Origin of the sequence: Mycobacterium kansasii ATCC 12478 (assembly GCF_000157895.3) — a bacterium.
Classification (GTDB): Bacteria; Actinomycetota; Actinomycetes; order Mycobacteriales; family Mycobacteriaceae; genus Mycobacterium; species Mycobacterium kansasii.
In genome coordinates this window covers 3,971,103-4,201,788 of record NC_022663.1, presented here as the reverse complement: position 1 = coordinate 4,201,788, position 230,686 = coordinate 3,971,103, and the positions used below count along the sequence as shown (strand labels likewise).

The 230,686-nt window shown below is 66.5% G+C and carries 201 protein-coding genes, 1 tRNA gene and 8 pseudogenes (2 of these 210 only partly in view); 106 read left to right on the top strand and 104 right to left on the bottom strand.

Features of this window, described 5'->3' with window-relative positions:
• The 14 genes and pseudogenes from MKAN_RS18300 to MKAN_RS18240 form a co-directional block, all read left to right on the top strand.
• Nucleotides 1-3,353 carry the 3' portion of a DEAD/DEAH box helicase gene (locus tag MKAN_RS18300; RefSeq protein WP_023370743.1) on the top strand. Its footprint begins 1,789 nt before the window's first position, so 3,353 of the gene's 5,142 nt are visible here — the last part of the coding sequence; its start codon lies off the left edge, out of view; its stop codon occupies nt 3,351-3,353.
• Nucleotides 3,350-6,217 (top strand): helicase-related protein, encoded by a 2,868-nt coding sequence (locus tag MKAN_RS18295; RefSeq protein WP_023370742.1) that lies wholly within the window; start codon nt 3,350-3,352, stop codon nt 6,215-6,217. The genes MKAN_RS18300 and MKAN_RS18295 overlap by 4 nt, the downstream gene beginning before the upstream one ends.
• A complete protein-coding gene (locus tag MKAN_RS18290; protein ID WP_023370740.1) occupies nt 6,214-10,314 on the top strand; it encodes an Eco57I restriction-modification methylase domain-containing protein in 4,101 nt (1,366 codons plus the stop codon). Before MKAN_RS18295 ends, MKAN_RS18290 begins: the two co-directional genes overlap by 4 nt.
• A 10-nt stretch (nt 10,315-10,324) precedes the next feature.
• Nucleotides 10,325-12,436 carry a UvrD-helicase domain-containing protein gene (locus MKAN_RS18285; RefSeq protein ID WP_023370738.1) on the top strand — a complete coding sequence of 704 codons (2,112 nt, stop codon included), beginning with the start codon at nt 10,325-10,327 and terminating at the stop codon, nt 12,434-12,436.
• A gap of 79 nt (nt 12,437-12,515) precedes the next feature.
• Nucleotides 12,516-12,620: pseudogene (locus tag MKAN_RS33065) on the top strand (hypothetical protein); the annotation flags it as partial.
• A gap of 44 nt (nt 12,621-12,664) precedes the next feature.
• Nucleotides 12,665-12,865: a DUF6883 domain-containing protein gene (locus tag MKAN_RS33060; protein WP_023370736.1), complete on the top strand. Its 201-nt coding sequence runs from the start codon at nt 12,665-12,667 to the stop codon at nt 12,863-12,865.
• Nucleotides 12,866-12,876: 11 nt separating this feature from the next.
• Nucleotides 12,877-13,098 carry a DUF4926 domain-containing protein gene (locus MKAN_RS18275; protein ID WP_023370734.1) on the top strand — a complete coding sequence of 74 codons (222 nt, stop codon included), beginning with the start codon at nt 12,877-12,879 and terminating at the stop codon, nt 13,096-13,098.
• A 96-nt stretch (nt 13,099-13,194) separates the two neighbouring features.
• Nucleotides 13,195-18,426, top strand: coding sequence for a RecQ family ATP-dependent DNA helicase (locus tag MKAN_RS18270; RefSeq protein ID WP_036395281.1), 5,232 nt, complete (start codon nt 13,195-13,197; stop codon nt 18,424-18,426).
• 634 nt (nt 18,427-19,060) lie between these two features.
• On the top strand, nt 19,061-24,871 hold the full coding sequence (locus MKAN_RS18265) for a DEAD/DEAH box helicase (protein WP_233032177.1): 5,811 nt from the start codon (nt 19,061-19,063) through the stop codon (nt 24,869-24,871).
• Nucleotides 24,872-25,057: 186 nt separating this feature from the next.
• The gene (locus MKAN_RS18260) at nt 25,058-26,821 is read left to right on the top strand and encodes an IS1634 family transposase (protein WP_051404573.1); all 1,764 of its coding nucleotides are present in this window, start codon (nt 25,058-25,060) and stop codon (nt 26,819-26,821) included.
• 707 nt (nt 26,822-27,528) lie between these two features.
• Nucleotides 27,529-28,188: a hypothetical protein gene (locus MKAN_RS18255; RefSeq protein WP_129111884.1), complete on the top strand. Its 660-nt coding sequence runs from the start codon at nt 27,529-27,531 to the stop codon at nt 28,186-28,188.
• 158 nt (nt 28,189-28,346) lie between these two features.
• Entirely contained in the window at nt 28,347-29,147 is an 801-nt protein-coding gene (locus MKAN_RS28845) for a glycine-rich domain-containing protein (RefSeq protein WP_023370726.1), read from the top strand.
• A 194-nt stretch (nt 29,148-29,341) separates the two neighbouring features.
• Entirely contained in the window at nt 29,342-30,574 is a 1,233-nt protein-coding gene (locus MKAN_RS18245) for a PPE family protein (protein ID WP_036395314.1), read from the top strand.
• Between the two features lie 457 nt (nt 30,575-31,031).
• Nucleotides 31,032-33,407, top strand: a complete 2,376-nt coding sequence (locus MKAN_RS18240; RefSeq protein WP_023370721.1) for a lysylphosphatidylglycerol synthase transmembrane domain-containing protein — start codon at nt 31,032-31,034, stop codon at nt 33,405-33,407.
• A gap of 123 nt (nt 33,408-33,530) precedes the next feature.
• On the opposite strand, the gene MKAN_RS18235 is transcribed toward MKAN_RS18240, so the two are convergent.
• On the bottom strand, nt 33,531-36,173 hold the full coding sequence (locus tag MKAN_RS18235; RefSeq protein ID WP_036395278.1) for a GH92 family glycosyl hydrolase: 2,643 nt from the start codon (nt 36,171-36,173) through the stop codon (nt 33,531-33,533).
• A gap of 204 nt (nt 36,174-36,377) precedes the next feature.
• Between MKAN_RS18235 and lpqN the strand changes: the two genes are divergently transcribed.
• The 5 genes from lpqN to MKAN_RS18210 all read left to right on the top strand — a co-directional run bounded on the left by lpqN (nt 36,378) and on the right by MKAN_RS18210 (nt 39,931).
• A complete protein-coding gene (lpqN, locus tag MKAN_RS18230) occupies nt 36,378-37,055 on the top strand; it encodes an envelope biogenesis lipoprotein LpqN (RefSeq protein WP_023370717.1) in 678 nt (225 codons plus the stop codon).
• A 387-nt stretch (nt 37,056-37,442) separates the two neighbouring features.
• Nucleotides 37,443-37,814 carry a group I truncated hemoglobin gene (locus tag MKAN_RS18225; RefSeq protein WP_023370715.1) on the top strand — a complete coding sequence of 124 codons (372 nt, stop codon included), beginning with the start codon at nt 37,443-37,445 and terminating at the stop codon, nt 37,812-37,814.
• Between the two features lie 216 nt (nt 37,815-38,030).
• The gene (locus MKAN_RS18220) at nt 38,031-39,017 is read left to right on the top strand and encodes a PE family protein (protein WP_023370713.1); all 987 of its coding nucleotides are present in this window, start codon (nt 38,031-38,033) and stop codon (nt 39,015-39,017) included.
• A 77-nt stretch (nt 39,018-39,094) separates the two neighbouring features.
• Nucleotides 39,095-39,580: a hypothetical protein gene (locus MKAN_RS18215; RefSeq protein WP_023370711.1), complete on the top strand. Its 486-nt coding sequence runs from the start codon at nt 39,095-39,097 to the stop codon at nt 39,578-39,580.
• A gap of 120 nt (nt 39,581-39,700) precedes the next feature.
• Complete coding sequence (locus MKAN_RS18210; RefSeq protein ID WP_023370709.1) at nt 39,701-39,931, top strand: hypothetical protein; 231 nt, start codon at nt 39,701-39,703, stop codon at nt 39,929-39,931.
• Here MKAN_RS18210 and MKAN_RS18205 read toward each other — a convergent pair.
• A complete protein-coding gene (locus MKAN_RS18205; protein WP_023370706.1) occupies nt 39,906-40,676 on the bottom strand; it encodes a Mut7-C RNAse domain-containing protein in 771 nt (256 codons plus the stop codon). The two genes, MKAN_RS18210 and MKAN_RS18205, sit on opposite strands and share 26 nt — an antisense overlap.
• A gap of 123 nt (nt 40,677-40,799) precedes the next feature.
• Between MKAN_RS18205 and MKAN_RS18200 the strand changes: the two genes are divergently transcribed.
• The 4 genes from MKAN_RS18200 to MKAN_RS18185 all read left to right on the top strand — a co-directional run bounded on the left by MKAN_RS18200 (nt 40,800) and on the right by MKAN_RS18185 (nt 45,051).
• On the top strand, nt 40,800-41,942 hold the full coding sequence (locus MKAN_RS18200; protein ID WP_036395312.1) for a CapA family protein: 1,143 nt from the start codon (nt 40,800-40,802) through the stop codon (nt 41,940-41,942).
• Nucleotides 41,943-42,017: 75 nt separating this feature from the next.
• Nucleotides 42,018-43,133, top strand: coding sequence for an alanine dehydrogenase (gene ald / locus MKAN_RS18195; protein WP_023370702.1), 1,116 nt, complete (start codon nt 42,018-42,020; stop codon nt 43,131-43,133).
• Between the two features lie 142 nt (nt 43,134-43,275).
• Entirely contained in the window at nt 43,276-43,590 is a 315-nt protein-coding gene (locus MKAN_RS18190) for an ANTAR domain-containing protein (protein WP_023370700.1), read from the top strand.
• Between the two features lie 96 nt (nt 43,591-43,686).
• Entirely contained in the window at nt 43,687-45,051 is a 1,365-nt protein-coding gene (locus MKAN_RS18185) for a nicotinate phosphoribosyltransferase (protein WP_023370698.1), read from the top strand.
• Nucleotides 45,052-45,262: 211 nt separating this feature from the next.
• On the opposite strand, the gene MKAN_RS32615 is transcribed toward MKAN_RS18185, so the two are convergent.
• Nucleotides 45,263-45,385: a hypothetical protein gene (locus MKAN_RS32615; protein ID WP_023370696.1), complete on the bottom strand. Its 123-nt coding sequence runs from the start codon at nt 45,383-45,385 to the stop codon at nt 45,263-45,265.
• Nucleotides 45,386-45,735: 350 nt separating this feature from the next.
• Here MKAN_RS32615 and MKAN_RS18180 point away from each other — a divergent pair, with 350 nt between their 5' ends.
• Both MKAN_RS18180 and MKAN_RS32115 read left to right on the top strand, forming a co-directional pair.
• On the top strand, nt 45,736-46,170 hold the full coding sequence (locus MKAN_RS18180) for a CBS domain-containing protein (RefSeq protein ID WP_023370692.1): 435 nt from the start codon (nt 45,736-45,738) through the stop codon (nt 46,168-46,170).
• A 439-nt stretch (nt 46,171-46,609) separates the two neighbouring features.
• Nucleotides 46,610-47,002 (top strand): hypothetical protein, encoded by a 393-nt coding sequence (locus tag MKAN_RS32115; protein WP_023370690.1) that lies wholly within the window; start codon nt 46,610-46,612, stop codon nt 47,000-47,002.
• Nucleotides 47,003-47,088: 86 nt separating this feature from the next.
• On the opposite strand, the gene MKAN_RS18170 is transcribed toward MKAN_RS32115, so the two are convergent.
• Nucleotides 47,089-47,520: a DUF2267 domain-containing protein gene (locus MKAN_RS18170; protein WP_036395277.1), complete on the bottom strand. Its 432-nt coding sequence runs from the start codon at nt 47,518-47,520 to the stop codon at nt 47,089-47,091.
• Between the two features lie 236 nt (nt 47,521-47,756).
• Here MKAN_RS18170 and MKAN_RS18165 point away from each other — a divergent pair.
• From MKAN_RS18165 to phoU, 4 genes and pseudogenes are all read left to right on the top strand, one after another.
• Nucleotides 47,757-49,086: pseudogene (locus MKAN_RS18165) on the top strand (phosphoribosyltransferase family protein); the annotation flags it as partial.
• Between the two features lie 14 nt (nt 49,087-49,100).
• On the top strand, nt 49,101-49,523 hold the full coding sequence (locus MKAN_RS18160) for an archease (RefSeq protein WP_036395311.1): 423 nt from the start codon (nt 49,101-49,103) through the stop codon (nt 49,521-49,523).
• Between the two features lie 12 nt (nt 49,524-49,535).
• A complete protein-coding gene (locus tag MKAN_RS18155; RefSeq protein WP_023370682.1) occupies nt 49,536-50,957 on the top strand; it encodes an RtcB family protein in 1,422 nt (473 codons plus the stop codon).
• A 23-nt stretch (nt 50,958-50,980) separates the two neighbouring features.
• The gene (gene phoU / locus MKAN_RS18150) at nt 50,981-51,646 is read left to right on the top strand and encodes a phosphate signaling complex protein PhoU (RefSeq protein WP_023370681.1); all 666 of its coding nucleotides are present in this window, start codon (nt 50,981-50,983) and stop codon (nt 51,644-51,646) included.
• A gap of 4 nt (nt 51,647-51,650) precedes the next feature.
• Here the strand turns inward: phoU and MKAN_RS18145 are convergent, their stop codons facing one another.
• The 5 genes from MKAN_RS18145 to MKAN_RS18125 all read right to left on the bottom strand — a co-directional run bounded on the left by MKAN_RS18145 (nt 51,651) and on the right by MKAN_RS18125 (nt 55,750).
• Entirely contained in the window at nt 51,651-52,454 is an 804-nt protein-coding gene (locus MKAN_RS18145) for a ribosome hibernation promotion factor (RefSeq protein WP_023370679.1), read from the bottom strand.
• Nucleotides 52,455-52,544: 90 nt separating this feature from the next.
• Nucleotides 52,545-54,623 (bottom strand): adenosylcobalamin-dependent ribonucleoside-diphosphate reductase, encoded by a 2,079-nt coding sequence (locus MKAN_RS18140; RefSeq protein WP_036395310.1) that lies wholly within the window; start codon nt 54,621-54,623, stop codon nt 52,545-52,547.
• 30 nt (nt 54,624-54,653) lie between these two features.
• Nucleotides 54,654-54,920, bottom strand: a complete 267-nt coding sequence (locus tag MKAN_RS18135) for a DUF1918 domain-containing protein (RefSeq protein ID WP_036395309.1) — start codon at nt 54,918-54,920, stop codon at nt 54,654-54,656.
• A gap of 133 nt (nt 54,921-55,053) precedes the next feature.
• On the bottom strand, nt 55,054-55,275 hold the full coding sequence (locus MKAN_RS18130) for a hypothetical protein (protein ID WP_023370673.1): 222 nt from the start codon (nt 55,273-55,275) through the stop codon (nt 55,054-55,056).
• A 52-nt stretch (nt 55,276-55,327) separates the two neighbouring features.
• On the bottom strand, nt 55,328-55,750 hold the full coding sequence (locus MKAN_RS18125) for a MerR family transcriptional regulator (protein WP_023370671.1): 423 nt from the start codon (nt 55,748-55,750) through the stop codon (nt 55,328-55,330).
• A 183-nt stretch (nt 55,751-55,933) separates the two neighbouring features.
• Here MKAN_RS18125 and MKAN_RS18120 point away from each other — a divergent pair, with 183 nt between their 5' ends.
• A complete protein-coding gene (locus tag MKAN_RS18120; protein ID WP_225722792.1) occupies nt 55,934-56,284 on the top strand; it encodes a SpoIIAA family protein in 351 nt (116 codons plus the stop codon).
• A 28-nt stretch (nt 56,285-56,312) separates the two neighbouring features.
• On the opposite strand, the pseudogene MKAN_RS30610 reads toward MKAN_RS18120, so the two are convergent.
• The 3 genes and pseudogenes from MKAN_RS30610 to galT form a co-directional block, all read right to left on the bottom strand.
• A pseudogene (locus MKAN_RS30610) lies at nt 56,313-56,468 on the bottom strand (VOC family protein); the annotation flags it as partial.
• A 61-nt stretch (nt 56,469-56,529) separates the two neighbouring features.
• Complete coding sequence (locus tag MKAN_RS18115) at nt 56,530-57,612, bottom strand: galactokinase (RefSeq protein WP_023370665.1); 1,083 nt, start codon at nt 57,610-57,612, stop codon at nt 56,530-56,532.
• Nucleotides 57,609-58,679, bottom strand: coding sequence for a galactose-1-phosphate uridylyltransferase (galT, locus tag MKAN_RS18110; protein ID WP_023370663.1), 1,071 nt, complete (start codon nt 58,677-58,679; stop codon nt 57,609-57,611). The genes MKAN_RS18115 and galT overlap by 4 nt, the downstream gene beginning before the upstream one ends.
• 284 nt (nt 58,680-58,963) lie before the next feature.
• Between galT and MKAN_RS18105 the strand changes: the two genes are divergently transcribed.
• Together MKAN_RS18105 and MKAN_RS32780 are read left to right on the top strand one after the other, a co-directional pair.
• Nucleotides 58,964-60,130: an FAD-binding domain gene (locus tag MKAN_RS18105; RefSeq protein WP_023370661.1), complete on the top strand. Its 1,167-nt coding sequence runs from the start codon at nt 58,964-58,966 to the stop codon at nt 60,128-60,130.
• Between the two features lie 150 nt (nt 60,131-60,280).
• Nucleotides 60,281-60,431 (top strand): annotated as a pseudogene (locus MKAN_RS32780) (DUF222 domain-containing protein); the annotation flags it as partial.
• Nucleotides 60,432-60,500: 69 nt separating this feature from the next.
• Here MKAN_RS32780 and MKAN_RS18100 read toward each other — a convergent pair.
• The 4 genes from MKAN_RS18100 to MKAN_RS18085 form a co-directional block, all read right to left on the bottom strand.
• Nucleotides 60,501-61,898 carry a cytochrome P450 gene (locus tag MKAN_RS18100; RefSeq protein ID WP_023370659.1) on the bottom strand — a complete coding sequence of 466 codons (1,398 nt, stop codon included), beginning with the start codon at nt 61,896-61,898 and terminating at the stop codon, nt 60,501-60,503.
• Between the two features lie 55 nt (nt 61,899-61,953).
• Nucleotides 61,954-62,193, bottom strand: a complete 240-nt coding sequence (locus tag MKAN_RS18095; protein ID WP_023370657.1) for a hypothetical protein — start codon at nt 62,191-62,193, stop codon at nt 61,954-61,956.
• 41 nt (nt 62,194-62,234) lie between these two features.
• On the bottom strand, nt 62,235-63,170 hold the full coding sequence (locus MKAN_RS18090; protein WP_023370655.1) for a metal-dependent hydrolase: 936 nt from the start codon (nt 63,168-63,170) through the stop codon (nt 62,235-62,237).
• Between the two features lie 594 nt (nt 63,171-63,764).
• Entirely contained in the window at nt 63,765-64,211 is a 447-nt protein-coding gene (locus MKAN_RS18085; protein WP_230589189.1) for a DUF2784 domain-containing protein, read from the bottom strand.
• Between the two features lie 270 nt (nt 64,212-64,481).
• Between MKAN_RS18085 and MKAN_RS18080 the strand changes: the two genes are divergently transcribed.
• From MKAN_RS18080 to MKAN_RS18065, 4 genes are all read left to right on the top strand, one after another.
• The gene (locus MKAN_RS18080; RefSeq protein ID WP_023370649.1) at nt 64,482-65,489 is read left to right on the top strand and encodes an SDR family oxidoreductase; all 1,008 of its coding nucleotides are present in this window, start codon (nt 64,482-64,484) and stop codon (nt 65,487-65,489) included.
• Between the two features lie 588 nt (nt 65,490-66,077).
• On the top strand, nt 66,078-66,773 hold the full coding sequence (locus MKAN_RS18075; protein ID WP_099185059.1) for a DUF4396 domain-containing protein: 696 nt from the start codon (nt 66,078-66,080) through the stop codon (nt 66,771-66,773).
• Between the two features lie 35 nt (nt 66,774-66,808).
• Nucleotides 66,809-68,032, top strand: a complete 1,224-nt coding sequence (locus MKAN_RS18070) for a cation:proton antiporter (RefSeq protein WP_023370645.1) — start codon at nt 66,809-66,811, stop codon at nt 68,030-68,032.
• A 457-nt stretch (nt 68,033-68,489) separates the two neighbouring features.
• Nucleotides 68,490-69,293: a mycofactocin-coupled SDR family oxidoreductase gene (locus MKAN_RS18065; RefSeq protein ID WP_023370643.1), complete on the top strand. Its 804-nt coding sequence runs from the start codon at nt 68,490-68,492 to the stop codon at nt 69,291-69,293.
• A 58-nt stretch (nt 69,294-69,351) separates the two neighbouring features.
• Here the strand turns inward: MKAN_RS18065 and MKAN_RS18060 are convergent, their stop codons facing one another.
• Nucleotides 69,352-70,497, bottom strand: a complete 1,146-nt coding sequence (locus MKAN_RS18060) for an LLM class flavin-dependent oxidoreductase (RefSeq protein WP_036395275.1) — start codon at nt 70,495-70,497, stop codon at nt 69,352-69,354.
• A gap of 372 nt (nt 70,498-70,869) precedes the next feature.
• On the opposite strand from MKAN_RS18060, the gene MKAN_RS18055 reads away from it, so the two are divergent.
• Nucleotides 70,870-71,142, top strand: a complete 273-nt coding sequence (locus MKAN_RS18055; protein ID WP_023370639.1) for a hypothetical protein — start codon at nt 70,870-70,872, stop codon at nt 71,140-71,142.
• Between the two features lie 3 nt (nt 71,143-71,145).
• Complete coding sequence (locus MKAN_RS18050; RefSeq protein ID WP_023370637.1) at nt 71,146-71,868, top strand: 2-thiouracil desulfurase family protein; 723 nt, start codon at nt 71,146-71,148, stop codon at nt 71,866-71,868.
• 209 nt (nt 71,869-72,077) lie between these two features.
• On the opposite strand, the gene MKAN_RS18045 is transcribed toward MKAN_RS18050, so the two are convergent.
• Nucleotides 72,078-72,161: transfer RNA gene (locus MKAN_RS18045), tRNA-Tyr, on the bottom strand.
• A gap of 65 nt (nt 72,162-72,226) precedes the next feature.
• On the opposite strand from MKAN_RS18045, the gene MKAN_RS18040 reads away from it, so the two are divergent.
• The 4 genes from MKAN_RS18040 to MKAN_RS18025 all read left to right on the top strand — a co-directional run bounded on the left by MKAN_RS18040 (nt 72,227) and on the right by MKAN_RS18025 (nt 75,551).
• The gene (locus MKAN_RS18040) at nt 72,227-72,718 is read left to right on the top strand and encodes a YajQ family cyclic di-GMP-binding protein (protein WP_023370632.1); all 492 of its coding nucleotides are present in this window, start codon (nt 72,227-72,229) and stop codon (nt 72,716-72,718) included.
• Nucleotides 72,719-72,848: 130 nt separating this feature from the next.
• Nucleotides 72,849-73,364: a hypothetical protein gene (locus MKAN_RS31200; protein ID WP_023370630.1), complete on the top strand. Its 516-nt coding sequence runs from the start codon at nt 72,849-72,851 to the stop codon at nt 73,362-73,364.
• Nucleotides 73,358-73,978: an RES family NAD+ phosphorylase gene (locus MKAN_RS18030; protein WP_023370628.1), complete on the top strand. Its 621-nt coding sequence runs from the start codon at nt 73,358-73,360 to the stop codon at nt 73,976-73,978. Before MKAN_RS31200 ends, MKAN_RS18030 begins: the two co-directional genes overlap by 7 nt.
• Before the next feature lie 76 nt (nt 73,979-74,054).
• Nucleotides 74,055-75,551, top strand: a complete 1,497-nt coding sequence (locus MKAN_RS18025) for a flavin-containing monooxygenase (RefSeq protein WP_023370626.1) — start codon at nt 74,055-74,057, stop codon at nt 75,549-75,551.
• Nucleotides 75,552-75,580: 29 nt separating this feature from the next.
• Here MKAN_RS18025 and MKAN_RS18020 read toward each other — a convergent pair whose 3' ends face one another.
• Complete coding sequence (locus MKAN_RS18020) at nt 75,581-77,119, bottom strand: trypsin-like peptidase domain-containing protein (protein ID WP_023370624.1); 1,539 nt, start codon at nt 77,117-77,119, stop codon at nt 75,581-75,583.
• 168 nt (nt 77,120-77,287) lie between these two features.
• On the opposite strand from MKAN_RS18020, the gene MKAN_RS18015 reads away from it, so the two are divergent.
• From MKAN_RS18015 to MKAN_RS18005, 3 genes are all read left to right on the top strand, one after another.
• On the top strand, nt 77,288-78,313 hold the full coding sequence (locus tag MKAN_RS18015; protein ID WP_023370622.1) for an NAD(P)H-dependent glycerol-3-phosphate dehydrogenase: 1,026 nt from the start codon (nt 77,288-77,290) through the stop codon (nt 78,311-78,313).
• A gap of 253 nt (nt 78,314-78,566) precedes the next feature.
• The gene (locus MKAN_RS18010) at nt 78,567-80,120 is read left to right on the top strand and encodes a SulP family inorganic anion transporter (RefSeq protein WP_023370620.1); all 1,554 of its coding nucleotides are present in this window, start codon (nt 78,567-78,569) and stop codon (nt 80,118-80,120) included.
• Nucleotides 80,121-80,499: 379 nt separating this feature from the next.
• A complete protein-coding gene (locus MKAN_RS18005) occupies nt 80,500-82,002 on the top strand; it encodes a SulP family inorganic anion transporter (RefSeq protein WP_036395272.1) in 1,503 nt (500 codons plus the stop codon).
• Here the strand turns inward: MKAN_RS18005 and MKAN_RS29820 are convergent.
• The 3 genes from MKAN_RS29820 to grcC1 all read right to left on the bottom strand — a co-directional run bounded on the left by MKAN_RS29820 (nt 81,935) and on the right by grcC1 (nt 84,415).
• Nucleotides 81,935-82,243: a toxin-antitoxin system HicB family antitoxin gene (locus MKAN_RS29820; RefSeq protein ID WP_225722790.1), complete on the bottom strand. Its 309-nt coding sequence runs from the start codon at nt 82,241-82,243 to the stop codon at nt 81,935-81,937. The genes MKAN_RS18005 and MKAN_RS29820 overlap by 68 nt on opposite strands.
• A 205-nt stretch (nt 82,244-82,448) precedes the next feature.
• Nucleotides 82,449-83,309, bottom strand: a complete 861-nt coding sequence (gene htpX / locus MKAN_RS18000) for a zinc metalloprotease HtpX (protein WP_023370617.1) — start codon at nt 83,307-83,309, stop codon at nt 82,449-82,451.
• Nucleotides 83,310-83,407: 98 nt separating this feature from the next.
• A complete protein-coding gene (gene grcC1 / locus MKAN_RS17995; protein ID WP_023370615.1) occupies nt 83,408-84,415 on the bottom strand; it encodes a nonaprenyl/(2E,6E)-farnesyl/geranylgeranyl diphosphat synthase in 1,008 nt (335 codons plus the stop codon).
• Here grcC1 and menJ point away from each other — a divergent pair.
• Nucleotides 84,371-85,657 (top strand): menaquinone reductase, encoded by a 1,287-nt coding sequence (gene menJ / locus MKAN_RS17990; protein ID WP_107685961.1) that lies wholly within the window; start codon nt 84,371-84,373, stop codon nt 85,655-85,657. The genes grcC1 and menJ overlap by 45 nt on opposite strands.
• Before the next feature lie 49 nt (nt 85,658-85,706).
• On the top strand, nt 85,707-86,054 hold the full coding sequence (locus MKAN_RS17985) for a DUF732 domain-containing protein (protein WP_023370611.1): 348 nt from the start codon (nt 85,707-85,709) through the stop codon (nt 86,052-86,054).
• Here the strand turns inward: MKAN_RS17985 and MKAN_RS17980 are convergent.
• The 7 genes and pseudogenes from MKAN_RS17980 to MKAN_RS17950 form a co-directional block, all read right to left on the bottom strand.
• On the bottom strand, nt 86,051-86,749 hold the full coding sequence (locus tag MKAN_RS17980; protein ID WP_023370609.1) for a demethylmenaquinone methyltransferase: 699 nt from the start codon (nt 86,747-86,749) through the stop codon (nt 86,051-86,053). The two genes, MKAN_RS17985 and MKAN_RS17980, sit on opposite strands and share 4 nt — an antisense overlap.
• A 142-nt stretch (nt 86,750-86,891) precedes the next feature.
• On the bottom strand, nt 86,892-88,043 hold the full coding sequence (locus MKAN_RS17975; RefSeq protein ID WP_023370607.1) for a glycosyltransferase family 4 protein: 1,152 nt from the start codon (nt 88,041-88,043) through the stop codon (nt 86,892-86,894).
• 62 nt (nt 88,044-88,105) lie between these two features.
• Nucleotides 88,106-88,618, bottom strand: coding sequence for a DUF3592 domain-containing protein (locus tag MKAN_RS17970; protein WP_023370605.1), 513 nt, complete (start codon nt 88,616-88,618; stop codon nt 88,106-88,108).
• Nucleotides 88,615-90,264 (bottom strand): 2-succinyl-5-enolpyruvyl-6-hydroxy-3-cyclohexene-1-carboxylic-acid synthase, encoded by a 1,650-nt coding sequence (gene menD / locus MKAN_RS17965; RefSeq protein ID WP_023370603.1) that lies wholly within the window; start codon nt 90,262-90,264, stop codon nt 88,615-88,617. Before menD ends, MKAN_RS17970 begins: the two co-directional genes overlap by 4 nt.
• Nucleotides 90,265-90,298: 34 nt before the next feature.
• Entirely contained in the window at nt 90,299-91,087 is a 789-nt protein-coding gene (locus MKAN_RS17960; RefSeq protein WP_023370601.1) for an alpha/beta fold hydrolase, read from the bottom strand.
• Nucleotides 91,084-92,054: pseudogene (locus tag MKAN_RS17955) on the bottom strand (o-succinylbenzoate synthase). Before MKAN_RS17955 ends, MKAN_RS17960 begins: the two are co-directional and overlap by 4 nt.
• Nucleotides 92,051-93,655 (bottom strand): amidohydrolase, encoded by a 1,605-nt coding sequence (locus tag MKAN_RS17950; protein ID WP_023370597.1) that lies wholly within the window; start codon nt 93,653-93,655, stop codon nt 92,051-92,053. The pseudogene MKAN_RS17955 and the gene MKAN_RS17950 overlap by 4 nt, the downstream one beginning before the upstream one ends.
• A gap of 77 nt (nt 93,656-93,732) precedes the next feature.
• Here MKAN_RS17950 and fadD8 point away from each other — a divergent pair, with 77 nt between their 5' ends.
• The 12 genes from fadD8 to MKAN_RS17890 all read left to right on the top strand — a co-directional run bounded on the left by fadD8 (nt 93,733) and on the right by MKAN_RS17890 (nt 104,599).
• Entirely contained in the window at nt 93,733-95,343 is a 1,611-nt protein-coding gene (gene fadD8, locus MKAN_RS17945) for a fatty-acid--CoA ligase FadD8 (RefSeq protein WP_023370595.1), read from the top strand.
• 100 nt (nt 95,344-95,443) lie between these two features.
• The gene (locus MKAN_RS17940) at nt 95,444-95,899 is read left to right on the top strand and encodes a nitroreductase family deazaflavin-dependent oxidoreductase (RefSeq protein WP_023370593.1); all 456 of its coding nucleotides are present in this window, start codon (nt 95,444-95,446) and stop codon (nt 95,897-95,899) included.
• 18 nt (nt 95,900-95,917) lie between these two features.
• Complete coding sequence (locus tag MKAN_RS17935) at nt 95,918-96,820, top strand: 1,4-dihydroxy-2-naphthoyl-CoA synthase (RefSeq protein ID WP_023370591.1); 903 nt, start codon at nt 95,918-95,920, stop codon at nt 96,818-96,820.
• 24 nt (nt 96,821-96,844) lie between these two features.
• A complete protein-coding gene (locus MKAN_RS17930) occupies nt 96,845-97,732 on the top strand; it encodes an SDR family oxidoreductase (RefSeq protein ID WP_023370589.1) in 888 nt (295 codons plus the stop codon).
• Between the two features lie 14 nt (nt 97,733-97,746).
• On the top strand, nt 97,747-98,376 hold the full coding sequence (locus tag MKAN_RS17925; protein WP_023370587.1) for a maleylpyruvate isomerase family mycothiol-dependent enzyme: 630 nt from the start codon (nt 97,747-97,749) through the stop codon (nt 98,374-98,376).
• A 24-nt stretch (nt 98,377-98,400) separates the two neighbouring features.
• Entirely contained in the window at nt 98,401-98,808 is a 408-nt protein-coding gene (locus MKAN_RS17920) for a VOC family protein (protein WP_023370585.1), read from the top strand.
• 97 nt (nt 98,809-98,905) lie between these two features.
• On the top strand, nt 98,906-100,183 hold the full coding sequence (locus MKAN_RS17915; protein ID WP_023370583.1) for an inorganic phosphate transporter: 1,278 nt from the start codon (nt 98,906-98,908) through the stop codon (nt 100,181-100,183).
• Nucleotides 100,180-100,464: a hypothetical protein gene (locus MKAN_RS17910; RefSeq protein ID WP_023370581.1), complete on the top strand. Its 285-nt coding sequence runs from the start codon at nt 100,180-100,182 to the stop codon at nt 100,462-100,464. Before MKAN_RS17915 ends, MKAN_RS17910 begins: the two co-directional genes overlap by 4 nt.
• 58 nt (nt 100,465-100,522) lie before the next feature.
• On the top strand, nt 100,523-100,828 hold the full coding sequence (locus MKAN_RS17905) for a DUF3349 domain-containing protein (protein ID WP_023370579.1): 306 nt from the start codon (nt 100,523-100,525) through the stop codon (nt 100,826-100,828).
• Between the two features lie 59 nt (nt 100,829-100,887).
• Nucleotides 100,888-101,979, top strand: coding sequence for an o-succinylbenzoate--CoA ligase (gene menE / locus MKAN_RS17900; protein WP_371686008.1), 1,092 nt, complete (start codon nt 100,888-100,890; stop codon nt 101,977-101,979).
• Nucleotides 101,980-101,990: 11 nt separating this feature from the next.
• Nucleotides 101,991-103,343, top strand: coding sequence for a hypothetical protein (locus MKAN_RS17895; RefSeq protein WP_023370575.1), 1,353 nt, complete (start codon nt 101,991-101,993; stop codon nt 103,341-103,343).
• Nucleotides 103,344-103,351: 8 nt separating this feature from the next.
• Nucleotides 103,352-104,599 carry an APC family permease gene (locus tag MKAN_RS17890; RefSeq protein WP_023370573.1) on the top strand — a complete coding sequence of 416 codons (1,248 nt, stop codon included), beginning with the start codon at nt 103,352-103,354 and terminating at the stop codon, nt 104,597-104,599.
• A gap of 61 nt (nt 104,600-104,660) precedes the next feature.
• Here MKAN_RS17890 and MKAN_RS17885 read toward each other — a convergent pair whose 3' ends face one another.
• Genes MKAN_RS17885 through MKAN_RS28835 form a run of 3 tightly spaced genes read right to left on the bottom strand, consistent with a single transcriptional unit; the run spans nt 104,661 to nt 107,911 of the window.
• On the bottom strand, nt 104,661-105,323 hold the full coding sequence (locus MKAN_RS17885) for a TIGR04282 family arsenosugar biosynthesis glycosyltransferase (RefSeq protein ID WP_023370571.1): 663 nt from the start codon (nt 105,321-105,323) through the stop codon (nt 104,661-104,663).
• Nucleotides 105,320-105,976, bottom strand: a complete 657-nt coding sequence (locus MKAN_RS17880) for a glycosyltransferase family 2 protein (RefSeq protein WP_023370569.1) — start codon at nt 105,974-105,976, stop codon at nt 105,320-105,322. Before MKAN_RS17880 ends, MKAN_RS17885 begins: the two co-directional genes overlap by 4 nt.
• A 33-nt stretch (nt 105,977-106,009) precedes the next feature.
• Nucleotides 106,010-107,911: a DUF7159 family protein gene (locus MKAN_RS28835; RefSeq protein WP_023370567.1), complete on the bottom strand. Its 1,902-nt coding sequence runs from the start codon at nt 107,909-107,911 to the stop codon at nt 106,010-106,012.
• 313 nt (nt 107,912-108,224) lie between these two features.
• Here MKAN_RS28835 and MKAN_RS17860 point away from each other — a divergent pair, with 313 nt between their 5' ends.
• Nucleotides 108,225-109,814 (top strand): DUF7937 domain-containing protein, encoded by a 1,590-nt coding sequence (locus MKAN_RS17860; protein ID WP_099185056.1) that lies wholly within the window; start codon nt 108,225-108,227, stop codon nt 109,812-109,814.
• Between the two features lie 3 nt (nt 109,815-109,817).
• Here the strand turns inward: MKAN_RS17860 and MKAN_RS17855 are convergent, their stop codons facing one another.
• Both MKAN_RS17855 and MKAN_RS17850 read right to left on the bottom strand, forming a co-directional pair.
• The gene (locus MKAN_RS17855) at nt 109,818-110,858 is read right to left on the bottom strand and encodes an NAD-dependent epimerase/dehydratase family protein (protein WP_023370563.1); all 1,041 of its coding nucleotides are present in this window, start codon (nt 110,856-110,858) and stop codon (nt 109,818-109,820) included.
• Complete coding sequence (locus MKAN_RS17850; protein ID WP_023370561.1) at nt 110,855-111,631, bottom strand: S-methyl-5'-thioadenosine phosphorylase; 777 nt, start codon at nt 111,629-111,631, stop codon at nt 110,855-110,857. The genes MKAN_RS17855 and MKAN_RS17850 overlap by 4 nt, the downstream gene beginning before the upstream one ends.
• A gap of 63 nt (nt 111,632-111,694) precedes the next feature.
• Here MKAN_RS17850 and MKAN_RS17845 point away from each other — a divergent pair, with 63 nt between their 5' ends.
• Both MKAN_RS17845 and fabH read left to right on the top strand, forming a co-directional pair.
• Nucleotides 111,695-112,567: a 1,4-dihydroxy-2-naphthoate polyprenyltransferase gene (locus MKAN_RS17845; RefSeq protein ID WP_036395299.1), complete on the top strand. Its 873-nt coding sequence runs from the start codon at nt 111,695-111,697 to the stop codon at nt 112,565-112,567.
• A gap of 100 nt (nt 112,568-112,667) precedes the next feature.
• Nucleotides 112,668-113,684 carry a beta-ketoacyl-ACP synthase III gene (gene fabH, locus MKAN_RS17840; protein ID WP_023370557.1) on the top strand — a complete coding sequence of 339 codons (1,017 nt, stop codon included), beginning with the start codon at nt 112,668-112,670 and terminating at the stop codon, nt 113,682-113,684.
• 8 nt (nt 113,685-113,692) lie between these two features.
• Here fabH and MKAN_RS17835 read toward each other — a convergent pair whose 3' ends face one another.
• Complete coding sequence (locus MKAN_RS17835) at nt 113,693-114,052, bottom strand: DUF4229 domain-containing protein (protein ID WP_023370554.1); 360 nt, start codon at nt 114,050-114,052, stop codon at nt 113,693-113,695.
• 46 nt (nt 114,053-114,098) lie between these two features.
• Between MKAN_RS17835 and MKAN_RS30605 the strand changes: the two genes are divergently transcribed.
• Entirely contained in the window at nt 114,099-114,245 is a 147-nt protein-coding gene (locus tag MKAN_RS30605) for a hypothetical protein (RefSeq protein WP_023370552.1), read from the top strand.
• A 16-nt stretch (nt 114,246-114,261) separates the two neighbouring features.
• Here the strand turns inward: MKAN_RS30605 and MKAN_RS17830 are convergent, their stop codons facing one another.
• The 7 genes from MKAN_RS17830 to hemL are packed head-to-tail and all read right to left on the bottom strand — an operon-like array spanning nt 114,262 to nt 121,489.
• The gene (locus MKAN_RS17830) at nt 114,262-115,551 is read right to left on the bottom strand and encodes a MinD/ParA family ATP-binding protein (protein WP_023370550.1); all 1,290 of its coding nucleotides are present in this window, start codon (nt 115,549-115,551) and stop codon (nt 114,262-114,264) included.
• A gap of 48 nt (nt 115,552-115,599) precedes the next feature.
• Nucleotides 115,600-116,574: a c-type cytochrome biogenesis protein CcsB gene (gene ccsB, locus MKAN_RS17825; protein ID WP_023370548.1), complete on the bottom strand. Its 975-nt coding sequence runs from the start codon at nt 116,572-116,574 to the stop codon at nt 115,600-115,602.
• Nucleotides 116,571-118,133: a cytochrome c biogenesis protein ResB gene (gene resB, locus MKAN_RS17820; RefSeq protein ID WP_023370546.1), complete on the bottom strand. Its 1,563-nt coding sequence runs from the start codon at nt 118,131-118,133 to the stop codon at nt 116,571-116,573. The genes ccsB and resB overlap by 4 nt, the downstream gene beginning before the upstream one ends.
• 59 nt (nt 118,134-118,192) lie before the next feature.
• On the bottom strand, nt 118,193-118,957 hold the full coding sequence (locus MKAN_RS17815) for a cytochrome c biogenesis CcdA family protein (RefSeq protein WP_023370544.1): 765 nt from the start codon (nt 118,955-118,957) through the stop codon (nt 118,193-118,195).
• Nucleotides 118,954-119,550, bottom strand: coding sequence for a TlpA disulfide reductase family protein (locus tag MKAN_RS17810; protein ID WP_023370542.1), 597 nt, complete (start codon nt 119,548-119,550; stop codon nt 118,954-118,956). Before MKAN_RS17810 ends, MKAN_RS17815 begins: the two co-directional genes overlap by 4 nt.
• Nucleotides 119,551-119,552: 2 nt before the next feature.
• The gene (locus MKAN_RS17805; RefSeq protein WP_023370540.1) at nt 119,553-120,161 is read right to left on the bottom strand and encodes a histidine phosphatase family protein; all 609 of its coding nucleotides are present in this window, start codon (nt 120,159-120,161) and stop codon (nt 119,553-119,555) included.
• Nucleotides 120,161-121,489, bottom strand: a complete 1,329-nt coding sequence (gene hemL, locus MKAN_RS17800; RefSeq protein WP_023370538.1) for a glutamate-1-semialdehyde 2,1-aminomutase — start codon at nt 121,487-121,489, stop codon at nt 120,161-120,163. The genes MKAN_RS17805 and hemL overlap by 1 nt, the downstream gene beginning before the upstream one ends.
• A gap of 613 nt (nt 121,490-122,102) precedes the next feature.
• On the opposite strand from hemL, the gene MKAN_RS17795 reads away from it, so the two are divergent.
• The 3 genes from MKAN_RS17795 (at nt 122,103) to MKAN_RS17785 (ending at nt 123,580) form a co-directional block, all read left to right on the top strand.
• On the top strand, nt 122,103-122,606 hold the full coding sequence (locus MKAN_RS17795; RefSeq protein ID WP_023370536.1) for a YflT domain-containing protein: 504 nt from the start codon (nt 122,103-122,105) through the stop codon (nt 122,604-122,606).
• Nucleotides 122,607-122,694: 88 nt separating this feature from the next.
• The gene (locus MKAN_RS17790; RefSeq protein WP_023370534.1) at nt 122,695-123,264 is read left to right on the top strand and encodes a peroxiredoxin-like family protein; all 570 of its coding nucleotides are present in this window, start codon (nt 122,695-122,697) and stop codon (nt 123,262-123,264) included.
• A 4-nt stretch (nt 123,265-123,268) separates the two neighbouring features.
• On the top strand, nt 123,269-123,580 hold the full coding sequence (locus MKAN_RS17785) for a glutaredoxin family protein (RefSeq protein WP_023370532.1): 312 nt from the start codon (nt 123,269-123,271) through the stop codon (nt 123,578-123,580).
• Here MKAN_RS17785 and MKAN_RS17780 read toward each other — a convergent pair.
• Nucleotides 123,577-123,870 carry a DUF427 domain-containing protein gene (locus MKAN_RS17780; RefSeq protein WP_023370530.1) on the bottom strand — a complete coding sequence of 98 codons (294 nt, stop codon included), beginning with the start codon at nt 123,868-123,870 and terminating at the stop codon, nt 123,577-123,579. The two genes, MKAN_RS17785 and MKAN_RS17780, sit on opposite strands and share 4 nt — an antisense overlap.
• Nucleotides 123,871-123,972: 102 nt before the next feature.
• Here MKAN_RS17780 and MKAN_RS17775 point away from each other — a divergent pair, with 102 nt between their 5' ends.
• The 3 genes from MKAN_RS17775 to MKAN_RS17765 are packed head-to-tail and all read left to right on the top strand — an operon-like array spanning nt 123,973 to nt 126,469.
• Nucleotides 123,973-124,368, top strand: a complete 396-nt coding sequence (locus MKAN_RS17775; protein ID WP_023370528.1) for a nitroreductase family deazaflavin-dependent oxidoreductase — start codon at nt 123,973-123,975, stop codon at nt 124,366-124,368.
• 9 nt (nt 124,369-124,377) lie between these two features.
• Complete coding sequence (locus tag MKAN_RS17770) at nt 124,378-125,535, top strand: enolase C-terminal domain-like protein (protein WP_023370526.1); 1,158 nt, start codon at nt 124,378-124,380, stop codon at nt 125,533-125,535.
• Between the two features lie 10 nt (nt 125,536-125,545).
• Nucleotides 125,546-126,469 carry a ketopantoate reductase family protein gene (locus MKAN_RS17765; protein WP_036395268.1) on the top strand — a complete coding sequence of 308 codons (924 nt, stop codon included), beginning with the start codon at nt 125,546-125,548 and terminating at the stop codon, nt 126,467-126,469.
• A gap of 232 nt (nt 126,470-126,701) precedes the next feature.
• On the opposite strand, the pseudogene MKAN_RS29815 reads toward MKAN_RS17765, so the two are convergent.
• A pseudogene (locus MKAN_RS29815) lies at nt 126,702-127,317 on the bottom strand (transposase); the annotation flags it as partial.
• A 182-nt stretch (nt 127,318-127,499) separates the two neighbouring features.
• Between MKAN_RS29815 and MKAN_RS17755 the strand changes: the two are divergent.
• The 5 genes and pseudogenes from MKAN_RS17755 to MKAN_RS17740 all read left to right on the top strand — a co-directional run bounded on the left by MKAN_RS17755 (nt 127,500) and on the right by MKAN_RS17740 (nt 132,541).
• Nucleotides 127,500-128,741: a PPE family protein gene (locus MKAN_RS17755; RefSeq protein WP_036444103.1), complete on the top strand. Its 1,242-nt coding sequence runs from the start codon at nt 127,500-127,502 to the stop codon at nt 128,739-128,741.
• Between the two features lie 110 nt (nt 128,742-128,851).
• Complete coding sequence (locus MKAN_RS17750; protein ID WP_023370516.1) at nt 128,852-129,106, top strand: hypothetical protein; 255 nt, start codon at nt 128,852-128,854, stop codon at nt 129,104-129,106.
• A gap of 11 nt (nt 129,107-129,117) precedes the next feature.
• A complete protein-coding gene (locus MKAN_RS17745; RefSeq protein ID WP_023370514.1) occupies nt 129,118-130,536 on the top strand; it encodes a PPE family protein in 1,419 nt (472 codons plus the stop codon).
• Nucleotides 130,537-130,565: 29 nt separating this feature from the next.
• Nucleotides 130,566-130,959 (top strand): annotated as a pseudogene (locus MKAN_RS29810) (PE family protein).
• Nucleotides 130,960-131,185: 226 nt separating this feature from the next.
• Entirely contained in the window at nt 131,186-132,541 is a 1,356-nt protein-coding gene (locus MKAN_RS17740) for a nitrate/nitrite transporter (protein WP_036395296.1), read from the top strand.
• A gap of 88 nt (nt 132,542-132,629) precedes the next feature.
• Here MKAN_RS17740 and MKAN_RS17735 read toward each other — a convergent pair whose 3' ends face one another.
• The 9 genes from MKAN_RS17735 to MKAN_RS17695 all read right to left on the bottom strand — a co-directional run bounded on the left by MKAN_RS17735 (nt 132,630) and on the right by MKAN_RS17695 (nt 144,007).
• The gene (locus MKAN_RS17735; RefSeq protein WP_099185054.1) at nt 132,630-133,625 is read right to left on the bottom strand and encodes an Rv1681 family radical SAM protein; all 996 of its coding nucleotides are present in this window, start codon (nt 133,623-133,625) and stop codon (nt 132,630-132,632) included.
• On the bottom strand, nt 133,622-134,446 hold the full coding sequence (locus MKAN_RS17730) for an Rv1680 family SBP-like protein (RefSeq protein ID WP_023370508.1): 825 nt from the start codon (nt 134,444-134,446) through the stop codon (nt 133,622-133,624). Before MKAN_RS17730 ends, MKAN_RS17735 begins: the two co-directional genes overlap by 4 nt.
• Nucleotides 134,447-134,454: 8 nt before the next feature.
• Nucleotides 134,455-135,576, bottom strand: a complete 1,122-nt coding sequence (fadE16, locus tag MKAN_RS17725) for an Rv1679 family acyl-CoA dehydrogenase (RefSeq protein ID WP_023370506.1) — start codon at nt 135,574-135,576, stop codon at nt 134,455-134,457.
• Complete coding sequence (locus tag MKAN_RS17720) at nt 135,576-136,484, bottom strand: Rv1678 family membrane protein (protein WP_036395295.1); 909 nt, start codon at nt 136,482-136,484, stop codon at nt 135,576-135,578. The genes fadE16 and MKAN_RS17720 overlap by 1 nt, the downstream gene beginning before the upstream one ends.
• An 11-nt stretch (nt 136,485-136,495) precedes the next feature.
• The gene (locus tag MKAN_RS17715) at nt 136,496-137,845 is read right to left on the bottom strand and encodes an amino acid permease (RefSeq protein ID WP_023370502.1); all 1,350 of its coding nucleotides are present in this window, start codon (nt 137,843-137,845) and stop codon (nt 136,496-136,498) included.
• A gap of 100 nt (nt 137,846-137,945) precedes the next feature.
• Nucleotides 137,946-140,699, bottom strand: coding sequence for a cation-transporting P-type ATPase (locus MKAN_RS17710; protein ID WP_023370500.1), 2,754 nt, complete (start codon nt 140,697-140,699; stop codon nt 137,946-137,948).
• A gap of 145 nt (nt 140,700-140,844) precedes the next feature.
• A complete protein-coding gene (locus MKAN_RS17705; protein ID WP_023370499.1) occupies nt 140,845-141,723 on the bottom strand; it encodes a universal stress protein in 879 nt (292 codons plus the stop codon).
• 184 nt (nt 141,724-141,907) lie between these two features.
• Nucleotides 141,908-142,651 carry a class I SAM-dependent methyltransferase gene (locus MKAN_RS17700; RefSeq protein ID WP_023370497.1) on the bottom strand — a complete coding sequence of 248 codons (744 nt, stop codon included), beginning with the start codon at nt 142,649-142,651 and terminating at the stop codon, nt 141,908-141,910.
• A 213-nt stretch (nt 142,652-142,864) separates the two neighbouring features.
• Nucleotides 142,865-144,007, bottom strand: a complete 1,143-nt coding sequence (locus MKAN_RS17695) for an LLM class flavin-dependent oxidoreductase (RefSeq protein WP_023370494.1) — start codon at nt 144,005-144,007, stop codon at nt 142,865-142,867.
• A gap of 278 nt (nt 144,008-144,285) precedes the next feature.
• Between MKAN_RS17695 and MKAN_RS17690 the strand changes: the two genes are divergently transcribed.
• Nucleotides 144,286-145,197, top strand: coding sequence for an alpha/beta hydrolase (locus MKAN_RS17690; protein WP_023370492.1), 912 nt, complete (start codon nt 144,286-144,288; stop codon nt 145,195-145,197).
• A gap of 91 nt (nt 145,198-145,288) precedes the next feature.
• Nucleotides 145,289-147,394, top strand: coding sequence for an acyltransferase family protein (locus MKAN_RS17685; protein WP_023370490.1), 2,106 nt, complete (start codon nt 145,289-145,291; stop codon nt 147,392-147,394).
• A 263-nt stretch (nt 147,395-147,657) separates the two neighbouring features.
• On the opposite strand, the gene MKAN_RS17680 is transcribed toward MKAN_RS17685, so the two are convergent.
• Both MKAN_RS17680 and MKAN_RS17675 read right to left on the bottom strand, forming a co-directional pair.
• Nucleotides 147,658-148,317, bottom strand: coding sequence for an Rv0518 family GDSL lipase (locus tag MKAN_RS17680; protein ID WP_099184559.1), 660 nt, complete (start codon nt 148,315-148,317; stop codon nt 147,658-147,660).
• A gap of 92 nt (nt 148,318-148,409) precedes the next feature.
• Nucleotides 148,410-149,627 (bottom strand): acyltransferase family protein, encoded by a 1,218-nt coding sequence (locus MKAN_RS17675; RefSeq protein WP_371686009.1) that lies wholly within the window; start codon nt 149,625-149,627, stop codon nt 148,410-148,412.
• Between the two features lie 445 nt (nt 149,628-150,072).
• On the opposite strand from MKAN_RS17675, the gene MKAN_RS17670 reads away from it, so the two are divergent.
• Nucleotides 150,073-150,522, top strand: coding sequence for an STAS domain-containing protein (locus MKAN_RS17670; RefSeq protein ID WP_023370483.1), 450 nt, complete (start codon nt 150,073-150,075; stop codon nt 150,520-150,522).
• Here the strand turns inward: MKAN_RS17670 and MKAN_RS17665 are convergent.
• The 12 genes and pseudogenes from MKAN_RS17665 to MKAN_RS17610 form a co-directional block, all read right to left on the bottom strand.
• A complete protein-coding gene (locus MKAN_RS17665; protein WP_023370481.1) occupies nt 150,506-150,787 on the bottom strand; it encodes a hypothetical protein in 282 nt (93 codons plus the stop codon). The two genes, MKAN_RS17670 and MKAN_RS17665, sit on opposite strands and share 17 nt — an antisense overlap.
• On the bottom strand, nt 150,784-151,323 hold the full coding sequence (locus tag MKAN_RS17660) for a hypothetical protein (RefSeq protein ID WP_036394821.1): 540 nt from the start codon (nt 151,321-151,323) through the stop codon (nt 150,784-150,786). Before MKAN_RS17660 ends, MKAN_RS17665 begins: the two co-directional genes overlap by 4 nt.
• 11 nt (nt 151,324-151,334) lie before the next feature.
• On the bottom strand, nt 151,335-152,315 hold the full coding sequence (gene hemB, locus MKAN_RS17655) for a porphobilinogen synthase (protein ID WP_023370476.1): 981 nt from the start codon (nt 152,313-152,315) through the stop codon (nt 151,335-151,337).
• 221 nt (nt 152,316-152,536) lie between these two features.
• Nucleotides 152,537-154,207, bottom strand: coding sequence for a bifunctional uroporphyrinogen-III C-methyltransferase/uroporphyrinogen-III synthase (locus MKAN_RS17650; RefSeq protein ID WP_099184991.1), 1,671 nt, complete (start codon nt 154,205-154,207; stop codon nt 152,537-152,539).
• Nucleotides 154,208-154,223: 16 nt separating this feature from the next.
• Nucleotides 154,224-155,177 carry a hydroxymethylbilane synthase gene (hemC, locus tag MKAN_RS17645; RefSeq protein ID WP_023370472.1) on the bottom strand — a complete coding sequence of 318 codons (954 nt, stop codon included), beginning with the start codon at nt 155,175-155,177 and terminating at the stop codon, nt 154,224-154,226.
• A gap of 13 nt (nt 155,178-155,190) precedes the next feature.
• On the bottom strand, nt 155,191-156,597 hold the full coding sequence (locus tag MKAN_RS17640) for a glutamyl-tRNA reductase (RefSeq protein WP_023370471.1): 1,407 nt from the start codon (nt 156,595-156,597) through the stop codon (nt 155,191-155,193).
• 50 nt (nt 156,598-156,647) lie between these two features.
• Nucleotides 156,648-156,985, bottom strand: a pseudogene (locus tag MKAN_RS17635) (glutaredoxin family protein).
• Between the two features lie 91 nt (nt 156,986-157,076).
• Nucleotides 157,077-160,124 (bottom strand): MMPL/RND family transporter, encoded by a 3,048-nt coding sequence (locus MKAN_RS17630; RefSeq protein WP_023370467.1) that lies wholly within the window; start codon nt 160,122-160,124, stop codon nt 157,077-157,079.
• Entirely contained in the window at nt 160,121-160,564 is a 444-nt protein-coding gene (locus tag MKAN_RS17625) for an MmpS family transport accessory protein (RefSeq protein WP_023370465.1), read from the bottom strand. The genes MKAN_RS17630 and MKAN_RS17625 overlap by 4 nt, the downstream gene beginning before the upstream one ends.
• A gap of 259 nt (nt 160,565-160,823) precedes the next feature.
• Nucleotides 160,824-163,001, bottom strand: coding sequence for a xanthine dehydrogenase family protein molybdopterin-binding subunit (locus MKAN_RS17620; protein WP_023370463.1), 2,178 nt, complete (start codon nt 162,999-163,001; stop codon nt 160,824-160,826).
• Entirely contained in the window at nt 162,998-163,975 is a 978-nt protein-coding gene (locus MKAN_RS17615; RefSeq protein ID WP_023370461.1) for an FAD binding domain-containing protein, read from the bottom strand. Before MKAN_RS17615 ends, MKAN_RS17620 begins: the two co-directional genes overlap by 4 nt.
• A gap of 3 nt (nt 163,976-163,978) precedes the next feature.
• Entirely contained in the window at nt 163,979-164,569 is a 591-nt protein-coding gene (locus MKAN_RS17610; RefSeq protein WP_023370459.1) for a (2Fe-2S)-binding protein, read from the bottom strand.
• Between the two features lie 168 nt (nt 164,570-164,737).
• Here MKAN_RS17610 and MKAN_RS17605 point away from each other — a divergent pair, with 168 nt between their 5' ends.
• The 3 genes from MKAN_RS17605 to cmaA2 are packed head-to-tail and all read left to right on the top strand — an operon-like array spanning nt 164,738 to nt 167,142.
• Complete coding sequence (locus tag MKAN_RS17605; RefSeq protein WP_023370457.1) at nt 164,738-165,655, top strand: HAD family hydrolase; 918 nt, start codon at nt 164,738-164,740, stop codon at nt 165,653-165,655.
• A gap of 44 nt (nt 165,656-165,699) precedes the next feature.
• Entirely contained in the window at nt 165,700-166,200 is a 501-nt protein-coding gene (locus MKAN_RS17600) for an FAS1-like dehydratase domain-containing protein (RefSeq protein WP_023370454.1), read from the top strand.
• 33 nt (nt 166,201-166,233) lie between these two features.
• Nucleotides 166,234-167,142 (top strand): cyclopropane mycolic acid synthase CmaA2, encoded by a 909-nt coding sequence (gene cmaA2 / locus MKAN_RS17595; RefSeq protein WP_023370452.1) that lies wholly within the window; start codon nt 166,234-166,236, stop codon nt 167,140-167,142.
• A 107-nt stretch (nt 167,143-167,249) separates the two neighbouring features.
• On the opposite strand, the gene MKAN_RS17590 is transcribed toward cmaA2, so the two are convergent.
• From MKAN_RS17590 to MKAN_RS17555, 9 genes are all read right to left on the bottom strand, one after another.
• Nucleotides 167,250-168,326: a lysophospholipid acyltransferase family protein gene (locus MKAN_RS17590; RefSeq protein ID WP_023370450.1), complete on the bottom strand. Its 1,077-nt coding sequence runs from the start codon at nt 168,324-168,326 to the stop codon at nt 167,250-167,252.
• Between the two features lie 15 nt (nt 168,327-168,341).
• Nucleotides 168,342-169,478 (bottom strand): SDR family oxidoreductase, encoded by a 1,137-nt coding sequence (locus MKAN_RS17585; RefSeq protein ID WP_023370448.1) that lies wholly within the window; start codon nt 169,476-169,478, stop codon nt 168,342-168,344.
• Between the two features lie 78 nt (nt 169,479-169,556).
• Nucleotides 169,557-169,658, bottom strand: coding sequence for a 30S ribosomal protein bS22 (locus tag MKAN_RS29800; protein ID WP_003402602.1), 102 nt, complete (start codon nt 169,656-169,658; stop codon nt 169,557-169,559).
• A gap of 171 nt (nt 169,659-169,829) precedes the next feature.
• Nucleotides 169,830-170,087 (bottom strand): helix-turn-helix domain-containing protein, encoded by a 258-nt coding sequence (locus MKAN_RS17580; protein WP_023370446.1) that lies wholly within the window; start codon nt 170,085-170,087, stop codon nt 169,830-169,832.
• Between the two features lie 140 nt (nt 170,088-170,227).
• Nucleotides 170,228-171,100 (bottom strand): pyrroline-5-carboxylate reductase, encoded by an 873-nt coding sequence (proC, locus tag MKAN_RS17575; RefSeq protein ID WP_172836668.1) that lies wholly within the window; start codon nt 171,098-171,100, stop codon nt 170,228-170,230.
• 28 nt (nt 171,101-171,128) lie between these two features.
• Entirely contained in the window at nt 171,129-171,974 is an 846-nt protein-coding gene (locus tag MKAN_RS17570) for a thioesterase family protein (protein WP_023370441.1), read from the bottom strand.
• Between the two features lies 1 nt (nt 171,975).
• Nucleotides 171,976-172,818: a sugar phosphate isomerase/epimerase family protein gene (locus MKAN_RS17565; RefSeq protein ID WP_023370439.1), complete on the bottom strand. Its 843-nt coding sequence runs from the start codon at nt 172,816-172,818 to the stop codon at nt 171,976-171,978.
• Nucleotides 172,819-172,833: 15 nt separating this feature from the next.
• On the bottom strand, nt 172,834-173,868 hold the full coding sequence (locus MKAN_RS17560) for a membrane protein (RefSeq protein WP_023370437.1): 1,035 nt from the start codon (nt 173,866-173,868) through the stop codon (nt 172,834-172,836).
• Complete coding sequence (locus MKAN_RS17555) at nt 173,865-174,899, bottom strand: Ppx/GppA family phosphatase (protein WP_023370435.1); 1,035 nt, start codon at nt 174,897-174,899, stop codon at nt 173,865-173,867. Before MKAN_RS17555 ends, MKAN_RS17560 begins: the two co-directional genes overlap by 4 nt.
• Before the next feature lie 141 nt (nt 174,900-175,040).
• On the opposite strand from MKAN_RS17555, the gene MKAN_RS17550 reads away from it, so the two are divergent.
• Nucleotides 175,041-175,838 (top strand): DUF3109 family protein, encoded by a 798-nt coding sequence (locus tag MKAN_RS17550; protein WP_023370433.1) that lies wholly within the window; start codon nt 175,041-175,043, stop codon nt 175,836-175,838.
• Between the two features lie 32 nt (nt 175,839-175,870).
• Here MKAN_RS17550 and MKAN_RS32105 read toward each other — a convergent pair whose 3' ends face one another.
• Together MKAN_RS32105 and MKAN_RS17540 are read right to left on the bottom strand one after the other, a co-directional pair.
• Nucleotides 175,871-176,089, bottom strand: a complete 219-nt coding sequence (locus tag MKAN_RS32105) for a hypothetical protein (RefSeq protein WP_051480516.1) — start codon at nt 176,087-176,089, stop codon at nt 175,871-175,873.
• A 48-nt stretch (nt 176,090-176,137) separates the two neighbouring features.
• Nucleotides 176,138-176,860 (bottom strand): FadR/GntR family transcriptional regulator, encoded by a 723-nt coding sequence (locus MKAN_RS17540; RefSeq protein WP_036394714.1) that lies wholly within the window; start codon nt 176,858-176,860, stop codon nt 176,138-176,140.
• A 44-nt stretch (nt 176,861-176,904) separates the two neighbouring features.
• Here MKAN_RS17540 and MKAN_RS17535 point away from each other — a divergent pair, with 44 nt between their 5' ends.
• The 4 genes from MKAN_RS17535 to MKAN_RS17520 all read left to right on the top strand — a co-directional run bounded on the left by MKAN_RS17535 (nt 176,905) and on the right by MKAN_RS17520 (nt 182,101).
• Nucleotides 176,905-177,864, top strand: a complete 960-nt coding sequence (locus MKAN_RS17535; RefSeq protein WP_036394711.1) for a hypothetical protein — start codon at nt 176,905-176,907, stop codon at nt 177,862-177,864.
• The gene (locus MKAN_RS17530) at nt 177,861-178,190 is read left to right on the top strand and encodes a hypothetical protein (protein ID WP_023370425.1); all 330 of its coding nucleotides are present in this window, start codon (nt 177,861-177,863) and stop codon (nt 178,188-178,190) included. Before MKAN_RS17535 ends, MKAN_RS17530 begins: the two co-directional genes overlap by 4 nt.
• Entirely contained in the window at nt 178,187-180,052 is a 1,866-nt protein-coding gene (locus MKAN_RS17525) for a GMC family oxidoreductase (protein WP_023370423.1), read from the top strand. The genes MKAN_RS17530 and MKAN_RS17525 overlap by 4 nt, the downstream gene beginning before the upstream one ends.
• A gap of 129 nt (nt 180,053-180,181) precedes the next feature.
• Nucleotides 180,182-182,101 carry a PE family protein gene (locus MKAN_RS17520; RefSeq protein WP_023370421.1) on the top strand — a complete coding sequence of 640 codons (1,920 nt, stop codon included), beginning with the start codon at nt 180,182-180,184 and terminating at the stop codon, nt 182,099-182,101.
• A 180-nt stretch (nt 182,102-182,281) separates the two neighbouring features.
• Here the strand turns inward: MKAN_RS17520 and regX are convergent, their stop codons facing one another.
• The 6 genes from regX to MKAN_RS17490 all read right to left on the bottom strand — a co-directional run bounded on the left by regX (nt 182,282) and on the right by MKAN_RS17490 (nt 188,700).
• Entirely contained in the window at nt 182,282-182,965 is a 684-nt protein-coding gene (regX, locus tag MKAN_RS17515) for a two-component sensory transduction protein RegX (RefSeq protein WP_036394807.1), read from the bottom strand.
• Between the two features lie 357 nt (nt 182,966-183,322).
• Nucleotides 183,323-184,546 carry a sensor histidine kinase gene (locus MKAN_RS17510; protein ID WP_023370417.1) on the bottom strand — a complete coding sequence of 408 codons (1,224 nt, stop codon included), beginning with the start codon at nt 184,544-184,546 and terminating at the stop codon, nt 183,323-183,325.
• 136 nt (nt 184,547-184,682) lie between these two features.
• Nucleotides 184,683-185,438: a phosphoglyceromutase gene (locus MKAN_RS17505; RefSeq protein WP_023370415.1), complete on the bottom strand. Its 756-nt coding sequence runs from the start codon at nt 185,436-185,438 to the stop codon at nt 184,683-184,685.
• Nucleotides 185,439-185,451: 13 nt separating this feature from the next.
• Nucleotides 185,452-186,000, bottom strand: coding sequence for a type III secretion system chaperone family protein (locus tag MKAN_RS17500; RefSeq protein WP_023370413.1), 549 nt, complete (start codon nt 185,998-186,000; stop codon nt 185,452-185,454).
• The gene (gene mshA / locus MKAN_RS17495; RefSeq protein ID WP_023370411.1) at nt 185,997-187,340 is read right to left on the bottom strand and encodes a D-inositol-3-phosphate glycosyltransferase; all 1,344 of its coding nucleotides are present in this window, start codon (nt 187,338-187,340) and stop codon (nt 185,997-185,999) included. The genes MKAN_RS17500 and mshA overlap by 4 nt, the downstream gene beginning before the upstream one ends.
• A 58-nt stretch (nt 187,341-187,398) precedes the next feature.
• Complete coding sequence (locus MKAN_RS17490) at nt 187,399-188,700, bottom strand: ROK family transcriptional regulator (RefSeq protein ID WP_023370409.1); 1,302 nt, start codon at nt 188,698-188,700, stop codon at nt 187,399-187,401.
• A 177-nt stretch (nt 188,701-188,877) separates the two neighbouring features.
• On the opposite strand from MKAN_RS17490, the gene MKAN_RS17485 reads away from it, so the two are divergent.
• Entirely contained in the window at nt 188,878-189,636 is a 759-nt protein-coding gene (locus MKAN_RS17485; protein WP_023370407.1) for an SDR family NAD(P)-dependent oxidoreductase, read from the top strand.
• Here the strand turns inward: MKAN_RS17485 and MKAN_RS17480 are convergent.
• Nucleotides 189,614-190,879, bottom strand: a complete 1,266-nt coding sequence (locus MKAN_RS17480) for a L,D-transpeptidase (RefSeq protein ID WP_023370405.1) — start codon at nt 190,877-190,879, stop codon at nt 189,614-189,616. The genes MKAN_RS17485 and MKAN_RS17480 overlap by 23 nt on opposite strands.
• Nucleotides 190,880-191,030: 151 nt before the next feature.
• Nucleotides 191,031-192,143, bottom strand: a complete 1,113-nt coding sequence (locus tag MKAN_RS17475; RefSeq protein ID WP_023370403.1) for a UDP-N-acetylmuramate dehydrogenase — start codon at nt 192,141-192,143, stop codon at nt 191,031-191,033.
• A 26-nt stretch (nt 192,144-192,169) separates the two neighbouring features.
• On the opposite strand from MKAN_RS17475, the gene MKAN_RS17470 reads away from it, so the two are divergent.
• Genes MKAN_RS17470 through MKAN_RS17460 form a run of 3 tightly spaced genes read left to right on the top strand, consistent with a single transcriptional unit; the run spans nt 192,170 to nt 194,621 of the window.
• Nucleotides 192,170-192,694 carry a DUF2505 domain-containing protein gene (locus MKAN_RS17470; RefSeq protein WP_023370401.1) on the top strand — a complete coding sequence of 175 codons (525 nt, stop codon included), beginning with the start codon at nt 192,170-192,172 and terminating at the stop codon, nt 192,692-192,694.
• 41 nt (nt 192,695-192,735) lie between these two features.
• Complete coding sequence (locus tag MKAN_RS17465) at nt 192,736-193,566, top strand: carbon-nitrogen hydrolase family protein (protein WP_023370399.1); 831 nt, start codon at nt 192,736-192,738, stop codon at nt 193,564-193,566.
• Entirely contained in the window at nt 193,563-194,621 is a 1,059-nt protein-coding gene (locus MKAN_RS17460; protein WP_036394705.1) for an LmeA family phospholipid-binding protein, read from the top strand. Before MKAN_RS17465 ends, MKAN_RS17460 begins: the two co-directional genes overlap by 4 nt.
• Before the next feature lie 6 nt (nt 194,622-194,627).
• Here MKAN_RS17460 and deoC read toward each other — a convergent pair whose 3' ends face one another.
• The 6 genes from deoC to MKAN_RS17430 all read right to left on the bottom strand — a co-directional run bounded on the left by deoC (nt 194,628) and on the right by MKAN_RS17430 (nt 198,997).
• Complete coding sequence (gene deoC / locus MKAN_RS17455) at nt 194,628-195,317, bottom strand: deoxyribose-phosphate aldolase (RefSeq protein WP_023370395.1); 690 nt, start codon at nt 195,315-195,317, stop codon at nt 194,628-194,630.
• On the bottom strand, nt 195,317-195,757 hold the full coding sequence (locus MKAN_RS17450; RefSeq protein ID WP_023370393.1) for a DUF2599 domain-containing protein: 441 nt from the start codon (nt 195,755-195,757) through the stop codon (nt 195,317-195,319). Before MKAN_RS17450 ends, deoC begins: the two co-directional genes overlap by 1 nt.
• 4 nt (nt 195,758-195,761) lie before the next feature.
• The gene (locus tag MKAN_RS17445) at nt 195,762-196,049 is read right to left on the bottom strand and encodes a DUF2516 family protein (RefSeq protein WP_023370391.1); all 288 of its coding nucleotides are present in this window, start codon (nt 196,047-196,049) and stop codon (nt 195,762-195,764) included.
• Between the two features lie 173 nt (nt 196,050-196,222).
• A complete protein-coding gene (gene hbhA / locus MKAN_RS17440) occupies nt 196,223-196,837 on the bottom strand; it encodes a heparin-binding hemagglutinin HbhA (RefSeq protein ID WP_036394795.1) in 615 nt (204 codons plus the stop codon).
• Nucleotides 196,838-197,134: 297 nt separating this feature from the next.
• A complete protein-coding gene (locus MKAN_RS17435) occupies nt 197,135-197,551 on the bottom strand; it encodes a helix-turn-helix domain-containing protein (protein WP_023370387.1) in 417 nt (138 codons plus the stop codon).
• A gap of 84 nt (nt 197,552-197,635) precedes the next feature.
• Nucleotides 197,636-198,997, bottom strand: a complete 1,362-nt coding sequence (locus MKAN_RS17430; protein ID WP_036394794.1) for a DUF445 domain-containing protein — start codon at nt 198,995-198,997, stop codon at nt 197,636-197,638.
• Between the two features lie 145 nt (nt 198,998-199,142).
• On the opposite strand from MKAN_RS17430, the gene MKAN_RS17425 reads away from it, so the two are divergent.
• Entirely contained in the window at nt 199,143-199,850 is a 708-nt protein-coding gene (locus MKAN_RS17425; protein ID WP_023370383.1) for a TetR/AcrR family transcriptional regulator, read from the top strand.
• 167 nt (nt 199,851-200,017) lie between these two features.
• Nucleotides 200,018-200,881, top strand: a complete 864-nt coding sequence (pcaA, locus tag MKAN_RS17420) for a cyclopropane mycolic acid synthase PcaA (protein WP_023370381.1) — start codon at nt 200,018-200,020, stop codon at nt 200,879-200,881.
• 37 nt (nt 200,882-200,918) lie between these two features.
• On the opposite strand, the gene MKAN_RS17415 is transcribed toward pcaA, so the two are convergent.
• From MKAN_RS17415 to MKAN_RS17405, 3 genes are all read right to left on the bottom strand, one after another.
• The gene (locus tag MKAN_RS17415; protein WP_023370379.1) at nt 200,919-201,782 is read right to left on the bottom strand and encodes a 3-hydroxybutyryl-CoA dehydrogenase; all 864 of its coding nucleotides are present in this window, start codon (nt 201,780-201,782) and stop codon (nt 200,919-200,921) included.
• A gap of 210 nt (nt 201,783-201,992) precedes the next feature.
• Nucleotides 201,993-203,279, bottom strand: coding sequence for an isocitrate lyase (gene aceA, locus MKAN_RS17410; protein WP_023370377.1), 1,287 nt, complete (start codon nt 203,277-203,279; stop codon nt 201,993-201,995).
• 274 nt (nt 203,280-203,553) lie between these two features.
• Nucleotides 203,554-204,348: an acyl-[acyl-carrier-protein] thioesterase gene (locus MKAN_RS17405; protein ID WP_023370375.1), complete on the bottom strand. Its 795-nt coding sequence runs from the start codon at nt 204,346-204,348 to the stop codon at nt 203,554-203,556.
• A 163-nt stretch (nt 204,349-204,511) separates the two neighbouring features.
• Between MKAN_RS17405 and ramB the strand changes: the two genes are divergently transcribed.
• Together ramB and MKAN_RS17395 are read left to right on the top strand one after the other, a co-directional pair.
• Nucleotides 204,512-205,936, top strand: coding sequence for an acetate metabolism transcriptional regulator RamB (gene ramB / locus MKAN_RS17400; protein ID WP_023370373.1), 1,425 nt, complete (start codon nt 204,512-204,514; stop codon nt 205,934-205,936).
• Nucleotides 205,933-206,499 (top strand): carboxymuconolactone decarboxylase family protein, encoded by a 567-nt coding sequence (locus tag MKAN_RS17395; RefSeq protein ID WP_023370371.1) that lies wholly within the window; start codon nt 205,933-205,935, stop codon nt 206,497-206,499. Before ramB ends, MKAN_RS17395 begins: the two co-directional genes overlap by 4 nt.
• Nucleotides 206,500-206,503: 4 nt before the next feature.
• Here the strand turns inward: MKAN_RS17395 and MKAN_RS17390 are convergent, their stop codons facing one another.
• Nucleotides 206,504-206,779, bottom strand: coding sequence for a hypothetical protein (locus tag MKAN_RS17390; protein WP_023370369.1), 276 nt, complete (start codon nt 206,777-206,779; stop codon nt 206,504-206,506).
• 8 nt (nt 206,780-206,787) lie between these two features.
• Nucleotides 206,788-208,182 (bottom strand): dihydrolipoyl dehydrogenase, encoded by a 1,395-nt coding sequence (gene lpdA / locus MKAN_RS17385; protein ID WP_023370367.1) that lies wholly within the window; start codon nt 208,180-208,182, stop codon nt 206,788-206,790.
• A gap of 410 nt (nt 208,183-208,592) precedes the next feature.
• On the opposite strand from lpdA, the gene MKAN_RS17380 reads away from it, so the two are divergent.
• Both MKAN_RS17380 and MKAN_RS17375 read left to right on the top strand, forming a co-directional pair.
• Entirely contained in the window at nt 208,593-209,336 is a 744-nt protein-coding gene (locus MKAN_RS17380) for a hypothetical protein (RefSeq protein WP_036394702.1), read from the top strand.
• Nucleotides 209,337-210,089: 753 nt separating this feature from the next.
• Nucleotides 210,090-211,382, top strand: a complete 1,293-nt coding sequence (locus MKAN_RS17375) for a PPE domain-containing protein (RefSeq protein WP_023370361.1) — start codon at nt 210,090-210,092, stop codon at nt 211,380-211,382.
• Here MKAN_RS17375 and MKAN_RS17370 read toward each other — a convergent pair.
• Genes MKAN_RS17370 through exaC form a run of 4 tightly spaced genes read right to left on the bottom strand, consistent with a single transcriptional unit; the run spans nt 211,379 to nt 214,248 of the window.
• Complete coding sequence (locus MKAN_RS17370) at nt 211,379-211,945, bottom strand: hypothetical protein (RefSeq protein ID WP_023370359.1); 567 nt, start codon at nt 211,943-211,945, stop codon at nt 211,379-211,381. The two genes, MKAN_RS17375 and MKAN_RS17370, sit on opposite strands and share 4 nt — an antisense overlap.
• Nucleotides 211,938-212,216, bottom strand: coding sequence for a putative holin (locus tag MKAN_RS17365; RefSeq protein ID WP_036394789.1), 279 nt, complete (start codon nt 212,214-212,216; stop codon nt 211,938-211,940). Before MKAN_RS17365 ends, MKAN_RS17370 begins: the two co-directional genes overlap by 8 nt.
• A gap of 20 nt (nt 212,217-212,236) precedes the next feature.
• Nucleotides 212,237-212,725: a DUF779 domain-containing protein gene (locus MKAN_RS17360; protein WP_023370355.1), complete on the bottom strand. Its 489-nt coding sequence runs from the start codon at nt 212,723-212,725 to the stop codon at nt 212,237-212,239.
• Complete coding sequence (gene exaC, locus MKAN_RS17355; RefSeq protein WP_023370353.1) at nt 212,725-214,248, bottom strand: acetaldehyde dehydrogenase ExaC; 1,524 nt, start codon at nt 214,246-214,248, stop codon at nt 212,725-212,727. Before exaC ends, MKAN_RS17360 begins: the two co-directional genes overlap by 1 nt.
• 65 nt (nt 214,249-214,313) lie before the next feature.
• Here exaC and MKAN_RS17350 point away from each other — a divergent pair, with 65 nt between their 5' ends.
• The 4 genes from MKAN_RS17350 to MKAN_RS17335 all read left to right on the top strand — a co-directional run bounded on the left by MKAN_RS17350 (nt 214,314) and on the right by MKAN_RS17335 (nt 218,167).
• A complete protein-coding gene (locus tag MKAN_RS17350; protein ID WP_023370351.1) occupies nt 214,314-216,332 on the top strand; it encodes a prolyl oligopeptidase family serine peptidase in 2,019 nt (672 codons plus the stop codon).
• Between the two features lie 79 nt (nt 216,333-216,411).
• Nucleotides 216,412-216,660, top strand: a complete 249-nt coding sequence (locus tag MKAN_RS17345; protein ID WP_023370349.1) for a DedA family protein — start codon at nt 216,412-216,414, stop codon at nt 216,658-216,660.
• 42 nt (nt 216,661-216,702) lie between these two features.
• Nucleotides 216,703-217,641 (top strand): crotonase/enoyl-CoA hydratase family protein, encoded by a 939-nt coding sequence (locus MKAN_RS17340; RefSeq protein ID WP_023370347.1) that lies wholly within the window; start codon nt 216,703-216,705, stop codon nt 217,639-217,641.
• Between the two features lie 76 nt (nt 217,642-217,717).
• Nucleotides 217,718-218,167 carry a DUF5078 domain-containing protein gene (locus MKAN_RS17335; protein ID WP_023370345.1) on the top strand — a complete coding sequence of 150 codons (450 nt, stop codon included), beginning with the start codon at nt 217,718-217,720 and terminating at the stop codon, nt 218,165-218,167.
• A 104-nt stretch (nt 218,168-218,271) separates the two neighbouring features.
• On the opposite strand, the gene MKAN_RS17330 is transcribed toward MKAN_RS17335, so the two are convergent.
• The 3 genes from MKAN_RS17330 to MKAN_RS17320 form a co-directional block, all read right to left on the bottom strand.
• On the bottom strand, nt 218,272-221,166 hold the full coding sequence (locus MKAN_RS17330; RefSeq protein ID WP_036394785.1) for an MMPL/RND family transporter: 2,895 nt from the start codon (nt 221,164-221,166) through the stop codon (nt 218,272-218,274).
• Nucleotides 221,167-221,246: 80 nt separating this feature from the next.
• Entirely contained in the window at nt 221,247-221,693 is a 447-nt protein-coding gene (locus tag MKAN_RS17325; RefSeq protein ID WP_023370341.1) for an MmpS family transport accessory protein, read from the bottom strand.
• Between the two features lie 253 nt (nt 221,694-221,946).
• On the bottom strand, nt 221,947-222,633 hold the full coding sequence (locus MKAN_RS17320; protein WP_036394696.1) for a TetR/AcrR family transcriptional regulator: 687 nt from the start codon (nt 222,631-222,633) through the stop codon (nt 221,947-221,949).
• A 344-nt stretch (nt 222,634-222,977) separates the two neighbouring features.
• On the opposite strand from MKAN_RS17320, the gene MKAN_RS17315 reads away from it, so the two are divergent.
• The 7 genes in view from MKAN_RS17315 to MKAN_RS17285 are tightly spaced (at most 52 nt apart) and all read left to right on the top strand, a layout consistent with a single transcriptional unit that may run on beyond the window.
• Nucleotides 222,978-223,397 (top strand): MmpS family transport accessory protein, encoded by a 420-nt coding sequence (locus MKAN_RS17315; protein ID WP_023370337.1) that lies wholly within the window; start codon nt 222,978-222,980, stop codon nt 223,395-223,397.
• Nucleotides 223,394-226,300: an MMPL/RND family transporter gene (locus tag MKAN_RS17310; protein ID WP_023370335.1), complete on the top strand. Its 2,907-nt coding sequence runs from the start codon at nt 223,394-223,396 to the stop codon at nt 226,298-226,300. The genes MKAN_RS17315 and MKAN_RS17310 overlap by 4 nt, the downstream gene beginning before the upstream one ends.
• A gap of 52 nt (nt 226,301-226,352) precedes the next feature.
• A complete protein-coding gene (locus MKAN_RS17305) occupies nt 226,353-227,669 on the top strand; it encodes an NAD(P)/FAD-dependent oxidoreductase (RefSeq protein ID WP_023370333.1) in 1,317 nt (438 codons plus the stop codon).
• Nucleotides 227,663-228,370: a DUF1365 domain-containing protein gene (locus tag MKAN_RS17300; RefSeq protein WP_023370331.1), complete on the top strand. Its 708-nt coding sequence runs from the start codon at nt 227,663-227,665 to the stop codon at nt 228,368-228,370. Before MKAN_RS17305 ends, MKAN_RS17300 begins: the two co-directional genes overlap by 7 nt.
• Nucleotides 228,367-229,647 carry a class I SAM-dependent methyltransferase gene (locus MKAN_RS17295; protein WP_023370329.1) on the top strand — a complete coding sequence of 427 codons (1,281 nt, stop codon included), beginning with the start codon at nt 228,367-228,369 and terminating at the stop codon, nt 229,645-229,647. The genes MKAN_RS17300 and MKAN_RS17295 overlap by 4 nt, the downstream gene beginning before the upstream one ends.
• 17 nt (nt 229,648-229,664) lie before the next feature.
• Complete coding sequence (locus tag MKAN_RS17290; protein ID WP_036394780.1) at nt 229,665-230,438, top strand: DUF1295 domain-containing protein; 774 nt, start codon at nt 229,665-229,667, stop codon at nt 230,436-230,438.
• A 44-nt stretch (nt 230,439-230,482) separates the two neighbouring features.
• Nucleotides 230,483-230,686, top strand: the 5' portion of a protein-coding gene (locus tag MKAN_RS17285) for a sigma-70 family RNA polymerase sigma factor (RefSeq protein ID WP_036394777.1). Its footprint extends 360 nt past the window's final position; the window shows 204 of its 564 coding nt (coding positions 1-204); the start codon lies at nt 230,483-230,485; its stop codon lies off the right edge, out of view.

Here is a 230,686-nt window from a genome sequence, read left to right as displayed (position 1 = left end):
CCCTGCGCGACGAGACCGACCTCGATGCCGAAGCGCGGAAGTTCCTGGCGTTCAGCGACAATCGTCAGGATGCGAGCCTTCAGGCCGGACACTTCAACGACTTCGTCATCGTCGCGTTGATTCGATCCGCACTCTACCGGGCCGCCGTCAACCATGGCGACGGGCCACTCACTGACGAGAACCTGGGGCCCGAAGTGGTTTCCGCGCTCGGCGGTAACAAACTCAAACGCTTCGCGCGCGACGAGGACACCGCCGACGAGCTCGTGCCGCGCAAGAAAATCGCACGCGCGCTGCGCGATGTCGTCACCTATCGACTGTGGCGCGACCTCGCCCGCGGATGGCGCATCACCATGCCCAACCTCGAGCAAACCGGTCAATTGCGGCTGGATTACTTCGGTTTGGATCAGCTCGCAGATGACGACACCAAGTGGGCAACTCTCGGGAACCCATTAGCGGACGCAGATTCCAAGATCCGCCGCCAGTTGATGCACGTGCTACTCGATGAACTGCGCCGGAACCTTTGCATCGAAACCGAATTCCTTAGTGAGGAGAAGTTCGACGCGATCAGGCGTGCCAGCCGGGAGTGGCTGAAAGATCCATGGGCGATCACCGACGAATCCGGAACGTATAGTGGCACCGCGTATCCCGGCAGCCGGCCCAAAAGCGTCGCGGGCACCGGCGTTGACCTCTACTTGTCGGGCCTTGGAGCTTACGGGCGCTGGTTGCGGCGTCCCGGCCGCTTTCCGGCGCATGCCCAAAAACTGAAAGTGGCCGATGCCGACACCCTGATCGAAGGGCTACTCGAAACGATGGCCAGCGCCGGCATCTTGGTGCGCGTCAAGATGCCGAAGCGGCGCACCGGTTATCGCATCCATGCCAGCCTGATCGAATGGCACGCGGGCACGGGTCAGCATCGCGCACCCGATCCGATTCGCGGCAACCGGACGCAGGGCCGCGTCAACCCGTACTTCCGCCAGCTGTATTCCGAGACCGCGCAAGCGTTGGTGGGCTTGGAAGCACGCGAGCACACCGCACAGGTTGAGCCGTCCAAACGCCAGCAGCGCGAAGACGAGTTCTCCAACGCGCAGCTGCCGGTGCTGTACTGCTCGCCGACGATGGAACTCGGCGTCGACATCAGGAGCCTCAACGTCGTCGGCATGCGAAACGTCCCGCCCACCCCGGCCAACTACGCGCAGCGCTCCGGGCGTGCCGGCCGCTCCGGGCAGCCGGCGATCGCGCTGACCTACTGCGCCACCGGAAATGCCCACGACGCCTATTACTTTCGGCGCAGCCAGGACATGGTCGCCGGCGCCGTGGCGCCGCCGAGGCTGGAGCTGGGCAACCAAGATTTGGTCCGGGCCCACGCGCACGCCATCTGGCTGGTGCAGTGCGACCTCGACCTCAAGGCCAGCATGGTCGAGCTGCTCGACATCGACCAGCCCGGTGAACCGCTGCGCCCCGAGGTCCAGGCGCGCATCACGTCCAAGGCGAGTCGAGCGGCGGCCATCGACGCGATCACTGCCGTCCTGACCGCCACCAGCGAGGTCACCTCGGCGCCGTGGTGGACCGACACCTGGGTCGCCGACACCGTGGACCGCGCCCCGGCGCGCTTTAACCTGGCCGCCGACCGATGGCGCGGCCTCTACCGTGAGGCGCAAGCCGAATTAGACAGCGCTGCACAGATTCTCAAGACGATTGGAGCCTCGGAAGCATCGAAGCAACGAGCCCGGGCCAGGATGTCGGAAGCACGCGCTGCGCTGGATCTGCTCAAAGGTCAAGTCGACGACGTAGTGCAGGGCGACTTCTACACCTACCGCTACTTCGCCTCCGAAGGTTTCCTGCCGGGCTACTCGTTCCCACGCCTCCCGCTGTCGGCGTTCATTCCGGCCGAGCGGCGCACCCGCAACGGCGAGGGTGACTTCATCCAGCGCCCCCGATTCTTGGCCATCAGCGAGTTCGGGCCGGACGCATTCATCTATCACGAGGGCGCCCGCTACCAAGTCAACCGGGTCAGCCTCCCCGCCCGCGCAGACGGCACGGGCGTCAACATGACCGAAATCAAACGCTGCAACCGATGCGGCTACCTCCACGAGTGCAACACACCGACCAATGTGGAGTTCTGCGAGCATTGCGGCTCCGGGTCCCTCGACACGATGAGCGAGATGATGCGCCTGCTCGCGGTCAAGACCCGGCGACGGGACCGGATCAGCGCCGACGAGGAAGAGCGTCACCGCGCCGGCCATGAAATCGTCACCACGCTGCGGTTTGTGCCGCACGGGGTGCGCGCCGGTCAGCTCACCAGCAGCATCAGCGTCGACGGTCAGGAACTGGGCACCATGACCTACGGGGACACCGCGCTGATCCGCCGGATGAACGTCGGCCTGCGCCGCCGTAAGAAGAAGGACACCCGCGGCCACGTGCTCGACACCGTGGAGGGCCGCTGGTGCGCCGAGTCCGATCTGGCCAAAAACGTGCACGGGGAGGCGCCGCGCTACATCCGGGTCATTCCCTACGTCGAGGACCACCGCAACGCCCTTGTGCTGCACCTGGATCCATCTATTCCCAGCGAGCAACGCATGGCCGCAATGTATGCCCTCAAACGCGCCGTCGAAGCCGTGTACCAGCTGGAAAGCAGTGAGCTCGCCGTCGAGCCGTTGCCCGGCAACACCGGCGATCACGCGTGGTCACGGCTGCTGTTCTTCGAAGCCGCCGAGGGCGGGGCCGGTGTGCTGCGGCGGGTCGCGACCGAGGACGGGCAACTGCGCGACGTCGCCCGCAAAGCCCTGGAGATTCTGCACTTCGACTCCGACACCGGGGCGGACCAACGTCGGGCACCGCATGCACTCGAAGACTGTGCGCAAGCGTGTTACGACTGCCTGCTGTCCTACGCCAATCAGTGGGACCATCAACAGCTCGATCGCCATTGCGTGAAAGAGCTGCTGCAACGCCTCGCCTCCGCGACCGTCGCGGTCGGTTCGGGCGGTGAGGAACGCGCCGAGCAACTGGAACGTCTGAAGAAGACCTGTGACAGCGATCTGGAACGGCACTTCCTGGATCTGCTGGAGCAGCAAGGCTATCGGCTGCCCGACGAGGCACAGCGGATGGTCGACGGCTACTACGTCAGACCCGACTTCGCCTACCACACATCAGGAATGGACGTCGCCGTGTTCGTCGACGGCCCCCACCACGACTCCGAGTATCAGCAGCAAAAAGACGAGCAGGCGCGGGCGAAGCTGGAAGACGAGGCCGGCTGGCTGGTGTTGCGGTTCAAGCACACCGACGCCGACGACGGCTGGCTCAAAGCATTCGCTGAACAGGTCGACGTCTTCGGACCCGGAAAGTTACTCGCATGACGGTCACTGAGTACGCGGCAGGCGGTCTCGTCAACGCCCGCGGACGGGACTGGCTGGTCTTGCCGGGCTCACCGCCCGGAGCGCTGCTGGTGCGTCCACTCGGTGGCCACGAGGACGAAACCACGGTGCTGCTGCCCGATGTCGACGAGTTCGCGGCGGCCAGGTTCGAGCCGCCCACCGTCGACGACCGTGGCGATGCCAGCCGGGCCCGGCTGCTGCGGGATGCACTGCGGCTATCGTTTCGCGGCAGCGGCGGCCCGTTCCGCTCCTTCGCCGGCCTGGCCGTAACACCGCGCAACTATCAGCTGGTGCCGCTGATGATGGCGGCGGCCCAGGAGACCACAAGGCTGCTGATCGCCGACGGCGTCGGCATCGGCAAGACGGTGGAGGCGGGACTGATCGCCGCGGAACTGCTGGCGACCGGGAATGCCCAACGCATGGTCGTGCTGTGCTCGCCGCAGTTGGCTCCGCAGTGGCAACACGAGCTGCGCGACAAGTTCGGCATCGGCGCCCAGCTGCTGTTGCCGTCGACCGTGAACCGGCTGATGCGCAGCGTGCCCTTCGGCTCCAACGTCTATGAGCACCACCCGCATCTGGTGATCTCCACCGATTTCATCAAGCAACGCACCCGCCGCGACGAGTTCGCGTTGCATTGCCCCGAATTGGTGATCGTCGACGAGGCGCATAGCTGTGTGCCGCATGCGGGCACGGCCAGATCGGCCCAAACGCAGCTGCGCTACACGCTGTTACGCAAGCTCGCCGACGATCCCGGCCGTCATCTGCTGCTGCTGACGGGCACCCCGCACAGCGGCGACGACACGGCGTGGCAGTCGCTCATCGGGCTGCTCGACCGCCGCCTGCCCGAGCTGCCCACCGACCTGTCCGGACGCGACCGCGAGGACGACCGGAAGCTGTTGGCCAAGTTCATGATTCAGCGGCAGCGCGCCGACATCCGCGAGTACCTGGACGAGGACACCCCGTTCCCCAAGCGCGAGACCACCGAGACCGCCTACAAGCTCACCCCGGCCTACCGGGCGCTGTTCGACGACGTCATGGATTACGTGCGCGAGCAGGTAGCCGACCCCAAACTCAGCGCCGTCCGCCAGCGGGTGCGCTGGTGGTCGGCGATCGCGCTGCTGCGTTGCCTGGCCTCCAGCCCGGCCGCGGCCGAACAGACCCTGCTCAACCGCTCCGCGGTCGCAGCCGTCGAGAACCAAGACGAGGTCGACGCGTTCGCCGAGCCCCGGGTACTGGACTCCGATCTGGACGACACCATGGAAGGAGAAGACGTCACCGTCGGCGCCGATACCGGTGACGTCGACGCGCCGTCAACCGGTGCGTGCCGGCGGTTGCGCGAATTGGCCGGGGCCGCAGCGGCTTTGAAAGGCGTGCGGTCCGACGCCAAGCTCAAGCGGCTCGTCCCGTTGGTCAAGGAACTGATCGCCGAGGGCTACCACCCGATCGTCTTCTGCCGCTTCATCCCGACCGCCGACTATCTCGCCGAACACCTCCGCACCGCGCTGACGAGAATTCCCGACCTGCAGATCGACGCGGTCACCGGAAACCTCGCCCCGGAGGAACGCGAGGAACGCGTCGACGCACTGACCGCACACGACGGACCGCGACTGCTGATCGCGACCGACTGCCTGTCGGAGGGCATCAACCTGCAGGAGGGTTTCACCGCCGTCGTCCACTACGACCTGGCCTGGAACCCCACTCGACACGAACAGCGGGAGGGCCGCATCGACCGGTTCGGCCAGGGTGCGCCCGTCGTGCGCACCGTCACCTACTTCGGCGAGGACAACGGAATCGACGGCATCGTGCTTGAGGTCCTGATCCGGCGGCACAAGAACATCCAGCGCAGCACCGGCGTCTCGGTGCCGGTACCCGTCGACCCCACCACGGTGATGAAGGCGATCTGGGAGTCGCTGCTGCTGCGCGGCAAGGACGCCGAACAGTTGACCCTGGACTTCGCCGAGGCCACCTCCGCCTCGCTGGCCGACGAGGTGCAAGTGCAGTGGGTCAATGCCGCCGAACGGGAGAAGGCTTCGCGGTCGCGGTTCCGCCAGGCGGGGCTCAAGCCCGACGTCGTCGAGCACGCCATCATCGAAGTCCGCCGCGCGCTCGGTGGACCCGCCGAAATCGAAACCTTCACTCGCACAGCGCTATCGCTTTTGGGCGCCAAGGTCGCCGACACCGCGGACGGGTTCACGGCCCGCGTCGACACCTTGCCGCCGGCGGTACGCGACCAGCTTCCGCCGACCAAGGACAATCGCCTGCATTTCCACCGGTCGCTGCCAGTGCCGGCCGGGCACTGCGTGCTCAACCGCACCGATCCGACGGTGGAGTCACTGTCCCGCTATGTGCTGGACGCCGCGCTCGACAGCCGCCTGGACGCGGCCGCCCGGCCCGCGCGGCGGGCGGGTGTCATGCGCGCCAAGGGCGTCGACAAGGTCACGACGCTGCTGGTGGTTCGCCACCGGCTGGAGATCACCATCCCGGGTTCCAACACCACGGTCACCCAGGTCGCCGAGGAAGCGCGGTTCGCCGCCTTCACGGCAAGCGGGGACACCCTGACCTGGCTGGCGCAATCCGACGTCGACGCGCTGTTGGCGCTCACGCCCTCCGGCAACGTGGATGACGCATTGGCGCGAGCCCAACTCGGCAGGGCGCTCGGGCGGCTCCCCGCGTTGGCCGATCATCTCGCCCAGGCGGGGCAGGTGGCCGCCGAAAGCCTGGTCGCCGAACACCAGGCGGTGCGCGCGGCGTCGAAGGCGGCGGGGCGCGCTCCCGCGGTGAAGTTCCTTCCACCGGCCGATGTGCTCGGTGTGTACGTCTTTCTGCCCGAGGCGAGTTCCCGATGAGCACCCCATCCGTGTTCCGCGCGGTCCGGATCGTGGGCACCGCGTTGCCCGCCGAGGCGATCCCCCGCGTCAGCGAAGTGCGCATGCCGGGCCAATCCGCCGGGGAGTACGACCTACCGCCCGGCATGACGGTCAACGGCGCCATCGCCCGGGCCTGGGAGGCTATGCTTGCCGCCCACCTGCAGTGGCGCACCATGCTGAGCCGGCTACCCGAAGGCGACCCCGCCATCAAGCTCACCCGCGAAAAATGGTTGCTGCCACTGCTGTACGAACTTGGCTGGGGTCGCCCCGAAGTGGTCGGCGGCGGGTTGTCGGTGCAGCCCGGTCTGGGTGAATCGATGGCCCCGAATTTCCCCATCTCCCATCGGGTTTCATGGCCCGACGCTGCCAACCCGTCGGCGTGGGTTCCAATCCACCTCGTCGGAGCCGGAATCGACCTCGACACCAAGACTCCGTCGGTAACGGCGCGTGCCCCGCAGTCCATGCTGCAGGACTACCTCAACCGTGAACACAACTCGCTGTGGGGGATTCTGTCCAACGGCCACCGGCTGCGGCTGCTGCGCGACGCGTCCAGCCTGACCCGGCAGTCCTACGTGGAGTTCGACCTGGACGCGATCTTCGCCGACCAGCTCTACGCCGACTTCCGGCTGCTGTTCCTGATCCTGCACGCCAGCCGGTTCGCGCCCCGGCTCGACGAGCACGCCGCGAAAGTGGCCGCCGCGGATGGCGAGGAGGCCGAGGAAGGCGATGCCGAACCGGTCAGCCTCAAGCTCGACAACTGCTGGCTGGAGCGGTGGCGCCGCACCGCGATCGACGACGGCGCCCGAGCCCTGCTGAACCTGCAGCAGGGGGTCGCCGCGGCCCTACACGAGTTGGGCACCGGATTCGTGTCCCACCCGGCCAACACCGCCTTGCGCGAAGCGCTGGGGGTGGCCAGCGACGCCGACCGCGACCTGCAGCGAGCGCTGCTGCGGATCGCCTACCGGCTGATCGTGCTGTTCGTCGTGGAGGACCGCGACCTGCTGCACGGCGCGGCGGCGTCGGCCGACGCCCGCTCCCTCTATGCGGACTACTTCTCGACCGCGCGGCTGCGCCGTCTGGCCGGCACCCCGATCGGCGGCTGGCACACCGATTTGTGGGAAGCCCATCAGATCGTCACCGACGCCCTCTCCGGGGACGGGCTGGCGGAGCTCGGGCTGAGCGGCCTTGGCGCGACGCTGTTTTCGCGTGACGCGTTGAGCATCCTGGAGGGGGCCAAACTGCCGAATCGGGCCTTCCTGGCCGCGGTCCGCGCGCTGGCGCAAATCGAGGACCCTGTCACCGGCACGCCGCGGCCCGTCGACTACCGCAACCTCGACAGCGAGGAACTCGGCGGCATGTACGAGTCGCTGCTGGCCTACACGCCCCGATACAACGCCGACGATCGCACCTTCACCCTCGACGTCGCCACCGGCAGCGAGCGCAAGAAGTCCGGCTCCTACTACACGCCCTCGGAGCTGATCGCATTGGTGCTCGACGAGGCGCTGAATCCGCTGATCGACGAGGCGCTGCGCTCGGCGGATCCCGAGGCGGCGCTGCTGGACCTGTCCGTGGTCGATCCTGCCTGCGGCAGCGGGCATTTCGTGGTCGCCGCGGCGCGCCGGATCGCCGCTGCACTGGCCACCGTGCGCACCGGGGACACCGAACCTGCCCCAGCGGCGCTGCGCGCGGCCACGGCCGACGTCATCGAACACTGCGTCTACGGGGTCGACCTCAACGACCTGGCCATCGAGATCACCAAGGTGGCGCTGTGGCTGGAGGCGTTCGATGCCGATCGGCCATTCCCCTTCTTGGACTCCCACTTCCGGGTCGGCAACGCGCTGCTGGGCACCACGCCGGAGTTGCTGCGCCACAACATTCCCGACGCCGCGTTCGTGGCACTCGGCGACGACGACAAGACCTGGACGTCGAAGCTCAAGGCCCGCAACAATTCCGAACGCGAAGCGAATGCCGAACAGCTCAACATGTTCGGCTCCGAGACGCTCAATGTCGAGACCACCCAGTTCAGCAAGGCCGCCCACGAGGCCGACACCGGCGCCGCCGCGACGGTGGCGGCCATGCGCGCCCGCGCCGACGCTTGGCGCCGACTGGAAGAGGATCCCGACCTCAAGGCCGCCAAACTCGTCGCCGACGCGTGGTGCGCCGCGTTCGTCCAACCCAAGACCGGTGCGACGACGTCCGGGCAGGGGATTACCCATGGCACCCTGCGCGATTTGGCCGAGAACCCGGAATCGGTGCCTGCGACCGTCAAATCGCTGGTCGAAAGCCTGGCGCGCCAATATCGGTTCTTCCATTGGCATTTGGAGTTCCCGGGCATCTTCACCGTCCCCGACGACGGCAGCGCTGACCCTGCTACCGGGTGGACCGGCGGGTTCTCCTGTGTGGTGGGCAATCCGCCGTGGGAGCGCGTCAAGATCCAAGACAAGGAGTTCTTCGGCAACGCCGGCCGCTCCGATATCGAGGGCGCGGCCACCGCCGCGATCCGTAAGAAGATGATCGACCAACTGGCTGACGGTGACCCCGACCTGTTCGTGGCCTACCACGCGGCACTGCGGCAGTCCGATGCCACCGCGCATCTGTTGCTCAAGAGTGGTCGCTATCCGCTGACCGGGCGCGGCGATGTGAATACCTACAGCGTTTTCGCCGAGACGATGCGCACCGTCACTGGGCCGAGTGGTGCTGCCGGGATCATCAGCCCGACCGGGCTGGCGACCGACAAGACCACCGCGCCGTTCTTTGCTGACACGCTGAGCAATCGAAGGCTTTCTGCCTTCTATGACTTCGAGAACGAAGCGAAGATCTTCCGTGACGTACATAACCAGTTGCGATTCGCGGTAACTGCAATGCGCGGTGTTGCGAGCAAAGTTTCACGAACGCGGTTCGCTTTCTACACACGCTACCTGACTGATGTGCCGTCGCGACGCTTCGAACTCGCCGCATCAGAAGTTCTAAAGCTGAACCCGAACACCGGCACCCTGCCTATATTCCGCAGCCAAGTCGACGCCGACATCACACTCGGTATCTATTCGCGTCATCCCGTCCTCGTCCGCGACGACGACCCGCAAGGCAACGGCTGGGGTTTGTCGTTTGCGCGGCTCTTCGACATGACCAACGACTCGGGGCTGTTTCATCAGGCCGATGACCTTAGTGACGCAACATTCAACGGGTGGTCCTACGAACGTGCCGGCAAGGAGTATGTGCCACTATACGAGGCCAAAATTCTCGGCCACTTTGACCACCGATACGCTTCCTACAACGGCGCCACCCAGGCGCAGTTGAATAAGGGTACGCTTCCTCGGCTGACCGCAGAGCAGCATGACGACCCTAACATCGAACCTTTAAGTCGTTACTGGGTTGAACGACCTGAATTAAACGCGGCTCTCGACGGACGATGGGACCGTAACTGGCTGCTTGGTTGGCGCGATATCACGAACGCTAGCAATGAACGTACATTCGTACCCGCCGTGTTACCAATGACAGCTGTTGGCAACTCTTTCTACGTCGTCATATTGGCAAAGCCTGAGCTAGCACCGCTCTTGCATGCCGTGTGGTCATCGTTGGCGTTCGACTTTGTAGCCAAACAGAAAATCAGCGGATCACACGTCAACTACTTCGCAACTAAGCAACTTTCATGCCCGACGCCGGACGAGTTCGCAGCGGAGACACCTTGGCACACAGAAACAACTCTCGCCGACTGGACTCGGCCCTACGTCCTCGAACTTTCCTACACCTCTTGGCGTCTCAAGCGCTACGCCGAAGACCTCGGTGACGACGGCCCGCCCTTCCGCTGGCATCCCGAGCGCCGGGCACTTCTACGCGCCGACCTTGACGCAGCGTTCCTCCATGTCTATGGCCTCAACCGCGGCGAGGCGGAACATGTCCTGGACTCTTTCCCCGTCGTCCGCAAGTACGAGGAACGCGACTACGGCGAATACCGCACCCGTCGTCTCGTTCTCGAAGCGTACGACCGCATGGCGTACGCAATCGCCCACGGCGGCAAGGGATGGAAGCCCTTCGCGGACCCCCCTGCCGGCGAAGGCCCCCGTCACAGCAAGTGAGTAGAAAGAAATGCCCACACTAGCCATCGACAAAGGATTCCTCGCAGACCTGGTCAAGCTCGAGAAGCCCGTCGCCAAACGGGTGACCGAGGTCTTCGACGAGTTCGACACCGCCACTCACACCGGCCTGCATTTGGAAAAGATCAACAACGCCCGCAACCCCCGGTTCCGCTCGATCCGCATCGACCAGTCGTGGCGCGGCATAATCCTGGCCCCGGAAGCCGGTGACGTCTACACCCTGCTCAAGGTGCTGCCGCATGACGACGCCTACGCGTGGGCGCAGCGCAGCAACGTCTCGGTGAACACCGCCACCGGCGGCATCGAAATCCGTGACGAAGAGGCCATCGACCGCGCGCTGCCCCAGCTGGCCAAGGCCGCCGAGAAGGCCGAATCGCGGTTATTCGACAAGATCAGTGACGCCGACCTGACCCGGCTCGGCATCGACCACAAGACACGAGCTTTCGCGCGCGCACTGACGAACCCCGGACAGCTCGATGAGGCCAAATCGGCTCTGCCCGAGACACAGTGGGACGTATTGTGCGGCCTGGCAGCCGGATTCACCCCTGACGAGGTGTGGGCCGATCTCGGCGCTCAGATACTGAACGAACCGGTGGACACCGAGGACCTGGACGCGGCGGTGCTACGCAGCCGCGACCGCGTCGTGCTCGTCAACGGTCCCGAAGAACTCATGAACGTCTTCGCCTACCCGTTCGCGACGTGGCGGGTCTACCTCCACCCCACCCAACGTGCCGTCGTCGACGCGTCATACAAGGGACCGGCCCGGGTGACCGGCGGCCCGGGCACCGGCAAGACCGTGGTGGTGCTGCACCGGGCGCACGTGCTCGCCAAACGGAATGAAGGCCGCGTCTTGGTCACCACCTTCACCTCCACACTGACCGACACCCTGCGCTCTGGCCTGGACATGATCGTCGATGACGACGAGGTCGACGAACGGATCGAGGTGTCCAACGTAGACCGGTTGGCGCACCGGATCTTTCGCCGCAAGCACGGTCCCCCGAACCTGCTGAACGCCGACGACGATAAGGGACTGTGGCTCAGCATCATCGACAAGCTGGGATTGCCCTTCACCGACGTGTTCTTGGCCGAGGAATGGCGGCATGTCGTGCTGGCCCGTCGCATCGGCACCGCCGCGGCCTACCTCTCCGCCAAGAGAACCGGCCGGGGTCGGGCGCTGGGCTCGCGGCAGCGGGCCCAAGTGTGGCAGGCGATGTGGGAGTTCGAGCAGGCGCTGACCCAACTCGGCGCATGGACCCACGAAACCATCCGGCGGGAGGCCACCGCCCTGTTGGAGGCCGACACCACCAAGCCGTACCGCCACATCGTGATCGACGAGGCCCAAGACCTCAGCCCCGACCAGTGGCGGCTGCTGCGGGCCGCGGTCGCCGAAGCCCCCGACGACATCTTCATCGCCGGGGATACCCATCAACGCATCTACAACAACCGGGTGAGCCTTCGCGACGTCGGGATCAACATCGCCGGCCGGTCGACACGGCTGAACCTGAACTACCGAACCACCGCGGAGATCCTCGGCTGGAGTCTCGGGCTGCTCCGCGGCGAACGCATCGACGACATGGAGGGTGGTCTTGACTCCATCGCCGGCTGCCGATCCTACGTCCACGGCGCCCCGCCGAGACTGCAGGGCTTCGACAAGCTCGACGCCGAGACGCGGTTCATCGCCTCAACGGTCAACGAGTGGATCAACAGCGGCGTCGCCCCTTCCGAGATCGGAATCGCGGTGCGGGCCAAGTGGTTCGGCTCCAAAGTGGCCGACGCTTTGAAGGCCATGGGCATCAAGACCGTCGACCTCGCGAAAGCGTCGACCAAAGACGACGCCGTCCACGTCGGAACCATGCACCGCATGAAAGGTCTGGAGTTTCGCTGCGTGGGCGTCGCCGGGGTCGGCGCCAAGTTCGTGCCGGCGGCGAACGCCGTCACACCGATCGACGAAGACAGGCAGACCCACGAGCAAGACCTGGAACGCGAACGGTGCCTGCTGTTCGTGGCGTGCACCCGGGCCCGGGAGGAACTGCTCGTCACCTGGCACGGCCAACCGAGCCCATTTTTGACGGCGAGCACAGCCGATTCCGCGGGGGCCCAATGACTACGAGAATGCATCTTTGTCAACATCTTCCGGTGCGGATGCGCTGGCATTGCACCGGCTCGGCCGCTGTGGATGCCTGGTGTCCCAGCACGGTAGGTGCACCGTGACCCGCTGGAGCGAAGCGCACATCGACCAACGCAAGATCGTCGACTACCTTCTCGCGACGGCTCATCCTGTCGGAGGTGCGAAGGCCGCCTATTTCGTGTCCCTCGGATACAGCGCCGAGAAATGGACTCGCCTTGCGATGATCTGGCACATATCGCCCGGAATGGCGAGGTCATCGAAGTTGGTGAGACTTCCTACGGCCTCAAAATGGTCGTCGACGGGGTCGTGGAATCACCATGCGGTCGGATGGTGGCGTTGCGTACCGTATGGATCAGCGATGGACCAGGCGACGTGCCACGACTGGTTACGGCCTACCCGAGCTAAGGAGTCGAGCGATGTATGCAGAACACGATGTGGTTGTGCTGACGCGGGACCTTCCCGAGAAATCTCTTCTCGCTGGGGATGTCGGTGCCGTTGTCGGCCGGTACGCGGCGGGCGGCTACGAAGTCGAATTCACTGCCGCGGACGGCAGCACGATCGCGGTAGTCACGTTAGCGGGTGACGACATACGGCCAAGGCGTCCACGGGAGATCCTGCATGTCCGCGAGGTTGCATAGCTTAGTTCGCAGTCCGGTCCGCCCCGCTAACGACTCCGGAGCGGTGCTGCCACTGGACTTTCAACGTGGATACGTGGACCCATAGGCGTGCCGCCGATGACTTCTCAAGAGCCGCTGCCCCCGGCGATCGAGGCCGCCTACCGGATTCTTGCGGAGCACGGACCGCTGTCCGCGGCAGATCTAAAGGCGGCTCTACGCTCGCAGGGCTTCGCAAAGTCGATCGAGAGCCTCTCTCAACTCCCCGATCGCTTTCCGCAGCGCTTCGATCTGACCGCCGATGGTCTGCTGTCTGTCGCGTCCGCCGCCCCCGCCGTGACCGGTGCCGAATCGGCAGACACTCACCATGACACCGACTGGTACCGGCCCACCAAGCTTCGCCGCGCCGCGGCCGACCGCATCGCGGTCCTCGACATCGAGACCACCGGGCTCGACTCTGCCGCAGACTTCGTCTGCGAACTCGCTTTGGTTGGGTTAGACGGCACGCCACTTGCGAACATCATGGTCCAATTGCCAGCCGGTGTGGCGCGGCCGAACGAGAGTTTCGGCGCGGAATTCCCCCTCGACGACGCGCTGCGATTACTCGAGGCACACCTGGCCGAGATCGACCTGGTGATCGGCCACAATCTGCTGGAATTCGACCGGCCGTTCCTCGAGAAGGCAGCCCAGCGCGCCGGCGTCGATCCACCGCACCTTCCGTCGTGTGTCGACAGCCTGCATCTCGCAACCCTTGTCGACGTAGCGATGCCCAACCGGTCCCTGGCGGATCTGACGCACCAATTCAACATCGTCCACCAGGAGCCCCACCGCGCCCTGGCGGACGCGACCGCGACGGCCGGGGTCGTTCGGGCGATGCTGGACGCGATCGACGTGAACGAGCCCAGCTGGCAGCTCGCCATCGGTGTCCTCGAGGCCTTCGATCATCCGCTCATGTCGTTGCTGCCCCAGCTCACCGCAACCCCCGATCTGTCCATGTTGACTCGCCCGCCAGATCCGCTGCTGATCCCGTCGGGTTCGCCGGCTGCCGATGCGTTCTCGGCCGCGCGCGACGCCTTCGCGGTCCTGCAAACCCGGCATCAACTCCGGCCGCGCGAAGCGCAACAGGAGATGGCGCGCGCCGTCGCCGACGTATTCGATCATGGGGGACGCCTCGCGGTCGAGGCTCCGACCGGGACCGGCAAATCGCTGGCCTACCTGCTGCCGGCGATCGGACGCGCCTCGCGACCGGGTCAACCGGTCGTCATCGCGACCGCGACCAAGACGCTGCAGGGCCAATTGCGCGTCGAGGCAACACGTCTGCACGACGACGGGCTGCTGGGGGCCCCGTTTCGTCAGATCCAAGGCGTCGCCAACTACGTGTGCACGCGCGAGCTCGAAGATGCGCTGTCCGACCGCGAATCCTCCCCGCTCGCCCTGGCCGTCGCGCTGCGTGCCATCGCCGCATCCCCAACGGGCACCTGGGACGACGTCACCGACGACGTCATCCGCCGTCGGGACACCCGCTATGCGCGCACCCGGGCGCGGCTACGCACCAACGCCGGCGGTTGCGATCGGACGAAATGCGTTTGGGCACAGGTTTGTCCCATGACCCAGCAGCTCAACGGTCTCGACAAGGCACCAGGTGTGGTGTCGGTGAACCACGCGCTCATCGCCAGCTGGGTGAAGACCGACCATGCCCCAGGTGACGTTCTCACCGAGTCCCGCGCGGACCTCGTGTTCGACGAGGCGCATGGGCTCGAGGACAGCTTGACGGCCGCGTGGACCGAGCGGGTCGACGCCCTCGAACTCGACATCCTAGTCAACAGCCTATCGCCCCGCTCGAAACTGATGCGGGGCATCCGATCGCGCGCGGGCACGGACACGTCGTTCACCGAAGCGAGTCAGGCCATCACGACGAGCAGTACGCAAGTGCGTTCGTCGGGCGCAGAACTTGCCCAGGCGATCGAAACCTACCTCCACGAGTACGCCGGCAAGTCGGACTCCGTGGTGCTGCGCACCGGTGTCGTTAACAGCCGACCGGAATTCCGGGTGCTGCGTCAGGCGGCCACGGCGGTACGATATTGGCTGATCCAGCTCGCCAAAGCGGTTACAGCGCTGAGTCAATCCCTCGCCGGTGTCAACGGGACGGGTTCGGCGCGGCGGCGATTGCGGGGTTACTCCGAACGACTCGACGCGGCAATCGAACTCCTCGACACCATGCGCGAGCTACCGGACGGCCACTTATGGGTGTACCGCCTCGCCGCCGAAGAGGACGATCCCGCGGCCTGGACCTACGAGCGCATCCCCGTCCATGTGTTTCCCGAATTCGAGCAGTTGGTTGTCGACCGCACACACTCGACGGTCCTCTGTTCGGCGACCCTGACGGTGCAACACCGGTTCGACTTCATCGCATCGCGGCTGGGCATCGGCATCGCTGCCGACCCGGACGGTGCAGGCTTCCGAGGTCTGCGGCTTCCGTCGCCGTTCGACTACTCCAAGCAATCCTTGGTAATTCTGACCAACCACCTCCCGGTTCCCATCCCGGTGAACGAGCGCGAATTCTGTGAAGAGATGGCCGCGGACCAGACCGGGTTTCTGTCTCTTTCGGGCGGCAAGACGCTCACCCTCTTCGCGGCGCGAACCCGCATGGAGGCCGTCGCCGCGGGCGTCCGGATCCGGGCCGCCGAACTGGCGCAGCGAGGGGTCGAGTTGCTTGTCCAAGGCGATCAGGGCCGTTCGCAAATCCAGCGCAGGTTCCGCGACGAGCCCGGCACGGTCCTGTACGGATTGCGCTCGTACTGGGAGGGTTTCGACGCTCCCGGGGAGACCTTGTCGTATCTGTTCATCGAGAAGCCGCCCTATCCTCATCCCGACGACCCGCTGATCTCCGCCCGGCAGCGCGCGATCGCCGACCGCGGCGACGACCCGTTCTTGGACTACGTGCTGCCGATGACGGCGATGCAGTTCGCGCAGGGCTTCGGCCGGTTAATCCGCTCCGAGACCGATCGCGGTGCCGCACTGGTGTGCGACCGGCGGCTACATTCGCCGACACAGGCACAGCGGGTCATCCTCGATTCCCTGCCGAATCCCGAGATCCACGAAGCGGCCGATCGAGATGACGCCTGGACTCGCGCGATAGAGTTCGTCACCGGTTCGGCGCCCGACCTGTCCACGGCAATCACCTTCGGTCGCGATGATGTCACGCAACTACTCGAAAGCCTGCGCCTCATACCCGGCGAGGATCCGACGGCCAAATTTGACGAAGCCGCCGAAAAGCTTTTCGGGATAACCGAACTGCACCCCAAGCAGCTGGAGGTGATGCGGGCATTCGTCGAAGGCAAGGATTTCCTCGCCGTGCTCCCGACGGGCTTCGGCAAATCGGTGTGCTTCCAACTGCCCGCGCTGCTGGCACCCGAGGCGCGGGCCACCGTCGTCGTGTCACCGTTGGTCGCACTGATCAACGATCAGATCAACGACCTGCGCGGGCGTCGCGGCATTCGCCCGGTCCAGGGCATCACCGGGGCCACCTCACGGGTGGTGCAGACCGAAATACTTCGCGACACCGCCGACGGCCGGGTGCGGCTTCTGTACGTCTCGCCGGAGCGGCTCGCACGCGACCCCGTGCTGCGCGGCGCGTTGGGGCGCCAGCAGCTCAACCGGGTGGTGGTCGACGAGGCGCACTGTATCTCGGTGTGGGGCCATGACTTTCGGCCAGAGTTCCGTCAAGTGCCGGCCTCGGTTGCCACATTCGCCACCCGACCGCCACGCGCCGGTCTGACGGCGACGGCTACCTCTGAGGTCGAGAGGGACATCACAGCATCGATGGACATGCGCGACCCTACGACGGTGCGCGAACCGAGCGACCGGCCGAACCTCCGGTTCCGGGTGACCGAGTGCGCCAACGACCGAGAGCGAGTCCGCGAGCTGCTGCGGTTCGTGACCTGGTCCGGAAGCAACCCGGGCATCGTGTACGTGACACGGCGGGCGCTGGCCGAGGAGATCGCCTCGCTGCTGCGCCGTGCCGGTCATGCCGCAAGGCCCTATCACGCCGGGATGGTCCCCGAGCAACGCGACGCAGTCCAAGAGGACTTCGACTCAGACACCGCCCGCATCATCGTCGCGACAAAAGCGTTCGGCATGGGCATCAACAAACCGAACATCGGCTGGGTCGTCCACTACGACCTGCCCGACTCACTCGACGGCTACGCCCAAGAAGCGGGCCGGGCCGCCCGACAGCGCGATCTCACCGGCGAGTGCCTGCTGCTGTACACGAAAGGCGACATCGCCCGGCGCCGGCGGCTCGTCCAATCCCACAACGCGAAAGCCGACGCGGCGCTGGCGCAGCGGTTGCTCACGACGCTGTGGGAGTGCCCCGAGCGCGGGGACAGTAGGGTTTTCGACGTCGACGACATGGCCGATTCCCTGAAAATCGACGACGACGAGCTCAATGTTCAACTGGCCCAGCTAGAGCGAGTGGGCGCGCTGGAACAGGGCCTCGATTGCTCGGCGCGCGGGACGGTCGAAGTCGGTCGCCGCGAACCAGAGCGGGAGGAAGAGCGGCGCCTTTTCCGCGAACTTTTCTACCAGCACCACCGAGCCCGTCCTAATGTGCGGATGCAGCTCGACTTTCAGCAGCTGCACGAGCAACACGGTTATGACCCGGACAAGCTGGAGCAGCAACTCATCGAGTGGTCGCTGGACCGCCTCGTCACATTTTTCAGCTCGCGGCGACTTCGCCGCGTGCGGCTGCTCAAGCGGGTCGCGCCCGCCGACACGCTTCTCAAGGAGTCAACGCGCTGGACGTGGTGGCAACAGCGTCGCCTCCAAACCATGATCGACTACGCCACAAGCGAATCGGACTGCCGCCGGGTCATTATCGGCAGGCATTTCGGTGACGAGGAGGTCTACTGTGCCGGTCGCGACGTCATGGCTTGCGATGTCTGCAGTGCGCAGGCGGCCCCATGGTCGGGTTTGGCCGACCACCTGGTAGCCGATCCTGAACTGCTGGTCAATGCCGAGCTGACGGTGTTGCAAGCGGTGGCCTGGGCGTCGGCATACCGGCGCGGCTCATATGGGGAAACCAGCTTGCGTGCAGCGGTGCTCGGCAAGGACTCCCTCGGCGAGGGACGACCGCTCGGCCAAGGTGTGCTCAGTTGTCCGCAATTCGGTGCCCTGCGCCACGTCCGAAACGGTGAGAAGCGGTGGGACGAAGCACTTGCCAATCTCTTGGCGAAGGGGCTCATCGAGCGTCGAACTGTTCAGCGCGAGAGCGCCCGCAATCCCTACCAGACCCTCGTGCTGACTCCCGTCGGTGCCCAGACACTCGGAACCCCCGCGATGCAAGATGATTGAGAAGCGAATCACCCACCAGCTGCTCGAGGCTGGTGTCCTGGCGCTCACCCCGGCCGAACGCGCCGCACTGGCCCTGCCCGAACACAGCACGACGATCGACATCGAGCTCGAAGGCGAAACCTTCGGTGCCCAATGGAGCGGGCGCAGCCGACAACTCACCGGCGACAAGCTCACCGAGCGCCTTCAGGACTACGGCCAGGTAGGCGGGTTGCTGCGCCTTCGTCAGGTTGGCCAGACCTACCGGCTGCTGCTGCTGCCACCCGGCTCCGAGATGCAGATCGTCCGCCCGATAGCACGTCCCGCGGCGCCGCTGAAGGCTCCGGCGGGACCAAAGGCGGCGCGTCGGCGGGCCACCGTGGACCGCCAGTTCCATTCCGACGACAAGTACGACTGGGGACGCGGCCAGACCCGGACCATGGGGTTCTTGACCGAAGCCCGCGAACTGCTCAGAGACCAGCTCAAGGCGGCCGGGTTCGACCCACTGGAGCTGGTCGAGTTGCGCCTTCAGGGTGAAGAACTGGCGACCCTCGACGACTTCGAGGAGTTGCTCGCCGTCGACGTCGCCAACGTCGATCGCATGCCCCACCAGGAGGCCGTCGCGCGTCATGCGCTGTCCCGGCTGCGTGGCAGGGCCGTGTTGGCCGACGAGGTCGGTCTCGGTAAGACCATTGAGGCCGGGCTTGCGGTGAAGGAGTTGACACTGCGCGGTCTGGCCAAACGAGTACTGGTCTTGTGCCCCGCCCCGCTTCGCGAGCAATGGCGCGAGGAGATGAACCACAAGTTCGACCTACAGTTCGACGTCGCATATCACGGACCGGAGGTCGGCAACCAGGAGAAGCTGATAGTCAGCCTGGCTTTGGGCACCAGGCAGGCCGAGAAACTCACTAAGCATCCTTGGGACATCGTCATTGTCGACGAGGCCCACCGCGCAGCAGGCGCAGGCGCACGCAAGAGACGCGAACTGATCACCGCGTTGACGAGCGCGTGCCGATATGCGTTTTTCCTGACCGCCACCCCGGTTCAGAACGATCTGCTGGAGCTATACCGGCTGATCGAGCTCTTGCGGCCTGGCACCTTCACGTCGGTCAAGACTTTCCAGCGGGAATTCATGCGGGGCTACGACCCGCGAACGCCAAGCGATCCCGCGGCGTTGCGCCGCCTCATCAGCAGTGCCATGATTCGCACCACGCGCGCCCAGGCCGGGGTGGATCGGGTCGTCCGCCGGCCTGTCGACGTGCCGATCGAACTCGGCGCACCCGAACGCGAACTCTACGCATTGAGCACCGATCTGCTCCGCAACGTCATGCGCAGCCCCAGCGACACAATGCGACGCCGCAGCCTCGCGCTGCGTTTGACCGCGAGCCCGTTCTCCATGGGAACAACAGCGCTGCGCATGGCCGATCGGCATCCCGACGAGCGCGTCCGCGTGGTGCTGAGTGAAATAGGTCATCTCGCTATGGACATTTCGAGTTCCGCTCGCGAGAACAAAGCCTTACAGATCACTCACCAGTGGATACGGGAACACGGGCGCGTCCTCGTCTTCACCCAGCACACCGACACGGTCACCGGACTGCTGCGCCGGATGGAGGCGGAGGGCCTCACCGCACGCGCGTTCCATGGGTCGATGTCGGCAAGCGAGCGGGCGGCCACCATCGCCGCGTTCAGGTCGGGTGAAGCGCCGGTCATGATCTCGACCGACGCCGGCGCTGAGGGCCAGAACCTGCAGTTCTGCAACTGCGTCCTGAACTACGACCTGCCGTGGAACCCCATGCGCATCGAGCAACGCATCGGGCGGGTCGACCGGCTCACCCAACCCCGCGACGAAGTGTTCGTCGCCAACCTGTACGCCTGCCGAACGATCGACGAGAGCGTCTACCGGTTGCTCGCGGAGAAGCTGCGCATGTTCGAACTCTTGTTCGGACAAGTCACGACGATCCTGGGTGAGCTCGACGATTCGAAATCCGCGACATTCGAAACACGCGTGCTCGACGCCCTTTTCGCGGAGAGCGACGCGAAAATGGAGCGGCTGCTCACGCAACTGGGCACCGAACTCGCCGATGCCCGCGAGCGCGCCGGAACGCTCATCGCCGCCGATGGCGACCTCAGCAGCTGGATGACCGCCGCCTTCGAACATCGCAAAGGGCTCACCAAGGCAGGCAGCGCAGAACTCATGCCCGAGCTCACCGAACGCGCGCGACGACGCCAGCGGCGAGTACAAACGTGGGTCAGGAGAGTGCTGGAAGCGCTTGGCGCTCAGGTTCTTCACGACACCGGAGACGGGGAGGGCGCCTTCCTTACGGTGCAGTTCGATGAGGAATTCGAGGAAGAACTCGGGGGCCGGACGCTGATGCATCTCGCATTCGATCGACACGGCCTGGAACATCATCCGGATGCCGAACTGTGCGCGGTGGGCTCACCGGTATTCGATGAGCTCCTCGGCCTATTGCGGATGCGCGGCGACATGCACGCAACCGTCCCGGTAATTCCGGATGACCTCGGCCCCAGCCCCTTCCGGCATGCGCCAACGATCAGGCTCATCCGGCGTCGGCTCATTCCGGCCGGCACCTGGAGTGGGCAAGCCACTTTCCGCGCAACGGTCGGCGAGGCGGAGACGACGGAACACATCATCACCGCAGAGATCAACGGAGCCAACGACGTACGGCTACCCCGTCGCCCGCTCAGTGACGGCGAGGTGCTGCCGGCTACTTTCCAGATGCCATCCGAGATCGTGGCTGAGTTTGAACGCGAGGCAGCCAGGCGGCTCGAGAAGATTCGACGCGACCGAGCCGAGGAAGTCGAGCAGCAGCAGCGCCAGGAGCTTGACCGGGTACGGCGCAGCTACCAGGCACGGATCGCCGAAGCACTATACGAAGACGAGGCTCGATTGCGACGAGCACTGAAGTCCGAAGAACGACGACTGAGCCGGCGGCCCGACGTTCGGGCGCGCGCAAAGCTGCTCGCGATGACGCTCGACGAGGACGACTGGATAGTCGAAGAGACCTGGGCCGCAGAAGGCGACGTCGAGGCAACATTGACCTACGAATGGGGCTTCTCGGAACCGCCAGAGGTCGAAAGTGATGCGTCACAGCGGTCCATCGCCGTGCTGGCGCTGTGCTCCGGTGCCCACTGGGTCGACGAGACGGAGACCACTCGATGCGGCTCGTGCGATTTTGACCTGTGTGCCGCGTGCGGGGATGACGCGGTATTCGCGGATTGTCCGGTATGCGGCGTAGCTAGTTGCGGATCGTGCCGTCAGGAAACTGGCGGGCTTTGCCTGCGGTGCGGTTCACCCGGGCGGGCACCAGAATTCGACACGGAGTTCGCCGTCGCCTGGCGGCTTGGCCGAGAAGCGATACTTTTCGTCGGTGAGCGTGCCGCCGAATTGACGCGGCCGGGCGAACCGGCATCCTCTTTGCTGGTTCGCGATGAAGATGTCGCTGACCCTGATCGAATCCGGTTGCGGGCTTACGCGGTTCAGAACGGCCTGCCGGCCGATAGCGGGTTGGTCCTGCGCGACCTCAGCCGTAGCCCAACAACAGACAATCCGAGTCGCTTGCGCCTCCGACGGTCCGAAAATGTCCGGATTGAGCTGTCGATTGCAGCCAACCCTACTTCAGAGATTGACCGCGACGCGCTCGCTGATCTGCCGGAACACGCGGCGGCCACTGTGGACGGCGAATCTGACTTGAAGCTCGTGTCGCTCCTCGAAAAACTCCGCCACGAAGTTCCGCCGCCGACCCCGCCGTGCGTCCTGGTAACCCGCCGGTCTACGTTTACCGACGTTTACCTCGAAGCGGAAGGTCTAGTTGAACAAGTATCGGCGATTGCCGACGACGGCACGCTGAACACCGTTGATGAACATTCGGCGTCGTTTGAGTGGCGCGAATCCTCTCTCCAGAGCCCCGAGCTCGCCGAGGCAGAACTCGGGGGACTGCGAGTTGTGTTGGAGCGCAGGAACGATGCGGTGCTGGTAAGTGCGTATGAAGAAGGGCATTCTGATAAGACCAGTCAGTGGATCGCACTTCCCGATGGATTCTCCGCCGCAAGTCAATTGGGTTGGTTCGGGGTGTTGGAATCGCTCGGAGCTTCGGGCGGCCGAGTGGGCCAGCGTACCAACGAAATTCGGGAAGTGATTGGACCGGTCCCAGTTCCAATGGAATGTCAGCTCCTCGACCGGAGGGTGCGTCCTGTTGTCGAGGTTGCAATGATTGATGCAGAAATCGATTTGGTGCCAGTCGATTCGGACTCGCTGAGGGCATTGGGCGCGCCCAGTAATCCGGTATCAAAGCCACTTCCTGGCCGCCTGCCCGCCGAACTGAACCGCGCACTGCTTGAGCGAACCGCGCGATCGTTCACGGCCGTTGTGCGAAACGGGTTCGAAATACACGAGATATGGCGTGGACACGGAACCGCAACCCACGAGTACCGAACTTTCGATGGGCGCCCGACGGCGCCGACACTCGATGATATCGGCGCGCGCGAGGTGGACTTCGGTGTCTGCCGGGATGGACACTTCTACGCGGCCGGTAGGGCCGCGCTATGTGCGTCATGTCGTACGTGGTCGTGCATGGCATGTGATGAGATCGATCACCAAGCTTCGATCGGATGCCCGGGCTGCTCGGCATCGATATGCCGGCGGTGCCTTTCCGAAGACCATGTGGCGTCAACTGCTATCTGCGTACTGTGCGGTGACACCGTGTGTTCCGAGTGTGGTCGTGATCCCCAAGTGCACTGTTGCCCTATCTGCGATCGCGAGGTGTGCTCGTCATGTCGAGTGGGCGAGCTGTGCCCGGCCTGCAGTCGACTGGGACCCGCGACGGATGATGAGCTGAGTTGTCTCCCCGTTGAACTCGCTGCTACGGGCGCCGCAGTCCTCGCCGGCGTCGACAAAAATGCGATGACCGTCATCCTCAACCGAGGTGGCGCGATCGAGCAAGCGGTGGTTCGCAATGGCTCGCTCGATCGATGGATTGCCTTCGGCAGAAGCATGATCGATGACGCTTACAAGCTGCGTCTGTCCGCGAGCCGATTGCTGAACACCCAAGTCGTCCCCATTGTCGAACCGCTCGACCGCGAGGCCCGTATCGATGCGCCGCACCTTGTTCTGCAGTCGGACCGGATCTTCTTCGCCGTGTGGTCTGTGGAGAAGCTCGGCCGAGCAGGGCGGGGCGCAAACCCATTCGTCAATGCCGACGGTGATCTGCCGCACCTGGTTGCTCGCGAATTTCCGCCGCTAACGCGGCTGCCGCAACCCGCAGCCAAGACGCCGGCCCAAGTGGACCACGTCGTCGCCTCGATACCACAACACCGTAGTATCGATCTCACTCTGCGGTGGCATCGCGTAGGGCACGACGTGCTACTCGTGGACTCCGGCATCCTCACCCGCAGGTTCGATGGATCTTCGTTGCACGAGAAGCTAACCCGCTGGGCCTCGACGGGCGCGACGCCACCCTGGGTCACACAGGCATGGCAACCGGCGCCTACGGTTTACAGGTATGCGGTGTCAGACATAGTAGAGGTGGTGATCGTCGGGATGGCTTCGCTTCGAGCCCTCGGCGTCCGAGCCGACGATCGGCCAGAGTGGTACGCCATCTCAGGCTCGCAGCAAGCCCCCGCAGCCACGATGCTCGGCCGCTGGATGGGCATTGGCGATGCGGATGAGGTCAGCGCATTCACCGACCCAAACCGGATCAGCCTCTCATCGGTGTCGAATGCGATGCACATTTCGCGCCGCGTGCGCCCCTTGGGCTCGATCCAACCGACCTCCCGGCCAGGGCACCCGCGTACGACCCCGAACGCGCTGGCGGCGTGGTTGCCGGGGGCGCATGTAGTCACACCCGAACTTGGGATCTTGCCAAACGACTTCCGCTTGTTGCTTGTGCAGCAACTGAACACTGAAGAAAGAAGAACGGCACTGGTAATCGGCGCGCACGTCGAAGAGGCGGTCACGGTAGAGGATGGCCAGGTCTGGGTGCACGAAGCGAACCTCAGGCCTGGCACAACCGATGCACGCCGAATTGACAGCACCACAACGCTTCCCAGAGACCATGGTGTCATCGACCGGGAAGGCCACTTTGTGCCCGATGCGCCCCGATGCCGTTACTGTGGTGGCAGAATCTGCCCGGTGTGCCTGGAGGGCATGGTCTCGTGTGACTGTTGCGCAGCGCCGATCTGTAAGCGATGCGCGAATAAGCCGAAAGTAGACCTCTGGCTATGCCCTGCGTGCGCCACGCTGCGGCGCGCCACCCGACGGGAGGCACGCCAACATGGGCGGTTCCTGCTGACGCGAGGCATGCTTATCGGGGCTGACCCTGTGCACACGGTCATCGTGGAGCACACAAAACATCGCTGGATGCGTCACGCCGAAGACGGCGCACAGTCCGTTATCGAGAGCCCCGTGGTCGAAGGATTCCTGAACGAGCGCTTGACGGATGGCGACGACTAGTTCCCGGGACCATGCAGCCGTGCGCATCTTCCTTGGCGTCTGCCCTAAGCCGAAGTTACGGCGTGTTTGAGCGCTAATTGTGTGTCTGGTCTGCGGCTATGGTGTTGTTAGCGGTCTCGAAACGTAGCCAAAAAACTATGGTGTGTCAGGTCTGGATTTCTTGCGAATAACGCTATGATGCAGCATATGGTGCGGCGGTCAGGCGCGATGCATGTGGCCAGGATCAAGAGTAGTCATGTGGATAAGGCCGGTCAGCGTCGCGACTACCAGTCGGTGTATCTGCGGCGCAGCTTCCGCGACGGCGGCACGGTTAAACACCAGCAACTGGCCAACCTGTCCGCCCTGCCCGAGGCCGCGATCAGCGCGATCGAGGCGGTGCTGTCGGGTGCGACGATGGTGGCCGCCGGCGACGCGGTGCGCATCGAATCATCGCTACCACACGGCCACGTCGCTGCGGTACACACCATGGCGCGCACATTGGGCCTGCCGGCCCTGCTGGGCCCGCCGTGCCGGGCCCGCGATTTGGCCTATGGGCTGATCGTGTCCCGAGTGCTGAGGCCGGGTTCGAAATTGTCCACACTGACCGGGTGGGCCGATACCACCCTGGGCGCCGATTTGGGTATCACCGGCGCGAGCAGCGACGAGGTGTACGCGGCGATGGACTGGCTGCACCAGCGCCAAGATCACATCGAAAAGCAGTTGGCGGCAAGGCATCTGGACCACGAAGTGAACCCGTCGCGGATCGCGATGTTTGACCTGTCCTCTTCGTGGGTGACCGGTCGGTGTTGTGAATTGGCCGCCCGCGGCTATTCCCGCGACGGCAAGAAGGGCTGCCCACAAATCGAATACGGGTTGCTCACCGACCCCGCCGGGCGCCCGGTCGCGATCCGGGTGTTCGCCGGCAACACCGCCGACCCCACCGCGTTTCGCGCCGCGGTTACCACGGTCAAAGACCGCTTCGGACTGACCAACATGGTGATGGTCGGTGACCGCGGCATGATCACCTCCGCGCGCATCACCGCCCTTAAAGACCTCGGCGGAATCGGCTGGCTGACCGCGCTGCGCGCCCCCTCCATCGCGGCCCTGGCTGCCGATGACGGACCGCTGCAGATGTCGCTGTTCGATGACCACGACTTCGCCGAGATCACCCACCCCGACTATCCCGGCGAACGGCTGATCTGCTGCCGCAACCCCCTGCTGGCCGCCGAACGCGCCCGCAAACGCGGCGAATTGCTTAACGCCACCGAACAACTCCTGGCCCCTATCACCGCCGCCGTGGCCGCCCGGCGACTGGTCGGCGCCGATCAGATCGGCCTCAAAATCGGCAAAGTCATTGACAAATACAAAATGGCCAAACACCTGCACGTCACCATCACCGACACCACCGTGACCATCACCCGCAGGCACACCCAGATCAGCGCCGAAGCCGCCCTCGACGGCATCTACGTGCTGCGCACCAGCGTGCCCGCCAGCGATCTGGCCAGCGCCGCCGTCATCAACGCCTACAAGAACCTCGCCAACGTCGAACGCGACTTCCGCAGCCTAAAAACCGACGACCTAGACCTGCGCCCGATCCACCACCGCCTTGAGGACCGCGTCCGCGCCCACGTCCTGATCTGCATGCTCGCCGCCTACCTCACCTGGCACCTGCGTCACGCCCTGGCGCCGCTGACCTTCACCGACGAAAACCCCCCTACCCGCGACAACCCCGTCGCACCAGCGCAGCGATCCCCCCAAGCCGCCACCAAAGCAGCCCGCAAAACCACCACCGACGCCCAACTGCCCACCCACAGTTACCAAGGACTGCTCACCCACCTAGCCACACTCACCCGCAACCAAGTCCGCTTCGCCGGCACCAAAACCCCCGTGCCCATGCTCACCGAGGCCACCGACACCCAAACCCGAGCCTTCCAACTCCTCAACACAACCATCCCGCTAAGCCTGCAGTAGCCAAAACATCCACACCCGAAAACACCGAACCCCCAGCTCAACTGGGGGTTCGAGCGCCCTCACCGCCGTAACTTCGGCCTAAGGCGTGCGTAGCCGGATAGACGCATTAGGCCGCCGCACGCTCCGCAGAACGAGCGGCCCAACGCCAGCACCACTCTCGAGCCGCCGCCGTCCAGGGTGCGTCATGGTCGCATCGGCGCCTGGATTGATCACAAAGTTGACTTCTGCAACTATGTCCGATACAGATGTATGGATTTTAATACAGCCGTATATAGCCGCCGCTGGGCGACGAGGGAGTCAACGCAGGCGCGGAGTATCAAGCGATCCGAAGGGATGTCGGCAGTGACGCTGTGGGTGGTTCCCCTAGACCCAGCGGGCGCGGCGGCATCGATGGCGTGGTTGAGCGCGCCGTCGGTAGCCGCGTACGCCGGCCCCGGCAATTTCGGCGATGGTTGCAGCCTCGGTCTCGTTGCTGCCTCAGCGGTGTTGAGCAGCAATGGTTTACCGCCCGCCGAGGCGGCCGCCGAAAGTGCCGGCCAAATCCGCGGCTCGCGCCGGTGCATACCGGCCAGGCAATGGCGCCGGTGTCGCTGCAGCAGCGCCGACGCATGTCCCGGCAACCGGTCAGGGGTGAACACACTGGCGACACCGTGACCGGCACATCGAAGACATCGTTTGACCCGCATCGCAGAAAGGACCATCCGACCATGCCCAAACCGACCCGTATCGCGAGAACCGACAACACCGCCGACGACGCCGAATCTGGTTCGGCTCAACCCAAAGCCGGGACCGGCAAGTCGCGGCGAGGCAGGCTTGCGGCCGGCGCCACGCTGGGAGCGCTGGCACTGACCAGCGGCATCGCCGGCATCGTCGACACCTCAGCCGCGACCACCGCCAACGGTCTCGACGTCAATGTGGGGCGGCTTACCATCACGCTGGCCTCCCACGGCGGCTTCAAGCTCGACAGCTGCACGAGCAACACCAACGACACTTCCGGTAGCAGCCTCAGCGGCACGTCGAGCAATTCGAATGACACGACGGCTACTACCCAAGACAGCACCACCGCAACCAGCAATTCCGGCGGCGTCAATGAGCCCCCCACAGATATTCAGACAAATGTGATCCCGGGTGACGACCAGCCAGCTGGGCCGCAAGTTACGTCCAGCACAAGCGCAGCGGGCGGGTATGACGAAGATTACTTCAGCTCGAGCGAATCCGACGACGACAGTTCAGGCACAAATACCGTCGCGCAATGGCAAGCAAACAACAACGAATACCGCCCTGACGACCCTAATAGTGAAGAGCAATCGGATCTCGACTTTGCAACCGCGTATGCGGCAGGCGACCCGTATGACGCTGACAACTAACGGCGGACAGGCAGATCGGCATTCCGCGTTGGTCCGGTATGACCGGACTGGCGTGATCGGAAACACATTTGGGTCCTAGATGTATATGCGTTCGACTACCCGGAGACACCAGCGGCATAGTCCGGATTTCCGGCCTCGGCAAGAAAACGGGCGAGGTCATGGTGGCCATTTCCGATAACGCCCCCTCCCTCACCGATACCTCCGGTATCACACCTGCTGAAAGCAACGATTCGGACGCGGAAGTGCTCGACGCTCATCTTCGTGAGGCGTTGGCTTTCGAGGCGCCGTATGTGCTTGATCGGCTGCTTAGCGACCGGGTGGTCGAGACCCGCGCTCAGGCCGAGGAGCTTTTCACTGAAGTCAAGAAGTATCTGGTGTTATGCGAGCTGAGCCACGACATGGTCATCGGTATGTATTCGGAGATGGTCGACGCCGCCTGGCACGCATTTATCTTGTTCACCGATCAGTATGCGGATTACGGGCGACGGTTCTTCGGCCGTTATCCCAGCCATACCCCCACTATCCACTCCGACCCCGGGCACAACGGGAAGCGCGCGACGGAGGTGAAGGATCGGCCGCCGGCAATTCCAGTGAATGGCCGGGGCCCGGGGCGGAAGTCCACATTCACCGATTTCCGCGAGCGCTACGAAGCATTGTTCGGACAACCGCTCCCCGATGTCTGGCATGACATCGGCTTTATCACCGTCAACCGGCGGATGCTTGTCGACGACCGCGCGGGCCGGCTTACCTTGGCCCGCAGTGACGGCTACGTCGCGCTGTGTCGCACCGACAGCACCGCCGTCTTGTCGGTCAACGACATGGCCGGTGCCGCATTGCAATTCATCATCGCCGCGGGCGCCTTCTATGTCCGGGAACTGCCCGGCGGGCTGACCGACGACGAAAAGATCGGCCTTGCTCAAGCGCTGGTCCGGTCTGGCGTACTCAAAGTCGCTCCCTAGCAACGTGTCCGGTGCCGACGGGGCCGCCGGAGGGCGGGCGGATGCATCACCAGTGTCACCGGCGTTGGGCACCAACGACTTTCCCGAGGCCCTGGCGGAGCACGGCGGTCGGCGGGGCGTCACCGGATTCAGTTCGTCAATGCGGCAAGCAGGCCGCGGTTTCCCATCATCCACCACCAGCAAGGCCAGGAGCCATCGTGTTTGATTTTGCGCTGTTACCGCCAGAGGTCAATTCGGCCCGGATGTATACCGGTCCGGGATCGGCTTCACTGCGTACCGCCGCAGCCAGCTGGCAACTACTGGCAGTCGAACTGCACTCCGCGGCCAGCATGTATCGATCGGTGGTGATGGACCTGACCAGCATGCAGTGGACGGGTTCGTCGTCGATGTCGATGGCTGCCGCGGTCATTCCGTATGTGGATTGGCTCACCGTCACCGCCGAGCAAGCTGGACATACCGCGGCCCAGGCAACCGCCGCCGCGACGGCCTTTGAGCAGGCCTTCGCCATGACGGTGCCGCCGCCGCTGATCGCCGCCAACCGCGCCGAGCTGCTCGCGCTGATTGCAACCAACTTCTTCGGCCAAAACACCGCCGCGATCGCCACCACCGAAGCCCAATACATGCAGATGTGGGCTCAAGACGCCACCGCAATGGACGACTACACCGTCGCCTCGGCCGCAGCATGGAAGCTGACCCCGTTTGCCTCCCCGCAACCCGACACCAACCCTGCCGGGCGCAGCGCTCAACACGCCGCAGTCACCCGCGCCATCACGAAAGCCCCTGACAACAAAGGCAACTGGATCGGAAACCTGCTGAAAGACATCGGAGCGGCGTTGACCGCCGTCGGCCTACCAGAGGTCGGGGTGCCGCTCTACGCATTGGGCGAGTTCGTCAACACCTTGAAACTACCCAAGATTCTCAAAGACGACTTCACCGCCCTCGATGCCCTGTTCGCCTGGTATTCCACCATGGGCTCGGTGACCGGCGTCAGCGGCATGACAAACGGGATCATCAATACCGAGAAGAGCCTCGGCTTGATTTCCGGCGTGACACAACCGGTGGCAGAAACCGTACCCAAAGTCGCACCGGCACTGCTGGCCCCGCTGAACTCCATCGCCAAATCACTATCGGGGGCAACAATGCGTGCCGGTGGAGTCCTTGGCGGTCAAGTCTCGGCCGCCGCGCGCAGCGCGGGTTCGATCGGACAACTATCGGTGCCCCCCTCCTGGGCCACACCCCAAGCCGCCGTCGCCGCCAAGACATTCCAGGCGGCCACCCCCTTGACCACACTGCCCACCAGCGACGCCGCACCCGCGGCCATGCCCGGCCTACCCGGAATGCCCTCAGCCGCAACGGGACGCGCCGGCGTCGTACCCCGATACGGACTCAGAATGACCGTGATGTCACGCCCACTATCCGGAGGCTAACCAGACCCTGTTGGCCAGCATTGCTGAGCAGGCAAGGTTTGACAGCGCATACGCCCACGGTTTTCACGCGGAGCGTGCACTGAGGGCGTCGACTGTGCCGTCACGGCGGCCCGATCGCGAATACTCCGCCCTCCATGCACCCTCGAAGCCACTACCGCACACTCGATACGGCGGCATGGCAGCCGACCAAGATGCGGCGTGCCGAAAACGCAACAGGACATCGATGACCAGCAGCTCCTGGTCACCTTGAATTCTCGAGGAGGTGGGCAAAGCGCATACCCGTGAGACCGGTGTGACCACACGCGGCGAGCACCCACCACGCATGCACTGTCGGGGCCAGAACCCGGCCTGGCACCCCGGCAAGAGCCGACATCGGCCGACTCATCGGTAACGGTTAAGTTGTCGACAGGACGAGCACGGCACACCGGACACCACCCGAAGGATCGTCGGGAACAACATGCGAGTTGACGGGCGCGACATCGCCGTTTCCGGCAGCTTGCTGCCCCCGGTAATCCGGCGCACCAACGACATCATCCGGCTCACCCTGGCGGCAGTCTTCCTGCCCGCGGTGATCGCGAGTTCACTGTTCACCCGCCCCCAGTGGATCGCGCTGGAGAAATCCATCTCCGAGATCGTCGGGGTGCTGTCCCCCACCCAGTCGGATCTGGTGTACCTGGTCTACGGCATCGCGATTCTGGCGTTGCCGTTCATGATCCTCATCGGCCTGATCGTGTCCCGCCAATGGAAACTGCTGGGTGCCTACGCGGCCGCCGCATTCATGGCCTTTCTGCCGTTGTCGATCAACAGCAATCGCATCGCGGCACCCCGTTGGCATTTCGACCTGTCCGACAAGCTCACCACGCTGCCCGCCCAGTTCCTCGACGACCCACGTTGGATCGCCATGCTCGCGGCGGTGCTCACCGTCTCGGGCCCGTGGCTGCCGGCCCGCTGGCGACATTGGTGGTGGGCGCTGCTGCTGGCGTTCGTGCCGATCCACCTCGTTATCAGTGCGATCGTGCCGGCAAGATCGCTGCTGGGATTGGCGGTGGGATGGTTCGTCGGCGCTCTGGTGGTCCTGGTGGTCGGCACCCCCGCGCTGGAGGTGCCGCTGGACGGTGCGGTGCGCGCACTGGCTAAACGCGGATTCGTCGTCGCCATGCTCACGGTCGTGCGGCCGGGCGGACCCGGGCCGCTGGTGCTGTCGGCCACCTCGACGGACCCCGAGTCCAGGGCAGCAGTGGAGCTCTACGGTCCGCATCAACGCAGCGGCGGCGCGCTGCGGCAACTGTGGTGGAAGCTGCGGCTGCGCGGCTCCGAAACCGCGCCGCTACAGCCTTCGATGCGCCGTGCCGTCGAGCATCGCGCACTGATGGCCATCGCGATCGGGCAAGCGGACGTTGCCAACACGTCGACAATCGCGTTGTCGGACCTCGAACGCGGCTGGACCTTGTATGCGCACCAGCCCGTTCGCGGGATTCCTCTCGACGAGTGGACAACCCAGACTCCGGTTTCCCAGGTGTGGAAATCGCTGCGCATCCTGCACGACCACCAGATCTCCCACGGAGACCTGCGCTGCAACGCGCTCACGGTCGACGACGGCACCGTGCTGTTCGGCGGGTTCGGCGCCGCCGAATACGGGGCCACCGACGCCCAACTGCAATCCGACATCGCCCAGCTCCTGGTGACCACGACGGCGCTGTACGACGCGCAGTCCACGGTGGCGGCGGCGATCGACGCCTTCGGGGCGGACACCATCCTGACGGCCTCGCGCCGGCTGACCAAATCCGCAGTGCCCAAACGCATCCGCGAATCGGTCGCCAACGCCAAGACCGTCATCTCCAACGCCCGCTCGGAGGTGATGCGCCAAACCGGCGCCGATCAGATCGAAACCCAGACCATCACCCGGTTCAGCCGCAGCCAATTCATCCAACTGGTGCTGATCGGCGCGCTGGTCTATGTCGCGTACCCGTTCATCAGCACCGTGCCGACCTTCTTCTCTCAGCTCAAACACGCCAACTGGTCGTGGGCGCTGCTGGGCCTGGCGGTGTCGGCGCTGACCTACGTGGGCGCGGCCGCGGCATTGTGGACCTGCGCCGACGGCCAGGTGAGCTTCATCAAGCTGTCGATTGTCCAGGTGGCCAACACCTTTGCGGCAACCACCACCCCGGCCGGCGTGGGCGGGCTCGCACTCAGCACCCGCTTCCTGCAGAAGAGCGGCCTTACTGCACTGCGCGCCACCGCGGCGGTGGCGCTGCAGCAATCGGTCCAGGTGATCGTCCACCTCGCGTTGCTGATCCTGTTCAGCGCCGTCGCGGGCACGTCGGCCGACCTCTCCCACTTCGTCCCGACGGCCACCGTGCTGTATCTGATCGGCGGTGTGGCGCTGGGCATTATCGGCACGTTTCTGTTCGTACCCAATCTGCGGCGATGGCTCTCGACGGAAGTACGTCCCAAGCTCAAGGAGGTGTCGAGCGACCTGGCCGCGCTCGCCCGCGAACCGCGACGCTTAGCGATAATCCTCTTGGGTTGTGCCGGAACAACTCTCGGCGCTGCGTTGGCCTTGTGGGCCAGCGTCGAAGCCTTCGGTGGTGGTACGACATTCGTCACCGTCACCGTGGTGACCATGGTCGGCGGGACGCTCGCCTCCGCCGCTCCCACCCCCGGCGGCGTCGGCGCCGTCGAGGCGGCGCTGATCGGTGGGCTGGCCGCCTTCGGGGTGCCAGCAGCCATCGGAGTCCCCTCGGTGCTGCTCTATCGGGTGCTCACCTGCTGGCTCCCGGTGTTTCTCGGCTGGCCGATCATGCGCTGGCTCACCAAGAACGAGATGATCTGAGCGATCCGCACCTAGCCCGGCGCCAGGCCCGCCAGGCAGACGACGAGCCGGATCGCGATGAGATGCGTTGTCCGGATGATCGCTTTATGGTCGCGCGCCTGCGCAACGGGTAACCCGGCTTGGCTATCCGTACGACTCCATATCCATGACCACGACGAGCACCACCGAACTCCGGTTGCTTTCACCCACCGTGGTGGTCAGATACACCAAGTAGTACTCCTCGGGCACCGCCTGCGACACTGTGATCGCCACGTTCACCGATGCCGAGCCATCGTTGGCGAATCGACCGGACACCGGCGCCACGGTGATTCCGCCGGCCGTGGACATGCCCGTGATCGTGTAGTCGCCGGCGCCGTCGATCATCCGTTGCGCGTCGAGCGTGACGGTCCCCGTTGTCCCCGGCGCGATCGTGACGATGGGCCGCGGAACATTGACCGTCACCGCCGAACTGCCTGCGCCGAACGACGGCGGCGCGGAGGACGGGGCGGTGCCCCAGACCTTGTCGGGCTTGGCCGCCAGCGAGAATGCGACGTCACCGCCGGTACGGATGATCGACTCCGGTAGAAACGTCTTGTCGGTGGGCCGTCCGTCGATGGTCAGTCCGCTGATGTACTTCATCCGGCCGGGCGCGGATGCGCCGGGCGCGGATATCCGGATGGATTTGCCTGCCGGAAGCGCGATTACGGCGCGATCGAATAACGGTGTGTTCACGGTGAGGATCGCGGTGCCGGGAGTGCTGGGATACAGTCCGAGTGCCGCCCAGACGTACCAACTGGACATCGCACCGAGATCGTCGTTGCCGGGCGCCCCGTCGGGCGTGGCCGAGAACAGCCCGCGCACCCGGTCGACGGTGCGCTGGGTCTTCCACGGTTGTCCGAGATAGTTGTACAGCCACGGCACCCCGAAACCCGGCTCGTTGCCGGCCCACAGATAAGGCTGGTTAGGGCCCACGTTGAGCTTCTTGGTGAAGCGATCGAGCCGGTCGGCCACCGCCTTGCGGCCACCCAGGGCGGTCACCAGGCCGGCGACGTTGTGCGGCACCCACCAGAGGTATTGCTCGGCGTTGCCCTCGTCGAATCCGTCCTGGCCGAAGCCATCCGGTGTTTCCACAAACCCCGGTCCGTAACGGAAGAACCCGGTCGCGCTGCGCGGCGAGATATAGCGGGTGCTGGGGTTGAACAGGTTCTGCCAGTATTGGGCCCGGTTCTGGAATTCGGCTGCGGTGGCGGTGTCGCCGAGCGCCGTCGCGAACCGGGAGATGGTGAAGTCGTCGACCGACCATTCCAGCGTGATCGAAGCCCCCGCAATCCGGCCGTCGGTGCGGAACTCCGCCGTCTGGGGACCGTAACCCAGCTGCAAGTAGGTGGCGATTCCCGGGCGCTCCACATAGCCGCCCCGCCCGACACCGCCCTCAGTCGCGCCCCGCACCATATAGCGCAGCGCCGTGCCGACGTCAAAGTCCTTGCCGCCGAACATATATAAGTTCACGATGAGCGGTACCACATTGTCCCCCGTCATCATGCCGGTCGCCGAATTCGCCAGGGCCCAGCGCGGATACGACCCGCTCTGCTCGGCATCGTTGACGAGCGATTGCGCCATGTCCGCGGCTTGCTCAGGGAAGAGCAGGCCCTGCAGGGGAGCCAGACTGCGGTAGGTGTCCCAGTCGGAGAAGTTGGCGTATTGGGTATGTCCTTGGGCAACAGTGTGGATGAGACCGTCGAACCCGAGGTAGCGACCGTCCGCGTCGTTGAATATGTTGGGGTGCAACAGTGACCGGTAGAGGCAGGTGTAAAAGGTCGTCACCTCACCGGGATCCCGCCCGGCCACGCCGATGCGCGACAGGGCGTTGTTCCATTCGGTCGCGGCGGCCGCGCGAACGTCGTCGAAGCTTGCACCACCCTCGGCGGCGAGGTTTGCCCGGGCTCCGTCGATGCTCACGTACGAGATAGCGGTTCGCACTTCGAGCACCGAGCCGGCCGGAAACTCCACGTATCCCCCGCTGTACCGGGACTGCGCCCGGCGGGCACCGGCGTACACCGCATAGCCGTCCCAGGTGCCATAGGAGGTGAACGGCCTGCTGAACCGCATGGCGAAGTACACCGTGTACGTGTTGTTCTTGCCGCAGAAGCCTCCGCTGGTGGCCCAACCGGTGATGGTGGTGTTGTCAGTGCCGATCTCGATGGCGGCGCGGGAATTTCCGGCGAGTGACGCGCCTGAGCGCACCCGAAACGACGCCGGCCGGCCGTCACGCGGATAGCTGAACCGGCCGAAGCCGGTGCGGGTGGTGGCGGTGAGTTCGGCGGTTACCCCGGTCGCGGGGAACCGCACCGTGTAATAGCCGGGCACCCCCACCTCGGTGTCGTCGTGGGCGATCCGCTCCGGGGCGCGCCAGGGTTGCGTACCGATTGCGGTCGTGGTCGGCAACATCGAAATGTCGCCGAAGGCAGCGCAACCCACCGAGGCGTGGGTCATGCTGAACCCGGTGGAACGCGAATTCTGATACTGGTAGCCGGCGTAGGTGTTGGTGGTGTCCGGTGAGTACTGCACCATGCCGAACGGCACCGAGGCGCCCGGGAAATTGTTGATCTCACCGACGATCTCGCCGCCGGAACCGGTGCCGACGAGCGTGTCGACGTGGTCGACCGGATTGGCGACAAAGGTCGGTTCACCGTCGTAGGCGGTGGGCGAAGCCGCAATCAGCGGCACGAAAAGACCCAGCACCGCGACGAGTGCCACCATGGCCCGCAGCGACCTCCGTGACCGCATAGCTGTCTCTTACTGCACGTAGCGCCGTTCCGTGGCTGTTTCGAGGCGATTGACACCGACAACCGGCCGCAGATTTCCGCCGCTGCAACGGTATGCGTCAAAGTCCTGCACTCATACCGGCTGCGTTTCGCGCGGGTTCGGCTAGTCTCAGTGCCGACGTCGCCGGTGCAGGTACCGGGACCCAGATTCGGGAGATGCAAGTATATGAAGCACCTGACCGCGGTAGTCGCAGTCGCAGCGGTGAGCCTGGCACTGGCTGGTTGCGGCTCAAAGACCGAAACCAAGACCTCCACGTCGACGTCGTCGTCGACGAGTTCCACGTCGACAACATCCGCGTCCTCGACCAGCGCGACACCGGGAGCGCAGGCCAAGAAGACCATCTCCGACTATCTCAACGAGAACAACGTCACCGAAACCCCGGTCCACCTGGGCGATCCCGGCTCGCCGACCATCAATTTGCCGATGCCCAACGGCTGGCAGACCGCCAACGACAGCAGCACCTCATACGGCGCCATCGTCTACAGTCAGCCGGCCGACCCCAAGGACCCGCCCACCATCTCCGCACTGGTCTCCAAACTCACCGGCAACGTGGACCCGGCGAAGATCATCGAGTATGCCCCGGGCGAGCTGCAGAACCTGCCCGGATACCAGGGTTCGGGCAACGGGTCCGCGTCCACGCTCAGCGGTTTCAATGCCTGGCAGCTGGGCGGCACCTACGTCCGCGACGGCAAGACCCGCGCCGTCGCCCAGAAGACGGTGGTGATCCCCGGTCAGGACGCCGTTTACGTGCTTCAGCTCAACGCCGACTCACTGGAAAGCGAGCAGGGCCCGTTGATGGATGCGACCAGCGTCATCGACGAGCAGACCACGATCACGCAGTAACGCAGTAGCTGGCCAGCGCCTGGCTCGCCGGCGGGAGCCGGTAAGCCGGGCGCTGGTGCGTCCGTGTGGCGCGAGACTACCGGCCCGCGGCGGCGCACCCACGCCGGAATCGCATGGCTTTCACTGTGGCACAACACCATCGGCGGCAGCCGACAGCACGCCTTGCCCCCACCGACCGGCAGCGAAATAGCCGGGCCCACCAAACCCACGACATCATTTCGGTCGCCCAGAGCGCAATAGTCACAGCGGTTTACGCCATTAAGCTGGGACGTACCCAAAGAGCGGGCAAAATCGCCGGGATTCGTTGCTTCGGATTCACTACACTGAACGACAAGCTGGATCGAGAAGTGTATGTGTCCCGCATCAACGCAAGCCGAATGGACAACGATGACCGACAGAACACTCTACGAACGGTTGGGCGGTTACGACGCCATTTCCGCGGTGAGCCACGATCTTGTGGACCGCTTGCAAAAAGATCCGCAGCTCGGCCGTTTTTGGCAGCACCGCGGCGAGGACGGCCTGAAGCGGGAACGCCAACTGCTCGTCGATTTTCTATGCGCGGCGACCGGCGGCCCCATGTATTACCGGGGCCGCGACATGGCCCTTACCCATCGAGGCATGCGTATCAGTGAAAGCGATTGGGCCATTTTCCTCCAGCACGCCGACGCGACCCTGAAGAGATTTGAAGTCCCTCAACCCGAATACGACGAAGTTGTCGCGTTCGTCCAGACCACAAAAGGGGAAATCGTCGAAGTGTGAACCCGGGCTTGCCGCCGGGCGTCGACGGCGACGCATTGCCGCGTGACTACCGCCATCAGCTCATCGCGACCAGCGGCCCGACAAAGCCAGCCCGAAGGACGCTGATTAAGGCCAGGAAAGACTTCACGTTTTTCCGCCCGTATCGCGGGCTCGCCATTAAGCTGACCGTCGTCTTGATGACCAGCGACCGCGGTAGCGAACCAATGGGAGGCAGAAATGTCCTTTGTGCTCACGCCGGAGATGCTGACAACGGCAGCACAAGATTTGGCGGCCATGCATTCCACATTGGGCGAGGTGAGCGTGACCGCTGCCGGCCCGACCACAGCATTGGCAGCTGCGGCCGAGGACGAGGTATCGGCCGGGATCGCGGCGCTGTTCGGCGCCTTTGGCCGGGAATATCAAATAGTCAGCTCCCAAGCTCAGGCGTTTCATGAGCGGTTCGTCAATTTATTGAACGCAGGCGCCAGCGCCTACTGCAGCGCCGAGGCCGCCAATGTGAGCTCCTTCACCGCCGCAGCATCGGTCAACACCGATCCGTACCAGAACCTCATCGCGAATACCACCGGCAATCTGCAAAGAATCAGCAATACCTGGACTAACAAAACGGCACCTTCCCTGCTTCGGGCGGTCACCGGCTACCCGCAGCTGATCTCCACGTCGCTGGCGACCGGAAATCCGCTGCCGCTCCTGGGCATACCCGTACGCCTCGCTCAGGGTGGCACAACGCTGTATCAAGCAATCTCCGCCCCGATGTCGCTGACGCCGTCCCTGACTTTGTCGGGCCTATCACTCGAGTTGAATCTCGGACTGCCAGAACTTCTGGGGCTCAACGCTTTAGGTGCACCGGTCAACGCAGCCATGGCGGCCGGAACAAGCGCCACATCATTTGTCGGCGCCGTGTCTACGGGGGACCCGGTGGGAGCGGCCACCGCACTCTTCGGTGCACCGGCCCACATTGTCGACGGCTTCCTCAATGGCCACCAGACCCTATCGACGCAGCTACTCCTGCCGGGACTGTCCGTCACGGCCAACGTCCCGCTAAACGGGCTTCTCGGACCGCTCGAACCGCTCACCGCGACGGCGACGCTGCCCGGTCTGCCGCTGCTCAATACACTCACCGTCACGGGCTCACACTTCGGCGGCCTCGTCCCAACCCTGTTGGAATACGTACCAGAACTGCTCGTGACGGCACTGGGTCCCTAAGTCCCTCACCAGCGGACCGGGCACGGAGCGTGCGGCAAACTCCCCGATACCGGCCCGCATTGCCCTACGGTATTGGCATGACAGAACAGTCGTACGCGGTGGACGTCGGGCATCCGCCTTCGGCCCTGCTTCGGGCCGTCAACCCGGTTCTTGGCTTCCTCCTGGGCACTCCGCTGGCGGGCCCGATACGCAAACAATTGATGGTGCTGAACTTCACGGGGCGAAAGACGGGACGGCAGTTTTCACTTCCGTTGAGCGCCCATGTGATCGACAACGAGCTCTATGCGCTGACCGGCGCCGGATGGAAGCAGAATTTCCGCGGCGGCGCGCCCGCGCAGGTCGTCTACGACGGTAAGACGACCGCCATGCGGGGCGAGCTCATCCGGGACCGCGAGGTGGTAACCGATCTTTTCCTGCGCTGTGCCCAGTCCTACGGTCCCAAGCGGGCCCAACGGATGATGGGGCTGAAATTCCGTGACCCGCGGATCCCGACGCTCGAGGAATTCGCCGAGGCCGTCGACCGGCTGAAGCTCGCCGCGGTCAAATTGACCCCGGCCCGCTAACCGTCGCGTCAGGGTGCGAAACCGGCTGCGTGCCAGCATCTTTGACGGCTCGGCCGCAGCAAGGTCGATGCTATCGGTGGCGCTGGCCGCAAGCGGGCCCTTTCCCAGGCGCGATCAGCGATGCCCGGGCTACCCGATTCGGTGCTGCGGATCGCGCCGACCGGAAGCTGGATCTTCCGCGAGTGTGGCGCGTGGGGCTCGGCAGATCCGACGCTCGGCGTGCTGCCCACTTCGGCCTGCGCCCAGTCGATCATGACGGCGTTTCTGGCCGACCCGAACCGCGACGTCGATCAATCCTGTATCCAGCAAACCACCGTGCCCACCTTCAGTCTCCCGGAGCCGCATCGGTAGCCAGCCGGTCGAGGAGCCTTTCGACCTGGCGGACCAGCCGCGCATGATGTGAACCGGCCCAATAGATCCGGCCGCAGTCCGGGCAGCGGTTGAATTCCTGGTAGTAGCGGCGGGTCAGCGGCTCGAGACGGTCCATCACCTCGTCCTTGGAAACCGCGGCCAGCCTGCCGTTGCATCGCACGCACCGGGTGAACGGCGCCAGGCGTTGTCGCAAGTCCAGTCGCCGGATCACTTCGAGTGTCTGCTCCTCGGGATTCTGGGAGTGGACGAACAACCCGTGGGTGACGGCGCGGCGCTTCAACAGACCGCGGTCGCGGGTCAACAGGATTCGCTGCTTCGACACGCTGACGTCAACCAGCGTCGGGTCATCGGCGGCGCTTGACCACCACACGTCCAATCCGAGCAGCCGAAGCAGGCGCGCCAGCCGGCCGAGGTTCACATCGACGACAAACCGCGGATTACGCAAGGGCACCGGACGCAGCCGGGTCGTCGACTCGATGTCGAGCGCCTCGAACATCGGGTAGGCGGCAATGCGGTCCCCCGCGGAAGGCCGGTGGCTGAAATCAGCTGGCTGACCGTTCACCAGGATGAGGTCCACCTCGGTATGCGGAATGCCCATCGCTTCCAGGACATCCTTGACCGTCTGATGGCTGCGGAACGGTCGGCGCACAGTCAGACCGCGCGACTCCGGGTCAACGAAGTCGTTGAGTTCCGCGTAGGCCCGCACATCCACGTAACCGACCACTCCTCATGTTCTACCGTGCGGCGGTGCCCGCCCGGCTTGCGGAGCACCTTGCCGGTCTGTACACCGAAGTGCGGTGTTCCGATTGACTGTGGACGGCGGTGGTTCGGCGTGGTCTCTGATGTGATGACGATGCTGCTGGGCGGCGACGTCATGCTCGGCCGTGGTGTCGATCAGATCCTGGCGCACCCGGGCAACCCGGAATTGCGTGAGCGGTACCTGCGGGATGCGACGGGGTATGTCCGCCTGGCCGAGCGGGTGAACGGGCCGATTCCGCGTCCCGTCGATTGGCGGTGGCCGTGGGGTGAGGTGCTCGATGTCCTCGACGACGTCGGCACCGACGTCCGCGTGGTCAATCTGGAAACGACGATCACCACCGGCAGTGAATTCGCCGACCGCAAGCCGGTGTGTTACCGGATGCATCCGGATAACATGGCAGTGCTGACGGCGTTGCGACCGGACGCATGCGCGCTGGCCAACAACCACATTCTCGACTTCGGCTACCAGGGGCTGACCGACACCGTCGCGGCTCTCGCCGCCGCCGGCATCCGGGGCGCCGGGGCGGGCCCCGACCTGCCCACCGCGCGCCGCCCGGCGGTGGTCACGGTAGGCGACCGGCACCGGGTCATCATCGGCTCGGTCGCGACCACATCCAGCGGGGTCCCCGAATCCTGGGCCGCGCAACACCACCGGCCCGGTGTCTGGCTAGTTCGTGATCCGTCGCAACGCGAGGCCGCCGATGACGTCGCGGCACAGGTGCTGGCCGGTGAAGGCGACGGCAAAGGCGATGGTGTCACCGTCGTCTCGGTGCACTGGGGATCCAATTGGGGCTACGCGGTAGCACCGAGTGAAATCGCATTCGCACACCGACTGATCGACGCCGGCGTCGATATCGTGCACGGCCACTCGTCGCACCATCCCAGGCCGATCGAGATCTACCGCGGCAAACCGATCCTGTACGGGTGTGGTGACGTCATCGACGACTACGAGGGCATCGGCGGGCACGAGTCGTTCCGCGGCGAACTTCGGCTGCTGTATTTGGCCTCCACCGATCCTGCGACGGGAAAATTGTTCTCGCTGAAGATGATTCCGCTGCGGGTTAAGCAGATGCGCCTGCACCGGGCCACCTCGACCGACACCGAGTGGTTACGCCGCACCATCGAACACGTCAGCCGCAGGTTCGGGATTCGGGTCACCGCCGGGCCCGACGATCTGCTCGAGGTGTCCTCAGCCGGGGACACCCATTCCCCGGTAGCGGCGCGGGGCTGAGGCCACACCACTGCCGAGGCGGCGGCACCTGCCGGATAGGGTCGTCGGCGTCATCGACCAACCCCAGGAGCTGCCATGCGAGTCGGCGTCCCGACCGAGACCAAGAACAATGAGTTCCGCGTCGCCATCACCCCGGCCGGCGTCAGGGAACTGACCCGTCGGGGCCATCAGGTCACCATCCAGGCCGGCGCCGGCGAGGGATCGTCGATTGCCGACGCCGACTACGTCGCTGCCGGCGCCCAGGTCGCCGACGCCGCCGAAGGAGTGTGGGCCGCAGCGGAGCTGCTGCTGAAGGTCAAGGAGCCCATCGAGATCGAGTATGGGCTGCTGCGCCGCGGACAGATCCTGTTCACCTATCTGCACCTTGCCGCGTCGTTGCCGTGCACCGAAGCACTGCTGCGTTCGGGGGTGACGTCGATTGCCTACGAGACCGTCCAGACCGTCGACGGCGAGCTGCCGTTGCTGGCCCCGATGAGTGAGGTCGCCGGCCGGCTGGGCGCCCAGGTGGGGGCCTACCATCTGATGAAGCCGGCCGGCGGCCGCGGCATCGTGATGGGCGGAGTGCCGGGCACGGGGCCGGCCGACGTGGTCGTGATCGGCGCCGGCACCGTGGGCTACAACGCGGCACGAGTGGCCAGCGGGATGGGCGCCCACGTGACCGTGCTGGACGTGAATATCGAACGGCTGCGCCAGCTCGACGCCGAGTTCGGCGGCCGGATCCGCACCCGCTACTCGACCGGCCTCGAACTCGAGGGTGCGGTCAAGCGGGCCGACCTGGTGATCGGCGCGGTCCTGGTTCCCGGGCACAAGGCACCCAGACTCGTGTCGAATTCGCTTGTGGCGCAGATGAAACCGGGCGCGGTGCTGCTCGATGTCTCGATCGACCAGGGCGGTTGCTTCGAGGACTCCCGGCCCACCACCCACGACGAGCCCACGTTTCGTGTGCACGACACGGTGTTCTACTGCGTGGCCAACATGCCCGGCGCGGTGCCGCGGACATCCACGTTCGCGCTGACCAACGCGACGCTGCCCTATGTGCTCAAGCTGGCGGACCAGGGCTGGCAGGCCGCATGCCGGTCCGATGTCGCGCTGGCTAACGGCCTGTCCACCCACGAGGGTTTGCTGCTCAGCGACGAGGTGGGCGCCGATCTGGGGTTGCCGTTCACCGATCCGGCGCAGCTGTTGAGCTGACCGTTCGGGCGGCTTAGGCCGGTCGGGCAGGTCGGGCCGGCACCGGGTGCCCTTCGGCCCCACGTTGATGGGCCTTATGACTCTGCCCACGCGACGACACGGCTGGCCACTATCGAGAGCATCACCAACAAGGGAGCACACGGTGGAACTACGACAGACCGACCGCGCGCGCGATGCTCGGCGCGGTGGCCAGCGAAGGCTCGGCGCCGCCGAGGGCGTGCTGGTTGCGCTGCGGCATTGCAGCCTCGACGAGGCCTTCAGCGACATCGTGCAAACGGCCAAGCAGCACAATGTGGCCCCGATGGAATTGGCCCACGGGTTGGTGGCGATCGCCGAGAACGATGTCACGTACGACGTTGACGACGCGGTCGTGGCTGCCGTGAGCCGCGCCTGGGGCGACCTGTTGGCCAGGTCCGGGCAGGATCGGTACGGCGAACCAGCGCCGCAATCGAATTAGTCAAACTTATTGGGCGCCAACGATGATCGGCGTCGATCCGGTTCTCGCCCAGGGTCGTTGATGTCGCGAGCGATGAGCAAGGGATAACCGGCAGCCATGGCGATCCGTCAGGACATCGGGGCGCTGTTCACCGACCTGTATCAGGTGGCGATGGCGCAGGCCTACTGGGCCCAAGCAATGTCGGGCACGGCGGTTTTCGAGACGTTCTTCCGCAAGCTCCCACCGAGCCGGTCGTACATCGTGGCCGCCGGCCTGTCCGACGTGGTCGACTTCCTCGAATCGTATCGATTCGACGAACAAGATCTGGACTACCTGCGCAGCCTGGGCCAGTTCTCCGACGAGTTCCTGCGGTGGCTCGCCGGCGTGCGCTTCACCGGAGAAGTCTGGGCGGTGCCGGAAGGAACCGTGGTCTTTCCGAACGAGCCGATTGTCGCGGTGATCGCGCCGATCATCGAAGCGCAGCTCGTCGAAACCTTTGTGCTGAACCAGGTTCACCTGCAAAGTGTGCTCGCAAGCAAGGCCGCGCGGGTGGTCGGCGCCGCCCGCGGACGGCCGGTGGTGGACTTCGGCGCCCGGCGCGCTCACGGCGCCGATGCGGCCCTGAAGGTGGCGCGCACCAGCTACCTTGCCGGTGCGGCGGGCACGTCGAATCTTCTGGCGGCCCGCCACTACGGGATTCCCGCGTTCGGCACGATGGCGCACAGCTATGTGCAAGCCTTCGACAACGAGATCGACGCCTTCGACACGTTTGCCCGCCTCTACCCCGGCACCACGCTGCTCGTCGACACCTACGACACGCTGCGCGGCGTCGATCGCGTCATCGAGCTGGCGCGACGACTCGGCGATCGCTTCGACGTGCGGGCGGTCCGGCTGGATTCGGGAGACCTCGGCGCACTGTCGAAGGCGGCGCGCGCCCGGCTGGACGCCGCGGGTCTCAACCGGGTCGAGATCTTCGCCTCGTCGGGCCTCGACGAGCACCGCATCGCCGCGCTGTTGGCTGCAGGCTGCCCGATCGACGGCTTCGGCGTCGGCACCAACTTGGTCGTCGCAGCCGACGCGCCCGCCCTCGACATGGCCTACAAGCTGGTGGAATACGACGGCATCGGCCGCACCAAGTTGTCCAGCGGCAAGGTGATCTATCCGGGACGCAAGCAGGTGTTGCGCAGCCTCGAGCATGGGGTCTTCACCGGCGACCTGCTCGGCCGGCACGACGAAAAGCTGCCCGGTGAGCCGTTGTTGGTGCCCATCATGAGCAAGGGCCGGCGTCTCGCGCGGCACGTGTCCGACCTGGCGGCCGCGCGCGACCGGGCGCGCCAGCAAACCGACGCGCTGCCGCCGGAGCTTCGTTCGCTCGACGACATCGGCTACACGTACCCGGTGGTCGTCAGCGACGCCGTGGTGAGCGAACTCGAGCGGATACGGCGCTCCGGCAGGGCAACGCGGGGGTCGCAACCGAGCTGATCCGGTTTCGGCCACAAACCGATCCTCAGTACTGATCGGGAGTGAATCCTATGCGGCCCGAACGGTGTTGGTCGCTGACGGTGGGGTGTTCTCCGGTGGACCGGCATGCCTGGTCGTCGTTGTGGGCGTGGCGGTGAGCCATAACTACGGCACCGTCGTGTGGTTCCCGATGGCTGCGCAGGTCTGGCCGGTGGAGTGCCCGCTCGCATCCTCAACCGGCCGTCTGAACATCGATCGTGACGGGCTCACCGACCGGGTTACCCGCGGGGTCCAGGACGGCGGCGGCGAGATGACCGGCGTTCAGATCGACACCGAGCACGTTGGCGTCGCGCAATTGGTCAGCCTAACCACCGGTTCGGGCTTGGTGGTCCAGGACGCGTCCAGATACCAGCGGCCTGGCACGGTGGCTGAGCCGGCGCACCATGCTGCTGGTCGTCACGCTGACGCTCGATCTGTTTTCGTTGTGGCCGCCGCTGGCGGTGCTCTTGCTGCTGTGCGGGCTCACGTCGAGCGGGTGACGGCGGCGCCTCGGCACCGACTCGCCCGTCGGCGCGGCACTTTTCCGGGCCCAATGTTGTCGCCCCGAAGGCCCAATGGCCCTAGAACGGCGCGATCGGCATGTCTAGATTTCAGACTGCCGCACCGTCGAAAGCCGAGCGTTACCGAAGTTACAGGAGAAATGCCATGAGCACCGCCAAAGACATCATGCACATCGGAGCGACCTGTATCGGCGAACATGAGACCCTCGCCGCTGCGGCCCGGCACATGCGTGATCTGGGGGTGGGCGCCCTGCCGATCTGCGGGGACGACGACCGCCTGCACGGCATGATCACCGACCGCGACATCGTCACCAAATGCATTGCCGCCGGCCACGACCCGAACACGATGACCGCCAGCGAACTGGCCCAGGGCAGCACCTATCATGTCGAGGCCGACGCCAGCATCGAAGGGATGCTCAACGTGATGGAAGAGCATCAGGTGCGACGGCTGCCGGTCATCGAGGATCACCGGCTGGTGGGCATCGTCTCCGAAGCCGACATCGCCCGGCACTTACCGGAACACGCAATAGCCCAATTCGTCAAAGCGATCTGCGCACAGCAAGCGATCACCAGTCGCTGACCCCTCGGAGCAGATGGCAAGCCATGAGTGTTCATCGAAGACGGGAAGTCGCCCACCCGTGAACCGATGGTGGACACAGTGAGGCCTGGGAAGTGAGGAGCATATGGTTGCCCACCCGCAATGCGCACGCTGCAAACAGCCGATTGAAGCCGGATGGCTCTACATCACCGTGCATCGCCGCGGCCAAGCCGCAACGTCCGAAGACAGCGCAGTCCTCATCCATGTTCCCGGCGAATGTCCACGTCCCGGGGAACACGTTCCGCCAAGCTAGCCAGTCGTCCGGGTCGTCGAACAGGTGCGCCGAAGGGGCTTCAGGCGGGTACAGGAGAACACTAATGTGTTGTCCGACAACGCTTCTGGATGAGGAATGAACAGCGGCGTGGCCGCGGCGACATTGTGTCATTACAGCAACCGGTGATTCATAGAGAGGAAAACACCAATGGCTGAGCACGCCACGGAACAACAGAAGCCGCAGAAGAAGACGAGCGCCAAGAAGACCGCCGTCAAGAAGACGACCGCCAAAGCAAAGAAGGCCGTAGCGCACCCCGTAGCCAGGAAGGCGGGGCAGAACGCAACGGCGAAGACAGCGGTGGAACGCGGTGCGAGGATCCTGGTCCTTACCGATGATCCCCGCAGGAGCGTCGTGATTGTGCCCGGTTGCCACATCGATTCCATGCGCCAAGAAGGCGACGCGTACTTCTTCGAGGACGGCAATGCGCTGGTTGGGATGATCGTCGAGGGCGGCACGGTTGAGTATCATCGTGCCGACCGCACATATGTCGTGCGGCTCACCGACGGAAGACATACGCCTACGCCAGCTGCCGAATGTTGATCGGCGCTTCGATCGACCAAGCTCGACGGTCAGCGATGAAGTACTTCCGACCCAGAATTCTATGCGCAGCTGAAGTTCTGCCGCGGCTATGCCTGGGGCTGCAGCAGCACCCGGATTTCGTTCGGGAGCTGATCCAGAGCCTTGGCCACCTGGGCCGGTGGCAGGAAATGCAGTAACGCGGCGGTAACCGCACCAGCCGCCTTGTCGACGTCCTTGTGGGAGATGTTCGCCTCACGGGCAAACCGGGCGATATAGGCCTCAGCGTTGTACTTCACCGGGACGCCGCCAGGATCCCAGCCCGCGTAGAAGACGCCCCTGATCAGGTCCGGCAGTTGGGCCGCAAAGTGCGCAGCTGCCTCCACTGGAAGCCGATCCCGAAGTGTATGCAGCCATGCCCGCAGCACTCCATAGGCGAACTCGCGATCATCGGTGTCGAATTCATTGGCCACTTCGTTAACCCACGTATGAGCAACATGCATCGCATGGTCGAGCGCCGAAACCTTCGTATTGGCGGGCATGACTACCTCCTCGCGGCTGTCTCCAGCACACACCGGCCGCCATTCCACCCGCCAGGGGCCGAAAGTCACTACTTACTAACGCCGCACAAAGCCAGTGCGACGACAACATGTCACCGATCTCCGCAGTCGTTCGCCCTGCCGGCGGCGTGACACCGCCGGTCCGAAGGGACCGTGGTCAGTCACCCAAGGGACCTAATTCCATTCCGCTGGGCGTTAGATCGCGACACACTCGGCAGATGAGGCCATTTGAGGATCGCAGCGATGCCGGACGGCAGTTAGCGCAGCGGCTCAAGCATCTGTACGGCCGAGGTGTCGTCGTCCTCGGGCTGCCGCGCGGCGGGGTGCCGGTGGCCTTCGAGGTCGCCAAGGCACTGCAGGCACCACTCGACGTCCTCGTCGTGCGCAAGCTCGGGGTGCCGTTTCAACCAGAATTGGCCTTTGGAGCCATCGGGGAAGACGGCGTGCGGGTGCTCAACGACGGCGTCGTTCGCGCGGCAAGCCTCGATGACGAAGACGTGCAGGCGGTCGAACGCACGCAACGGATCGAACTGCAACGTCGCGTGGAACGCTTCCGTCGCGGACGTGACCGGATCCCGTTGACCGGACGGATCGCGGTAATCGTCGATGACGGTATCGCGACCGGCGCGACGGCCAAGGCGGGCTGCCAAGTCGCCCGGGCGCAGGGGGCCGGCACGGTGATCCTGGCCGTTCCCATCGGCCCCGACGACATCGTCGCGCGATTCGCCGGATATGCCGACGAGGTGGTTTGCCTGGAAACCCCGCCGCTTTTCTTCGCCGTCGGACAGGGTTACCACAACTTTGCCCAAACCTCCGACGACGAGGTGATCGCTCTCCTCGATCGCGCCCGGAACGACTTTGCCTCGGCTGCGGCGATCGACACCGCGGCCGACCCACCCCTGCGAGACGAGGAAGTCCGGGTGCGCGCTGGCCCCGTCTCGGTGGCCGGGCACCTGACCATTCCCGAAAACCCCAGGGGAATAGTAGTTTTCGCGCATGGCAGCGGAAGCAGCCGGCACAGTCCACGCAATCGGCACGTGGCCGATGTCTTGAACGGAGCCGGTCTTGGCACGCTGCTGTTCGACTTGCTCACACCCGCAGAAGAACGCAACCGCGCCAACGTCTTCGATATCGAACTCTTGGCGTCCCGACTCGTCGACGTGACAGTTTGGCTGGCCACCCAGCCCGGCACCGCAGCCCTGCCGGTCGGCTACTTCGGTGCGAGCACTGGAGCGGGCGCGGCGCTGGTGGCGGCCACCGATCCGCGAGTAAAGGTGCGGGCGGTGGTGTCCCGCGGCGGTCGGCCCGATCTCGCGGGTCGCTCGCTGGTGAACGTCGTGGCGCCGACCCTGCTCATCGTGGGTGGACGCGACCACGTGGTCCTCGAGCTGAACCGACAGGCGCAAGCGGTGATACCTGGGCCGTGCGAACTCGCAGTGGTTCCCGACGCGACGCATCTGTTCGAAGAACCGGGCACGCTAGAACGGGTCGCGAATTTGGCGTGCGACTGGTTCCTCGACCACCTGAGCCGGGCCGTCACCACCGGGTAGGTGGCAAAGACCATGGCGCACAACAAAGCAGGGCATCGGAGCGTCCCGCACACGGCGGATCTCCGCATCGAGGCGTGGGCGCCGACCCGCGACGGGTGCATCAGGCAAGCGGTGCTCGGCGTGGTGGAGAGCTTCCTGGACACCTCCTCGGCCCCGGTGCAACAGACCCGGCGTCGCAGGGTGACCGCGAACAGTGACGACAGCCTGCTGGTCGCGGCCCTGGACGAGGTCATCTACCTGTTGGACACGACCGGCCAGGCCCCGGTCGAACTTATGCTGAGCGAGGCTGACGGTGGTGTCGACATGACGCTGGAGATGGTCGACGCCGGCGCGGTCCCTCAGGTCGGAGCAGTCCCAAAGGCGGTGTCGCTCAACGACCTTTGCCTGGTACGCGGCGAGCATGGCTGGCGATGCTCGGTAACTGTGGACGTCTGACGGAGCAGCCTGATGAAGCTGATCGAAGAGACTTCATACCGGTTGCGGATCGAACAAGAAGGAGCCATGCGGGTGCCGGGCATCGTGTTCGCCTCCCGCGACCTGCTGCCGGACGCGAGCGGTGACATGGCGCTGGCTCAGGTGGCCAACGTGGCGACCCTGCAGGGCATCGTCCGGGCCTCTTTCGCGATGCCCGACGTGCACTGGGGGTACGGTTTCCCGATCGGCGGCGTGGCCGCAACGGACATTGACGACGGCGGCGTCGTCTCCCCCGGCGGCGTCGGATTCGACATTTCCTGCGGGGTCCGTCTGCTGGTGAGCCCGGGGCTGGATCGCGACCGGCTGCGGCCAAGAATTCGCGCGGTGATGGATCGCCTCGATGCGGCCATACCGCGTGGGGTCGGCACCAAAGGCGTGTGGCGCCTGCCGGACCGCCGCGCCCTGGAGCAGGTCCTCACCGGCGGCGCCCGCTTCGCGGTGGAGCAGGGCCACGGCGTCACCCGGGACTTGCAGCGCTGCGAAGACGGCGGCGTGCTCGACGGCGCCGACGCGGCCACGGTCAGTGACCGGGCGATCGAACGGGGCCTCGGCCAGATCGGCAGCCTGGGTTCCGGCAACCACTTCCTCGAGGTGCAGGCCGTCGATCGCATCTACGACGACGGCGCCGCCGCGAGCATGGGGCTGGCCGAGGGCACGGTCTGCGTGATGATCCACACCGGCTCCCGGGGCCTGGGACATCAGATTTGCACCGACCATGTCCGGCAGATGGAAAATGCCATGGGCCGCTTCGGCATTGAGGTGCCCGACCGCCAGCTGGCATGCGTACCGGTCAATTCCCCCGAGGGTCGGGCGTACCTGGCCGCCATGGCAGCCGCGGCCAACTACGGACGCGCCAACCGCCAACTGTTGACCGAGGTCGCCCGTCGCGTGTTCGAACAGGCAACCGCCACGACGCTGGACGTGCTGTACGACGTGTCGCACAACCTGGCCAAGCTCGAAGAGCATCCAGTCGACGGCCGGTTGCGCACCGTCTGCGTGCACCGCAAGGGCGCGACGCGCTCGCTGCCGCCGCACCATCCGGACGTACCGCACGACCTGTCCGCGGTCGGCCAGCCGGTGCTGATCCCGGGCACGATGGGCACTGCCTCCTACGTCTTGACGGGAGTGCCGGACAACCCGGCATTCTTCTCGACGGCGCACGGAGCCGGCCGAGTGCAGAGTCGGCACCAGGCGGCCCGCCACACCGACGCCGACGCACTACGTAGCGGCCTGGAACGGGCCGGCATCCTCGTCCGCGGCAGCTCACGGCGGGGGCTGGCCGAAGAGAAGCCCGACGCGTACAAGGACATCGACACCGTCATCGAGACCAGCGATCGCGCCGGGCTGGCGCGTAAGGTCGCGCGGCTGGTGCCGCTGGGAGTCGTTAAAGGCTGACCACACAAGGAGGGCACAAGACCATGCGAACCGTCTATCATGAGCGACTCACCGACCTGGCTGATCAGCTGGCTCGGCTCTGCGGTCTGACCGCGGCCGCGATGGAGCGTGCGACGCAGGCGCTGTTGCAGGCCGACGCCGCCGCTGCGCTACAGGTCATCAGCGACCACGACCAAATGGCGGTGCTGCGAAAGCATGCCGAAGAAAGCGCCTTCAGCTTGTTGGCGCTGCAGCAGCCCGTGGCCGGCGAGCTGCGCAGCATCGTCGGCTCCATTCAGGTCGTAGCCGACCTGGACCGGATGGACGCGCTGGCGGTGCACGTCGCCAAGATTGTCCAGCGCCGACAGCCAGACCAGGTGCTGCCCACCGATGTTGAGCATCATTTCGCCGAAATGGGCAGGGCGGCAGTAGAGCTGGCACATTGCGCGCAGGAAGTGGTGATGACCCGTAATACCGAAATGGCAGCCCACATTCGCGAACAAGACGACGAGATGGATGAGCTGCACCGACAGCTCTTGACCACACTGATGGATCGCGACTGGAAGCACGGGGTCAAGAGCGCTGTCGACATCGCTTTGTTGGGCCGCTTCTATGAGCGCTTCGCCGACCACGCCGTCGAGATCGGCAGGCGGGTGGTCTTCGAGGCGACCGGCGCCCTGCTACCCGAACAGGAAATCGGGACGTATTAGGCCGTTAGCCTGCCGGGGTGATCAACCCGTAATGACCGTCGTAGCGGTGATACAAGACGCTGGCGCGGCCCTGGGCGGCATCGATGAAGAACAGGAACGGCAGCCCGAGTAGGCTCAGCCGCTCGGTGGCCTCATCGAGGCTCAGACACGGCGCCGGCTGCGCGCTGATGGTCACGTCGAGCTCGAACGGACTGAGCTGATCGGTGGGCACCGGGGCCACCAGCGCAAGGCGGTAGCCCGTCGGACCACCGCGGTAAAGGACGCCCGCGCTGGCGGTGCCAATCTCGGTGAACAGGTGAAAGTCGTAGTCGAGCAGGTTCATTTCGAGTGCGGCCTCGTCGACCGTGCAGGGCGCCATGGTGAACGACTTGCGCCGGATGACGCGGCGTTCGTCGGCCGGCCGGGGAAAGTAGCTCGGCCGGTGGCTGGGCTCGGATTCATGGCGCCACTCGTGCGGACCGGCTGCCGGTTGCTCGCCCCGCCGTGATTCCCAATGTTCGGCGATCCGTTCCAGCCGATGCCGCAACCGCGACTCGAGCAGATCGATCGTTTCCTGCGCGGTCTCCCCCTGGGCTTGGGCCCGCACCAGCCGACCGTCGACGTCCAGGTTGCCCTGCGCAACCACGGGCCGCTCCACCGCCGGGTCACGATGCTCGGTAACCCTGACGCGGGCGCGCAGCACCGGCCGGTGCGCGAGCCGTCCGAGTTGGCCGATCTTGGCGCGTGCGTAATCGGCCGCTCCGGGAAGGTCACCGCGGGTGGTCACGTCGACCTCGATGTCTCGTGGTAATTCTGTCTCGTGGCGCATGCCCTCCTTACTACGCCGCGAATCTGCATGCGGGCCAGGGCCAAAGGTCATCACGCGGTCCAGGGCAGCCGGAGGCGTCCAAGGACAGCCTCAGAATTCGCAGGACCGCCCCGCGCAGCCGCCGCTGAACTCGGTGTCGGCCCGAGCCAGCACCGGTTCCGGCGCGGCGTAGGACAACACCTGCCCTTCCCGGCTGCCGTAGCGGTACACCGTGATGCCCTTGACCTTGGCCCGCCACGCGGACAGATAGACGGCCCGGACGTCGTCGACCGTTGCGGCGGCCGGCAGGTTGACCGTCTTGGATACCGCGGCGTCGACGTGGCGCTGCACCGCGGCCTGCATGCGCAGGTGCCACTGCGGCGCGATCTCGGCCGCGGTCGGAAACGCCGCGCGCAGCTCGGCGGGCAGCCGCGGATAGCCGCGCACTCCGCCGCGCTGGGCGATCTCGGCGACCAGTTCGTCACGGTAGAAGCCCTGATCGCGGGCCAGCCGGTCGAAGCACGGGTTGACCTCCAGCAGCTGCCTGCCGACGATGGCGCGGGTGAAGGCGATGGCGAACATCGGCTCGATCCCGGCGGTGGTGCCGGCGATCAGTGAGATGGTGCCGGTCGGGGCGACAGAGGTGACTTGTGCGTTGCGCCGCGGGCCAAAACGGACCAACCGGCTGTCGGCGAACGCCGGGAATGAGCCCCGGTCTTCGGCCAGCCGCCTCGACGCCAGGTGTGCGTGCCGCTGGATGCGGCGCATGACCTGGCCGGCCAGCCGCACCCCCTCGACACTGTCATATGGAATGCCCAGTGAGGCAAGCAGTTCCGCCAAGCCCATGATCCCCAGCCCGATCTTGCGGCTGGCGCGGGTCGCTTCGGCCAGTTCGGGAAAGGGATAGCGGCTGACGTCGATGACGTCGTCGAGGAACCGCACCGCCACTTCGGTGACCGCACCGAGCCGGTCCCAGTCGAGGTGTCCATTGGTGATCATCCGGGCCAGGTTGATCGAGCCGAGGTTGCAGGACTCGTACGGCAGCAGCGGCACCTCGCCACACGGGTTGGTCGCCTCGATCCGGCCGCGTGCCGGCACCGGATTGGCGCGATTGATCGTGTCGAGAAACACCAGTCCGGGGTCGCCGCAGGCGTGCGCGGCTTGGCAGATCGCGTCGAACAGTTCGGCCGCCGGCATCCGTGCGACGGTCTTGCCGGTACGCGGGTTGACCAGTCGGTGCGCGCCGCCGCGTTCGACGGCGCGCAGGAACGCGTCGCCGACGCCGACCGACAGGTTGAAATGGGTGAGATGACTGGTTGATTCGGCCTTGGCGCTGATGAAGTCGCAAATATCGGGGTGCGACGCGTCGAGCACCGCCATGCAGGCGCCGCGGCGTCGACCGCCCATCGAGACGACATCTGCGGCGGTGTCGTAGAGGCGCAGGAACGACATCGGGCCGCTGGCCGTGCCGCCGGTGCTGGCCACCCGGTCCCCGGCGGGCCGCACCCGGCTGAACGTGTAGCCGGTGCCGCCGCCGGCGCGCTGCACCTCGGCGGCCTGGCCCAGCGTCGCGAAGATCGACCGCAGCGAATCCTCAACCGGCAGAACGAAACAGCCGGCGAGCAACCCCAGGTCGGTGCCGGCGTTCATCAGGGTGGGCGAATTCGGCAGGAATTCGAGGTTGCGCAACAATGTCGCAAACCGCTCCGCCCACTGCGCCGACGAGCCGGTCCGGTACTCATCCTCGGCCGCGGCGACACAACGCGCCGTCCGGTCCATCATCTCGCCGGTCGACTCGGTGGGCCGGCCCCGCGCGTCGCGCAGCAGATAACGTTCCCGCAGGACCATCACGGCCGCCAAACTCAGCTTCAGCTCGTCACGCACACCGAGCAATGCCTTGCCCGCGCGCAGTTCGGCGCGACGCTGCCGGTAGATGATGTATGCGCGGGCAACGTCGTCGAGACCTGCTTCTCCCAGCCGCGCCTCGACGAAGTCCCCGACGCGCTCGACGGACGCGATCCGAGGACCCAATGTGTCGGCGACGGCCCTGGCGACCGTGGCCGGCATGTCGGGGTCGTCGTAAGCGACCTCACGGGCGGCCCGCGCCACCGCGGCTTCGATCCGTGCGATATCGAACGGCACCAACGTTGCGTCTCGGCGCCGAACCTGTGCCGGCCATCGGGCCGCCATGGCCGACTCCATCGCCCGAGCCGATGCTGCCTACGTGCTCTTGCCGTGCATGATCGCCGATTGCACCGCCCCGAACCGATGCTGGGCGCGCTCGTCGGCCGCCTTCTGCTCCGCTGCGGTGACGACGACGGCGTCCGGACCGGGGACCACCGTCGCGACGTGGTCGGTGTCCAGCCATCGCACGACGTAGGGCGGCGAACCATCGGCTGAATGCACCTCGATGATCAACCCCCGGTGGTCCGGTCGGTCGATCGTCGTGCCCTTGATCACCAGCCAGTCTCCGACATTTGCCTTCATCAACATCCCCCTTCCTCGGACGAGTCCAATCGTCCGCTCATCCGGCGCGCCGGCGGGAGGGCAGTTGGCCACTAGCTCCGGTGGCCGAAAGTCCCTCGGCCGCCGTTCCGGTTCTGCCGGCTCGGTGGCGGCATCACTGCCATCTCAGATCGTCGTCCAGCTCGTCGCCTCGGTTGCCGTGCTGATCCGCAGGCCGGGTATCGATCGTCACCTCCTGCCAGTATGACGGACTGTAGAGATGAATATCGTTGCCGCTGAGGACCTTCAGCACGCCGCCGGTGAGCACTTCATAGGCGGCCCCGTCCGGGAACTCGGCATCGTCGTCGCGGTCTCGGATCTGTATCCACATTTTCATACTGCGAGCAGTCCCTCGGCATTGGCAGATCAGGATTCTTGACGCTACCGCACTACCATGCCGGCGGTTGGGAAAGTCCCTCGAGCACACAGCACTCCACACCAGGCCCGCCGCCACATTCGACTTTGCCGGCCTCGATAAGCTCAGCGATGTTGCGTTCGAGTGCGCACAATTCCACCAGTTTGGCGTGAATCGCCGCGAGATGGCTTTCGGCCAACTGACGGGCCTCCAAGCAGCAGCGCTCGCTGTCCTGGGCCACTTCGAGCAGATTTCGAATCTGCTCGACCGAGAAGCCGAACTGGCGGCAGCGCCGAATGAACGTCATCCGCCGCACGTCGGCGTCGCCGTAGCGACGTTGACCGCCAACCCGGGTGGGGTTGGGCAGCAGGCCGATATCCTCGTAGTAGCGGATCGTGGGGGCAGTGGTTTCCGTCGCGTCGGCGAGGTCGCCGATTCTGAGAGCGTGTGAAGCCATATTCAATTGTCCCGCTCACACCCTTGACCCTCAAGCAACGTGAAGTCCAATGCTGGAGTTATGGCGATAGGAATCGACGGGGAAGACCCCGGACGAAAGCGCCTGCCGAACTCGGCGGCGCCGCCGCGTTGTTCGCGACCAACGCCGCCCGAACCCGAAAGACAATGACAGATGATCGAATTCATGCACGGGAGCGATCGAGACGTGCTCGGCGTGCGCGCGACCGGAAAGCTCAGCACGGCCGATTACCACGATGTGCTGGCGCCAAGGGTGGAAAAGTTGCTGAACCGCTTCGGCGTGCTGAAGGTGCTATTCCTGCTCGATGAGCCCTTCCGCGGCTGGACTCTGGGCGCGGCGTGGGCCAACACGGTGTTCGATCTCAAACACCGCCGCGACTTTGCCAAAGTCGCCGTCGTCGGCGCCCCACGATGGGAGCGATACTGCGTCAACGTCGCCGCCGTGGTGATGAGCGGCGAGCTGCGGAGCTATGACCGCGATCAACTGGCGCCGGCGTGGCTGTGGTTGCGCACCTGACCGTCGACTACGTGGCCGTCGGACGGGCCTACTGCTGCGACGAGGGCTTCAGCACACCGAATACGGCTCCCTGCGGGTCCGACAAGACGGCCGAGCATCCCACCGTCGGAATATCGAACGGTGCAGCGATCACCTGACCGCCTTCCGCCGCCGCCTTTGCTGCGATGGCGTCGGCGTCGGCGACAAGCCGAGCACACGCCAAGACGTTTGCCGTTGCCAACTATTGGCGTGCGCCCGCAACGGTCTCAACCCGGACCTGCGCCCGCAGCGGCATGGGTCCGGCTGACCAGCGGCTGTTCGTAGCCGGCGTCGCGCACCATCCGTCGCACCGCCTGCTCGACGTCACCCACCCGGCCATCCGGCACCAGGGCGATCACGCAGCCGCCGAACCCGCCGCCGGTCATCCGGGCACCCAGCGCACCGCTGCGCACCGCGGTGTCGGCGATCAAGTCGAGGTGTTCGGTGGTGATGTCGAAGTCGTCGCGCATGGACGCGTGCGAAGCGGTGAGCAGCCGGCCCGCCTCGGCAAAATCCGAAACAGCCAGCGCAGCAGTAAAATCCAGCACGCGCTGGTTCTCGGTGAGCACATGGCGGGCACGCCGGGCGTCGAGCGGGTCACCGATCGCGGCCAGCGCCGAGAGGTCGTCGACGTCGCGTAATGACGAGACCTGTAGAACCGCGGCTGCCCGCTCACATGACGCGCGGCGCTGCGCGTATTCACCGGTGGCGTGACGATGCGGGGCGCGGGAGTCGATCAGCAACAGCGTGATCCCAGAAGCTTCGGGGTCGAACGGCACCGGCCGGATGGCGAGGTCGCGGAAGTCGATCAGCAGCGCCGTCGACGGCTCCCCGAACAGCGCGGCCAATTGGTCGAGTAAACCCGTTGGCGCGCCGACGTAGTCGTTTTCGGCGCGCTGCGCGAGCCGAGCCTGCTCGATGCGGTCGATGCGGACGCCGGCCGCGGATGTGATCGCGCCCAGGACAGCGCATTCCAACGCCGCCGAGGACGAGAGCCCGGACCCGATCTCGACGTCGCTGGCGATCGACATCGCTCCCCCGGGCACCGGATGGCCGGCGCCGCGCAGCGCCCAGATCACCCCGGCCACATAACCGGCCCAGCCGGTCACCCCACCGGGGGCGGTGTCCAGCGGTATGCGCTCCGCGGCAGCCATGCGGTCGCTACTCACCGTGATCGCGTCGCCGCCGCCGGGCGCGAACCTCACCACCGTGCGCTGCGGCAGCGCGATCGGCAACGCCCAGCCGAGGTTGTAGTCGGTGTGCTCGCCGATCAGGTTGATCCGCCCCGGCGCGGCGTAGCGGACCGTCACGCAAGGTCTCGCAGCCGCTCGGCGACGCTTTCCGGCGTCACGTCGCTGATGAACGCATCCATCGCCGACTCGGAGCCCGCCAGGTATTTCAACGCGGTGGCGCTGCGGCGAATCGACATGAGCTCGACGTGAAAGTAGCCTTCCGGTTGCGCGTCGGTGTATTGGTGCAGCGCCGAAATATACGGCAGCGGGCCGGAATACATGCTGTCGAAGCGGCGCAGCACGTCGAGATAGAGCTGTGTGAATCCGTCCAACTCGGCGGAGTCGAGTTCGATGAGGTTGGGCACGAACCGGTTCGGGTAGATGTGCACCTCGACGGGCCAGCGCGCGGCGAACGGCACGAACGCGGTGAACAGGTCACTGCGCGCGATGATACGACTGCCGTCGGCCACCTCATGGGCCAGCAGGTCTTGGAACAGGTTGTTTCCGTGGCGTATTCGATGCTCGCGTGCCTGATGTAGCATGGTCGCCGTCCGCGGGGTCAGGTAAGGGTAGCCGTAGATCTGACCATGCGGATGGGTCAGCGTCACACCGATCTCCTCGCCGCGATTCTCGAAGCAGAACACCTGCTCGATGCCCGGCTGACTCAACAGCTCGGCGGTACGATGCCGCCACGCCTCGACGACGAGGCGGGCATGCGGCGCTTCCAGGGCGGCGAACGACCCGGTGTGGTTGCCGGAGAAGCAGATCACCTCACAACGGCCGTGGCCCGGCGCCGAGGCGAAGCCGTCGCCGACCGGTGAGAGTCCGCCGGCGCCGGACAGGCTCGGGAACCGGTTCTCGAAGACGACGACGTCGTAGTCGCGCGCGGGCACCTCGCTGGTCAACCCCGTCGGACCCGGACACAGCGGGCACTGATCGGGCGGCGGCTTGTAGGTACGGTCTTGACGCAACGCCGCGATGATCACCCACTGACCGGTAGACCGGTCGAACCGCAACTCCGAATGTTGCTTGCCGCGCGGCGGCAGCGGCCGACGATCGGCAACTGGTCGCGGAAGGTGACCGGGCAACGCGAAGAACAGGATGTCACGGCCATCGGCCAGCTTCGCCCGCGTCGGCGCCGTCACGTTTCGAACATTAACGGACCCGCGCCCTGGCCGCGCTTGCTCCTGGCGCCCTTCTCGAAGAACCGGCAGGTTGTTTGCCGACGGCGACTTAGCCAAGTGACGGCAAGCGGGCTTCAGACCCATGGCGTCCAGACCGTAAGGCCGCGACAGCTCAGCAGCTCGTCAGCGGCAGCCGGCAGCAGGTTGCCAGCCCGGCCGGAATCCCGATCAGGAAGCGTCGGATCGGATTGGGCGCCGGCAGGCACGGCCTTGGACTCAGTTGTGCCATAGGGCACAATTGCAGTATGCAAGTAGCGATCAGCGGCGCCGGGGTGGCGGGAGCGGCGCTCGCGTATTGGCTGCGTCGCACCGGCCATACCCCGACGCTGGTCGAACAGGCTCCAAAATTCCGCACCGGCGGCTACGTGATCGACTTCTGGGGCGTCGGCTATCAGGTGGCCAAACGCATGGACATCGAAGGCCCGATCCGTACTGCCGGATACCAGATCGAGCGCCTGCGCTCGGTCGGCCCCAACGGCAAGATCAAAGCCGACGTGGATGTCGACGTCTTTCGCCGCATTCTCGGTGACGATTTCACCAGCCTGCCGCGCGGCGATCTGGCCGCCGCAATCTACGCCACGATCGACGGCGAGGTCGAAACGATATTCGATGACAGCATCACCGCCATCGATCAGCACGAGGACGGTGTCCGCCTGGCCTTCTGCACAAGCCCCCCAATGGATTTCGACCTGGTCATTGGTGCCGACGGACTGCATTCCAAGGTACGCGGACTGGTCTTCGGTCCGGAGCGCAACTACGAGCATTACCTCGGCTGCAAGGTCGCAGCCTGGGTGGTGGACGGCTACCGGCCACGCGACGAACTGAGCTACGTCACCTACAACATTCCCGGCAGACAGGTGGGCCGTTTCGCGCTGCGCGGCGGCCGCACGATGTTCTTGTTCATCTTCCGCGCCGAGCACGACAGCGTCGGTGTCACGCCAAAAGACCAGCTGCGCAACGAGTTCGGCGGCGCCGGCTGGGAATGCCGAGAGATCCTGGCCACGCTCGACGATGTCGACGACCTCTACTTCGACGTTGTGAGTCAGATCCGGATGGACAGCTGGTCTCGCGATCGGGTGCTGCTGATCGGTGATGCGGCCGGATGCATCTCCCTGCTCGGCGGCGAGGGCACCGGCTTGGCGATGACCGAGGCGTACGTGCTGGCCGGGGAACTCGAGCGCGCCGGGGGCGACCATCGCCGAGCCTTCGAAGCCTACGAGGCGCGGCTGCGTCCTTTTGTCGAAAGCAAGCAAGCCGGAGCGACCAAGTTCATCGGGTACTTCGCAACCCGGACCCGACTCGGTCTGTGGTTCCGCAATATGGCGATGCGCACGATGAACTTCGGGCCGCTGGCAACGTTTTTCGCGGGCAGCGTGCGCGACGACTTCGAATTGCCTGACTATGGCATCTAGCGCCGCTGCTGGTGTAGCCCCGGTTGGGTGTCGCGCGCGGGTACTCCTGGTCACTTGAGTCACTTGAGTCACCGGGGGTTGGGCGTGGCGTTGACTCACTGAAAGTGCCCGGCGATAAGCGGCAAATCCGTTGCGTTGCTGGGGTGGCGCATGTGCAACCCCGAATCCGAAAGCCCTTGCCTGGATGGCAGTCCCGGCCAAGACGCCATCGACGCCCGACACCCGCTCGGCCGCCCAACACCACCACGACGGGCGCAACGCAGGACTGCGCGCCCTACCGGCCTCTGGAAACCTGGGCCAACCAAGGACTTGGAATCCGCCGCCGGCAGCCGTCAAACCTCCCCTCGGCGGATCTGCACCAGCAAGGGATTCAGCTCACGCCGCTGGCGCCGCGAGTCGCCGGCAGGGCCGCGGCCCGCGGTGCCGGCGACACGTCATTGATCGCCCGGACGCGGATGCGCGCGCCGCGATGCGGCACCACGATGACGTGCTTGAGCTTCTGCCGTTCACCGGATGCGGTGGTGGTCGTCAACTCGACCCGCCGCAAGATCTCCCGCAGGATCACCCGCATCTCGACCAGGGCGAAGGTCGCGCCCAGACAACGCCGGTTGCCGCCGCCGAAGGGGAACCAAGTGACCGGACTCAATGTCGCGCCGAGCATGCGATCCGGATCGAACCGGTCAGGTTCGGGGTACAGCGTGGCGCTGCCATGTACCAGACCAATCCCCGGAGCAACCATGGTTCCCGCGGGCAGCCGATAACCGGCCAGGTCCACCGCCCTGGTCAGAACCCGGCCCACATCGAACACCACCGAGCGGATCCGCAGCGTCTCCTTTGCCAGAGCATCCAGATACTCGTCGCCGGCCGGGTCACCCGCCGCGCTGGCATCGGCGGCGCAAACCGCCTTGGCGAGGACGGCCGGGTGGCGCGTCAGCCGCTCCAGCACCCACGACAACGCGGTCGCCGTGGTGTCGTGGCCGGCCACCAGCAACGTCATCAACTGGTCGCGAAGCTCGACGTCGGTCAGCGGACCCGTGTCGTCGTCTGCGGCGCGGACCAGCATCGCCAGGGCGTCGGTGCGTGTCGCGAGGTCGGGGTCAGTGCGTCGATCGGCGATCTCGGCGTAAAGCAGCTGGTCCGCTTCTACGATGCGGCGACGCAGCCGCCGCCACCAGCGATGGCGCAGCAGGTCGGGCTTGACCAGCGCCAGCGAGTCCCACGGACCCACGCTGAGTAGCCGGGGCATGACGTCGCGCAGCGCAGCCAGCCGGGCCGGGTCGCTGGCACCGACCACGGTCCGCAGGATCACCTCGAGGGTGATCTCGGACATCTTGGGCGCCACCGCGAAATCGCGTCCCACCGGCCAGGTGGCAATATTCTCCGCTGCGATCTCGGCCATCAGCCGGGCCTGCCGCGTGACCGCGTCGCGGTGAAATGGCGGCAGCATCATGCGGCGGCGATCCCGGTGCATGTCGTCGTCGATCACCAGCAGCGACCCGTCGCCGAGCAGTCCGCGCAATATCGAATTCGCTTCGCCGGCGTGAAAGACGCTCGGATCCCCGGCGAACACCGTCTTGATGTCGGCCGGGTCAGCCAGATAGACGATCGTCCCCACCCCGGCCACCCGCAGGGTGAAGACGCCGCCGTAGCGGCGGTGACACGCGGCCACGAAATGCGACCCGTGGGTCAACATCAACAAGGCCTGCACCCACCTGGGCAGCCGGGGTCCGCGCGGCAGCGTCGCGGGCGCGGTCTTGCCGATCGACATAATCCGATGTTCGGCGCAACCGGGCCTGGGGTCAACGTCCTGAGGAACGCCCGGTTCAGTGCCGCCGCCTACCGCCCCCGGCTGTCAGCCGCTTACCTGGCTTGTCCTCGCCGGCGGCGGTGAGGGCGAGCGCGATCATCACGTCGGCGTAGGTGACGAAGAGCCCGATCCAGTACGCCCACCTCATGGTCGGATCCGGCTGCGACAAGAAGAACATGACCAGAAAAATCGGCCCGACAATGCCGAACACGAACATCATCAGCTGGATGACGACGTAGCGCCGCAAGGTTGCCACTCTGCAATCTCCCATCCTGCCGGGTGGCGGGTCGGCTTACCTTACCGCTCTCCCCCGGGTGAGTGGTCGTCGTCCGGATCTGGTTGTGCCCGAGCGGCTTTCTCCCGGGCAGCGGTCGCTGCGGGCGAATGTTCGAGGTAGTCCATCGCCATCTGCGTCGACGCCTCGGTACTCGGGTGATGGCTGGGCCGCAGGTAGCGGAGCGGCACCGTCACAAGGATCCGCCACGGACCTGGCAACTTGTACTGGCGCGCCGCGCGCAGCCAGTCCCGCCAGCGCCACTTCGCGTCTATGGTCGGGTCGTTGGCCATCAGATAACGCGCTCCGGCAATCCACCACGACACGAACAGCGGCGCCGTCATCAACATCGAGAACGCTCTGATCACGTAGTTCCCGCAGATGTTCTGGTAGACGTCGAACACCAACGAGCGGTGCTCGATTTCCTCGGCCCCATGCCAGCGGAGCAGATCCAGCATGACCGGGTCGGTGCCGGCATAGTCGAGACCCCGGTTTTGGATCACCCACTGGCCGAGCACCGCGGTGAAGTGTTCCAGTGCCGCCACGTCGGCCACCCGTCGGTAAAGCCACCACCGTTGCAACGGCTGGGGCCAGTTGCTGCGTTGGTTACCCAGCTTGGCCAGCCACTTTTCCAGCTGGGTGTAGGGCTGGGTGTCGATGCCCTGTTCGGCGAGGTGGTCGAGAACGACCTGGTGCGCCCAGGCGTGCCAGGACTCCTGCTGGATGAACGGCTTGATCGCGGCTTCGAGTTCGGGGTCATCGACCAACGGCGCTGCCTCGTCGACGACCCGGATGAACCACCGCTCGCCCGCCGGCAACAACAAGTGCAGCTCGTTGAGCATGTGTGTGCTGAACGGGTCGCCGGGAACCCAGTGCAACGGGGTGCGCGACCAGTCGAACCGAACCTTGCGGCGATGTGTCGGGTATCCGTCGTGTCGCTTTTCCTCGACAGCAGTCATCGGCCACTCCTCCCGCCTAGCCGAGCTGTGTTATGTGTCGGCGCCAGGGCGGCTGCGCCGGCTTGGGACATCGACCCGCATCCCGGGCGACCGGGCCGGCGGCCCTGATCGCACCCGGATATACCCGCTGAACCCGACGGCGAAACCAGCCCGCAGCGGCGTCCCCGATGAGGCGGCGGTCTCGACTTCCGTGAGAGGCGAATTATCTTGGAGCACAGTCTATTAGGAGTACCGCGAAATTTCCGGCGGTGGCGTGCGGTAACGACCACGACGAGTGGCCACACCATCTCGGCCACCACGACGGACCGTTCGCTCAGTCCGAGGCGGGTGCCGTGCCAGGCGTTGTAGCCGTCATAATCCATGCGCCCCCGCCGCCGGCGGCGAGAATACTCAGCGTTTCACTGACCGGGTCATAGCTGCGGTTGCGCTTCGAGGTGGCGACCGCCGCGCTGACCAGCAAGGCGAGCGGTGACACAGCCGCCGACACAATTGCCCAGCACGGCACAGTCAACCGGGGCCGACATAGTTTGCGGTTACCCGGCTCGCTGCCGTGCAACCGGTGCGCGCGGAGTTCGTTGCCGAATCTCCCTTCGGTTACCCGGTGATCTCGGACGGGCCGTGAGCTTGCCGCTCACTGTTCGCATCGGCCGTTCCGCGGCGCGCCTGCCACCCGAACACCAGGATCCACGAGACGGCGACGAGCGCGAAGACGGCTATCGAGGCCGGAGCGGACCACCCGGACGGATACACCACTCCGGTGATGTAGTGCGCGATGAAACCGTCCGGCGGCAGCGGCGCCATCCCGGCATGGGCCCTGCCCCATCGCTCGAGTCCCGTCAGCGGACAGTTCAGGTGGCCGGTGAAGCTCACCACCGACCACGCCACCGCAAACGCGTGACAGGCAATCGTGCGACGCCATCGCAACGCGACAAACCCGCCGACCACCAGGTAGGCGATGTAGGCGAAGTGGGCGGCAACCACCACGACGACTACGGCGATGTACATGTCTGCGGTCAACGTATGCGCCCCTCCAATACCCATCCAACGCCCGCTTACCACGGTAGATCGGATGTTGCCCGGTTTCATCGAGTCGGCACCCGGCCGACGGTACGGAGCCCTCGTCGAGTGGCAGGCATCAGGTCCGCGACTTAACACCTGCCCAACGGGGTAACCGGTGAGCGTGATGAGAAGCGAGCCTCTCGATGGATACCGCAGGCGGTTGTCCACACGGTCATGTCCGCGGTGTCCGGCGAGCTTGCGCGTTCGTCCCGACAACTCGCCCCACAAAACGCAGCAGCAAAGGAGAATCCCATGACCCTCTCAAAGTCCCCGTCGACGGTGGTCATCACCGGAGCCAGCGCCGGAGTCGGCCGCGCGGCCGCCCGCGAGTTCGGCAAACACGGTGCCCGAGTAGGGTTGCTGGCCCGCGGCCAAACCGGGCTGGATGCGGCGGCGGCGGAGGTGGAGCAGGCCGGCGGGCAGGCCCTGGCGATACCGACCGACATCGCCAGCTTCGACGAGGTCGATGCCGCGGCCGAGCAGGTGGAGAGCCGATTCGGTGGGATCGACGTATGGGTCAATGTGGCGTTCACTTCGGTGTTCGCCCCGTTCCACGAGATCACTCCCGACGAATACCGTCGCGCGACGGACGTGACTTATCTGGGCTTCGTCTGGGGCACCATGGCGGCGTTGCGCCGCATGCGGCCCCGCGATCGGGGCGCGATCGTTCAGGTCGGGTCGGCGCTGAGCCACCGCTCGATTCCGCTGCAGTCCGTCTACTGCGGGGCCAAACACGCGGTCAACGGATTCACCGAGTCGCTGCGCACCGAGTTGCTGCATGACAACAGCAACGTCCAGGTGACCGTCGTCCAGATGCCGGCGCTGAACACTCCACAGTTCTCCTGGGTGTTGTCCCGGCTGCCGCGGCAGCCGCAACCGGTACCACCGATCTACCAACCGGAGGTCGCGGCCCGCGCGGTCTACTATGCGGCGAAACACCCCCGACACAAGGAATACTGGGTGGGCGCCAGCACCACCGCGACTCTGTTGGGCCAGCGACTTTTTCCCGCGCTGCTCGACCGCTATCTGGCCCGCAACGGCTACGCGTCGCAGCAGACCGATCAACCCAACACTCAAGACGCCAATCTGTGGCAGCCGGTGGACGGCGAGGACGGCAAAGATTTTGGTGCGCATGGAGATTTCGACAGTCGCTCGCACGCTGTCAGCGCCCAGTGGTGGTTGCGCGAGAACGCCAAACCGCTGGCGGTGGCGGCCGGCGCGGTACTGGCCGGCGTCGCGGGCGTCGCCGCTCGCCACTGAGGGCTTTGGGGGCTTCGAGCGCATCCGTTTCTTCGGGATCTACAGGGCCGGTAGCAACCCCTCCGGTCGATGGATGTGCGGCGGTACCAAGCGCGCTTCGCGCAATATCCCCGTCGGCTGCGGTTGTCGGGATTGACCCCCGCCTCTCGCGTCCAGCCCGACCCAGCACCGAGACGATGCCCCCGCGGCAGGCGCGTAGACCACAGCGATTACCACGGCGGGCGGCTATCGGGGCGTGAGAGCTCAGCAGTTTCGGGTCCGCTGCCCCGGGTAAACCTTTAGCACACGACCTGACAGACGCCCGCAACCGGGAGACACATACATGACCAGTGCTGTCGATGAGGCCATTTGGCTTGCCCCACCGTATTTTTCGGCTGCTACCCGGCTATCCGACGACGGCGTCGACGTGCTCGTCGCAGCGTCAGGCCCCCCCGTGGCCCTCGCCGGGTCATCGCCGCCCACCGTGATGAACTCGAGTCGGTCGGATGCACCGATCTCACCGCACCCGCGCGGTCGACCCGGCGCCATCCGAGAATGGTGGCGGTCCACCGGATTCCGTCGCGCCATGATTTACATCGGAATCCGATAATGGTGCCGCCTACCTGGTTGACCGCATTGGCATGGGTCGCCTTGGCATCAGGCTTCGCCTCGGCGGTGATCATCCTGATCGACGTTTACGCTCGCGGTTATCGGCAGCGAATGGGCATCATGGAGGCCGTCTGGCCGATTACCGCGCTGTACTTCGGGCCGGCCGCGGTGTGGATGTATTGGCGTTACGGCCGACCGAACAGCCGGCGGTGGCTTCGGCAGCACCAGCTTGACCGGCCGCCTGACAAACCGAAGTGGGCTACCACTGCCATCGGGGTCAGTCACTGTGGCGCCGGATGCACCCTCGGCGACATCATTGCCGAATTCGCGGTTTTCGCCTTGGGTGTGGAATTGCTTGGCCGCGCCCTGTTGCCCGAGTACATCGGCGACTATGTGGCCGCGCTGGCGTTGGGAATCTTGTTCCAGTACTACGCGATCGCCCCGATGCGCGGCCTGGGGTTCCGCGACGGCATGGTAGCGGCGGCCAAGGCCGACGTCCTGTCGCTGACCGCATTCGAAGTGGGGCTGTTCGGCTGGATGGCCGTGATGTCGTTCGTGCTGTTTCCGGCTTCACCGCTACATCCCGACACCGCCGCGTACTGGTTTCTGATGCAGATCGGCATGATCATCGGGTTCGCGACGGCGTGGCCGGCGAACGTCTGGCTGATTCGCCGCGGAATCAAGGAAGCTATGTAGCGACGGCGCGTTGACACCACCGAAATGGAGTTTCAGTGACCCTTATCCTGGCGTTCGGCGTGGTGCTCCTAATCAGCGTATCGCTGTCCGGGGTTGCTGCCCGGACCGTGCTCTCGAGCGCGCTGATGTTCCTCGTCGCCGGCGCCGTACTCGGGCCGGGGATCCTCGCCTGGGACAAGATCGGCCCGAACGACCCGCTCGTCGCCACACTTGCCGACGTCGCGCTGTTCACCGTCTTGTTTACTGACGGTCAGCGGGCCAATCTTCAAGAACTGCGCGAAAATTGGTCGTTGTCGGGACGCGCGCTGGGGATGGGCATGCCATTGACCATGATCGGGATCGCGGTGCCGGCCCATTTCCTTGCCGGCCTGAACTGGCCGACCGCATTCTTGGTTGGGGCCATTCTGTCCCCCACCGATCCCGTTTTCGCAGCCGCTATCGTCGGGCGCTCCGACATCCCGCAACGGTTGCGCCGGCTGCTCAATGTGGAATCCGGTTTGAACGACGGCCTGGCTCTGCCCTTCGTGATGATCTTCCTGGCCACCGCCCAGGGTGCCGGGTCCGAACTGGTGAAGGTCGGGATAGAGCTGGTGCTCGGGCTCGCACTCGGCGTCGGCGTGGCGGCCGGCGCGGCATTGGCGTGGCGGACGAAGATACTCACCGCAGAACCGCACCTGCAGCCTCTGGGCCCCCTTGCGATCGCCGTGGTGGTGTATGCCGGCTGCCACCTTATGCACGCCAACCCTTACCTGGCCGCGTTTGCCGCCGGGTCGACGCTGGCCACCCTCGACCACGTCGCAGCCGAGGAGTTTCAACGCTTCGGCGATCTGCTGTCGGAGGTCACCAAGTTCGCCGCGCTGATCGTCTTCGGGGCGTTGCTCACCCCGGAGTGGCTATCGGGATTGAGTTGGCGCGCTTGGGTTTTCGCGGTGATCGTCATCGCGGCGATCCGGCCGGCCGCAATGTTGCTGTCGCTTGTGCGGACCCGCCTCACCAGACAAGAGCGACTGACCGCGGCGTGGTTCGGGCCGAAAGGCTTCGCCTCCGTGGTCTACGGGCTGCTGGCGCTACAGACGGGGATAGCCGACAGAGAGCTGGTTTTCGATGTCGTCGCCGTCACCATTGCCCTGTCGATCGCGCTGCACTCGTCGACCGATGCGCCGATAGCCAAAATGTTGCGCGTCGAACCACCCGACGAGTTGCCGGGCTGCCGCCAGCAGGCCCCAACCGACGAAAAGTCGGCGGCGATCGCACGCTGAAACGAAGCGGGTTGGCGCCCCGGCGGCTGCATCCCCGGAAACCGATACTAGGCAAAAAGTTAAGATGATTATCTAAATCATGTCGCTAGCTGTGAGGAGGCGATTCCGGTGGTCGCCCTCAAGATGTTGATAGCAGGCGTATTCGCGGCGGGCGTGGTGGTGGCGACGGGCACGCCGATGGCACAGGCCGAGCCGCTGACCCCCGGCCAGACGCAGTACGTCAGCGATGGGGAGGATGATCGGCCGTGCCCGGACGGCAGCTGCCAGCGGCCGCCCCGAGCAACGAAGCCACCTCGCGGTGTCATGGGGTGCGTCAGGGGCGTCTGCGTTCCCCGGCGCGTTCGCCCATAACGCGCTTGAACCGACGCCAAGCGCGAAATACGCTCCTCTGCAAACGGTTTCGCGCCTCATCCGCTGGTGTGTCGAAGGCCGGGCATGGCTGCTAACGTTGCCGCCTATGGGTGCCTTGGATGGACGCGTGGCCTTGATCACCGGCGGGGCTCGAGGACAGGGGCGTGCACATGCCCTGGCCTTGGCGGCCGAAGGGGCGGACATCGTCGTCGGCGATGTGCCCGCGCCGATGGCCAATCTGAGCTACCCGCTCGGTACCGAGGATGAGTTACGCCACACCGCCAAACTCGTGGAAGAGCTGGGCCGGCGCTGCCTGCCGATAATCCTCGACGTCCGGGCCCCGGCCCAGGTCAGCGCTGCGGTGGAGCAGACGCTCAACGACCTGGGCAGCCTGGACATCGTGGTAGCCAATGCCGGCATCGTCAGCACCGGGCCGCTGGAGGAAGTCAGCGATCAGGTGTGGCAGCAGCTGGTGGACACCAACTTGACCGGCACCTTTCATACCCTCCGGGCGGCAATACCGGTGATGCGCCGCCAGCGCTACGGCCGGATCGTGGTTACATCCTCGATGGGCGGACGAATGGGCATCCCCGAACTCGCGGCGTACAACGCCACCAAGTGGGGTGTCATCGGACTGGCGAAGTCGCTTGCCCTGGAGGTTGCCAAGGAGGGAATCACGGTCAACGTCGTCTGCCCGACCACCACCCAGACACCGATGGTGCAGCCGACGGGAAGTGACGACGTTCCCGACGATTTGGTGCGCCGCATGATGAAAGGCAATCCGATACCGCTGCCGTGGCTACAACCCGAGGATGTCAGCCGCGCGGTGGTGTACCTGGTCACCGACCCGGGTGTCGTCACCGGCAGCGTCCTGGAGATCGGCCTCGGCAGTAGCGCCCGCATGCATTGACGTCGCGTCGGATCGGCCGGTAGGCAACCCGTTCGAGATTGCCGGCAGCTGGCCTGACCTAGCCGCGGCGGGATGTGGACTCCCGAAGTGACCGCGCCACCCGACCGGTGGCCCAAAGTCCGTAGCCGGCCGCGTGTTTGGAGACCAGACCCGACACGGGAGCGAGGACCACGTGGCGCAGGCCCGCGTCACCGAATTCCCGGAGTCTGCTCACCACCTGGTCGGGGGATCCCCACAGCAGCGGACCCTCGGCCACCAGCTCCTCTGGTACGGCCGCGATGGCGTCGTCCATAGTCGCGCGGTCGTAGTGATCGGGGACAAAGTCGACCAGTGGGTTGAAATGTTCGCCCAATGGGTGAACCAGCCCGGCTTGCCGCCACAGCTCGGCCGGGGTCATGAGGCCCAGCGCCCGGATGACCTTCGTCCTCAGCATGGCCCGCGCCTCGCACTCGGTGGCCGCGATCACCGTGAAGCGGTGCAGCGCAGGAGTGACCTCGGCCGGGTTTCGCCCCGCAGCGCGGGCGGCGGCTCGTACCGTCGTCAGCTTGTCCGCGTACTCGCGCGGCGACACCACCGCAGTGGGGTACCACCCGTCGCCGTAACGTCCGGTCAGCGCGAGCATGCGCGGACCATGGCCGGCGATCCAGATCTCCGGCACCCTGCCCGCTGCAGGCTTGAGATCCACCGTCGCTCTGTCGAGACGAAAGTACTCGCCGCAGAATGTGATCGGCCCTCGTGCCGACAGGCACAGCCGGATGATCTGCAAGGCCTCCTCCAGGCGGGCGACCGGGTGGGCAGAGTCCAGCCCGTAGGGGTCGATGTTCATCCGTTCCCCGGCCCCGATACCGAGGATGGGCGCGCGTTTGGTGAGATGCGACAGCGTCACCATGGCCTGGGCAATCAGAACCGGGTGCCGCCGAATCGATTCGGTCACCCCGACGCCCAGGCGCATCCTTCCGGCACGCGACGCGAGGTAGCCGAGCAACACCTGGTAGTCGAAGAACTCGTGCGGTGTGGGGCGTCTTGCGGCGAGCCAGGTCAGCTCCCGATCCCAGATAGCACGGGGAAAGACGTTCTGGAAGTGGTCGATGAGCATCACGGAGTCCAACCGCATCGCTCGTGCTCCGAGGAGAAAAGCGCGAGTGGCACCCAACGGAGGCTGGGTGCCCAGCTGGAGGCCGATCGAGATTCCCGGGTTACTCACGACGTCCTCGCCGGTTATCCCGCGACTGCCCGAGGATCCAGGCCACGGTGAGGGCAGCGATCGGCAACACCGGTCTCCTTCACACTGCTGTTGTCGCAAGTCAAGTCCCCGCCGGGCTACCGGGCTAGTGCCGAAAGTCCTTGGCAGTGCGGCCATGTGGATCCGCGGCGTCGCGGGCAGCAACCGTGCCGCACCTGGTGACGCCAGTGCGCCGCGCTCTATGCCGCGCGGTGATGACCTGAATCCCTGCCCGCTGGGGACTTCGGTCCCTAGCGACCGGCGCCGGGTGGGCCAAAACTGGATTTCAACGTCCGTGCAGCGGCGACTTGGCCTGCTTCCGTCACCGACGTGAGGTAGTGAAAGGGGAATGCCATGAATCGCGAGGTGTGCAAGTTTTTCTCCGGGTCGTTCGCCGCGCTCGCCTACGTCCACGCCGCGTATGCCGTGGCGACCTCTCGTGGGATCGTCGATGAGCCGGTCTTCCTGGGCAGAAGGTGGGGCATCGGAAATATGTGGGCTGAGGCCGGTGTCTACGCTGCCGTCAGCCTGGCGCTGGGGCATGCCGGCTGGATTGCTAAACATCAAGTGCCGCAACATGAATCGACAATGGTCAACGCCGACCGTTCGCAGCTCGTGACATATTGACCCATGTCGAAGTCCGGTGAGTCAGCACGGCTGCTGCTCGACCAGCTGGCAGACGAACGCAGCCGACGCGTCGTCCTCGTATCGCACTGCCTGCTGAACGAGAACACCCGCTACGCCGGCGGCGCCACCCGCCCCGGGGCGGTGACGGAGGTGGTCGACGAACTGATCACCGCACGCACCGGCATCCACCAGCTGCCCTGCCCCGAGCAACTGGCGTGGGGTGGCGTGCTCAAACGCCACAGCCTGCGGCTCTACCACTCCAAGGGCGGACCACTGTACGCAGTGCGCGGCGCGTTGCTGAGTGCATTCATCATGTGGACCAAGGTGATTTACCGGCGTCTGGCCCGGCGGGTCGCCCGTGACGTCGCCGATTACCACCGGGCCGGGATCGCGGTCGCCGGCATCGTCGGAATCGGCGCCTCACCCTCCTGCGGAGTGACCACCACCCTTGATATGCGCGCTTCCCTGGAGGTGGTGGCCGCATGCCCGGCGGCCGCTCTCACCCGAGACGTCATGAACGAGCAGGCCGTTCTGGGCTGCCGGCGCGGCGGGCAGGGCTTGTTCATCAAAGCGCTCGACCGCGAGCTGACCCGCCGCCGACTCACCGTGCCCGCGTTCGAACACGACCTCGCCGCCGAAATACGCGGCCAACCCCAAGCGGTGCTCGCCACACCGGCACCAAGAACACTGGGCGCTGTGGCAGCGGCAGGAGCCAGGGGTCATTAGCTCAACCCGTGCACCCGGAACGCTCACCTCGCGAGGCCGGCGATTCGCCTGGCCAGTTTTTCGGTGAGCGCCAGGGGGTTCCAACTGCCGAAGCTGTGCCCGGCTGGGCTTCTCGAGCATGGCCTATTCGTCTTCGTCATGGTGACGGTGGGCGCCGTCGGTGTCATCATGTCGTCGAGCTGACACCGTCTCCGACCTGCTGAAGTAAGTGGTGGCAGGTACAGGATTCGAACCTGTGTAGCTTTCGCGACGGATTTACAGTCCGCTCCCATTGGCCGCTCGGGCAACCTGCCGCCTAGCAGGTTACAACGACCGGGTAGACAAAGCACAAAAGGGCTATCGGAAGAAGGGACGGACCGTGGCGGACTCATCGTTCGACATCGTCAGCAAGGTTGACCGGCAGGAAGTCGACAACGCGCTCAATCAGGCGGCCAAGGAGCTGGCCACGCGATTCGACTTCCGCGGCACCGACACCAAGATCGCGTGGAAGGGTGAGGAGGCCGTCGAACTGACCTCGTCCACCGAGGAGCGCGTCAAGGCCGCCGTCGACGTCTTCAAGGAAAAGCTGATCCGCCGCGACATCTCGATGAAGGCCTTCGATGCCGGCGAGCCGCAGGCCTCCGGCAAGACCTACAAGGTCACCGGCGCCATCAAGCAGGGCATCAGCAGCGAGAACGCCAAGAAGATCACCAAGCTGATCCGCGACGAGGGACCCAAGACCGTCAAGACCCAGATCCAGGGCGACGAGATTCGCGTCACCAGCAAGAAACGCGACGACCTGCAGGCCGTCATCGCGATGCTGAAGAACGCTGACCTGGACGTGGCGCTGCAGTTCGTCAACTACCGATAGGCCCGAGCCGCATCGAGCGTGACGTCACTGCGAGATCGGACGCCGGATTTCGCACTGGCGTCACGCTCGTCGTGCATTCGCTTCATGCAGTATTCTAGCTTTGCATGAATCGAACGCAGGAGCTGTGTGCATGACCCCCGTCAAGACCCTGGACGAGCTGACGGCGGCGGATCGGCGCCTCCGCGAGAGCGCTCAGGCGGTGGGTGCCGCCTTGTCGTCGGTCGCGGTGTACACCGAGCCGGCGGTTGCGCGCGCGGTGCAGGCCGAACAGAATCTGTACGCCCGGATCGAGGCCGAGTTCGGCTTGCTGACCAGCACCGAGGCCGGCAAGCGGATGGGCTCACGATCCAGCGCGCCACGCAATCTGGCCACCACCGCACACCGCAACAAGGCGCTGGTCGCCGTGCGCCGCGGCAACTACCTCGCCTACCCGGGGTTTCAATTCGGGGCAGACGGCAAACCCCTGCCCGCCATCGAGCGCTTGCGTGACGTCGCGGAAACCAACGGCTGGTCGGAGACCGGCCTGGTGCAGTGGCTGTGCGCGCCCACCACCTATCTGGACGGCGACCGCCCGGTGGATCACCTGCTCACCGAACCCGACCGGGTCCTCGCGGTGGCGGCGGAGGCCATGGCGGTGTCTTGGTAACAGCGCGGCCGCCGGACCCGTTCGAGCCGCCCACCGCGACCCTGCCGGCCGGGCAGCTGCTCTACCGCGTGCTGTCGTCATCCCGCACCGCCACCGACTTCAACCCCGGCATCGGCGCGCCGACGCGGTTCGGCTTCTTCGGCACGCCGGTGGTGCCGATCATGTACGCCGCCGATACCGAAGACGCGGCCATCGCCGAAACGCTGCTGCACGACATCCCGGTCTCAGGCGGCGTGCTCCCCTACGACCAATACGCCGACAAGGTGCTGGTCCGGTTGAAAGTGACCCGCCGGCTGCAGGTCGGGGTGCTGCACGGCACCGGCCTGCGCCGCCTGAAGGTGACCGCCGCCGACCTCACGTCCAGCCCGGCGTCCAGCTATGCCAGCACCGTGTTGTGGGCCGAAGCGGCCCATGATGCCGGCCTGGACGGGCTGGTGTGGATGTCCCGGCAATGCAACGACGCCAAGGCGTACGTGTTCTTCGGCGACCGGTGCGCGGGTGCCGTGACGCAGGATCCCACCCATGCCCGGATCTTCGCCGGCCCGGCCGACCAGATCTGGCTGATCGACCGCTGCGCGCCCCTGCACGTCGACGTGCTCATGCGGCCTGCCTGAGATTCCGCCTGCTGGCCCGACCAACCGGTCGGTGCCTACTCTGGTGAGCAATACCCGAATTCAAGCGAGGTTTGGCATGACCGTGAGCCCTCACGAAGCCATCGACACGGCCTACTTCGACGTCGTCATCGTCGGCGCCGGGATCTCCGGCCTCGGCGCGGCCTACCGGCTGCTGCAACGCAACCCCGGACTCTCCTACACCATCCTGGAGCGGCGCGAGCGGATCGGCGGCACCTGGGACCTGTTCCGCTACCCGGGGGTGCGCTCCGACAGCAGCATCTTCACGCTGAGCTTTCCCTACGAGCCGTGGACCCGAAAGGAAGGCGTCGCCGACGGCGAACACATCCGCGAATACCTGACCACCACCGCCCACAAGTACGGCATCGACCGCCACATCCGGTTCAACAGTCACGTCTTGGCAGCGGACTGGGATTCGGCCACGGACACCTGGACACTCACCTTCGAGCAGGGCGGCGTCGCACAGCAATGCCGTAGCCGGTTCGTGTTCTTCGGCAGCGGCTACTACAACTACGACCAGGGCTACACCCCCGAGTTCCCCGGCATCGAACAGTTCGGCGGCACCGTGGTGCATCCGCAGCACTGGCCGGAAGACCTGGACTACGCCGGCAAGAAGGTGGTGGTGATCGGCAGCGGGGCCACCGCCGTCACGCTGATCCCGTCGATGGCCGAAAAGGCCGCCAAGGTGACCATGCTGCAGCGCTCGCCGACTTACCTCATCTCGGCGTCCAAGTACAGCAGGTTTGCCGCCGGTGCTCGTAAAGTGTTGCCCCGCAGGGCTTCCCATCTGGCCATCCGAATGTACAACGCACTGCTGGAGGCAGTGCTGTGGTTCCTGTCCCGCAAGACGCCGCGACTCATGAAGTGGCTGCTGCGGCGCACCGCGATCAAGAACCTGCCCGTCGGCTACGACGTCGACACCCACTTCAAGCCCAGCTACAACCCGTGGGACCAACGGCTGTGCCTGATTCCCGACGCCGACCTCTACACCGCCATCGCCGACGGCCACGCCGACGTCGTCACCGACCACATCGACCATTTCGACGCCACCGGCATCGCGCTCGAGTCCGGCGAACACCTCGATGCCGATATCGTCGTCACCGCCACCGGCTTGCAGTTGCAGGCACTCGGCGGCGTCAAGATCAGCTTGGACGGCGTCGAGATCAATCCCTGCGACCGCTTCGTCTACAAGGCGCACATGCTCGAAGACGTGCCCAACCTGTTCTGGTGTGTGGGCTATACGAATGCGTCCTGGACGTTGCGTGCCGACATGACGGCGCGGGCGACGGCAAAGTTGTTGGCGCACATGGCTGCTCACGGCTACACCCATGCCTACCCGCACCGCGGCGACGAGCCGTTGACCGAAAAGCCCTCCTGGGACATTCAGGCCGGCTATGTGCTGCGCTCGCTGCACGCGCTGCCCAGGTCAGGCACCAAACGGCCGTGGAATGTGCGGCAGAACTATTTCGCCGATGCCATCGACTACCGGTTCGACCGCATCGAGGAGGCGATGGTGTTCGGCCGCGTAACCGAGCGGGCGCCGGTAGCGGGCTGAAGGCCGGTTGCCGGCGGTCTGACGGCGGGCTATGCGGGCTGCGCCGATTCGCCGGCCGGGATCTTCTTGCCGCAGTTCGGACAGAACTTCTCGGCAGGGTGGTGCGCCGCTCCGCAGTTGGCACAGAAGTGCGGCTCACTCGACGGGGCGGGAACAAGACCCAGCGGCCGGACCGTGCCGGTTGCCCGCGGTGGCTGCGCATCCGCAGCAGCGGCTTCGGCAGCTTCGGCTTCGGCGGCTTCCGCGGCGGCTTCCGCGGCGGCTTCGGCTTCGGCTTCGGCTTCGGCTATGGCTTCGGCTTCGGCTTCGGTGCGACGCTGCCGACGGCTCTTCCGCACCATGAAGGTCACCCAGCCGCCCACCGTGAGTAGCAGCAAGACGCCGCTTACCGTGTACCACACCGGTTTTGAGCGAAGAAACACCGGCGCGTCACCGTACTGCTGACGTAGGTTGGCCGCGCTGGTCTTGAGATCGGCCACGCCCGGGTAGTCGGGTGACAGCGCCAGGGCCTGGTCGAAATCGTAGATCGCGTCGCTGTACTGGCCGGAGAAATAGTGGTTGAGCCCTTGGCGGTAGTACAGGTCGGCGGGCCCGAGCATCGGCTTGACACCCTTGCCGGCCAGTAGCGCCGCGAGACTGTCTGCGGGCGCGATGAAATTGAACGGCTGCGGTTCGCCGACGGGGCCGAAACTGTTCACGCCGATCACCTTGCCGTTGAGTTCGATGGTCGGCCCGCCGCTCATGCCCTCGGCGATCGGAGCATCGATCTCATACATCGGACTCGATTCGAGGGTGGACTTCTTGCTCACCTTGCCGCTCTTGTTCGTCGGGTCCAGCGATATACCGGTGACCCGCTGAGTCGTCTCCGGGAAACCCACGGCCAGAACCGGTGCGCCGATGCTGACGTCGGCGTCGGTGCCGAGCTCGGACGACGGCAGGTTGTGCTTTTGCACCTTGAGCAGCGCGACGTCGCCTTTGCCCATCGGCCGGAAGTCCACGACGGTGGCCGGGAGCTTCTCGGCGAGTTTCGTCCCGGTTCCGTATCCCAGCATCAGGCTTATCTCGGGCCCACGGTCGGGGGTCTGACCTTCGACCCGCGCGTTCTTGGTGAGCCAGTCCAGCGTCGCGCCTGGGTTGTGGCCCACCGGCGAGTCGGGAAAATGCGCCACGTATTCACTGGCCGCACGCTTGAGTATCAGCTGCTTGGCAGTCTCCGGATCGACGCAGTGACCTGCGGTCGCCACCCACCCGTCAGGATTGACGACAAATGCGGTGCAAGTCCACGTCGCCGTGAAGGGGATACCCGAACCTTCGCCGAACAGTGACAGCATCTGGCCGTCGGGCAGCCGGACCTGACCGTGGGCCTGGGCCGCAAGATATAAGACGGCCGGCCGGATCATCGCCGCCGCTCGCTGTTCCGGGTTAGCCTGCGGGCGCCCACCGTCGGCGGATGCGATCCCCGGCGACCCGGCCAGCAGCGCCAGCGCGGCCGCGACCAGCAGTACGAACGTCCGGACCCAACACGAGGGCAGACACCTCTCGCGCGACCGGCTCGCTCGTCGCGACATGATTCCTCCTCGATAGAACAGCTATCTTTCACCATCCCGGCGTGGTCACCCCGCCGGGTAGGGACCGAAGTCCCATGCTCGGAGGTCGTTGGTTTCGACTTCGTCTCGGGGCCGCCGCCGGCGATCAACCGCTGTCAAATGTCGGGCTACCGCAATAGGCTGTGCCCCATGGCAGCTGCGAAGCGCGAACCCAAAGTCGTTGTCCTCGGTGGCGGTTCCTGGGGGACCACGGTCGCGTCCATTTGTGCACGGCGGGTGCCGACGTTGCAGTGGGTGCGCTCGGAGGCCACCGCAAGCGACATCAACGACAACCACCGCAATAGCCGCTACCTCGGGAACGACGTCGTGCTCAGCGAGACCCTGCGCGCCACCACCGATTTCTCCGAGGCCGCCAACAGTGCAGATGTCGTCGTGATGGGAGTGCCCTCGCACGGCTTCCGGGGTGTGCTCACCGAGCTGAGCAAGGAACTGCGCCCCTGGGTGCCGGTGGTGTCCCTGGTCAAGGGGCTCGAGCAGGGCACCAACATGCGGATGTCGCAGATCATCGAAGAGATCCTGCCCGGTCATCCGGCGGGCATCCTCGCCGGTCCCAACATCGCCCGAGAAGTCGCCGAGGGCTATGCGGCCGCGGCGGTCCTGGCCATGCCCGATCAACATCTGGCCACCCAGCTGGCAGCATTTTTCCGGACCCGCCGCTTCCGGGTGTACACCACCGATGACGTCATCGGCGTCGAAATGGCCGGGGCGCTCAAGAATGTGTTTGCCATCTCCGCCGGCATGGGCTACTCGCTGGGCATCGGCGAGAACACTCGGGCGCTGGTGATCGCCCGCTCGTTGCGCGAAATGACCAAGCTCGGCGTCGCGATGGGAGGCAACACCGAGACCTTCCCCGGATTGGCCGGTCTGGGCGATCTGATCGTCACCTGCACCAGCCAGCGCAGCCGCAACCGCCACGTGGGCGAGCAACTGGGCGCGGGCAAACCCATCGACGAGATCATCGCATCGATGAACCAGGTGGCCGAGGGCGTCAAGGCGGCCAGCGTGGTCATGGAATTTGCCAACGAATACGGGCTGAACATGCCCATCGCTCGCGAAGTCGACGCGGTCATCAACCACGGCTCCACCGTCGAACAGGCCTATCACGGCCTGATGCTGGACGAGCCCGGACACGAGGTACACGGCTCAGGGTTCTAGCGTCGCTTGCACGGCCTTGTGCCTAGTCAGCGCCCATTCCGCTTGAAATCTGCGTTCGGTATGCGCGCTGCGCGCCAACTTGACCCCTGTTTAGCTGCCCGAATACTGTCAAGGGCAGTGGCGGGCGCCTGCAGAATGCCTTCACCCGAATGTATTCGCCGGTGTGCCAACGACTTACGAGTAGGTGACCAAGGTAGTGTGGGGCCGCACTGTCGGACCGTCCCCCCGCAACGCCCAGACGAGGGAATGACCGATGCAGCCCACCGAACCACACCACAGCCAGGCCCCGGACAAGGGCCCGCCAGTGTCGCGTACTGACCGACTGCGATCGATCATCCGGCACGACCTGCCGTCGTCGCTGGTGGTCTTTCTGATCGCATTGCCGCTGTCGGTGGGGATCGCGATCGCTTCGGACGCACCGGTGCTCTCGGGCCTGATCTCGGCAGTCGTCGGAGGAATCGTCCTCGGATTCATCGGCGGGTCGCCGTTGTCGGTGAGCGGTCCGGCGAACGGGTTGATGGTCGTCACCGCCGGTCTGGTCGCCCAGTTCGGTTGGCGGGCGACGTGTCTGATCACCGTGGCCGCCGGTGTCCTGCAGCTCATCTTGGGGCTCAGCCGGATTGCCCGAGCGGTACTGGCGATCTCGCCGGTCGTCGTGCACGCGATGCTGGCCGGCATCGGAATCACGATCGCACTTCAACAAACACACGTCCTGCTGGGCGGGGAGTCGCACAGCACATCGTGGGAAAACGTCGTTCAGCTGCCGGGACAAATCATCGGCGCGCACAAGCCCGGAATGTTTCTGGGCGTCTTGGTGATCGCCATCATGGTCGCCTGGCGCTGGGCCCCGGCCAAATTGGCACCCATTCCAGGTCCGCTGGTCGCCATCGTGACGGCAACCATTATCTCCGTGGTGTTTCCGTTCGACTTGGCCCGGATCACACTCACCGGGTCGCCGCTGAATGCATTCCAGCTACCGGCCCTTCCCGAGGGTAAGTGGGGAGCCTTCGCGGTCAGCGTGCTCACTGTTGCCTTCATCGCCACCGTCGAGAGCCTGCTGGCATCGGTGTCGATCGACAGGATGCACCCCGGGGCGCCCACCAACTTCAACCGCGAGTTGACCGGACAGGGCGTCGCAAACATCACCTCCGGGATGATCGGCGGCCTCCCGATCGCCGCCGCCATCGTCCGTAGCTCCGCGAATGTGCAAGCGGGCGCCAAGAGCCGCGCCTCGACGATCATGCACAGCGTCTGGATCCTCGTCTTCACGCTGTTTTTTGCCGGGTTGATCCAGCAGATCCCCACCGCCGCGCTTGCCGGCCTGCTCGTTTTCGTCGGGATCAGGCTGCTGCAGCCCGCCCATATCGAAACCGCCATGCGAAACGGGGACCTGGCCGTCTACCTGGTGACCGTCGTCGGTGTCGTATTCCTCAATCTCATGCAGGGCGTGTTGATCGGACTCGTCCTGGCCATCGCCCTGACCGCATGGCGGGTCATGTGGTTCAGGATCCACGCCCACCCCGCAGGTGACGAATGGCACGTGGCCGTTGAAGGGTCGGCGACCTTCCTCTCCCTGCCCCGGCTGACCCAGGTGCTGGCGTCCATTCCCGCGGGCAAGACGGTCAACGTCACCATGTCGGTCATCTACCTCGATCACGCCGCGCACCAGGCGATTGCCGACTGGCAGCGACGGCATCAGGCCACGGGAGGGGTGGTGCACATCCACGGCGGGGTCCATACGGGCCACCGCGCCCGCCGGGCGATGGACGACCTCATCGACGCCGAAGGACCCGAAACGGCGGCATAGCGAGCGGCTTTAGCGAAGCCCGGGTTATCGCCGGGTTGCGCAAGGCTAATGCATTCGGGTTTGGGAGCGTCGGCGCGCGGCGAAAAATTTGCGTTCGCTATGCAGCTAGCGCGTCTGGTTGACCCTGGCTTCGCCCGCAAAATACCGTCGAACTCCGTAACCACTGGGCGCCTGCCTCGAACATTGGAGTTTGCGTAGATTTAACTGCTTGTGCGCCAACCATTTACGACTACGTCACGTAATTCGGGGCGGGATCATCGGAACGTCCCCCACGGAAACGAGGGAGCAACCGATGCAGCACACACGATATCGCGGCAAGCCTAGCCTTGACCGCAGCGATCAGGTTGACCCAGGTAGCCAAGGCACCCTGTCGCGCCAGATGGCGCAGTTACGAACCGATCGACTTCGATCGGTCATCCGCCACGACCTGCCGTCTTCGCTTGTCGTCTTCCTGGTTGCGCTGCCGTTGTCGTTGGGCATCGCCATCGCATCCGATGCGCCGGTACTCGCAGGTCTGATTGCCGCGATTGTCGGCGGAATCGTCGGCGGAGCTATCGGCGGATCACCGCTGCAGGTCAGTGGGCCCGCCGCCGGGCTGACCGTGGTGGTCGCCGATCTTATCGCCCAATTCGGTTGGGGATTAACCTGTTTCATCACCGCGATCGCCGGACTCATGCAAGTCCTGTTGGGGCTCAGCCGTGTTGCCCGGGCCGCCCTTGCTATCTCGCCCGTGGTCGTGCATGCGATGCTGGCCGGCATCGGGATCACCATCGCGCTTCAACAAACGCACGTGCTGCTCGGCGGCGAGTCCCATAGTTCGGCCTGGGACAACGTCGTTGAGCTGCCTGCGCAGATTCTCGGCGCGCACAAGCCCGGAGTGATACTGGGCCTACTGGTGATCGCCATCATGGTCGCCTGGCGGTGGGCCCCGGCAAAGGCAGCCGCCGTTCCCGGTCCGTTGGTCGCCATCGTGGCCGTCACCGTCGTCTCGGTAGTGTTTCCGTTTCACGTGTCGCGGATCGCGCTCGAGGGCTCACTGCTGGATGCACTGCAACTTCCGGCAATTCCACACGGAAACTGGGGTGCCGTCGCGATCGGCGTCATCACGGTCACACTTATCACCAGCGTCCAAAGTCTGCTGACAGCGGTCGCGACGGACAGGATGCACAGTGGCCCGCGCTCCGAACTGGACCGCGAGTTGATCGGGCAGGGCGCCTCGAACATGGTGTCGGGAGTGATCGGCGGTCTTCCCATCGCCGGCGTCATCGTCCGCACGTCCGCAAATATCAAGGCGGGCGCCAAGACTCGTGCGTCGACGGTTTTGCACGGATTCTGGGTGATGCTGTTCGCGCTTCCGTTCGCAGGTCTCATCGAACTGATTCCCAGTGCCGCGCTCGCCGGGCTACTGATCGTCATCGGAATTCAGCTACTGCAGCCCGCGCACATCGAAACCGCGGTCAAAACCGGCGATTTCGCCATCTACCTGGTGACCATCGTCGCCGTCGTATTCCTCAATCTCCTGCATGGGGTGATGATCGGGCTTGTTCTGGCCATCGCGATGACCGGATGGCGGGTGATACGGGCCAAGATAGATGCTCACCCGATTGGCGACGAATGGCGTGTGGTAGTCGAGGGTACCTGCACCTTCCTGGCGCTGCCCCGACTGACACAGGTGCTGGCTGCTATCCCGGAACGCACCACAGTCACGCTTCATATCGCGGCGAACTACCTCGATCACGCTGCGCACCAAGCGATTACAGACTGGCAGCGTCAGCACCACGCCACCGGCGGAGAAGTGCACGTCCATGGTGGCCTCACGAGGGGCCATTCGTCGCGAAAAGCACCGCTAATCGAAGGGGAAACGTCCGAAGGTGCCGCCTGATTGACGATCTGCCGGCTTCTGAACTTATCCATTGATTCATCGAAACACGTTGTTCGGCAGCCTCAATGGCGAGGCGGGCACGGAGCGCGGGTGAGGTCCTGACCACCGGGGTTCCGCTAGAAGTGCGTTGATCGACGGCGTCCTCGATAGCGGCGATCGCTTCCTGCCGTGCGTCGCCCGCCCCGTCAGGTATGGCATTTCGATGCGGGTGCCTATGTGTTCGTCGTATTCGGGGCCCCATTACCGGACACGGCGGGTATATCGGTACCTGCCGGATTGGTAACAGATGCGCTCGCGGTCCGGCATTCACCCGGGGCCGCTCCGCGCTCCCCAAAGGAATAGGCTTCCGCGAATGTGATAGCGCAGTCGCTGGCGAATTCGGGGCTCTCCAAGGAGATAGGACTCCGTCAGTTCTGATAGCGCAAGCGCTATCACGATGAGAACCCTTATCCCCGCGCCATCGCCTCCAAGCGGCGGATGCGGTCCTCGATCGGCGGGTGCGTCGAGAACAGCGACCCGATCCGCTCGCCTGCCCGGAACGGATTGGCGATCATCAGGTGCGCCTGGCTGGCCAGTTGGGGCTCCGGCGGCAACGGAGCCATCTGCACCCCGCCGGAGATCTTGCGCAACGCCGAGGCCAATGCCAGCGGGTCGCCGGTCAGGACGGCACCCGATTCGTCGGCCTGGTATTCGCGGGACCGCGACACCGCCAACCGCACCACCGTCGCGGCGATCGGGCCCAGCAACGCAACCAGAATCAACGCAAAAGGATTGCTGTTTTCCCGGTTGCCGCCGAACATGCCCATCCACATCGCCATGTTGGCCAGGGCGGTGATCACGCCGGCCAGCGCGCCGGCCACGCACGAGATGAGGATGTCGCGGTTGTAGACATGCGACAGCTCATGGCCCAGTACGGCGCGCAACTCCCGCTCGTTGAGGATCTGCAGGATGCCGGTGGTGCAGCACACCGCGGCGTTGCGCGGGTTGCGGCCGGTGGCGAACGCGTTGGGCGCCGCGGTGTCGCTGATGTATAGCCGCGGCATCGGCTGGTGGGCGGCGGTGGCCAGCTCGCGCACGATCCGGTACATCACCGGCGCCTGCAGCTCGGAGACCGGCTGCGCATGCATGGCCCGCAACGCCAGCTTGTCGCTGTTGAAGTAGACGTAGACGTTCATCCCGACGGCGAACAGGACCGCCAGCCACATTGCCGTCGTGCCGAACAGCCGGCCGACGAACACGATCATCGCTGACATAACGACCAACAGCAGGAAGGTCTTCAGCCTGTTGGCATGCGGATGCCAGGTCATCAGTGTGTGTCCTCCTACGAACACCTCGGCTTGCCGATTTACTGCTGACTCAACGCCCGGAAGGGTCCTTGAAGTTCCGAGACGGCCGACAAACCCCGCTAGCCGTGCCGGCTGACGGTGTAGTCGACCAGCGCCGCCAGCGCCCTCCGGCCGGCAACATCGGGCAGCAGGTCCAGCTCGTCGCGCGCCTGCGCGGCGTATTTCGCCAGCACGTCTTTGGCCTTGGCCATCCCCGGCGACGCGCGCAACAGCGCCAGCGCCTCGAGCACCGCGTCGTCGTCGTGGATGGGTCCGGCCAGCAGCGCACGCAGCCGCGCGCCGTCGGGCCCGGTGTCGCGCAGCGCGTAGAGCATCGGCAGCGTGCGCACGCCTTCGCGCAGGTCGGTGCCGGGCACCTTTCCGGACTCGTCGGATTCGCTGTCGATGTCGATGATGTCGTCGGCGATCTGGAACGCGGTGCCGACGATGCCGCCCAGGCGGCTCAGCCGCTCGACCTGATCACCGTCGGCGCCGGAGAACATGGCGCCGAACCGGCCCGCGGCCCCGATCAGGCTGCCGGTCTTCTCGTGGACCACTGTCAGGTATTGCTCGATCAGGTCCGCGCCTTCCGGGGCGCCGCGAGTCTCGCGCATCTGACCGGTCACCAGGGCAGCGAAGGTGTCTGCGACGATCCGCACCGCTGCCGGTCCCAACCGGGACACCAGCCGCGACGCCGTCGCCAGCAGGTAGTCGCCGGCCAGAATGGCGACGTTGTTGCCCCACCGCGCGTTGGCGCTGGGGGCGCCGCGGCGGACCTCGGCCTCGTCCATCACGTCGTCGTGGTAGAGCGTCGCCAGGTGGATCAGCTCGACGACCGCGCCGGCGATGATCACTTCCTCAGCCTCCGGGTCCGGCCCGACCTGAGCCGACAGCACGGTGAACAGCGGCCGGAACCGCTTACCCCCGGCCTTGAACAGGTGCAGCAGCGAGTCGATCATCACCACGTCGGCGCTGCGCAACTCGGTGTCCATGAGCTGCTCGATCCGCGCGACACCGGCACGCACACCCGTGGCGAACCGGGCATCCCCGAAGTCGACGCCTGCCACCACGGTCGCCGGAGTTTTCATTCGACCAACATACTGGTGAGCATGAAGACCGGAGCCGACCTGGTAGTCGTGGGCGCCGGACCCGCCGGGTCGGCGGCGGCCGCCTGGGCTGCCCGCGGCGGCCGCGACGTCCTCGTCATCGACTCGGCCGGTTTCCCGCGCGACAAAGCCTGCGGCGACGGCCTGACGCCGCGAGCGATCGCCGAACTGGAACGGCTGGGGCTCGGCCGGTGGCTGGCCGGCCGCATCCGCCACCACGGCCTGCGGATGAGCGGATTCGGCGGCGAGGTGGAAATCGCCTGGCCCGGACCGTCCTTCCCGGCGCACAGCAGCGCCGTGGCACGCACGGAGCTCGACGAGCGCATCCGCAAGGTCGCCGAGGAATGCGGGGCCCGCATGCTTCTGGGGTCGAAAGTCGTTGCTGCGCATCATGACTCGTCTCGAAAGGTGATATCGGTCAGCTTGGCCGACGGTACCGAGGTGGGCTGTGGGCAGTTGGTCGTCGCCGACGGCGCGCGGTCTTCGCTGGGCCGCAAGCTGGGCCGCCGATGGCATCAGGAGACGGTCTACGGCATCGCCGCCCGCGGCTATTTGACCACCGAGCGCGCGGACGATCCATGGCTCACGTCGCATCTGGAACTGCGCTCCCCCGACGGCGCCGTGTTGCCCGGCTACGGCTGGATTTTCCCGCTGGGCAACGGCGAGGTGAACATCGGCGTGGGAGCGCTGTCGACCACCAAACGACCGGCCGAGCTGGCGCTGCGGCCGCTGATGTCGTACTACACCGACCTGCACCGCGACGAGTGGGGCTTTCCTGGCGAGCCGCGGGCGGTGGCGTCGGCGCTGCTGCCGATGGGCGGCGCGGTTTCGGGAGTGGCCGGGCCGAATTGGATGTTGATCGGCGACGCCGCTGCGTGCGTCAACCCGCTCAACGGCGAAGGCATCGACTACGGGCTCGAGACCGGGCGGCTGGCCGCCGAAGCGCTGGACGCACCCGACCTGTCCCGGCTGTGGCCGTCGCTGCTGCACGACCACTACGCCCGGGGATTCTCGGTGGCACGCAGGCTGGCGTTGTTGCTGACCTTCCAGCGGTTCCTGCCCACCACCGGTCCCGTCGCGATGCGCTCCACCAGGCTGATGACGATCGCCGTGCGGGTGATGGCCAACCTGGTCACCGACGACGACGCCGACTGGGTGGCGCGGGTGTGGCGCGGCGCCGGGCGGGCGTCGCGGCTGATCGATCGCCGGCCGCCGTTCAGTTGAGCCCTGCTGCGCCTCTTGCGAAGTGCGGCAGAGGTGTATAGTCCGGCTAATGAAGGGAACGAGGCTGGCTCTTATCGCCTCCACGGCCGCGCTGGCGGCGGCTGCCATCGCACTGGCCGCACCCGCACAGGCCGACGACTACGACTACACGTTCAAGCAAACCGTCAACGGTTTCGGCGTTTACGGCCCGCAGGACCAGCTCGCGTGGCTGGCCAAGATCAGCTGCGAGCGGCTGGAACGAGGCGTCGACCACACTGCCTACAACTCCGCGACTTTCCTGCAGCGCAACCTGGCGCGCGGGACCACCCAGGGGCAGGCGTTCCAATTCCTGGGTGCCGCGATCGACCACTACTGCCCCGAGCAGGTCGGCGTTCTGCAACGGGCCGGCACCAGCTAATCGGCTTCGCCGGGCTTGTACCCGGCATGCAGCGCCACGATTCCGCCGGTCAGGTTGCGCCACCGCACTGCCGACCACCCGGCCCGCGAAATGTGGCCCGCCAGGCTCGCCTGGTCAGGCCATGCCCTGATCGACTCCGCGAGGTACACGTAGGCGTCGGGGTTGCTGGACACCGCCCGCGCCACCCGCGGCAACGCCCGCATCAGGTATTCCTTGTACACCGTGGCGAACAATGCGCTTGTGGGCGTGGCGAATTCGCACACCACCAGCTGGCCCCCGGGCCGGGTGACGCGGGCCATCTCGCGCAGCGCGGCCGGGAAGTCGGCCACATTGCGTAGCCCGAAACTGATGGTGACCGCGTCGAATACCCCGTCGGCGAACGGCAGCCGGGTAGCGTCGCCGGCGACCTTGGGCACCTTGCGGGCCCCGCCGGCGGCCAGCATCCCGACCGAGAAGTCTGCCGCCACACACCATGCGCCGGACTTCGCCAACTCCACCGTGGAAACCGCCGTGCCCGCGGCCAGGTCCAGCACCGTGTCGCCGGGACCGATCCGCAACGCCGACCGGGTGGCTCGCCGCCAGTACCGGTCCCGGCCCACCGACAGCACGGTGTTGGTCAGGTCGTAACGGCGGGCGACACCATCGAACATCGACGCGACGTCCCGAGGGTTCTTGTCCAGGGCGGCGCGACTCACCAGGCAGACGCTACCCGCCTCGGCCGGCCCGCGAAGTGCCGGCGCCGTTCGTCCGGCAGCACCGCCAGCGCGGGCCCGTCAAGCGCGTATCAACCGGGCAGGCCGTCGTCGACCCGCGACCATTCGAAACCGGAAACGTGCCTTAGGCACGGCGCCTTCGCCGCACCGAATCGCGCGCCCGCGCGGACGGCGACAGCACCGCCGCGTAGTGGCCCAGCAGCTCGTCGCAGATTGCCGGCCAGCTGCGGCCCAGCACACTGCGCCGCGCCGCCGGTGCGTAGCGGTTGCGTTCGGACACCAGGTGCGCGACCGCAGCCGGCAACCGGGTCTCGAACTCGGCGACCGGCAGCAGTAATCCGGTGCGGTAGGGGACAACCAGGTCGCGGGGGCCGCCGGCGTCGGGGGCGATAACCGGCAGCCCCGACGCCAGCGCTTCCTGCACGACCTGGCAGAACGTCTCGTGTTCGCCGGGATGCACGAAGACGTCCATGCTGGCATATGCCCTCGCGAGCTCGTCCCCGTGCAGAGCGCCGGTGAAAAGTGCTGTGGGCATTGCCGATTCGAGTTTGCGACGGTCGACTCCGGCGCCGACGATGACCAGCCGCACCGCACCGGAGGCGCTCAGCGACGCGAGCCGCTCGACATGCTTCTCCGGGGCCAGACGGCCGACGAAGCCGACAATCGGTCTGCCGTCCGGTGACCAGTGCCGCCGCAAGGCTTCGTCGCGGGCGGACGGCACGAACCGGAGCAGGTCGACTCCGCGAGCCCACCGATGGACTCGCGGAATGTCCTGGACGGCAAGGTCTTCCATGGTTGCCGTAGATGGCGCCAGGGTGCGGTCGGCAAGGCTGTGCAGGTGGCGAAACCAGGCCCACGCGGCCCGCGACGCCAGCGGAATGCCGTAGCTGGACGCGAAGCCCGGTACGTCGGTCTGGTACACCGCGACCGTGGGCACGCCCAGACGGCGGGCCGCACGCAGCCCGCCGTAGCCCAGCAGCGCCGGTGACGCCAGATGCACCACGTCGGGGTCGAAGCCGCGCAGCACCCGAAGGATCCGTGGGGTCGGCACACCCAGTGGCAGCGTGGTCACCTTGGGGAACATTCGCGCCGGCACCCGGTGGACCCGGACACCGTCGTGCAACCGGTCGGCGCGTGGCTCACCGGGCGGGTTGTCCGGGGCGATGACGAGGGCCTCGTGACCGGTGCGGCGAAGGTGTTCGAGTATGCGGAGCACCGAGTTGCTGACACCGTTGACGTTGGGCAGGAACGACTCGGCGACGATCGCAACGCGCACCCGGCCACGGTGTCAGGACTTACTGTCGGCAAGGTTGCCGACAGGCATACGCGGCGCGAAAACTAGCCGGAGGGTGCGCGGTTCAGGTGTTTATCCAGCCGCCGATCCAGCAATGCCAGACCGATCAGCGCGCCCGTCGCGGCCAGCCAGGCTACCACCGCGATGGATCCGGCCGGGATGATCGCCAGCCCGGCGTTGCGGTGCTGCACCCGGACCAGATTGGGATCCTTCTTGTTGTACTCGACGTAGATCCGCATGCCGGTGGCCAGCTCGGACGGATACAGCACGCCGAGTTCGGGGCGATAGGTGATCCGCTCGGGTGTGACGAACTCGATGGTGGAACGGCGCGGCCCGGCGCTGAGTACCTCGGCCTGCGCGACGCCCATGTTGCGTTCGATGGCCAGGTCGTTACGCCAGGCGCCGGCCACCAGCAGCACCGACTGCAAAGTGACCAACGCGGTGACGATCAGGACGGTGATGCGGACCCACCGCACCACCCGGCGCGGCCAGGTGTCCGGCAGTTCTTCGCTGGTGCCGTGGATCAGGATGCGCAGCAATATTTTTGGCGAAATCACAGGGCCGCCCTGATGGCGGCGTGCAATTGCCGCAGCGACGACCGGTCGGCCTTGACCTCGAGCACCCGCAGGCCCGGGTTGGGTTCGTCCAGCGCGGCCTGCAGCTGCTGGACCTCGATCTGGCGGCTCTCCACGTGGTAGGCGCGACACAGCGCGCCCACGTCGACGTCGTGTGGGGTGCCGAAGATGCGCGACGACACGTCGGAGAACCGCGGGTCGCCCTGCTCGAGCAGTTCGAAGATGCCGCCGCCGTTGTCGTTCGACACCACGATCGTCAGCCGCTGCGGCGCCGGTTCGGTGGGGCCGATCAACAGCCCGGAGCTGTCGTGGACGAACGTCAGGTCTCCGATCAGCGCGATGGTCCGTCCCTGGTGCGCGGTCTCGTGAGCCCGCTCATAAGCTAAAGCCGCGCCGATGGCCGTGGAGACGGTGCCGTCGATTCCGGCGACGCCGCGGTTGGACCGGACCTGGATGCCCCGGGTGCTCAGCCCGACCAGAGCCGCGTCGCGCACCGGGTTGGACGCCCCGAGAACCAGCTGGTCACCGGCCCGCAGTGTGGCGGCCACCGCCGCGGCGACGTGCAGACCGGTGGTCAGCGGGTGGGCAGCCAGCTGCTCGCGCACCGCGGCGAGCGCGTGGCGATTCAGGTCCGCACAGCGGCGCAGCCACTTCGGGTTGGGGGTTCCGGTGACCACCGCCCGCGTGCCGGTGGCTTGCGAGTTGCCCGACACGTCCGGCCAGCGCGGCCCGGTCGTCAGCGCATAGACCGGCACTTCCGGATTGGCCAACAGCGCCGAGACCGGGCGATGCAGTGTCGGGCGTCCCAGCATGATCACCTGCTGGGGACGCAGCAGCGGCAGGGTGAGCGGATGTAACGGGTTGGGTGCATACGGCGCGGTAGGTTCGGCGACGGTAGGCAACTCCGCCAGATTGGGGTGAGCCCCGGCACCGTGCCCGGCGATGACGACGGTATCTGCCGACACGTCGATGTCCAGCGGCTGATCGAAGGTGACCGGCGGCGTGTAAGTCCACGGTTTGCCGTCCGGTCGCCCCGGCGGCACGACGCCACCATGGGGCTCCGGGTCCGGCACCAGCGGCTCGCGCAACGGGATGTCGAAATGCACCGGTCCGGCGTTGGCGCTACGAGACCCCTTGGCGGCCACCAATACTCGGCAGGTCGCCGATCGCCAGGTCGCGTTGAGTGCGGGCAGGCGCTCCGGGGCATCCTCGGCCAGACCCAGACTGATGGTGGCGCGAACCTGGGTGCCGAAGTAGCCCAACTGCTCCATGGTCTGATTGGCCCCGGTGCCCAGCATCTCGTAGGGCCGGTTCGCCGAGAGGACGATCAGCGGCACCCGGGCATAGTTGGCCTCCACCACAGCCGGGCCGAGGTTGGCGACGGCGGTACCCGACGTCATCGCCACACAGACCGGCGCGCCCGCAGCGACCGCCAGCCCGATCGCCAGATAGCCCGCGGTGCGTTCGTCGATGCGCACGTGCAGCCGAACCCGGCCGGTCCGGTCGGCGTCCTGCAACGCGAACGCCAGCGGCGCATTTCGTGACCCGGGACAGAGCACCACGTCGCGGACGCCGCCGCGTATCAGCTCGTCGACGACGACACGGGCCTGGGTCGTCGAGGGGTTCACCAGTACAGGGTGTCACAACCCGCGGTCAAGGCGTTCAGGCCTTGACGCTGGCGAAGAACCTCAGCACCGCGGCGTTGACGGGCTCCGGCCGCTCGAAGAAGCCGAGGTGGCCGGCGTCGGGTATCTGCAGGTAGCGGCCATTGGGCAGGGCGTCGGCGACCTCTCGTCCCAGATGGGGCGGGGTCACGATGTCGTCGGCGAAGCCGATCACCAGCACCGGCGCGGCAATATTGCGGTAGGCGGGCAGCCGGTTGGTCTGCGGCGAGCAGTCCAATTGACACCGAAGTCCCGGTGTCTGCTTGACCGGCCACATGGAGAACATCGCGATCCAATCGGCCACGGCCGTGTCGTCGTTGAGCGTCTTGCGCGAAAAGCTTTCCAGCAGGCGAGCTCTCGCATCGTAGGCGGGCGGCAACTGGGTACCGCAGTCATACAGCTCGGCCTCGGCGGTGCGGAAGAACTGGCGGGCGCGGTCCAGCCGGCCGCGGGTGGCCATCAATACCGCGGCGCTGACCAGTTCGGGCCGCACCACCATCAGCTCTTGGGCGATATAAGCGCCCATGGACACCCCGACGATGCGCACCGGGGCGATACCCAGGGATTCGATCAGCGCCGCGGTGTCGTTGACCATGGTCTGCGTGGTGAAGCCCTCGGCGTTTTCGGTGGCGCCGACCCCGCGATTGTCAAACGTGATGCAGCGGTATCCAGCGGCCAGGAACGCCGGGACTTGGTGAGGATGCCAGGTGCGTCCGGCACCGCCGCGACCGGCGATAAAAAGGACCGGCTCACCGGTCCCTTTGTCGTCGTAAGCCAGGTTGATCACCCGAACGACGGTACAGCAGCGGGTAGCAGGCCCTGATCCGATCGATCCACCATTGCCGCCGGTCAGGCGACGCGGCCAGGGCTTGCAGCCGCGCCGGGTCGGGCGTGACCGGCCCGACAGCCAAAGTGCCCTCGACGGGCATGACCGGATCGGTGACGTCCTCGACGAACAGCCTCCCGGTGCCCAGCCCGCACGCGTGCCGGAGCTCGGGCAGGGCCGCGGCGGCGGTGAGGCCCTGACCGATGCCGACCGCCGAATCCAGCGCGCTGGAGATCACCACCGGGATGTCGAGCTGCGCGGCGATGTCCAGCAATGCCGAAACCCCGCCCAGCGGAGCGACTTTGAGCACCGCGATGTCGGCGGCCCCGGCGCCGGCGACGGCCAGCGGGTCGTCGGCCTTGCGGATGGATTCGTCGGCGGCGATCGGCACGTCGATCCGCCGGCGCAGCTCGGCGAGTTCGGTGACGGTGGCGCAGGGCTGCTCGAGGTACTCCAGCGGCCCGTCGGCGGTGAGTGCGGCAGCCGCCTCGGCGGCCTCGGTGACGCTCCAGCCGCCGTTGGCGTCCACCCGCACCGTCGGGACCAGTTGTCGCACCGCGTTGACCCGCGCGACGTCGTCGGCCAGGCTCTGTCCGGGCTCGGCGACCTTCACCTTGGCGGTGCGGGCGCCGGGAAACCGGGCCAGCACCTGCGGCACCTCGGCGGCGGCAACGGCCGGCACGGTGGCGTTGATGGGGATGCGGTCGCGGCGCGGCGGCGGCGGCTCGCGGTAGGCGCCCTCGACGGCCGAAGCCAGCCAGGCGGCGGCTTCCCGCGGCTGATATTCCGGGAACGGCCCGAATTCGCCCCACCCGGCCGGGCCGTCGATCAACGCAACCTCACGGGTGGTGATGCCGCGGAAGCGCACCCGCATGGGCAGCGCCACGACGTGTACGCGGTCCAGCACATCCGCCAGCGCGGGCGTCACTGCCGATAGACCTGCCGGCCCGCCAGGAACGTCGCCCGGACCTCGAGGTCGGCGATCTCCTCGGGCGGAACCCTCCGCGGATCCGCCGACAGCACCACCATGTCCGCGTACTTGCCGACCTCCAGCGAGCCCACGACGTCGTCGGCGAACATTTGCCAGGCGGGATCGAGGGTCTGCGCGCGAATCGCCTGCTCCACCGTCAAACACTCCTCGGGGCCCAGCACCCGACCGCTGGGCGCCACTCTTGTCACAGCCACGCTGATGTTGCGCAGCGGCTCTTCCGGGGTCACCGGCGGATCGTTGTGCAACGAGATCCGCATGCCGGTGGCCACCGCGGACCCGGCCGGCATCCAGCGGGATCCGCGTTCCGGCCCGAACAGGCCGTCGACGACGACGTCACCCCAGTAGTGGATCTGGTCGACGAAGATGCTGCAGGTGACGCCGAGTTCGGCCGCCCGCTGCAGTTGGTCGGGCCGGATGGCGCCGACGTGCTCGAGCCGCAGCCGGTGATCGTCGCGCGGGTGCGCGCGCAGCACATCTTCGTAGACGTCGAGGATGGTGTCGACACCGGCGTCGCCCTGTACGTGGCAGGCCATCTGCCAGCCCTTGGGGAAATAGGCGTGCACGATCTCGGTGAGCTGTTCGCGGGTGTAGTTGGCGCAGCCGCACGAGCCCGGTGTCACCCCGATCGTCCGGGTGGCGGCGGTATCCAAGTAGGGGAAGGACAGGTCGATGTTGCCGACATACGGCGAGCCGTCCACCCATATCTTGATTCCCACCTGACGCAGGATGTCGTCGCCCTGGCCGGGCGTGGCGTCGGTGGACATCCGCGCACTGGACATCTCGTAGGTGCGTAACCGCACCGTCAGGTCGTCGCGGAGCTGCTCGACCAGTGGCCCGTAGGCCGGATCGAAGGCCATTTCCGAGCACATGGTCAGCCCCGCACGATTGAGCCGGGCACATTCGGCCCGCAGCATCGCCGGGTAGTCATCGGGCTTGATCGCATCGCCCAGCAGGGAGAACACCGCCCCGATTTCCACGGCGGTGCCGTCGAGCTCTCCGCCGGCGTCGCGGCCGTAGCTCGAGCCCTTGGGATCGGGAGTGTCGCGGGTCAGGCCGTTGATCCGGGCCGCGTGCGAGTTGAAGAAGGCCTTGTGGCCGGAGTTGTGGATGATCACCAACGGACCCTCGGGCGCCGTCTCGTCGAGCCAGGCCAGCGTGGGTTCCGGAAGACCTGTCTGCAGCAGCGGGTCCCAGCCGTTGAAGTAGGCGCCCTCGGCTCCCCGTCGGGTGACCTCGCCGCGGATCGCGTCGACGACGGCGTCGGCCCTGCCGATGGTGACCGGACGGATGTCGACGAACCGGTCCGACAGCGCAACCGCCTCCATCAGCGGATGGCCGTGGGCCTCGACGAACCCCGGCATGACACAGCCCGAACCCAGATCGATGGTCCGGGTGTCGGGGCCGATGAGCTCGTTGACGTCGGACCGGTTCCCGACGGCGACGATCCGGCCGTCGGTGACAGCGAGCGCTTCGGCGGTGGGCCGCGCCTCGTCGACGGTGAGCACGGTTCCGGTGATGACGAGATCTGCATGGGCCATGAGCGGCGATCCTAGTGATAGGCGGGGCCGGCGAGGGTGCGGTCACCCCGAATTGCAACACGTTCTAGTCTGGCCACATGAGTGACGATTCGTTGCGCAACCCGGTCCATAACGGCCATCTGCTGGTCGGCGCGCTGAAGCGCCACAAGAGCAAGCCGGTGCTGTTTCTCGGCGACACCACGCTCACCGGTGGCCAACTGGCCGATCGGATCAGCCAGTACATCCAGGCGTTCGAGGCGCTGGGCGCCGGTACCGGCGTCGCGGTCGGCCTGCTGTCGCTCAACCGTCCGGAAGTGCTGATGATCATCGGCGCCGGGCAGACCCGCGGCTACCGGCGCACCGCGCTGCACCCGCTGGGATCGCTGGACGACCACGCCTATGTGCTGTCCGACGCCGGGATCAGCTCACTGATCATCGACCCCAACCCGATGTTCGTCGAGCGCGCGCTGGGGCTGCTGGAAAAGGTGGAGTCGCTGAAGCAGATTCTGACCATCGGGCCGGTGCCGGATGCGCTAAAGGATCTCAACGGGAAAGTGGTTGATCTGTCCGCCCAGGCCGCCCGCTACGAGCCGCAGCCGTTGGTGCCCGCCGACCTGCCGCCGGACCAGGTCATCGGGCTGACCTACACCGGGGGCACCACCGGAAAGCCCAAGGGCGTGATGGGCACCGCCCAGTCGATTTCCACCATGACGTCGATCCAACTCGCCGAGTGGGAATGGCCGGAAAACCCGCGGTTCTTGATGTGTACGCCGTTGTCACATGCCGGCGCAGCGTTTTTCACGCCGACGGTGATCAAGGGTGGCGAAATGGTGGTGCTGGCCAAGTTCGACCCCGCCGAAGTTTTGAAAGTCATTGAGGAACAACGTATTACAGCTACAATGCTGGTGCCGTCGATGCTGTATGCGCTGCTGGACCACCCGGATTCGCACACCCGGGACCTGTCGTCGCTGCAGACGGTGTATTACGGCGCCTCGGCGATCAACCCGGTGCGGCTGGCCGAGGCGATCGCGCGGTTCGGCCCGATCTTCGCCCAGTACTACGGCCAATCCGAGGCGCCGATGGCGATCACCTACCTGGCCAAGGGCGATCACGACGAGAAGCGGCTGACGTCGTGCGGGCGCCCGACGCTGTTCGCGCGGGTGGCGCTGCTGGGCGAGGACGGCCAGCCGGTGCCGCAGGGCGAACCGGGCGAAATCTGCGTCAGCGGACCGCTATTGGCCGGTGGCTACTGGAACCTGCCGGAGGCCACGGCCGAGACGTTTCGGGACGGCTGGCTGCACACCGGCGACATGGCCCGCGAAGACGAAGACGGGTTCTATTACATCGTCGACCGGGTCAAGGACATGATCGTCACCGGCGGATTCAACGTGTTCCCCCGCGAGGTCGAAGACGTGGTCGCCGAACACTCGGCCGTCGCACAGGTATGTGTGGTCGGGACGCCCGACGAGAAGTGGGGCGAGGCCGTCACCGCGGTGGTGGTGCTGCGGGCCGACGCGCCCCGCGACGAGGCGGCCGTCGAGGCGATGACCGCCGAAATCCAGACCGCGGTCAAAGAACGCAAGGGCTCGGTGCAGTCGCCCAAGCGGGTGGTGGTTGTCGACTCGCTGCCGTTGACCGGGCTGGGCAAGCCGGACAAGAAGGCGGTGCGGGCGCGGTTCTGGGAGGGCGCCGGCCGCGCCGTCGGGTGATGCGGGCTGCTGCGGCGCCGAGCGTGACGCTGCAGGCACGTTCGCGGCCGGGCGTGACTGTGGCGTCACGCTCGGGGCTGCGGTGACTACTGTGGCAGCCATGACTGACGGTGACCGCGTCCGCCCGCCGTGGTGGCTGAAGGCGACCAACAAGGTCATGATGATCGTGTCGCGACTGGGAGTGGCTTACGGCAAGGAAGGCCCGGCCGTGTTGACGGTGCCCGGCCGCAAATCCGGCATTCCGCGATCTACCCCGGTCACGCCGATGACCGTCGCCGGCAAGTGCTATGTCGTGGCCGGCTTCCCGGGTGCCGACTGGGTCGAAAACGTCCGTGCCGCAGGTGAAGTCACCTTGGCCCGGGGCCGCAGGTCCGAACGCCTGCGGCTGGTGGAGCTGCCGCCCGATCAGGCCCGTCCGATCCTGCGCGCCTTTCCGGCCCAGGTGCCCACCGGCGTGCGGGTGATGAAGCGATGCGGCCTGATCGCCATGGGCAGCCCCGACGAACTCGAGGCAATGGCCGGGCGCTTCGTCGTCTTCCGGTTCGAGCCCGCGTGAGAACGGAGTCCACAAGACTTGAGCGACAACCCCTTTGACCCTAACGTGTGGCGGCCGGTCGGCGGATTCGACGACCTGACCGACATCACCTACCACCGCCACGTCAGCGACGCCACGGTCCGGGTGGCGTTCAACCGGCCCGAGGTGCGCAACGCCTTCCGGCCGCACACCGTCGACGAGCTCTACCGGGCGCTGGACCACGCGCGAATGTCGCCCGACGTGGGCGTGGTCCTGTTGACCGGCAACGGCCCCTCCCCCAAAGACGGCGGCTGGGCATTCTGCTCCGGCGGTGACCAACGCATCCGCGGGCGTAGCGGTTACCAGTACGCCTCCGGTGAGACCGCGGACACCGTTGACGTAGCCCGCGCCGGCCGATTGCACATCCTCGAGGTGCAACGGCTGATCCGGTTCATGCCCAAGGTGGTGATCTGCCTGGTCAACGGCTGGGCCGCCGGCGGCGGGCACAGCCTGCACGTCGTGTGCGACCTGACCCTGGCCAGCCGCGAACACGCCCGATTCAAACAAACCGACGCCGACGTGGGCAGCTTCGACGGCGGCTACGGCAGCGCGTATCTGGCCCGTCAGGTCGGCCAGAAATTCGCCCGCGAGATCTTCTTCCTGGGCCGGCCGTACACCGCCGAGCAGATGCACCGCATGGGCGCGGTCAACGAGGTGGTGGATCACGCCGGGCTGGAGACGGCCGGTCTGCAGTGGGCAGCGGAGATCAACGCGAAATCGCCTCAGGCGCAACGGATGCTGAAGTTCGCGTTCAATCTGCTCGACGACGGTCTGGTGGGTCAGCAGTTGTTCGCCGGTGAGGCCACCCGGTTGGCGTACATGACCGACGAGGCCGTCGAGGGCCGCGACGCGTTCCTGCAGAAGCGCCCGCCGGACTGGAGCCGGTTCCCGCGGTATTTCTAGGGGCGCCGCCTAGACTGCCCACCTGTGAGCAAGAGTCCGCTGCGCCGGTTGGCCGAACAGATCTCGCTGGCCACCATGCGGCCACCGGTGTCGCCGCAACTGCTGGTCAACCGGCCCGCGATCAGGCCGGTCAACCTCGACGGCAAGCGGATTCTGATCACCGGCGCCTCCTCGGGCATCGGCGAAGCCGCCGCCGAGCTGTTCGGCCGGCACGGTGCCACCGTGGCCGTCGTCGCCCGCCGCAAGGACCTGCTGGACGCCGTCGCGGACCGGATCACGACGTCCGGCGGGACGGCGATGTCGATGCCTTGTGACATCTCGGACCTGGACGCCGTCGACGCCCTGGTGGCCGACGTGCAACGGCGCATCGGCGGCGTCGACATCCTGATCAACAACGCCGGCCGGTCCATCCGGCGCCCGCTGGACGAATCGCTGCAACGCTGGCACGACATCGAGCGGACCATCGCGCTGAACTACTACGCCCCGCTGCGGCTGATCCGCGGACTGGCGCCGGGGATGCGCGAGCGCGGCGACGGCCACATCATCAACGTCGCGACGTGGGGCGTCTTATCGGAAGCGGCGCCGCTGTTCTCGGTGTACAACGCGTCTAAGGCGGCGCTGTCGGCAGTGAGCCGAACCATCGAAACCGAGTGGGGACGCGACGGGGTGCATTCCACGACGCTCTACTACCCGTTGGTGTCGACTCCGATGATCGCACCGACGAAGGCCTACGAGGGAATGCCGGCGTTGACGCCGCGGGAAGCGGCCGAATGGATGGTGACCGCCGCGCGCACCAGGCCGGTGCGGATCGCGCCGCGGATCGCCCTGGCGGCCAAGGCGCTCAACACCATCGGGCCCCGCTGGGTCAATGCCCTTATGCAGCAACGCAACGAACATCTCAACGGCGATTGACTCGGGAGTGTGCCATGGCCGACATCTGGACCACCATCGCGACCGAGCGCGGCGCACTGGCCGACGCCCTGGCCACCCTGACGCCGTCCCAGTGGGACACCCCGTCGCTGTGCACCGGATGGACGGTGCGCGACGTCGTCGCGCACCTGTCGGCAACAGCGTCCCTGAACCCGGCCACGTTCTTCCTGGCGCTGGCCAGAGCCGGGTTCAACTTCGACAAATTCGCCGACGGTCAGATCGCCAAGCGCCGCGGCCCCGACGCGGCCGCAACCCTTGAGGAGTTCCGCCGCTTGCAGCATTCCACCTCCGCCCCGCCCGGGCCGAAGACGTCCTGGCTTGGCGAGATCGTCGTGCACGGCGAGGACATCCGCCGTCCGCTGGGCATCTCGCACGCCTATCCGCCGGACGCGGTTGCGCAGGTGATCGACTTCTACAAGGGCTCCAACATGCTCATCGGCTCCAAGAGCCGCATATCCGGGCTGGCGCTGCGGGCCACCGACCACGACTGGCACCACGGCCAGGGCGACAGGGTCGAGGGCCCGCTGCTGTCGCTGCTGCTCGCCACGACGGGCCGGGTGGCCGGCTGCGACGACCTCACCGGCCCCGGCGTGCCGACCCTGCGGAGCCGATGCGCCCCCAACTGACGACGACGTGATAGACACGACACCATGGAAATCCTGGCCAGCCGGATGCTGCTGCGGCCGGCCGACTATCAGAAGTCGCTGAGCTTCTACCGCGACCAGCTAGGGCTGGCCATAGCCCGCGAATACCCTTCGGGCACAGTGCTTTTCGCTGGACAGTCACTGCTCGAGCTGGCCGGCTACGGCGAGCCCGACCACTCCCGCGGCCCGTTTCCCGGGGCGCTGTGGCTGCAGGTGCGCGACCTGGACGCGGCGCGGGCCGAGCTGGCCGGCCGGGGGGTGCCGATCACCCGGGAGCCGCGGCGCGAACCGTGGGGCCTCTACGAGATGCACGTGACCGACCCGGACGGCATCACCTTGATCTTCGTCGAGGTTCCCCCTAGCCACCCGCTGCGCAAAGACACCCGAGGTGAACGCGACGGAACTGCGGGTTAACGGCCAAGTAATATCTGGCGACGAGTCGCAGTACACCCGCGTTTCGGGTACTCAGTTATTCGACAGCGGATCAGCCCAACCACCAGAATCAGGTGCCGTGAGCCTCGACTTGTTCTTGTTGATCATCGTCGTGATCACGGCGTTGGCGTTCGATTTCACCAACGGTTTCCACGACACCGGCAACGCCATGGCCACCTCCATCGCCAGCGGTGCATTGGCGCCCAAGACGGCGGTCATTTTGTCGGCGGTGCTGAACCTGGTGGGAGCGTTCTTGTCCACCGCTGTCGCGGCCACCATCGCCAAAGGTCTGATCGACGCGAACCTGGTGACGCTGGAGTTGGTGTTCGCCGGCCTGGTCGGCGGCATCGTGTGGAACCTGCTGACCTGGTTGCTGGGCATCCCGTCGAGTTCTTCGCACGCGCTGATCGGCGGCATCGTGGGCGCCACGATCGCCGCGGTGGGCGGTCACGGCGTCATCTGGAGCGGTGTGGTGTCCAAGGTGCTCGTGCCGGCCGTGGTGGCCGCGCTGCTGGCCACCTTCGTCGCGGCGGCCGGCACCTGGCTGGTGTACCGGGTTATCCGCGGCCTGCCGGGCAAGCGCACCGAAAGTGGGTTCCGGCACGGTCAGATCGGCTCGGCGTCGCTGGTCTCGTTGGCGCATGGCACCAACGACGCCCAGAAGACGATGGGCGTGATCTTTCTGGCGCTGATGTCCTACGGCGCGGTCAGCAAGACCGCGACAATGCCGCCGCTGTGGGTCATCGTGTCCTGTGCGGTGGCGATGGCCGGCGGCACCTACCTGGGCGGCTGGCGCATCATCCGGACCCTGGGCAAGGGACTGGTCGAGATCAAACCGCCACAGGGCATGGCCGCCGAGTCGTCGTCGGCCGCGGTGATCCTATTGTCCGCACACTTCGGCTACGCGTTGTCGACCACCCAGGTGGCCACCGGCTCGGTGCTGGGCAGCGGCGTGGGCAAGCCCGGCGCCGAGGTGCGTTGGGGGGTGGCCGGCCGGATGGTGGCCGCATGGCTCATCACGCTTCCATTGGCCGGCCTGGTCGGGGCGATCACGTACGAGCTGGTGCACGTCATTGGCGGATATCCCGGCGCCTTCGTCGGTTTCGGCCTGGTGTGCCTGGTCGCGGTCGGCATCTGGCTGCAGTCACGAAAAGCACGAGTGGACCACACGAACGTCAACGCCGACTGGGAAGGCAGCCTGACGGCTGGACTCGACGCGGCCGGGAAGCCCGCCGCACGGCCGCCTTCTCCACCGGCACCCCCACCGGCGCCGGCACCGGCACCGGCACCGGAAACCAATGGTGAGCTCCCGGAGTTCGGCGCCGGCGACGCACTCAAGGCGGGTAACGCTTCATGAACCACTGGTTCAACTACGAGGCCACGGCGAAGATCCTGATATTCAGCTTGCTGCTGGGCGCCGGGCTGCCGGCGCTGTTCGCACTCGGGGTGCGGCTGCAGGCCGCCGGGGCGGGCGCCATCGGGGACCACACCGCTCCGCGGCGCCCGGTGCTGGTCGCGCTCGGGTGGGCCATCTTCGGGCTGGTGCTGGCGGTGGTTGTCATCGGAGTGCTGTATATCGCCCGCGACTTCATCGCCCATCACATCGGCTGGCACCTCCTCGGCGCCAAACGCGCGTAGCGTCGGATTGGTCCTGACATAGAGTTTTCTTGCAGGCCTGACGGGAAGTTGTAACAGCGTGAACCGATTTCTCACCTCGATCGTGTCGTGGCTGCGGGCGGGCTATCCCGAGGGAGTTCCACCGACCGACTCCTTTGCCGTCCTTGCCCTGCTGGCGCGCCGCCTGACCAACGACGAGGTGCAGGCCGTCGCCGGCGAACTCATCCGCCGCGGTGAGTTCGACCAGATCGATATCGGGGTGGTGATCACCCAATTCACCGACGACCTGCCGTCACCGGATGATGTCGAGCAGGTGCGCGCCCGGCTGGCCGCCCACGGCTGGCCGTTCGACCCAGTCGACGAAACCCGCGAGGGCCACGCATAGCCGTCCTGCGGGCGCTGAGCGTCCCGCCCGGTTTCGCCGTCTCGTTGCTGCTGCCCGCCGTGCAGCGGGTTCTCGCAGGCCGCGACCCGGCGCTGGTCGTGACGGCGGCACCCGATGAGTCGGCCTCGGCCGCTTTGCGGGTGGGGGAAGAGATCGACGACGACGTGGCACTGGTGGTGACGACGTCGGGAACCACCGGTGCGCCCAAGGGCGCATTGCTGACCGCCGCCGCTCTGACCGCCAGCGCCGCGGCCACCCACCAGCGTCTCGGCGGTCCGGGCGCCTGGCTGCTGGCGGTGCCGCCGTATCACATCGCCGGACTGCAGGTGCTGGTTCGCAGCGTGCTAGCCGGTCGCACACCCGTCGAGCTGGATGTCTCCGCGGGCTTCGACGTCGCCCAATTGCCCGGCGCGGTAAGGCGATTGGCCCCAGGGCGGCGATACACATCGCTGGTGGCCGCGCAGCTGGCCAAGGCGCTGACCGACCCGGCCGCCACCGCGGCGCTAGCCGAACTGGATGCCGTGCTGATCGGTGGCGGACCGGCGCCACGGCGAGTCGTGGAAGCCGCGGCGGCGGCCGGCATCAGGGTGGTACGCACCTATGGCATGAGTGAGACCGCGGGAGGCTGCGTGTACGACGGCGTGCCGCTCGACGGGGTCCGGGTGCGGATCCTGCCCGACGGCCGCATCGCCGTGGGCGGCCCGACCCTGGCCAAGGGGTATCGCAACCCGGTCGATCCCGACCCGTTCGCCGAAGCGGGCTGGTTCCACACCGATGACCTTGGTGCGGTGGATGATTCGGGTGTGCTGCGGGTCCTGGGGCGGGTCGATGATGCCATCAGTACCGGCGGACTGACCGTGCTGCCGGGGCCGGTGGAGACGGCACTGGGCAGCCATCCGGCGGTGGCTGACTGTGCGGTTTTCGGGGTGGCCGATGACCGGTTGGGCCAGCGCGTGGTGGCCGCGATCGTGGTCCGCACTGGTTGCGCCGCGCCGACGCTGGCGGCATTGCGGGAGCAGGTCGCGCGCACGCTCGATGTCACCGCCGCGCCTCGCGAGCTGCACATCGTCGACGAGCTACCGCGACGCGGCATCGGCAAGATCGACCGGGCGGCGTTGGTGCGCCGGTTCGCCGGCGCCGGCTCCCAATAAGCTGGGCGCTCGTGAGGATCGCCCGCCGGGAAACATCAGCCGTCGCGGTTGGGGTCGTCCTGGTGGCAGCGGCCTTCGTGCTGCCGCGGATGAACCTCGGGGTCAAACCCCGCCGCGATATCGGCCTGGAGCGTTTCGCCTCCCGCGCCGGCGCCGCGCCGATCTTCGGTTACTGGGATGTTCACGCCAGCTGGGGGACGTGGGCCGCGATCGTGATCGCGCTGGCCGTCGTGGCATGGGGTCCGGTTGTGACGCAACGACTTTCGTGGCGGCTACTGACCCTGGGCAGCTGGGCCACCAGCTGCGCCTGGGCGTTCTCACTGGCGATGATCGACGGCTGGCAGCAAGGCTTCGCCGGCCGATTGACCACCAAGGACGAGTATTTGTCGGAGGTGCCGGGAATCAGAGACATCCCGGCCACGGTGCGCACCTTCGCCAGCCGGATTGTCGACTTCCAGCCGAACTCCTGGACCACCCATGTCTCCGGGCATCCGCCGGGCGCGCTGCTGACGTTTGTGTGGCTGGATCGGCTCGGCCTGCACGGGGGCGCCTGGGCCGGGCTGCTGTGCCTGCTGGTCGGTTCGAGCGCCGCAGCGGCGGTTGTGGTCGCCGTCCGCGCGCTGGCCGGCGAGCACACCGCCCGCCGCGCCGCCCCGTTTCTCGCTCTGGCGCCTACCGCGATCTGGGTCGCGGTGTCGGCCGACGGATATTTCGCCGGCGTCGCGGCGTGGGGTATCGCGCTGCTGGCGGTTGCGGTGCACGCCGGGACGCGGTTTCCCGGGCTGGTGGCCGCCGGGGCAGGCCTGCTGCTGGGCTGGGGCGTCTTCCTCAGCTACGGCCTGATGCTGATGGGGCTTCCGGCATTGGCGGTACTGGTGTCTTCGAAGGACTGGCGGGCGGGCCTGCGGGCGTTGGGGCCGGCCGTCGTGGCCGCGGCAGCGGTGGCGGTGGCCTTCGCGGTGGCGGGATTCTCCTGGTTCGAGGGCTACACACTGGTACAGCAACGCTATTGGCAGGGGATCGCTCACGACCGGCCGTTTCAGTACTGGAGCTGGGCCAACCTGGCGTGCGTGGTGTGTGCGATCGGGCTGGGCAGCGTCGCCGGCGTCAGCCGGGTGTTCGACCGCGAGGCGATACGCCGCCGCTCCGGGTTTCACCTGCTGCTGCTGGGGGCGCTGGCCGCCATTGTGTGCGCGGACCTGAGCATGCTGAGCAAGGCGGAGACGGAACGGATCTGGCTGCCGTTCACCATCTGGCTGACCGCTGCGCCGGCGCTGCTGCCGGAGCGATCGGCCCGGCTGTGGCTGGCGGTCAACGCCGCCGGCGCCCTGCTGCTGAACAGCATCATCTTCACCAACTGGTAGGCGGATACATGGAACAGTCGGCACTGGCGCGTCGGCTCGGGACCACCGATGCGGTGGTGATCGGGCTGGGATCGATGATCGGCGCCGGGGTGTTCGCCGCGTTCGGCCCGGCCGCCCGGGCTGCGGGGGTGGGGCTGCTGATCGGGCTGGCGCTCGCCGCGGCGGTCGCCTATTGCAACGCGATCGCCTCGGCCCGGCTGGCCGCGCGGTATCCGGTTTCCGGCGGCACCTACATCTACGGGCGCGAACGCCTGGGACCGTGGTGGGGCTTCCTGGCCGGTTGGGGATTCGTGATCGGCAAGACGGCCTCGTGTGCGGCGATGGCGTTGACCGTCGCCTCCTACACCGTCAGCGGGCCGGGGTGGGCGCAGCGAGCCGTAGCGGTCGCCGCCGTGGCGGTGCTGGCCGCGCTGAACTATCGCGGCATCACCAAGACGGCGATGCTGGCCCGAATATTGGTGGCGTGCACCTTTATTGCGCTCGCCGTCGTGGTGATCGGCATTGCCGCGGCCCGGCCCGGGTCCGCCCATCTGATCGAAGGCTGGTCCGTCGTCACGCCCTACGGAGTGCTGCAGGCGGCGGGACTGCTGTTCTTCGCGTTCGCCGGTTATGCGCGTATCGCCACGATGGGTGAAGAGGTCCGCGACCCGGCCCGTGCCATCCCCAAGGCGATCACCCTGGCGCTGACGATCACGGTGGCGACCTATCTGGTGGTCGGGGTGGCGGTGCTGTCGGCCGCCGGACCGGACCGGCTGGCCAGAGCCGCGGCGCCGCTGGCCGAGGCGCTGCGCGTCGCCGGTGCCGCGTCGTTGGTGCCGGTTGTGGCCGTCGGCGGCGCGCTGGCCTCCCTCGGTGCACTGCTGGCGCTGATCGCCGGGGTGGGGCGCACCGCGCTGGCGATGGCCCGTCATCGCGACCTGCCCCGCTGGCTGGCCGCGGTCCATCCGCGCAATCAGGTGCCGCATCACGCCGAGATCGCGCTCGCCGTCGCGGTGTGCGTGCTGGTGGCCACCGTGGATCTGCGCGGCGCGATCGGTTTCTCGTCCTTTGGCGTGTTGATCTACTACGCGATCGCCAACGCGGCCGCCTATACCCTGGCGGGCCGTGGCCGACTGCGGGCGCTGAGCGTCTTCGGGCTGATCGGTTGCCTGGTCCTGGTGGTCACACTGCCGTGGGAATCGGTCGCCGCGGGACTGGGCATGTTTGCCGTCGGGGTCGCCGGGCGCTGGGTGGTATTGCGCCGCCGAACCCGCTGACGGTGGGTGACCCCGGGTGCGGTGCGCCGCCCTGATGGTGCCGCCCGCCTCCCGGACGACTTCACAGCCCGGCCGCGCGGGTGACCCGGGCGAAGCGGCTGTCCGGGGCGCACGCGTCGCGCACCACCGCGAGGTCGTCAATGACATCGAGATCGGCCAGTGGCGTCACAGTTTTTACCTCAATACCGTTGTGGCGCAAAGCCTTCAGTGTGAGTTCACCGGTATCAGGCTGCGACATCGGGACGCCGCGCAGGCACTCGGCCGCAGCGGGGCTGTGGACTCCGAGCACCCACCAGCCACCGTCTATTGCCAATCCGAGCACCGCCGGCGCCGCGAGTAACCGTCGTGCGCAACCGCCCAGCAGTCCGGCGGAAACCTGGGGAGTATCCATGCCGATTTGCAGTACGGGATACCCGTTTGCGGCGTCGGCGTGTGCATTGACGAGGCGGTCGGCGAAGTCGTCGCCACGTTGCTCGATGACCGTGAAGGCCTCCAGCCGTTGCCGGATGTCGTCGGCGTTGGCCGCCCCGTCCAAGTTGCCGGTGAGCGCCACCACGCGCGTGGCCACCGGCGCCGCGGCGACCGCATCGAGCGTGTCCAGCAGCGCCGCCGCGGCGATGTCGGCGGCGATCCGGTCACCCACCGCCACCGCCAGCCGCGTCTTGGCGAATCCCGGCTCCGGCGCCTTGGCGACCACCAGCACCGTGACCGGCAGCACGCTCACGAGATCACCTTCCAGAAGTCCAGAATCGCGATGATGCTGCCGCGCAACGAACCGCTGACCTTGGATTTGCCGCCAGCCCGGGGACCGTAGCTGACGTCGAGTTCAACCACGCGCCAGCCGGCTGCCCCCGCGCGGACCAACAGTTCCAACGGATACCCGGACCGTCGATCAGCGACGCCCAGATGCAGCAGCGCCTCCCGCCGAGCCACCCGCATGGGCGCGATGTCGTGCACCGGCAAGCCGTGGCGGGTACGCAGTCGCCAGCTCATCACTACCGTGCCCACCCGCGCCACCCAGGGCCAGTGCAATCCGCGAACCGGACGGCGTCGACCGGTCACCAGATCGGCGCCCCGCTCGAGTTCGGCCACCAGCCGGGGCAACTCACCGGCATCCATCGAACCGTCGGCGTCGATCACCGCCACGATCGGAGTTGTCGCGGCTTCCACGCCGGCGTGCACCGCAGCGCCGTAACCGGGCCGCGGCTCGGTAACCACCTGCGCGCCGTGCCGGCCGGCAACCGCCGCGGTGTTGTCGGTGCTGTTGTTGTCCACCACCAGCACCCGATAACCGGCCGGGATCGCGGCCAGCACCGCCGGTAGCGACTCTTCCTCGTTGAGACAGGGCAGCACCACAGTCACCGCATCGCCGGGCATGCCCTCCGACCTTAGGCGAAGCCGCGACCGGGATCAGTGGCCGGAGTGCCCGCCGCCGCTGCTACCACCACCACTGCTACTGCCACCGCTACTGCCACCGCTACTGCCGCCGCTACTGCCGCTACCACCGCCGCTACTGCCGCTACCACCGCCGCTGCCGCCGCTACCGCCGCTACTGCCGCCGCTGCCGCCGCTGCCGCCGCTGCCGCCGCTACTACCGCTACCACCGCCGCTGCCGCTACCACCACCCCCGAGTGGCGGCTGCGGAGCCGGAGCCACCGTCTGCGGCGCCTGTGGGGCCACAGTCTGCTGTTGGGTTGGTACCTGTTGGGTTGGTACCTGTTGGGTTGGTACTTGCGTCGGCTCCTGGGTCGGCTGCTGCGTCGGCTGGGGAGCGACGGTCGTCGGAGCGACCGTGGTCGGGGGAACGGTCGTCGGAGCGACCGTCGTGGTCACCGGGGCCATCGTCGTGGGCGGCGTGGTCACCGGCGTCGTCGGCGGCGTCGTGGGTGGCGTGGTCACCGGCGTCGTCGGCGGCGTCGTGGGTGGCGTCGTCGGCGGCGTGGTGGGTGGCGTCGTCGGCGGCGTGGTGGGTGGCGTCGTCGGCGGCGTAGTGGGTGGGGTCGTCGGCGGTGTGGTGGGCGGGGTCGTCGGCGGGGTCGTCACTCCGGGTGACCAACCCGGCCACGGCGGAATGATGACCGGAACCGGGATCGGGATGGGTGCGGGTACGACACCGGGAGGCGCCGGGGCAGGTGCAACCGGCTCCCCGCCCGTCGCGGGCGGCGTCTGCTGCCGAGGAACCACGCCCTGGACGGCCGGGACGGTACCTCCCTGGAAGCCTGCGGTGGGGTTGTCGGCAGGTGGCGGTGGGACCGGCGCCTGCTGTTCCGTCGGCAACAGCGGCATGAACTTGCCCGGCTGCGCGTTCTGGTAACCCTCGACCGGCTGCGACGCCGCGGTCGGCCGGATAACGACCGCCACCGCCACCGCCAGCGAGGCGAACCCGATGATCATGAAGGCCACTACGGCATTGCTGATCAGCAACGACCGGGCGTTGAGCGGCGGGCGGCCTGCGGCGGCTGCCTCGCCGTCGCCATAGTCGCCGTACTCGCCGTCATAGTCGTCATAGCCGTCATAGTCGTCATAGCCGTCATAGTCGCCGGCATAGTCATCGCCGGCCTCCGAGTACGCCAGCTGGGCATCTGCTGCCTCACCCGCTGGCGCCGCGGCCGGGGGCAGGAAAGTCGTCGCGTCTGCGGCCACGGCCGGGTGCGCCATCGTCGCTCCCGACGCGCCCGCTGCCGCCCCGGCAACCAACGCCGCGCCGCGGGCCAGCGCGAACGTCGGATCGTCGGCAACCTGCACCCGCATCGTCGAGCCGGCCCGGAGCTGGTCGGCCAGTACCGAGGTCTGCTCGGCGGAGCCACCCACCAGCAAAACCTCACCGGGAGCGCCCGACTGCTCGTCGAGCCGCGCCATCAGCGTGTCGAATGTCGCCGTCGCGTCACCCTCGACCGGCGCGGCAGCCAGCAGGGTCGGCGGCGCGTCGCCGGCGCCCGCGACCGACAAGCTCGCCGTCTGGTCGCCGACCAGCAACACAGCCGAGTCCGAGCCGTTCGCGCCCAACAGCGCGGTGGCAGCCTCGGACTCCGACAACACGTCCACGTCGTGGACCCCGGAATCGACCAGGGCCTGCCGCAGTTCGTCGGCTTTGCCGTGATCCGGCCAGCACAGCCGGGTGGCGACCAGCCGGTGGCCCTCGTCGGCCAGCAATCGGTCCGTGCCGGCCACCGTCTCGGTCAACACCGAGATGGGCTCTTCGGCCACATCGACCGAGGATTGGTCGATCACGGCGGCGCCCCCGGCACCCGCCCCGACAAGCGCCAACCGCGCGACCGGACCCGCGACCGCGACCCCCAAAACGACGTCCATTTACGGTCTCCTTCGGCTGGCGACCCCACGGCCAGCAATGTCCGGCATCATTAGACTGCGATACGGTCGGCAGTATTCATCTTTTCAGGCGACAAACGCAGCGTAACTGGATTTCCGAAGGGCTGGGTCACACCCGAAACCCTGCCACCTGCCGCGTCGTCCGAATGGAGGATATGTTCGCAATCCAACAACGCCGAGCGCCCGGTAGGGGGTTCCCTCGCCACCGCGCCGACCCCGAGGCAGCCGCAACCGATCTCGATCCCAGGGAGGCATCGTGAGCCTGAGCAGCGACGACACGCCTACCGGCCCGATCATGGGTGCGCGGCCGCCGGCCCCGCCCGGCCAGCCACGGGACTCGCTACGAAGGTGGAACATCAACCGGGACGTGGCCTCCAGTGTGCTGGTTGTCAGCGCGCTGTTCTTCCCGTGGAATCTGTATTTCGGCTTCCGGATTCCGGGCAGCAGCAGAATCTTGTTCGGGGTACTGCTGCTGGTGACGCTGCTGTCGTTGACGGCGGCCGTCGTGCCGCATCTGGGTAAACCCGAACCCGGCCGGGCAGGCCGGCTGCGTCTGGCCCTCAACACCCCGTATCTGCTGCTGGTGTTGGCGTTCGTCGTCTACGACGCGTTCCAAACGATCCGGTTCGGTGGCACCGTCAACGTGCCGGGCGGTGTCGGGCCGGGCGGCTGGCTGGGAACCGCCGGCGCGGTGCTCAGCGCGCAACCGTCGATCACCGGCGCGATCGCCGACGATGACAAGCACCGTAACTGGTTGCTGGCCGCCCGAATCATCGGCTACGCGTCGATGTTCGGCGCCGCCCTCAGCGCGGGTTTCAACCTTGTCTGGCGGGTGCGATACGCATTGCATCCCGCTGGGGCCGCCTCCGGGTTCGGCAAGCAGAACATCGTGGTGATCGACACGGCGGTGGTCTATGGCGTTGTCGCGCTCGTCGCGGTCCTGGTTGCGTCCCGGTGGATGCTGAAGGGCACCGAAGGCTACCGGCTGTCCACGATTGCGCTGGGAGCCTCGGCGCTGGCCGCCGGAGTCATCGTGTGGATCCTGCCGGTCGGCCGTGAAATCGATGCATTCCACGGCATCGCACAGAACACCTCGACGGCCGGCGTCGGATACGAAGGGTTCCTGGCGTGGGCGGCCGGCGCCGCCATCTTCGCGCCGCTGACCTTGGTGCGACCCCCGGGCGGCCGGCCGATAGCCAAGGACGTCTGGCGCGCAGCGGCCCGAAACGGCTTGCTGCTCATCGCCGCGTGGTGCCTGGGCTCGGTGGTGATGAGGCTGACCGACCTGAGCACGGCGGTGATGTTGGATTACCCCTATTCACGCTATGACACCATGACGCTGGCGGGCTTCGACCTGGTCACGGCGGTGCTTGCGATCTGGCTTCGACTCAACCTGAAAAACGATGCGCTGCCCGCCCGGCTGATCTCGTCGCTGTCCGGATTCCTGTTCGCGCTCAGCGTTTCTCGCGTCATCCTTGGCGTCGTCCTGGCGCCACGCTTTGCGACACCCCCCGGCGCGCCGGCGAACCCGGTCTATGGCAACAATTTGGCCCAGCAGATCAGCAGCGTCTTCGACGTGACGCTGTGCGGCCTGGCCCTGGGCATTCTCGCCGCCGTCCTGATCGCGCGGCGGCAGCGCCCACCGCGGCGAATGCGGCCACATCCGCGACGGCCCCGGTCCGGTCGGCGCCGCACCCCACCGGGCGGACGACCCGCGCTGCCGTCGGAGGCGGAGACGGCCCAGTTCCGGACGCCGGAGGCGGGCCATGACGCACCCACCACCGTCCTGTCCGGGCCGGGGCCGTCCCCCCGGATCTTCCGATCAGCCGAGACGACCGGGCCCGTGCGCCCGAAGATCTACCGTCCGCCAGGCGACTCGCAGTAACGGTCAGCGCAGCGGGGCGAACGCGAAATCACGCAGCCCCTCGACCGGGGCCACGGCCGCACGGAAACCCAGCACGTCGGCGGCGCGCGCCGGATCAGCGACAATGTGGCGCACATCGCCGCTGCGGTACTGCCCGGTGATCACCGGAGCCGTCGAGTCGCCCCGGGCCTCGCACAGCGCGATCGCCACCTGCAGGATCGAGATCGGTCGACCCGAGCACACGTTGGCGGCGGTGAACCCGCCGCGGTCCGCCGCGGTCAGATCCGCGGCGGCCAGGTTGGCCGCGGCGACGTCGTCGACGTGGACGAAGTCGCGCATCTGACCGCCGTCTTCGAAAACCCTTGGCGGCTCACCCTTTTCCAGCGACGAGCGGAATATCGCCGCCACCCCGGAATACGGGGTGTCGCGCGGCATGCCGGGACCGTAGACGTTGTGGTAGCGCAGGGCCACGACCGAGCCGCCCGTCGACTCCGACCACGCCAGCGCGTAGTGCTCCTGCGCCGCCTTGCTGGCCGCGTACAGGCTGCGCGGCCGCACCGCGGCGGCTTCGTCCACCAGCCGCCACCTGACCGGGTCCCCGCAGGCCGGGCAGCGGTGCTCGAAGATGCCGGAGTCCAGATCGGCCCGCCGCCGCGGCAGCGGGTCGACCAATCCGTGCCGGCCGCAGTGGTAGCGGCCCTGCCCGTAGACCACCATCGACGACGCCAGCACCAGGCGGCGCACCCCGGCGGCGAACATCTGGGCCAGTAACACCGTGGTGGCCAGGTCGTTGTGGGCGCCGTATTCGGGCGCGTCGGCGGCGTCCACCCCGGCACCCACCATCGCCGCCTGGTGACAGACCAGGTCCACCCCGGCCAACAGCGGCGCCAGGGCGTCGCCATCACGGACGTCCACTCGGTGACACCCCGGCGGTAACTGAGCGTCGGGGCCGTGCGCGGCCGGCAGCAAGGCGTCGACGCCGACCACCTCATGGCCGGCGGCGCTCAGCGCGACGGCCACCCGGGATCCGATGAAACCGGCCGCACCGGTCAGCAGCACCTTCACGGCAACTCGAACGGCAACTCGACACCGGCATGCAGCAGGCACAGGGTGCAGGTGCGCTCCGGGGCGACCCGGCCGATCGCCGCACGCACCAGCTCCTTGAGCATCTCGATGTTCTCTCCGAAGCTGGCGAACACGTCGGCCGCTGTCACTCCCTCCCCGACGTCGACACCCGCGTCGACGTCGGTCACCAAAGCGATTGCCGCATAGCATAATTCGAGCTCACGAGCGAGGATAGCCTCCGGATATCCGGTCATATTGACCAGGTTGAACCCCGCGGCGGCAAACCACTGACTTTCCGCGCGAGTGGAAAACCGCGGGCCCTGGATCACCACCAGCGTGCCGCCGTCGACCACATCGGGTAACCCGGTGACCGCGCCGCGCAGCGTCGGACAGTACGGATCGGCGAAGGTGGCGTGCACCCCGCCGGAGTCGAAGTAGGTGTCGGCCCGGCCGCGGGTGCGATCGACCAACTGGTCGGGCACCACCACCGCGCCGGGCCCGAGCCGGGAAGTCAGGCTACCCACGGCGCACGGGGCGAACACCCGGCGCACCCCGAGGGCACGTAGCGCCCACATGTTGGCCCGGTAGGGCACGGTGTGCGCCGAATACTGGTGGTGGACGCCGTGCCGGGGCAGGAACGCGACGTCGTGGCCTCCGACGGTGCCGATGGTGATCGCGCAGCTGGGCCGACCGTAGGGGGTTTCCGGTTCGACGGCGCGCGCATCGGGACCGAAGAAGCTGTAGAAGCCGGTACCGCCGATCACTGCGAGCATCCGCTCATTGTTGTCTATGCCAGGAAGTTGATCGCGGGTGCGGGACTTCGGCAGGATGCCTTCGTGGCCAGTTTCACGCAGTGGATCGCCGGCGCTCGCCCACGCACCCTGCCGAACGCGGTGGCGCCCGTCGTCGCGGGCACCGGCGCCGCGGCCTGGCTGCACGCCGCCGTGTGGTGGAAGGCGCTACTGGCGCTGGTTGTCGCCATTGCGCTGACCGTCGGCGTCAACTACGCCAACGACTATTCCGACGGCATCCGCGGCACCGACGACGAGCGGGCCGGCCCGGTGCGGCTGGTGGGCTCACGGTTGGCGGCCCCCCGCTCGGTGCTGACCGCGGCGATGGTGAGCCTGGCGGTCGCCGCGGTGGCCGGGCTGGTGCTGGCGCTGGTGAGCCAGCCGTGGCTGATCGCGGTCGGCGCCGCCTGCATCGCCGGGGCCTGGCTCTATACCGGCGGAGCGAAACCCTACGGCTACTCCGGTTTCGGCGAGGTCGCGGTGTTCGTATTCTTCGGCCTGATCGCCGTGCTCGGCACCCAGTACACGCAGGCATTGCGGGTGGACTGGGTGGGATTGGCGCTGGCCGTGGCGACGGGAGCCCTGTCGTCGTCGGTGCTGGTGGCCAACAATCTGCGCGACATCCCGACCGACACGGTGGCCAACAAGATCACCTTGGCGGTGCGGCTGGGCGATGCCCGCACTCGAGTCCTCTACCAGGCCCTGCTGGTCACGGCCGGGGCGCTGACCCTGCTGCTGACGATCGCGACGCCGTGGTGTGCGCTGGGCCTGGTGGCCACGCCGCTGGCCCTGCGTGCGGCCGCGCCGGTGCGATCCGGCCGCCGCGGGCCCGAGCTGATCCCGGTGCTGCGTGATACCGGATTGGCGATGCTGGTGTGGGCCGCCGCGGTGGCCGCGGCATTGGCGGTGGCCGCGTGAGCGTGCCGAGCGTGGGCCGGGCATTCAGGGCGGGCGCCGTTGGCGCGCCGCGACCCTGGGCGCACACTCGACATGTGGAAAACAGCTACCGAGGACGAGTATGACGGAGATCGCCACAGTCAGCGGGACCACGAACGTGGGGTTGCTCAGCGTCGGGGCGTACCGCCCCGCACGGGTGGTCACCAACGACGAGATATGCCAGAACATCGATTCGTCCGATGAATGGATCTACACCCGAACCGGTATCAAGACCCGCCGGTTCGCCGCCGCCGAGGAATCCGCCGCGTCGATGGCGATCGAAGCAAGCCGACGAGCAATGGACGGCGCCTGCCTCGGGGGAAGCGACATCGACGGCGTGATCGTCGCCACCAGCACCCACTTTCTGCAGACCCCGGCGTGTGCCCCGATCGTCGCCGCGGCGTTGGGCACCCAAGACGTTCCGGCATTCGACATCTCGGCCGGATGCGCCGGATTCGGATACGCGGTCGGGGTCGCGGCCGACATGATCCGGGGCGGCAGCGCGGGAACGGTGCTGGTGATCGGCACCGAGAAACTGTCACCCACGGTTGACATGCAGGACCGGAGCAACTGCTTCATCTTCGCCGACGGCGCCGCCGCGGTGGTGGTCGGGCAGACGCCGACGCAAGGCATCGGACCGACCGTCTGGGGCAGTGACGGCGACCAGGCCACCGCGATACGGCAGGACATCGACTGGATCACCCACGCGGAGAACCCGATCGGACCACGACCGTTCCTGCGCCTGGAAGGTACCGCCGTCTTTCGGTGGGCGGCTTTCGAGATGGGCAAAGTCGGTCAGCGGGCGCTGGACGCAGCGGGGGTCTCACCCGACGAGATCGACGTGTTCATCCCGCATCAAGCCAACAGCCGGATCAACGAACTGCTCGCCAAGACCCTGCAACTGCGGCCGGATGCGGTGGTGGCCAACGATATCGAGCACACCGGGAACACCTCGGCGGCGTCCATTCCGCTGGCGATGGCCGAACTGCTGGCGACCGGGACCGCCAAGCCGGGCGACCTGGCGTTGCTGATCGGTTACGGCGCCGGCCTCAGCTATGCCGCGCAAGTGGTCCGAATGCCTAAGGCGCCGAACGGATAAGCAGGATTTCAGCTTTCGCCGGCACGCTGGTCGGAGTTCGGATCGTCGGGATCCTCACCTCGCAGCCGGGCCCGCAGCCGTTCGCGTTCGGCGCGCCTGCGCTCCCCCGCAACCGCCAGGGCAGCGGTGGCCTGCCGGCGCAGCGGAGTGAATATCCACATACCCAACGGCATCGCAATGGTCAGACCGAACAGTGCGGCGACGACAACCGGGAATTCGGCGATACCGGTCAGCCGCGCCACCCCGTAGATCACCCCGGTCACCACCACCGCGAGCAGCAACCGGGCCGTAGCGTAGAGCGCTACGTCGACGAGACCACGGCTGCCGGCGGTTTTCTCGGCGCTGTTGCCGTTAGGAGCTGCTGACACAGCATGAGCCTACGGCGCGGGTATATTCGCTCTCAGGAGGTGTCGAGTGCTTTACCTGCTCGTCGTCCTGGTATTGGGGACGCTGATCTACATCGGCTGGCGTGCGGCACGGTCGCAGACAAACCGGCCCAAGACTCGCGTTATCGGACCCGACGACGACCCAGAGTTCTTGCGCCGGTTGGGACAAGGCTGACTGCCGCCCGGTCGACCTAGATGAACGCCGGGTTGGTTCGCCGCTGATCGTTGGGAAATCCGTCTGCGACAACGGCGGCCAACTCCATCAGCGCCTCGCGAGTCTCCCGCTTCAACCGCTCGAAGCGGATCTCGGCGCCCTCTTCGAGATGCGGGTCGAACGGCACCAGCCGCACCGCGCGGCACCGCCGCGAGAAGTGATCGACCACCTTCTGCATGTCGACCTTGCCGGACCGCGGCCGGACGGCGTTGATCACCGCGATCGATCCGCGTACCAGCTCTTCGTACCCGTGTGCATCCAGCCAGTCCAGCGTTGCCGAGGCGCTGCGGGCGCCATCGATGGATGCCGAGCTGACCACGATCAGCACGTCGGCCTTGGCCAACACCGCCGACATCGCCGAATGCAGTAACCCGGTGCCGCAGTCGGTGAGCACCAGGCCGTAGAACCGCTCGAGGATCTCGAGGGTGCGAGCATAATCGTCGGCGCTGAACGCCTCCGACACCGCCGGATCGGTTTCCGAGGCCAACACTTCCAGCCTGCTGGGGCCCACCGAGGTGTAGCTGCGGACGTCGCTGTAGCGGTCGATGCCGTCGGCGTCGCGCAGCAGATGACGCACCGTGGCCGGCGTCTCCACCGGCACCTTCTGGCTCAGCGTTCCGCGGTCCGGGTTGGCGTCGACCGCCACCACCCGGTCCCCGCGGATCGAGGCGAACGTGCCGCCCAGGGTGGCGGTGATGGTGGTCTTGCCGACGCCGCCCTTCAGTGAGAGCAGCGCGATCCGATAGCAACCGCGCAACGGCCGGTTCACCTGAACCACCAGGTCGTTGTATCGGTTGACCCGTGGGCTTTCCCCCAGGTTGATCAGCTTGCCGGACACCATGTAGAGCCAGCGGCGCCAACCCTCCGACGGCGGCGGTTTGACCTGACGCAACAACGTGCTGGTGGACAATTCCGGATAACGCGGCGGCGGCGTGCCCGCCGGTCGCTGCGCAGTCTCCACCGAGGTGTCGGCCGGCTGCCCGCCGAAATAGCCATACGGCTGCGCGTCCGTGATCGTCGGCAGCCCCTTGGCCGGCGTGGTGGCCGCCCACGCGCGCGGCTCGGCGCGGGCCGGCGGCGGGGGCACGGCGTGCGTCTCCGATTCGGAGAAGCGTCGCTCGGTGCGGAATCCGGCGAAGGCCCGAGTCGGCGCCTCGCCGGAGTCGCCCGCCGTCTCGCCGGCCGGCAGCTGTGTCGTCGGGCGATCCGGGTCTTGGCGTTCCTGCCCCAGTGGCGCCCCCACGCCCTCCGTCGGATGGTCAGACACGTGTACGTCCCCTCGTCGCGTTACTCGGTTTTTGTACCCGCTGCCTGGTCACCCCACACCAGCATAGGAGTGCAAACCGACGGTAACCAGGTTAACGAAGAACAGGTTGAAGACCATGGCCACGAACCCGACGACATTGACCCAGGCCGCCTTCCGGTCCCGCCAGCCCGCGGTTGACCTGGCATGAAGGTAGGCCGCGTAGATCACCCACGCGACGAAGGACACCGTTTCCTTGGGGTCCCAGCCCCAGTAACGGCCCCAGGCTTCCTCGGCCCAGATGGCCCCGAAGATGACTCCGAAACCGAACACCGGGAAGGCGAAGATCGTGGTCCGGTAGGCGATCCCGTCCAGGGTTTGGGCATCGGGGAACCGCTGCACGAGGCGGGCCAACGCCCCTTCGGTTGCGGGCTCACCCAGCCGCGAGGTCCGCAGCAAGAACAGGATGCTGGCGATGCCGGCGACCAGGAACACCCCCGAACCGAGGCTGACCACCGAGACGTGAATGGGCAACCAGTACGACTGCAGTGCCGGCATCACCGGGGCGGCATTGGCGTACAGCCAGCGTCCGGACACCGTCAGCAGGATCAGAACCGGGACCAACAGGAAGACCCACAGCGGACGGTTCTGCGGGCGGCGCAGCACCACCGCGCCGGCGACCAGCCCGGACATGCAGGTCAGGTTGATGAACTCGTACATGTTTCCCCACGGCACCCGCATGGTGGCCAGGCCCCGCAGCACGATGCAGGCGCCCAGCAGCCCCATGCCGAGGTAGAGCACGGCCAGCCCGGCCCGGCCGACGCGCTCGTCGAACGGCCGCTGCGGACCGTCGGCCACGATCCCCGGAGTGGTGCTGTCGAGGGCAACCGATCCCGCGGCCACCGCGACCGGTTCGAGTTTGCGGCCGCGGACGTAGGCCAGTTCGAAGGCCAGCAGCAACAGCGCCACCACCAGGGCCACCACCGCGGAGGTGAATGCCCAGTCGGAGTAGCGGGCCAGGCCGATATTGATGTGTGCGGTATTCATGTGACGTCCTGGGGGCTCCTTCTGGCGGGCGCCGTTTCGACAAGCCCGGCCAACAACCGCTCGGTCAGCCGCTCGAACTCGTCACCCCAGCCGGAGTTGTCGGTCCGCGCCAGGCCGCCCAGCTCGACGTTCACCGTACCGGGGGTATCGGTGGCCGGCGTAATCCGGACCCAGACCCGGCGCCGGCGCACCAGCAGCGATACCAGCAGCCCGGCCATCATCGTGACGGCGAACACCAGCACCCAGGTCTGGCCGGGATCGTGGGAGACCTGCAGGTTGACGAAGGGCACGGCGCCGTCGAAGCGGACGGTGGTGCCGTCCGGATCGAGGCGCACCTGTTCGCCGGCGCGCAGGTTGACCCGCTTTTCCTTGGTGAGCCGGCCCTGGTCGATCAGCCGGGGATCCAGGCTGAACAGCGACTGCGGTCGCCCGGTGTCCAGGCCGGTGTCGCCGCGGTAGATGTCGACGGCCACCGCGGGGGCGTCCAACGCCGGGAAACGCGACGACAACAGGGTGCCGTCCAGCTGCTCGGTCGGTGCCAGCAGGCCCTGGATCGCGATTTGGTGCCGACGGCGTTCTTCGGCGGTGGGATAGCTGCCGGCCGGCGGATCGATGCGCACCACCCCCGACGACAGCAGGGTCTGCGGGTTGTCGGGTCGCCATTGCACGGTCGACGTGCGGGTCTGTCCGTCGGGGAAGGTCACGGTGAAGCTGGGCGCATAGCCGTGGCCCTGCAGATACACCCGGTCCCCGCCGACCCGCAGCGGATGGTTGACCTCCAACCGGTAGGGCCGCCAGGTATTGGCCGATGGGTCGTGGCTGCCCGGGTCGGCCTGGTAGTCGATGTCGGCGGCAAACGAGGTGGCCTGCCCGGACGGCAGGTAGTGGGCCGCGAAGTCGTTGACCCGGATGCAGATCGGGTGCAGCGACGTGCCGTCGACGGTGTTGCCGGCGCGGAACGAGTCGAACGCCGCCGGCGAGGCCGAGCAGAAGCCGGGACCGCCATCGGCGATGACGATGACGTTGCCCTCGTAGCCGAAGAGCTTGCCGACGGCCACCGCGACAAGCAGACCAAGCAGCGAGAAATGGAAGACGATGTTGCCGAATTCGCGCAGGTAGCCCTTCTCGGCTGAGACCTCGTAGCTGCCGTCTGTGGTCCGGACGACCCTGCGCCAGCCCTGTAGCCTCGCCGCGATCGTCGTGGCCAGCGTGCCCGGATCGGCCGGGTCGGTGAGCCGGGCCGGGGAGCTGGAGTGCTTGGGCAGCCGGGCCAGGTTGCGCGGCGCGGCGACCGGTGCGGCCCGCAGGCTGCGGGCGTGCTCGATCATCCGCGGAGTCAGGCAGCCGACCAGCGACACAAACAGCAGCACGTAGACGGCGGTGAACCAGAAGCTGGAGAACACGTCGAAGGCCTGCAGTTCGTTCAGCCACGGACCGATCACGGGGTGGGTGCGCAGGTAGTCGTCGACCTTGCCGGCGTTGAGGCTGCGCTGCGGCAGCAGGGCTCCCGGTATCGCCCCGAGCGCGAGCAGAAACAGCAGCACCAGCGCGGTGCCCATCGACGTCAGCGACCGCCAGGTGTTGCGCGCTTTTCCTGCGAGCCCAGCTACTCGCGCCGTCAAATCGGCAACCTCACGTCGGACACGACCGCGTCGCGCAGCCAGGCGATCACGTCGTTCCAGACGCCGGTGACCAGCGCCAGGCCGACGGCGATCAACAGCACGCCGCCGAAGACCTGAATGGCCCTGGTGTGCCGGCGCAGCCAGCCCAGGCCCGCAACCGCCCCCGCCGTACCGAACGCCAGCAAGATAAACGGAATGCCCAGCCCCAGGCAGTAGGCGATCACCAGGACGATCCCGCGCGCCACGCTGGCGCCGTCGGTGGCCGAAGCCACGGTGATCACGCCTGTCAGCGTCGGCCCCAGGCACGGCGTCCAGCCCAGCGCGAACACCGCGCCGAGCAGCGGTGCCCCGGCCACCGTCGTCAGCAGCCGCGGGCTGAACTTGACCTGACGCTGCAGGGCCGGGATCAGGCCCACGAACACCAACCCCATCACGACGGTCAGCACCCCGCCCACCCGCTGCAGCAGCACCTGGTTACTGATCAACGTGGTCGTCATACCGAGTACGGCGACGGTGCCCAGCACGAACACCGCGGTGAACCCGGCGACGAACAGCGCCGCCGACCCCGCGACCCGCCACCGGGCCGCGGGCTGCGGCCGTGGCTCCTCGTTGACCCCGACCACGCCCGCCAGATAGGAAAGGTAGCCCGGCACCAGCGGCACCACACAGGGTGAGGCGAACGACACCAGCCCGGCCAGCACACACACGCCGAGCGCCAGCAGCAGCGGCCCGGCGGCGGCGATCTCGGTGAAACCGGTCATTGCCGCCCCGGCGAGGGTTCTTCGGCCGCTACCCGCTGCACCACCGGCTGCAGATCCTCGGCCAGCAACTCGCGCAGGAACACCGCCGCGACCCGGTGCTGGCGATCGAGCACCAGCGTGGACGGAATGACGGTGGTGGGGTACTTGCCGCCGAACGCGATCAGGGTGCGCATCGCCGGGTCGTAGATGGACGGGAACGTGACGTGCCGGTCGTTGACGAAATCCAGTGCGGCGTCGCGGCTGTTGTCGCGCACGTCGATGCCGAGGAAGGACACCCCGGAGCCGTGCGTAGCGTCGTACACCCGCTGCAGCTGGGTGATCTCGGCCCGGCAGGGCCCGCACCACTGACCCCAGACGTTGACGACGACGACCTGCCCGGGCAAGTCGTCGAGTGACAGCGTGCGCGCCGGGTCGCGCAGGTCCGGCCCGGACAGCGGGCCCGGACGGCCGCGGCTGGCCGGCGGGTCGTAGAAGATGTCGGTCTTGCCGCCGGGGGAGACGAATTGGAAGGTGCCGCCCTGGGCGACGGCATCGCGCCCGGAGCAGCCGGTCAACATGGCTGCCACCGCCAGGGCAATCGCGAGCCGCCGCATGCTCAGCAGCCTGCCGGTTCGGAGTACACCACGTCGACCAGGCGGTCGCCGTCGTACACCAGGGAGGTCACCGACGCCAGCGAGCACTCCCGGCGCCGGGGGTCATGCCAGAGCCGCCGACCGGTCACGTGCAGTCGCAGCGTCCACACCGGCAGCTGGTGGCTGACGCACACCACCTCGTGGCCGGCGGCCCGCACCCGCGCCTTGTCCACCGCGGTCGACATCCGTTGCGCGATCTGGGTGTACGGCTCGCCCCACGACGGCGTGAACGGGTTGCGCAGCTGCCACCACACCCGCAGGTCGCGCCACGCGCCGTCACCGAGGCCGACGCGCCGGCCCTCGAAGAAGTTCGCCGATTCGATCAGGTCATGGTCGGTGTCCACCGGCAGCTCGTGGCGGGAGGCGATGGGCGCGGCGGTCTCCTGGGCGCGTTGCAGCGGCGAGGCGATCACCGCGACGACGTCGCGGCCGGCCAGGAAGTCGGCGACCGCGACCGCCTGCGCTCGGCCGGCATCCGACAGGTGGAAGCCGGGCAACCGGCCGTAGAGCACCCCGCTGGGGTTGTGCACCTCGCCGTGGCGCACCACATGGACCCGGGTTTCTTCGGCCATCAAGCTTTGTCCTCTCGGGCGGCGGCGGCCCGACGGGCCGCAACAGGCAGGGCGTCGGCGATCCGCTCGAACGCGGCGTCATCGAGGGCGGCCGAGACGAACCACGCCTCGAAGGCGCTGCATGGCGGGTAGACGCCCGCGTCCAGCAGGGCGTGGAAGAACGGGGGATAACGCCAGGTCTGGCTGGCCCGCGCCGACGCGAAGTCGGTGACCGGCCCGTCGGTGAAGAACACGCTGAGCATGTTGCCGGCGCGGGGAATCTGATGCGGCACCCCGGCCTCGGTCAGCGCCTCGGCCAGCAGCGCTGCCAATCGGTCGGCGTTGGCGTCCAGCGCCGCGTACACCGCGTCGTCGGCGGCCCGCAGCGTGGCCAGCCCGGCGGCCATCGCCACCGGGTTGCCCGACAGCGTCCCGGCTTGATACACCGGCCCCAGCGGCGCCAGCTTCTGCATCACCTCGGCCCGGCCGCCGAACGCGGCGGCGGGCAGCCCGCCGCTCATCACCTTGCCGAAGGTGAACAGGTCGGCGGCCACCGGATCAAGGCCGTACCAGCCACCTCGGCTGACCCGGAAGCCGGTCATCACCTCGTCGACGATCAGCAGCGCGCCGTGCTCGGCGGTGATCGAGCGCAGCGCGGCGTTGTAGCCGGGCTTGGGCGGGACGACGCCCATATTGCCCGGGCTGGCCTCGGTGATCACCGCGGCGATCTGCTCGCCGTACCGCGCAAAACTCTCCCGGACGGCGTCGACGTCGTTGTAGGGCAACACGATGGTGTCGGCCGCCGCGGCGCCGGTGACCCCCGGCGACGACGGCAGGCCCAGCGTGGCCACACCCGAGCCCGCATCGGCCAGCAGCGCGTCGACGTGGCCGTGATAGCAGCCGGAGAACTTGATGATCTTGGCGCGGCCGGTGTACCCGCGCGCCAGCCGGACCGCGCTCATGGTGGCCTCGGTGCCGGAATTGACCAGCCGGATCCGCTCGACGGGTGCCACCCGGGTGATGATCTCGGCGGCCAGATCGGTCTCGGCGGGCGTGGGCGCCCCGAACGACAGGCCGTTGGCGGCGGCTGCGGCGACGGCGTCGACGACGGCGGGATGAGCGTGGCCGAGGATCATCGGGCCCCAGGAGCAGACCAGGTCGACGTAGTGGTTGCCGTCGGCGTCGGTGAGCCGGCAGCCGTGCGCTTCGGTGATGAAGCGCGGGGTGCCGCCGACGGCCGTGAACGCGCGCACCGGGGAGTTCACCCCGCCGGGGATGACCGTGCAGGCGTCGGCGAACAGCTGCGCGGAGACGTGCGTCTGCGCGGTCGCCTGGTCCGTGCTGCCCATGACGACTAGTGTCCCAGCCGCCGCGGCCCGTTCAACTACAGGGTGTAAGAGTTCTACCCGCCGCGGTGTAAGCGCGCCGATGGCCGGGAAGGCATCCCCCCATGGGCGTAGGCAACCCGATCAGGCTGGGCGCGGCATCCGGGGGCCTGGTGATGGCCGTGCTGGCCGGCGGCTGCGGCAGCGACAACCCGGTGATCGACTCGTCGAACCGCGGCTCGAACTCCCACACCGTCCACATCTCTCCTGCCGCGCCGCTGGAAATCCCCTTCAGTCGTCGATCGCCGCCGGCCAACCGATCGAACAGGTCGGTAAGGGCGCTTCCGGCCCAACCGCTTCCCGTCAGCGTCTACGGCCTGCGGGAATCCGCCAGACCGGGTACGTCGGTGGCTGTGACCCTTGTATTCGACTGTATTCGACAACTACGGCGACCTGACCATGCGGGTGCCCATCGAGCCGTGTCCCAGTCAGCAGTAGCCCGAGGCTGAAAATCTATGGCAGCCAACGGATTTTATCCGGATTCGGCGCAGCGTGCATACGACCGCCCAGCATGGGGTAACCCTCTGACGGCAGACAGTTGAAGTATCGAGAGGGATATCGGGAGGGATGAGGACTCATGACCGACCCCGCCGGAGAACACACGACATCGAGCACCGGACAACGGCTGGTCGCATCGTTTGACCGTTACGACGCGGCGCAGGAGCTGGTAGATCGCATGTCCGACGGCGGATTCCCCGTCGAGCACGTCCGCATCGTCGGTGACGGCCTGCGCACCGTCGAACAAGTCACCGGCCGCATGACCAAGGGCAAGGCCGCCCTCGCGGGTGCGGCCAGTGGCGCCTGGATCGGTGCGCTGATCGGTCTGCTGTTCTTGCTCTTTGCCGTCGGGCCGTTATGGCTCTGGGTATGGGTGCTCCTGCTACCGATTGCCTTCGGCGCACTCTGGGGCGCTATCTTCGGCTTCGCCGCACACGCGTCCACGGGTGGGAAGCGGGACTTCACCAGCGAGCAGACGCTGCTGGCGCGCCGGTACCACGTCTATGTCACCGCCGAGTACGCCGACCACGCAGCACGCTTTCTGCCGGCAGCGCACGAGCGCGGCTCGCTGACGTCGGCCTAGAGCTTGAAGTTGGCCTGAAGTTGGCCTGAAGTTGGCCTGAAGTTGGCACAGCCGGGCCGGCGAGGTGTACTAGCTCTATGGGGACTCTATGAGGAACGCCGGCCGGCTGTCGACGGGCGCGAGGATTCCCGCACAAGAGCTGGTAACCATCACCGGCCAGCCGGTGTCGGTGCCGGCACCCCGGGGGCGTACCCATCTGCAGTTTCGCCGGTTTGCCGGGTGCCCGATCTGCAGTCTGCATCTGCACGGCTTCGCCGACCGCCACGAGCAGCTCACCGACGCCGGTATCACCGAAGTGGTGTTCTTTCACTCGCCGTCCGACGCGCTGCGCGGATACCAGACCGTGCTGCCGTTCGCCGTGGTCGCCGACCCCGATAAGGTGCACTACCGCCGGTTCGGGGTGGAGCGGAGCTGGCGCTCCCTGGCCAGTTTGCGCGCCTGGTCAGCAGCTGTCCGCGGCTACCGAGCCGCGCTGCGGCACCGCCGCGACCCGGCCTACGCCGGCGTCGGATCTACCGACGGCACAACGCATTTGGGGCTGCCCGCGGACTTTCTCATCGATTCGGACGGCAGCCTCGTCGCGGTGCATTACGGGCGTCACGCCGACGACCAGTGGTCGGTCGACGAGTTGCTGAGTATCGATCGGTCGCTGGGGTAACGGCATGGCCGGCGAAGTGGTGATCTACTGGCGTCCGGGCTGCCCGTTCTGTTGGCGCCTGCGCAGAGCGCTACGGCGGCGCCGGCTGCCCACCCGGGAGGTGAACATCTGGACCGATCCGGAGGCGGCCGCGGTGGTCCGCTCGATCGCCGACGGTAACGAGACCGTGCCCACCGTCGTCGTCGGCGATATCGCCATGGTCAACCCGAGGCCCAGCGAGGTCATCGCCGCGGTCCGCAGCCGGGCTCCGGAGCTACTCGACCGGGCGGCCGCGTCCGCCCGTTGGCGGATCGCCTTCCGGCGTCCAAGCCGTTAGCTCGGCTGGCCCTCGATGGTCACGCCTCGCCAGAACGCCACGTGGTTCTTGATGTCACTGGCAGCCGGGCTGGGGTCCGGGTAATACCAGGCAGCATCCGGGTTGGTCTGGCCATCCACCACGACGGTGTAGTAGCTGGCCACCCCCTTCCACGGGCATATCGATGTGGTGGCGCTGTCGATCAAATACTCGCGGTGCACCGATTCCGGCGGGAAGTAGTGATTGCCCTCCACCCTGACGGTCTGCGGCACTTCCGCGAGCACGGTCCCGTTCCACACGGCGCGAATCATTCGCCCACCTCCCTGTCGGCTTCGATAGTGCACGGTTTCCGGAGCCGGCGCGACCGATTGCCCGCCTTGAGATGTGGCCCTGGAAATGAGTTGGATAGTGACATGCAATTTCCGCAACGGCTCGCCCGGTTCAACCGCCATGTCACCAACCCCATTCAGCGGATGTGGGCCGGCTGGCTACCTCCGTTCGCGACCATCGAGCATGTCGGTCGACGATCGGGCAAGCCGTACCGCACCCCGGTCAACGCCTTCGAGGCCACCGTCGACGGCAAACCCGGGGTGGCGGTCGTGCTGACCTACGGGCCGGACCGGGACTGGCTGAAGAACCTCAGGGCGGCCGGTGGCGGGCGAATGCGGCGGCGCGCCAAGACTTTCGGCATCACCGATCCGCGGGTGGTGAGCATGGCCGAGGCGGCGCCGCAGGTAACTGCCGGCTGGCGGCCGATTTTCGCGCGGCTGCCGTTCGAGAGCGCGGTGCTGTTTACCCGGACCTCCTGAGACCGGGCGATGCGGGTCACCGCGATCCGGGAGCGACCGGTCGCACTACACGGCAGCCCTGCCAACGCGGTCGTCAACTTCGCGCAGCACACCGTCTCGCTGGTGGCACTGGTCAGCGATGTCGTCCGCGACGGAAAGCCGGTGGCCGGGGTGGCTTTCGACTCGATCGGACGATTCGCCCAGAGCGGGATCCTGCGCGACCGGATGATCCCGCGCGTCCTGTCCGCGGCGCCGGAAGCCCTGCTGGATCGATCCGGACGGATAGACGCGGCCGCAGTCTTGGCATGTGCCCTGGCCGACGAGAAACCCGGTGGGCACGGCGATCGGGCGGCCGCGGCCGCCGCCCTGGAACTGGCGTGCTGGGACCTCAACGCCAAACTCGGCAGCGAACCCGCCTACGCGACCATCGCACGTCACTTCGGACGACGACCGGCGCCCGCGGTCGCGGTCTATGCTGCCGGCGGCTACTACTACCCGGGGCGCGGCCTGGCCGAGTTGCGCGACGAGATGCGCGGCTATCTAGATCAGGGCTACGCGGCGGTCAAGATGAAGATCGGCGGCGCCGCGCTGGCCGACGACCTCGCCCGCATCGAGGCGGTGATCGACGTCGTCGGCGCCGAACGCGTCGCGGTCGACGCGAACGGCCGGTTCGACCGGTCCGCCGCGACGCACTGGGCCACGGCGCTGGCGCCTTACGGCCTGCGCTGGTACGAAGAGCCCGGTGATCCACTCGATTTCGACCTCAACCGCGAGGTGACCGGCTGCTACGACGGCGCGATAGCCACCGGTGAAAACCTGTTCTCGGTGCCCGATGTGACCAACCTGGTCCGCTACGGCGGCATGCGGCCGGGCCGCGACGTTTTCCAGATGGATGCCGGTCTGAGCTACGGGCTGGGCGAGTATGCGCGGATGCTCGAGGTGGTCGAGGCGCACGGATTCGATCGGAGGTTCGCCTTCCCGCACGGCGGCCACCTGATCAACCTGCACATCGCGGCAGCCCTGGGGCTGGGCGGTTGCGAGTCCTACCCGGGAGTGTTCCAGCCCTTCGGTGGATATCCCGACGGGTGCGCGGTAACCGGGGGCCGGATCTCGCCGACGGACGCACCGGGCTTCGGGCTCGAGCAGAAATCCGGCTTAGCCGAACTGATCACCGAGCTGACGGGCTAGGGGCACCCGGATGAAAATCGCGATAATAGGTTGCGGCGCAATGGGTTCCATCTATGCCGCCAGGCTGGCCGCCGCGGGCAACGACGTCGTGGTAATCGACCGGCAGCAGGCCGGCATCGAGCAGATCGCCCGGCACGGGTTGCGGGTCACCGGGCCCGGTTATGAGCAGTTGGTGCCGCTGCGGGCCGCCACCACGGCGCCCGCCGAGGCGATGGACCTGATCGTGCTGGCCGTCAAGGCCGCTGACGTGAGAACTGCTGCGCAGCAGGCGCTTCCGATGCTGGGCGTCGATACTTCAGTGCTGACCGTCCAGAACGGTCTGGGGTCGGCCGAGACCGTCGCGGGCGTCGTCGGCGACCGGCGGGTCGCGGTCGGGATCGCCAGTGGCTTCGGCGCGGCGCGGATCGCGCCCGGGCACGTGCGCCACAACGCCATGCGCGCAATGCGTTTCGGAGCCTATACATCGCTGCCGCACGAGACCGTCGAGTCGATCGCCCGGGCCTGGACCCAAGCCGGCTTCGACACCGCGGCGGTCACCGACATCGCCGCCATGCAGTGGGAGAAGCTGATCTGCAATGTGGCCTATAGCGCGCCCTGCGCATTGACCGGGATGACGGTTGGCCAGGTGATGGACGACCCGGAGATGGGCACGGTCAGTCGCGCGGCCGCGACCGAGGCGTGGGAGGTGGCGCGGGCATCGGGTATCGCGGTGGCCGTGACCGACCCCATCGCCCATGTCCGGGCCTTCGGCGCCGCGATGCCCGACGCGAAGCCGTCGGCGCTGCTGGACCATGAGACGCGGCGGGTCAGCGAGATCGACGTCATCAACGGTGCGGTACCGCGGTACGGCGCCCGCGTCGGGGTGGCGGCGCCGGTGAATGCGACCTTGACGGCGGTGGCCAAGTCGGTGGAAAGGCAATGGGGCGGCGACTGATTCGATTGCTCAAGGCGCTTATGCGAGTCACCGCCCAGACACCGGCCGATCCTAGCGCGTCCACACCCTCGGACACCGCTGATCTAGTCCGCTGAGCTGTCGGATGCGACGGCGATCGGTCAGGTCAGCCACTAGTGTCGCCGGGGGCCGGGAGGGTCCTTTGCACCCTCGTGCGAGCGACAATTCTTGCGTTCCCCGGCTTGTCGCTAGTGGTGTGTCCTGGATTAGCCGACTTTTCGAGGGCCACGCGGCCGCAGGCGACGTTGGCCGGGATGGATTCTGCTGTCGCTGTCCCCACGCGTATGGCCGTGGATCGTCTTTGTGTGGGTCGATGTATTACTGGATCGAGGCGATCAGGTCGGGAATTAGATGGAATACCCAGCGCCGCAATGCTTTATCGCGCAGCTCGCGGAACCAGCGTTCCACCATGTTCAGTCAGGATGAAGACGCGGGGTGAAATGCAGGTGGAACCGCGGGTTGTCCAGCCACCTGCTGCCGTCTTGGTGTTCGTGGGTGGCGTAATTGTCCAGGATCAGGCGGATCGCCAGGTCTTTGGGCATCTCGACCAGTTTCTTCTCAAAGCGCGCGTAGTTGGATAGTTTGAACGTCTGCACCCGATGCGGTTTGAGCCCGTGCGCGTGCCACACCAACTGAACCGTCGACTTCGAGACCCCTGCCGCAGCAGCCATCGTTCGACAGCTCCAACGAGTTTCACCCCCGGGGTCGGTAGTTCTGCCTCAGATCGACGATCTCGCCGATCTTGGAACGCCACCCCTTCACCGACGCCGGCGAGACCGACAAGACGCCGCGATCGCGCTGTTGGCCATTTCATCGCCAATTTGTCGCAGGACACACCACTTCCAACGTTTCGACAGGTTTTGATACGGAATCTCCCAGCGTATCGGAGGAAAATTTGGGAAGAGCCCAGTAAACGGACGAAATTCGGAGCCGTTTGACCGGAGTGTGTTTAGGTTGTCGGCTCGCTAGGCCGCGCCAGCACCGCGGTCTAGCCAGGAGGTGCAGGGTGACAATCGATTTCGGGGCATTACCACCGGAGATCAACTCGGGTCGCATGTATATCGGTCCCGGATCGGGACCAATGCTTGCCGCTGCCGCGGCCTGGGACAGCTTGGCGGCAGGGTTGCACTCCACGGCCGCGTCCTACTCTTCGGTGATCTCAGGGTTGACGGCGGGGTGGCAGGGTCCCGCATCGATCACGATGGCAGCCGCGGCCGCGCCATACACCGCTTGGATCAACGCCACCGCAGCGCAAGCCGAGCAGACGGCCACCCAGGCCAGAGTGGCGGCCGTCGCCTTCGAGACCGCCTTTGCGGCAACCGTGCCACCGCCGGCGGTCACCGCCAATCGTGCACAGTTGATGGCGCTGATCGCGACCAATTTCTTCGGTCAAAACACCCCGGCGATCATGGGCACTCAGGCCGAGTACATCGAGATGTGGGCACAGGACGCGGCCGCGATGTACGGCTACGCCGGTTCCTCGGCAACCGCCTCGCAGGTCACGCCATTCAGCGAGCCGCCGCAGATTGCCAACCCGGCTGGGACGGAGTGGCAGGCCGCGGCGGTTGCCCGCGCAACTAGCGCGGTGGCCGGCATGCAAACGATGTCGTTGCCGCAGTTGATGTCCGGGGTGCCTTCCTCGCTGCAAAGCCTGGCAGCACCGGGATCCTCGACGGCGCTCGCGGCCGCGGCGGATCCAACGGCCCCGGCGTCGCTGGCGTCCTCGCTGAACACGATCATCAGCACGATAACCGGACCCTCGTCGGCGTTGTCGCTCTTCACCATCGCGGGCGTGCCCTACCTGCTGGGCATCCAGAGCTACCTGTTGCCCCAAAACGTTGCGAATGTCGCCAACGCAGCCAGCAAGGTGTCGGCCGCATCGGCAAGCAGCGGCGGATGGGTGGGCGTCGGTTCGGCCGGGGGCGGCCTGAGCTCGGCGGCATCGGCGGGCATGGGCCGTGCGGGCCTCGTAGGGGGTTTGTCGGTGCCGCAGGGCTGGGCGATGTCCGCGCCCGCGGTAAAACCGGTCGCTGCGGTGTTCGCCGAAAACGGCCTCACCGGCGCTCCGGCAGCGGCCGCGACGCAGGGCGAGGGGTCCTTGTTCTCCAACATGGCCCTGTCGGGTCTGGCCGGCCGGGCGATGGTTCCTACCGGCGGAACCGCTGCGCGGTCCTCGGGCGCAACCGGGGGCGCTACGGCCGGCGAGGCCAGCGGTCCGGTCAACATCTTCATCGTGCCCGCCGGCGCCCAATGACTGCCGCCAAGACCGGCACTAGCCAGCAGGTCCGCCCCCCAGGGGCAGCTTTGATGAGGTCAATTACCCAGTGCCGCAGCAACTGTCAGCTACGAAGATGAGGAGTGCGCATGTCTTCGAGAGCGCAGCCGAAGATACCGACGAAAAGCGCGCAGGACGCCGCTGGTGCGACTCGCCCGACGGAAGCGGATGCGGCGGCCGATGTAGTGGCGATGTTGACCGCGGCCCGGCTCGGCGCGCATGTCGCGACGTTTCGAGAGGTCAGCCGGTTCGCAGCGGCTCATGAGATGTTTGTGAAAAGCCGCGCCACTAACGGCAAGTCGCGTGGGTCGGCCGAGCCCGGCCGCGTTACTGCGACCATCTGAAGGACGATGCAATGTATTTCGCGCTATTGCCTCCCGAAATCAACTCCGGTCGGATGTATGCCGGTCCGGGATCGGGGCCGATGTTGACCGCCGCCGAGGCCTGGGATGCACTGGCGGCCCAGCTGTATTCGACGGCGGCGTCTTACTCCTCGGTGATCACGGCTCTGACAGCGACGTGGCAAGGTCCGTCATCGGTGTCGATGGCGACCGCAGCGGCACCCTATATGGCCTGGACGAGCGCCACGGCGGCGCAATCCGAGCAGACCGCCGCACAGGCCCGGGCCGCCGCGGTGGCTTATGAGACGACGTTCGCGGCGATGGTGCCGCCGCCGGTGATCGCAGCCAATCGCAGTGAGCTGGCGTCGTTGGTGGCGACCAACATCTTCGGGCAGAACACTCCGGCGATTGCGGCCAACGAGGCACAGTACGCCCAGATGTGGGCCCAAGATGCCACCGCGATGAACAACTACGCCGGCCAGTCGGCGGCCGCCACGACGCTGACGCCGTTCGCGGCACCGGCGGCGACTACAAGCCCGGGTGGGCTGCTCGGTCAACTCGCGGCAATCGTGAATACCTACATCACACAGATCGTTAGCAGCACGCAAACGCAGATCGCGAATTTTTTCAACGCAATACCCACTGCGCTGCTGAGCTTTACGACGATCGTCACCGGACCGAATCCGATTTCCGGCCTGCTGACAGCTGCGCAGGACTTCGCCGGGATGCAAAACATCAACTCCCTCACCGGCGATCTCGAGCTGATCCCGAAACTCATCCTGCCGGTGAACGACATCTTCATCACCATCATCATGGGCCTGGTATTCCAGACGAAGTACCTCAACGGCTTGGCGAGCACGGCTGCCGGGGCCGCGGCAGGCAACGGCGGAGGGTCGGTGCTGGCGGCAGGACTCGGCTCGGGCCCAAATCTGGCCGGCTCGGCGGGTCTGGGTGGGGCGGTAGCGGCGGATGTCGGCCACGCTGGCTTGGTCGGCGGTATGGCGGTTCCGCCGAGTTGGGCTACGGCAACGCCGGCGATCAGAACGGTCGCCTCGGTGTTGTCTGGCGCGGGGCAGAATGCCGTAGCGGCGGGCGCGGTCAGCGAGGGAACCCTGCTCAGCGGGATGGCCGGTGCGGGCATGGTTGGAAGCGCGCTGGGCGCAGCCGCGCCCCGCGGCCCCGGGGGCGGCGGCGCCCGATTCCGTTCCACTTCACTCAAGGACGGCTCGTCCAAAGACGGCGAGTCGCCAGAGAACCTTCAACATCTCGTCGCCGAAATGGCTGAGAAACCAGAAAACGTGCAGCACTGGCACACCGACTCGGCAGGGCTGGAGAGCCTTATCGCCAAGCTGAAGAAGAAACCCGGCATCCACGCGGTGCACTTGACCGACGGCGATCCCAACAACTTAACGCTACCGAAGTCGCTGCCATGAGACCAGCCTGATACCAGGACATAGTTCAAATGTCTTTTGTAACAACACAACCCGGGACTCTGACGGCAGCCCCGGGTGAACTGAAGGGCATCGGGTCTGGCATGGCCGCCAAGAGCGCCGCCGCAGCACGTCCGACCACCAGCGTGGTTCCCGCTGCGGCCGGCGAGGCGTCAGCGTTGACGACGGCAATTCGCCGCCCATGCCAGCCTCCATCAAGCGATATCCACTCAAGCCGCTGCTATGCACGAAACGTTCGGGAGCGAAATGCGAACAAGCGCCGGCTCGTATGCTGCCACCGAGACCGCCGAAACGATCGCCGCCAGGCAGCACGGCGTCCCCGGCAGCAGCAATCATACGAATACGGCTCGTGCAGAGGCTAATTCGTCACGCCGATACCGCATAGGGTCGAGATCGGAAGAATGAGCATTGATTGCGCGGTTATGACGACCACCACGTCGGTTGCGGTTGAGGGAGCGCTGCTTCGATGCGCACGGCGCAACGCGGAGCGGAACGTTGGGATTGCCCACTGCTTCCTGGGTGAGCCATGTCGGGAATTTGGTAATGCAAGCGGCTTTCGGCCTGATTGCTAAGCATCGATCGCCGCTCACACGGGGATTCGATGCTGGCATTCGATTGCAAAGGAAATCTGATGACCCACTCACATGACATCTTGGATTGGAACCCGGAAGACACCAAAGCCTGGGAGTCCGGTAACAAAGACATCGCCCGTCGCAACATGATCTGGTCGATCGCGACGGACCATGTCGCCTTCGGCGTCTGGACGCTGTGGTCGGTGCTGGTGTTGTTCATGCCGGAATCCATGTACGGGTTCGGCGCGAGCGATAAGTTGTTGCTGCTCGCGGTCAATACGCTGGTCGGTGCGCTGATGCGCATTCCGTATACGGCTGGCATCGGCATTTTCGGCGGCCGCAACTTTACGGTGGCCATCACGCTGGTATTGCTCATCCCGACCGCCGGCACGATCGTGCTGCTTGCCAACCCCGGACTGCCGCTGTGGCCATATCTGGTCTGCGCGGTGCTGACCGGACTCGGCGGCGGCAACTTCTCCGCATCGATGACCAATGTCAACGCCTTCTACCCGCAACGGCTCAAGGGCGTCGCGCTGGGGATCAACGCGGCGGGCGGCAACATCGGGGTCCCGGTAATCCAGCTGATCGGCCTGCTGGTGATCGCCGTCGCGGGCCACCGCCAGCCGTACTGGGTGTCCGGGCTCTACATGGTGTTGCTGACGATTGCCAGCATCGGCGCCATGCTGTTCATGGACAACGTCAAGACTTACAGAGTCAATTTCGGTGCGATGCGAAAAATGATCGCCCAGCGCGACTCCTGGCTGCTCTCGCTACTCTACGTCGGCAGCTTCGGCTCCTTCATCGGGTTCGCGTTCGCGCTCAGCCAGGTGTTACACATCAAGTTCACCGAGGCCGGTCAGACTCCAGGGCAGGCGTCGCTGCACGCCGCCCAGATCGCCTTCATCGGGCCACTGCTGGGGTCGCTGTCGCGCATCTACGGCGGCAAACTTGCCGACCGCATCGGCGGCGCTTGCGTTACCCTGGCTGTCTTCGTCGGCATGACCCTCGCTGCCGGACTACTGGTTTGCGCAAGCAGCCTCGACGACAGCAATGCCGGCCAATTCACCACCACCTCAATGGTCATTTACCTGGTCGGCTTCGTCGCCTTGTTCATCCTGGCGGGCGCCGGTAACGGATCGATCTACCAGATGATCCCGTCGGTCTTCGAGGCCCGCAGCCACTCGCTGGACCTCAGCGAACACGACCGCAAACAGTGGTCGCGAAACGTCGGCGGAGCATTGGTCGGGTTCGCAGACTCGATCGGCGCCTTCGGCGGCTTCGCGATCGACATGATGCTGCGGCAGTCCTACCTGCTCGCCCGCACCGAGACGCCGGCATTGTGGATCTTCTTGGGGTGCTACGTCGCCTTGGCGGCTCTGACCTGGGCGGTGTATGTACGTCGGCCGCTTCAATAGTCACGATGCAAACCGGGCATCAGGCTCCAGCGGGCGGTTCGGGTGAGGGTTGTGCTTGGTCGGCTACAGCGGGTGGTGGCGTCGGGCCCTAAGCGCACGGGAACAACGCGGCCGCCTCGGCGGCCTGCGCCCACTGCTCGGTGAACAGCCGGCTAACCGCGTCCAGTGCCGGTGTCAGCGGTTCGATGATCCGCGACACCAGGGCCCGCTCGTCGGTGGCGGCGACCGGATGCCAGTACACGCCCTCGGCGGTGACGGTCACCTCCGGAACGAGCGATTCGCGGCGCAGCGACAACCCCTCGGACGCAACACCTTCCAAGGCGATCGGCCGCACCAGCTGATCCTCGCCTGCGATACCGAGCGCATCGAGGAACTCGTGAAATGCGGCCAGTTCGCCGGGCGCGGGGGCGGCGACTGTCGCGGCCACGCGTACCCGGAAACCCAGCGATAACGCGAAACGGATTCCGGCAACCGCCTTTTCCCACGTACCGGCGCCGCGGTGCGAGTCGTGCAGGTCCGGCGTCGCCGAGTCCAGGCTGATCTGCAATGCGAGCCCATCCCTGGGCAGGGAATCCAGGGCCCGGCGGGCCCGGCCTTTGAACACCATCCCGTTGGTGAGGACGGTGGTGGGCAGCGTTTCCACACAGGCCGAGATGATTGTGGCGATGTCGGGCAGCAGGAACGGCTCACCGCCGGTGAGGAACAACTCCCGTACCCCCCAGCGTGCCGCTTCACCGACAATGCGGCCGATTCGCTCGGACCCCAGTTCGCGGTGCGCGGCCTGCGGCGACGAGGAGACACAGCAGTAGTCGCAGGACAGATTGCAATGAAAGTTGGTATAGAGCCACAGCCGGACCCCGGGCAACCGGTCGGCGCCCAGCACCTCGGCGGGATCCGGCGGATGACCACGCCGCACCACCACGGCGCCGACTCCCGCATCGTCCAAATCCGTGCTAACCAGCGTGTTTCCAGTTCGGGCGCACCACTTTTCGGCAAGCTCTCGATCGTGGTGACTACTGACGGCAACCTCGACGGTCGCGCCCTGCGCGAGCCCGCCCACCTGGCGCATCAAGTCCAGGATCACCATCGCGGGTCGATGCCCTGCTCCTCGACGGCCTCGAACAACGGCTTGTATCCGTCCAGATGCGGAGCCACCCAGCGTCGTAATCCCTCGAGTTCCAATATCTTTCGATGCTCGGGGTTATCCCAGTCCATCGCCAGCAACCGGTCCAGCCATGGTTGGTACCGCTCGGCGGCCAAGGTGTCCAACGCGGTGAACATGCAGTGGCAGTAGCCTTCGGTGCGCCATACTTCGGCCAGCGATTCCCCCATGAGCTCCGCCGCACCCATAGCCGCCCACGTCGAGCTGCCGATGGCCGCCACATCGGCCTCCCCGGCCAACACGGCGTCCACCGCGTCCAGTTCGCTGCGGCCGGTATCGCCATGTTTGCCTATGTCGGTGTTGAATCGGATGACGTGTAGGTCCGTCTCGGCGATGTCCGCGCGCCGTAGGTAATACAGCGGCAGGATCGCCGCGTGTGCGGAGTCGGCGGACCCGAGCGCCAGACGTTTTCCGGCAATATCACCCGGCCCCTGCAGCCCGCTGCCGGCGCGTGCGACGAACACGGTGGTGTAGTCCACGTCTGTGTCGCGCTGGGCCAGCGCCGTGCAGTGCCCGCCAGTTTGCAGCACGGTCCGCACATAGGCCAGGTTGGTGTTCCAGGCGATGTCGATGTGCCCGGCGATCAGCGAGTCGACCAACCGCCCGTAGTTGGAATACAGCACGAAATCCATTTCGGTGTCCGGATTTCGGGAGTCCCGAAAGTAGCTTCGGATGCCCTCCCAGATCGGGACCACATTGGGCGTGTATGCCACAGCCCCGACAACCAGCGGTTCGGTTGACATATCCCTCCCTAGAACAGCGGCAGTCCGGTGACGGCCCGGCCGTAGAAGTCGTACAGTGCGTCGGCGGTCGGTGCCATCACCGCCCCGGCCCGAGCGTCGCGGAAAGCCCGTTCGATGGGCAGATGCTTGGAAAACGCCGCACCGCCACACACCCGCATCGCCGACTCGGTGATGGTCAGCGCGGCGTCGTTGACCGACGCTTTGACTCCCAGCACATGCGTCAGTGTGGTGTCGTCGGGCGAACTCACCCGGTCGGCGACCTGCGCCAGATACGCCTCCTGCGCCGCCAGCCCGGTGCCCATCCGAGCGATCTGGGCGCGGATCGTCGGCAGCTCGGCCAGGCTTCCGCCGAGGTGTTCCAGCCGGGCGCTGGTGACGTGCCTGACCGCGGCGGTGGTGGCAGCGGTCGCCAAACCCAGTGACACGGCCGCATTTCCGAGGTTGAACCACGGCAGAACCGTTTCCATCATCATGCCGAACCCGCCGCCAGGCGGGCCCAGGCGATAGCGGGCGGGCACGCGAATGTCGACCGACATCGGCGCCGAGGCATTGCCGCGCAGGCCCATCCCGGTGAAGGTGCCGGTCACCCGCAGGCCCGGCGTGTCCGCCGGAACCGCGTAGAGATCAACGTCTCCGGCGACGCCACTGACCGAACCGGTGGAGACGATGTAGACGTCGGCGAACCCCGCCGACGTCACCCAGCTCTTGTCGGCCCGCACGACGACGTCGTCCCCGTCGGCCGTCGAGGTGGATACCGGCGCCCAGAAGTGCGAACGAGAGCCCTTCTCGCTGAACGCCAACGTGCCCAGTTTTTTCCCGGAGGCCATGTCCGCCAACAGATCCGGCAGGCCCGGCGGGGGCGCTGCGGCGACGGCGACGGCCGCGGCCACATGCATCAGATAGATCATGGCGGTCGATCCGCAGGCGGCCGACAGCTGCGCCACTACCTGGGTGAATTCCCTTGGGCTGGCCGCTATTCCACCGACATCGGCCGGTAGCACCAGACCAAGTAGGCCACTGGCCCGCAGGGCATCCACCGACTCGACCGGAAAGGAACAGTCGGCGTCCACTCGCTCGGCGTGTTCTGCGGCGACGGCAACGACTTGCGGCACAACCCCCGATGCGGTCATCACGCCCCTTTCGTCCGTCCGATCATGGAGCCGGTTGCCAGACTCACCACCGCTGCGCAGACGAAAACCACTGCGGTGGTGTTGGTTCCACCGAGCCACACCGCAGTCCCGCCTACTTGGACGTAAATGGAAGCCGCGGCTAGCGCTGCTACCGCGGCGGCCGCGATCGCGATCATGCGCTGGCCGGCCTTGGCTGCTGCCAGCATCGCCAGCGCGACCGCGATCAGCACCACGGCGCCGCGTAGGTTGTATTGGCCGAGCGAGAATTCCAGCGGTCGTATGCCGACGTAGGCGGGCCAGCTACCGGCAAGACCGCGCCACCCGGCGATCAGCGCGATCAGCAACAGCACGGTTGCCCAACCAGCCAGCAACCGCTGCGCTCTCGACCGGACTGCCGATGGCGAGGTTGCCACGCGCACGGCGTCGACGGCGGCGTACCGGGTCGACGCCACGAAGAGCAGGACGACGTGGATGCCGAGCAGCATCGCGTACGCCCATGGCCATTCCCCGGGCGACTCGGCGACCGAGAGGCCGATCGCCAGTGACTGTCCGATGCCGATCAGGGCGGCCAGCCGCACCGCCGTCCCGGTCAGCAGGAGCACTGCCAACGCGGACTCGGCGACCAGCACCGCCCAACCGAAGGCGGTGAAGTACGGCAGCACCAGGTGCTCGACAGCCCAGCTGAACGGTTTGAACACCGGATGTTCGATCGCCAGATGGGTGAAGTGGTACAACCCGCTGTTGCTACGCTGCCCGAAATCCGGTGGCAGTTTCCAGACCACGTTATAGAGCCAGATCAACCCGGCCAGCAGCCGCAGACCGGCCAGAGCTATCAGACCACCGGTCTCCGGTGGCGCCCCGGGTGAAAACAACAGTTCCGTTCCGCGACGAACGCCGGCCGTCCTCATGCGTTGCAGTATCACACGCCGCGCAAGGGTCTGCGCGTCGCCACCTTGGCGACGAAGTACACCGCGACCACCACCGACCAGGACAGCAGGCTGAGCCACAGCTGGGTGCGCGCGGTACTGTCGAACGCCATTTGCACCAGTACGGCGATGATTCCGGCGACCGTGAGAATCGACAGCGCCGGGAACAACCACATCTTCACCCTCAGCTTCTCGGCGGGTGTGCGGCGGCGCAGCACTATTTGCGACAGCGCGATGAGCAGGTAGACGAACAAGATCACCGCGCCTGAGGAGTTGAGCAGGAAGAGAAACACCGTGCCGGGCGCGAGCCACGCCATGACGACGCAACCGAACCCCACCGCCGACGAGCACAGGATCGCGATGTGCGGTACCCCGCGCCGGCTGACCTTGACCAGAAGTGCCGGCGCCTCGCGCCGGTCGGCAAGCACGAACAGCATCCGCGACGCGGTATACAGGCCGGAGTTGAGGCAGGACAGCACCGCGGTGAGCACCACCGCGTTCATGATCTGGGCCGCCGCGGGAAGACCCAGGTGCTTGAGCGCCGCGACGTACGGCGAGGCGCCGAGTTCCACTGAGTCCCAAGGCAGGATGACGACCACCAGGAAAACCGAGCCGACGAAGAAGATAGCGATGCGCGCGACCACCGAGTTGGTCGCGCGCTGTATCGCGCGCTGCGGATCTCGGCTTTCGGCCGCGGCGATGGTGACCACCTCGGCGCCGACCATGGAGAAGATCACCACCACGATGGCCGCGAACACGGCGCCGACACCCTTGGGGAAAAACCCGCCATGCGCGCTGAGGTTGGCGAGATCCATGCCGTGGCCCGGCAGGAAGCCGAGCACGAAGGCGGTGCCCACGCCGAGAAAGATCACGATGGTCGCGACTTTGATTCCGGCGAACCAGAATTCGAACTCCCCGAAGGACGACACCGAGAACAGGTTGGTCGTGGTCATCAGCACCATCAGGCATAGCGAGCACAGCCACAGTGGCGCAGGAAACCAGTAGTTGAGGACTTTGCCGCCGGCCACTGCCTCGAAACCGACGACGATCACCCAGAAGTACCAATACAGCCAGCCCACCGAAAACCCGGCCCATCCCCCCAGGGCGGTGGCCGCGTGGTCGGCGAACGACCCGGTGGACGGGTTCGCGGTGGCCATCTCCCCGAGCATCCGCATCACCAGCACGATCAGCACCCCGCACATGGCGTAGGTCAGGAACGCCGCGGGCCCGGTCGCCTGGATCACCACGCCGGAGCCGACGAACAAGCCGGCGCCGATCACCCCGCCGATCGCGATCATGTTGAGCTGACGCTGCGACAGTCCTTGGCGCAGTTGGGAAGTCATACTCGAAGCCGGGCGGGCCGGCCCGCACTCGATGTTCGGGCGAGCCAGGCGATGCGCTCGGTTCTGCGTCCGCCGCATTATCGGACGCTAGCAGTTGTTGTCAGCGACTACCGCCAGTTGGCGCCGCGCCTCGTGAGCGATCGGGTTCTGATGTGCGATGCGCGCCGCGGCCCCTGCGCAGCAGCTTGTCGACGGCGACGACGAGGGTGACAACCGTGGCGACGGCGAAGATCCGCATCCAGGCGGGCGCCCCGATCGGTGCCGTACCGAACACCGTGTTCATCGCGGGTAGATAGGTGATGGCAAGTTGAGCGACGGCCTGCACGGTCACGCCCACGATGATCCAGCGATTGGAGAAGATGCCGATCCGGAAGGCCGAGTGGGTCAGCGACCGGCAGCTGAACAGGTAAAAGGCCTCAACCACCACAAAGAGGTTCAGCGCCGCGGTCCGGGCTACTTCGACGCTGGCGCCTTTGCCGATTTCCCATTCGAACAGCCACCAGGCAGTGGCGACCAGCATGGTGGCGACCAGCAGAATCCGCGCCACCAGGCCGCGGGTCAGCAGCGGCTGGTCGGGATCGCGCGGCGGACGAGTCATGATGCCGGCTTCCTTGGGCTCGAAGGCGAGCATGAGGCCGAGCGCGATCGCGGTGGTCATGTTGATCCACAGAATTTGGGTCGGCAGTATCGGCAGGGCGCCACCGACTGCGATCGCGACCAGGATCACCAGTCCCTCACCGATATTGGTGGGCAGCGTCCAGGTGATGAACTTCGTCAGATTGTCGAAGACCCCGCGGCCCTCTTCGACCGCGGCCTCGATGGTGGCGAAGTCGTCGTCGGTCAACACCATGTCGGCGGCGTCCTTGGCGACCTCGGTGCCGCCGAGGCCCATCGCGACGCCGATGTTGGCCTGCCGCAATGCCGGTGCGTCGTTGACGCCGTCGCCGGTCATGGCGACCACATGACCCCTGTCCTGTAATGCCTGCACGAGCCGCAGCTTCTGCTCCGGCGAGACCCTGGCGAATAGTTTGGCCCGGTCCACGGCGTCGGGATAGTCGTCGCTACTCAGGACAGCCAACTCGGCACCGGTAAGCACCGCGCCTGCCGTCGGTTCCTCGTCGTCGAGCAATCCGACCTTGGCCGCGATCGCTGTGGCGGTACCGGCGTGGTCACCGGTGATCATCTTGACCGCGATACCGGCGGTGTGGCAGGCCGCGACAGCGGATGACGCGGCGGCCCGAGGAGGATCAAGCATTGCCTGCAGCCCGGTGAACGCCAGCGTGCCCGGCAGCGCATCGTCGTCGAACTCGCCGGGGTCGGCTCCGGCGCGGACGGCGGTGGCCAGTACCCGTAGACCCCGGGCGCTGAGTAGGTCGGCGGCCCGCAACACCGTCGCGCGGTCCAGCGGACGCAACGCGCCGTCGGCACGCAGCTGCGTGCTGCTCAACTCGAGCATCCGCTCCACCGCGCCCTTGGCCAGCACCACGTGGTCAGCTCCGTCACGATGCAGGGTGGCCATGTACTGGCGCTCGGAGCTGAACGGGATGGCCGCCACCCGCGGCATGCCCGCGGCGACGCGCTCCACATCGAGCCCAGCCTTGGCCGCGACAACCAGCATCGCGCCCTCGGTCGGGTCACCGATAACACTCCAGTGCCCATCGTCGTGGCTCAGTGCCGCGTCGTTGCAGCGCGCACCGGCGATCAGTGACCAGCGCAGTGCCGCATGGGCATCCACCGACACAGGGGCGCCGTCGCGATCCTGCAGGACACCGTCGGGCGCATAGCCCGTTCCGGTCACCTCGACCATGCCGTCGGGGGTCCAGATCATCTGGACGGTCATCTGGTTCTCGGTCAGCGTTCCGGTCTTGTCGCTGCAGATGACGGTGGTGCTGCCCAGCGTCTCCACCGCCGGCAGCCGCCGAATCACCGCGCGGCGCTTGGCCATTCGGGCCACACCGATAGCCAGCGTGATGGTGACGGCGGCCGGCAGGCCCTCGGGGATGGCCCCGACCGCGAGGGCGATCGCGGCGGTGAAGGTTTCGACGGCATCCTGGCGGCGCAGCAATCCCGCGGCGAAGGTGACCGCCGCCAGACCGAGGATGGCGATGGTCAGGACCTTGCTGAACCAGGCCAGCTTCGCGGTCAGCGGCGTCATCAGGGTTTCCGCGGCACCGACCAGCCGATGAATTTCACCCAGTTCCGTTTCGGCGCCGGTCGCGACGGCGATGCCGGCGCCGTGCCCCGCGGTCACCAGGGTGCCGGAGTAGACCATATTGCAGCGATCCGCGACCGGAGTGGCCTCCGGTAATGCGACCGCGTCCTTATGGACCGGCACCGACTCTCCGGTGAGCGCTGACTCGTTGACGTGCAGTTCGGTTACCCGCACCAGCCGCAGGTCGGCCGGCACTTTGTCGCCGCTCTCCAGCAGCACGAGGTCCCCGGGAACCAGGTCCTCCGACGGCACGGTGTGCTCGTGACCGCCACGAACCACCTTGGCCTGGGTGCGCACCATGGACCGCAATCCCTCCAGCGCGGCCTCGGCCTTGGATTCTTGGATGAAACCCACGATGGCATTGACGACAACCACACCGAAGATCACCGCGGAATCGACGTATTCGCGCAGTCCCGCGGTAATCAGCCCGGCTGCGAGCAGGACGTAGATGAGCGGATGGTGAAACTGCCGCAGAATGCGCACCAACAAGCCGCCCCGCGCAGCCACCGGCAAGGTGTTGGGTCCAAAGCGTTCTAATCGCTCCGCCGCTTCGCCACCGGACAGCCCGCGGTGCGGATCGGACTCCAATAGCAGCACCACCTCGTGTGCTGACAGACCGTGATGAGCCGTGGATCCCGGCACTCACCTCACCCCTTGCTACCCATTGCGACCCTTGCGACCCTTGCTACCCTTGCGACCCTTGCGACCCTTGCGCACTGACCAACCACTTGTTCGTTTCAGATTGCCGACGCGGGCCGCGGCACCGCCGACGGCCCGGGCCGGCCGATCATGATCCGGAGGCGACCTCCCACCCGCCCGGGACGACCATCACCGGTCGATGGGAGTGGTGCACGGTTCCCACGGCTACGCTGCCCAGCACGATATCCCGCGCGCCGGAACGTCCCCGGGAGCCGACCACCACCAGAGCCGCATCGCGGTCGTCGGCGGCCGCCACCAGTGCTTCCGAGACGGCACGAGCGCGGAAACCGTGACCGCGGTTGACGGTCAACCGGAGAACGTCTGCGGCTGCCGCTCCCGAGGAATCGACCGGCGGGGCGGGCGCCGGGCCGTCGCCGACAGATATCAGCAACACATCTCGTTGCGGGCACAGCCGCTTGGCCGTCGCCAACGCCGTAGCGGCACCGCTGGAGCCGTCCCAGCCGACGAGGATCGGCCCGTCGGCGAGCGCTTCGTACTCGGCCGACAGCATCGGATGCGGCACCACGACCACCGGCTTCGGGCAGTAATGCAGCACCATGTCGGATACGCTGCCCAGCACCGCCTGGGTCCCTCCGAGCCCGCGAGCCCCGACAACCACCAGGTCCGCCTGCACATCGTCGACCGCTTGCGCGATTCGCAGCCCCTCCGGACCCCACGTGCGCTTCAGCAGCGGCTCGGCATGCCACCCGGCGGCGCGAGCCAGCGTCACACCCATCCCGACTATTCGCTCGGCCTCGCACTCACCCTCGCGCTCGACCATCTCAGCCAACTCGTTCGCGTCGCGAGCCATGGGGCGCAGCCGCCGGCGAACCTTTTCACTCGCGAACGGCGGAACCCACAGATAGGTAATCCACCCGTGCGCCCCGGGAAACAACAATGCACCGGCAGCTATCGCGACACTTGCCCCCGGCGAACCGTCGTATCCCACAATCGCATCCACCGGCACCGGTGCACCTCCTCACCACAGACGTTAGGCAAACGTCGGCCTCGGTGTCAGGAGGCGTTGGTCCCTAATCGTGTGGCCGCCGGTCACACGTCGACACGCAGCGGCCGTCGGCACACCTTGTCCTGGCCGGCGGTGACACGAAAACCGTTGGACTCATGAGGGTTTGGCTATCAACGCAGTGGCCTCAGTCCAGGCGGGTGGCCACCACGGCCCACACCGGGATGTGTACCCGGTGGTCCTGCAGCAGCGGCTGCAGCACGTTCAGCTGCTGCACGAGCGGTCGCATGCGCTCGAGCATCTCGTCCTGCCTCTCCGAGACCACTTTGGTCATCGCGTCGAAAGTCCGCGGGAGGAAGCGCGCCTGGTAGGTGGTGGCGCCCAGGTAATCCACCCGCCACCCGCCTGCACCGAGCACCCGGTCGAAGTTGTCCGCCGGTATGCCGGCCCACTGGATGCCGTTGACGTTGTGCGGGCTGAACTCGAACATGTATAACCGCGCCCCGGGCCTGGTGGCCCGGTGCAGCGCCTGCGTGTAGCGCGTCTGGGTTGCTTCGTCGCCGAGGAAGACGTGATAGAACGCGCTGTCCACCACGGTGTCGAACCGCCCCTCGAAGCCGTCCAGGCGGGTGGCATCGGCCACCCGGAAGTCGACTGTGACGCCGGCGCGATCCGCATTGCGCCTGGCCCGCTCGATGGCCGAGGGCGACCCGTCGACACCGGTCACCGAAAACCCTTGCGACGCATAGTGAATCGCGTGGTAACCGGGACCCGTGCCCGGGTCGAGGACCTCGCCGCGGATGCCACCAAAGGCGACCAGTTGCTCGACGACCGGCTGCGGGCCGCCGATGTCCCACGGGATCAATCCGTCGTTCAGTTCCGGGTCGCCGTACAACGGCTCGAAACCGGCAACGTTGGCCTCGGTTGTCATGGGAATCTCGCTTCCTTGTTGACGGGGGAACGCACGTCCATTTTGTATACGATTGCGTTCACTAAAATCCGACCATAGCCGATCCGCGTAAGGAACGCAATCGTCTATAACAAGGTGGGGTGCGGATGCCGCTGCCGGTTGCGGGGTCAGCGCGCTGCCCGCGTGCCGGTTGGCCCGCCAAATCCCCTGGCGAGCGCGGTAATCGGTGACAGGCTAATGCGCCGAGACAACCGCCAACGGCGCCGGGGCCGGTGGCGACTGACCGTTGGGCCGCGCCCACAGACCCCTGCGCTCGAGCAGCGGCAGCACGCCTTCACCAAACCAGTAGGCCTCTTCCAGGTGCGGATATCCCGACAGGATGAAGTGGGTGATGCCCAACTGCGCATACTCGGCCAGCCTGTCGGCGACCTCGTCGTGCGACCCGACCAGCGCGGTGCCCGCCCCGCCGCGCACCAGGCCGACCCCGGCCCACAGGTTGGGCGCGATCACCAGTCGGTCGTTGTTGCCGCCGCGCAGCTCGACCATGCGGCGCTGTCCCTCCGACTCGCTGCGCGCCAGATTGGCCTGCATCCTGGCGACATCTGCCGGGTCGATACCGTCGAGCAGCCGATCGGCCTCCGCCCAGGCCTGCGCGGAGGTGTCCCGGCTGATCACGTGAATCCGTAAGCCGTACTGCAGAGTTCGGCCGTGCTCGGCCGCCAGCCCGCCAATCCAGTCCAGTTTGTCGCCAACCGCGCCGAGCGGCTCGCCCCAGGTGAGGTAGACGTCGGAATACTTCGCCGCGACCGGCCCGGCCGAGCCGGACGATCCGCCGAAGAACACCGCGGGAACCGGGTCGGGCCGGTTGTTCAGCGCCGCGCCTTCCACGCGGATGTGGTCGCCGGTGAAGGTCACCGGCTCACTCGACGTCCACAGTTGCCGCACCGCGTGCAGGAACTCGCCGGTGCGGGCATACCGCGACTGTTTGTCCAAGAAGTCCCCGTAGGCGCGCTGCTCGTGCGGTTCACCGCCGGTGACGACGTTGAGCAGCAGCCGGCCACCGGACTGGCGTTGGAAGGTGCCGGCCATCTGGGCGGCCAGGGTGGGACTGGTCAGGCCGGGACGCAGGGCGACCAGAAACTTCAGCGTCTCGGTGCGCTCGACCAGCATCGCGGTGGTGAGCCAGGCGTCCTCGCACCACAACCCGGTCGGGGTGAGCACCGCCTCGAAACCGTTGGTTTCGGCGGCCGCGCAGATCTGGTGCAGGTACTTCAGCGTCGCGGGCCGGTCGCCACGCATCGCGGTACCGTGCCCACCCGCAACCAGATTGCGTGAATCGCCGTACGTCGGCAGAAACCAATGAAAAGCCAGGCTCATCCGGGTCCTCTTTCTCCTACCAAGGTCAACGGCCGATCGTGCCCAACGACGCCGGGCCGGGTGCGGTTGGTTGTCCTGACTTTGAGCTGGCCTTGACCCCTGCCCTGGTCATCTCCGATGCCCGACCGGGCGCTTTCCATGATTGAGGCCGCACCAGCGCTGCCCAAGGGCGAAAACCTCCCCAATCCGGGCGCCGGGTGGTGCAAGAGTGTGCATTTGCCGCGTGTGGACACCTGGAATCCGAGCAGCCCCGGTCCAGCGTCACGATTGGGCTACCGATGCGGCGTGGCTCGGCGGGAAAAACCCTGTCGGGGCGGCATTATGGCCCCGTGGCTGACCTGACCCGTCGCGCGGTGCTGCGGATGGGCGCCGGAGCCAGCGCAGGAGCCGCTGGTGTGTGGGCTCTGAGCGCCCTGCTGGATCCGCTCAAACCCCAGGCGGCTCCACCGCAGGCGCCCGCCCCGTTCGAGCCCCCGGCAGCCGGCACCAGCTTGCCGACCAAGCTGTCCGGCTCGTTCATCTCGGCAGCCCGCGGCGGGATCCAGACGAACTGGGTGATCGCCCTGCCGCCGGGCCAGACCAGGTTATTGCGGCCGGTCATCGCCCTGCACGGTAAGGACGGCAACGCCGGCATGATGCTCGACCTCGGCGTCGAGGAGGGGTTGGCCCAGCTGGTCAAGGCGGGCAAGCCACCGTTCGCGGTGGTCGGTGTCGACGGCGGCAACACCTACTGGCACCGCAGGGCATCCGGCATCGACTCCGGCGCGATGGTGCTCGACGAGCTGCTGCCGCTGCTGGCCTCGATGGGGATGGACACCACCCGGGTGGGATTCCTGGGATGGTCCATGGGTGGATACGGCGCGCTGCTGCTGGGTGCTCGGCTGGGCCCGGCGCGGACGGCCGGAATCTGCGCGATCAGCCCGGCCTTGTACACCTCGTTCACCGGCAGCGCACCGGGCGCGTTCGACAGCTACGACGACTGGGTGGCCCACAGCGTCATGGGTCTGCCGGCGCTGAACCAGATTCCGTTGCGGGTGGACTGCGGCATCGGCGATCGGTTCTACTTCGCCACGCGTCAGTTCGTCAGCCAACTGAAAACGGCCCCGGCGGGCAGCTTCTCCGCCGGCGGGCACGACACGGACTATTGGCGTGGACAACTGCCCGGCGAGCTGGCCTGGATGGCGTCCTGAAGCGAGCCCGATGACACTCCCCCCGCAAAAACCAGGAAACCCGGCAGATCCCGCCGGGCCGGTGCGTCCAGGAGAGCGACCCCGTCGGGGGATGGGTTTCCGCCCGGACATCGAGGGCTTGCGCGCGGTCGCGGTGGTCGCCGTCGTGCTGTACCACGCAGGCATACCGGGCGTCGTCGGCGGCTACATCGGCGTGGACGTCTTCTTCGTCATCTCCGGCTTCCTCATCACCGGCTTGCTGTGGCGCGAGGTGACCACCACCCGTACCGTCCGGCTGGGCCGCTTCTACGGTGCCCGGGCGCGCCGGCTGCTGCCCGCCGCGGCCACCGTCGGCGTGGCCACCGCGATCGGCGCCGCCGCTCTGCTGCCACCCCTGCAGGCGCGGCGGGTTTTCGTCGACGGCATTGCCAGCGCGTTGTATGTCGGCAACTACCGGTTCGCCGGGCAAGGCACCGATTACCTGGCCGCCGACCAGCCGCCGTCGCCCTTCCAGCACTACTGGTCACTGGGAGTCGAGGAACAGTTCTACCTGGTTTGGCCGGCGCTGATCATCGGTACCGGCTGGCTGGTCCGACGTTTCGGCCGCAGCGCCGGGTCGCGGGCCATGCCGTATGCCGTCGCCCTGGGTTTGGTGGCGGCGGCGTCGCTGGCAGCGGCGGCGATCTGGACCCGCACGTCGCCGTCGTGGGCGTTCTTCTCGCTGCCCACCCGTGCGTGGGAGCTGGCCGTCGGCGGGTTGGTGGCCCTCTCGATCGGTCATTGGCGGCGGCTGCCGCTGGCGCCCGCGGCAGTCGTCGGCTGGGGCGGTCTGGCGCTGATCCTGCTGACCTGCACCCAGCTGGGCCCGGGAACTCCCTATCCCGGCACCGCGGCGCTGCTGCCGGTGCTGGGCACCGCGTTGGTGATCGGCAGCGGTTGCGTCACCGGCGCGATGGGAGTCGGTCGCGTGCTGTGCCGCCCGGCCATGCGGGCGATCGGCAGGGTGTCGTACTCGTGGTACCTCTGGCATTGGCCGGTGCTGCTCCTGATGCCGCCGCTGCTCGGCGATTCCGCCGGACTGCCGGCCAGGCTGGCGGCCACCATCGTCTCGGCCGGGCTCGCGGTGATCACGCTGCATCTGGTCGAAAATCCTGGCCGGTTCGCCGCGGCGTTCCGCCGATCCGCCAAGGCGAGCCTGGCGCTGGCCGGTGCGGCCAGCGGCGTCGCGGCGTGCGCGTCCGCGCTACTGCTGACCGCGATACCGGTGCCGGCCGGCCACGGAGCCGCCGCCCCCGAGGCCAAGATCGCCGCGCTTCCGTCGGCGGCCGCGAGCGCGAAAGCCCCGAGCCCGCAGGAGGTGGCAGTCCGAAGTCTCTTCGCCCAGGTGCGCGACGCCGTCGCAGCCGCCGCGGACCTGCGGGCGGTGCCGACGAATCTGAACCCGCAGCTGGCTGCGGCGCCCGGCGACAAGGCCCCCGTCTTCGTCAACGGCTGCCTGCGGTCCTGGCGTGACGTCGGCCAGCGCGAGTGCGCTTCGGCCGACACCGCGTCGGCGACGACCATCGCGCTGGTCGGCGACTCGCATGCCGCCATGTGGGACCCGGCTCTGCAACAGGCCGCCGAGCAGCGGCACTGGCGGCTGGAGACGTTGGCCAAAGTGACCTGCCCGTTGCTGGACCTGCCGATCGTCAGCCCGTACCTGGGCCGCAGGTACACCGAGTGCGAACAGTGGCGCGCCGAGATACTCGACCGGCTGCGGGCCGAGCGGCCGCGACTGGTGGTGCTGGGCATGAGCCGCCGCTACCACGCGGACTTCAGCTTCGCGTCCTACGACCCGGCCTGGATCGATGCGCTGTTCCGGACGGTGGCCCAGCTGCGCAGCAACGGTTCGGCGGTGCTGGTGCTGGGCCCGGTCGCCGATCCGCAGTCTTCGGTGCCGACGTGCCTTTCCGCGCACCTGGACGACGCACGCGGCTGCGCACCCCAGCGATCGCAGGCCGCCAACGGCGAGGGCATCGCCGCCGAGCAGGCGGCCACCGCGGCCGCCGGCGGCCACTACGCGGATCTGACCGATCTGTTCTGCAGCACCGAGCGATGCCCAGTGATCGTGGGCAACACCCTGGTGTTCCGCGACGACAACCACGTGACCACCGAGTACTCGCAGCTGCTGACACCGGTTATCGGTGCGCTGGCCGATCGCGCCCTGGCCGAAGGGTGAAGTTGGATTACGACACGGATGAATTTCTTTGCGAATGAACCACATAACCACGCAGAACGTGTTATCACTGAAAGAGTCTTGGAGGTTTCGAGATGAGTCCGTTGATGCTGATATTTGTGACGGCGCTCACGCCAGTCGCCGGGCTCGGTCTCGTGCAATTGCAAGCGCGCCTTGAGCGTTGGGACTACGAAAGGCACGCGGAAGACTGAATGGCGACACTTAACACCTTGTGCGGCTGAAGGTTTGGACGAAAATCAGCCCGCTCATCGAAGCAACTGCGCGCGAATGAGCGGTGCGATCTTGTCCGCCAGATACTGATGCCCGGCATCGGTGGGGTGCACGCCGTCGGCGCCGATCAACTCGGGCCTGTCCACGAACCAGCCGTCGCCGATCGGATCGACGAATGCTGCTCCCGCGGCGTGAGCCGCGGCGTTGAGCACGTCGCGAATCTGCAGCACCCAGTCGGGGACCTCGGCGGTGGGCCACGGCGGCCCGATCACCAGCAGCCTCGCGGACGGCGCCAAGCGGCGCGCCAGATCGAATGTCTCGCCGGCCTTTTCGGCCAGCAGTTGCGGGTCGACGCCTTCGTCGTTGCGGGAGCCGAAGAACACGACCAGCACATCGTCGGGCTTGACCGCCCTGGCGGTCAGATCCTCGAAGACGCTGCCATGGTCACCGGGCACCCCGTAACCGGCCCGGCCCTCGGCTGCCACCTCGGCGGCAATCCGCTCTCCGGCGCGAGCCAGCGCCTGCCAGGCGCGTGCCGTCCACGACGTGGAGCCCAGGCCTCCCTCGTCGGTGCCGGCGGTATAGGAGTCACCGATCACCGCGAGGTGGGTGAGCCGGAAATCCATGGTCAGCGGGCGGTAGCCAAGGGTTGCCGGGGTTGCGCCGGCCATCAGAGTCAGACCAATGATGAACATGGCCACCCGACTCACTACCAACCTCCGCTGGGATACGGCGTCGTCATCGTACGAGGAATCCAGGCAAACTCGTCGTCGACGCGCTGCAACCGTCACACCGCGCGGGCCGAAACCGCTTCCCGCGCACCGTCGATCGGATGAAGCGTCGCGCTCGTCGACTCAGCGGATTCGCTTTTCCGGTGCAGTGCTCTTACATCTACCATCTTGCGCATCCAGCGCCGCGCGGGCTCCTCGACGAGGTGATACAGCAAGATCGAGGCACCCACGGCGATCGCGAGCAGGCCGATGATGTTCCATTTCCACGGGTTGTCCTGCGGCGTCAGATCGAATTGAAGGACGGCCCAGCCCCACCCCGTGTGCACCAGCTCATGCACCATGTACAGGCAAAATGAGATTTGCCCGCCATAAACCATCAGCCGCGTCGACAGCAGTCTCGGCAGGCTGCCGACGCCGACCGCCAGCGTGATCACCAGCGGAACGAACAACACGTCGACCACGCCGCCGCTGTCCACGACTCCGGTGATGGGATGCGCGTCCAACCAGTACATGACGGCCACCATGACCGCAATCAGCAGCAGGGCAAGGTATCCGGCCACTCGGCGAGCACGATCGGACAGCCGCAACCGGCGCACCGCTGCACAGGCCAGCGCCCCCGCGATGAACTGTGTGACGATGCGTGGCAGCCAGCTCCACGGCGTGTAGAACTGGCCGCTGGCCAGCAACAGCAGCACCGGAGGCAACGACGCGGCGAAAGCCAGCAGCATCAGGCTGCGGGCGCGCGTAGCGCGTTCCATCCGCAAGATCACCAGGATGAGCAGACCGAACAGCAGGTAGGCCAGCCATTCGGCGCTGATCGACCAGGCCGGACCGTCCCAACTGGACCCGTCGAAGAACGGCTGAAACCACAACTGCACCAACAGGATCTGCCGCACGTAGCTGATAGCGGTGAGATCTCGCACTTCCGGCAGCGGCACATGCCCGACGTGCAGGCTCAAGATCACCAGCAGTGCGGCCAGGTGCAAGGTGACCAGGTAGACCGGCCACACCCGGGCCAGCCGCAACCACAGGAAATGCACGGTGGCGCGGGTCGACCAGGACCTGCCCATGCGGTCAAGGTAGTTCCAGGTCAGCACAAAGCCACTGAGAATGAAGAACAGGTCGACGCCCTGCGCACCGCAATTGAGCACCGGCGCGAGGGCATCGCGGAAATCCGGCGATGCATCGCCCAGCATCGGCCGGAAGTGAAACAGCACGACCCACACGGCGGCGATGATGCGAAGCCCCGTCAGCGACTTGATCTCCCCGCGGATCTCACCCCTGATGTCTGCGGTGATGTCTCCGGTGCGCACGACGCTCTTTCCGTCTGGACTCTGCTGTTTCGTCATCCGATTGCCCGACTCCGCCCCGCAAGCTCCCCGACGGGCGGGTGGTGCCGCTGCCCCACCTCGCTACGTGGCGCGCATTGTCGTCGGGCGTTCGCCTGCTGCTTCGGCTGAGCGGGCGACCCGCCTGTTCTCCAGCCCGCCGACTGGCGATGGGCAGCCATCGCAGCCTAACAGCGAGACGCTCCCGACGGCACGGGCACATCCTGGGAGGTTGCCGTGGAATCCGCCGCCCCTGGTGCGTCCGACGTTGCTGGAGGCTTGGCAACTGCCGCGAAAATCGCTCTTAGCAAAGAGTTAGACGCGGCTTTCGGTCTCCTTAGGTTTGCGGTTTAGCGTTGGGCGCAGACTGCCACGGGGAGTGAGGCCGCTCATGACTATCGCCGACGTCGCTGATCCGACGGGTCGACGGGGAAACTGGACCTACGACTGCGCCGGTGCTCACATTCGCGCGCACTGTCGTCACCTGGCGACGGTGGTGACCATCCGTGGCGACATCGACGCCGTCAACATCGACGAGGTCGGCAAGTACCTGCAGCGGTTCATCCTCGAGGATCATCCCGTGGTCCTCGACCTGAGCGAGGTCGACTACTTCTCTGCGGCCGCTATCTCGCTGTTGCACATGCTCGACGAGAACTGCCATGCTGCCGGCGTGCAGTGGTCGCTGGTGGCGAGCCCAGCCGTCCGCCAGCTGCTCGGCGACGACCGCGACGATGCACTGTTTCCGCTCACCGGTTCCGTCCACGAGGCGCTTCGCGACTTGGCTGACGCCATCGTCAGCCGCCGTCAGCTGGTCCTGCCGCTGATCAGGAAGACGGCTTAGCAGTCGGCTCAGCCCCCGCCGATGGCCGGGCACTTCGCCGCAACCGGGCCGCCCCCACCACCGCGAAAATTCCGGCGACCGTCGCCAGCAACAACGTCAGCACCAGCAGCTGCGGGTGATAGACCACCGACACGGTGACCGGCTGCCCGTCGGCAACCGGCCCCACCACCACTGTCGACCGGGTATGCAGCCAACTCGCCGCGGTGGCCACCACAGCGGCCAAGGCCACGGTCAGCTCGGCCATCGCCCGGTGACGGGCGGTCACCGCGCCGACCCCGTGTCGTCATCGTCGACGTCCATCTGAACGGGCTCGACACGCTCGGTAACCAGTGGAGTCAGCGCAGCCCGCAAGTGACGATGCCGTCGCGCCCAGGCTTGGGCGGTGCGGCCCCCGGTGAGCTTCAGACCGATGCCCACCCGGCCCCGCGGCACCCCGACCAGTTCGCCGAGCGCCCGCGCCGACTGCCACTTGGCCAACGGCTTGCCCGATGCCTCCGAATTCTCCGGCTCGGGAAACACCTTCACGATCTCGGACACCAGGATGGTCTCGGTGCCCTGTCGCAACGCGTCTTCGGTGAGTTCCACGGAGGTGTGGATACGCGCCGCCTTCACTTGCACCGCCACGAACACCGACACCATCACCAGGAAAATCGCCGGCGTCACCAGCCCAACCCCGCCGCCGCCGGACATTTCGATCAAAATCATCGACACCGCCGCGATCGGACCGGCCAACAGCCAATACCAGCTGGCGCCGGGTTCGTAGAACAACGGCTTGGATTTGGTGTCCCCCGATGATGTCATCGAAGCCTCCGTCACGAAAGCCAACCCGCCGCTTCGGCGGCCCAGTAGCTGAGCACGATATCGGCCCCGGCGCGCCGGATGCTGGTCAGCGATTCCAGCGCGGCGGCACGTTCGTCGATCCAGTTGTGAGCCGCGGCCGCGCAAATCATCGCGTACTCCCCCGAGACCTGGTAGGCCGCCACCGGCACCGGCGAATTCGCGGCAGCCGCGGACACGATGTCCAGATACCCCATCGCCGGTTTGACCATCACGATATCGGCGCCCTCGTCCAGATCCAGCTGGATTTCCCGCAGCGCCTCGCGCGCATTGCCCGGTTCCTGCTGGTAGGTCCGCCGGTCGCCGGACAGGCTGCAGCTCACCGCCTCCCGGAAGGGTCCGTAGAACGCCGAGGCGAACTTGGCGGCGTAGGCCAGGATCACCACGTCGGTGTAGCCGGCGGCGTCCAGGCCGTCGCGGATCGCGCCCACCTGGCCGTCCATCATTCCGCTCGGACCGACCACGTGGGCCCCTGCCCGTGCTTGGGCCACCGCCAGTTCCACGTAGCGGTCCACGGTGGCGTCGTTGTCGACCCGGCCGCGCTCGTCGAGGACACCGCAATGCCCGTGGTCGGTGAACTCGTCCAGGCAGGTGTCGGCCATCAACACCGTCGCGTCGCCCAGGTCCTTGGCCAGGTCCCGAAGCGCGACGTTGAGGATGCCGTCCGGATCGGTGCCGGCCGAGCCGACAGCGTCCTTGTCCTGGTCACGGGGCACGCCGAATAGCATCAGCCCGCCCACTCCGGCAGCGACCGCGTCGGCGGCGGCGCTGCGCAGCGAATCACGGGTGTGCTGCACAACGCCCGGCATAGAACGGATGGGCTGCGATTCCGATATGCCCTCGGCGACGAACATCGGTAGCACCAAATGCCTTGGCTCCAAAGAGGTTTGCGCCACCAAACGGCGCATCGCGGGGGTTGCGCGGAGCCGGCGTGGGCGCTGCCGCGGCCAGCTCATGCGCGGCGACCCGCTGCGCCCGGCTCCGCCACGCTTGCGATCACCGCCGAGCTCATGCGCGGCGACCCGCTGCGCCCGGCTCCGCCACGCTTGCGATCACCGCCGAGCTCATGCGCGGCGACCCGCTGCGCCCGGCTCCGCCACGCTTGCGATCACCGCCGAGCTCATGCGCGGCGACCCGCTGCGCCCGGCTCCGCCACGCTTGCGATCACCGCCGAGCACTAGCGCCTGCGGCTCTTCTTGCGTGGCGGCGGCAGCGCCCCCTCGGCGCGCAATCTGGCGGCATGCTCGGCCAGGGCGTCCACCAGTGGACCCACGGCGGCGGTCTCCGGCTGAACATCCACCCGAAGCCCGAATTCGGCGGCGGTCTCGGCCGTCTTGGGGCCGATGCAGGCGATGATGGTGCGCGCGTGCGGCTTACCGGCAATGCCGACCAGGTTGCGCACGGTGGAACTCGAGGTGAAGCACACCGCGTCGAAACCGCCCGTCTTGATCATTTCGCGGGTGGCCGCCGGCGGCGGCGCGGCCCGCACGGTCCGGTAGGCGGTGACGTCCTCGATTTCCCAGCCACGTTCGCGCAGTCCCTCGGCCAGCGTTTCGGTGGCGATGTCGGCGCGCGGCAGCAGGACCCGGTTGACCGGGTCGAAAATGCTGTCATACGGCGGGAATTCGTCGAGCAGACCCATCGACGACTGCTCGCCGGACGGCACCAGCTCGGGACTGATCCCGAAGGCACGAACCCGGTCGGCGGTCGACTCGCCGACACAAGCGATCTTGACCCCGGAGAACGCCCGCGCATCCAGACCGAATTCGCCGAATTTCTCCCAGACGGCCCGCACCGCGTTGGTCGAGGTGAACACCACCCATTGGAACCGGCCATCAACCAGGCCCTTGACGGCGCGTTCCATCTGCGCGGGGCTGCGCGGCGGTTCGACGGCAATGGTCGGCACCTCGACCGGCAGCGCCCCGTAGGACGTCAACCGCTCGCTCATCTCGCCGGCCTGGTCCTTGGTGCGGGGCACCAGCACCGTCCAGCCGTACAGCGCCCGGCTCTCCCACCAGTTCAGCTTGCCCCGGTTGCTCACGGTCTTGCCGATGGTCACCACCAGCGGCCCGGCGAACGGGCCAGCGGGGTCGGCGCCGCCCAGGATGGCCGGATCGGTCAGTCCCTGCAGCGTGGTTTCGACGGAGCGCTGCTGGCAGGTGGTGCCGTGCGCGGTGACCACGCACGGTGTCGTGTCGGCCAGCTCGTGGTCGAGCAGGGTGCGTGCGGCGTCGGCCAGATGCGACGCGGTCGCCTGCAGGATCAGCGGTCCGGGGGCGGCGGCCAGCGCGTCCCAGTCGGTGTCATCGAGTTCGCCGCGCACGTCGGCCACCGTGTGCGAGGAGCCCAGCGGCAGCCCGGCATAGGTCGGGACCGCGCTGGTGGCGGCCAGCCCGGGCACGACCTCGAAGTGCAGGTGGGTGCGTGCCACGGCGTTCACCTCGGTGATCACCGCGTCCACCGACAACGGGTCGCCGGCCACCAGCCGCACCACGTCGGCACCCGAACGGGCCTCGGCGGTCAGCGTCTTGGCCACATCGGCGGGTTCGCCCAGCGCCGGGCGGATGTCGGGGCCGCTCGAGACTACCGCCGGGGCGCTCGGGGCGGACTCTCCCGCAGCCACGCCGACGTTCTCCCCCGCATGGGCGGCAGCCGGCGCCGGCCCGGATACCGGTGGCAGGTCCTTGCCGATCAGCGCCAGCACCGGTTCGGGTACATCGGGGTCGGTGAACACCAGAGCGGCGTTCGCCAACACCGCGGCAGCCCGTGTGGTCAGCAGACCCGGGTCGCCGGGACCAGAACCCACGAAAGTGATGCGGCCCGGAGTCGGCTTACGCCCTCGCGTCATCATTGTCGCTCCCACGTCACTCAAATTTTTCCTTGCGCGGGTCTTGCCGCGCTCCCCACATCAGTTCTCGAGCACCCAGTTCGAACAGCTCTGCGGCGACCGAGAGCCCCAGCTCCCGTGCCCGACCGGAGGTGCCGACGCCGGACGCGCGGATCACGTCGGATCCGTCCAGCGCCGCCACGCAGCCGCGCAGCGACAGCTCTTCGAAGACCCGCCCCTCCTCATCGATGGACTCGACCACCTCGGCGATCGCGCCCACCGGTGCCGAGCAACCGGCCTCCAGTTCGGCCAGCAGGGCTCGTTCCGCGGTGACCGCCGCTCGCGTGTCGGCATCGTCCAGCTCCGCCAGCACTGCCGCCAACCGGTGGTCAGCTGCGCGGCATTCGACGGCGAGCGCGCCTTGCGCCGGCGCTGGCAACATCTGCACGGGCTCCAACGTCTCGGTGACATCATCGAGGCGGCCCAGCCGGGCCAGACCTGCCCGGGCCACCACGATGGCGTCAAGATCACCACTGCTTACCCTGTTCAACCTGGTATCTAGGTTGCCTCTTAGGGGGCGGATTTCCAAACCGAGACCCAATGCTCTAAGCTGTGCGGCCCGCCGCGGGGAGGAGGTGCCGACCAGCGATCCGGCCGGCAACTCCCCAAGCACCAGCCCGTCGCGGGCCACCACCGCATCGCGGGGATCGTTGCGCGGCGGTATCGCCGCGATCGTGAACCTCGGATCTTCGGCGGTGGGCAAATCCTTGTGCGAGTGCACGGCCGCGTCGACGCGACCGTCTTCGATGGCCTCACGCAACGCGGTCGTGAAGACGCCCACCCCGAGCGTCTCGATCGGCGCTGACGACCGGTCGCCGGCGGTGCTGATGGTCACCAACTCGGCCGGGTGGCCGTTGGCGATGAGCGCGTCTCTGACCGTCGCGGCCTGGGTGGTGGCCAGCAAACTGCCCCGGGTACCTATCCGGATCACGTGTGACAATCAGCTACTCGCCAAACGGGTTCCGGTCGTGCGGCAGATCACCGGGATGCATGCCCGCGTCGAATCCGCTGGACACCGCCGGCAGTTCGCCTGCGGTGGCGACGGCAGCTACGGAGTTTATGGCAGTCTGATCGAGTTCGAAAAGCTCGCGCAGTGCCTCGGCGTAGCTGTCGCCGCCGGGAGCGCTGGCCAGTTGCTTGATCCGCACCGTGGGCGCGTGCAGCAATTTGTCCACCACCCGCCGCACCGTGCGGGCCACCTCTTCCCGCTCGGCGCGCTCCAGCCCGGGGAGCCGGTTCTCCAGGCGCAGCAACTCGGCCTCGACCACCTCGGCGGCGCGCTGGCGCAACGCGGTGACCGTCGGCGTCACCTCCGCCATCCGCTGCCCAACCAGGTAGGCGGCAACTTCGGCGGCGACGATGTGGCGGGCGGCGTCGACGTCGGCCGCCGTGGCGTGGGCCGACGGCTCGTGTTGGACGCGGTCCACGTCGACGACCCAGACGCCCGGCAGGCCGGCTACCGCCGGATCGACGTCGCGGGGCATCCCCAGATCGCAGATGACCAGCGGCTGCGTCTCTTCGTCTCGGCGGGCTTGAGCCAGCGCGTGGTGCACGTCGGCCAGCGAAACCACCGGACTCACCGCTCCGGTGCAGCTGACCACCACGTCGGCATCGGACAGCGCCTCGGCCAGGCGATCGAGTCTCATCACCTCGGCCGGTACGCCCGCTCCGCGGACCTTGCCCGCCAGCCGCTGCGCCCGCGGCAACGAGCGGTTGAGCACACGGATCCGCCCGATACCGGCCCGAGTCAGGTGTGCGGACGACAGCGCACCCATCGCCCCGGCGCCGACCACCACGGCGGTCTTGGCCTCCAGCCCGCCCAGGTGCCGTTCGGCGATGCCCAGGGCGACTGACACCACGGAAGCACCGGCAGCGTCGATTCCGGTTTCGGAGTGCACCCGTTTGCCCACCGACAGCGCCCGCTGGGCCAGTTCGTGCAACACCCGGCCGACGCTGCGGTTCGCCTCGGCGGCGGCATACGAGCGGCGCACCTGGCCCAGCACCTGCTGCTCGCCGATCACGGCCGAATCCAGACCGCTGGCCACCGCGAACAGGTGCTCGACGGCGGCCTCGCTGTAGCGGACGTAGGCGTGTCTGGTCAGGTCACCCATCGACATGCCGGAGTGTTCGGAAAGCACCTGGCCGATCACCGACAGGCCGCCGTGAAACGCCTCCACCACCGCATACACCTCGACGCGGTTACACGTCGACAGCACCATGGCCTCGGTGACCAGCGGTGATTCCAAAACCTTGTCGACGATCTTGACTTGCTCGGATTCGTCGATGCTGAGTTGTTCCAAAACGGAAACCGGCGCGCTGCGGTGCGAAACCCCGAAGAGCAGGATGCTCACGGCAGCATCACCTGGCCCGCTCCCTTGCGCGTTGAGAAGTGAACTGCTTTCTACGGTAGACGCTTGTCAGGTGGGCCACCAAATAATTGAGCGACCTGCCAGCGCCTTCTCAGCCGGCCAGGTCAGCGCGCAGCCGGGCTTCGTCGACTTCCCAGTAACTATGTTCGCGGCCATCGAGCAAGATCACCGGCAGCCGGTCGCCGAACTCGGCCCGCAGGCCGGCATTACCGGCCGCGGCAGCGGCGTCGACGTCGGTGCTGACCAACTCGAATCCCAGCTCCCGGGACAGCTCGGCCAGCTGCGCGTGTACCCGCAGGCAGATCGCGCAGCCGTCGCGGGTCAGCAGCTCCACCTGCCGGCGCCCGGACCGCGGTGCTGACGGCGTCATGGGCACCAGTGTGGCATTCCCGGTGCCGCGGGATGCGGGCTCGTCGGGTTCTCGAGGCACGGCGGAGCGCGCCTTCCGGGCGCGGGGTCGGTCAGGGCGCGGGTTCGGGGTCGGTGTCCCGGGCTTGCCAGTGGCGTCGGCCGGCGGGGTCCGAATCGTCGGCGTGGTCGAACGACCCGGATGCCGTCTCGTGGGGCGACGACATCGCTGATGGGGCTCCACCGGGACCGACGCCATCGCGCCGGTCCCCGGTGGCCGATGTGCCGTTGGGCGACAGCAGCAGGGCACGAACCAGCCGGCGAGGTCCGTAGGCCCGCAGCATCCGGCTCGCCGGGCGCGGCCGCACCCGCTGCGGCCACCAGAACCAGCGCCCCAGCAACGCGGCAATGGACGGCGTCATGAACGAGCGCACGATCAACGTGTCGAAGAGCAGGCCCAGGCCGATGGTGGTGCCGATCTGGCCGATAATCCGCAGATCGCTGAACACGAACAGGGACATGGTCACGGCGAACACCATGCCCGCGGCCGTCACCACTCCGCCGGTGCCGGCCATCGCGCGGATGATCCCGGTATTGAGTCCGGCTCCGATCTCTTCCTTGAGCCGCGAGATCAGCAACAGGTTGTAGTCCGATCCCACGGCCAGCAGCAGGATCACCGACATCGCCAACACCAGCCAGTACAACTCGATGCCGAGGATGTCCTCCCACACCAGCACTGACAAGCCGAAAGAGGACCCCATAGACACCAGCACGGTCCCCACGATGACGGCCGCGGCGACCACACTTCGGGTAATGAGCATCATGATGATCACGATCAGGCTGATCGCGGCCACGCCGGCGATCAGCAGATCGTAGGTGGCGGCCTCTTGGATGTCGTGGAACGTCGCCGCGGTGCCACCCAGATAGATCGCGGCACCCTGTAGGGGAGTGCCTTTGATGGCCTCCCGCGCCTCATCCTTGATCTGCTCGACCCGGGCGATACCGGCCGATGTCGCGGGATCCCCTTCGAGGGCAATGATGAAGCGCGCCGCCTTGCCGTCCGGCGACAGGAACATCTTCAGGCCGCGCTGGAAATCGGGATTCTTGAAGGCCGACTGCGGCAGATAGAAGGAGTCATCGATCTGGGCGGCGTCAAAGACCCGGCCCATTGCGCCGGGGTCCTTGCTGCCCGTATCGGACTGGTCGTAGAACGACTGCAACGTCCCGTGCCAGACGACCAGCATGTCCCGCATGATCGTCATCGTGTTGATCATCGGTGGAATCTGGGCGCGCATTTGCGGCAGGAGTTTCACCAGAATATCCATGTCCGTGACCAGATATTCGAGTTTCTCGCTCATCTGGTCGACGTTGTCGATCATGTCGAATATTGATCTGATCGACCAGCAGACGGGAATGTCGTAGCAGTGTTTGTCCCAGTAAAAGTAGCTGCGTATCGGCCGGAAGAAGTCCTCGAAATCCGCGATGTGATCCCGCAATGTGTTGGTGATATTCGACAGGTCATGAGTGAGGTGATCCATGTCGACGGTATTGTCGATGACTTCACCCATGAGTTCGTACATGGTGTGCATGGTGGCGATGGATACATCCATCGCCTTTACCTGTATCAGCATGTCGTCCATACGGGCCTTCATGAACTGCATGTTTTCGGTGTTCGAGACACCCTGCATGCTGATGATGAACGGTATCGACGTGTGCTTGATGGTTGTTCCCAACGGCCGGGTAATCGATTTGACTTGTTCGATACCGCGACTGTGGTAAATATTCTTGGCTATCTTGTCCAACACCAGCATGTCCACCGGATTACGCATATCGTGGTCGGTCTCGACCATCAGCACCTCGGGGTTCAACCGGGCCCGCGAAAAATGCCGGCCCGCCGCCGCATCCCCGACGTTGGACGGCATGCTGGCCGGCATGAATTTGCGCAGATCGTATGTCGTCTTGTAACTGGGCAACGCCAGCAGGCCGATAAACGCGATCACGCAGGTCGCGGCTAGAACCGGCCCCGGCCAACGGACGATTGCGGTGCCCACGCGCCGCCACCGGCGGGTGTTCAATCTCCTCTTGGGGTCGAAAAGCTTGAAGAAACTGCCGATGGCCAGCACCGCGGGCCCAAGCGTGAGGGCTGCGAAGACCGCGACAAGCATGCCTATCGCGCACGGCGGACCGAGTGTATTGAAATACGGAAGCCGGGCGAAGCTAAGGCAATACATGGCGCCGGCAATGGTCAATCCGGAGCCCAAGATCACGTGGGCAGTCCCATGGAACATCGTGTAAAAGGCGGTCTCGCGATCCTCGCCGGCGTTGCGCGCTTCGTGGTAACGCCCGAGCATGAATATCGCATAGTCCGTGGTCGCCGCAATGGCCAACAGCACCAGCAGATTGGTCGCGAAGGTGGAAAGACTGAACACGTTGCGATCGGCGAGAAAGGCAATGGTTCCCCGGATCGCCCCCAGATCAATCCCGACCATGATCAAGACCAGAAACGCGGTCACCACGGAGCGGTAAATGAAAAGCAGCATCACCGCGATAACCAGGCTGGTGATCGCGGTGACCTTGGCGATGCTTTTGTCCCCGGCCTCGGCCTGGTCAGCGTTGAGTGCCGACGGACCGGTGACGTAGGCCTTGACCCCCCGCGGCGGCGATGTGGTGTCCACGATATGCCGCACGGCATGCACCGACGCGTACGCTTCGGTTTCGTTGTCGCCGACGAGATACACCACGACATATGCGGCTTTGTCGTCCGCGCTCTGTGATCCGCCGGCGGTCAACGGATCACCCCAGAAGTCCTGAATGTGCGCGACGTGCCTGGTGTCAGCTGAAAGCCTTTTCATCAGCTCGCCATAAAATTGGTGCGCCTCGTCGCCCAGTGGCTTATCGCTTTCCAGCACGATGGTCACGGCATTATCGGAGTCGAACTCCTTGAACACCTGGCCCACGTGCCGGATCGCCTCGATCGACGGCGCGTCGCTGGGGCTCATCGACACCGAGCGGGCCTTACCCACCGCCTCCAGCTGCGGAACGGCGAGATTGACGATCGCGGTGAGCCCCAGCCACACCAACAAAATCAGCACCGAAAAACGGTGGATCAGCCGCGGCAGAAGCGGACGCTTTGGCGCAGCGGCGGCATCCGGTTCGCTCATGCCGATGTCACCTGACAAAAGGTCAAGGCTTTGGGTCTGGTGACCGACCTTTCGTCCTTGACGGTGCCGTTCACGATGATCCGGCAGCCGATGGTCTCGGCGGCGCTCTGCGCCATCAGATTCACACTGACCGCGGGCAACGTCGTGTTGACCGTCTGCGACCACGGCAGCGGCACGTCCGGTAGCTGCACCACGCGGGCGTCGGGGTCCAGGTAGGCGATCCTTGCGGTCGAGGCGGGGCCGAAAACTTCGTAGATCACTTGCTTCGGGTTAAACAGCGGAACATCGATATCAGCCTTGGCCGTCACGGCAGGATGCTCATGGGCACCAAAGACGCGGTGGAGACGATAGATACCCAGCGCTGCGACAATCGCCACCGCCGAAACGGCCAGCAGCAGCCACATTCGTTTCACAACGCTGGTAACCGGACTCATCCTCACCCTCGTGCTCCGCCACCGGGTCACAACATTGCGTGTTGGATCGGGTGCGCCGCCCCCCTGGCTCGCCCCCGATCAAGGGGCGTGGTCGAGAGCGCCCAGTGCGCGAATCTGAACCTCCCGAAATCTCCAACGTGCGCGCCTAATCCGATGTCTCGTTTGCGTTCGCAGCGTAGACGCTACCCGCCGCCCTGCTGAATGCATTTCGGATTTCCGATAAACCTCGTTACCGGCGCCCCGCGCGGCGGCCGGATCCGACGGGTCACAGCAGCTTCTCCAGGGTGATGGGCAAATCGGTGACGCGTCTGCCGGTGGCGTTGAATACCGCATTGGCGATCGCAGCGGGTACCCCGACGATCACCAACTCGCCGAGTCCCTTGACGCCTATCGGGTCGGCAATAGGGTCCTCGGCCGGCAAAAAGGTCGCGTCCAGCTCGGGAACGTCGGCGTTGACCGGAACCAGGTAATCCGACATGTTCGCGTTGACTATCCGGCCGTCGCGGTAATCCAGCTCCGTCCGCTCCAGCAGCGCCATCCCGATCCCGCCGACCATGCCCCCAATCGCCTGACTGTGGGCGAGTTTGGGATTGATCACCCGGCCGGCGTCGTAGCACGCATACATGCGGCGGATCCGCACGGTCGGCAGCAAACGGTCGACGACGACCTCGGCGAATACGGCTCCGTAGCTGTAGGTGGAGTATCGGCGGTCGGCGTCGTCGGGCGTCCAGGTCTGTTGTGAATCCAAACCGGCCCAGCCGCGGCGGCGCAACAAGTCCTGATACGACTCTCCGGGCTCGGATCCGGGCCCGGAGGCCATGGCGAACATGCGGCCGTCGACAACCGCCACGGCCTCCGGACGCAGGCCGCTCAGCGGGGATCGCGGATCGGTGACCGCCGTGCGAATGAACTTGTCGCGCAGCATGTTCGCGGCGGTGTACACCGCAGAACCCACGCTGGCCATGGTTCGGGAGGCCGAGTGCGGCGGTGCCGGCGGAAAACTGCTATCACCCAACGCGAATCGCACCCGGCTCAGCGGCATTCCGAGGGCATCTGCGGCGACCTGCGTCATCGACGTATAGGTCCCGGGCCCCATGTCGCTGGTTCCGCATTGCACTTCGGCGGTGCCGTCGGCGAAAACCTTTGCGATTGCCGAGCATTGGCTGCGATACGTGTAATAGGCGGCGGCGGCCACCCCGATCCCGACGAAGAGATCGCCCTCGCGGGTGGCGGCGGGTGCCGGATTGCGCCGGTTCCATCCGAACCTGGTCGCGCCTCGGGTCAGGCACTCGGTGAGCCGCCGGGTGGAAAACGGCATCCCGTTGGTCTGGTCGACATCGGGTTCGTTGCGCATCCGCAATTCGATCGGGTCCATGCGCAGGCGGTGTGCCAGATCGTCCATGGCGCACTCGAGCGCAAACGCTCCGGTTACGGCGCCGGGGCCCCTCATGAACCACGGCAGGCCGACGTCCAACGGCACCACGCGATATGTCGAACGCATGTTGGGGACGCGGTAGAGCAATCGCGGACTGCGGACGAGTCCGTCCTCATAGTCCGCGTACCGGGCGGTCTCCGTATGCCCTTCGTGGATCATCGCCCTGAGGCGCCCGGATGCGTCCGTCCCGATCGCCATACGCTGGCGACTGGTCGGCCGGTATCCGATTGCGCTGTACATCTGCCGGCGGGTCAATACCAGCTTGACGGGTCGTCGCATCCGGCGAGCCGCGAAAGCGGTCAGCACCTGATGCGGCCAGGTCCGGCTGGCACTACCGAACGAACCGCCCACGAACGGCGAGATCAGCCGGACATGATCGGTGGGTAGACCGAAAGCTTCGGCGTAGAACTGTTGGGCTGCGCTGATGTCCTGCACCTTGTCCCATACCGTGAGCCGATCGCGCTCCCAGGTGGCAATCGTCGCAGGCATCTCCATCGGATTGTGATCGTTGCGCGCGATGCTGAACCGCAGGTCCGTCATCACCGACGTACGGCGAATCGCCTGATCGGCGAATCCGCGGGAATAGTCGCGGATGAACCGGCCGGGCCGCTTGTCCGCTTGCGCCGCATCAATATCGGTCAGCGGCGGCCGACTCGAATACCGGACGTCGACCAGCTCTGACCCGTGTACCGCCGACTCGAGCGTCGTGGCGATCACCACGGCGACCGGCTGTCCGAAGAAGGACACCAACCGGGTGTCGAAGGGCAGTTTCACCCCGGTGAAGTCGGTCAGCACGGCAAGCACGTCGGGCTGCCGCAACGCGGCACCGGCGTCCATGCGTTTGATCCCGCCGCATGCCACCGTGCTACAGACCGGTGCGGCGTAGAGCAATCCGGGAATCTGGTTGTCGGCGGCGTAGCTGGCCTTGCCGGTCACCTTCAGCGGCCCGTCCACCCGGCTGACCGGCTGGCCGGAGACGACCTGGGCGGCGGTGAATGCGTGGGTCATGGCATTGCCGCCACGGTGGCCAATTGCCTTTCGACAGTGCGCTGGAGGAGTTCGACCTTGAAACCGTTCTCCCGCAACGGTTGAGCACCGGCAACCGAGAGTTCGCCGGCGCGGCGGAACAGGCCCGCGTCGATCGGGCGGCCCTGCAGCTCCCTTTCGACGGCCGGTAACCGCCACGGGACGGTGGCGACGCCACCAACGGCGACCCGCGCGCCGCGTATCGTGCCGGCGACGATGTCGAGTGCCACGGCCGCCGAGGCCAGCGCAAATTGGTATGACTGGCGATCGCGCACCTTGAGATATCCGGACCGGCGGGCCTCCGGCCCGAGAGGTACCTCGATCCCGACGATCAGCTCGCCCGGCTCGAGGTTGTGCTCGCGGTGCGGTGAGTCACCCGGCTGGCGGAAGAGCTCCGCCAGCGCAAATCGCCGCTGCCCGGCGGCTGCCCGACTGACGACGACGGCGTCCAATGCAAGCAGCGCAACCGCGAGGTCCGACGGGTGGGTGGCGCAGCAGTGCCGGCTGGTACCGAGGATTGCGTGGGTGCGGTTACGTCCGTCGATCGCCGAGCAGCCGGTGCCCGGAGCGCGTCGGTTGCATGCGGCCGACACGTCGCGGAAATACGGACACCGCGGGCGTTGCAGTAGATTGCCGCCGATCGATGCCATGTTGCGAAGCTGAGCGGAGGCGCTGAGCTCAAGTGCCTGACTGATCACCGGGGCTTGTTGCCGGACGACGGGATGAGCGGCAAGGTCGGACATCCGCACCAGAGATCCGACGCGGATCATTTCAGGTTGTACGTCGATCCAGCGGTACGGAAGCGCGTTGATGTCGACCAGCGAATCGGGGCGTTCGACCGTCTCCCTCATCAAGTCGACCAGCGTGGTGCCCCCGGCGATATAGCGGCCGCCGGCCGCCGCTGCCCGCAACGCCGCCTGCTCGTCGGTCGCTTTGAGGTAGCGGAACGGGAACACGTGCTACCGGTCTCGTGCCACAGTTGCGACCGCCTTGACGATGTTGGGGTAGGCACCGCAACGACAGATGTTGCCGCTCATCCACTCTCGTATTTCCGCGGGCGAACCCGCGTGCCCTTCGGCGATACAACCGACGCCGGACATGATTTGGCCGGCGGTGCAGTAGCCGCACTGGAAGGCGTCCTCATCGATGAACGCTTGTTGCAGAGGATGGAGTCGGCCGCCCGAACCGGCCAAGCCCTCGATGGTGGTGATCTGGGCACCCTCGTGCATGACCGCCAGAGTCAGGCAGGAGTTGATCCGCCGACCGTCGACCAGCACCGTGCAGGCACCGCACGCACCGTGGTCGCAGGCCTTCTTGGTGCCGGGCAGACCCGCCCGCTCGCGCAGCATGTCCAGTAACGACGTGCGGGTGTCGACGACGATTTCTCGAGGTTCGCCGTTGATCTCGGCCCGCACCACAGCGGTGTGGATTTCGTCCTGGACGGTTCGCTCAGATCCGGCAACGGTGGTGACGGCGACGACACCGCCCACGGCGACGGAGGCACCCACGAACGTCCGGCGATTGACTCGGAACCCAAGTCGGTCGTCCACGGATCCACTGTAGAAGTGCGGCTCGCAACATCGTTGATAAACTCGGATCCCGGCCCGTGTTCGTCGCGCGCCAGCCTGGAAAACCTCCCCAACACATTTGCCGGATAGGGTTTATGTTGGCCGAAGTGTCGCCCACCGGCCGGGTACCGCGATTGTGAGAGGTTTCTGATGGCTTCCTCTGATCTGGGTGATCTGGGCACCTCGAATCGCATCACCGGCGCCGACCTGGAGTCGGTGGCCGCAAACGCCAGCGCCGAACGCGCGCTGGACGGCATGCGCGCCACCGCCGCTACGCAGGATCGTCCGCAGCCGCCGATCGACCTGACCGCGGCGGCGTTCTTCGACGTGGACAACACTCTGGTCCAGGGCTCGTCCGCGGTGCACTTCGGCCGGGGGCTGGCCGCCCGTCATTACTTCACCTACCGCGACGTCCTGGGCTTCGTCTATGCGCAGGCCAAGTTCCAGCTGCTCGGCGTGGAGAACAGCGACGACGTCGCCGCCGGGCGGCGTAAGGCGCTGGCCTTCATCGAGGGCCGTTCGGTGGCCGAACTGGTGAACCTGGGCGAGGACATTTACGACGAATTCATCGCCGACAAGATCTGGCCGGGCACCCGCGAGCTCACCCAGATGCATCTCGATGCCGGTCAGCAGGTTTGGCTGATCACCGCCACGCCCTACGAGCTCGCGGCGACGATCGCCCGCCGACTCGGCCTGACCGGCGCGCTGGGCACGGTCGCGGAGTCCGTCGACGGGGTGTTCACCGGCCGGCTGGTCGGCGACATCCTGCATGGCACCGGCAAGGCTCACGCGGTGCGTTCGCTGGCCATCCGGGAGGGTCTCAACCTCAAACGCTGCACCGCGTATTCCGACAGCTACAACGACGTGCCGATGCTGTCGCTGGTGGGCACCGCCGTCGCCATCAACCCGGATTCGCGATTGCGCAGCGTGGCCCGCGAACGGGGATGGGAAATTCGGGATTTCCGCACCGCGCGCAAGGCCGCTCGGATCGGGGTGCCGTCGGCCCTGGCGCTGGGCGCGGCCGGCGGCGCGTTGGCGGCTCTGGCGTCCCGACGACAATCACGCTGATAAGCTGCGCCGCTGAGCACACATTCGAACAGAGAGCAAGCGGCATGACAGTCCCCCAGGAAGCCGAAGGACTCATCGGCAAGAACTACCGCGCCCCGGACTATTTCGAAGTCGGGCGGGAGAAGATCCGCGAGTTCGCGGCGGCGGTCAACGACGAGCATCCGGCGCACTACGACGATGCGGCCGCGGCCGACGCGGGCTATCCCGCATTGGTGGCCCCGCCGACCTTCCTGGCGGTCGCCGGACGGCGCGTGCAGATGGAGATTTTCACCAAGTTCAGCATTCCGATCAATATCGCCCGGGTGTTTCATCGCGACCAGAAGTTCCGTTTCCACCGGCCGATCCTGGCCGGCGACAAACTCTTCTTCCATACTTATCTAGACTCTGTGATTGAGTCACACGGCACAGTGCTCGCCGAGATTCGAAGTGAAGTCACAGATGCCGACGGCAAGCCGGTCGCTACCGGCGTCGTCACCATGTTGGGGGAAGCAGCGCACCACGAGGCCGAGGCCGATGCCACCGTGGCGGCAATTGCAGCTATTTGAAACAAGTTGAAGCAAGAAGGTAGGGTCCGTTCAATGACGTCTCAGGGTGAAACGGGTGGCACGCAGCTCAAGCCGCCGGTCGAAGCAGTCCGTTCCCACTACGACAAATCCAACGAATTCTTCAAGCTTTGGCTTGACCCGTCGATGACGTACAGCTGCGCGTACTTCGAAGAGCGCCCCAATATGACGCTGGAAGAGGCGCAGTACGCCAAACGCAAACTTGCCCTGGACAAGCTGAACCTCGAGCCGGGCATGACGCTGCTCGACATCGGCTGCGGCTGGGGCGCCACCATGCGCCACGCCGTGCAGGAGTACGACGTCAACGTGATCGGCCTGACGCTCAGTGAGAACCAGTACGCCCACGACGTGGCGAAGTTCGAAGAGATCGACAGCCCCCGCCGCAAAGAGGTGCGGATCCAGGGCTGGGAGGAATTCGACGAGCCGGTCGACCGCATCGTGTCACTCGGCGCGTTCGAGCACTTCGCCGACGGCGCCGGCGACGCCGGGTTCGAGCGCTACGACACCTTCTTCAAGAAGTACTACAGCTTGACGCCCGACGACGGCCGGATGCTGCTACACACGATCATCATCCCGGATGCCGACGAAGCCAAGGAGCTCGGCTTGACGTCGCCGATGAGCCTGCTGCGCTTCATCAAGTTCATCCTGACCGAGATCTTCCCAGGCGGTCGGTTGCCGCGGATCTCGCAGGTCGACCACTACTCGTCCAACGCCGGCTGGAAGGTCGAGCGCTACCACCGCATCGGCTCCAACTACGTTCCGACGCTGAACGCCTGGGCCGATGCGCTCGAGGCACACAAGGACGAGGCGATCGCCCTGAAGGGGCAGGAGACCTACGACATCTATATGCACTACCTGCGGGGTTGCTCGGACCTGTTCCGCGACCACTACACCGACGTTTGCCAGTTCACTTTGGTGAAGTAGCGCCCGCATTTTGCTTCAGTCGCGAACGTAACGCTGCGGCGAATTCCGGCCCGGATTTTCGCCCTGGCGTTACGTTTGCGCACGCCCAGCAGCCCGCGCCCGGGACCTCAGCCTAGGAAAATGTTGCGGCGCCCGGCCAGCAACCGGTACAGCGTCTGCTGAATGGTCTCACGCACCTGATCGGTCAACTCGAAGGTGACCATCGGGTCCTCGGCGTCGGTGGTCGCGTAGTCGGCCGTGTGGATGGGCTCCCCGAACGCGATGCGCCATTTCGACGGCAGCGGAACCAGTCCGGCGGGGCCGGCCAACGGGAACAGCGGAGTGACCGGGAAATAGGGCAAACCGAACAGTCGTGCCAGCAATTTGACATCGGTGAGCATCGGGTAGATCTCCTCCGACCCGATGATCGAGCACGGCACAATCGGCGCCTGGGTACGCAGCGCCGCCGATACGAAGCCGCCGCGTCCGAATCTCTGCAGGCGGTAACGGTCCTCGAAGCGCTTACCCAGGCCCTTGTAACCTTCGGGGAACACGGCCGTGAGCTCGCCCGAGGCCAGCAGTCGGTGCGCGTCGGTGGTGCAGGCCATGGTGTGCCCTGCCTTGCGGGCGGCCTCGCCCACCACGGGCAGGTCGAACACCATGTCGGCGGCCAGCAGCCGCAGATCCCGGTGGGCGGGATGTTCGTCGTGAACCGCCACCGAAAGCATTAGCCCGTCGAACGGCAACACTCCGGCATGGTTTGCCACCAACAGCGCAGCGCCATCGCTCGGAAGGTTCTCGATTCCGCTGACTTCCACGCGGAACCATGACCTGAAGAAAAACCTCAGCAAAGGCCGAACGATCGCGTCATTGAAATGCGGGTCGAATCCGAATTCGTCGACGCTGTAATCACCGGTCAGTCGTTGCCGCAGGAATCCGGCGACCGCGGCGACACGCTGCGCAAGATCGCTGAGGGGCGCTTCGCCCGACCCGGGAACTCCCGTCGCACCCGCGGCACGTCGATGCTCGTCGATTTCACGGACCACTGCGGCGATCTGTTCGGCCGATGCCCGGCCGTTCGGATCGGACAGCAACGACGGGTGCTCACGGGACGCGTCGGCGCGTTGACCGGCACGGCGGCGCGCGGCTACCCGACCCCGATTACTGTGCAGTGGAATGACATTCGCTCTGGTCTCACCCGCCACGATAGCTACCCAAATCTACCTGACCCCCACCCATGGAATTGGCTTCCGGGTTCCCCACCGTTGCGCTAACGCGATCGCGCGACCCTCCCAGGAGCGTACCCGATGCGGATCGATAATGGGAGTTAGGCCACGGCCCCGAACGTAGTCGTCGAAAGCCTCGGCCGTCGTCCACTTAGGCTGATAGCCAAGTTCGGAACGCATTCTGGTGGTGTCCATCACCCTGCCGTAACTCAAATAGTCGAATTGCTCGCGGTTGATCTCGGTGTATCCGTTGGCTCGTCTCAGCGAATCAAGCGCCCACACTCCAAATCCCGGTACCGGCAACGGAATTCGGCCGGCTCGGCGGATCGCCTGCGACAGCATGATGATGCCGTCGGCACCGATGTTGAAGGTGCCGGCTTTGCCGGCCATCGCAGCGCGCTCCAGAGCACCCAGCGCGTCCTGCTCGTGCAGCAATTGCAAGCGTGCGTCGCGGCCGAACATCGTGGGCACGAATGGCCCGGCAAGATACCGCGACAGCGTGGTGTCCATCGCAGGGCCGATCATGTTGGCCAACCGCAAGATGGCCACCGCGATATCGGACCGACGCCGGCCCAGCCCGCGCGCATACCCCTCGATATCGAGACTGTCCTTGGCGAAACCCTCGCGGAAGGGTCGACGGCTGGTGCTGTCCTCGGTGAACACCACCGGGTCGTGTGGGCTCGAGCCGTAGACCTCGGACGTGGACTTCAGCACGACGCGGCGAACCGAGGGTGACTTCTGGCAAGCCGCGAACAGCTGCATAGCGCCCATCACGTTGATTTCCTTCAACGCCGCACTTCCGCCGGACCGCGGCGCATAGGAAGCCGCCGCCGCGTGCACCACAGTGTCGACATCGCCGTTTCGAATCACCTTGGCAATGAAGGGATTACGAATGTCGGCGCGGACGAACTCGGCCCGGCCCATGCGACGCAGCATGTCCTTGCTGGGCGCGATCGCATCCACCGCGATCACCGAGTTGATCATCGGGTTCTGCGCCAGCCGGGCGGTCAGGTAGCCGCCCAGAAACCGGCACGCACCGGTAACCAGCACCACCTTGGGGTAGTGCACGGTGTCGTCTTTGCGGCCGCCGATTCCTCCGGCGCCGCCCCCCTGGCCGCTCGATGAGTTCACCCCGACAGCCTAGCGGCGACGAGAGACAGCAGCGTTACAAGCCGGTGACGGTACGCGTCAACTGGGGCCGGTCGGGCCTTACTTGCCGAGTTTCCTGCGCTGTACCCGGGTGCGGCGCAGCAGCTTGCGGTGCTTTTTCTTCGACATGCGCTTGCGCCGCTTCTTGATTACTGAACCCATGGACTCCGCTACCTGACCATGCCCGCTTGTCAATGTTTACAAGGGACTACCAATGACTACAAAGGACCCAGTCACTTTACCCAGCCCGCCGCACCCAACACCAAACCGGCGCCATTGGTGGCCGCCGGGCCTGGCGACGCAGACCCGTGGCAGCCCGCCCGGCGCTGCTGGCTAGCCGGCGAAGTACGAGGTCTGCAGCATGTCGTGGACGGCCTTGGCATGCACCCGGAAAGACCGCCCGACCCGAACCGCGGGCAACTCGCCGTTGTGCACCAGCCGGTACACAGTCATCTTCGAGACCCGCATCAGCGAAGCCACCTCGGCCACGGTGAGGAATTGTGTACCGGCCTGCTGGCCTTCCCCCGTGCCGCTGTCCCGCACCGATTTACCTGCGGAATCCCGTGCTGATGGCCCGTTCGTTGACGTCATCGCAACCCAATCATGTCAGGCACGCGCAATGCCAGCGGCTTCCCCTCCGCTGGCACCCACACGTGCATACAAAGAGGAGAATAGCGGGACTAGTGGGGTTATTGGTACTGGTGAGAGGAAATCAGTTCAAAATTCCCGAATTATTCCGATGTAATTCTTAGCTGCTCAGAGCGGCTTTTGGCGGCGTGGACGGCCGCGTCGACGACCCCCCGAAACCCGCCTTTTTCCAGCTCGCGCAGCGCGGCGGCGGTCGTCCCACCGGGGGAGGTGACCGACGCCCGCAGTTGCAGCGCCGTGGTGTCGACCCGCAACCCCGCCGGCTCGCCGGCGGCCGGACGCTCTTGCTCCATCCGCTCCAGCAGCATCGCCGTCGACCCGGCCAGGGTCTGCGCGGTCAGCTCGGTGGCCACCTGACGGCTCAAGCCCACCGCGACGCCGGCGTCGACCAAGGCCTCGACCAGCAGGAAGAAATACGCCGGCCCGGAGCCCGACACCGCGGTCACCGCGTCCAACTGCTGCTCCGGAACGTTCAGCACGACGCCGACGGCATCGAAGAGCGCGGACACCTCCTTCAGCTGTTGCGGGGTGACGAAGCGCCCCTTGGCCAGCGCGGTGACCCCGGCTCCCACCAGTGCGGCGGCGTTCGGCATTGCCCGGATCACCGGCGTGCCCGCCGGCAGCTTGGATTCGAAGTAGGAGGTCGTGACACCCGCGGCGACCGTGACGAACACCTGCTCGACACTGTCGCTTCCGGCGCCCGTGGCCGCTGCCGCCAAGTCCCCAATCACCGTCTCGACGTCGGCCGGTTTCACCGCGACGACCACAAACGTCGCGTGCTCGATCGCATCGCTGACTGAGGTGACCAGTACCGAGTAGGTGCTGGCCAGGTACTTGGCGCGTTCGGGGATCCGTTCGGCCACAACCAGGTCCTTGACCTGCCGGCCCGCGCGCAGCAAACCCGAGAGCAACGCTTCGCCGATACTGCCCCCACCGATGATCGCGATTCTTGCCATGCCGCACAGCATCGCAGACCCCGGACTGCTAGCCAGCGGCCGGGACCATCGCCAATTGACGTGCTTGCACCACCAGACGGCCCATGCTGTCGACGACGGTGTGGTCCTCGTCGAACCAGTCGTGTCCGATCTCCATGCAGGTGGCGATGATCCGCAGCCAGCCGTCGGCGACCAGCGCCCGAAGGAAGGCGGTGAGCTGGACGGTCGGCGCCCAGCCGGTGCGGTCTACGGCAAAGGTGACCGGCGCCGACAAATCCCCGCACATGAGCGCGAAAAGCGGATCAGGAGCCACCCCGCGCGGGCGCGCCCACATCTGGATGACCGGCGGCCGCCCGTCGGTATCGGGCTGCAGCGTCGACAGCAGCGGCCGCACGTCGCAGCCCTCGCCCAGGTGCACCAGTCCGGCCAGCGGGTGGCCCGGTCCGATCGGCGCGACATCGTCGGGAGGTTCGGGTGCCATCAGATCCACGACCGGGTTCGCCGACAGCAGCGGGGTCCCCCCACCGCAGCCCTGGTGCTCTGGTTCGCCCAGCGTGACAACGGCGTGCACCGCGGTGCGCTCACCCTGAGTCAGCTCGACGTCGACGACGCCGATCCGGCGGCCACGCTTGCGGATCGACGTGACCAGTCGCATCGCTCCCGGATCCGGCGCCCACAGGAAGTTGGCCGATACGACGACCGGTTGCAGTGCCGGCTGTGCTGCCGCCCCTCCGTAAGCCATCCGGGCGGCATTGGCGCACAGTGCCATCATCGCGCCGCCATGCACCTTGGGACCGATCGTCCAGTGCCGGTTCAGCTCGCCGTGAAATACCGCTTCATCGGCAGCAGCGTCGACCTGCCGCAGCGCCATGGCGGTGGTGAACATCGCGCTCATATCACCGCAGCAGATGGGTCCGGGCGAACTGCAGGGACTCCACCAGCATGGCTTCACGCTCGCTCGCCGAACGTGCCGACGAGGTGGACACCTCCAGCACCACATGGCCGGTGAAGCCACCACCGGCCAGCATCTGGCACACCGCGGCGGTGGGCTGCGTGCCGCGACCGGGCACCAGGTGTTCATCGGCGGGCAGCCCGCTGCCGTCGCACAGGTGCAGGTGCACCAGACCCCGGCCCATCCGGCGGGCCATATCCAGCGCATCGGTGCCCGCGGTCGAGGTATGCGAGAGGTCCAGCGTGTAATGGGCGTGATTGCCGTCCAGCGGGTCGTAGGACGGCGCGAACGCCGAAATCGCCGGACCCGGACCACCGCCGCGCCGGCGCATCCGTTCCCGTGATTGGCCGGCCCCGAACAGCCGGTCCGCCCGGAACGGAAACATGTTTTCGACGGCGACCATCACGTCGCTGGACGCTTCCAGCGCGGCGACCTGCTCACCGAACCCCTCGGCGTAGCGCCGTTGCCACCGGAACGGCGGGTGTACCACGACCGTCTGCGCGCCCAGTCGTTCGGCGGCCCGCACACTGCGCTCCAGCTTGGGAATCGGGTTGGCGCCCCATACCCGTTGCGAGATCAACAGGCATGGCGCGTGCACGGACAGCACCGGCACGCGGTAGCGTCGCGACAGCCTCCTGACCGCGTCGACGTCCTGGCTGACCGATTCGCCCCACACCATCAGCTCGACTCCGTCGTAGCCGAGTCGGGCCGCATACTCGAATGCGGCTTCGGCCCGCAGCGGGTACACCGAAGCCGTCGACAAGCCGACTTTGATTGCTGGACGCACTGTGTATCGGCGCGCCTAGCCGGTTTGCAGGGATAGCACCAACGGTCCCCAGGTAATCAGCGCGCCGACCGCAACCGCGATCAACGTACTGGCGATGTCCTCGGTCTTACGGACTACTCGCACCGCGACCACCAGCCCGAGGATCACCAAGACCGAGAGCACCAATGCCACGATGCTGTTCCATCGCCACAGCTGGTCGAAGGCGATAAACAGACCGGCGCCGAAGATGACGGCCATTATTGACTGCAGCACCACCACCGTGCCGCGCCACAGGGCCACCAGCGCCCCCGGGGCACGGCCGGAACCTGTTTTGTCGGCACGGTCGCTGTCGAGCCGCTCGGCGTCGAACACCGCCGGGGGTGCCTCGCCCCGCCGCCGGGCCACCTCGTCGGCCAGCGACTGCCCGCCGAACAGGGTCCGCTCGGCGGCGCCGTCCACATCGTGTAGGTAGGAACGCGCGTAGGCCGTCTCGTCGGCGACCGGTTCGGCCTCGTCTACCGCGACGTCTATCGCCTCCACCGAGCTGTCGACGTAGTGGCCAACCGGGTCGGGACTCATGTGCTCGGCACCGGACTGCTGCTCGGAGGTGTCGCCTTCTTCGGTGTGGCGCAGGGGTCGCGGGTACTCGCTGCGCTCGGGGCCCGACTTGCGTCGGGCGATCGGCTCGGATCTGGGCCAGCGTGGTTCCGGTTCGGACCAGTACCTGGCCATGGCCGGCTCCTCGGCTGCCGGTTCTGCGGCGACCGGCTCCGGTTCTGGAGGCGACGGGCGGGCCGGCTCGGCAACCTCGACTCGCGGTTTGCCGGGCTTTGGCTGACTTGGCGGTTCGGCCGGCACAGTGGGCGCGGGAGTCTCGGCCTTGCCGCGCCGGTCCTCGCGAATGATCGGGATTTCGCCGGTCAGCTCGGCCACCGTGACCGAATCGCTATCGCCGCGGCGACGGCGGCGCCGCCGGGTCACCGCAGGGGCGCCGATGGTGCCGTTTCGGGCCAGTAGTTCGGCGACCGAGATCTGCTTGGTGTCCTCCGTGTCGGAATGTGGTCCAGTCATGGTTTGTTGCCTCTCGATCGGGGAGCGGCATTCCGATCTACTAACTGACCTCCAGCATCGCGCACCGATGTCGCCACCGGCGAAGTTTCCATGAAGGCGGTCCCGTCGGCCTCGCTGTCGAGTCGGCGCAAGATCACACCTTCCCGCAGCGCCCACGGGCAGATATCCACCGCTTCTATCGACAGCGCTCGCATGCTTGCCTCCGCGACCAGAGCCCCCGCTACGATCTGCGGCGCGCGCTCGGCGCTGACTCCTTCCAGTTCTGCACGGTCAGCGGTCGTCATCCTAGAGATGAAAGATATGAGTTGCCTGAGGCCGTTGGCCGTCAGCATCCGCTTCACCCGCGGGCCGGCGGCCGACGGCGCCGCTCCGGTCAGCCGTGCCAGCGAACGAAACGTCTTCGATGTGGCGACCGCGAGGTCAGGATTGCCTGCCTCCAGAACGGCCGCACTGGCGTCCGACAGTTCTGAGTCGAGCCAGTCACGCAGCATCGCGACCCGCCGCCGGCCGGGCGGATCGTCGGGCAGCCATTCGCGGGTCAACCGGCCGGCGCCCAGCGGCAGCGACAGCGCCACCTCGGGCTCCTCATCCACGCCGCTGGACAACTCCAGCGAACCGCCGCCGATGTCGAGGTTGACGATGCGGCCCGCACTCCAGCCGTACCATCGTCGCACCGCCAGGAAGGTCAGCCGGGACTCGTCGACCCCGCCCAGTACCTGCAACTCGACACCGGTTTCCTTGCTCACCCGGGCCAGCACATCTTCGGAGTTCTCGGCTTCCCGCACGGCGGAGGTGGCGAAGGCCATCAACTCGGCACAGCCGGAGCTCACCGCGATCTTGGCGAACTCGTCGATGGTCGACACCAGTTTGTCGGCACCGCGCCTGGTGATCTTGCCCGAGCTGTCGGTGGCTTCGGCCAGACGCAGCGTGGCCTTCGTCGAACTCATCGGCGTCGGATGCCCACCACGGTGAGCATCTACCACCAGTAGATGGACCGTGTTGCTGCCCACGTCCAGCACGCCCAATCTCACGAAATCAAACTAGCGGGCGACGACGCGGGTCGCTCAGCGACCCGATGCGGGAGCACCGTCAGGCTTGCGGGGAGTGCCCGCGCAGCATGCACCTGCCGCTGGCCGCCCAGACGACCGCAACGGTGGACTAACGTTGCAACCGTGGCAAACTCGCGCCTGAGGCCGGTGCACCCGGGGCAAGAGGTGGAATTGGATTTCCCCCGTGAGTGGGTGGAATTCTACGATCCCGACAATCCTGAGCACCTGATCGCGGCCGACCTCACCTGGCTGCTGTCGCACTGGACATGTGTGTTCGGCACGCCCGCCTGCCAGGGTACGGTGGCGGGCCGGCCGGACGACGGGTGCTGCTCGCACGGAGCCTTCCTATCCGATGACGACGACCGTGCCCGGCTCGACGCTGCGGTGCAGAACCTGACCGACGAGGACTGGCAGTTCCGCGAAAAAGGCCTGGGCCGCAAGGGATATCTGGAACTCGACGAGCATGACGGCCAACCGCAGTACCGCACCCGGAAACACAAGGACGCCTGTATCTTCTTGAACCGGCCGGGCTTCAAGGGCGGGCCCGGCTGCGCGTTGCACACCAAGGCGCTGAAGTTGGGTGTGGCGCCGCTGACGATGAAACCGGATGTCTGCTGGCAGCTGCCGATCCGGCGCAGTCAGGAATGGGTGACCCGGCCCGATGGCACCGAGATTCTGAAAACCACCGTCACCGAATACGATCGCCGCGGCTGGGGTTCCGGCGGGGCCGACCTGCATTGGTATTGCACCGGCGACCCGGCCGCCCATATCGGAACCAGACAGGTGTGGGAGAGCCTGGCCGACGAGCTCACCGAACTGCTCGGTGTGAAGGCATATGCGGAACTGGCCGAAATATGTAAACGCCGCAGCCGGTTAGGGCTGGTGGCCGTCCACCCTGCGACACGCGCGGCGCCGAGGTAGCGGACGGGCCGGGGGGAGTTTGCGCAACGGCGCTATCCGGCGTCCGGCGCGCGACGTCGTAGCGGCACCGGCGGCAACGCCATCGGGCTGTTCGGCAGCGGCGGCGGGGATGCCAGGTTCATCGGCCACGCCGGCGACGGCGGGAACGCGGGAACCGGTGGCGCGTTCGATGCCACCGGCGGTGGCGGCGGCAACACCGCCCTGATCGGCAACGGCGGCAACGGCGGCTGGGGCCAGGGGCCCGGCGGCACCGGCGGGCTGCTGTTGGGCCAGTACGGGGACCAACGGCTAGCGCACAGTCAGCTCGCGGATCCCTCGGTGTAGGCCACGATCATCCGCAGCGCGCTGGCGCGCAGATACGCCTCGACGGCCGCGCCGGCGGCAACAGGGTCGCACTCCAGCACCGCCTTGGTGATCGCTCGCAGATCGGCCAGCACCGGTTCGGCGTCGTTGTAGGCCCCGGTCAGCTCGTGCTCGCGGCCGCCGAAGGCGTGCTCGACCCAGCGATACAGCAACCCCAGTGCGCGGTTACGGGTGCTGTGGATGAGCACCCGGAAATACGCGAGATCGGCCGCCTGCCGGGCGGCGGCACCATCGGCGTCCCGCAGTGCTGCCAGGGCGTCGCGTAATGCGTGGGCATCGTCGGGGGTGTGTCGCTGTGCGGCCAGGCGGCCGATCAACGGACCTAGCGCCGCGCGGATCTCCAGCAGTTCGGCGAGGAAATCCGGACCCAGTTTGCGTACCAGCGCCTCGACCACGGCGGGATGGGTGAGCCCCTCGGGATCGCGTACCACGCTGCCGCTGCCGTGTCTGACCTCGATCAGGCCCATCTGCTGCAGCCGGGCCAGCCCCTGCCGCAGCGACGTGCGGTTGACCCCGAACTGTGCCGCCAGGTCACGCTCCGGCGGCAGCGTCGAGCCGGGCGGGAAGACCCCGTCCAGGATGGCGTCCGCGATCGACGCGGCGATCTGTTCGTCGACGCGCAGACGGTCCGGCGGCTGAAAGGCACTTGACTGGTTCATTGGCTCAACCAATATAGTGGACGAATCAACCGGAGGTGGAGCAAGTGGACGATGAATTGCTGTCGGCGGTAGCCCCGCGCTGGCAAGGTAAGGCGGGACGGCTGGAAGTCTGGTACGCCACCCTGTCCGATCCGTCGACGCGCGCTGGTCTGTGGGTCCATTGCGAAACGGTGGCGCCGACAACCGGATCGCCCTACGGGCACGGCTGGGTCACCTGGTTTCCGCCGGAGGGCCCGCCGCGCACCGAACGTTTCGGTCCGACGCCGGTCCAGCCCGCCGCCGGCTCGGCATGGTTCGACGCCGCCGGCGCCCGGGTGGCGCCCGGAAAGCTGACCGGGCGGGCCGGATCAGTGGCTTGGGACCTGGCCTGGACGGACGCCGGCGCGCCGCTGTGGACGTTTCCCCGGGCGGCGTGGGAGCGCGAGTTGCTGCCGGGCGCGCAGGTGGTGCTCGCCCCCACGGCCGACTTCACCGGCTCGCTGAGCGTGGATTCCGAAGGCACCAGCACCCATCCCGTCACCGGCTGGCGCGGCGGCGTCGCACACATCTACGGGCATGGCAATGCCAAGCGCTGGGGCTGGATCCACGCCGACCTCGGCGGCGGCGACGTCGTGGAGGCCGTCACCGCGGTGTCGCACAAGCCGGGACTGCGCAAGCTTGCGCCACTGGCGTTCGTCCGGTTCCGCATTGACGGAAAAGACTGGCCGGCAAGCCCTTTCCCGTCCCTGCGGATGCGCACCACGCTCGGCGTGGCGCACTGGCAGCTGGAGGGACGCATCAGCGGCCGGAAAGTGCTGATCCGCGTCGATCAGCCCCCGGACAGGTGCGTGAGCTTGGAATACACCGATCCGGACGGGGGCAGGGCGGTGTGCACCAACACCGAACAGGCCGACATCTACATCGAGGTCGACGACCGGCGTTGGTCGGTGTTGGGCATCGGACATGCCGAAGTCGGGCTGCGCGGAGCCGACGCACCCGCCGTCAACGAAAGGACCCCGTCATGAGCTTTCTCCTGGACCCGCCGCTGCTGTTCGCCAGCGGAGCGCTCATCGAGCGCAGGGTGCCCGAAGACCGTCGTGATCTCATCGAAGCCGCCGTGCTCGGTGTCTTCTTCGCGGGATCGTTCGGGCTCTACAACAACGTGCCCGGGCTGGGGTTCTTGTGGCGCCCCTTCCGCTCGCAGAACGGCCGTGACTTCATGTGGAACAGCGGCGTGTTCGACGTGGACACCGCGGAAGCAGGGTGGCCGTTGCACGCCGCCGCCGGCGGCATCTTCGGGACCTATCCGTTCTTCATCAAACTCGGTCGACGGTTCGGGCGCCGACGATGAGCCGGCTGGCCGACCGGGCCGTGGCCGCGTTTGGGACGGCGTTGCTGCCACCCGAGCACGGGGGTCCGGCGCCGGCTCAGTTCGTCGAGCGCGTCGGGCGCTACGTCGAACAGCTGCCGGCGACGCAACGGTTCGCGGTGCGCGCCGGGGTGCTGTCGCTGGCGGCCGCGAGCTACCTGACCACGGGCCGGTCGTTGCCACGATTGAACCCGGCGGACCGGGCCCGGGTGCTGGGCCGGATTGCGGCCGTCGGTCCAGATATGGGTGCCGCGGTGGAGGGCCTGAAAGCGATCGTGCTGCTGGCCAACGGCGCGGACGCCTACGCCGACGAGCTGCTCGCCCGGGCCCAGGGGCACGACCCGGCGCGCCCGGATGCCGCGCTGACCGTCACGTCGTCGACGGATAGCCCTGCGGTCGTCACCACCGATGCGGTGATCGTCGGCTCCGGGGCCGGCGGGGCCATGGCCGCGCGCACGCTGGCACGGGCCGGCCTCGGCGTCGTCGTGCTCGAGGAGGGGCGGCGCTGGACGGTCGAGGAGTTCCGCACCACCCACCCGATCGACCGATATGCCGGCCTTTACCGCGGCGCCGGGGCCACCATCGCGCTGGGCCGCCCGTCGGTGGTGCTGCCGATGGGCCGGGCGGTCGGCGGCACCACCGTGGTCAACTCCGGCACCTGCTTTCGGCCGCCCGATGCGGTGCAACGGCGCTGGCGCCACGAGTTCGGGCTTGACCTGGCGGACCCGGACCGGCTGGCCTGCCACCTCGACGAGGTCGAGCGCACGCTGCAGGTCGCGCCGGCTCCGCTGGACATCATGGGCCGCAACGGCAACCTGTTGCTCGATGCCGCCACCGCGCTGGGCTGGCGGGCAGCGCCCATCCCGCGCAACGCGCCCGGCTGTGGCGGCTGTTGCCAGTGCGCGATCGGCTGCCCCCGCAACGCCAAGTTCGGGGTACACCTCAACGCGCTGCCGCAGGCCTGCGCGGCCGGGGCGCGGATCGTCTCCCGGGCGCGCGTGGAACGGGTGTTGCACGAGCACGGACGCGCCCGCGGCGTGCGCGCCCGCCGGCCCGACGGCACCGCGATCGACGTGCTGGCAAACACCGTCGTCGTCGCCGCCGGCGCCACCGAGACGCCGATGTTGTTGTGGCGCAGCGGTCTTGGCGGCCATCCCCGGCTCGGCCGGAACCTCGCGCTGCACCCGGCGACGATGGTCGCCGGCCGGTTCGACGAAGACGTGTACGCCTGGCGCGGAGTGTTGCAAAGTGCGGCGGTCCACGAGTTCCACGAATCCGACGGGGTGCTGATCGAGGCGACGGCCACGCCACCGGGCATGGGCTCGATGGTCTTTCCCGGCTACGGCGCAGAACTGCTCGGCTGGCTGGATCGGGCGGCTCGGGTCGCTACCTTCGGTGCGATGGTTGCCGACCAGGGCGTGGGGTCGGTCCGGTCAGTGCGGGGGGAGGCGCTGGTGCGCTACGACATCGCCCGCGCCGACATCGCCAAGCTGCGAGTCGCCATGGAGGCCATCGGCCGGCTGCTTTTCGAGGCCGGGGCGGCCGAGGTACTCACCGGCCTGCCCGGCGCCACGACGGTGACGTCGCTGCCCGAGCTGCGGGAGGCGGTGCGGCGCAGCGACCCCGCAAGCCTGCACCTGGCGGCCTTCCATCCGACCGGGACCGCGGCCGCCGGCGCCGACCCGCAGATCTGTCCAGTCGACCCGACCGGCCGGCTGCGCGGCGTCGACGGTGTGTGGGTTGCCGACGCATCGATTCTGCCCAGCTGTGCGGAGGTGAACCCGCAGGTGTCGATCATGGCGCTGGCACTGGCCGTGGCCGACCAGATAGTCGCCCGTCGCTGACCGCGACAGTCTGGGCTGAAGAGCGCCAGCCAGCGTATTTCATCTTCTCCGAACAACTGCGACAAGCGCGCCCCGGACACTAAGGACTCCAAGCGCCATGCGGGGCCAATGTTTGGAGGAGGACGACCCATGTCATTCCTGATCGCGGCGCCCGACCCGTTGCTGGCGGCAGCGGGCGACCTCATGGGGATCGGCTCGGCAATCGACTCGGCCAACGAGACCGCGGCAGTCCCAACAACTAAGTTGCTGGCCGCCGCCGGCGATGAGGTGTCAGCGGCAATCGCCACCCTATTCAACACTTACGCCGAGGAGTACCAACAGTTAAGCGCCCAGGCGGGCGCCTTTCACGACCACTTCGTGCGCACCCTGCAGGCCGGCATGAGTTCCTATGCCAGCGCCGAGACCGCCAACGCCGCCCAGCAACTGCTCAACGTGCTCAACGCACCCTCGCGGGCATTGCTGGGACGCCCAATGATCGGCAACGGCTTCGACGGGGCGCCAGGCACCGGGCAGGCCGGTGAAGCGGGCGGCTTGTTGTTCGGCAACGGCGGCAACGGCGCCTCCGGCGCGCCCGGACAAGCCGGCGGTGCCGGCGGCGACGCCGGACTCATCGGCAGTGGCGGGATCGGCGGGACCGGCGGCATCGGGGCGCGCGGCGGAAACGGCGGCGCCGGGGGCTGGCTGTTGGGCAACGGTGGCGCCGGCGGCACCGGCGGGATCGGCGCTGCCGGCGGCAATGGCGGCAGCGCCTACTTCTTCGGAGACGGCGGAGCCGGCGGGCGCGGCGGCACCGGACTCGGCGGCGCCAACGGCCTCAGCCCGACCGATACCGGCACCGCCGCCACCGGGCAGCGCGGCGACAATGCGTCGGGAACCGATAACTTCCCGCACGGCGGCTCGGGCGAGATTGGCAGTCCGGGCGGAACTGGTATCGGCGGCGGTACGGGCGGGGCCGGCGGTGACGCGAAACTCATCCTGACCAAGGCCGCCGCTCCGGTTCTGTACGAAGCCATCGCCGGTAACGGAGGCGACGGCGGTCCCGGGCCCAACGGCGGCGCTGGCGGGACCGGCGGCAACGCCACTGTCATGCCGGATGGAAGCGGTGGCCCCGGGCTGTCGGTCACGGGTTTGGCGCGCGGCGGCGGCGGCGGTTACGGAGCCGACGCTGGCGCGGCCGGCGGCTCGGGCGGCGCCGGCGGCCACGGCGGTGCCGCCACATCCTCCACCCTCCATGCGACAGCCTTCGGAGGATTCGGCAGAGACGGTGGCAACGGCGCGGCCGGTGATCTGTCCGGCGGGGCGGGCGGCAACGGGGGTGTTGGCGGCAACGGGGGTCAGGCCGGGCTATTCATCGGCAACGGTGGCGCCGGTGGCGCTGGCGGCGCTGGCGGCGCCGGCGGGTTCGGGATGTCGGGCGGCGCCGGTGGCGTCGGCGGTGACGGCGGGATGGCATCAGCTGCCGGCGGCAACGGCACGGGTGGTCTGGGCGGCGACGGCGGCGACGGCGCTGACGGAAAGACCGCCGGCGGCCACGGCGGCAACGGCGGCACCGGCGGTATCGGCGGTAACGGCGGGCGGCTGTACGGCAACGGCGGCGCGGCCGGTGATGGCGGTGCCGGCGGCGCCGGCGGCGCCGGTGGTTCGGGCGGTTCCGGCGGAGCCGGCGGCGCCGGGGGTGATCTCACCGCAGGCATAGGCAAGGGCGGCGACGGCGGTAACGGCGGCGACGGCGGTGACGGCGGCGACGGCGGCGACGGCGGCAACGGCGGGGCCGCTGGAAGGTTCGGCCTCGGTGGATTGCTCGGGCCCACCAGCGATGGCGGAATCCGGATAGGCATTGGCGCCGGCCCGCTGGGATCGGGCGGCGCTGCTGGCGCAGGCGGAGCGGCAGGTGCCGCTGGGGCGGCCGCTGTCGGCGGCACCGCCGGAAGCGGATTGGCCGACGGCACCGCCGGGATTAACGGCGCCGATGGCACTGCCGGCACGGCAGGCGTCGCGGGCCAAGCCGGTCAGCCCGGCCCATCAGCAACCTGGCCGATATTCTTCTAGACCTGATACACCAAAGCTGCTGTGGCCCATGGGCCTTGGGACGCGCGTTGGCGCCACATGGTGCCTTATCGGCGAACGGCCCGCTGCCCGGTCAAACTCGCGAGGCGTAATTACCTTCGGCCCGATTCCGCCACAGAGCGGCACCTGTCGATACCAACCCGCCGAGCCCGGAGCAAGAGGTCAGCCCTCGAGCTTGTAACCGAGTCCCCGCACCGTCACCAAGTGCACCGGATTGGCGGGGTCGGCCTCGATTTTGGACCGCAGGCGCTTGACGTGGACGTCGAGCGTCTTGGTGTCGCCAACGTAGTCCGCACCCCAGACCCGGTCGATCAGCTGGCCGCGGGTCAACACCCGCCCGCTGTTGCGCATCAGGTATTCCAGCAGGTCGAACTCCTTGAGCGGCAAAGTAATGACCTCGCCGTTCACCGAGACGACATGACGCTCGACGTCCATCCGCACCGGCCCGGACTCCAGGATGCCGTCGCTCGATTCGGCGTCGTCGTCGCCGCCGCGGCGAAGCACCGCGCGGATTCGGGCGATCAACTCGCGTGCCGAATACGGCTTGGTCACGTAGTCGTCAGCGCCCAACTCGAGTCCGACCACCTTGTCGATCTCGCTGTCCCGAGCCGTCACCATGATCACCGGAACGCTGGACCGGGCACGCAACTGCTTGCACACGTCGGTGCCCGACATCCCCGGCAGCATCAGATCCAGCAGCACGATGTCGGCGCCGGACCGGTCGAACTCGGCCAACGCCGCCGGACCATCGGTCACCACCGTCGCCTCGAAGCCCTCCTTGCGCAACAGAAATGCCAGCGGATCGGCCAACGACTCCTCGTCCTCTACGATCAGCACGTTGGTCATCAGCGCCACTCCTCCTCATTGCTTCGCACTGCATCGTCGTCGGCGCGGGTCATCAGCGCCACTCTCCCCCGCAAGCGGGCGGTACCCCCACCTCATTGCTTCGCACTGCATCGTCGTCGGCGCGGGTCATCAGCGCCACTCTCCCCCGCAAGCGGGCGGTACCCCCACCTCATTGCTTCGCACTGCATCGTCGTCGGCGCGGGTCATCAGCGCCACTCTCCCCCGCAAGCGGGCGGTACCCCCACCTCATTGCTTCGCACTGCATCGTCGTCGGCGCGGGTCATCAGCGCCACTCTCCCCCGCAAGCGGGCGGTACCCCCACCTCATTGCTTCGCACTGCATCGTCGTCGGCGCGGGTCATCGACTCAGCTCTTCCTCTCGTTGTGACCTGTTGGGTCGCGCGTCGCGCGCCCGCAGTTGGTCAGATAGCTCGCTCTCATCGCATTCCGCCGCCGGAATCGACAACGTGAACGTGGACCCGGTTCCAGGTTTGCTCCACACGCCGATGCTCCCGTTGTGGTTGGCGGCGACGTGCTTGACGATGGCCAGTCCCAGCCCGCTGCCGCCGGTGGCCCGCGAGCGCGCCTTGTCGCCCCGGAAGAATCGCTCGAAGACCCGCTCCTGGTCCTCGAGCGCGATCCCGATCCCGCGGTCGGTGACGGCGATCTCGACGTTGTCACCGCGGCGGCGCCGGCTGATCGAGACCAGCGACCCGCGTGGTGAATAGGCGATCGCATTGGAAACCAGGTTGGCCAACGCGGTAACCAGCAGGGTTTGGTCACCGAGCACCCGTAGCCCGCTGGGCGCATCGGTACGAACCTCGATGTCGGCAGTGTCCGCGGCTACTTTGTGACGTGAAATCGCTTCGGACACAATGGTGTCGACGTCAACGTCGGTCACATTGTGCAGTCCCTCGGCGCCCTGCAACCGGGACAGCTCGATCAGCTCCGCAACCATGTCGCCAAGTCGATTGGCCTCAATGAGCACCTTCTCGGCGAACCGACGAACGGTGTCGGAGTCATCCGGCGACGCGAGTAGCGCTTCGGCAAGCAAGGCCATCGCCCCGACCGGGGTCTTGAGTTCGTGGCTCACATTGGCCACGAAGTCGCGCCTGGTCGCCTCCATCCGGGCATAGTCGGACTGGTCATGGACGAAGACCACGACGAACCTGCGGTCTTCCTCGCTCAGCAACCGGGCGTGCCCGTGCACCAATAGCCCGGAACGGCCGGCCGCACGCTTGGCGGGTGACAGATCGAACTCGACGTCGTCACCGCCCAACGCCTGCTGCGCGGCCCGCCAGGCTTGGTCGTCGAGCTGCCGGTCGCGCACCAGGCCCAGCTCCCTGGCCCGATGGTTGAGATAGACGACGTCGCGATGGGCATCCACCACCGCCGCACCCATCGGCATCAGGGCGACGATGCGCTGCAGCATCTGCGCGACGGTGATCCCGGCCCGCTCGGTGGCAGCTTGCTGGCGGCGCCGCGCGACCCGCTGCGACAGGCGGTTTCCCGCCGCAACACCTACGGCCAGCGCCAGCACGGACAAGACCCCGGCCAGCAACAGTGCCGAGAACACAGTCACAAGCAAAATCCTACAAACTCCGGTGAACGCGGCCCTAGCCGAGCGAGGCCGAAATCGGACAAGTCACACCAATCGCCACAGGTGTTCGGCTGTCGTTCACGCGTTGTTCAGCAAACACGCCTACCAGCGCCGACAATCAGACTTTGGCCGTGCCCTGGCTGGCCACCGCGGCAGCACCGGCGGCTGCGGCCTCCGGGTCCAGGTAGCGGCCGCCGGGCTGCACCGGGCGCAATTGGCGGTCCAGGTCGTAGCGCAGCGGAACGCCCGTCGGGATGTTCAGTCCGACGATGTCGTCGTCGGACATTCCGTCCAGATGTTTGACCAGTGCCCGCAACGAGTTGCCGTGCGCGACGATCAGCACGGTCTTGCCCGATCTCAGGTCGCCGACGATGACGTCGGTGAAGTAGGGCAGAAACCGGGCCACGACGTCGGCCAGGCACTCGGTCAGTGGGCCACCGCCGATATCGGCGTACCGCGGGTCGGCGTCCTGGCTGAACTCGCTGCCCTTCTCGATCGGCGGCGGCGGCGTGTCGTAGCTGCGCCGCCAGGCCATGAACTGCTCTTCGCCATAGCGCGCCTTCGTCTCCGCCTTGTTGAGACCCTGTAGCGCGCCGTAGTGGCGTTCGTTGAGCCGCCAGCTGCGCCGCACCGGAATCCACAGTCGGTCGGCGCGGTCCAGTGCCAGATGCGCGGTGGTGATCGCGCGCCGCAGCAACGACGTGTAGAGCACGTCGGGCAGCAAGTCGTGCTCTACCAGCAGCTCGCCGCTGCGGACCGCCTCGGCCTGGCCCTTTTCCGTCAGGCCGACGTCCACCCAGCCGGTGAACAAGTTGAGGGCATTCCAGTCGCTCTCACCATGGCGCAGCAGCACCAGCGTGGCAGTGTCTCCCATGCCGGCAAGTCTCTCACGCGTTCTGGCCGTCCTCACCGTCATCACCGTCATCACCGTCGATCAGATGCGCGAAGGCCTGTAGGTTCTTCAGCGATTCGCCGCGCGACACCCGCCATTCCCACTCTTTTTGAATCGATGAACGAAAACCCAACTCCAGCAACGTATTAAAGTCCGAGTCCACCGCCTCGAGCACCTGCCCGAGCACCCGGTCGATCTCCTCGGCGTCGACCGAGGCCAGCGACATCCGGCCCACCAGGTAGATGTCGCCGACCTTGTCCAAGGTGTACGCGACACCGTAGAGCCGGCGGTTGCGTCTGAGCAGGAACCGGTAGACACCCTCGTGGTTCTCGTCCGGTTTACGACACACGAAGGCCTCGACGCGCACCGAGTGCTCCCCGATGCTCAAGATGGTGTTGGTCTTGAGCTTGCGTTCACCCGGCAACTCCACGACGATGCCCGCAGGCCCGCCATGCGCGCCGGGGTGTCGCGAGTAGTTCAGCCGACTGGCCTGCAACGCCTGTTCGATCACCTGCGCCACGGTCTCGGCAGCATCGGATGTCACGCGCCCACCCCGCGACGAGCCGTCCAGCGGCGCGGTTTGCGCGCCGCAACCAGGTCGCGCACCCGGCGCCGGCGCCCCGCGGTGAAGTCGCCGATCGCCCGCCGGTAACTGGCCAGCAGTGCGTCGGTGGTGTGGTCCCACGAGAACCCGGCCGCGTGCTGGGCAGCTGCGCGACTCATCGCCCAGCCCGGCGTGCCCGCATTGCGACGCAGCAGCTGCTCGATCGCGTCGGCCCACCGGTCCACGTCGTGTCCGGATACCAGCGTGCCGGTGATCCCGTCGCGAACCGCGACCGGCAGCCCGCCGACCGCAGCCGCCACCACCGGCGTACCGCAGGCCTGCGCTTCGATGGCCACCAGACCGAACGACTCCGAATAGCTCGGCACCGCGACCAGGTCGGCGGCGTGGAACACGGTCGCCAGATCCGTGCGGGACTGTGGCGGCAGGAACGTCACTCGCTGCGCGATACCGAGTTCGCCGGCCAGTCGCGCCAGTCCCTCCGGCGCGGCCAGTCCACTGCCCGACGGCCCGCCGGCGACGACGACGCGCACTCCCGGGAGCTTGGCGACGGCGCGCAGCACGATATCGGGTGCCTTCAGCGGCTGGATCCGTCCGACGAAGGCCACCACCTGCCCGTCCAGCGGCAACCCCAGAGCGGCCCGCGCCGCCCGCCGGTCGCCGGGTGAGAACACGTCCAGGTCGACACCGGGATGAACGACGTCGACGCGCGCCGGATCTGCATGATGGATCGAGATCAGTTGTCGGGCTTCATCTTCGGTGTTGACGATGAGCCGGTCCGCCTCGTCGACAACCTGCTGTTCGCCGACGATGCGCAGCGGCGGCTCGGGGGCGTCACCGTCGGCCAGCGCCGCATTCTTCACCGCGGCCAGGGTGTGAGCGGTATGCACCAACGGCACCGCCCAGCGATCGCGGGCCAGCCAGCCGACCTGGCCGGACAGCCAGTAGTGCGAGTGCACGATGTCGTAGTAGCCCGGTTCGTGGGCGGCTTCGGCGCGCAGCACCCCGGCCGCGAACGCGCACAACTGGGTGGGCAGGTCGTATTTGTCCAGACCCTCGAAGGGTCCGGCTACCACGTTGCGCACCAGCACGCCTGGCGCCACCTGCACCACCGGTGGATCCGTCGAAGCGGTGGCCCGGGTGAAGATCTCCACCTCGATACCTCGCCGGCCCAGGTGCAGCGCACTTTGCAGCACGTAGACGTTCATTCCGCCGGCATCGCCGGTCCCCGGCTGGGCCAGCGGCGAGGTATGCACCGCCAGCAGGGCGACCCGGCGTGGATCTTCGTCTCCGGCTAGCCGGGGACTGTCGCTGTGGCGCACACTGTCATCTTTACAGGACGGGTTCCGGGGCTAGGCCCACGCACGGGCATAAGCCGCACTAAGCGAGCGCCCCCGGCTCGGTATCCGGCAGCCGGGTGTCCAGTGCTCCGGCACGACGCATCGCGCCCAACGGATCGGCGTAGAGCCCGCCCAGCGAGACGATGCCGGCCCCGGCTTCTTGCACTCGGTTGCCGAACGCGGTAACCCGGATGTCCCGCGGCGGCAGCACCGAGCATGCGGCGAAGGCCTTCTCCACCTGCTCCATCCCTTCCGGGTACTCGGTGAACGCCTGGCCACCCACCACCAGTTCGTCGGGGTTGAGCAGGTCGCGCAGCAGCGCGACCGATTCGCCGAGCACCCTGGCCCGCTCTGCCAATAGATCGCCGGCCTGTTGGTTGCCGGCGCGTGCCGCCCGGAGCAGGTCGGTGACGGCGCCGGCAGAGCCGTTGGCGCGCGTAGCCGAGGCGGCCGGAAGGATCCGAAGCCGGCGCGCGGCCGCCAACACCGCCTCGTCGCTGACGGTGGACTCGAGCTGTCCGGTGCCGCCGAGCAGCTCGGAGCGGGCCGGCAGGCCCGCAATGGTGCCGGGCCCGCTGGCCGGGCAGTGCACCCGCCCGTCGATCACCAGCGCATACCCCACGGTCTCGCGGGCATAGACGTACAGGCTGGTCGACGAGCCCGGCGCGAACCGTCGCATCCCCAGCAGCAGCTCGGCACCTGCCATGGCATCCACGTGGGATGCCACCGAGACGGGAAGGCCCAGCGCGTCGGCCAGCACCGGCCCGACCGGTGCCCGCTGCCAGCCCAGCCGGGGGTGATCGACATGGCCGGTCGCTCCGTCGACGGTGCCACCGATCGCCACACCCGCCCACAGCGCCCGACGCCGATGCCAGCGCCTCAGGTAGCGGCAGGCACTGTCGGCCAGCGACCCCAGCGCCGTCCCCGCGGGACTGAGCGGTGTCGGCGTCTCGACCGCGTCGAGGGTGCGACCGAACAGGTCGGCGGCGACGATGCTGGTCGTGCGCGCACCGATGTGGATGCCCAGCGTCACGAACGGCTCGTGGTTGACCTCCACGGGGACCCTGGGCCGCCCGATCGCCCCGGAAACCGCCAAGTCGGCGCGCTCACGCAATAGACCGGCGTCGAGCAGCGCGATGACTTGGCGGTTCACTGTCGCGATGCTCAGCGAGGTGACATTGGCGATGACGTCGCGGCCGACGGGGCCGCGCAACCGCACGGCCCGGAAGACGGACGCGGCCGCGGAGTCAGCCAGGTGCAGCGACGGCGGCACGACCTGGCGGTATGGCCGCGGCCGGCCGCCACGGGCGGGGCGATGGGTGGTGAGAGTAGTCGAGTGCACTGGCGTCCTTATTCCGAGTTCAACTGGCCGGGTCCTTGGCCACGCTTACTGACCTGAGTCAGGCGCGACAAAGTACGCGGCAACAACAGGCGCCCGCGCAAAGACACGCGGTCGTCGTGTTGAACCAGGCGCTGCAGTACACACCGAAAATTTAGCACGTTTATTAGAGTGGTCCCGATGACAACTCCCGACGCGCCGAACCGGGTTGCGGTGGTTACCGGCGCCAGCTCCGGTATCGGCGAAGCAACCGCAAAAAACCTTGCGGCACAAGGGTTTCATGTGGTCGCGGTGGCACGTCGCGCGGACCGGATCAGCGACCTGGCGGACCAGATCGGCGGCACCGCGGTTGTGGCCGACATCACGGACGACGCGGCCGTGGCGGCGCTGGCCGCGGGACTGAGCCGGGTCGATGTACTGGTCAACAACGCAGGTGGCGCAAAGGGCCTGGAGCTCGTCGCCGACGCCGACCTGCAGCACTGGCGCTGGATGTGGGAGACGAACGTGCTGGGTACGCTGCGAGTGACCCGCGCGCTGCTGCCCAAGTTGATCGAATCGGGCGACGGGCTGATCGTCACCGTCACTTCCATTGCGGCACTTGAGGTTTACGACGGTGGTGCCGGTTACACGGCCGCCAAGCACGCCCAAGGCGCGTTACACCGCACATTACGAGGGGAGCTGCTGGGAAAGCCGGTCCGGCTTACCGAGATCGCCCCCGGCGCGGTCGAGACGGAGTTCTCGCTGGTCCGCTTCGACGGTGACCGGCAACGCGCGGACGCCGTCTACTCCGGCATGACGCCGCTGGTGGCCGCCGACATCGCCGAGGTGATCGGGTTCGTGGCCTCGCGGCCGTCGCACGTCAATCTGGACCAGATCATCATCCGTCCGCGCGATCAGGCCTCAGCGACGCGCCGGGCTAACCACCCGGGCCCGCGCTAGGTTCCGGCGTGCCGGACAAGCTGGGCGCGGTCGACGGTGTGGCCGGCGCGGTGACCGGGATCTGCGTTCCCGGGGGGCGTGAGGTCGGGCGTGGCAGCGCCGACATCGATACCCAGGTGTCCCAGTCCACGGCCCAGTCCCAGATGTCGCCGTCGGCGTAGGACAGCTGGATCGAGCTGCCGGTCACCTCGACCGGGTCACCGTAGATCGCGGTTTGGAAGTACTGCTCGGCGTCGCCGGTCGACAGGTTGATGCAGCCGTTGGTGACGTTGCTGTTGCCCTGCGCGCCCGCGCTGGCCGGGTTCGCGTGAATGAACTCGCCGTTGTTGGAGATGCGCACAGCCCAGCGTTCGTGCACGTTGCTGTAGCCGGCCGCCGGGTTGGACATGTAGAAGTCCGCGTATTTCTCGGTCACCACGTGGATCCCGTTGCGAGTGACGTTGCGCGCCTTGTCGGCTTCGCCGTAGCTGCACGGGAAGTCCATGATGACGCCCTCGTCGGTGACGACCTGGATGCGGTGCGAGGTGACTTCGGCCTTGACCACCTGCCGCCGGCCGATCTGGATGTTCAACGAGAAATCCTGCGCGCCATAGGCGCCGTCGCCGAACGGCAGCCCGTACAGCTTCGCGTCGACGTTGACGGTGGTGCCCGCCGGGTAGTAATCGCGGGGACGCCAGTGCACCCGAGCGCCCTTCGCCTCGTCCGGCAGCCAGGCCCAGCTGCCCTCGACGGGCGGGTTGGTGGTCACCGTGAGCGCCCGCTCGACCGAAGCCTTGTCGCTGATCGGCGCGTCGAACTGGATGATGATCGGCGCCGCGATCCCGACGGTCTGACCGTCGGCCAACTGGAAGCCGCCGTCGATCTTCTTCTTGGGCGTGACGGTGGTGAATTTGCCGGCGACCGGAATGGCCTTGCCGTCATGGCCGACGGCCGCGCCGCTCCAGCTGTAGGTGGTGTCGTAACCCAGCGGCTCGGTGATGGTGAACACCGTGCGGTCCTGATTGTAGGTGCCGGCAACGAGCTTGCCGGACGGGTTGGTCAGCGCTACTCGCTGGAACCAGCCGTCGCCGACCTCGACGCTGATCGGGGTGATCGGCAACACGTCGTCGGCGGCATCGGCCGGCCGGAACGTCAGATGGGGCGCGGCCGGCGGCTTCTTCTCGGATTGCCTGGTGACCCCGCCCGCGCAGGCGGCCAGCACATTGGGCGCCAGCACCCCGGCCCCCAGTGCCATCAAAGCCATGCGCCGGTTGATCGGCCCTGGACTTTGGGGGAAGTTGGAGGTGGTCACGGGAATCAAAGATACCGGGCCAAACCGTCCAGAACCGGCTGCAAGCCCCGACGAACCCGCCACGGCAACGGCGCGGCGCGCGTATCGGACACGAAAGTAGCAGCTACAACCGGCAACCGATCAGGATCGGTTCGGGTTCCAATGTGATACCAAACACATCACGGACGCCGTCGCGGACCATGCGGGCCAGTAGCATCACGTCGGCCGCCGTCGCGGTTCCCCGGTTGGTCAACGCCAGCGCGTGCTTGGTGGACAGCCGGCACGGGGCGGCCTGCCCGGTGAGGGCGGGATCCGGATACCCCTTGCCGAACCCGGCGTGCTCGACCAGCCAGCCCGCGGCCAGCTTGACACCGCCCGGCGCCGGATAGTGCGGCACCGGACCGTTCTCCGCCGCCGCCAGCCGTTCGTAGACGTCCGGTGCGACCACCGGGTTGGTGAAAAACGACCCCACGCTCCAGGTGTCATGGTCGGTCGGGTCGAGCACCATGCCCTTGCGCGCCCGCAGTGCCAGGACGGCCGCGCGGACAGCTTGCGGGTCGGCACGCTCGCCGCTGGCCACACCTAGCGCCGCGGTCAGTTCGCCGTAGCGCAATGGCGCGCTGCGGCCCGAGGCATCCAGCGCGAACTCCACCTCCAGCACCACGGCCGGCAACCGCAGCCCGTCAGCCTGCTTGAGCACGCTGGTGCGGTAGCCGAAGCCCAGCGCGGCACCCGGTACCCAGTCCACCTGGCCACTGCTACGGTCCAGCAGCCGTACCCGGCTGATGACGTCGGAGACTTCCACCCCGTACGCCCCGACGTTCTGCACCGGCGTCGCACCGGCCGATCCGGGTATCCCCGACAGACATTCCAACCCGCCCAGACGGTGGTCGATGGCCTTGCGCACCACGTCATCCCATACCGCGCCCGCCTCGGCGCGCACCAGGTTGCCGTCGACCGTGATGCCGGCATTGGCCAGCCGCACCACGGTCAGGTCGGCCACGGCATCGCCGATCACCACATTGGATCCGCCAGCAAACACCAGCACCGGCCCACCGTTGTCGGCTCGGACCTCGGCGTCCAGCTGGCGCAACACCGCTACCACCTGATCACTGGTGGCGCAGGTGATTACGCGCCGCGCCACGGGTCCCACCCGCAACGTCGTCAAGGCAGCCAGCGGCACCGACTCCTCGACGCGCGCGCCGGCAAAGCGTGCACCGACTGCGCTCCATTTCATTGCCCGTAACGGTAGCCTGACCAGCTATGCCGCGTTCATTCGACATGTCGGCCGACTATGAAGGCAGCGTCGAAGATGTTCACCGGGTTTTCCACGATGAGGAGTACTGGCGGGCCAGGCTGGCGGAAACCCCGGTCGACATTGCGACCCTGCACTCGATGCGCGTAGGTGGTCAGTCCGGAACCGAGGGCACGATCGAGGTGGTCACGCTGCAGACCGTGCACCGGCACAACCTCCCGGGTTTGGTCACCCAGTTGCATCGGGGCGACCTCTGCGTGCGGCGCGAGGAAATGTGGAGCCCGGTGACCGATGGCATCGCCACGGCATCCATCGCCGGATCGATCGTCGACGCTCCGGCCAACCTGTGGGGCACCGCGGTGCTGGCTCCCAACGCCGACTCGGGCTGCGCCCGGTTGTCGCTGCAGGTCACCATCCAGGTTCGTATTCCGCTGATCGGCGGCAAGCTGGAGAGCATCATCGGCAGCGAACTGCGCCAGCTGGTGACGCTGGAGCAACGCTTCACCACACAGTGGATCGCCAACAACGCCTAGCCACCCCAGCGCGAGTATCGGCGGCTCTTAAGCTGGCCAGTATGCGGATCGCGTTGGCGCAAATACTCAGCGGCACCGACCCGGCAGCGAACCTGCTCCTGGTGCGCGAGTACACCGGCCGGGCTGCCGACGCCGGCGCCGAGCTGGTGGTGTTTCCCGAAGCAACGATGTGCCGGTTCGGTGTGCCGCTGGCACCGATCGCCGAACCCCTCGACGGCCCCTGGGCCAGCGGTGTGCGCCGGATCGCGACCGAGGCCGGCATCACCGTGGTCGCGGGCATGTTCACCCCCGCCGATGCCGGGCGGGTGATGAACACCCTGGTCGCAGCCGGTCCGGGGAGGCCGAATCAGCCCGACGCGCACTACCACAAGATTCATCTCTACGACGCGTTCGGCTTTACCGAGTCGCGTACCGTCGCCCCGGGACACGAGCCGGTGGTGATCACGGTCAACGATGTGCGGGTAGGTTTGACCGTTTGCTACGACATCCGCTTCCCGGAGCTCTACACCGAGCTGGCCCGGCGCGGCGCTTCGCTGATCGCCGTCTGCGCGTCCTGGGGTTCGGGTCCTGGCAAACTCGACCAGTGGACATTGCTGGCCCGGGCCAGGGCGCTGGACTCCACGAGCTACGTCGCTGCGGCGGGTCAAGCCGACCCGGGCGGCAGGCTCACCAGTTCGGGTGCGCCCACCGGCGTGGGCGGCAGCCTGGTCGCTTCGCCGTTCGGGCAGGTGGTGGCGTCGGCCGGCGCCGAGCCGCAGCTCCTGGTCGCCGATATCGATGTCGAGAACGTGACAGCGGCCCGCGACAGTATCGCCGTGCTGCGCAACCACTCAGACTTCGTTCATATTGATAGGGCACAATCGCGTAGGTGACGAACCCGCAAGGGCCACCCAATGAGGGCCCGTCGACATGGTCGCGTCCCAGCAATCCAGGTCCCCTCAGCCGGCCCCCAGCGCCCACAGATCCCTCCGGCGGGCAATTGCGTCCCGGTGCTGCCCCGGCCCAGGACCCGGCCACTCAGGCCGGACCCGGGGCCGGCCAGGCAACCCAGCCGACGGAGCACTTGGCTGCGGCCAATGCCGATGCACAGCGACCCGGGCCACCGCCGGCGGCCGGGGCCGCCGCCAGGACCACTCCGATTGCCAAGCCGCAAGACGACGCCGAATCGGCAGCACCCAAGCGGAAACGCCGCTGGCGTCGGGATCCGTTGTCGATCTTCCTCATCCTGATCATCGTGTTTTCGCTGGTCGTCGCGGGGCTGATCGGAGCCGAGCTGTACGTCCGTCATGAAGCCAACAGCAAGATCGCCGAAGCGGTGGCATGTGAGGTCAAGGACAAGGCCAGCGCTTCCTTCGGTGTGGCCCCGTTGGTCTTGTGGCAGCTCGCGACCAAGCATTTCACCAACATCACGGCGGAGACGGCGGGCAACCAGGTTCGTGATGCCAAGGGCATGAAGCTGCAAATCAACATTCGGGACGTCCAGCTCAGAGACACCCCCAACTCCCAGGGCACGGTGGGTGCGCTCGATGCCACCGTCACGTGGACGTCTGAGGGCATCAAGGAATCGTTCCAGAACGCGATACCGGTGCTGGGTCCGTTCGTTTCCAACACCGTGACGACCCACCCCAGAGACGGCACTGTCGAAATGAAGGGCTTTCTCGACAACATCGTGGTCAAGCCGCGGGTGACGGGCAACCAGCTGCAGCTGCCGATCGAAACTTTCAACGCACTCGGCTTCACGCTACCCAAGGAGTCGGTGCAATCGATGATCGACGACTTCTTCAGCAAGCTGACCAAAGATTTCCCGTTGGGTATTCATTGGGACAGTGTGCAGGTCACCGATACCGGTGTGGTTGCTCACCTATCGACCCGCAACGCCACCATCCCCGCCGGCGGCGAGCAGGATCCCTGTTTCGCCAACCTCTGAGGCCCGTCAGTCGGGGCTGAGCCCATCGAGAACCGAACGGGTTCCGGACAGGCCCAGTCGGGTGGCACCGGCGCGCAGCATGGCGACGGCCTCGGCGGCGGTGCGGATGCCGCCACTGGCCTTGACCCCCAGACGACCGCCGACGGTATCGGCCATCAGCGCGACGGCGGCCACCGTCGCCCCGCCCCCGGGATGAAACCCCGTCGATGTCTTGACGAAGTCGGCGCCGGCGCCTTCGGCGACCCGACACACGGCTCTCAGCAGGTGCTCCCCGGCCCGGTCCAACAGCACCGCCGACTCGACGATGACCTTCAGCACGGCCCCGGCTGTCGCGGCGCGCACCGCCTCGATATCCGTCCGCACCGCATCCAGGTCTCCGGCAAGCGCAGCGCCGATGTCGATCACCATGTCGATCTCGACTGCTCCCGACGCGACGGCCAGCGCCGCCTCGTGCGCCTTGACCGCTGACAGGTGCTTGCCCGACGGGAAACCCGTCACCGCCGCGATCCGCACGCCACCGGCGCCGAGCGCGGTGCGCGCAGCCGGCACCATCGATGGCGAGACGCACACCGCATAAACGCCCAGCTCAGCGGCTTCTCCGACCAGTGCCGCCACATCGGCAGCGGTCGCCTCGGGCTTGAGTAGCGTGTGGTCGACCAACGCCGCCAGCTGCCGCCGGGTCGGCGGGCCCGCCATCAGAACTGCTCTTCGACGCCACCCGGATTGCACCCGGAGGCGAGCATCTGCTCGTCGTCGACGACCGGCCGCCACGGCTCGAGGTTCCAGCTGATCTTCCCGGGTTCTGCGACCTCGGCCAGCTGCCAGTGACAATCGAACTGTGCCCGCATGCCGGGGGTGTCGGCGTCGGGGGCCAAGCCGAGTACCTCCGCCCAGGCCTCGTCGGCGTCTGCGGCGCTGCTGCCGGGGTCGCGGGAAGCCGCGCGACCGGATGGCGTCGGGTAGACCCGCAGGCTGCTCAGGCGCCCCGAATATGCCCATTGGGTGTGGTCGACGAACGGCGGCGAATATATCGGGCCCGACGGGTCGGCGACTCCGCCACCGGAGCCGGCTTCGGCGGGAACAGCGCACAGCACGCCGACAAGCACCGCTGCCGGCGCGGCCAACAGGGCTTTCATCCGGTCAGCGGGACTTACCCTGGATTTCCAGAAGCTTGGGCCGCACGTCGACCAGATAGACGCCGGCCGCGCAGGCGGCGATTGCCATCCCGAGCACGCCGAAGACGAAACCGAGGATGGAGGTCAACGCCACCGCCGCCCCAAGGATCACCAACCACACCGGCTTGGTCAGCTTGTCTGCGGCGGTATAGGCGTCTGGCCGCTGCAGCGCCGCATGCACGAAGGCATACACCGCCGTCACCAGGACGGCGATCTGCAAGACCAACATGACGGTACCCACGAGGTGGCTCACGCCTAAAGAGTATGCGGGCACCGCCCAAAACGTCGACTCCGAGTCGCCCCATGGGCGACTCGGCCCCACAAAAACGTCGACTCCGAGTCGCCCCATGGGCGACTCGGCCCCACAAAAACGTCGACTCCGAGTCGCCCCATGGGCGACTCGGAGTCGAGCCGAGGGTCGCCGACTTACTTTTGGGTGACCTTCTTGGCCGGAGCCTTCTTGGCAGGCGCCTTCTTGGCCGGAGCCGCCTTCTTGGCCGCAGCCGGGGCCTTCTTCGCCGGAGCCTTCTTACCGGACTCCGCCTTCTTCGGCAGCTCGATGCCGACCAGCTTGGCAGCACGCTCACCGACGGCGCGGGTCTGCGAAGCGACGGTGCCCAGCGCCTCCTGGGTCAGCTCGACAGCCTGGTCCACATAGCCCTCGGCACGCGCCGACGCATCTTCGAAGACCGGCTGGCTGCGCAGCCGCTCCAGGGCGGCCTCGCCGCGCTGGACCAATTCGTTGTACCGGTTGGTGGCAGCATCGAGGTAGCCCTCGGCAGCCTTGCGCAGCTCCTCGGCGGTGAAACGCTCACGGAGTTCGCTGAACTGCTCGGGAAGGTCCTCCTGCAGCTTGGTCAGGCGGGCACGACTCTCCTCGACGCGGGCCTCGACGCGGGTGCGAGTATCCGTGCGCGTCTCTTCGGCACGCTCGCGCAGGTTGGCGATCAAGTCGTTGACGGTGGCCAGAGCCAGGTCGGCGGCACCAAGTGCGGCGAGCAACGGAGCCCGCAGGTCCTCGATGTTCGGGTTTTCAGCCATGGTGTTTCCTTTCATCAATTGTTTCGTTATCGGTGTTATTGCATCGTGATATGAAGTTGGAGCAAGCGTCGGCTCCTCTGGCGGAGTAGTCAAGACCCGCGGATTGACCTGGCACGCGACTTGCTGAAGACCTCCTGATGTGTCGGGTCGGTTGGTGATCGAGTTCGTCGTTGTCCGGGCCGCTATCGGGTCGGTCAGACGGCTTGCCTGAAACAGAATTCCCCGTCCCTGTTGGGTTGCCCGCCGGCTGTCGATCTAGACCTCACCTGACGTCGGATCTGACGGCCGACAAGCTGATCAATCGTCAATGTCGGATGGGCTCGAACACTCCTCACGGGTGGCTTCGTTCTGATGGGTGAACGCGGCGTAGATATCCAGCAGAATCTGCTTTTGACGCTCGGTGATCGCGGTGTCGGTGATGATCGCGTCACGGACTTGGCTGGTCTCGCTGGGCTCGAGAATCCCGGCCCGCACATAAAGAACCTCGGCGGATACCCGCAGCGCCTTTGCAATCTGGGCCAGGACGTCTGCCGACGGCTTACGCAGGCCACGCTCGACCTGGCTCAGGTAGGGATTGCTGACCCCGGACCGTTCGGCAAGTTGCCGCATCGAGACCTGCGCCGTTTCGCGTTGTGTCCGGATGAAGCTGCCGATGTCGGAGGCTCTGGAAGTCACGCTGGACACCTTCGCGCCGAATTTCTCCTCCGGCGGCATTGGTGCGCTCCTTACCTGCTGTTTGATCTTGACTCACTCAGGTTACGGACAGGTGCTTGCTTTTGCAAGCGCTTGTTAGCACCCCTAGAAGAACAGCTGGGCGATGGCGTAGATGGCCAGCCCTGCCAACGCGCCTACCACGGTGCCATTGATCCGAATAAATTGCAGGTCGCGGCCCACGTGTAATTCGATTCGCCGACTGGCTTCCTCGGCGTCCCAACGTTCGATCGTGTCGGTGATGATCGCTGTGATCTCCACCCCATATTGCGATACCAGGTGTTGGGCGGCTCGAAGCATCCAGTCGTCGACCTTGTCGCGCAGCTCGGCGTCGTCGCGCAGTGATTCGCCGACTCGGATCACGGTGCCGGCGATCCGGGTGCGCAAACTGCTGGACGGGTCGTCGACGCCCTCGAGCACGAGCCGTTTGAGCGTCTTCCATGCCGCTGCGGCGGCGTTGGCGACCTCATCGCGCGCCATCAGCTGCTCTTTGACCGCATCGGCGCGCGCGATGGTGGCCGGGTCGTTTTGCAGGTCGTCGGCGAACTCGAACAGAAAGCGCGTCGCTGACCGGCGTAGTTCGTGATCGGGATTACGGCGGACTTTGTCGGTGAAGTCCATCAATTCGCGATGGATACGGTCGCCGACCAGATGGTCGATGAATCGCGGCGACCAGGTCGGCGAATCGCGTTCCACCACCCGCTGAATAACCACCCCGGCATTCAGCGACCATTGAAATGCGCGGTCGGCCAGCAGCTGGATCATCGCCTCCTGCCGGTTCTCGGACAGCACCGTCTGCAGCATCCGTCCCACCGGGGGGCCCCACTGCGGCTCGGCGATGCGGCGCATGATCATGCGGTCGATCAGCTGATGGATCTCGTCGTCGTTGAGCAGCTCCACCAGCACCCGCAGCACCGTGGCAGTCTCGGCGGCCACCCGACGGGCGTGCGCGGGATCCGACAGCCACTTCCCCAGCCGGCTGGGCACTTGCGCGTCGCGCAGTTTGGTCTCGACCACCGGTCCGGACAGGAAGTTCTCCCGGACGAAGGTGCCCAGGCCCTCGCCCAGCTGGTCTTTCTTGCGCTTGATGATGGCGGTATGCGGGATCGGAATGCCGAGCGGATGCTTGAACAACGCAGTGACCGCGAACCAGTCGGCAAGCGCGCCCACCATGCCGGCCTCCGCGGCCGCGCCGACGTAGCCAACCCACAGCGGCGCGGCGCCGTCCGCCTGCGCCCACCTGCAGGCGAGAAACACGACCGTGGCGCCAAGCAGAAAACTCAACGCCACCAATTTCATCCGCCGCAGCGCCCGCCGGCGCTCGGCGTCCGCCTCGGGATCGGCTCCGGCGAACGATTCCGCCAGGGACGGCCGGCGCACCCCGGCCGCCGGCGTGCTCACCTCAAGCCTCGGCGGCGAACCCGACGCGTCGACTCTGTGTGCCACCACACCATCATCCGCCATGGCCGCGACCAGTTAGCCAGTTAGTGTGACGGCACTCTTCCCGGGCTTCACCCACAGGTAGCCGATGAGCCGTATGAGCCCCCGCACGCCGTAGTATCGACTGCGTCTAGTGAATGGGAATCGGCGGAGAGTGACAGAGCATATCCCGGCCCCAACGGGCAAGACGGATGGGCGCAAGCGGCGCTGGCACCAGCACAAGGTGGAGCGGCGCAACGAACTCGTTGACGGGACAATCGAGGCCATACGTGTCCGCGGCCGCTTCCTGAGTATGGACGAGATCGCGGCGGAGATCGGTGTTTCCAAGACGGTGCTCTACCGCTACTTCGTCGACAAAAATGACCTGACGACCGCGGTGATGATGCGCTTCGCACAGACCACGTTGATTCCCAATATGGCCGCGGCGCTGTCATCCAACCTCGACGGCTACGATCTGACCCGCGAAGTCATCCGGGTGTATGTGGAAACGGTGGCGTCCGAGCCCGAGCCGTACCGGTTCGTGATGGCCAACAGCTCGGCCAGCAAGAGCAAGGTGATCGCGGACTCCGAGCGGATCATTGCCCGCATGATCGCGGTGATGCTGCGCCGCCGCATGCAAGAGGTGGGGATGGACACCGGCGGGGTGGAACCCTGGGCGTATCTGATCGTCGGTGGCGTTCAACTGGCCACCCACTCCTGGATGTCGGCCCCACGGATGACCAGCGACGAGCTGATCGACTATCTCACGATGCTGAGCTGGAGTGCGCTGTGCGGGATCGTGGAGGCCGGCGGGTCGCTGGAAAAGTTCCGTGAGCAGCCACATCCGTCGCCAATCGTGCCGCCAAGGCAGCCGCTGGAATAGGCTGCTCCGGCAGGACGCGGCGCGGCCGAGGGTAGCAGTGCGGACCCTGTGGCGGCTGCCGCGGAAGTTGCAGGCTGCTCGCAGCGGCTAACATGCTTGAGGGGCATCCAGGGGGGAGACCAGGGTGCGCTGAGCCACGCCCTGCGAAGCAGAAAGGCCCGACCGCTATGTCCGTGCAGCTCACGCCGCATTTCGGAAACGTACAAGCCCACTACGACCTATCTGACGACTTCTTCCGGCTGTTTCTGGACCCCACCCAGACCTACAGCTGCGCATACTTCGAGCGCGACGACATGACGCTGGAAGAGGCGCAGCTGGCAAAGATCGACCTGTCGCTGGGAAAGCTCAAGCTCGAGCCGGGGATGACGTTGTTGGACATCGGCTGCGGCTGGGGCGCGACCATGCGGCGAGCCATCGAAAAGTACGACGTCAATGTCGTCGGCCTGACATTGTCCGAGAACCAGGCGACCCACGTCCAGCAGATGTTCGACAAACTGGACACCCCCCGCACCAGGCGGGTGTTGCTGGAAGGGTGGGAAAAATTCCACGAGCCAGTCGACCGGATCGTCTCGATCGGCGCTTTCGAGCACTTCGGTCGTCAGCGCTACCCACGCTTTTTCAAGATGGCCTACAACGTACTGCCCTCCGACGGCGTGATGCTGCTGCACACCATCGCTCGTCCCACCTTCAAAGACGCTCGAGCGCGGGGGCTGACCCTGACCCACGAAATAGTGCACTTCACTCAGTTCATCCTGGCCGAGATCTTCCCCGGCGGCTGGCTGCCAACGATCCCAACGGTCGAAGAGCACGCCACCACGGCCGGTTTCAAGGTCACCCGGGTTCAGTCGTTGCAGCTGCACTACGCAAAGACTCTGGACACCTGGGCAGCGGCGTTGGAAGCCAACCGGGAAAAGGCGATCGCGATCCAGTCCGAGAAGGTCTACAACCGCTACATGAAGTACCTCACGGGTTGCGCGAAACTGTTCCGCGAGGGCTACACCGACGTCGACCAGTTCACGTTGGAGAAGTAGCGTCGCCGCCCGGCACCGGGGTGCCGGTGCCGGCCGGTCAATAGGTGTAGAAACCCCGACCGGATTTCTTGCCCAGTTGGCCTGCCTCGACCATCCGCAGCAACAGCGGCGGCGGCCCGTACAGCGGCTCCTTGAACTCCTCGAACATCTTGTCGGCGATCAGCTTCAGCGTGTCCAGGCCGACGAGGTCGGACAGGCGCAATGGCCCCATCGGGTGGGACAGCCCGGCAACGACGGCCTTGTCGACGTCTTCGACCGTGGCGAACCCGGCTTCGACCATCCGGATCGCCGCCAAGAGATAGGGCACCAGAAGCGCGTTCACCACAAACCCGGATCGGTCGGAGCAGCGCACCACCTGCTTACCCAGGACGGTGCCGGCAAACTCCTCGGTGCGCGTTGCGGCGGCCTCGTCGGTGACCAGTGTGGTGACCAACTCGACCAGCGGCAGCACCGGGACCGGATTGAAGAAATGCAGACCCAACACCCGCTGCGGGTTCTTCGTGGCCGCGGCGATTCTCATGATCGGGATGCTGGAGGTGTTGGAGGCCAGCACCGCGGCGGGATCGGTGACGACGCGGTCGAGTTCGGCGAAGATCGCGGCCTTGACGGCTTCGTCCTCGACCACGGCCTCGATCACCAGTTGCCGGTCGGCCAGGTCATTCATGTCGGTAGTGAAGGTCAAGTTGCTCAGCGCACGGTCCCGCTCACGCTCGGTCACCTTGCCCGCACTGACGCCTCGCTCCAGCGACTTCACGATGCGGTTGCGTCCCGCGGTGACCAGCGCTTCAGTCGTCTCGAACACCGTCACTTCGACGCCCGCGCGTACCGAGACCTCGGCGATGCCGGACCCCATCTGCCCGGCCCCGACCACCCCTACCCGCTGGATCGCTGCGTCGCTCACTGTTCTCTCTTTCGAATCGGATTGTCCTGCACCGCAGTAGGCCCCGCCCAGGTTGGCTGGGCGGGACCTATGCTGTCAACTTCTCCCGCGAGCAGACGCAGACTCGCATCAACTGTGCGCTAGGCGTGCGACTCTGCGTCTGCTCGGCGAGCGATCAGTGACCCGAGCCTTCGGATTCACTTGCTCGTCGCGGGCTGCACCCGCTCCTCGTCAGTGAAACTGGCCCTCTTCGGTCGAACCGGCCAGTGCCGTAGTCGACGATGTCGGGTCCACCGTGGTCGCGATCCGGTCGAAGTAGCCGGCACCGACCTCGCGCTGGTGCTTGGTGGCGGTGTAGCCCCGCTCCTCGGCGGCGAACTCGCGCTCCTGCAGCTCGACATAGGCGCTCATCTGGTTGCGGGCGTAGCCGTACGCCAGGTCGAACATCGAGTAGTTGAGCGCGTGGAAACCGGCCAGCGTGATGAACTGGAACTTGAAGCCCATGGCACCCAGCTCCTTCTGGAACTTGGCGATGGTGGCGTCGTCGAGGTGCTTCTTCCAGTTGAACGACGGCGAGCAGTTGTAGGCCAGCAGCTGGTCGGGGTATTCGGCCTTGACACCCTCGGCGAACTTCTTGGCCAGCTCCAGGTCCGGGGTACCGGTCTCCATCCAGATCAGGTCGGAGAACGGCGCGTAGGCCTTGGCACGGGCGATGCAGGGCTCCAGGCCGTTCTTGATCCGGTAGAAGCCCTCGGCGGTGCGCTCTCCGGTGATGAACGGGCGGTCGCGCTCGTCGACGTCGGAGGTGATCAGCGTGGCCGCCTCGGCGTCGGTGCGGGCGATGACGACCGTCGGGACACCGGCGACGTCGGCCGCCAGCCGCGCCGAGGTCAGCGTGCGGATGTGCTGCTGGGTGGGGATCAGCACCTTGCCACCGAGGTGGCCGCACTTCTTCTCCGAGGCCAGCTGGTCCTCCCAGTGGGTGCCGGCCACACCCGCGGCGATCATGGCCTTCTGCAGCTCGTAGACGTTGAGCGCGCCGCCGAAGCCGGCCTCACCGTCGGCGACGATCGGCACCAGCCAGTTGTCCACGGAACGGTCGTTTTCGACCTTGGCGATCTCGTCGGCGCGCAGCAGCGCGTTGTTGATGCGACGGACGACCTGCGGCACCGAGTTGGCCGGGTACAGGCTCTGGTCGGGGTAGGTGTGACCCGACAGGTTGGCGTCGCCGGCGACCTGCCAGCCCGACAAATAGATGGCCTTCAGGCCGGCGCGCACCTGCTGGACGGCCATGTTGCCGGTCAGCGCGCCCAGCGCGTTGACGAAGTCCATCTCGTGCAACTGCTCCCAGAGCACCTCGGCGCCGCGCCGGGCGAGGGTGTGCTCCTCGACGACGTGGCCTTGCAGGGCGACGACATCCTGAGGGGTGTAGGTGCGGGTGATGCCCTGCCACCGGGGGTTGTGGTCCCAATCGTGCTGGATCTGCTCAGCGCTCTTCGGGGTGCCAACCACAGACATTGGACTGCTCCTAACGGTCACTTAATTTGCTGGACTGCTGAGACCACAGCGCGACCCCGACGGTGCGGAGGGCTCAACTTCACTGGTGTGCTAATTCGACCATGGCACAGCCAGCTAACCTGGTCTACCCGTTTCATTTGCCAAGTTCAGCAATGACTTTCGGCGATTTTGCTAATTTTGCGAAGTCGCAGATGAACTGAACCGTTACAGAACCTACCCGTCAGTAACGGCAAAGCCGCAGGTCAACAGGTGGATTTCCGGTAACGGACCGGCCTTAGCGGGCGAAGATGGCCGCAACGGCTTTGGTCTCGTCGCCAACCGCATATGTGAGCGTTGTAACAGTTCGGTCGGCCAGGCCGGAGCCGAACTGCTCGGTCGAACCGGGCGGATGAACGTGCGAGATGATCTCCAGTTTGTCGCCCAGCGCCACTGGCGCCTCGTGCTCGATGGTCACCCGTAGCGGGCCTTGCATCAGCTCGGTATGACCAGCCAGGTAGTCCTCGATCACGCTCCAGTACACCGAGTTGTTCATGTGGTCGAACAAGTCGATGTCGGTGACCCGGACCGGAAACTCGTGGATTTCGGTGGCGTCATCACGGCTGCCGGGCTTGAGGTAGCCCTTCCACCGCAGCCGGTCAACGGAGGTGGTCTTGTGCAGGCCCGCCAGGAAGTCGTCGGCGATGCGCGCCGGCATCTCGGTTTCCCGGTTGACGTGGATCCAGAACGCCTCGGACTCGATCAGCCCGCCCTTGCGCCCGTCGATACGAACGCGCATTTCACACCACCGGTTGGAGGTTCCCGAACACCAGCGCCGACACCGCAGCATGTCCTGGAACTCGATCGGCCGGATCATGTCCACCATGGTGCGCCGGACTATCCACAGCGGGTGGGTCTCCTCGAAACCCATCTCGCGCAACTGGTCCTGGCCGATGTCCTGGATGTGCCGGCACGCCGCATCCAGCCGCAACCGGCCGGTGCGGTCGATGTCGCCGACACGCAGTGGCCACTCGCGGTCGAACACGCTGGGGTGACCGTCCGGCACCGGCATCAATTCTTTGTCCAGGCTCACGGCTCTACTCCCCGTTCCCTCCTCGTGCGAACCCCAGGTTTACCCTGAGAGCCTGATGCGAATCATGCCAACGACGCGTTGAAAACACCAATCGGAACACCCACCGCCGCGGATATGCGAACTCTGCGAAACATGGCTTCGCACGGCCGGTACGCTCATTGAAGTGTCCAAGACGTTCGTCGGCTCCCGGGTCCGCCAGCTGCGGAGCGAGCGCGGGTTCAGCCAGGCGGCGCTGGCCCAGATGCTCGAGATCTCGCCGAGCTACCTCAACCAGATCGAGCACGACGTCCGCCCGCTGACGGTGGCGGTGCTGCTCCGGATCACCGAGGTGTTCGGGGTGGACGCGACCTTCTTCGCCTCCCAGGACGACACCCGGCTGGTCGCCGAGTTGCGGGAGGTCACCCTGGACCGCGACCTGGATATCGACGTGGACCCGACCGAGGTCGCCGAAATGGTCGGTGCACACCCGGCCCTGGCGCGGGCGATGGTCAATCTGCACCGGCGTTACCGCATCACCACCGCGCAGCTGGCCGCCGCCACCGAGGAGCGGTTTTCCGACGGTAGTGGCACCGGGTCGATCACCATGCCGCACGAGGAAGTGCGTGACTACTTCTACCAGCGCCAGAATTACCTGCACGAGCTGGACACCGCCGCCGAGGACCTGACGGTCCAGATGCGGATGCACCACGGAGACCTGGGCAGCGAGTTGACGCGCCGGCTCACCGAGGTCCACGGCGTGCATATCAACAAGCGAATCGACCTCGGCGACGGCGTGCTGCACCGCTACGACCCCGCGTCCAAGACGCTGGAGATCAGCAATCACCTCGCCCCCGGTCAGCAATTGTTCAAGATGGCCGCCGAGCTGGCGTACCTCGAATTCGGCGACCTGATCGACACCCTGGTCGAAGAGGGCAAGTTCACCAGCGACGAGTCGCACACACTGGCCCGGCTGGGGCTGGCCAATTACTTCGCGGCGGCCGCGGTGCTGCCCTACCGCCAATTCCACGACGTCGCCGAGAATTTCCGCTACGACGTCGAGCGCCTGTCGGCGTTCTACTCGGTGAGCTACGAGACCATCGCACACCGGCTGTCGACGCTGCAACGGCCGTCGATGCGTGGCGTGCCATTCTCCTTCATCCGCGTCGACCGGGCCGGCAACATGTCGAAACGCCAGTCCGCCACGGGTTTTCACTTCTCCTCCAGCGGCGGCACCTGTCCGCTGTGGAACGTCTACGAGACGTTCGCCAATCCGGGCAAGATCCTGGTGCAGATCGCCCAGATGCCCGACGGGCGCAACTACATGTGGGTGGCCCGTACCGTGGAACGACGTGCCGCCCGGTATGGTCAGCCCGGTAAAACCTTCGCGATCGGACTGGGTTGCGAACTTCGCCACGCGCACCGACTCGTCTACTCGGAAGGACTCGACTTGTCCGGGGATCCGAACACCACCGCAACACCGATCGGCGCGGGTTGCCGGGTATGCGAACGCGACAATTGTCCGCAGCGGGCCTTCCCCGCGCTGGGCCGCGCGCTCGACCTCGACGAGCATCGCAGTACGGTGTCGCCCTACCTGGTCAAGCAGCCATGACCGGGGACCAGGTCGCCCGCATCCCGTCGGGCCGGTTGCGCCAGCTGGGACCGGTCAACTGGGTCCTCGCAAAGCTGGGAGCCCGTGCGGTCCGAGCGCCGGAGATGCACCTGTTCACCACGCTGGGCTACCGCCAGTCGCTGTTCTGGGCCTGGCTGATCTACGGCGGCCGGCTGCTGCGCGGACGGCTGCCCCGCATCGACACCGAGCTGGTGATTCTGCGGGTGGCACATTTGCGATCGTGCGAATACGAGCTGCAGCACCATCGCCGGATGGCGCGCGCCGCGGGGCTGGATGCGCAGACCCAGGCCACGATCTTCGCGTGGCCGGACGTTCCGGGGGGCGACGGGCCCCGGAAGGTACTCAGCGCGCGGCAGCAGGCGTTGTTGAAGGCGACCGACGAGTTGATCAAGGACCGGTCGATCACCACCGAAACCTGGCAGCAGCTGGCGACCCACCTCAAACAGCGGCAGCTGATCGAATTCTGCATGCTCGCAACGCAATACGACGGGCTCGCGGCGACGATAACGGCGCTCAACATTCCGTTGGACAACCCGCGCTAGCGGTTTAGAGGTAGATGTCGGCCAGCACGGCCAACGTCAGCACCACCGGCAGAATCGGCAGGCCGAACACGAAGGCCGCCCACAGGTGGTTACTGCGCCAGCGCAGCAGCAAGCCGCCCAGCACGGCACAAACAGCCAGCACACCCGACAGCATCAGCACCGCCACGCTCCAGCTGCTCACCGTGGTGAGGTCTTCGCCGATCGAAATGGCAACCAGCCACAGCACATAGCCGGTGGCCACACCGCCGATGCCGCCCAGGAGGGTCTCGGTGCGAATCATCGGGTGGCTCAGAAGTTGATCATGTGCCCGGTCAGACCGTGGAAGCATTCCTGCAGCGCCTCCGACATGGTCGGGTGTGTGTGGACGTTGCGGGCCAGCTCGGTGGCCGTCAGATCCCACTTTTGCGCCAGGGTGAGCTCGGGCAACAGCTCGGACACGTCGTGGCCGATCAGGTGCCCACCCAGCAGCTCGCCGTGTTTGGCGTCGGCCACCAGCTTGACGAAACCGCTGGGGTCGCCCAGGCCGTGCGCCTTGCCGTTGGCGGTGAACGGGAATTTCGCCACCACGACGTCGTAACCCTCGTCGCGGGCCTGCTGCTCGGTGAGCCCGAAGCTGGCGACCTGAGGCTGGCAGAACGTCGCACGCGGCAACATCCGGTAGTCACCTAGCGCCAGAGTCTCTGCGCCGGCGATGGTTTCGGCTGCGACGACGCCCATGGCCTCGGCGACATGGGCCAGCATCAGCTGTCCGGTGACATCACCGATGGCGTAGATGTGCGAAACGCTGGTCTGCATGTATTCGCCGATGCCGATGGCCTTGCGGTCGGTCAGCGCGACCCCGGCCTTGTCCAGCCCGTAGCCGTCGACGTTGGGCGCAAAACCGATGGCCTGCAATACTTTCTCGGCCTTGAGTTCCTCGGATTTGCCGTCCTTGCTCACCACCACGACGACCTCGGAGCCGTTGTCGGAGATCGACTCGCACTTGGTTCCGGTGAGAATCTTGACGCCCAGCTTCTTGAACTGTTTCTCGATCTCCTTGGACACCTCGGCGTCTTCGTTGGGCAGTGCCCGCGGTAAGAATTCGACGATGGTCACGTCGACGCCGTAGTTCTTGAGCACGTAGCCGAACTCCATGCCGATGGCTCCGGCTCCGGCGATGATGATCGACTTCGGTAACTCCCGGGACAGGATTTGTTCCTCGTAGGTCACCACGTTGGCCGACAGCGACGTGCCGGGCACCAGCCGGGTACTGCTGCCGGTGGCGATGATGGCGTTGTCGAAGGTCACCGTGTCGGTTCCGCCCTCGTTCAGTTCGACCGAGAGCGTGTTGGCGTCGGTGAACCTGCCGTAGCCATGGATCTCGGTGATCTTGTTCTTCTTCATCAGGAAATGCACCCCGGCAACGCGGCCCTCGGCCACCTTCCGGCTGCGGTCGAAGGCGACGCCGTAGTCGAAGGTGGCGTCGCCACCGATCCCAAAAGTCTTGGCGTCCTTGGTGAAGATGTGCACGAGTTCGGCGTTGCGCAGCAACGCCTTGGACGGGATACAGCCGACGTTGAGGCAGACGCCGCCCCAGTACTTGGATTCGACGATTGCGGTGTTCAGACCGAGCTGCGCGCAACGAATGGCGGCCACGTATCCGCCCGGACCGGCCCCGAGGACGACGACGTCATAGTGAGTCACGGGCACTACCCTAACGGCTGCAATGCCCGGACCGGGACGGAGTCAGGGCAGCCACGATGGCGATCACCACAGATCACCACAGCCGTTGACGCCACGACGGCGACCGGCATAGCCGGCACGATCCGCCCGGTGCGTGAGAACCGCGACGGAACGCGGGGCGACACCGTCGCCGGAAGACGTTGGAAATCGGCCGTGACGGTGCACCCGTCGCGGGTGACCCTGAACCGCGCCGTCCGATCGGCCTCGACGCTACTTAGTTCGTCGATTCGATCCGGCCCGACGCCCGCGACTCTAGAATTGACGCAATCGAAAGAAGTGGGCGTAATGGGGATTACCGAAATCCGAGAGCATCGTTTCGGCCGGCCCGATCACCGGTCTGGCCCGGGGACACCGGCACGACCACGGCCACGATGCTCGCCGTAAGCGAGCTGCCGCCGCGGTCGTTCACCACGATCGAACGATGTATTGCGACGCTGCCGCCCATTGAGGAGGTTTGGGCGACGCTGCCCGACGCCGTGGCGACGGCCCAACTGAAGCGACGTGAAAATCTGCTCGGTGTAGCGACACTTTCCTGTCCCGCGATCGAACTCCTACATCTCCTCGTTTCCAGTCTGGGTATTTTCCACACGATCATTCGCCATCCGCCCTCCGTGAAAGCCAGCACCAAGCAGACCCTGATGGCGGGCGGGCTCAACGGCAGCGTGCTGCTGGTCAACAAGACGATGACGGTGCGGCTGAACAACCAGCACTTTCTGTTCACCGGGGCGGGCGACTTCACCATCAATCGCCGGCTGTTACACCGCGTCGCCGGGGAACTGGGCCTTGCAAAACGTGCCGTGAAAGATTGCCGGATCAATCCGGCGGATTACTGCCCCGAATCCGAGCTGGGGCTATTGAAGGGCGTGGTCTCGCCTTTCTTCTCACCTGCGATATCACGGCCCACATTGCAAGGGGTCGTGCTCATTGCGCCCACCGAGGTGGACCGGGCCGAAGGGCACATGGTCGCGATATCGCTCTCGCCATTTGAAAGTCTGGTTGTGCGGCTCGGCGACTTGCCTGCATTGGTGCAGCACTACGCAGCGCGCGCATATCCCGACCTCAAAAGGACCACACTTGGTGCTGAACTCGGCGGGGCCGGGGGCCTTCGCGGATAACCGGCCATGCGCTGACTCCAGAATGGCAGTGCCGAAGATGACCGCGGGTCGCGATTCGCACCATCAGGTCGCTGCGTAGCCACATCCGCAACACCTCTGTCGGAGGTGACGCTCGCAGTGCCCAACCTAATGCGACAACCTCATTCGCAGCACGGGCGCGACCGAAACGGCGCTCACGGCTGGGCACATCGGGTGCCGACCGGCGCAGCGACAGGTGGGACAGTCGTGGTCAATACGACCGGCCCCCGGCGATGTATCCGCCCGGAGCGGCTCCGAGACGGCCACGCGATAGCGAGTCACGAACACTAGCTTGATGGCCTGGTACGCCGGGAGCTCAACTCCCTATTGCGGTAGCACCATACATTCGTACAGTATACTATACACCATACTAGCCGCCCATTCGTCGTGGCTAGTAACCCCCCACGGCAACGACAGCCCGGCGCGGTGATGGAGTAACGAAAAAGCAAATGGGAGTAGCGAAATGACATTTCCGTTGGGTCCCACGCCACCGACGGCTGTCGTTGGCGCGCCGGAGTCATGGCGTGCCGCGCGGCATGCCGCGTCCGCCGCTGCCGCGCCAGCGACTACCACACCGGCGACCCCAGCGGGGAATCCCATATCGCTGAGCATCCCGCAAGCCGCGGCGGGCGCCCACGAGCCGAGCCGCTCCCAAGCTGGCCCCCGTCAGCCCGCTCTTGGCAATCCCGCCAGTGACGCCGCGATGGCCGCGAACTCAGTCGCAGGTGCTACGAAATGACGACGCCGGGGTGGTCGGCTGCGCCACCGGAGGTGCATTCGGCATTACTGTGTGCGGGTCCGGGACCGGGTTCGTTGCTGGTCGCGGCGGAAACCTGGACAACGCTGAGTGCGGCGTACGCGTCGGTGGCCGAAGAATTGACTGCGGTGCTCGCCGGGATGCAAGCCGGCATGTGGGACGGTCCCACCGCGGAATGTTGCGTCGCTGCCTATGCACCGTATGCGGCGTGGTTGCTGCAAGCCAGCGCCGATAGTGCCCAAGCCGCTGCTGCCCACGAGGCCGCGGCAACGGCCTATGTGAGTGCCTTGGCGACGATGCCGACGTTGGCCGAGTTGGCGGCCAACCATGCCACCCATGCCGTGTTGGTGGCTACGAATTTCTTTGGCCTCAACACGATCCCGATCGCGCTCAATGAGGCCGACTATGTGCGGATGTGGGTCCAAGCCGCTACCACGATGAGCGTTTACGAAATGTCCACTGCCGCTCTCCTGTCATCCGTACCATGCACGAGTCCGGCACCGGTCATCGTCAAACCCGGAGCCGCTATCGCCGGCAACGTCGCCAGAGCCGCCGCCCTTCCCGACCCGATTGATAGATTATTGAATGAGCTACTGCTATTAATTGTGAGCGAATGGTTCAATAGCGTACTGGCGATCTTTGAGTCATTTTTGTTGATTTTATGGGGACCGGAATTCTTTATCAAAGCGCTTTGGTTCCTTTTGACTGGCCACTTTGGCGCCGCCCTTGTTTTGCTGGAGAATTATCTCCTAATCTGGTACTTTTTCCCTTTGTCATTGGCTTGGCAGGTACTGACAGATCCTCTCATCGTCGCAGGCGCGATCCTCGAATGGATTCTCGGCGGCGCCGGTTTCGGTCTTATTCCGGCTTTGTCGACGTCAGTTGCTGGGGGAATGGCGCTGTCGACGGCTACGTTGGCTGCTGCCGACTCGAGCGTGGCTGCGCTGACAGCCGCGCCGGCGGCGGGTGGGGCTGTTGGCACCCTGGGGCCGTTGGCGGGCGCATCGGCGGTATTGCCGCAAGCCCCGTTGGTATCGGCAGTAACGACCGGGGGCGCGCCGGGGATATCGGCCTCGGTGGCGGCTGCCGATCAGGGTGCTGCAGTGATGGGGTTTGCCGGGACCGTGCCCGCCGGCGCAGCGGTGCCGGCGGCCGGGTTGGCCACGATCGGCGGCGCCGAGTCGGCTGGTGGCGCGCGGGTTCCCATGCTGCCGACCGGTTGGGAGCCGGGGTCGCTCGACGCTGCGCACACCGTGCTCGCGAGCGTCTAATACGGGATGACTCCGACCAGACAGTGGCCTACCCGCTCGCAGTAGTAATAGCCGTACAGCGGTGCCGCCGCGGCGACGGAGGCAAACGGCCCCGACATCACCCCGATTGACAATGCCGCGATCATGGGCCGGCCCTGCACCATCGACAGAATCAAGCCGCCCACGGCGCACCCGACGACATAAACCAGGACGACAAAGACGGCCGCGGTCTTGTCCAGCGTGTGATACCACCAATAGAACAGACTCAGCCCGACCTCGGCCGCGCCGAACCACACGCCGAGAATGACGAGCAACAACTTCCACCACTTCAGGTACTGGTAGCGGCCGGGCACCTGCACCGGTGCGGCAGCCGGCTCGCCCGTCGACGCGTCGGTGGGTGCTTCCGCGACAGTCGGGCTGGACGACGGGCTTTCAGGTTCGTCCTTGGCCTGCGGCGCCGCGTCCGCCTTCTCGGCTGCGGCGGCCAACACGGGCAGCGGCTCCGAGCCGGTGTCGAAATCGGGCACGAACGGTGCCGTCCCCGGGTCCGAAACGTGATCTTGGTCAACCTCTTTGTCAGCCACCGCTTGCCACCTGGATTGCGGCAAGCACACCGAACCAGCCCGGCGCCAGCGCGAGGATGAAAGCGCCCAGCGTGGTCACCCAACGGCGCCCGGAAAACAGAATGATCGCCAGGCCGAGCACGCTGGGAATCCCGACCACCAGCGCAATGACCAGATCTGGCCGGATCGGAGTATGCACCAGCACGGTTCCGGCCACCCCCGCCAACAAGCCGACCGCGTTACCAACCAGCATGGCGCTCGTCAGCAGCCGCGCACGTGGAAGGGGAATCACGTTGTACGACCTTACTGCGGTCACGCCCCGGTGGCCCGGCACGCTCCCGGCGAGTTGTCGGCGACAACCTCACCTCGTACCGGCGGCCGCTCACCGCGCGCGTAAGCCAGGCCGGTGATCACCGGAATACCTTTGACCAGGGCCTTCTCCTCGTCGGTGAAGACCCGGCCGCGACTGAGAAAGCGCACGCCCTCGGGGGCTTCCAGGCTGAACCCGCTCCCGCGGCCCGGCACCACGTCGATCACCAGTTGGGTGTGCTGCTCGCGATATTGAGCCTGGTACTGCGGACCGGAGATCCATACCGGCACGCCCTCTTCCGTCACATCGAGCACGCCGAGCAGGACGTCGCGGTCACCGACGAGGAAGTCCCCGTGCGGGTAGCACATGGGCGACGACCCGTCGCAGCAGCCGCCGGACTGGTGAAACATCAGCGGACCGTGCTGCTCGTGCAGCCGGGCCAGCAACTCGGCGGCGGACGCGGTGATGACCACACCGGGCGGCGCAACCATCAGAACAACCCGAGCGCCTTGTCGCTGTAGGACACCATCAGGTTCTTGGTTTGCTGGTAGTGCTCGAGCGCCATCTTGTGGCACTCGCGGCCGAAGCCGGACAGCTTGTAGCCGCCGAACGCCGCATGCGGTGGATAGACGTGGTAGCAGTTGACCCACACCCGTCCGGCCTGGATGTCGCGCCCGGCCCGGTAGGCGGTATTGCCGTCGCGGCTCCACACGCCCGCGCCCAGACCATAGAGAGTGTCGTTGGCAATGCCGATCGCGTCGTCGTAGTCGGTGAAGGAGGCGACGGCGACGACCGGCCCGAAGATCTCCTCCTGGAAGATCCGCATCGCGTTGTTGCCGGCGAAAATCGTGGGCTGCAGGTAGAACCCGCCGGCCAGGTCACCTCCCAGGTCGGCGCGCTCGCCGCCGGTGATGACCTTGGCCCCATCTTCCTTGCCGATCTCGATGTAGGACAAGATCTTCTCGAGCTGATCGTTGGAGGCCTGCGAGCCCAGCATCGTCTCGGTGTTCAGCGGGTCACCTTGCCGAACCGCCTTGGTCCGGATCGCGGCCAGTTCCAGGAACTCGTCGTAGATGTCGGCCTGGATCAGGCTGCGCGACGGGCAGGTGCACACCTCGCCCTGGTTGAGGGCGAACATCGTGAAGCCCTCCAGCGCCTTGTCCTGGAAATCGTCATTGGCCGCCATCACGTCGGAGAAGAAGATGTTGGGGCTCTTGCCGCCGAGTTCCAGGGTGACCGGGATCAGGTTCTGGGAGGCATATTGCATGATCAGCCGACCGGTCGTGGTCTCCCCGGTGAAGGCCACCTTGGCGATCCGGTTGCTGGACGCCAGCGGTTTTCCCGCCTCGAAGCCGAATCCGTTGACCACGTTGACCACTCCCGGCGGCAGCAGGTCGGCGATCAGCGTCATCAGGTACAGCACCGAGGCCGGCGTCTGCTCGGCGGGTTTGAGCACCACCGCGTTGCCGGCCGCCAGCGCCGGCGCCAGTTTCCAGGCGCCCATCAGAATGGGGAAGTTCCACGGAATGATCTGACCGACCACGCCGAGCGGCTCGTGGAAGTGGTAGGCGACGGTGTCCTCGTCGATCTGGGAGAGGGTGCCCTCCTGGGCGCGGATCGCCGCGGCGAAATACCGGAAATGGTCGGCGGCTAGCGGGATGTCGGCGGCCAGCGCCTCCCTGACGGGTTTGCCGTTGTCCCACACTTCGGCCACGGCCAGAGCGGCCCGGTTCTCGTCGATGCGGTCGGCGATTTTGTTCAGGATCGCCGCCCGCGCGGCCGGCGCGGTCTTGGCCCATCCCGGCGCCGCGGCGTGCGCGGCGTCGAGCGCCTTGTCGACGTCGGCTTCGTCGGACCGCGCTATCTCGCAGAACGGCTGGCCGGTCACCGGCGTGAGATTTTCGAAGTAGCGGCCCTGGGCGGGTGCCATCCATTCGCCGCCGATGAAGTTCTCGTACCGGGATTCGTACGACATCAGCGCACCGGCGGAACCCGGACGTGCAAAGACGGTCATCTGCTCGGCTCCTCGTTAGCTCGTGTAATACAGCTCACACTACCGCCGGGGTCAGAATGGCTTCCATGACATCTGAGGCGCCGGACGACCCGTACTTGTGGCTTGAAGACGTCACCGGCGAGAGCGCACTCGACTGGGTGCGCGCACGCAACGGGCCCGCCATGGCGCAGTTCTGCAGCGGCGAGTTCGAGCGGATGCGGGCCGAGGCGCTCGAGGTGCTCGACACCGACACCCGAATCCCCTACGTGGTGCGCCGCGGCGATTACCTGTACAACTTCTGGCGCGACGCCGCCAACCCGCGCGGGCTGTGGCGGCGCACCACGCTGGACAGCTACCGCGCCGACAAGCCGGAATGGGATGTCCTGATCGATGTCGACGAACTCGGTCGGGTGGACGGCCGGAAATGGGTGTGGGCCGGCGCCGGCGTCATCGAGCCCGACCACACCCTGGCCCTGGTCAGCCTGTCCCCAGGCGGGTCGGATGCGTCCGTCGTGCGTGAATTCGATATGCGCACACGCCAATTCGTCGACGGCGGATTCGAGCTGCCGGAAGCCAAGTCCCAAATCACCTGGCAAGACCCGGATACCGTGCTGGTGGGCACCGACTTCGGCGCCGATTCGCTCACCGAATCCGGCTACCCCCGCGTGGTCAAGCGATGGCGCCGGGGCACCCCGCTGGCCGAGGCGCAGACGGTGTTCGAGGGCGCCCGCGCCGACGTGCGCGTCATGGCGTCGGTGGATCGAACCCCTGGCTTCGAGCGCACCATGATTGCGCGTGCCCTCGACTTCTGGAACGACGAGGTCTACGAGCTGCGCGGCGCGGAGCTGATCCGTATCGATGCGCCCACCGACGCCAGCGTGTCCGTGCACCGCCAGTGGCTACTGATCGAACTGCGCACCGACTGGACGCTCGGCGCCACCACCTATACCGCAGGTTGCCTGCTGGCCGCTCACTACGACGAATTCCTTGCTGGCACGGCGCAATTGAACGTGGTATTCGAGCCGGACCCACATACCGCCCTGTATCAGTACACGTGGACCCGTGACCGGCTGCTGATCGTGACGCTGGCGGACGTGGCCAGCCGCGTCGAAATCGCCACCCCGGGCGACTGGCGCCGCGAACCGTTGTCGGGCATCCCGGCAGCGGCCCACACCGTCGTCGTCACCGCCGACAGCCACGGTAACGAATTGTTCCTCGACTCCAGCGGGTTCGACCGGCCGTCACGACTGCTGCGCGGCACCGACGACGGGCAACTCGCCGAGATCAAATCTGCACCGACGTTCTTCGACGCCGGAAATCTCACGGTGGCACAGCATTTCACCGACTCCGACGACGGGACGCCCATCCCGTATTTTGTCGTGCGACCCGCGAACGCCGACGGACCCGGCCCGACGCTGCTCAGCGGCTACGGCGGATTCGAGGTGCCCAGGACACCCGCATACGATGGCGTGCTGGGCCGGTTGTGGCTGGCCCGCGGCGGCACCTACGTGCTGGCCAACATTCGCGGCGGCGGTGAGTACGGACCCGGCTGGCACACCCAGGCGATGCGCGCGGACCGGCACAAGGTGGCCGAGGACTTCGCCGCCGTCGCAACGGATTTGGTGAAACGCGAGATCACCACCGTCGCGCAGCTCGGCGCCCGGGGTGGCAGCAACGGCGGGCTGCTGATGGGAATCATGCTGACCAAGTACCCGGAGAAATTCGGCGCGCTGGTCTGCGATGTGCCGCTGCTGGACATGAAGCGCTATCACCTGCTGTTGGCCGGAGCCTCCTGGATGGCCGAATACGGCGACCCCGACAATCCCGAAGACTGGGAATTCATCTCCGAATACTCGCCGTACCAGAATATTTCGGTCGAGCGGCAGTATCCGCCGGTGCTGTTGACCACCTCCACGCGTGATGACCGCGTCCACCCGGGCCACGCTCGCAAGATGACGGCAGCGCTGGAAGCCGCCGGCCATCGTGTCTGGTACTACGAGAACATCGAGGGCGGGCACGCCGGCGCGGCCGACAACGAGCAGCTGGCCTTCAGATCGGCGCTGAGTTACTCATTCCTGCACCAGATGCTGGGCGGCCGCGGGTAACCGCACTGGTCGTGGTCGCGACGTCTAGCGGCGCCGATCTCTGGGCACCCTTACGCGGCCGTCAATCGCGCTGGTCAGGGTGGAGGGCTTCGGGGTAGCGCTGCCCGGCCAAACGATCCCGATCGCGGCCGGGCTGTACGCCCGCACCGGACAGTTGAACCTCGTGGCCGTCCTGGCGCTCGGCATCCTGGCGACCGAGCGTTTCTTCGCCAGGCGCGGCGCCATTTTCGTGGCCGGCGCACGGTTCATCGACGGGCTGCGCCAGGACGACGGGATCGTTGCCGGGGTGGCCCACATGCGCTGGTGTCTCCCGCTGAACCGCGCTTGAGACTGCTTGACACTGAAGTCCCCCAGCGGCTTCGCTTCGGCTATGTCTTTTTCCCGGCCTGTTCCCCCGTCCATACCCGACTTCGAAACGCTGCTCTACGCCACGGCCGGGCCGGTCGCCACCATCACGTTGAATCGCCCGGAACACCTCAACACCATCGTTCCGCCCATGCCCGACGAGATCGAGGCCGCGGTGGGGCTGGCCGAACGCGACCGGGACATCAAAGTCATCGTGCTGCGCGGCGCCGGACGCGCCTTCTCCGGCGGTTACGACTTCGGCGGTGGCTTCCAGCACTGGAGTGAGGCCATGATGACCGACGGCAGGTGGGATCCGGGTAAGGATTTCGCGATGGTCAGCGCCCGCGAGACGGGCCCGACCCAGAAGTTCATGGCGATCTGGCGGGCGTCGAAGCCGGTGATCGCGCAGGTGCACGGCTGGTGCGTGGGCGGCGCCAGCGACTATGCGTTGTGCGCCGACATCGTGATCGCCAGCAACGACGCCGTGATCGGCACCCCGTACAGCCGCATGTGGGGGGCCTATCTGACCGGGATGTGGCTGTACCGGCTGAGCCTGGCCAAGGTCAAATGGCACGCGCTGACCGGCCGGCCGCTCACCGGTGTCCAGGCCGCCGAAGTCGAGCTGATCAACGAGGCGGTGCCCTTCGAGCGCCTCGAGGCCCGCGTCGCCGAGATCGCCACCGAGCTGGCGCGAATCCCGTTGTCGCAGCTACAGGCCCAGAAGCTGATCGTCAATCAGGCCTACGAGAACATGGGACTGGCGTCCACCCAGACGTTGGGCGGCATTCTCGACGGCCTGATGCGCAACACCCCCGACGCACTCGAGTTCATCAAGACCGCCGAAACCCAGGGGGTACGGGCCGCGATCGAGCGCCGCGACGGCCCGTTCGGCGACTACAGCCAAGCTCCGCCGGAGCTGCGGCCCGACCCGAACCACGTGATCGTCCCTGATGGCAATGCATAGTGAGACGGGCTAGCAATGTGACCGAATGTGACTGCCGACGCTATGCCCGGGCCCCGAAAGTGTTACGGTGACAACTATGTCTCGGCTGAGTTCCGGCCTGCGCGCAGGCGTTGTTTTTCTCGCGTTGGGCGTCGCCGCAGTGGTCGCCCCGACGACCGCGGCGGCCGATTCCACGGACGACTTTCCGATCCCTCGCCGGATGATCGCCACCACCTGCGATGCCGAACAAATATTGGCGGCCACCAGGGATACCAGTCCGGTGTACTACGAGCGGTACATGATCGACTACAACAACCATGCGCAGTACCAGCAGGCGACCCAGGACAAGGTGCACTGGTTCTTCTCGTTGTCACCCGCGGACCGCCGGGATTACTCCGAGCACTTTTACGACTCCATCGATCCGCTGTGGTGGGGCTGGCGCAACCACATGAAGATTTTCTTCAACAACAAGGGCGTGGTCGCCAAGTCCACCGAGGTGTGCAACCAATACCCGCCCGGCGACATGTCGGTGTGGAACTGGGGGTAGGCGCCGCCGTTCGCCGAGGTCGACGGCAGCGCGAGGTTTTCGCATGTTCTTGCGGCTGGCGTCAATCGCGCTGTCGCTCAAAATGATTGATCCCCGTCAGTAATTCAGTAATGCGGAGTGCTCACCGGGAATCGATCGGTGTCCGCGGTTCCGGAGGGGTTTGCGGACTTGCCGTCGCGGGGCAGCAACAGGGCACGAACCAAGGGTCGCGGGCCGTAAGGCCGAAGTAGCTGGCTGGCCGGGCGCGTGCGCACCCGCTGCGGCCACCAGAACCAGCGGCCCATCAGCGCCGCCACCGACGGCATCATGAACGACCGCACAATCAGCGTGTCGAACAACAGACCCAGTGCGATCGTCGTTCCCACCTGTCCGATCACCTTCAGATCACTGAAGACGAACGAGGCCATGGTGGCGGCGAAGACCAGGCCCGCGGAAGTCACCACCGCACCGGTGCCGGCCATCGAGCGAATGATCCCGGTCTTTATCCCGGCGCCGATTTCCTCCTTGAAGCGCGATACCAGCAGCAGGTTGTAGTCCGATCCGACGGCCAGCAGCAGGATGACCGACATCGCCAGCACCATCCAGTGCAATTCGAAACCGAGGATGTCCTGCCAGACCAGAACCGAAAGCCCGAATGAGGCACCCAACGACAACAGCACCGTACCGACAATGGTGAAGGCCGCCACCACGCTTCGGGTAATGACCAGCATGATGATGAAAATCAAACTGGCGGCGGCAATTCCGGCGATCATGAGATCCCATTTGGAGCCGTCGCGCATATCCTTGAAGACCGCGGCGGTTCCACCGAGATAGATCTTGGCGCCCTCCAGCGGAGTTCCCTTGATGGCCTCCTTGGCCGCCTTCAAGATCGGTTCGACGTGTGAGATGCCTTCGGGGGTGGCCGGGTCACCTTCGTGGGAAATGATGAAGCGAACCGCATGCCCATCCGGCGACAAGAACATCTTCAGGCCCCGCTTGAAGTCGGGGTTGTCGAAAACCTCCGGCGGAATGTAGAACGAGTCGTCGTTACGCGACGCGTCGAACGCCTGCCCCATCGCCGTCGAATTCTTGGACATCTCGTCCATTTGGTCATACAGCGACGACATCGAGCTGTGCATGGTCAGCATCATCGTCTTCATCGTCTTCATGGTCGCGATCTGCGGCGGCAACTGGGCAAGCATCTGCGGCATCAACACGTCCAATTGATCCAGGTTGCCGGAAAGTTCCGCCAGCTTCTCGTCGATCTGGTCCAGACCGTCCAGCGCATCGAATATCGACCGCAGCGACCAGCAGATCGGAATGTCGTAGCAGTGCCGCTCCCAATAGAAGTAACTGCGAATCGGCCGCCAGAAATCGTCGAAATCGGCTATGTGATCCCGCAATTGGTTGGTGATGACGACCATTTCGTGCGTCAAGACATCCATATTGTGGGTGACTTTCACCGTCTGGGCCATGATGTCGTACATGTGCTGCATGGTGTCGATCGACTGCTGCATCGCGTCGGCCTGGGTCAGCATGTCGGCCATCCGCTGCTTCATGTACTGCATGTTCTCGACCTGGACAGTGTTTTGCATGCTGATCTGAAACGGAATCGAGGTGTGCTCGATTGGCCTGCCCAACGGCCGGGTGATCGCCTGCACCCGCGAAATACCGGGCACATGAAAGACCGCTTTGGCGATCCGGTCGATGACCAGCATGTCGGCCGGATTGCGCATATCGTGATCGGTTTCCACCAGGAGCAGCTCCGGATTCATCCGGGCCTGAGAGAAATGACGACCGGCAGCTGTGTAACCCACATTGGCAGGGGTCCACGGCGGCAGATACTTCTTACTGTCGTAATTCGTCTTGTACCCCGGCAGGGCAAGCAGCCCGATCAGGGCGATCGCGATGGACACGGCCAGGATCGGTCCGGGCCAGCGCACGATGGCGGTGCCCACCCTTCGCCAGCCCCGGGTCCGCATCTTGCGCTTGGGGTCGAAGATCTTGAAGTAGCTGCCGACGACCAGCACGGCCGGCCCCAGGGTGAGTGCGGCAAGCACCGCCACCAGCATTCCTATTGCGCACGGGGCGCCCAGTGTCTGGAAATAGGGAAGCCGGGTGAAGCTCAGGCAATACATCGCGCCGGCAATCGTGAGGCCGGAGCCGAGGACCACGTGCGCGGTTCCGTGGAACATCGTGTAGAAAGCCTTTTCCCGGTCCTCACCGAGGCCGCGCGCCTCCTGATATCGGCCGAGCACGAAGATCGCATAGTCGGTGCCGGCCGCGATCGCCATCAGCACCAGCAGATTAACCGCAAAGGTGGAAAGCCCGATGATGTTGTAATGACCCAGGAAAGCAACGACTTGCCGGGCCGCCATCAACTCGATTCCGACCATCACCAGCACCAGTAGCACCTGGACAATGGATCGGTATACGAACAGCAGCATCACGATGATCACCAGAAAGGTGATCATCGTGACTTTCTTGACGCCTTTGTCGCCGGACGTGGACTGATCGGCGGTGAGCGCGGCTGCGCCGGTGACATATGCCTTGACACCCGGCGGGGCCGGAACGCTGTCGACGATCTTGCGCACCGCTTCGACGGATTCGTTGGCCAGCGACTCGCCCTGGTTACCGGCCAGGTTCAGCTGGACGTAGGCCGCCTTGCCGTCGGGGCTCTGTGAACCGGCCGCCGTCAGCGGATCGCCCCAGAAATCCTGGATGTGCTGAACGTGTTTGGTGTCGGCGGAAAGTCTGCGGATCAGTTCGTCGTAATAGTGGTGGGCGGCGTCGTCGAGCGGCTTGTCGCCTTCCAGCACGATCATCACCGAGCTGTCGGTGTTGAATTCATGGAAGACTTTGCCGATGCGCTTCATCGCGACCATCGACTCCGCGTCATTGGGACTCAATGACACGGTGTGGTCTTTGCCCACCTGTTCCAGCGACGGGACGAAAATGCTGAGAACGACGACGAGTCCGATCCAGAGCAGCACGATCGGCACCGCAAGGCGGTGAATCATCCGGGCAAACGAGGGCCGTTTCCCGGCCCCGTTTCGGGATTGGTCGGCGGGACTGTTTCCCGTGGTCGCCTGGATCTCACTCATGCCGATTTCACCAGGCAGAAGGTTTGGGCGTTCACTTGGTTCTCGGACCTTTCGTCCTTGACTTCGCCGTTGACGATGATGCGGCAACCGATCTGGTCGCTGTTGCCCTGCGCCACCACGTTGACGCTCACCGAGGGCAATGTCGTCGTGACGGAGAGCGTCCAGGGCAGCGGCACGTTGCTGACCCGCTGGGGTTGCGCATTGATGTCCAAGTAGTTGATGTTGGCGATGGTTCCAGGGGGACCGAACACCTCATAAACCACGTGCTTGGGGTTGAACGGCTTGATGTCGTCGGCAATGCCGCTGGTGATCGGTCCCTTGTCCGTGTAGCCGAAAAAGCCGCGTAGCCGGTAGACGCTGAAGCCCGCAACCGCGACCACGGCAACGATGACGAGCGGGATCCACACCCGCTTCAGCGCGCTGGCAACCGAAATCCTTGCCACCGATCACCTTCCGCTTGCCGGGGCCGGGACCACGGGTCCGAGCGCTTCGCCCATCGCACACGCCGAGTTTGTCGAACGAATCCAGGGAGCAAACCCGAGACGGCTGGCAACGGCCGGGGTTCGTGGCCATCCCACCCAGGTGGTTTGTTGCACTAAGTATCTTAAACGTACCCGTTGCGGGCTGGAGAACCTCGCCCTCGCGACGGTCCCAGCCGGTTGTGATCTACTCACGAAACTCTCCATCCTCGGTGGCTCAGGAACATTCGGCGGTGAGGCCGAAACAGGTCGCGGTGAGGAGCCGGGTGAGGGCGGAGGCGAAGTCGAGGTTCCACTCGGGCGGCAGGACGTCCGGCTCCTCGGCGTAGGCGTCGGTGAGCCGCTCCGGCGGATTGGCGATCTGCCACAGCGTGGCCGCCAACGAGTAAGCGGCCAGCAGAATGTCGAAGGCCCCGGAACGCCCGAGCGATGGCAGCGCGTTCTCGATCGCGTCCGCGAGCGCGATCACCGCGGCGGTGCTGGTGCGCTTTACCTCGACCACCCGGTCGACGTCCACCTCGTGCTCGAGGTGCAGGTGAAGATTGGCCAGCAAGTCGCAGAACAGCGGATCGGCGGCCAAGCCGTCGGCCAGGGCCGCGGCCACCCGGGAATGCGACATCGGGCCGGGCTCGCTCAAGCTCTCGCATACCGTCTTCGACCACCGCACCCAGCCCTCGGCAGCGAGGTGGAGCAGGACCTCCTTGTGGGAGGTGAAATAGCGGCGCACCGCCGAGTAGTGAATGCCGGCGCGGTTGGCGACGGCGGTCAAGGTCACCGACGCCACCCCGGTTTCTGATGCCAGCGAACGCGCCGCTTCCATCAACGCCGCGGCACGTCGGCGTTTGTTCTCCTCGGTACGGGCGCGCCGGAACGTCAGTTGCGCCACTGGCAGAGGATAACGCACATCACGTGATTTGCGAGCGGTGAGCCGACCGGGTAGCGTGCCGTTACGCACGTGACATGCGTTACACCGCCGCCATGCGGGGGAAGGAGCCGCGCCCCACTCCACAATGGTTTACTTAGGCAAGGCTAGGCACAGTAATGGCGGCTCTGGGTGATTCAGGGTGACCCGCGACCAGTAGCCGGTCGCGGCCACCGGCATCGCCGATCGGCTGCGTCGCGACCGATCGGGCGCGCCGCGGTGCCTTGTCGTTGAAAGCCGTTGAAAGCTGGGAAGGACTTCGAAGGGGCGGGTATGGTTCGCCCGTAGCAAATACCAACTGGCGAAAGGGACTTGAGATCTTCAAGGTGCTGTCGCGGACATGGATCGCGCTGGTAATCCTGGCGGTGGTCATCGCCGGGGGGTTCACCGTGCACCGGATTCGCGGCTTCTTCGCATCCGAGAAACGCGCGTCGTATTCCGACAGCAACCTCGACAGCAAGCCGTTCAACCCCAAGCAGATCACCTACGAAGTCTTCGGCCCACCCGGAACGGTCGCCGACATCAGCTATTTCGATGTCAATTCCGACCCGCAACGGGTCGATCAAGCGGTGCTACCGTGGTCGTTGCACTTCACCACGAACTTGGCGGCAGTGATGGGAAACCTTGTGGCCCAAGGTGATAGCGACAGCATCGGTTGCCGGATCACCGTGGACGGCGTGGTCAAGGCGGAGAAGGTTTCGCACGAGGTCAATGCCTACACCTACTGCCTGGTGAAGTCGGCGTGACCATCAAGTACGCGAACGACCCCGGCACCGGCACCCATGCCGAAAAGCCGTTGATCGCGCGGATCATCCACGCGTTTGCGGTGCCGATCATCCTCGGCTGGATCGCGATCTGTGTTGCGCTCAGCGTTTTCATCCCGTCGCTGGAAGAAGTCGGACAAGAGCGCTCGGTGTCCCTGAGCCCCAAGGAAGCGCCGTCCTACCAGGCCATGAAGCACATCGGTCAGGCGTTCAACGAAGGCAATACCGACAGTGTCGCCATGATCGTCTTGGAGGGCAAACAGCCGCTCGGCGACGAAGCCCACAAGTATTACGACGCCCTCATCCGCAAACTGCGAGCCGATACCAAGCATGTCCAGAGTGTCCAAGACTTCTGGGGTGATCCGCTCACGGCCGCGGGGGCACAAAGCAACGACGGTAAAGCCACCTACGTCCAGTTGAATCTCGCCGGCAACCAAGGTGAGCCGCTGGCCAACGAGTCCGTGGAAGCGGTGCGCAAGATCGTCGCGGACACGCCGCGGCCGCCCGGGATCACGACGTACGTCACCGGAGCGGCGGCGCTGGTCGCCGACATGCACCATAGCGGCGACAAGTCGATGGTGAAGATCACCATCACTACCGTCGTCGTGATCTTCGTGATGTTGCTGCTGGTGTACCGCTCGCCGATCACCGTCATCATGCTGTTGCTGACGGTCGGGGTGGAATTGACCGCGGCCCGGGGAGTGGTCGCGCTGCTCGGACACACCGGCGCGATCGGACTGTCCACCTTTGCGGTCAGCCTGCTGACCTCATTGGCAATTGCCGCCGGCACCGACTACGGCATATTCATCTTCGGCCGCTACCAGGAGGCGCGCCAGGCCGGGGAAGACCGGGAAACGGCCTTCTACACGATGTACCGCGGCACCGCCCACGTCATCCTGGGCTCCGGCCTGACGATCGCGGGCGCCACGTTCTGCCTCAAGTTCGCCCGGATGCCCTATTTCGAAACCCTCGGTATCCCCTGTGCGGTGGGCATGCTGGTGGCGGTGTTCGCGGCGCTGACGCTGGGGCCCGCGGTGCTGACCGTCGGCAGCCGATTCGGGCTGTTCGACCCCAAGCGGCTGCTCAAGGTTCGGGGCTGGCGCCGGGTCGGCACGGTGGTGGTGCGGTGGCCGCTGCCCGTTCTGGCCGCCACGTGCGCCGTCGCCCTGGTCGGTCTGCTCGCGCTGCCCGGATATCGGACCAACTACAACGACCGCTCCTACCTGCCCAACTTCATCCCCGCCAACGAAGGGTTCGCCGCTGCGGAACGCCATTTCTCGCAGGCCCGGATGAAGCCGGACGTGTTGATGATCGAGTCCGATCACGACATGCGAAATCCCGCGGACTTTCTGGTGCTCGACAGGCTGGCCAAGGGAATCTTCCGGGTTCCCGGAATATCCCGGGTGCAGGCGATCACCAGACCCGACGGGACGGCGATGGACCATACGTCGATCCCGTTCCTGATCAGCATGCAAAACGCGGGTCAGGTGCAGACCCTGAAGTACCAGCGTGACCGGATCGACGACATGCTCAAGCAGGCTGACGAGATGGCCAAGACCATCACGATCATGAAGCAGATGTACAGCCTGATGTCACAGCTTGCCGAGAACACCCACCGCATCGTCGGCGACACCGAACAGATGCAGCAGATCACCAACGAGCTGCGCGACCATATCGCGGACTTCGATGATTTCTGGCGCCCGATCCGTAGCTACTTCTACTGGGAGAAGCACTGTTACGACATTCCCATCTGCTGGTCCTTCAGGTCGATATTCGACGCGCTGGACGGGCTCGACCAGGTTGACGAGAAACTCGGCGATCTGGTGGCCGATACCAAGAATATCGACCGGCTGATGCCGCAGATGCTGGCGACGTTCCCGCCGATGATCGACAGCATGGAGAGCATGCGGATCATGATGCTGACCATGCACAGCACCATGGCCGGCTTCTACGACCAGATGAACGAGATGAGCGAAAACTCGACCGCCATGGGAAAGGCGTTCGATGCCGCCAAGAACGACGACTCGTTCTACCTGCCGCCCGAGGTCTTCAAGAACAAAGATTTCCAGCGGGCCATGAAATCGTTCCTGTCACCCGACGGGCATAGCGCCCGCTTCATCATCTTGCATCGGGGAGATCCGCAATCACCCGAGGGAATCGCGAGCGTCAACGCGATACGCACCGCGGCCGAAGAGTCGCTGAAGGGAACCCCGTTGGAGGACGCCAAGATCTATCTGGCCGGGACGGCGGCCGTCTTCTACGACATCGCCGACGGGGCCAAATGGGACCTGCTGATCGCCGGGATTTCCTCGCTGTGCCTGATTTTCATCATCATGCTGATCTTGACCCGCGCCTTCGTTGCGGCGGCGGTGATCGTGGGCACGGTGGCGCTGTCACTGGGTGCCTCATTCGGGCTGTCGGTGCTGTTGTGGCAGCACATATTGAGCATCGAGTTGCACTACATGGTGCTCGCCATGTCCGTCATCGTGCTGCTGGCCGTGGGATCTGACTACAACCTGCTGCTGGTTTCCCGGTTCAAGGAGGAAATCGGCGCAGGGCTCAACACCGGCATCATTCGCGCGATGGGCGGCACCGGCAAGGTCGTGACCAACGCCGGGCTGGTGTTCGCGTTCACCATGGCCTCCATGGCCGTCAGCGATCTGCGGGTGATCGGCCAGGTGGGCACCACCATTGGCCTGGGTCTGCTGTTCGACACGCTGATCGTGCGCTCGTTCATGACGCCGTCGATCGCCGCGCTGCTGGGCCGCTGGTTCTGGTGGCCGATGAAGGTGCGTTCGCGGCCGGCCCGAATCCGTTCGGCACCAAGGGGTCCCGGGGAGGAGCCGCAAACCGACCGGCTGATGGCGATGAGCGGTGAACATTAGGGTCGGTTAGTTCCTCTCCCATCCGAGCTGCCGACGGTTCCGAATACCTGATGTGCAGCAAAGACATCCCGCGGGACGCTCGATAGCGGTCATCGGCAGCGGCGTCGCCGGCCTGACCGCCGCCTACGTGCTGTCCGGACATGACCGAGTCACCTTGTACGAGGCCGACACCCGGCTGGGCGGACACGCCCACACCCACTACGTCGATCGCGACGACGGGACGGGTAATGGCGGTCCGGTAGCCGTCGACTCCGCGTTTCTGGTGCACAACGACCGCACCTACCCGACGCTGTGCCGATTGTTCGACGACCTGGGTGTGGCCACCCAGGAGTCGGACATGTCGATGTCGGTACGCGCCGACGACATCGGCCTCGAATATGCCGGGGCACTGGGAGTCCGGGGACTGTTCGCATGCCGGCAGGCGCTGCGGCCCCGCTATCTGCTGATGCTCGCCGAGATTCTGCGCTTCCACCGCGCCGCATCCCGACTGCTGCGGGCGGAAGCAGGCGACGAACCAGAGACATTGGAGGCGTTCCTCAAGCGGCACCGCTTCTCGCCGTTTTTCATCGACTACTTCATCACTCCCCTGGTGGCCGCGGTGTGGTCGTGCGCGAGCGCAGATGCGTTGCGCTACCCGGCCCGGTATCTGTTCGTCTTCCTCGACCATCACGGGATGTTGTCGGTGTTCGGCTCGCCCACCTGGCGCACCGTCACCGGGGGTTCGGCGACCTACGTCCAGGCCATCGCCTCACGTCTGGCCGAGGTGTCGACGGGCGCACCGGTGCATTCGCTGCGCCGGGTCGCCGGCGGCGTGGTGGTCCGAGCCGGTCACGACGCCCCGCGAGAGTTCGATGCGGCCGTCGTCGCCGTCCATCCCGACCAGGCGCTGCTGCTACTCGACCAGCCGACCGCCTGGGAGCGCCATGTGCTTGGCGCCATCCCGTACTCGACGAACCGGGCCCAGCTGCACACCGACGAGTCGCTGCTGCCCCGCCACCCCGGCGCCCGCGCGTCGTGGAACTACCTGGTGACACCGGGCACCGAGCATGTGGTGGTCAGCTACGACGTCAGCAGGCTGATGCGCATCGACGACACCCGACGGTTCCTGGTCACCCTCGGCGGCCATGACCGCGTGGACCCAGGGGCGGTGCTTGCCGAGATGACCTACAGCCATCCGCTGTACACACCGGAATCGGTTGCGGCCCAACGTTTATTGCCCACCCTCGATGATGATCGAGTGGTGTTCGCCGGGGCCTACCACGGCTGGGGGTTCCACGAGGACGGCGCCGCCTCCGGGCTGCGTGCGGCCCGGAGGCTCGGGGCGGACTGGCCGGCCGCGACCCGAAGGGAGGTGGTGGTGCCATGCTGACTCCGGCGATCTACCGCACCACCATCACGCACTCGCGGCGCGCCCCGGTGCACCACTCGTTCGAATACCGAAGCTACAGCTGGTACGTCGACGTCGACGATCTGCCGCGGCTGCCCTGGTGGCTACGACCGTTCGCCCGATTTCGCGCCGACGACCACTTCACCGGGACGCCGCACGGTTCATTGCGCGACCGGTTGGAGGTGTTCTTCAACGATCGCGGTGTCGCCGTTCCCGACGGCCGGATCACCGCACTGCTGCAGGCGCGCGTGCTCGGGCATGTCTTCAACCCGTTGAGCATCTATTGGTGTCACGACCGTGACGGCCGGGTGCGCCATGTGGTGGCCGAAGTGCACAACACCTATGGAGAACGACACGCGTATCTGCTGCCGCCGGCCGAGTTGCCCGTGGTGACGGCCAAGAAGTTCTACGTCTCGCCGTTCAACGATGTCGACGGATACTACGTGGTACGGGCCCCACGGCCCGGCCGCGAGGTCGACGTCACGGTGGCATTACATCGGGACAACCATCGGGCGTTCCCGGTATTCAACGCGAACCTTCGCGGGACGCGACGTCCCGTGACGACCAAAGAAGTCGCTCTCATGCAATGCATTTCGCCGATGGCCCCGTTGGTGGTGGCCGCCCGTATCCGGATACAGGGGATCAAGTTGTGGTTACGTCGAGTTCCAGTGGTACCGCGATGAGCATCGAAACGATCGGAACACCTTCGGTCACAATAGATTCCGAGCGCTGGCCGGCTGTCGCCGAGGTGCCGGCCGGACCGGTCGCCGCGATGTCGGCGGCTATCGCCGACCGGCTGTTGCGTCGCGCCGTCGCCCGACTGCCGCTGCGACTGGTCTACCCGGATGGTACGGCGATCGGCGCGGGCGACGCCACATCGGCGACGCTGACGGTTCACCGCCCGCAGGCGCTGGCACGACGGATCGGACGGCACGGCCTGATCGGCTTCGGCGAGTCCTACCTGGCCGGTGACTGGTCGTCGGAGGATCTCACCAGGGTGCTGACGGTGCTGGCCGAGTCGGTGGCCGACCTGGTGCCGGGCCCGCTGCAGTGGCTGCGCCCGCTGGCGCCGGCGTTCGAGCCGACGCGGCGTGGTCCCAGCCGCGATCAGGCGCGCCGCAATGTCGCCGAGCACTATGATCTGTCGAACGACCTGTTCGCTGAGTTCCTCGACGAGACCATGACATATTCGTCCGCGCTGTTCGACGATCTTCCCGCCTCGTGGCCCGATTTGGCTGCCGCCCAACGGCGCAAGATCGATCGGCTGCTCGACCTGGCCGGTGTCGGACCGGGCAGCCGGGTGCTCGAGATCGGCACCGGCTGGGGCGAGCTGTGCATCCGAGCGGCCGCCCGCGGGGCGCGGGTGCGGTCGGTCACGTTATCGGTGGAGCAGCAGCGGCTGGCGCGTCAGCGGGTCGCCGCCGCGGGCCTGTCCCACCGGGTGCAGATCGACCTGTGCGACTACCGCGACGCCCGGTCGGGGCATGACCCTTATGACGCGATACTCTCGGTCGAGATGATCGAGGCCGTCGGATACCGCTCCTGGCCAACGTATTTCGCGACGCTGGACCAGCTGGTGCGTCCGGGCGGCCGAGTGGCGATCCAGGCGATCACCATGCCCCACGACCGGATGCTGGCCACCCGCAACACCCGCACCTGGATCCAGAAGTACATCTTCCCCGGCGGACTGTTGCCGTCCGCGGAGGCCATCGCGGCGATCACCGAGCGCCACACCAGCCTGCGCACGGTCGACACCGCCTCGCTGCGACCGCACTACGCCGAGACCCTGCGGCTCTGGCGGGAGCGGTTCGTCGAGCGACGAGACCGGTTGGCACACCTGGGTTTCGACGAGGTGTTCGCCCGGATGTGGGAGTTCTACCTGGCCTACTCCGAGGCGGGATTCCGGTCCGGGTACCTGGATGTCGTCCAGTGGACGTTCGAGCGCAAGGACGGCCGGTGAACGAGGCCGGCATCTTCCTGGTATCGGGCGCTTCGGCGCTGGCGCTGGCCGCGGTGCATTCGGCGACCTTCCTGATCGGCAGATGGCTCGGCCGCTACAACGTCGTCGACGTCGCCTGGGGGCTGGGGTTCATCGCAGTAGCAGTTGTGGCGGCCGTATTCGGCACCGGTGACCCGGCCCGGCGGTGGCTGCTGCTGGCGCTGGTGACGGTGTGGGGTCTGCGGCTGAGCTGGCACATGTACCGCAAGACCGCCGGCAAGGGTGAGGATCCCCGCTATGCCGATCTGCTGCGCGGTGCCACGACAGCTCAGGTGGTGCGCAAGGTCTTCGGACTGCAGGCCTTCCTCACGCTGTTCATCTCCTTCCCGCTGCAGCTGTCCGCGGTCACCGGGCCCACACCGAGGCCATTGCTGGCGGTCACCGCGGTGGGCGTGGCGCTGTGGCTGGTCGGGCTCGTCTTCGAAGCGCTCGGCGACCGCCAATTGCGGGCCTTCAAGTCCGACCCGGCCAATCGCGGGGCCATCATGGACCGCGGCCTGTGGGCCTGGACCCGCCACCCCAACTACTTCGGTGACGCCTGTGTCTGGTGGGGGTTGTGGCTGATCACCATCACCGGCTGGGTGCCGCTGCTCACGGTGGTCTCGCCGTTGTTGATGACCTACTTCCTGGTCGACGTAAGCGGGGCCCGGTTGACCGAGAAGTACATGAAAGGCCGTCCAGGTTTCGCCGAATACCAGCGTCGTACAGCGTATTTCGTGCCCCGACCACCGCGATCGGCCCGTCAGTTATGACCGGTTTGGCGATTTCGGTGCTGTCTGACGATAGGCTACCGTCGATGACGGGACCGCCACGGCTGAGCAGTGACCTCAGCGCCCTGTTGCACCAGATCGCACGGGGCGACTCCGATGCGTTCGCAACCTTCTACGACCAGACCAAAAGCCGGGTGTACGGACTGGTGGCGCGGGTGTTGCGGGATCCGGGCTACAGCGAGGAAACCACCCAGGAGATCTACCTCGAGGTGTGGCGCACGGCATCGGAG

Bases quoted from the DNA above. Each gene is read 5' to 3' on its own strand.
- MKAN_RS18295 (WP_023370742.1), top strand. From the start codon at position 3,350: ATGACGGTCACTGAGTACGCGGCAGGCGGTCTCGTCAACGCCCGCGGA.
- MKAN_RS18290 (WP_023370740.1), top strand. From the start codon at position 6,214: ATGAGCACCCCATCCGTGTTCCGCGCGGTCCGGATCGTGGGCACCGCG.
- MKAN_RS18285 (WP_023370738.1), top strand. From the start codon at position 10,325: ATGCCCACACTAGCCATCGACAAAGGATTCCTCGCAGACCTGGTCAAG.
- MKAN_RS33060 (WP_023370736.1), top strand. From the start codon at position 12,665: ATGGACTCGCCTTGCGATGATCTGGCACATATCGCCCGGAATGGCGAG.
- MKAN_RS18275 (WP_023370734.1), top strand. From the start codon at position 12,877: ATGTATGCAGAACACGATGTGGTTGTGCTGACGCGGGACCTTCCCGAG.
- MKAN_RS18270 (WP_036395281.1), top strand. From the start codon at position 13,195: ATGACTTCTCAAGAGCCGCTGCCCCCGGCGATCGAGGCCGCCTACCGG.
- MKAN_RS18260 (WP_051404573.1), top strand. From the start codon at position 25,058: ATGGTGCGGCGGTCAGGCGCGATGCATGTGGCCAGGATCAAGAGTAGT.
- MKAN_RS18255 (WP_129111884.1), top strand. From the start codon at position 27,529: ATGCCCAAACCGACCCGTATCGCGAGAACCGACAACACCGCCGACGAC.
- MKAN_RS28845 (WP_023370726.1), top strand. From the start codon at position 28,347: ATGGTGGCCATTTCCGATAACGCCCCCTCCCTCACCGATACCTCCGGT.
- MKAN_RS18240 (WP_023370721.1), top strand. From the start codon at position 31,032: ATGCGAGTTGACGGGCGCGACATCGCCGTTTCCGGCAGCTTGCTGCCC.
- MKAN_RS18235 (WP_036395278.1), bottom strand. From the start codon at position 36,173: ATGCGGTCACGGAGGTCGCTGCGGGCCATGGTGGCACTCGTCGCGGTG.
- lpqN (WP_023370717.1), top strand. From the start codon at position 36,378: ATGAAGCACCTGACCGCGGTAGTCGCAGTCGCAGCGGTGAGCCTGGCA.
- MKAN_RS18225 (WP_023370715.1), top strand. From the start codon at position 37,443: ATGACCGACAGAACACTCTACGAACGGTTGGGCGGTTACGACGCCATT.
- MKAN_RS18220 (WP_023370713.1), top strand. From the start codon at position 38,031: ATGTCCTTTGTGCTCACGCCGGAGATGCTGACAACGGCAGCACAAGAT.
- MKAN_RS18215 (WP_023370711.1), top strand. From the start codon at position 39,095: ATGACAGAACAGTCGTACGCGGTGGACGTCGGGCATCCGCCTTCGGCC.
- MKAN_RS18210 (WP_023370709.1), top strand. From the start codon at position 39,701: ATGCCCGGGCTACCCGATTCGGTGCTGCGGATCGCGCCGACCGGAAGC.
- MKAN_RS18200 (WP_036395312.1), top strand. From the start codon at position 40,800: ATGACGATGCTGCTGGGCGGCGACGTCATGCTCGGCCGTGGTGTCGAT.
- ald (WP_023370702.1), top strand. From the start codon at position 42,018: ATGCGAGTCGGCGTCCCGACCGAGACCAAGAACAATGAGTTCCGCGTC.
- MKAN_RS18185 (WP_023370698.1), top strand. From the start codon at position 43,687: ATGGCGATCCGTCAGGACATCGGGGCGCTGTTCACCGACCTGTATCAG.
- MKAN_RS18180 (WP_023370692.1), top strand. From the start codon at position 45,736: ATGAGCACCGCCAAAGACATCATGCACATCGGAGCGACCTGTATCGGC.
- MKAN_RS32115 (WP_023370690.1), top strand. From the start codon at position 46,610: ATGGCTGAGCACGCCACGGAACAACAGAAGCCGCAGAAGAAGACGAGC.
- MKAN_RS18170 (WP_036395277.1), bottom strand. From the start codon at position 47,520: ATGCCCGCCAATACGAAGGTTTCGGCGCTCGACCATGCGATGCATGTT.
- MKAN_RS18160 (WP_036395311.1), top strand. From the start codon at position 49,101: ATGGCGCACAACAAAGCAGGGCATCGGAGCGTCCCGCACACGGCGGAT.
- MKAN_RS18155 (WP_023370682.1), top strand. From the start codon at position 49,536: ATGAAGCTGATCGAAGAGACTTCATACCGGTTGCGGATCGAACAAGAA.
- phoU (WP_023370681.1), top strand. From the start codon at position 50,981: ATGCGAACCGTCTATCATGAGCGACTCACCGACCTGGCTGATCAGCTG.
- MKAN_RS18145 (WP_023370679.1), bottom strand. From the start codon at position 52,454: ATGCGCCACGAGACAGAATTACCACGAGACATCGAGGTCGACGTGACC.
- MKAN_RS18140 (WP_036395310.1), bottom strand. From the start codon at position 54,623: ATGGCGGCCCGATGGCCGGCACAGGTTCGGCGCCGAGACGCAACGTTG.
- MKAN_RS18135 (WP_036395309.1), bottom strand. From the start codon at position 54,920: ATGAAGGCAAATGTCGGAGACTGGCTGGTGATCAAGGGCACGACGATC.
- MKAN_RS18130 (WP_023370673.1), bottom strand. From the start codon at position 55,275: ATGAAAATGTGGATACAGATCCGAGACCGCGACGACGATGCCGAGTTC.
- MKAN_RS18125 (WP_023370671.1), bottom strand. From the start codon at position 55,750: ATGGCTTCACACGCTCTCAGAATCGGCGACCTCGCCGACGCGACGGAA.
- MKAN_RS18120 (WP_225722792.1), top strand. From the start codon at position 55,934: ATGCACGGGAGCGATCGAGACGTGCTCGGCGTGCGCGCGACCGGAAAG.
- MKAN_RS18105 (WP_023370661.1), top strand. From the start codon at position 58,964: ATGCAAGTAGCGATCAGCGGCGCCGGGGTGGCGGGAGCGGCGCTCGCG.
- MKAN_RS18100 (WP_023370659.1), bottom strand. From the start codon at position 61,898: ATGTCGATCGGCAAGACCGCGCCCGCGACGCTGCCGCGCGGACCCCGG.
- MKAN_RS18090 (WP_023370655.1), bottom strand. From the start codon at position 63,170: ATGACTGCTGTCGAGGAAAAGCGACACGACGGATACCCGACACATCGC.
- MKAN_RS18085 (WP_230589189.1), bottom strand. From the start codon at position 64,211: ATGGGTATTGGAGGGGCGCATACGTTGACCGCAGACATGTACATCGCC.
- MKAN_RS18080 (WP_023370649.1), top strand. From the start codon at position 64,482: ATGACCCTCTCAAAGTCCCCGTCGACGGTGGTCATCACCGGAGCCAGC.
- MKAN_RS18075 (WP_099185059.1), top strand. From the start codon at position 66,078: ATGGTGCCGCCTACCTGGTTGACCGCATTGGCATGGGTCGCCTTGGCA.
- MKAN_RS18065 (WP_023370643.1), top strand. From the start codon at position 68,490: ATGGGTGCCTTGGATGGACGCGTGGCCTTGATCACCGGCGGGGCTCGA.
- MKAN_RS18055 (WP_023370639.1), top strand. From the start codon at position 70,870: ATGAATCGCGAGGTGTGCAAGTTTTTCTCCGGGTCGTTCGCCGCGCTC.
- MKAN_RS18050 (WP_023370637.1), top strand. From the start codon at position 71,146: ATGTCGAAGTCCGGTGAGTCAGCACGGCTGCTGCTCGACCAGCTGGCA.
- MKAN_RS31200 (WP_023370630.1), top strand. From the start codon at position 72,849: ATGACCCCCGTCAAGACCCTGGACGAGCTGACGGCGGCGGATCGGCGC.
- MKAN_RS18025 (WP_023370626.1), top strand. From the start codon at position 74,055: ATGACCGTGAGCCCTCACGAAGCCATCGACACGGCCTACTTCGACGTC.
- MKAN_RS18020 (WP_023370624.1), bottom strand. From the start codon at position 77,119: ATGTCGCGACGAGCGAGCCGGTCGCGCGAGAGGTGTCTGCCCTCGTGT.
- MKAN_RS18015 (WP_023370622.1), top strand. From the start codon at position 77,288: ATGGCAGCTGCGAAGCGCGAACCCAAAGTCGTTGTCCTCGGTGGCGGT.
- MKAN_RS18010 (WP_023370620.1), top strand. From the start codon at position 78,567: ATGCAGCCCACCGAACCACACCACAGCCAGGCCCCGGACAAGGGCCCG.
- MKAN_RS18005 (WP_036395272.1), top strand. From the start codon at position 80,500: ATGGCGCAGTTACGAACCGATCGACTTCGATCGGTCATCCGCCACGAC.
- MKAN_RS29820 (WP_225722790.1), bottom strand. From the start codon at position 82,243: ATGGGGCCCCGAATACGACGAACACATAGGCACCCGCATCGAAATGCC.
- htpX (WP_023370617.1), bottom strand. From the start codon at position 83,309: ATGACCTGGCATCCGCATGCCAACAGGCTGAAGACCTTCCTGCTGTTG.
- grcC1 (WP_023370615.1), bottom strand. From the start codon at position 84,415: ATGAAAACTCCGGCGACCGTGGTGGCAGGCGTCGACTTCGGGGATGCC.
- MKAN_RS17985 (WP_023370611.1), top strand. From the start codon at position 85,707: ATGAAGGGAACGAGGCTGGCTCTTATCGCCTCCACGGCCGCGCTGGCG.
- MKAN_RS17950 (WP_023370597.1), bottom strand. From the start codon at position 93,655: ATGGCCCATGCAGATCTCGTCATCACCGGAACCGTGCTCACCGTCGAC.
- fadD8 (WP_023370595.1), top strand. From the start codon at position 93,733: ATGAGTGACGATTCGTTGCGCAACCCGGTCCATAACGGCCATCTGCTG.
- MKAN_RS17940 (WP_023370593.1), top strand. From the start codon at position 95,444: ATGACTGACGGTGACCGCGTCCGCCCGCCGTGGTGGCTGAAGGCGACC.
- MKAN_RS17925 (WP_023370587.1), top strand. From the start codon at position 97,747: ATGGCCGACATCTGGACCACCATCGCGACCGAGCGCGGCGCACTGGCC.
- MKAN_RS17920 (WP_023370585.1), top strand. From the start codon at position 98,401: ATGGAAATCCTGGCCAGCCGGATGCTGCTGCGGCCGGCCGACTATCAG.
- MKAN_RS17910 (WP_023370581.1), top strand. From the start codon at position 100,180: ATGAACCACTGGTTCAACTACGAGGCCACGGCGAAGATCCTGATATTC.
- MKAN_RS17890 (WP_023370573.1), top strand. From the start codon at position 103,352: ATGGAACAGTCGGCACTGGCGCGTCGGCTCGGGACCACCGATGCGGTG.
- MKAN_RS17880 (WP_023370569.1), bottom strand. From the start codon at position 105,976: ATGCCCGGCGATGCGGTGACTGTGGTGCTGCCCTGTCTCAACGAGGAA.
- MKAN_RS28835 (WP_023370567.1), bottom strand. From the start codon at position 107,911: ATGGACGTCGTTTTGGGGGTCGCGGTCGCGGGTCCGGTCGCGCGGTTG.
- MKAN_RS17860 (WP_099185056.1), top strand. From the start codon at position 108,225: ATGGGTGCGCGGCCGCCGGCCCCGCCCGGCCAGCCACGGGACTCGCTA.
- MKAN_RS17850 (WP_023370561.1), bottom strand. From the start codon at position 111,631: ATGCTCGCAGTGATCGGCGGTACCGGCTTCTACAGCTTCTTCGGTCCC.
- fabH (WP_023370557.1), top strand. From the start codon at position 112,668: ATGACGGAGATCGCCACAGTCAGCGGGACCACGAACGTGGGGTTGCTC.
- ccsB (WP_023370548.1), bottom strand. From the start codon at position 116,574: ATGAATACCGCACACATCAATATCGGCCTGGCCCGCTACTCCGACTGG.
- resB (WP_023370546.1), bottom strand. From the start codon at position 118,133: ATGGGCACCGCGCTGGTGCTGCTGTTTCTGCTCGCGCTCGGGGCGATA.
- MKAN_RS17815 (WP_023370544.1), bottom strand. From the start codon at position 118,957: ATGACCGGTTTCACCGAGATCGCCGCCGCCGGGCCGCTGCTGCTGGCG.
- MKAN_RS17810 (WP_023370542.1), bottom strand. From the start codon at position 119,550: ATGCGGCGGCTCGCGATTGCCCTGGCGGTGGCAGCCATGTTGACCGGC.
- MKAN_RS17805 (WP_023370540.1), bottom strand. From the start codon at position 120,161: ATGGCCGAAGAAACCCGGGTCCATGTGGTGCGCCACGGCGAGGTGCAC.
- hemL (WP_023370538.1), bottom strand. From the start codon at position 121,489: ATGGGCAGCACGGACCAGGCGACCGCGCAGACGCACGTCTCCGCGCAG.
- MKAN_RS17795 (WP_023370536.1), top strand. From the start codon at position 122,103: ATGACCGACCCCGCCGGAGAACACACGACATCGAGCACCGGACAACGG.
- MKAN_RS17790 (WP_023370534.1), top strand. From the start codon at position 122,695: ATGAGGAACGCCGGCCGGCTGTCGACGGGCGCGAGGATTCCCGCACAA.
- MKAN_RS17785 (WP_023370532.1), top strand. From the start codon at position 123,269: ATGGCCGGCGAAGTGGTGATCTACTGGCGTCCGGGCTGCCCGTTCTGT.
- MKAN_RS17780 (WP_023370530.1), bottom strand. From the start codon at position 123,870: ATGATTCGCGCCGTGTGGAACGGGACCGTGCTCGCGGAAGTGCCGCAG.
- MKAN_RS17775 (WP_023370528.1), top strand. From the start codon at position 123,973: ATGCAATTTCCGCAACGGCTCGCCCGGTTCAACCGCCATGTCACCAAC.
- MKAN_RS17770 (WP_023370526.1), top strand. From the start codon at position 124,378: ATGCGGGTCACCGCGATCCGGGAGCGACCGGTCGCACTACACGGCAGC.
- MKAN_RS17765 (WP_036395268.1), top strand. From the start codon at position 125,546: ATGAAAATCGCGATAATAGGTTGCGGCGCAATGGGTTCCATCTATGCC.
- MKAN_RS17750 (WP_023370516.1), top strand. From the start codon at position 128,852: ATGTCTTCGAGAGCGCAGCCGAAGATACCGACGAAAAGCGCGCAGGAC.
- MKAN_RS17745 (WP_023370514.1), top strand. From the start codon at position 129,118: ATGTATTTCGCGCTATTGCCTCCCGAAATCAACTCCGGTCGGATGTAT.
- MKAN_RS17740 (WP_036395296.1), top strand. From the start codon at position 131,186: ATGACCCACTCACATGACATCTTGGATTGGAACCCGGAAGACACCAAA.
- MKAN_RS17730 (WP_023370508.1), bottom strand. From the start codon at position 134,446: ATGTCAACCGAACCGCTGGTTGTCGGGGCTGTGGCATACACGCCCAAT.
- fadE16 (WP_023370506.1), bottom strand. From the start codon at position 135,576: ATGACCGCATCGGGGGTTGTGCCGCAAGTCGTTGCCGTCGCCGCAGAA.
- MKAN_RS17720 (WP_036395295.1), bottom strand. From the start codon at position 136,484: ATGAGGACGGCCGGCGTTCGTCGCGGAACGGAACTGTTGTTTTCACCC.
- MKAN_RS17715 (WP_023370502.1), bottom strand. From the start codon at position 137,845: ATGACTTCCCAACTGCGCCAAGGACTGTCGCAGCGTCAGCTCAACATG.
- MKAN_RS17700 (WP_023370497.1), bottom strand. From the start codon at position 142,651: ATGACAACCGAGGCCAACGTTGCCGGTTTCGAGCCGTTGTACGGCGAC.
- MKAN_RS17695 (WP_023370494.1), bottom strand. From the start codon at position 144,007: ATGAGCCTGGCTTTTCATTGGTTTCTGCCGACGTACGGCGATTCACGC.
- MKAN_RS17690 (WP_023370492.1), top strand. From the start codon at position 144,286: ATGCGGCGTGGCTCGGCGGGAAAAACCCTGTCGGGGCGGCATTATGGC.
- MKAN_RS17685 (WP_023370490.1), top strand. From the start codon at position 145,289: ATGGGTTTCCGCCCGGACATCGAGGGCTTGCGCGCGGTCGCGGTGGTC.
- MKAN_RS17680 (WP_099184559.1), bottom strand. From the start codon at position 148,317: ATGTTCATCATTGGTCTGACTCTGATGGCCGGCGCAACCCCGGCAACC.
- MKAN_RS17670 (WP_023370483.1), top strand. From the start codon at position 150,073: ATGACTATCGCCGACGTCGCTGATCCGACGGGTCGACGGGGAAACTGG.
- MKAN_RS17660 (WP_036394821.1), bottom strand. From the start codon at position 151,323: ATGACATCATCGGGGGACACCAAATCCAAGCCGTTGTTCTACGAACCC.
- hemB (WP_023370476.1), bottom strand. From the start codon at position 152,315: ATGAGCTGGCCGCGGCAGCGCCCACGCCGGCTCCGCGCAACCCCCGCG.
- MKAN_RS17650 (WP_099184991.1), bottom strand. From the start codon at position 154,207: ATGACGCGAGGGCGTAAGCCGACTCCGGGCCGCATCACTTTCGTGGGT.
- MKAN_RS17630 (WP_023370467.1), bottom strand. From the start codon at position 160,124: ATGAGCGAACCGGATGCCGCCGCTGCGCCAAAGCGTCCGCTTCTGCCG.
- MKAN_RS17620 (WP_023370463.1), bottom strand. From the start codon at position 163,001: ATGACCCACGCATTCACCGCCGCCCAGGTCGTCTCCGGCCAGCCGGTC.
- MKAN_RS17605 (WP_023370457.1), top strand. From the start codon at position 164,738: ATGGCTTCCTCTGATCTGGGTGATCTGGGCACCTCGAATCGCATCACC.
- MKAN_RS17600 (WP_023370454.1), top strand. From the start codon at position 165,700: ATGACAGTCCCCCAGGAAGCCGAAGGACTCATCGGCAAGAACTACCGC.
- cmaA2 (WP_023370452.1), top strand. From the start codon at position 166,234: ATGACGTCTCAGGGTGAAACGGGTGGCACGCAGCTCAAGCCGCCGGTC.
- MKAN_RS29800 (WP_003402602.1), bottom strand. From the start codon at position 169,658: ATGGGTTCAGTAATCAAGAAGCGGCGCAAGCGCATGTCGAAGAAAAAG.
- MKAN_RS17580 (WP_023370446.1), bottom strand. From the start codon at position 170,087: ATGACGTCAACGAACGGGCCATCAGCACGGGATTCCGCAGGTAAATCG.
- proC (WP_172836668.1), bottom strand. From the start codon at position 171,100: ATGGCAAGAATCGCGATCATCGGTGGGGGCAGTATCGGCGAAGCGTTG.
- MKAN_RS17570 (WP_023370441.1), bottom strand. From the start codon at position 171,974: ATGAGCGCGATGTTCACCACCGCCATGGCGCTGCGGCAGGTCGACGCT.
- MKAN_RS17560 (WP_023370437.1), bottom strand. From the start codon at position 173,868: ATGACTGGACCACATTCCGACACGGAGGACACCAAGCAGATCTCGGTC.
- MKAN_RS17540 (WP_036394714.1), bottom strand. From the start codon at position 176,860: ATGAACCAGTCAAGTGCCTTTCAGCCGCCGGACCGTCTGCGCGTCGAC.
- MKAN_RS17530 (WP_023370425.1), top strand. From the start codon at position 177,861: ATGAGCTTTCTCCTGGACCCGCCGCTGCTGTTCGCCAGCGGAGCGCTC.
- MKAN_RS17525 (WP_023370423.1), top strand. From the start codon at position 178,187: ATGAGCCGGCTGGCCGACCGGGCCGTGGCCGCGTTTGGGACGGCGTTG.
- MKAN_RS17520 (WP_023370421.1), top strand. From the start codon at position 180,182: ATGTCATTCCTGATCGCGGCGCCCGACCCGTTGCTGGCGGCAGCGGGC.
- regX (WP_036394807.1), bottom strand. From the start codon at position 182,965: ATGACCAACGTGCTGATCGTAGAGGACGAGGAGTCGTTGGCCGATCCG.
- MKAN_RS17505 (WP_023370415.1), bottom strand. From the start codon at position 185,438: ATGGGAGACACTGCCACGCTGGTGCTGCTGCGCCATGGTGAGAGCGAC.
- MKAN_RS17485 (WP_023370407.1), top strand. From the start codon at position 188,878: ATGACAACTCCCGACGCGCCGAACCGGGTTGCGGTGGTTACCGGCGCC.
- MKAN_RS17480 (WP_023370405.1), bottom strand. From the start codon at position 190,879: ATGGCTTTGATGGCACTGGGGGCCGGGGTGCTGGCGCCCAATGTGCTG.
- MKAN_RS17475 (WP_023370403.1), bottom strand. From the start codon at position 192,143: ATGAAATGGAGCGCAGTCGGTGCACGCTTTGCCGGCGCGCGCGTCGAG.
- MKAN_RS17470 (WP_023370401.1), top strand. From the start codon at position 192,170: ATGCCGCGTTCATTCGACATGTCGGCCGACTATGAAGGCAGCGTCGAA.
- MKAN_RS17465 (WP_023370399.1), top strand. From the start codon at position 192,736: ATGCGGATCGCGTTGGCGCAAATACTCAGCGGCACCGACCCGGCAGCG.
- deoC (WP_023370395.1), bottom strand. From the start codon at position 195,317: ATGGCGGGCCCGCCGACCCGGCGGCAGCTGGCGGCGTTGGTCGACCAC.
- MKAN_RS17450 (WP_023370393.1), bottom strand. From the start codon at position 195,757: ATGAAAGCCCTGTTGGCCGCGCCGGCAGCGGTGCTTGTCGGCGTGCTG.
- hbhA (WP_036394795.1), bottom strand. From the start codon at position 196,837: ATGGCTGAAAACCCGAACATCGAGGACCTGCGGGCTCCGTTGCTCGCC.
- MKAN_RS17435 (WP_023370387.1), bottom strand. From the start codon at position 197,551: ATGCCGCCGGAGGAGAAATTCGGCGCGAAGGTGTCCAGCGTGACTTCC.
- pcaA (WP_023370381.1), top strand. From the start codon at position 200,018: ATGTCCGTGCAGCTCACGCCGCATTTCGGAAACGTACAAGCCCACTAC.
- aceA (WP_023370377.1), bottom strand. From the start codon at position 203,279: ATGTCTGTGGTTGGCACCCCGAAGAGCGCTGAGCAGATCCAGCACGAT.
- MKAN_RS17395 (WP_023370371.1), top strand. From the start codon at position 205,933: ATGACCGGGGACCAGGTCGCCCGCATCCCGTCGGGCCGGTTGCGCCAG.
- MKAN_RS17390 (WP_023370369.1), bottom strand. From the start codon at position 206,779: ATGATTCGCACCGAGACCCTCCTGGGCGGCATCGGCGGTGTGGCCACC.
- MKAN_RS17380 (WP_036394702.1), top strand. From the start codon at position 208,593: ATGCTCGCCGTAAGCGAGCTGCCGCCGCGGTCGTTCACCACGATCGAA.
- MKAN_RS17375 (WP_023370361.1), top strand. From the start codon at position 210,090: ATGACGACGCCGGGGTGGTCGGCTGCGCCACCGGAGGTGCATTCGGCA.
- MKAN_RS17360 (WP_023370355.1), bottom strand. From the start codon at position 212,725: ATGGTTGCGCCGCCCGGTGTGGTCATCACCGCGTCCGCCGCCGAGTTG.
- exaC (WP_023370353.1), bottom strand. From the start codon at position 214,248: ATGACCGTCTTTGCACGTCCGGGTTCCGCCGGTGCGCTGATGTCGTAC.
- MKAN_RS17350 (WP_023370351.1), top strand. From the start codon at position 214,314: ATGACATCTGAGGCGCCGGACGACCCGTACTTGTGGCTTGAAGACGTC.
- MKAN_RS17340 (WP_023370347.1), top strand. From the start codon at position 216,703: ATGTCTTTTTCCCGGCCTGTTCCCCCGTCCATACCCGACTTCGAAACG.
- MKAN_RS17335 (WP_023370345.1), top strand. From the start codon at position 217,718: ATGTCTCGGCTGAGTTCCGGCCTGCGCGCAGGCGTTGTTTTTCTCGCG.
- MKAN_RS17330 (WP_036394785.1), bottom strand. From the start codon at position 221,166: ATGATTCACCGCCTTGCGGTGCCGATCGTGCTGCTCTGGATCGGACTC.
- MKAN_RS17300 (WP_023370331.1), top strand. From the start codon at position 227,663: ATGCTGACTCCGGCGATCTACCGCACCACCATCACGCACTCGCGGCGC.
- MKAN_RS17295 (WP_023370329.1), top strand. From the start codon at position 228,367: ATGAGCATCGAAACGATCGGAACACCTTCGGTCACAATAGATTCCGAG.